Below are 230686 nucleotides of genomic sequence, written 5' to 3'. Positions count from 1 at the left end.
ATCGTGGCGTGCCCGTGGGCCGGGTGGGTGATCTGTCGCTGACGCCGACAGGCCTGCAGGTGCAGTTGCTGCTCGACACCGGCGGCCCGAAGATCCCCGCGTCCTCACGGGCGGTGGTGGCGGATCGCTCGGCGATCGGTGAGCAGTTCGTGGATCTGCAGCCGAGCACCGACAAGGGCCCGTATCTGACCGACGGGTCGGTGATCGCGCAGAACAAGACCTCGACGCCGGTGCCGGTGCAGGACCTGTTCGCGAATGTGACCGCGCTGGTCAAGTCGGTGCCGGTCGATTCGTTGCACACGGCGTTCACGGAGTTGGGCAAGGCGTTCAACGGGCAGGGACAGAACCTGCAGTCGCTGGTGGATTCGGTGGACAACCTGAGCCAGGCCGGGTTCGACAACCTGCCGCAGACCTCGGCGTTGATCGCAGACAGCAATCCGGTGCTGCAGACCCAGTCGGACCAGTCGTCGGCGATCGAGCAGTTCAGCCACGATCTGAAGGACATCACCGCGCAGCTCAAGTCGTCGGATCCGGACATCCGCCGGTTGATCGACAACGGCAAGCCGGCGAGTGATCAGGTCGGAGACCTGGTCAACACCAGCGGCCGGGACGTGACGACGCTGCTGCGCAACACCGCGCCGATCGCGGATGTCTTCAACCGGACCAGCATCGGCCTGCGGGTGCTGCTCGCCGCCCTGCCTGCACTCGGTGCGGCCGCGCCCGCGATCGCACCGGGTGACGGCACGATCCACATGGGTCTGGTCCTCGAGACGAACAATCCGGTGGCCTGCACCCGCGGCTATGAAGGCTCGCAGAAGATCCTGGCGGAGATGAAGGCGAAGAACCCGAACTTCGACCCGAACCGCGACGAGTTCCCGGTGAACCTGGACGCGCACTGCGCGGTGCCGGAGGGCAACCCGACCGCCGTCCGCGGCTCGCAGAACGCCGTACTGGTCGACCCGGACACCCCGCAGCCGTGGGACAACAAGCCCAAGGTGGACCCGGAAAAGCTGAACCTGACGCCGATCGCGACCCAACTCGCCACGCTGATGGGCATCACCACCCGCTAGCCTGACGACGGCGCCACAGACCGATCGGTCTGTTACCGACAAGTAGGATGATTTCGTGACCCAGCAGACACCCGACGGGACCGATGACGCCGGTAAGGCTGGCGTGAACGCCGATCCGGGGAGTGCCGACCCGGCAGTGACCCCGGATCCCGCAGCAGCCGAGACGCCGGGTGTCGAGACGCCGGTCGCGGCAGACGTGGCCGCCGGCCGGTCGCGGCTGCTCAAGCCGGCGATCGTGGCGTCCGCGGTGCTGGCGCTGGCGGCAGTGGTCGCCGCGGCGGTGTACGGCGGGATCTGGATCTACAACGCGTCCGCGGTGAAGTCGAAGGCCGACGATCGTGACCAGGCGCTGATCGATGCCCGCCAGGCGGCGATCAACCTCAACACCGTGGACTCGGCGCACATGGACAAGACCATCGCCGACATCCTGTCCTCGTCCACCGGCGCGCTCGAGGACAACTTCAAGCAGAGCAAGGATCAGCTGGAGAAGGTGACCGAGGCCCGTGGCGTATCGACCAGCGCCAAGGTCAGCGATGCGGTGATCACGTCCTTCGACCACGACGCGGGCACCGCCGAGGCGATGGCGTTCGTCGTGCAGACCCAGACCTCGAAGGACCAGCAGCCGAAGATCGTCAGGATCGGCATGCACCTGACCATGAAGAAGGTCGGCGACACCTGGAAGGCCTCCGACGCCAAGCTGCTGTTCCAGGGCGTCGACGGCGGATCGCCCACGGCGCCCGCACCGCAGCCCGCTCCGGCGCCGGCCGACGGCAACTAGCCGCACGGAATCCCCGCCGCCCACGCCCGAGGCCGAGAAGTAAGGACCGTCATGCCCCCGATTCGTCGTAAGCCGCCCACTGCGGCCCGGCCCGCCGCCCGCCGCCCCAAGATCGCCGGCGCAGCCCAGGTGAATCGGGCCGCCGACGCGACCCCGGAGCACGCCGAGGCGACCACGCCCGAGCCGCAGGCTCCTGAGTCAGCCGCACCCGAGGCCGCGGCGGCCGAGCAACGCGATACCGAACAGACTGCCGGTGAAAGACCCACGGTGTCCTTCGCCAAGGAGGTGCCGGGGGCGTCCACATCCGAAGCCGCGGCACCTGAGGCCCCCGCGCCGGCGGTCTCGGCACCTGAGGCTGCGGTGCCCGAGACCCCCGCGTCCGAGACCCCGGCCCTTGAGGCCGCAGTGCCCGAGGCCGCGCAGGCCGTGCCGGAGGAGTCGGCTGAGGAAGTCGTCCCGGCCCGTCGTCGCCGCCGCGTCCCCCGTCCGCGGGCCGGGTGGCCGCTGGTGGCCGCGCTGCTGGCGATCGCCGTGGTGTTCGGCGCGTTCGCGGGTGTGGTCGCGTGGAAGCAGCCGGCCAAGGTGGACAACGTCGCCTACATCGACGACGCGACCACCACCCAGGTCACCGCGTCGGCGAAGACGATCGTGCAGAAGATCTTCTCTTACGACTACAAGACCATCGACCAGCACGCCGGCGAGATCAAGGGCGACATCACTCCGGCGATGATGGACCAGTACAACAAGTTCTTCGCGCCGAGCAGCGATGCCATCAAGCAGGACAAGTCCCATGTCGACGCCACGGTCGATCAGGGCAACATCGGCGTCAAGATGCTCGAGGGCGACCTGGCCCAGGTGGAGATGATCCTGAACGTGACCTCGTCGAACGACGGCGTGACGGGGCAGGGGGCGCAGGTGCCGCTGCTGGTCAACCTGCAGCGCTCGGCCGACAAGTGGACCGTCACCGGCCTGCAACAACTCTGATCGGCGAGGCCGGGAGCGGTCCGATCTGGCCTGTTCGCCCGTGATCTCTTGGGTGAATCGACCCGAATCGGCCCGGACCGGCGGGATTCCCGGATCTCGCGTGCCGCCCATCGGCGCGCGGTCTTGACGTTCGCCGCTTCACAGGTCACTCTTGTGCCTGGACATGCGAGCCCTGCTCATATTGCGGAGTCAGGCTTGAGGCGTTGTTGAGAAACAGGCGCCGCCCCTCGAAGGGCGTCGGCGCGGTTTTCTTTCGGCCCGCTCGGGTGCAGTTTGCCGTGCAGACTCGACACCAGCGGATATTTCCTCTATCGTTGGACGTTGCGCTGGCTGCCTCCTGTCCACCCTGTGTCGTCTGGCCCGAAGACTTCGTCGTCTGTTGGGTCTGTGCCGAGGACTCGTTCGGGTTGCTACCAGCGGACTCCGCATAGAACACCAAGCAGATACAGCGGCGGTCGGCTTCTTCGGAACAGCTGGGGGAGCGGGCCCGCGTGAGGTGCTGGAAGGACGCATCTTGGCAGTCTCCCGCCAGACCAAGTCAGTAGCCAACGCCGAAGGGGTTGACATCCCGGGCGCACCAAAGAGGGTTTCGTTCGCGAAGATCCGCGAGCCGCTTCCGGTGCCGGGGCTGCTCGATCTCCAGACTGACTCCTTCGAGTGGCTGGTCGGTTCCCAGCGCTGGCGCGAGCGAGTCGCAGCGCGCGGCGACAATGCCGCCACCGGCGGACTCGAGGAGATCCTTACCGAGCTCTCCCCGATCGAGGACTTCTCCGGATCGATGTCGCTGTCCTTCTCCGACCCGCGCTTCGACGAGGTCAAGGCCTCCGTCGAGGAGTGCAAGGACAAGGACATGACCTACGCGGCGCCGTTGTTCGTCACCGCGGAGTTCATCAACAACAACACCGGTGAGATCAAGTCGCAGACGGTCTTCATGGGTGACTTCCCGATGATGACCGACAAGGGCACGTTCATCATCAACGGCACCGAGCGTGTCGTCGTGTCCCAGCTGGTCCGTTCGCCGGGCGTCTACTTCGACGACACCATCGACAAGACCACCGAGAAGACGCTGCACAGCGTCAAGGTGATCCCGGGCCGTGGCGCCTGGCTCGAGTTCGACGTCGACAAGCGCGACACCGTCGGTGTGCGCATCGACCGTAAGCGCCGCCAGCCGGTCACCGTGCTGCTCAAGGCGCTCGGGTGGACCAAGGAGCAGATCACCGAGCGCTTCGGCTTCTCGGAGATCATGATGTCGACCCTCGAGAAGGACAGCGCCGCCGGCCCCGACGAGGCGCTGCTCGACATCTACCGCAAGTTGCGCCCGGGCGAGCCGCCGACCAAGGAGAGCGCGCAGACCCTGCTGGAGAACCTGTTCTTCAAGGAGAAGCGCTACGACCTCGCCCGCGTGGGTCGTTACAAGATCAACAAGAAGCTCGGACTGAACGCCGGTCAGCCGATCGAGGCCTCGGTGCTCACCGAGGAAGACATCGTCGCGACCATCGAGTACCTGGTCCGCCTGCACGCCGGCGACACCACGATGACGGCCCCCGGCGGCGTCGAGGTCCCCGTCGAGGTCGACGACATCGACCACTTCGGCAACCGTCGTCTGCGCACGGTCGGCGAGCTGATCCAGAACCAGATCCGTGTGGGCCTGTCCCGCATGGAGCGCGTGGTCCGCGAGCGGATGACGACCCAGGACGTCGAGGCGATCACGCCGCAGACCCTGATCAACATCCGCCCCGTCGTGGCCGCGATCAAGGAGTTCTTCGGAACCTCTCAGCTCTCGCAGTTCATGGACCAGAACAACCCGCTCTCGGGCCTGACCCACAAGCGCCGCCTGTCGGCGCTGGGCCCCGGTGGTCTGTCCCGTGAGCGCGCCGGCCTCGAGGTCCGCGACGTCCACCCGTCGCACTACGGCCGCATGTGCCCGATCGAGACGCCGGAAGGCCCGAACATCGGCCTGATCGGCTCGCTGTCGGTGTACGCGCGGGTCAACCCGTTCGGCTTCATCGAGACCCCGTACCGCAAGGTCGTCGACGGCCAGGTCACCGAGCAGATCGACTACCTGACCGCCGACGAGGAGGACCGTCACGTCGTCGCGCAGGCGAACTCGCCGACCGACGCCGAGGGCAACTTCCTCGAGGACCGGGTGCTCGTCCGCAAGAAGGGCGGCGAGGTCGAGTACGTCTCCTCGTCCGAGGTCGACTACATGGACGTCTCGCCGCGGCAGATGGTCTCCGTCGCGACCGCGATGATTCCGTTCCTCGAGCACGACGACGCGAACCGCGCGCTGATGGGCGCGAACATGCAGCGTCAGGCGGTGCCGCTGGTGCGCAGCGAGTCGCCGCTGGTCGGCACCGGCATGGAGCTGCGTGCCGCCGTCGACGCCGGTGATGTCGTGGTCACCGAGAAGCCCGGTGTCATCGAGGAGGTCTCGGCCGACTACGTCACCGTCATGGCGGACGACGGCAGCCGCAAGACCTACCAGATGCGCAAGTTCGCGCGCTCGAACCAGGGCACCTGCGCCAACCAGCGTCCGATCGTGGACGAGGGCCAGCGGGTCGAAGCCGGCCAGGTCCTGGCCGACGGCCCCTGCACCGAGAACGGTGAGATGGCGCTCGGCAAGAACCTGCTCGTGGCGATCATGCCGTGGGAGGGCCACAACTACGAGGACGCGATCATCCTGTCGCAGCGCCTCGTGGAGGAGGACGTGCTCACCTCGATCCACATCGAGGAGCACGAGATCGACGCCCGCGACACCAAGCTCGGTGCCGAGGAGATCACCCGGGACATCCCGAACGTCTCCGACGAGGTCCTCGCCGACCTCGACGAGCGCGGCATCGTGCGCATCGGTGCCGAGGTCCGTGACGGCGACGTGCTGGTCGGCAAGGTCACCCCGAAGGGCGAGACCGAGCTGACCCCGGAGGAGCGGCTGCTGCGCGCGATCTTCGGTGAGAAGGCGCGCGAGGTCCGCGACACCTCGCTGAAGGTGCCGCACGGTGAGTCCGGCAAGGTCATCGGCATCCGGGTCTTCTCCCGCGATGACGACGACGACCTGCCCCCGGGCGTCAACGAGCTGGTCCGTGTCTACGTGGCGCAGAAGCGCAAGATCCAGGACGGCGACAAGCTCGCCGGCCGCCACGGCAACAAGGGCGTCATCGGCAAGATCCTCCCGCAGGAGGACATGCCGTTCCTGCCCGACGGCACCCCGATCGACATCATCCTCAACACCCACGGCGTGCCCCGTCGTATGAACATCGGCCAGGTTCTCGAGACCCACCTCGGGTGGATCGCGAAATCCGGCTGGAAGATCGAGGGCAATCCGGAATGGGCCCAGGGCCTGTCCGAGGAGATGTACGACGTCGAGGCCGACACCAACACCGCGACCCCGGTGTTCGACGGCGCGAAGGAAGAGGAGCTCACCGGGCTGCTCTCTTCGACGCTGCCGAACCGTGACGGCGAGCGGATGGTCGACGGCAACGGCAAGGCGACCCTGTTCGACGGCCGCTCCGGCGAGCCGTTCCCGTACCCGGTCGCGGTCGGCTACATGTACATCATCAAGCTGCACCACCTCGTCGACGACAAGATCCACGCGCGTTCGACCGGTCCGTACTCGATGATCACCCAGCAGCCGCTCGGCGGTAAGGCCCAGTTCGGTGGCCAGCGCTTCGGTGAGATGGAGTGCTGGGCCATGCAGGCCTACGGCGCCGCCTACACCCTGCAGGAACTGCTCACCATCAAGTCGGACGACGTGGTCGGCCGCGTGAAGGTGTACGAGGCGATCGTCAAGGGCGAGAACATCCCCGAGCCGGGGATCCCGGAGTCGTTCAAGGTGCTCTTGAAGGAGCTCCAGTCGCTCTGCCTGAACGTCGAGGTGCTCTCCAGCGACGGTGCCGCCATAGCGATGGCGGACAGCGACGACGAGGACCTCGAACGGGCCGCGGCGAACCTGGGCATCAACCTTTCCCGGAACGAGGCGGCCACGGTCGACGACCTGGCGAACTAGTTTTCGGTCCCCGGGCCGGGCACACGGTGCGCGGCCCGGGGGCGCTAGAGCACATTTGAATTTGGCAGTCAGGACAAGCGGCAACCACGCCCGCTGATCCGCAATCCCTCTGGGGAAAGGAAGTTACGTGCTCGACGTCAACTTCTTCGATGAACTCCGCATCGGTCTGGCGACCGCGGAGGACATCCGCAACTGGTCCTACGGCGAGGTAAAGAAGCCGGAGACCATCAACTACCGCACGCTCAAGCCCGAGAAGGACGGCCTGTTCTGCGAGAAGATCTTCGGTCCCACCCGGGACTGGGAGTGCTACTGCGGCAAGTACAAGCGTGTGCGCTTCAAGGGCATCATCTGCGAGCGCTGCGGCGTCGAGGTGACCCGTGCCAAGGTCCGTCGTGAGCGGATGGGGCACATCGAGTTGGCCGCCCCGGTCACCCACATCTGGTACTTCAAGGGCGTGCCGAGCCGGCTCGGCTACCTGCTGGACCTGGCGCCGAAGGATCTCGAGAAGATCATCTACTTCGCCGCCTACGTCATCGTGGGTGTCGACGACGAGTTGCGCCACAACGAGCTGTCCACGCTCGAGGCCGAGATGAACGTCGAGAAGAAGACGGTCGCCGACCAGCGCGACGCCGATCTCGAGGCCCGCGCGCAGAAGCTCGAGGCCGACCTGGCCGAGCTCGAGGCCGAGGGCGCCAAGTCCGACGTGCGCCGCAAGGTCAAGGACGGCGGCGAGCGCGAGATGCGTCAGCTCCGTGACCGTGCCCAGCGCGAGCTGGACCGGCTCGAGGAGATCTGGAACACCTTCACCAAGCTGGCCCCCAAGCAGCTGATCGTCGACGAGCTCATCTACCGCGAGCTGATCGACCGCTACGGCGAGTACTTCACCGGTGCGATGGGCGCGGAGTCCATCCAGAAGCTGATGGAGAACTTCGACATCGACGCCGAGGCCGAGAGCCTTCGCGAGACGATCCGCAGCGGCAAGGGCCAGAAGAAGCTGCGCGCGCTCAAGCGTCTGAAGGTCGTCGCGGCCTTCCAGCAGTCCGGCAACTCGCCGATGGGCATGGTCCTCAACGCGGTCCCGGTGATCCCGCCGGAGCTGCGCCCGATGGTCCAGCTCGACGGTGGCCGTTTCGCCACCTCCGACCTGAACGACCTCTACCGTCGTGTGATCAACCGCAACAACCGCCTCAAGCGACTGATCGACCTCGGCGCGCCCGAGATCATCGTCAACAACGAGAAGCGGATGCTGCAGGAGTCCGTCGACGCGCTGTTCGACAACGGCCGCCGCGGCCGCCCTGTCACCGGACCGGGCAACCGCCCGCTCAAGTCGCTGTCGGATCTTCTCAAGGGCAAGCAGGGTCGTTTCCGTCAGAACCTGCTCGGCAAGCGTGTCGACTACTCGGGCCGTTCGGTCATTGTTGTCGGCCCGCAGCTCAAGCTGCACCAGTGCGGTCTGCCGAAGCTGATGGCGCTCGAGCTGTTCAAGCCGTTCGTGATGAAGCGTCTGGTCGACCTGAACCACGCGCAGAACATCAAGTCCGCCAAGCGGATGGTCGAGCGTCAGCGCCCGCAGGTGTGGGACGTGCTCGAAGAGGTCATCAACGAGCACCCGGTGCTGCTCAACCGTGCGCCCACCCTGCACCGCCTGGGCATCCAGGCCTTCGAGCCGCAGCTCGTCGAGGGCAAGGCCATCCAGTTGCACCCGCTCGTGTGTGAGGCGTTCAACGCCGACTTCGACGGTGACCAGATGGCCGTGCACCTGCCGCTGTCCGCGGAGGCGCAGGCCGAGGCGCGCATCCTGATGCTGTCCTCGAACAACATCCTGTCGCCGGCGTCGGGCCGCCCGCTGGCCATGCCGCGTCTGGACATGGTCACGGGTCTGTTCCACCTGACCCGTGAGGTCGAGGGCGCGCTGGGCGAGGGCGGCGTCTACGCCAACCCCGCCGAGGCGATCATGGCCGTCGACCGCGGCGTGCTGTCGGTGCAGGCGACCGTCAAGATCCGGCTGTCGCAGCAGCGTCCGCCGGCCGACGTCGAGGCCGAGCTGTTCCCCGAGGGCTGGACCGCCGGCCAGGGCTGGCTGTGCGAGACCTCGCTGGGCCGCGTGATGTTCAACGAACTGCTTCCGCACGACTACCCGTTCATCAACGAGGTCATGCCGAAGAAGCGCCAGGCCGCGATCATCAACGATCTCGCCGAGCGCTACCCGATGATCGTCGTCGCGCAGACCGTCGACAAGCTCAAGGACGCCGGCTTCTACTGGGCCACCCGCTCCGGTGTGACCGTGTCGATGGCCGACGTGCTGGTGCCGCCGGAGAAGCCGCAGATCATGGAGCGGTTCGAGGCGCAGGCCGACCAGATCGAGAAGAAGTACCAGCGTGGCGCGCTCAACCACGCCGAGCGCAACAGCGCACTGGTGAAGATCTGGTCCGAGGCCACCGACGAGGTCGGCAAGGCCATGGAGGCCCACTTCCCCGACGACAACCCGATCCCGATGATCGTGAAGTCCGGCGCCGCCGGCAACATGACGCAGGTTCGGTCGCTGGCGGGCATGAAGGGTCTGGTCACCAACCCGAAGGGTGAGTTCATCCCGCGTCCGATCAAGTCCTCGTTCCGTGAGGGCCTGACCGTGCTGGAGTACTTCATCAACACCCACGGTGCCCGTAAGGGTCTGGCCGACACCGCGCTCCGTACCGCGGACTCGGGCTACCTGACCCGTCGTCTGGTGGACGTCTCGCAGGACGTGATCGTGCGCGAGCACGACTGCGGCACCGAGCGCGGCATCATCATGACGATCGCGGAGAAGCAGGCCGACGGCTCGCTGATCCGTGACGCGCACGTCGAGACCAGCACCTACGCACGCACGCTGTGCACGGATGCCCTCGACGAGAACGGCAACGTCGTGGTCGAGGCCGGATCCGACCTCGGCGACCCGGCGATCGAGAAGCTGCTCGCGGCCGGCGTCACCAAGGTCAAGGTCCGCTCGGTCCTGACCTGCAACACCGGCACCGGCGTCTGCGCGACCTGCTACGGCCGCTCGATGGCGACCGGCAAGCTGGTCGACATCGGCGAGGCCGTCGGCATCGTCGCGGCGCAGTCCATCGGTGAGCCCGGTACTCAGCTGACCATGCGTACCTTCCACCAGGGTGGTGCGGCCGGCGCGGCCGACATCACCGGTGGTCTGCCGCGTGTCCAGGAGCTGTTCGAGGCGCGCGTGCCCAAGGGCAAGGCGCCGATCGCCGAGGTCTCCGGCCGGGTGCGTCTCGAGGACGACGACCGCTTCTACAAGATCACCATCATCCCCGATGACGGTGGCGAGGAAGTCGTCTACGACAAGCTCTCGAAGCGTCAGCGTCTGCGCGTGTTCAAGCACACCGACGGCAGCGAGCGCCTGCTCACCGACGGTGACCACGTCGAGGTCGGTCAGCAGCTCATGGAAGGTGCTGCCGATCCGCACGAGGTGCTGCGCGTCATGGGTCCGCGTGAGGTCCAGATCCACCTGGTCAACGAGGTCCAGGAGGTCTACCGCAGCCAGGGTGTGTCGATCCACGACAAGCACATCGAGGTCATCGTGCGGCAGATGCTGCGCCGCGTGACGATCATCGACTCGGGCGCGACGGAGTTCCTGCCCGGGTCGGTGGCCGAGCGTGCGGAGTTCGAGGCGAGCAACCGCCGCGTCGTCGCCGAGGGCGGCGAGCCGGCGGCCGGTCGTCCGGTGCTCATGGGCATCACGAAGGCCTCGCTGGCGACCGACTCGTGGCTGTCGGCGGCGTCCTTCCAGGAGACCACTCGCGTGCTGACCGATGCGGCGATCAACTGCCGCTCGGACAAGCTGATCGGTCTCAAGGAGAACGTGATCATCGGCAAGCTGATCCCGGCCGGTACCGGCATCAACCGCTACCGGAACATCCAGGTCCAGCCGACCGAGGAGGCTCGCGCCGCCGCCTACGCGGTGCCCGCCTACGACGATCAGTACTACAGCCCGGACATGGGCTTCGGCACCACGACTGGTGCCGCGGTTCCGCTCGACGACTACGGGTTCAGCACCGACTACCGGTAGTCACGCTCCACTGACACGCCAGTGCCCCGGGAATGCATTGCATTCCCGGGGCACTGGCGTTTGTGCGTTCTGGCGTTTGTGCGTTTTCGCGGCTGGGCCACGCATCGACCGGACCTCCACTCCGTCGCCGACCGCCGTTGACACGATAACGTTATATGTCTAACGTTACGACATAACACAGGTAAATGTTTCTTGATGAGACGTGATCCAGTGATTCGTAGGCTTCCTGCACGAGAGAGAGGGGCGTGTCGTGGGCGCGCTGACATTCACCCGGCCCGACGGCGAGGTGGCGCTGTGGCGGGACCGCAAGCGGTACCTCTGGCTGTTCGGACTGGTGCCGCCGAGCGCGGTGTTCCTGGCGGTGCTGCTGGTGTGGGCGCTGAACCTCACGCCGGCCGCGCCGATCAGCCCGGTCGTGTGGTGGATCGGGCCGATCCTGGTCTACTTACTGATCCCGGCCATCGACCTGATCTCGGGCGTCGACGGGCAGAATCCGCCCGACGAGGTGATGGAGTACCTCGAGCGTGACCGGTACTACCGCTGGATCACCTACCTGTACTTCCCGTTCCAGATCGCGTCGCTGGTCATGTGCTGCTACCTGTGGACCGCGACCGACCTGAGCTGGCTGGGCATCGACGGCGGGCTCGGCCTGGTCTCGAAGATCGGGCTGGCGATCAGCATCGGCTGCGTCGCCGGCATCGGCATCAACACCGCCCACGAACTCGGCCACAAGAAGGAGGAGAACGAGCGCTGGATCTCGAAGATCACGCTGGCGCAGTCGTTCTACGGCCACTTCTACATCGAGCACAACCGCGGCCACCACGTGCGGGTGTCGACTCCCGAGGACCCGGCCAGCTCGCGCTTCGGTGAGACGTTCTGGGAGTTCTTCCCGCGCAGCGTCTGGGGGAGTCTGAAGTCCGCATGGCATCTCGAGAAGGCTCGGTTCGAGCGGCTCGGCAAGAGCCACTGGAGCATCAAGAACGACGTGCTCAATGCCTGGCTGATGTCGGCGGTGCTGTTCGCTGTCCTGATCGCGGTGTTCGGCCCGGAGGTGATCCCGTTCCTGATCGTGCAGGCGGTGTTCGGCTTCGCACTGCTCGAGGCCGTGAACTACCTCGAGCACTACGGGCTGCTGCGGCAGAAGACCGCGAGCGGCCGGTACGAGCGGTGCACCCCGGCGCACAGCTGGAACTCGGACCGGGTCGCGACCAACGTCTTCCTCTACCACCTGCAGCGGCACAGCGATCACCACGCCAACCCGACCCGGCGCTACCAGACCCTGCGCAGCATGGACGTCGCGCCGGAACTGCCGGCCGGCTACGCGACCATGATCGCGTTGGCGTACTTCCCGCCGCTGTGGCGCAAGGTCATGGACCGCCGGGTGCTCGCGCACTACGGCGGCGACATCACCAAGGTCAACATCGCGCCCCGCAAACGCGCGAAGATCCTGGCGCGCTACGGCGTCACGGACGAAACCGACGCCACGCGCGCTGCCGGAACCACGGGGGCCGGAACCACGGGGGCACGAGCATGAGCGCCTACGTCTGCCCGGTCTGCGACTACGTCTACGACGAGGCCCAGGGCGCGCCGCGCGAGGGATTCCCCGCGGGCACCGTGTGGGTCGACGTGCCCGACGACTGGTGCTGCCCCGACTGCGGTGTGCGGGAGAAGGTCGACTTCACCCCGGCACCCGCACCGTGCCCCCCCCGGCCGCGACCGCCGATTACCCCGACCACCGATCGACCGAGGAGACGCCATGAGTGAGTCGACAACCGCCTACAAGCTGTTTCGCTGCCTGCAGTGCGGATTCGAATACGACGAGGCCGAGGGCTGGCCGGAGGACGACATCGCGCCCGGCACCCGCTGGGACGAGATCCCCGACGACTGGTCGTGTCCTGATTGCGGCGCCGCGAAGGCCGACTTCGAGATGGTCGAGGTCGCCCGGTCATGACCGCGCTCGACCGAGCAGGCCGGGTGGTGATCGTCGGCACCGGAGTGGCCGGCGCGACCGCGGCGCAGGGACTGCGCGGCGGCGGGTTCACCGGCACGATCACGCTGGTCGGTGACGAGGCCGAGGCGCCGTACCGACGGCCGGTGCTGTCGAAGGACCTGCTGGCCGGAAAGACCGACATCGTCCGCGCCGGGCTCAAGCCTGTTGCCTACTGGGCCGAGCAGCACATCGACCTGCGGGTGGGGGAGACGGTCATCGACATCGACCCGTCCGCGCGCACGGTCGCGCTCGGCGACGGGGGCGTCCTCGGCTACGACGCGCTGGTGCTCGCCACCGGCGGTCGGCCCCGGATGTTGCCAGGCGTGTCCTCCCCGCGCGTGCACCATCTGCGCCGGCACGCCGATGTGCCGGCGCTGCGCGGTCGCCTGCGGGAGGGGTCGTCGCTGCTGGTGATCGGCGGCGGGCTGATCGGCTCCGAGGTCGCGTCGACGGCCCGCGAGCTCGGCTGCGCGGTCACCGTGCTCGAGGCGGCGGATCGGCCGCTGGCCAGGCTGGTCCCGGCGCCGGTGGGTGCGGCGCTGGCCGGGCTGCACCGGGAAGCCGGCGTCGACCTGCACACCGGGGTGGCGTTGGCCGGGGTCGAGGCCGGCCCGGACACTGTCACGGCCATCGCCGTCGACGGGAGGCGGTGGCGGGCCGACGCGGCGGTCGTCGCGATCGGCACCGTGCCCAACACCGAACTCGGCGCGCGGGCGGGTGCGGCGATCGACAACGGGATCGTCGTCGACGAACTGCTGCGGACCACCGTGGACGGGGTGTTCGCGATCGGTGACGTCGCCAGCGTGCCCAATACGGTGCTCGGGGGGCGCTACCGCGGCGAGCACTGGAACACCGCGCAGGATCACGGCACCGCGGTCGCACGCTCGCTGCTCGGCGCCGGATCGCCGTTCGACGTGGTGCCCTGGGCGTGGTCGAACCAGTTCGGCCGGGGCATCCAGGTCGCCGGCTGGCCGGAGGCGGACGACGAGTTGCTGGTGCGCGGCAGCATCGACGAGCGCGACTTCACCGCACTGTGCCGGCGCGACGGTCGCATCGTCGGCGCGATCACGATGGGCCGACCCAAGGACACCCGGACCGTCCGGATGCTCATCGGCCGCGGTGGTGTCGTCGCGGCCGAGGCGCTGCTCGACCCGCACACCGACCTGGCGGCGTTGGCGAGTTGACCGTGCCGAGCCGGTCTGTCCGCGGGTGAGCAGCTAGCGCGGCACGTGGAACGTGCGTAGCGCGGCACCGGTGTCGGCGATGTCGCCCCAGTCGCCGGGCACGTCAAGCACCGCGAGCGCCGAGGTGGGGAACTTGGTGCGGATCCGGTCGGACAGTGCGGTGTTGCCGCCGCCGTCGAGAGTCAAGGCCGCCTCGGGAACTCCGGGGAAGTGCCCGACGACCAGCAGGGTCCGCACCTCGGCGTCGGTGTAGCCGACCTCGGCGATGACCTCGCCGGCGTCGGCGTCATACAGGTTGGTGCAGAACTGGACGGGCACCTCGATGCCGGTGGTGTCGAGAGTTTCGCGGGTCCGCAGCGCGGTCGAGCACAGCACCGCGTCTATCGGCGGTTGTTCCGTGCGCAGCCAGTCCCCGGCCAATGCGGCTTCCCGCCTGCCGCGCGGCGCGAGTGGGCGGTCGTGGTCGGAGACGCCCAGCGGGTAGTCGGACTTGCCGTGCCGCATCAAGATCAGGGTCCGCGTCATGAACCGAGTCTGCCTCAGCGCGTCGTCACCTGCCCGGGTCCGCACCGGAAATTCGCTTGCTCGGGACCCGCAGCCGTGGTGTCGTGGTAGACGCGGTGCACGTGGGCAGCGTCACAATTGCTCGCGTTGTCGCGATAGTTGCATGGCCGTTAGTATTTGTGAAATGTCGCCACAGATCTCGCAGGGACTGTTCTCCTCGCTCGAGGAGTTCCTCAGGCGGCTGTTCTTCGCAGCCGAGGGCGAGGCGCTCGCGGCGATGGCCGATCTCGATCTCTCGTTCTCACAGGTGCGCGTGCTCTTCGCGCTCGCCGAGTGCCGCGAGGCGGTGCCGATCAACGAGGTCGCCGGTCGGCTGAATCTGTCGGTGGCGACCGCCGGCCGGGCAGTCGACCAGTTGGTCAGCGACGGACTGGTCGACCGGCGCGGGGACAGCAAGGACCGCCGCATCAAGCGGATCTCGCTGTCCGACGAAGGCAAGTCGCTGGCCGGCCGGCACATCGAGATGCAACGCGACGTGCTGCGCGAATTCGCCGAGGGGCTGCCGGTAACGGACGCCGAACGGCTGCTCAACGCTCTCAACCCGATTCTCGAAGGAACCAGCCTCAGGGCGCACAGGGAGGAAACCCCCGCATGAGTAACCCATCCACGACGAGTCCGCCGGGCGCGGACTCCGACAAGCTCGACAGCGCAGTCCTGAAGGTTGCCGGCGTGGTGGTGCTCGGTGCCATCATGTCGATCCTCGACGTGACCGTCGTCAGCGTCGCGCTGCCGACGTTCATGAAGGAATTCGACACCACCTACGCGAACGTCGCGTGGACGATGACCGCGTACACGCTCGCGCTCGCGACCGTGATCCCGGTGACCGGCTGGGCGGCGGACCGCTTCGGCACCAAACGGCTGTACATGAGTGCGCTCGTGCTGTTCGTGGCCGGATCGGTGCTGTGCAGCACGGCCTGGAACATCGAGTCGCTCATCTCCTTCCGTGTCCTCCAGGGTCTCGGTGGCGGCATGCTGATGCCGCTGGGCATGACGATCATGACCCGTGCCGCCGGCCCCGAGCGGGTCGGTCGCGTCATGGCCGTGCTGGGCATCCCGATGCTGCTCGGCCCGATCGCCGGCCCGATCCTCGGCGGCTGGCTGATCGAGAGCGCCAGCTGGCACTGGATCTTCCTGATCAACCTGCCGATCGGCATCGTCGCGCTGGCGGCGGCGATCAAGCTGCTGCCCAAGGACAACCCCGAGCCGTCCGAGTCGTTCGACTTCCTCGGCATGCTGCTGCTCTCGCCCGGCCTGGCGCTGTTCCTGTTCGGCGTCTCGTCCATCCCGGAGGAGCACACCGTCGCGGCGACCCGGGTGCTGGTGCCCGCGATCATCGGCCTGGTGTTGATCGTCGCGTTCGTGTTCCACGCGCTGCGGGTCAAGCACCCGCTGATCGATCTGCACCTGTTCAAGAACCGTCAGCTGACCTTCGCGGTACTGACCATGGTTTTCTTCGTGATCGCCTTCATGGGTGCCGGGCTGCTGTTCCCGAGCTACTTCCTGCAGGTGCGCGGCGAGACCACGCTCAGTGCCGGCATCCTGCTGGCGCCGCAGGGTCTGGGCGCCATGATCACCATGCCGATCGCGGGCAAGCTGGTCGACAAGATCGGTCCCGGCAAGATCGTGCTCACCGGCATCGTGGTGATGGTCATCGGCATGGCGGGCTTCACGCAGCTGACCGCGGATACGCCGTACTGGCTGCTGCTGGGCGCGCTGTTCGTGATGGGTCTCGGCATGGGCTGCACGATGATGCCGAACATGACCGCCGCGCTGGCGACGCTGAAGGACCACGCCATCGCCAAGGGTTCGACGCTGATGAACATCGTCAACCAGACGGCGGGATCGATCGGCACCGCGATCATGTCGGTCGTGCTGACCAACCAGATGCAGTCGCGGCCGCTGTCCGGTCCGGCGATCGCGGTCCAGCAGGATCCGTCCCTCGCCGACAAGCTGAAGCTGCCGGCAGGTGCGGTCGAGACGGGACTGAACCAGGCCGCCGAGGCGTTCTCGCACACGTTCACCGTCGCTGCGGTTGTGCTGGCGGTCACGCTGATCCCCGCGTTCTTCCTGCCGCGCAAGCGGATCGTGCCGACGGACGTGGACGAGCCCGCGCCCGCGCTGATGCACTGACCGGCGCTGCACCAGCAGTCCCGAGACCGGCCCCGCACGCGACGTGCGGGGCCGGTCTCGGCGTTTCAGGGTCCTTCGATCGGTGGCCGCAGGCGCTGTCGCGGCGGCCGGATAGTCTGCCTCGCATGCCCCGCTATGACTTCAAGTGCCGCGAGTGCGGCCACACGTTCGAGCTGAGCCGCCCGATGTCCGAGGCGAGCGCGGCGGCACCGTGCCCGCACGGGCACGCCGACACCGTGAAGCTGCTGTCCACCTTCGGCGTGACGCGCGGCGGCGGTGCACCGGCCGCCGCCGCGGCTCCTGCCCCGGCGTCGGGCGGCGGTTGCTGCGGGGGCGGGTGCTGCGGGTGACCGGCGGCGATCGCTCAGTGCGCCTCGACCCGCGCCTGGGCGCGTAGCTCGCCGTCCACCTCGAACCACAGGTCGACCGCCGCGTCGCCGTGCGCGACCCACAGCCGCAGCGAGTCGGTGCCCAGGACCGGGCTGAGGTATTCGATGGTCGCCCGGTGCGGTGCGGCCATCAGATCGGGCCGGTCGGACAGATGCTCCTCGACCGCGTGCCAGTACACGGCGTTGTTGACGTGACCGAGCAGGTCGACGTCGGTGAACCGCAACGGGAACGGCGTCACCTGCACTCCCGGCGCCTCGGCCTCCGGCTTGGCGGCGGTGAGCCGCCGATGCCACCGGAGCCGGTGTTCGGTGGTGTGCTCGAGCAGCGGCTCGATGAACTCGTCCGCCATCCGGGTGGGCATGCCGGTGTCGGGGCTGATGTTGATCCAGAACCCCTCGGTGCGGATGTCGGTGCCACCGTCGCTGTCGACGTCGACCCGCATGTGGCACCAGCGGTTCGACAGCTCCGAGCACCAGCGGTGCAGGCGCACGCGGTCCGGGAAGGTGCCCGGCACGAGGACGTCGATGACGGTGCGCCGCACGATCCACAGCGGATGGACCTCGCGTAGGCCGATGGCGTCCAGGTTGTCCCAGCCGATGTCCTGCAGATAGCGGGCCACCCCGTCGAGCCGCAGCCGACGGTCCGCGTCCACGTCGCCGGTCCGCACCGGTCGGGACGTCTCGAAAAGTGGTGCGCCGGCGGGCCACGGGGGCAGCGTGCGGGTCGTGTCCACGTCGGTGATTGTGACAGGTCCGGGCGCGTTTGCGTTGGTAGAGTGCCGATTCGTGGGGCGGTGGACAGGGGTGCGCACGGCGGCGTCGGCGCTGCTGGTCGTCGGCGCGCTGACCGCCTCCGCCTGCTCGGCCTCGTCGCCGCAGGGCGCCGGTACGCCGCACCCGCCGGAAGCGGCCGCAAAGCCCGGGCCGTTCCTGGGGCAGTGCGGGTCGGTCACGGACGCCGAGGCCGCACACATCGCCGACCTGCCGCAGGCCGTGGTGATCCTGCGCAACCCCGTCGGCTGCCAATGGATGGCGCCCGGGGAGACCGCCGACCTGAGCTTCTCCTGGTACCGCGGCAGCCCGATCGGCCGCGAGCGCGCGCTGGACTCGGCGACCGGCCGCGACATCCGGGACATCACCGTCGGCGGGCATCGGGGGTTCTCGTCTCGAGACCTGAACAACCTCTGCGAAGTCGGTGTCGGCCTCGGCGACGACTTCTTCCTGTGGTCGATCCGCTATCTCATCGCGCCGTCCGGGACCAACGTGTGCGACATCGCCACGAAGCTGGCCGGACTGACCGTGGAGCGCGCCTCGTGACCGCCCGGCCGATCCGGACAGCGCTCGGCGCGGCCGCGCTGGTGCTGCTCCTGGCCTGCGCCGGCTGCTCGCACACGGTGACCGGCAGCGCCCGACCGTCCGGCGCTGCAGGACCGGGCACAGGGGGGTCCGGCGCGGAGCCGGGCAACTTCCGGAACCTGCTGCAGGAGTGCAAGACCGTGCCCGACCAGACGATCACCCAGGTGGTCGGCGGCAGTTCGATCACCAACGAGTTCTTCGGCGCGATCTGCCGCTGGTCGATCGACAACGGCACCGCATGGGTGACCTTCCACTGGTTCGAGCGCGGCACACTGGCGACCGAACGCGCGACCACGCAGCGACTCGGCTATGCGGTCGCGGACAGCCGGGTGTCGGGCGTGCAGGCGATCACCGTCCGGCCGCACGACGACCCGAGTGCGTGCGGTGTCACCACCATGGCCACCGACGCCGGGGTGATCGGGTGGTGGGTGCAGTACCGCGCCGACGGCCGCGACCCGTGCGCCGCCGCGCAGCGGCTCGCCGAGCTGAGCTTGAACCGGAACCAGTGACCGTCGCGGTGAAAGCTGCCCGGTGACCGGACCCGGTGCGCCGCGGTGCACAGCGGCCGGGTAGATAGATTGCATGAGGCCCGACGTGCAGCCCCCCTCGGTCGACCGCGTGAACGACGCCATGGGTGTCACCTTGCAGGACCGCGGCGAGACCGGACTGACCTACGCCCAGGAGCTGGGCCCCCGTTTTCTCGACCATCGCGGTGTGATGCCGCTCGGTGCGGTCGGTGTGCTGCTCGAGACCGCGGTCGCCGGCGCGGTCCTGCACGCGCTGCCGCCGGGCGGCCACTCGGTGGCGTCCTCGCTGTCGGTCTCCGCGGCCAGCACGCTGCCGCTCGACGGCAAGGTGTCGGTCACCGGCCGGATGCTGAACTTCGACAGCGACGCCGGAGTCGGCCTGGGCTCGGGTGAGCTGCTCGATGCGGACGGCAACGTCTGCGCGACCGCGGTCGCGCGCGGCATCGTGGTGACCCGCCCTGTCGACTCGTCCGCCGTCGGTGAGGCGCTCACCCAGGTGCCGCCGTCGGGTGCTCGCCTCGAGCCGGAGCCGGACGGCCGCTACGGGCTGGACGTGGTCCGCGCGATCGCGTTCGGCGACGTCGCGCGGGGGCCGCTGGCCGATCTGCTGCAGGTGGAGCTGCGGGTGGTCGACACCGGCCTGGTGACCGGTGCGCTGGCCCCGCAGCTGTGGATGAGCAACGAGCTGGGTTCCGTGCAGGGTGGCGTGCTGTTCGCCGCCGCCGACCTGCTCAGCGGCCTGGCCGCGCAGACGGTGACCGAGCCGGGTCAGCGGTACCGGATGCTCGACCTGCGCACCGACTTCGTGCGGTCGCCGAGCCTGACCGGTCCCGAGATCCACATCGAGTCGGAGGTCGTGCGGGTGGGTCGCCGGATCGAGTTGGTGGAGACGCGGCTGACCGGGTCGAGCAACGGCAAGCTGATGGCGCGCTCGTTCGCGACCGTGCACCGCATGTAGCGGCCTCGTCCCGCACGCTTCCGGGCCGCGAGCCGGGGTGACAGTACAGCCTAACCTTGCTGCGGTTAGCATCGCCTAAGCGCGGATGTGGTGTGTCGGGTCACCACTCGGCCGCGACGACTGCAGCGAAAGGTAGCCATGAACAAGCACTGGAGGAAGGTCGCGGTCGGTGCACTCGCCGCGGTGACCGTGGTGGGGCTGGCCGCGTGCGGCAGCAACTCGGGCGGCGGCGACAACGAGATCACCGTCTACAACGCGCAGCACGAGTCGCTGACCAAGTCCTGGGTCGACGAGTTCACCAAGGAAACCGGCATCAAGGTCAACGTCCGCAACGGCGACGACAGCGAGATGGCGAACCAGATTGTTGCCGAGGGCGACAAGTCGCCGGCGGACGTGTTCCTCACCGAGAACTCCCCGTCGATGACGACCGTCGAGAACGCGGGACTGTTCGCCCCCGTCGACCAGGCCACCCTCGACCAGGTGCCTGCCCAGTTCCGTCCGTCGACCGGCCTGTGGACCGGCATCGCGGCCCGCTCGACCGTGTTCGTCTACAACAAGGACAAGCTGAAGACGGACCAGCTGCCCAAGTCACTGCTGGACCTGCAGAACCCCGAGTGGAAGGGCCGCTGGGGCGCCTCCCCGGCCGGCGCCGACTTCCAGGCCATCGTCAGCGCGCTGCTCGAACTGAAGGGCCCGGAGGTCACCAAGACCTGGCTCGACGGCATGAAGCAGAACGCCAAGGCCTACAAGGGCAACATGGCCGTGATGAAGGCCGTGAACGCCGGTGAGATCGACGGCGGCGTGATCTACCACTACTACTGGTTCGGCGACCAGGCCAAGGGCGGCGAGAACAGCAACAACACGCAGCTCGAGTACTTCAAGAACCAGGATCCGGGCGCGTTCGTGAGCATCTCCGGCGGCGGCGTGCTCAAGTCGAGCAAGCACCAGGAGCAGGCGCAGCGGTTCCTGAAATTCATCACCGGCAAGGCGGGCCAGCAGATCCTGCAGACCGGCACCTCGTTCGAGTACCCGGTGGCCAGCGGTGTGGCGGCGAACCCGAAGCTGGTGCCGCTCGACCAGTTGCAGTCCCCGGCGGTCGACCCGGCCAAGCTCAACGGCAAGGAGGTCACCACGCTGATGACCCAGGCCGGCCTGATCTGAGCTGTCCCGTCATGACCGCTCCACTGCATGACCGCTCCACTGCGACGACCCGTCCGCGATGACCGCGCTGTCGCAACGACTGCGCCCGGGAGGCGTGGGCACCCGCCCACGCCCCCCTGGCCTCGTCGTGCTCGCGGTGGCGCTGATGGTCGCCGCTGCGTTCGTGCCGCTGGGTTTCGTCGTGGTCGAGACCGCCGGCGCCGGCTGGGACACCATCCGTGAGCTGGTCTTCCGCGGCCGGGTCGGGGAGCTGCTGGTCAACACCGGGCTGCTGGTCGCGGTGACCGTGCCGCTGTGCGTGGTGCTCGGGGTGGGCGCCGCGTGGCTGGTCGAGCGGACCACCGTGTTCGGCTCGCGGCTGTGGGCGCCGGCGCTGGCCGCCCCGCTGGCGGTGCCCGCGTTCGTCAACAGCTACGCGTGGGTGACGGTGATCCCGTCGCTGCACGGGCTGTTCTCCGGCGTGCTGATCGCCACGCTGTCGTACTTCCCGCTGGTCTACCTGCCGGTGCTGGCGGCGCTGCGCCGGCTCGACGCCGAGGTGGAGGAGTCGGCGCGGGCGCTCGGCTGCGGGCCGTGGGCGGTGTTCTTCCGGGTGGTGCTGCCGCAGCTGCGGCTGGCGGTGCTCGGCGGCGCGCTGCTGGTCGCGCTGCACCTGCTCTCCGAGTACGGCGCGTTCGCGATGATCCGTTTCGACACCTTCACCACCGCGATCTTCGAGCAGTTCCAGTCCACCTTCGACGGCGCGGCCGGCACCATGCTCGCCGCCGTGCTTGTGCTGTGCTGCCTGCTGGTGCTGCTGCTCGAGGCGGTCTCGCGTGGGCGGGCGCGCTACGCCCGGGTCGGGTCGGGGACCGGGCGACGCGCGGGGCGCACCCGGCTCGGCTGGCGGCAACTGCCCGCGTTCGCGGCGCTGACCGCGCTGCTGGTGCTCGCACTCGGGGTGCCGCTGTGGGTGATCGGGCGGTGGCTGGTCCGCGGCGGCGCCGGGGTGTGGGACGGCGCCGAGATGCTGCCGGCGCTGGGGCAGACCCTGCAGTACGGGCTGATCGGCGGCGTCGTCACCGTGGTGCTGGCGTTCCCGACCGCGTGGCTGGCCGTGCGGTTCCCGGGGCGCTTCACGAAGATCGTCGAGGGCTGCAACTACATCACCAGTTCGCTGCCGGGCATCGTCGTCGCGCTGGCGCTGATCACCGTCACGATCAACTGGCTGCACCCGTGGTACCAGACCACGACGGTCGTGTTCGTCGCCTACGCGCTGATGTTCCTGCCGCGCGCGCTGGTCAACCTGCGCGCCGGGCTGGCGCAGGTGCCGGTCGAACTCGAGGAGGCGGCGCGGTCGCTCGGCAGGCCGCCGCTGGTCGCGTTCGCCCGGGTGACGTTGCGGCTCACGGCCCCGGCCGCGGCGTCCGGGATCGCGCTGGTGTTCCTGGCCATCGCCACCGAACTGACCGCGACCCTCATGCTCACGCCCACCGGCACCGAGACACTGGCCACCCGGTTCTGGGCGCTCACCGGCGAGCTCGACTATTCGGCCGCCGCGCCGTTCGCGCTGATCATGGTGGTCGTCTCGCTGCCGATCACGTATCTGCTGTTCCGACAATCCCAGAAGGTGGCCGGCGTATGAGCAGCCTCGTCGTGCGTTCCGTGACCAAGAGCTTCGGCGTCGTCGAGGTGCTCGGCGGCATCGACCTGACGGTCACGCAGGGCAGCACCACCGCGATCGTCGGCTCGTCGGGCTGCGGCAAGACCACGCTGCTGCGCATCGTCGCCGGCTTCGAGGTGCCCGACGCCGGCGTCGTCGAGCTCGGCGGGACCGAGATCGCCTCCGGTGCCGCGGTGGTCCCGGCGCACAAGCGCGGCATCGGCTACGTCGCCCAGGACGGGGCCCTGTTCCCGCACCTGACCGTGCGGCAGAACGTCATGTTCGGGCTGCCGCTGCGCGCCCGGCGGTCGACGAAGCGGGTCGGCGAGCTGCTCGAGATGGTCTCGCTGGACCCGGAGTTCGCGTCGCGGCGGCCCGACGAGCTGTCCGGCGGGCAGCAGCAGCGGGTGGCGCTGGCGCGGGCGCTGGCCCGCGAGCCGCGGCTGATGCTGCTCGACGAGCCGTTCACCGCGCTCGACGCGGGGCTGCGGGCGAGCATGCGCAAGTCGGTCGCCGCGACGCTGCGTGAGGCGGGGGTGACGACCGTGCTGGTCACGCACGACCAGGAGGAGGCGCTGTCGTTCGCCGACCAGGTCGCGGTGATGAAGTCCGGCAGACTGACCCAGGTGGGACCGCCGCAGGAGCTCTACGCCCGGCCGACCGACCTGTTCACCGCCACGTTCCTCGGCGATGTGGTGATGTTGCCGGCGCGGGTGAGCACGGCGGGGACGGCGGATTGCCCGCTCGGGCCGGTGCCGGTGCCGGCGGACACCCCGCTGGGCGACACCCGGATCATGCTGCGGCCGGAACAGATCGTGGCGACGCCCACGAGCACAGCGCACGGGTCAGGGACCCCGGGCTCGGACGCGACGAACGCCGTGGTGCTCGAACGCGAATTCCTCGGCCACGACTCGCTGCTGCAGATCCGGTTGACCCCGAGCGACGAGGTGCGGGCCCGCTACCGCTCGGAGCGGACCGACGGCGTGCTGTCGGTGCGGACGGTCAGCGTCGTCGCCCCCGAGGTCGGCGCCGACGTCAGCCTGCACGTGCTCGGCGAGGCGGTCCGGGTCGGATAGGGCGGACCTGCCGAAACCCGCTGCCCCGCGATCGCGGACGCCGGATACTCAACGGTGACCCCACCCGACGATCCGGAGGATCCCATGGGCGCCACGTTGAACCCGTACCTGAGCTTCCGCGACACCGCCCTGCGCGCGATGGAGTTCTATCAGTCGGTCTTCGGCGGAGACCTGATCATGACGACGTTCGGCCAGTTCCAGATGGGTGACGAGTCCGAGAAGGACAAGGTCATGCATTCGATGCTGACCACCCCGGGCGGCATGGTGCTGATGGCCTCGGACACCCCGGCCGGCATGGACTACACGCCCGGGACCAACTATTCGGTGTCGCTCAGCGGCGAGGACGAGGCCGAGCTGCGCCGCTACTGGGACAAGCTCTCCGACGGTGGGACCGTCGCGATGCCGCTGAACAAGGCGCCGTGGGGCGACACCTTCGGCATGTGCGTGGACCGGTTCGGCGTGAGCTGGCTGGTGAACATCGCGGGCGAGCCCGAATCGTGATCGGCGCCGGCCTGATCGACCTGAGCTGACGGCCGGATCCGCGCCGAGACCTGTGTCGGCGCCTTCGTCTGGCGTCACCCCGGACCGGAGTGTGACCCTTGACACCCTCTCGGAATGAACTTACATTCATGACCAGTGAATGAGCATTCATTTCTGCGGGCGGCGGGCCCGCGATCCACCATCCGAGGACGGCAGTCATGGATTTCACCGGTTACAAGCAGTTGACCTTCGAGCGGCGCGACAACGGGGTCCTGCTGATCACGCTGGACCGGCCGGAGAAGTACAACGCGGCCGACGAGCAGATGCACGGGGAGCTCGCCCGCGTGTGGGCGGATGTGTCGGCGGACCCGGACACCCGCGTCGCAGTCGTCACCGGGGCGGGCAAGGCCTTCTCGGCGGGCGGGGACCTCGGCATGGTCGAGCGGATGGCCGGCGACCACGAGCGGGTGGCGCACATGCTCGAAGAGATGAGCCGGCTCGTCTACAACCTGATCGATTGCACCAAGCCGGTGATCGCGGCGATCAACGGGGTGGCGGTCGGCGCCGGCACCGTGGTGGCGCTGCTCTCGGACATCTCCATCTGCGCGGAGGACGCCAAGCTCGGCGATGGGCACGTCAAGCTCGGGGTGGCCGCCGGCGACCACGCCGCGATCCTGTGGCCGCTGCTGGCAGGGATGGCGAAGGCCAAGTACTACCTGCTCACCGGGGAGATGATCGGCGGCATCGAGGCCGAACGCATCGGGCTGGTCAGCAAGGCGGTCCCGCGCGAGCAGGTGCTCTCCGATGCGCTGGCGGTCGCCGACAGGCTGGCCACCGGCTCGCAGCCGTCGATCCGCCTGACCAAGAAGGCGCTCAACAACTGGTTGCGCATGGCCGGACCGATCTTCGACCAGTCGGCGGCCTACGAAATGCTCTGCTTCATGGGCACGGACGTCGTTGAGGGTGCCGCCGCGCTACGCGAGAAGCGCGCACCGAACTTCCCGTCGGCCCCCGCAGACCCGGCCTGACCAGTTTCGACAGGAGTGAAAGCTGATGTCTGACAACACCATTGCTGTGGTCACCGGAGCCGGCTCGGGAATCGGCAAGGCGATCGCGCTGGGCCTGGCCGACCGCGGCGACACCGTCGTCGCCGCGGACCTGGACCTGGATGGGGCCAAGCGCACCGCCGAGACCCGGCCCGGCCGGATCCATGCCATGCGGGTCGACGTCGCGGACCGGGCGCAGGTCGAGTCCCTGCGCGACGAGGTCCAGGCGACCGTCGGCACGCCGTCGATCCTGGTCAATGCCGCCGGATGGGACCGTACGGATCAATTCCTCAATGCGACAGCCGAGTTCGCCGAGAAGGTGGTGGCGATCAACTACCTGGGTCCGGTGCACATGTGCAGCGTCTTCCTTCCGGGCATGGTCGGATCGGGAACCGGTGGGCGGCTGGTCAACCTGGCCAGCGACGCCGGACGGGTCGGCAGCGCGGGGGAGACGATCTACGCCGGCGCCAAGGGCGGAGTGATCGCGCTGACCAAGTCGCTGGCCCGCGAGATGGCGAGGTACGCCATCACGGCCAACTGTGTCTGTCCGGGACCGACCGACACCCCGCTGTTCCAGGCGCAGCCGGACAAGCTCAAGGAGGCGCTGACCCGTGCCATCCCGTTCCGCCGGCTCGCCCGGCCCGAGGAGGTCGCGGCCCCGGTGCTGTTCTTCGCCTCGGACGCCGCGTCGTTCATCACCGGGCAGGTGCTCAGTGTCAGCGGCGGCCTGACGATGGCCGGCTGAGCACCCCGGCACCCGAGGAGACGCCATGACCTACACCCACTGACAGGAGTCTTCCGCCATGACCGCCCTCACCCACGAGCTCGAGCACCGCCAGTTCCGCGACGTCGTCCGCGCCTTCGTGTGCGACGAGATCCTCCCACACCACGAGGACTGGGAACACGAAAGCCGGTTGCCCGCTGCGCTGTTCGCCGCGGCCGGCAAGCAGGGTCTGCTCGGCTTCTCGGTTCCGGAACGTTGCGGCGGCCCCGGGGTGCGCGACTTCCGCTACAACGCGATCGTCGTCGACGAGGTCAACCGCGCGGGCGCGGCCGCCGCGGGTATCGCGTTCGCGCTGCAGAACGACGTCGTGCTGCCGTACCTGACCGACCTGGCCGACGCGGACCAGCAGCAGCGTTGGCTGCCGGGCGTCGTCACCGGCGAGACGATCCTCGGCATCGCGATGACCGAACCCGGCACCGGCAGTGACCTGTCGGGCATCCGCACCAGCGCCGTGCGCGACGGCGACCACTACGTCGTCAACGGGTCCAAGACCTTCATCTCCAACGGCCAGAACGGCACGTTGTTCGTCGTCGCCGTGCGCACCTCGCCGGACCGGCACAAGGGGCTGTCGCTGCTGGTGGTCGACGTCGGCACCCCGGGATTCGTCCGGGGCCGCAACCTCGAGAAGATCGGCCTGCACGCCCAGGACACCAGCGAACTGACCTTCACCGACATGCGGGTGCCGGTGGCGAACCTTCTCGGCGAGGAGGGGCAGGGCTTCTACCAACTGGTGCACAACCTGCCGCAGGAACGGCTGTCGCTGTCGGTGGGTGCGGTGGCCGCCGCCGAGGGGGTGTTCGCCCGCACCCTGGACTACGTGCGCGGGCGCAGCGCCTTCGGCAGACCGATCGCCGGCTTCCAGAACACGCAGTTCGTGCTGGCCGAGCTGGCCACCGAACTGGATCTGGCCCGCACCTATCTCGACGACTGCCTGGCCCAGCACCTCGCCGGGGAGCTGACCGCGGCGCGGGCGGCCCGGCTCAAGTGGTGGACCACCGAGCTGCAGGTGCGGATGGCGGACCGGTGCCTGCAGCTGCACGGCGGCTACGGCTACATGCGCGAATACCCCGTGGCGCGGGCGTTCGTCGACGCCAGGATCCAGACCATCTACGGCGGCACCACGGAGATCATGAAGACCATCGTCGCCAAGGACCTCGGCGTCTGATCGCGCTTCGCGAACCACTACCGTGGTGCATCACCGCCCACCCGTCGAAGGAGCCGTCCGGCCATGGCAAAGCACCCGTCCGCCGTCGACCTGGACGAGGCCGTGCGCGCGGTCCGCGTCAACTCGCGGCGCCGCCAGGTGCTCGACGCCGCGGTGAAAGTGATGCAGCACACCGGTTTCCACCAGATGTCCATGCAGGCCCTCGCCGACGAGGCGAAGGTCAGCGTCGGACTGATCTACAAGTACTTCGGCGGCAAGGAAGACATCCTGCTCGCCACCATCACCGACATCCTCGATGCGTTCCGGGACCAGCTCGAGCCGGCCATGGACGAGGCCGGAACCGATCCGGTGGAGCGGTTCGCCGCCGGGTTCCGCCGCTACGCCGAGGTGGTCGACGAGAACATCGACGCCGTCGTGCTCACCTACCGGGAGAGCCGCACGCTCGACCCCGAGGGACGCGAACGCATCAAGGAACTCGAGGTCTCGACCGCCGCGCCGCTGCGGGCCGCGCTCGAGGACGGCATCGTCGACGGGGTGATGCAGCCGGTCGACGTCGACCTGATGGTCTTCGACGTGATGATGCTGGCCCACGGCTGGGCGCTCAAGCAGTGGTACGTCGGGCACCGCTACTCCCTCGACGCCTACATCAAGGCGCAGCTGGGCTTCGTGCTGCGCACCCTCGTCGCCCCCGAACTGCAGGACGAATACGCGCATCTGAGCGTCTGACGGCGTCTTCCGGCCCGCGCCGCCGGTAACGTTCGGGACCGGACGGAAGGAGCCTCGGGTGGAACTCGATTGGGACGGCGCGCAGGGACGGTTCTGGGTCGACCAGCAGGAGCATCAGGACGCGGTGCTGGCGGGGTTCGTCCCGCTGCTGCTCGAGGCCGGCGGCGTCGGCGAGGGCGATGCGGTGCTCGACGTCGGTTGCGGCTGCGGGGCGACGAGCCGGGCCGCGGCGCACGCGGTCGGCGACGGGCACGTGCTGGGGGTCGACATCTCCGGGCCGATGCTCACGCACGCCCGTTCGCTGGCCGCCGCGGAGGGCCTGCGCAACATCGAGTTCGTCGACGCCGACGCGCAGACGCACGCATTCGCGCCGGGATCCTTCGACGTGGCGATCAGCCGGTTCGGGGTGATGTTCTTCGCGGACCCGCCCGCGGCGTTCGCGAACATCGCGGCCGCGCTGCGCCCGGGCGGCCGGCTGGCCTTCCTGTGCTGGCAGCCGGCCAAGCTCAACCCGCACATCTCGCTGCCCATGCGCGCGGTCGTGACCGCATTCCCCGACGCGATGCCGAAGGGTGCGCCGCAGCCGCCGTTCAGCATGGCCGACCCCGACGAGGTGACCGCGCTGCTGACCGGCGCCGGGTTCGGCGACATCAAGCGCACACCGGTCGAGGGCCTGCTTCGGGTGGGCGCCGATGCCGACGAGGTGCTCGCGCACTTCCTGACCCAGCCCATGGCGAAGGCACTGCTGTCGCACCGGGACCCGGCGCAGGTCGACGCGGTGGTCGAGGAGATCCGCGCGCAACTGAACCGGCACCAGCGCGGCGACGGGATCCACCTGGGTTCGGCGGCGTGGTCGGTGACCGCGCGCAGATGATCGGTTCAGCTTCTCCGCAGCGCGTCGACGACCAGCCTCGGAGCCGGATTGACGTGCGCCACACCGTCGATGACGACGGTCGGCACGGTCTCGTTGCCGTCGGCGACCGACCGGACGAACGCGGCGGCCTCCTGGTCCTGCCAGATGTTGCGCATCGCGGGCCTGAGCCCGTGCAGGCGCAGGGTCGCGCGCAGCCGCATGCAATACATGCAGCCCGGACGCCAGTAGACGGTCACCTCGGCGGTCTCGCTCATGTTCCGAGTGTGACACCGCCGGGGATGCGATGACGAGCACGCGTGCGCTGTGGTGCTGGCCGCCGATCGGCGTGCTGGCCATGCTGTTGCTGGGCTGGGCGGTCGGGCGGCATTCGACCGGATTCGACGCCGACGCGGCGCGGCAGATCCACACGGTCTTCGGTGTGCAGCCGCGGTGGCTGCTGGTGTTCACCGACTGGTTGCTGCTCGGGCCGATCTGGCTGATCTGCCTGGGGTTCGCGCTGTGGCGGCGACGATGGCGGCTCGGTGCGGTGGTCGCGGTGGCGCCGTGGGTGATCATCGAGATCAACGAGGGTTTCAAGCGGATGTTCGACAGGCGTAACGGTCCGTACCTGGAGTATCCGAGCGGTCACACCACGATGGTGGTCGCGATCATGGGGATGCTGTTGCTGGTCGTCGGCCTGCGCTGGTGGGCGGTGACGGTCGCGGTGGCGGTCAGCGTGCTGGGGATGCTCGGGCTGGTCGCGTGCGGGTACCACTTCCTGACCGACACCATCGGCGCGGCGCTGTTCACGACCGCCATGGTCTGCGTCGCCGCCCTGGCCGCCGGTCTTCCCGCCACCGCCGGACCACCTCGTCCGCGTCCACCGGAGACACCGGGACCGGCGGACCCGACGGCGTCCGGATCCAGTCCACGATCCGCGAGTTGAGCTCGTGCACCGTCTCGCGCACCGCCTTTTCGGTGGTCAGGTCGGCGACGGTGTCGGGTAGCCGCTCGATCTCCTTGCGCAGCTGCAGGGGAGTGGGCAGCAGCGCCTCGCCGGACAGTCCCTCGCGTTCGATGAGGTTCTTGATCCACCACATCTCGTCGTAGGGACCGCTGAGCCCGGGCAGCGGCTTGCCGGCGCCCGGCAGGTCGTCGAACTCGCCGCGCTCCTGCGCCAGGCGGATCTGCTTGTCCACCCACGTCTCGAAGGTCTGCTCCGGCGGCTTGCGCTCGGCCATGGGTCGATTGTCCGCCGGATCACCAGCGCATGTGTACCTGCTCGGCCCAGCCGAGCAGCCTGTCGACCGCCACGCTCGCACCGTCGTCGGTGCGGATGCGACCGGTGTAGCGGCCGAAGCACTGGTGGGTGTCGGTGAGCAGTAGTCGCAGATCGGTGTGGTCCACGCGGTCGTGGAACGGGGTGAAGGTCAGCTCCACCCGATCCGACCCCGGGGTGCGGATCGTCCAGGGCTCGGTGAACTCGCCGTACTCCCAGGACAACTCCTCGCCGATCTTGCTCAGCCGCCCGTCCACGCACAGTGCGTTCTCGGTCATGCCGGTGCCGACCGTCCACTTGCCGCCGAGCTGCAGTCCGACCACGCGGCCGTCGGTGTGCCCGGAGGCCGCACCCCAGTTCCAGGTGATGTCGTGCGGCCAGCGCCCGCGGCCGTGGTCGAGCACGCCCCAGCCGTTGGCGAAGTCGTAGACGGTCTCGCCGAGCCGCACGGTGCCCGACGCAGGCCGAGCGGTGTGCTTGGCGGTGTACTGGAACCGCCGCTCGCTCCACGGCACGACCACGCCGAGCGTCTCGTGCCCGTCGGGCAGCGCCACGAACAGGTCGCCGGTCAGCGGGCCGTCGTCGGTCGAGCACGAGAACCGGATGCGCGAGCCGCCGGGCTCCTCGGTCAGGTCGATGCTGACCGCGCCGCGCGCGGTGGCCGGACCGTCACCGAGGCTCTGCGGCAGCTCGACCCCGCGCGCGAGCGGACGCAGTTCGGTGCGGGTGACCTCGCGGCCGCCGTACTCGAGTAGGTAAACGGTGTTCACAGCCAGATAGTCGAGGCTCGACACGGTGACCGCAACCAGGTGCGTCGGCGTCGTCAGGCACCAGTACTCCCACCGCTTGGTGCGACCCCAGCCGCGCACGTTGCAGCGGTGCAAGGGGGTTCGGGTCCAGCCGACTGCGTCCGGATTCAGCCGCCCGTCGGGCAGGCACAGGTCGACGGGCGCGGTGATCTCCCGCTCGTGGGTGGTCATGGCGTCGATTGTCCCCTGGAGCCGAACGGTTCGGGTCTGTAGTGTCTGCCGCGACGTTCGAGCGACAGAAATGGCGGGGCATGGACAGGCTGGCCGAGCGGTGCACGACGATGGCGGCCCTGGTGGCCTTGATGTTCGGTGGTTTCGCGGTGGCCGCGACACCTGCCGACGCGGACGACGACCCGGGCGACGGTCCGCGCTACGCGCCGACGATGCTCATCCTCGACGCGTCCGGTTCGATGCAGCGTCCGGACCCGGCGGGCACCATGATGACGGCGGCCAAGAACGCGGTGCGATCGTTCGTCGCGTCCGCGCCTGCCGAGGCACGAGTCGGGTTGAGCGCCTACGGGACCGGCACCGGTAACGCCGATGCCGAGAAGTCCGCCGGCTGTCGCGACACCAAGGTGCTGCACCCTCCGACGACGCTGGACCGTGCGGCGCTGACCCGGTCGGTCGAGGGGATCGAGGCCCGCGGATGGACGCCGATGGGTGCGGCGCTGCGACAGGCCGCCGAGGCTCTGCCGGGGTCGGGGCCGCGGTCCATCGTGCTGGTCTCGGACGGTGAGGACACCTGCGCGCCGCCCGAACCCTGCGAAGTGGCACGGGAACTCAAGCAGCAGGGCGTCGACCTGGTGCTGCACACGATCGGGTTCGCGGTGGACGCGGCGGCCCGAACCCAGTTGTCCTGCATGGCGCAGGCCACCGGCGGCACCTACACCGACGCGGCGGACGGGCGCGCGCTGGCCCGCACCCTGCCGCGGGTCAGTGCCGCGGCCCTGCGCAACTACACCGCGACCGGCCGGCCGGTCGCGGGCACGCCGACGCATCGCGGGGCGCCGGTGATCGGCACCGGTCAGTACCTGGACACCATCGGACCCAAGGAGACGCGCTACTACGCGGTGACGGTGCCCGCCGGCGCGACCGCGTACTTCTCCGGGACGGTGTCGTTCCCGCGGGTGCGCAACGTCGCCTCGACCCGTGACCTGAACGTGCTCGAAACGCGGGTCTACGGCGCGGACGGGAAGGACTGCAACGGCTTCGAGTTCGAGCAGGGCACCAAGGCGAGCGACGGGGCGGCGCTGACCGTCGCGCAGAAGTGGGACGGTGCGACGAAGAAGCACCCGATCGGCCTCGCCGCCGACACCTGCAGCGGCGGCGGCACCTACAAATTCGCGGTGACGTGGAGCCGCGTGTCCGACGGTGTGCCGGAACGGTTGCCGATCGAACTGCTCGTGGGCATCGAGCCCGGCGTGACCGACCCGGGGCCCGAGGCGGCGACGTCGAGAACCGCGTTCACCGCGTCGACCGGGCCGGAGACCGCGATCGCGGGCGGCGGATCGTTCAACGTGGCGGCCGCGCTGCCCGGCAGCGGCAACTACGTCGACACCCTCGCGCCCGGCGAGTTCGTGTTCTACCGCGTGAAGCTGGACTGGGGGCAGGGCCTTGCCTATCGGGTGATCCTGGGCGGGAACGGCACCCACGGTGTGGAGAACGTGTCGAACGTGCGCACCACGGTGTACTCGCCGTTGCGCGAGACGATCGGCTCGGACTTCTCGTCCTACACGGGCACGACGACGGAACTGTCGGACGGCGGGAAGCTCGGCACCCCGGCGGTGCGGTACCGCAACCGCACGGTGCCGGCCGAGGTCGGACGCTCGTCGCTGCCCGGCTGGTATTACATCGCGGTCAAGGTCGGCTCCACCTCCGAGGGCGGCACAAGCGCGCCGGTGCCGGTGCGGTTGAGCGTGTCCGTCGCCGGGGATCACGAACCCGGCCCCACCTACGGGACCCCGCTGACGTCGGGGATCTTCGAGGCCTCGGCGGATACCCCCGCAGCTGGGGCGCGGTCGGGCCCGGCACCGAGCCGCCCGTCCGCGGTCATGAGTGCTGGGCCACAACAGGATTCAGGGTCGGACGGCGTCCTGATCGGTGTCGCCGTGGCGGCGGGTGTCGCGGTGTGCGCGGCAGTGGTCGGTGGCGTGCTCTGGCGCCGACGTCGCCGCTCATAGGCTGCGAGGCTGACCGCGCGGGCCACCGCTGCGGCTAGGGTCGGCGCATGGGTGCGGTGGTGGCGCTGGTGGTGATCGTCGTGGGGCTGCTGCTCGCGGCGGCGGTGGTGCTGCTCGTGCGGCGGCGCACCGACCTCGGCTCGTCCGCGGACCAGGTCACGTTCGAGACGCTGCACACCGTGTCGCTGGCGGCGCCCGGGCTGCGCGAGGGGCTCACCGAGTCCGGGGCGCGCGGCGCGGTCCGGCACCTGCGGGCGCTGCTCGGCGCCAGCGCGGTCGCGCTGACCGACGGCACCCGCACACTGGCCTTCGACGCGGTCGGGCACCATCACGCCGACCGTGCCGCCGAGCACGCGGCGCGGGTCCACGAGACCGGCGAGACCGCGGTGCTCGGCCCCGACGAGGTGTCCTGCGCCGACGCCGACTGCCCGGTGCGCGCAGCGGTCGTCGCGCCGCTGATCGAGGGCGACACGGTCGTCGGCGCGCTGGTCGCCTACCGGCCCGGCCGGTCGGCGATGCTGGTGCGCGCGGTGGAGGAGGTCGCCGAGTGGGTGGGCGGCCAGCTGGAACTTGCCGCGGCGGACCGGCAGCGGACCCGCCTGATCGAGGCGGAGCTGCGGGCGCTGCGCGCGCAGATCAGCCCGCACTTCATCTACAACTCGCTGACCGCGATCGCCTCGTTCACCCGCACCGACCCGGACCGTGCGCGCGAATTGCTCCTCGAGTTCGCGGACTTCACCCGGTACGCGCTGCGCCGCGGCGGCGAGTTCACCACGCTGGCCGAGGAACTGCGCAACGTCGAACGGTACCTCGAACTCGAGCAGGCGAGATTCGGCGCCCGGCTGTCGATCTCGCTGCGGGTCGCGCCGGAGGTGCTGCCGGTGTCGGTACCGTTCCTGGTGGTGCAGCCGCTGGTGGAGAACGCGGTTCGGCACGGGCTCGAGGGCGACGCCGCGGTGGTGACGGTGTCGATCAGCGCGGTCGACGAGGGCGCCGAGGCGGCGATCGCCGTCGAGGACGACGGGGCCGGGGCGGACCCCGAGGCCATCCGCGCCGCGCTGATCCGCGCCGGCCGCGCCGAGGAGGTGGCCGGACGGCGGGGCGGGTCGGTCGGGCTCGGCAACGTCGACGCGCGGCTGCGCCAGGTCTACGGCGACCGGTACGGGCTGGTGGTCGAGACCGCGCCCGGCGCCGGCACCCGTGTGGCGTTCCGGGTGCCGAAGTTCGCGCCGGGAATCCATCCGGACACGTAGCGGTGCCGGGAGTACCTTCACACCATGTCCGAACGCCTCGACCCGTCCGCGCTGCGGGTGCTGGTCGTCGACGACGAGGAACCGGCCCGCGCCGAACTGGCCTACCTGCTGGGGCAGGACCCCCGCGTCGCGACGGTGCACTGCGCGGCGAGCGGGCCGCAGGCGCTGGACCTGCTGGCGACCGAGCGGGTCGACGTCGTGTTCTCCGACATCAAGATGCCGGGCCTCGACGGGCTGGCGCTGGCCCGGGTGCTCTCGCGGTTCGCCGAGCCGCCGCGGGTGGTGTTCGTGACCGCCTACGACGTGCACGCGGTCGACGCGTTCGAACTGCAGGCCACCGACTACCTGATGAAGCCGGTGCGGGCCGCGCGGCTCGCCGAGGCGATCCGGCGGGTGGTCGCGGCGGCCGGCGCCGAGCCCGAGGTCGACGAGGACGAGACGATCGCGGTCGTGCTCGGCGGCGTCACCCGGTATGTCCAACGGTCGGCGGTCCGCTACGTGGAGGCGCAGGGCGACTATGTGCGCCTGCACGTGTCCGACGGCAGTCACCTGCTGCGGGTTCCACTCGCGACCCTCGAAGAACGTTGGGCATCAGCGGGATTCGTACGGATTCACCGCAGCACGCTGATCTCGCTGGCGCACGTGCAGGAGATCAGGACCGTCGACGGCCGGTGCAGCGTGCGGGTCGGCGGCGAGGAACTGCCGGTCAGCCGCCGCCATGCCCGGGACCTGCGAGACCGGCTCACCCGTCGGGGCTCGGCCTAGATGGCCGAACGCGTCCGCGTCACCCACCCTCGCACCGCCGCCGCCCGCCGGGCGGCCGGGCGCACCCCGACCCGCGAGATCGCCGAGCAGACCGACGTCGGCGAGTTGTACATGGGTTCGCTGATCCGCAGCCAGCGCCGGGTGGCGCTGACCGTCTGCGGGGTGCTGTTTGCGGGGATCGTCGCGACCGCGCTGGCGCCGGTGGTTTTCGACTCGTGGGGGCGGATACGGGTGGCCGGGCTGCCACTGACCTGGCTGGTGCTCGGCGTCGGGGTGTATCCGGCGCTGATCGGACTGGCGGTGGTCACGGCGCGCTGGGCCGAGCGCAACGAGCGTGCTTTCGCGCGGTTGCTGCGCCGGCCCGGCAGTGGTGCGGGTACGGACGGCGACGGGCAGGCCGATGGGTGAGCACCTGCTCGGCTCGCTCGCGGTGCTGCTGGTCGCCGGCGGCACGCTGATCGCGGCGGCGCTGGGGCTGCGCCGGGCCCGCACGACCGGCGACTTCTACGTCGCCTCGCGACTGGTCTCGCCGCGGTGGAATGCCGCGGCGATCAGCGGCGAATACCTCTCGGCCGCCTCGTATCTGGGCATCGCCGGGCTGATCCTCGCGTTCGGCGCCGACATGCTGTGGTATCCGGTCGGGTACACGGCAGGCTACCTGATCCTGCTGGCGGTGGTCTCCGCACCGCTGCGCCGCTCCGGTGCCTACACGCTGCCGGACTTCGCCGAGATCCGGTTGGGCCGCGGGCCGATCCGGATCGTGTCGAGCGTGCTGGTCGTCGTGATCGGCGTGCTCTACCTGGTGCCGCAGCTGCAGGGGGCGGGGCTGACGCTGGCCACCCAGACCGGGGCGCCGCGCTGGCTCGGCGGACTGGTCGTGTGCGCGGTGGTGCTGGTGGTCGCCGCGATCGGCGGGATGCGGTCGATCACGTTCGCGCAGGGCGTGCAGTTCTGGCTCAAGTTCCTCGCGTTGCTGCTGCCGGCGCTGGTGCTGCTGGGGGTCTGGCACCGGCACGACGACCACCTGGCCCCTGGGCATCCGCGCGCCGTCGCGGCCGCCACCGTCACGCTCGACCGCGACACCACCGTCGAGGTGCCGGCCGCGCAGACGCTGCGGATCGACGGCACGGTCGACGGGCGGGCGGTGCACGGCCCGGTGCCGCTGGCCGCGGGGTCGCACCGGATCGGGGAGGGCAGCGCGGTCACGCTCGAACCCGGCGACGTGGTGCCGGTCGCCGCGCCGCTGCCGAGCCAGAGCAACGAGAACTGGCTGCGGCCGCTCGGCTCCGGGCAGCCGCATCCGCTGTACGCGTCGCTGTCGCTGATCCTCGCGATCTGCCTGGGCACCATGGGACTTCCGCATGTGCTGGTGCGCTTCTACACCAATCCCGACGGCCGCGACGCCCGCCGCACCACGGTCGTGGTGATCGCGATGCTCTCCGCGTTCTACCTGCTGCCCACGGTGTTCGCGGTGTTCGGCCGGCGCTTCCTGCCGGAGTTGCTGCTCGGCGGCGACACCGACGCGACCGTGCTGCGGTTGCCCGAGCGGATGCTGCCGGGGCTGCCCGGGCAACTGCTCGGTGCGCTCGTCACCGCCGGCGCGTTCGCGGCGTTCCTGTCCACCGCCTCCGGGCTGACGGTGTCGGTGGCCGGGGTGCTCTCGCAAGACGTGCTCGGGCGGATCAGGCCCGGCCGGCGCGGCTCGCGGGTGCGCAGATCGGGACGGATCCGCGCGTTCCGGCTCGCGGTCGCGGTGGCGATCGTGGTGCCGTACCTGCTCAGCCTCGCCGGTCAGCGGCTCGGGCTGGCCGCGGTGGTCGCGCTGGCCTTCGCGGTCGCCGCGGCGACGTTCTGCCCGCTGCTGGTGCTGGGCGTGTGGTGGCGGGGGCTGACCGCGCCGGGCGCGTTGGCAGGCCTGGCGGTCGGCGGCAGCACCGCGACCGCCGCGGTCGTCGCGACGTTGGCCGGCGCCGACCCCGGCGGGTGGGCGGGCGCGCTGCTGGCCCAACCCGCGGCGTGGGCGGTGCCGCTCGCGACCGCGGTGATGGTTGCGGTGTCGCTGTCCACCTGCGGTGCCGTGCCGCGCGACATCGGCCGGATCATGATCCGCCTGCACGCGCCCGAATCGCTGCGCTCGGAGCTCGCCGACCTCGACCGTTCGTCGCGCTGAACCGACCGTTCGTCGCACCGTCGCCGCCACCGGCCGAACGAATGGCCGGTTCCGGCGAGCGGGCACCCGATCCCCTCGAATGTGAGCGTCGTCACTGCCAAGGTTGCCTGCAATGCACCCGACCGGGCCGACGTGCCCGCAGGAGAGGAGCCCTGACATGGCGACCAGAACCATCCCGACCGTGCGAGAGGACGCGGGCCCCGCCCCGGCGAGCCGTGCCGCCGGTTTCGCCGATCCCGGGCCGCTCGGCCTGGCCGCGTTCGCGATGACCACGTTCTTCCTGTCCGCGGTCAACTCGCACCTGGTGCCGGCCACCGTCGAGGTCGGGGTGCTCGGGCTGGCGCTGTTCTACGGCGGCATCGTGCAGATCCTCGCCGGCATGTGGGAGTTCGCCAAGGGCAACACCTTCGGCGCGGTCGCCTTCGCGTCCTACGGCGCGTTCTGGCTCTCGTTCTGGTACCTGATCGCGCACGGCGGCGCCGACGCGATGGGGGTGGACAAGGGCAAGGGCGTCGGGCTGTTCCTGCTGGCGTGGACGATCTTCACCGTCTACATGCTGATCTGCTCGACGCGCACCTCCGGCGTGCTGGTCGCGGTGTTCGCGGCGCTGGCGTTGACGTTCCTGTTCCTGACCATCGGCTCGTTCGGCGGCTCGACCGCGATGACGCAGATCGGCGGCTGGCTCGGGCTGGTCACCGCGCTGCTCGCCTGGTACGGCTCACTGGCCGGGGTCATGAACGCCACCGCCGGCCGCGTCGTGCTGCCGACCTTCCCCGCCCGGACCCGATGATGAGCGAGCCGGTGATGACCGAAACCACAAGCACCCCAGCCCTGTCCAACCTGCTGCACGAGGACCGCGCGTTCGCCCCGCCCGCTGGGTTCACCGCCGACGCGAACGTCGGCGCCGCCGCGTACGGCGATGCCGCGCTGGACCGGCTGGACTTCTGGGCCCGCCAAGCTCAGCGGCTGAGCTGGTCGACGCCGTTCACCGAGGTGCTCGACTGGTCCGGCGCGCCGTTCGCGAAGTGGTTCGTCGGCGGCAGGCTCAACGTCGCCTACAACTGCGTGGACCGGCACGTCGAGGCCGGTCACGGCGACCAGGTCGCGTACCACTTCGTCGGCGAGCCCGGCGACACCCGAGACATCACCTACGCGGAGTTGCAGCGCGAGGTGTGCCGTGCGGCGAACGCGTTGCAGGAGTTGGGCGTCGGCGCCGGCGACCGGGTCGCGATCTACATGCCGATGATTCCCGAGACCGTCGTGGCGATGCTCGCCTGCGCCCGGATCGGCGCCCCGCACACGGTGGTGTTCGGCGGCTTCTCGGCGAGCGCGCTGGCCGACCGGATCACCGATTGCGATGCGAGAGTGGTGATCACGGCCGACGGCGGCTACCGGCGCGGTGCCGCGTCCGCGCTCAAACCGGCGGTCGACGAGGCAGTGGCCTCGTGCCCGCAGGTGCGCAGCGTGCTGGTGGTCCGCCGCACCGGTCAGCAGGTGGATTGGTCCGAGGGCCGCGACCTGTGGTGGCACGAGGTGCTCGGGCGCCAGTCCGACGAGCATGCCTGGGAGACGTTCGACGCCGAGCACCCGCTGTACGTCATGTACACCTCGGGCACCACCGGCAAGCCGAAGGGCATCCTGCACACCAGCGGCGGCTATCTGACGCAGGTCGCCTACACCCACCACGCGGTCTTCGACCTCAAGCCGGACACCGACGTCTACTGGTGTGCGGCCGACATCGGCTGGGTCACCGGGCACAGCTACATCGTGTACGGCCCGCTGGCGAACAGGACCACCTCGATGCTCTACGAGGGCACGCCGACCACCCCGCATCCGGGCCGGTGGTGGGAGCTGATTGAGCAGTACAAGGTCAGCATCCTCTACACCGCACCGACCACCATCCGGATGTTCATGAAGCTCGGCGAGCAGGTACCGGCCGGCTACGACCTGACGTCGCTGCGGCTACTCGGCTCGGTCGGCGAGCCGATCAATCCGGAGGCGTGGATGTGGTACCGCCGGGTGATCGGCGGCGACCGTTGCCCGGTCGTCGACACCTGGTGGCAGACCGAGACCGGCGCCATCATGGTCAGCCCCCTGCCCGGTGTCACCGCGACCAAACCCGGCTCGGCGATGCGCGCGCTGCCGGGGATCGGGGCCGAGGTCGTCGACGACGACGGCGTCCCGGTGCCCGACGGCAGCGGCGGCCTGCTGGTGCTGACCGAGCCGTGGCCGTCGATGCTGCGCGGCATCTGGGGCGACGACGACCGGTTCCGCGAGGCGTACTGGTCCCGGTTCTCCGACCAGGGCTACTACTTCGCCGGGGACGGGGCGAAGAAGGACGAGGACGGCGACGTGTGGGTGCTCGGCCGCGTCGACGACGTGATGAACGTATCCGGACACCGTCTGTCCACCACCGAGATCGAGTCGGCGCTGGTCGCGCACCCGGCGGTCGCCGAGGCCGCGGTCGCCGGTGCGTCCGACCCGACCACCGGACAGGCGATCGTCGCGTTCGTGATCCTGCGCGACGGTGTCACGGTGGCGGGGGAGGAACTGGTCGCCGAGTTGCGCGGGCACGTGTCGGACACCATCGGTCCGATCGCCAAGCCGCGCCAGGTGATGATCGTGCCGGAGCTGCCGAAAACCCGCAGCGGCAAGATCATGCGGCGGTTGTTGCGCGACATCGCCGAGCATCGTGAGCTCGGCGATGTGACGACGCTGACCGATTCGTCGGTGATGGAGCTGATCAGCGCGAAGATGCCGGTCACGGCCACGGACTGACCCCGGCTGCGGACCGACCCCGGACCGGCCCCGCTGGGGGTCGACGGCGAGCCCACCACCGTTCCCGACAGGCGGTGGTGGGCTCGCTGTGTTCGCCGAGTGAGCGCGCGTCGTGTTTGCGCTCGGCCCGGCGCGGGATCAGAGTTGAAGGTAGAGATCATCGGAGGTGAGCGATGGGCTATTTCGTCTACAAGCTGATCCCGCCGAGGCCGACCTTCGTCGACGACCAGAGCCGCGAGGAGTCGGCGGTGATGCGCCGGCACGCCGGCTACTGGTCGACGCTGACCGCACAGGGTGTGGCGGTGCTGTTCGGCCCGGTCGCGGACCCGCACGGGGTGTGGGGGCTGGCGATCGTCGAGGCCGGCACCGCGCACGACGTGCACGAGCTGGCCGACGAGGATCCGGCCGTCAGCTCGGGAGTGTGCAGCTACGCGGTGTTCCCGATGCTGTCGGCGACGCTGCGCCCTGATGCGGCGCTGAGCTGCGGAGACCGTGAGACGTTGCGACCTGAGAGGTGAGCCCGATGGCGGCCAAGCACAAGCTGTTCGTGGTGCCCGGTACGTGGGAGGCGGTCGCCGCGGCGAACGGCAACCCTAACGGGATCACCCCCGGCGCCGAGATCGGCATGCTGCGCGGGGTGACGGACTTCCTGGACCGCAGCGTGTTCGACGTCGTCTACGTCAACTACCCGGCGAGCTTCGGACCTGTCCCCGGCGGCGGGGAGGCGTTGCTTGCGGCGCTCGGCGATCCGTCGTACCTGAAGTCGCGGGACATGGGCATCGCCGAGGTGGTCCGGCTGATCGGCGAGTACGACGGCACCTTCGGACTTCTCGGATACAGCCAGGGCGGCGCGGTCGTGTCGCTGGTCGGCAGGGAGCTGGTCTCCGGCGCGTTGCGCGACCGGGAGTCCGACTGCCTGTGGCTGCACGCGGTCGCGTCCCCGCACCGCGGGCTCGGGCGCACCTTCTATCTGGGCAATCAGCTTGCCGGGCAGGGGATCTCCGGCGACAACATCACGTTCACCGGGACCATCGACTGGTTCGACTACTGCCTTCCCGGCGACATCTACGGCGACGCCGACCTGGCGCACACCTACCTGCAGCTCGCATACCAGATGGCGACGCCGCTGAGCCTGTCCGACCCGGTGACGATGGTCGAGCAGATGGCCGACAGTCTGCTCTATGGGCAACTGCGCCAGGCGATCCTGGACCTGCACGAGGACCCAGCGCTCGCGGCCACCAAGATCGCGGTCACCGCCGCGTCGATCGCGGTGTTCCTGCAGACCGATCCGCACGTCAAGTACGGCACCCAGGACATCATCCCTGGCCAGACGGCGCTGCAGAACTCCGCCGCCTACCTCAACTACTGGGGTCCTCGCCGCTGACGGCGCCCTCGCGCGCCGGGCGCCCTCGCGCGCCGGGCGCCCTCGCGCACGCGACCTCGCGCACGCGCGGCGCCCTCGCCCGCGCGGCACCCTCGCCCGCGCGGCACCCTCGCGCGCGCGGCACCCTCGCGCGCCCGACCTCGCATAGCCGGCGCGCACTTCGCACCGGTCCGGGCTTGTGTGAGGTGCCCCGGCGATGTGTGAGGTCGCGAGGGGCAGTGCGCGACTGACGCCCACCCGCGCCCTCGGCTGCCCGGTTCCGACCTCGCATAGCCGGCGCGCACTTCGCACCGGTCCGGGCTTGTGTGAGGTGCGCAGGCGATGTGTGAGGTCGAGGGAAGCGGCAGAGTGTGGCAGGACAGCGGCGCGCACGCGACACAGCTCGGCGTACACAAACCACACCTGACCTGCACCGACACAGAACAATCATTCATGCTTGATTTTTTACGGCGTGGGTGTGATGCTGGCCGCATGGCAAACCTGGACATGGTCCTGGGCGATCTCGCGGCCGAGGGCGAGGACCTCGACGGCCTGGTCTCCTCGCTCTCCGCCGACGGCTGGACCATCCCGACGCCGGCGCAGGGCTGGGACATCGCGCATCAGATCGCGCACCTGGCCTGGACCGACCACGTCGCGCTCCTCTCGGCTACCGACCCCGACGCGTTCGCCGCGCAGGTGACCCTGGCCTGGCAGAACCCGACCGGATTCGTCGACGAGGCCGCCGCGACCGGCGCGACCGCACCGCCGGACCGACTGCTCGACGGCTGGCGCACCGGCCGCAAGGCGCTGCTCGAGGCGCTGCGCGCGTACCCCGCGGGCGAGAAACTGCAGTGGTTCGGCCCGCCGATGAGCGTCGCCTCGATGGCGACCGGTCGGATCATGGAGACCTGGGCGCACGGGCAGGACGTGGCCGACGCCCTCGGCGTCACCCGCCTGCCGACCGCACGGCTGAAACATGTGGCGCACATCGGGATCCGCGCACGCGACTTCTCCTACGCAGTGCACGAACAGACCCCGCCGGACCAGCAGTTTCGCGTCGAGCTGACCGCACCCGACGGCACCGTCTGGACCTGGGGTCCGGACGACGCGCGGCAGTCGGTCACCGGCCCCGCGCTCGACTTCTGCCTGCTGGTCACCCAGCGCCGCCACCGCGACGACCTCGCGCTCACGGCGACCGGCCCCGACGCGACCCACTGGCTGACCCTCGCGCAGGCGTTCGCCGGCGGCGCCGGCACCGGACGTGAGAAGGGACAATTCGCATGAGCGCGCTCGCAGCAGACCCCGACCTCATCCGCATCGGCAACTGCTCGGGCTTCTACGGCGACCGTCTCAGTGCGGTCCGCGAGATGCTCGAAGGCGGCCGGCTCGACGTGCTCACCGGCGACTATCTGGCCGAGCTGACCATGCTGATCCTCGGCCGCGACCGGATGAAGGACCCCACCCTCGGCTACGCGAAAACCTTTCTGCGCCAGATGGAGGACTGCCTCGGGCTCGCGCTCGACCAGGGCGTGCAGATCGTCGTCAACGCCGGCGGGCTCAATCCGGCCGGACTGGCCGGCAAGCTGCGCGAGCTGGCCGACCGGCTCGGTCTGACCGCAGCCATCGCCCATGTCGAGGGCGACGACCTGGTCGCCCGGACCGGCGAACTCGGCCTCGGCCAACCCCTCACGGCCAACGCCTACCTCGGCGCCTGGGGCATCGTCGAATGCCTTAACGCCGGCGCCGACGTCGTGGTCACCGGCCGGGTCACCGACGCCTCGGTCATCGTCGCGCCGGCGGCGGCTCACTTCGGCTGGGGCCGCACCGATTACGACGCACTCGCAGGCGCGGTCGCAGCCGGTCACGTGATCGAGTGCGGCACGCAGGCCACCGGCGGAAACTACTCGTTCTTCACCGAGATCGCCGACCTGACCCGCCCCGGCTTCCCGATAGCCGAGATCCGCCGCGACGGTTCCTCGGTGATCACCAAGCATCCGGGCACCGGCGGCGCGGTCACCGTCGACACCGTCCAGGCACAGTTGATGTACGAGATCCAGGACGCCCGCTACGCCGGGCCGGACGTGACCACCCGGCTCGACAGCATCGAGCTCACCCAACTCGGCCCGGACCGGGTCCAGATCGCCGCGGTGACGGGCGAGGCGCCGCCGCCGCAGCTGAAGGTCTCGCTGAACACGCTCGGCGGATTCCGCAACGAGATGGACTTCATCCTCACCGGGCTGGACATCGAGGCGAAAGCCGAACTGGCGCAGAAGCAACTCGAATCCTGGCTGCCGGTTCGGCCGGCGGAGCTGACCTGGACACTCGCGCGCCTCGACCGGCCCGACGCCGAGACCGAGGAGCAGGCCAGCGCGATCCTGCGCTGCGTGGTCCGCGACACCGACCCGAACAAGGTCGGCCGGGCCTTCTCCAACGTCGCGGTCGAACTGGCGCTTGCCAGCTACCCGGGTGCCAGCTTCACCGCGCTGCCCGGCAACGGCTCGCCGTACGGCATCTACACGCCCGGCTACGTCGACGCCGCGGAGGTGCCGCACGTCGCGGTGCTGCCCGACGGCACCCGCGTCGACGTCGCGCAGGCGACCGACACCCGCGAACTCGCCATGGTCGCGGAACCGGATCTGCCGCAGCCGCTTCCGGTCATGACGACCAGCGGGGTCCCGCTCGGTCGGATCGCCGCCGCGCGCAGCGGTGACAAGGGCGGTAACGCCAACATCGGCGTCTGGGTGCGCACCGACGATCAGTGGCGTTGGCTCGCCCACACGCTTACGGTCGACGCACTCAAGCGGCTGCTGCCCGAGACCGCCGACCTCACCGTCACCCGCACCGTGCTGCCCAAGCTGCGGGCGCTGAACTTCGTCATCGAGGGGATCCTCGGGCAGGGCGTGGCGTATCAGGCACGGTTCGACCCGCAGGCCAAGGGGCTCGGCGAATGGCTGCGGTCCCGCCACCTGGCCGTGCCGGAGGCAATCATCGATTCAAGCCCGGAGGAGCTGCTGTGAACGCATGGGAATCCCCTGAGCGACAAGCCCTGCGCGCCACGGTGCGCCGCTTCGTCGAGACCGACATCTTGCCGTACCAGGATGAGTGGGAGCGCGCCGGCGAACTGCCGCGCACGCTGCACAAGCGGGCCGGCGACCTGGGCCTGCTCGGCGCGGCCTTCCCCGAGTCGGCGGGCGGGGGCGGCGGCGACCTGGTCGACGCGACGATCATCGCCGAGGAGCTGCACTACGCCGGCGCCTCCGGCGGCACCTCGGCGTCGCTGTTCACCTGCGGGATCGCGGTGCCGCACATCATCTGGGCCGGAGACCGCGACCAGATCGACCGCTGGGTCCGGCCCACGCTCGCGGGCGAGAAGATCGGCTCGCTGGCGATCACCGAACCCGGCGGCGGCTCCGACGTCGGGCACCTGACCACCCGCGCCGAGCTCTGTACTTCAACCACGCACGGCGACCACTACGTCGTCAACGGTGCCAAGACCTTCATCACCTCCGGCTGCCGGGCCGACTTCGTCACCACCGCTGTGCGCACCGGCGGTGCAGGTGCGGGGGGCGTGTCCCTGCTGGTGATCGAGAAGGACACGCCGGGCTTCACCGTCGCCCGCAAGCTTGAGAAGATGGGCTGGCTTGCCTCGGACACCGCCGAGTTGTCGTTCGTCGACTGCCGGGTGCCGGCGGCGAACCTGGTCGGGCCGGAGAACTCCGGCTTCGCGCAGATCGCGCTGGCGTTCCTGTCCGAGCGGCTCTCGCTGGCGGTGCAGGCCTATGCGAGCGCGCAGCGCTGTCTGGAGCTGACCGAGCAGTGGTGCCGCGACCGGGAGACGTTCGGCCGACCGCTGATCAGCCGGCAGTCCGTGCAGAACACGCTCACCGAGATGGCCCGGCGCATCGACGTCGCGCGCGTCTACACCCGCCGGCTCGCCGAGCGGTCCGTCGCCGGTGAGACCGACCTGATCGTGGAGACCTGCTTCGCGAAGAACACCGCCGTCGAGACCGGCGAATGGGTGGTCGACCAGGCCGTCCAGCTGTTCGGCGGGCTCGGCTACATGCGCGAGTGCGAGATCGAACGCCAGTACCGCGACATGCGGATCATCGGCATCGGCGGCGGCACCACCGAGATCATGACCGGACTTGCGGCAAACCGATTGGGGTACAGGGCATGACGACACTGCGCACCACCCTCGATGCCGGATCCGCGGACTACGCGGCCGCCGCCGAGGCGATGACCACCAAGCTGACCGAGGTCGAGGCCGAATACGCCAAGGCCATCGCCGGCGGCGGGCCCGAGAAGCTCGAACGGCACCGGGGGCGCGGCAAGCTCACCGCCCGCGAACGCATCGAACTGCTCGTCGACGAGGACTCGCCGTTCCTGGAGCTGTGCCCGCTCGCCGCGTGGGGCAGCGACTTCCAGGTCGGCGCTTCGCTGGTCACCGGCATCGGCGTCGTCGAGGGCGTCGAATGCATGATCGTCGCCAACGATCCCACCGTCCGCGGCGGAACCTCCAACCCGTGGACGCTGCGGAAGTCGTTCCGCGCCAACGAGATCATCGAACAGAACCGGCTCCCGGTGATCTCGCTGGTCGAGTCCGGCGGTGCCGACCTCCCGACGCAGAAGGAGGTGTTCATCCCCGGCGGGCGGATGTTCCGCGACCTCACCCGCGCGTCGGCGGCCGGCATCCCCACCATCTCGCTGGTGTTCGGAAACTCCACCGCGGGCGGCGCCTACATCCCCGGCATGTCCGACCACGTGGTGATGATCAAGGACCGCTCCAAGGTGTTCCTCGGCGGGCCACCGCTGGTGAAGATGGCCACCGGCGAGGAGTCCGACGACGAGTCGCTCGGCGGCGCCGAGATGCACGCGCGCACCTCCGGACTGGCCGACTACTTCGCGGCCGACGAGCAGGACGCCATCCGCATCGGCCGGCAGATCGTCAAGCGGCTCAACTGGAACAAGCAGGGACCGGCCCCGCGCGCCGAGGTCATCGACCCGCTCTACGACCCCGAGGAACTTCTCGGCATCGTCCCGACCGACCTGAAGATCCCGTTCGACCCGCGCGAGGTGATCGCCCGCGTCGTCGACGGCTCCGACTTCGACGAGTTCAAGCCGCTGTACGGGTCTTCCCTGGTCACCGGCTGGGCCGAGCTGCACGGCTATCCGATCGGCATCCTGGCGAACGCCCGCGGTGTGCTGTTCTCCGAGGAGGCGCAGAAGGCCACCCAGTTCATCCAGTTGGCCAACCGCTCCAACACTCCACTGCTGTTTCTCCACAACACCACCGGCTACATGGTCGGCAAGGAGTACGAGCAGGGCGGCATCATCAAACACGGCGCGATGATGATCAACGCGGTGTCCAACTCGACGGTGCCGCACATCTCGCTGCTCATCGGCGCCTCGTACGGGGCCGGGCACTACGGCATGTGCGGGCGCGCCTACGATCCGCGGTTCCTGTTCGCCTGGCCCAGCGCGAAGTCCGCGGTGATGGGGCCGGCGCAGTTGGCGGGCGTCATCTCGATCGTGGGCCGCGCCGCAGCCGAGGCGCGAGGCCGCGCGTTCGACGAGGATGCGGACGCCGCCATGCGCGCGATGGTCGAGGCGCAGATCGAGGCCGAGTCCCTGCCGATGTTCCTGTCCGGCAGGCTCTTCGACGACGGCGTCATCGACCCCCGCGACACCCGCACGGTGCTGGGGATGTGCCTGTCGGCCATCCACAACTCCCCGATCAAGGGCGCCGAATCCTTCGGCGTCTTCCGGATGTGAGGCGAGCCATGTCTGATTCTCCTGCGACCGACACCCCGCAGATCACCAACGTCCTGGTCGCCAACCGCGGCGAGATCGCGCGACGCGTGTTCGCGACGGCCCGCCGCATGGGTGTGGCCACCACCGCGGTGTTCTCCGATCCCGACACGCACGCACCGCACGTCGCCGAGGCCGACGGCGCGGTCCGGCTGCCCGGCCGGGCCCCGGCCGAGACGTACCTGCGCAGCGACCTGCTGGTCGCGGCGGCCCACGCGGCCGGCGCCGATGCGGTGCACCCCGGTTACGGCTTCCTCTCCGAGAACGCCGAATTCGCGCAGGCTGTGCTCGACGCCGGGCTCACCTGGATCGGTCCGCCGGTCAAGGCGATCGAGCTGATGGGATCGAAGGTCGAGTCGAAGAAGCTGATGGCCGACGCCGGGGTCCCGGTGCTCGACCAGCTGGATCCGGCGGCGATCACCGATGCCGAACTGCCGGTGCTGATCAAGGCATCGGCCGGCGGTGGCGGCCGCGGCATGCGCGTGGTGCGCGACCTCGCGGAGCTGCCCGGACAGCTCGAGGCGGCCCGCCGGGAGGCGCAGTCGGCGTTCGGTGACCCGACGGTGTTCTGCGAGCGCTACATCGAGACCGGCCGGCACATCGAGGTGCAGATCATGGCCGACCGGCACGGCACTGTGTGGGCGGTCGGGGAGCGCGAGTGCTCCATCCAGCGTCGGCACCAGAAGGTCGTCGAGGAGGCGCCGTCACCGCTGGTCGAGAGGATCGAGGCGGCCGGCGGGTTCATGCGCGAGCGGCTGTTCGCGGCAGCGAAGGTCGCGGCGGAGGCCATCGGCTACGAGGGCGCCGGGACCGTCGAGTTCCTCGCGAACGAGCAGGGTGAGTTCTTCTTCCTGGAGATGAACACCCGGCTGCAGGTCGAGCACCCGGTCACCGAGAACACCACCGGGCTGGACCTGGTTCGGATGCAGCTGCAGGTCGCGGGCGGGCACCCGCTGCCCGAGCACCAGCCGCCGCTGCGTGGTCACTCGATCGAGGTCCGCCTGTACGCGGAGGATCCCGCACACGACTGGCGGCCGCAGTCGGGCCGACTCGATCGGATCGACTTCCCCGGCGCCGCTATCGATTTCGGTGTACTGGATGCGCCGGGCGTGCGACTGGACTCGGGCGTCGACGACGGCGCCGAGGTGAGCATCTTCTACGACCCGATGCTCGCGAAGGTGATCTCGTACGCGCCGAACCGGACCGAGGCGGCGCACCTGCTGGCGAACGCGCTGGCGCGGGCCGAACTGCACGGGTTGGTCACCAATCGCGACCTGCTGGTGCACGTACTGAGGCACCCCTCGTTCCTCGCCGGCGACACCGACACCGCCTTCTTCGACCGGCACGGTCTGGACACGCTGGCCGCCCCGCTGGCCTCGGAGCGGGCGACCGATCTGTCGGCGTTGGCCGCGGCACTCGCGGCCGCCGACGTCAACCGGCGCGGCGCGCACGTGAACCGCGGACTGCCCGGCGGCTGGCGCAACCTACCCGCGCAGTCGCAGTCGAAGACCTACCGCACCCGCGACGAGCGCGACATCGAGGTGCGCTACCGCACCACCCGCACGGGCATCGCGGTCGATGACTTCGGCGACGTCGCCGTGGTGTCGGTGAGCCCGGATGCCGTCGTGCTCGACATCGGTGGCGACCGGGGGGTGGTGCGCCGCCGCTTCGAGGTCGCCGTCTACGGCGGGCTCGTGTGCGTGGACTCGCCGCTGGGCCCGGTGTCGCTGGTCCGGCAGCCGCGGTTCGTCGACCCAGCCGGTCAGATCGCGGAGGGTTCGCTGCTCGCGCCGATGCCCGGCAGCGTGATCCGGCTCGGCGCCGCGGCGGGCGACCGGGTGCAGGCCGGTCAGCCGATCCTGTGGCTCGAGGCGATGAAGATGGAGCACACCATCGCGGCGCCCGCAGCGGGTGTGCTCACCGAACTGAATGTGATTGTCGGACAGCAGGTCGAGGTCGGCGCGGTACTCGCGCTGGTGGAAGGTGAGGGGCAGCAATGAGTTTCATCGAGACCGACACCCAGCAGGAATTGCGCGCGGCGGTCGCCTCGTTGGGGGATCGTTACAACTACCGCGACTACGTGCTGCCCAAGGCGCGTGCGGGCGAGCCGCTGACCGAATTGTGGAGCGAGGCCGGCAAGCTCGGCTTCCTGGGCGTCAACCTGCCCGAGGAGTACGGCGGCGGCGGGGCCGGCATCTACGAGCTGGCGCTGGTGCAGGAGGAGCTCGCCGCGAAGGGGGCCGGGCTGCTGCTGGTCGTCGTCTCCCCGGCGATCTGCGGCACGATCATCGCCAAGTACGGCACCGACGCGCAGAAGGACGCCTGGCTGCCGGGGCTGGCCGACGGCTCGAAGATCATGGCGTTCGGCATCACCGAGCCCGATGCCGGCTCGAACTCGCACCAGATCACCACCACCGCCCGGCGCGACGGCGCAGACTGGATCCTGCACGGTCAGAAGGTCTTCATCTCCGGCGTCGACCAGGCCGACGCGGTGCTGATCGTCGCGCGCACCGAGGACCACAAGACCGGCAAGCTCAAGCCGGCGTTGTTCATCGTCCCCACCGACACGCCGAACTTCGTTCAGCAGCAGATGGACATGGACATCGTCGAGCCGGACCACCAGTTCACGCTGTTTCTCGACGACGTGCGGTTGCCCGCCGACGCGCTGGTCGGCCGCGAGGACGCGGCGCTGATGCAGTTGTTCGCAGGGCTGAACCCCGAGCGGATTCTCGGCTCGGCGATGGCCGTCGGCATGGGCCGCTACGCGCTCGACCGCGCGGTCGAGTACGCCCGCGAGCGGCAGGTGTGGAAGACGCCGATCGGCGCGCACCAGGGCATCGCGCATCCGTTGGCGCAGATCAAGATCGAGCTCGAGCTGGCCAAGGTGATGATGCAGAAGGCCGCCACGCTCTACGACAGCGGCGACGACATGGGCGCGGCCGAGGCGGCGAACATGGCCAAGTATGCCGCCGCCGAGGCCAGCATCGCTGCGCTGGACCGGGCGGTGCAGACCCACGGCGGGTCGGGGTTGATGGCCGAGACCGGGCTGGCGGCGATGCTCGGCGCGGCCCGCATCGCCCGGATCGCCCCGGTCAGCCGCGAGATGATCCTCAACTTCGTCGCGCAGCACAGTCTCGGGCTGCCGCGGTCGTATTGATCACCCACCCCATGCGCTTTCTCCGACACAAGTCGCGCTGAAACCGCGGTTTATGCGGAGTCGACTCGATTTGTGTGCGGAAAGGCGCAGCTACTTCGGCACCGGGAGGCGCCCATGACCACACCGGCAGGACCCTACGTCCGCTACGCCGTCGACGGCGGCGTCGCGACGCTCACGCTCGACTCCCCGCACAACCGCAACGCGATCTCCACCCGGCTGGTTGCCGAGTTCAGCCAGGGCCTGACCGAGGCGGCCGTCGACCCGGCGGTGCGCGCGGTCGTGCTCACCCACACCGGCGGAACATTCTGCGCCGGTGCAGATCTGGCGGAGGCGGCTGCGGGCGCAGGCGCTGCCGATCCGGCGCAGCTGGCGGCCGAGCGGACCCAGGCGATGACGACCCTGCTGCGCTCGATCGTCGAACTGCCCAAGCCGGTGGTCGGGCGCATCGACGGGCACGTGCGCGCCGGTGGGATGGGGCTGGTCGGGGCGTGCGACATCGTCGTCGCGGGCCCGAAGTGCACGTTCGCGCTGACCGAGGCGCGGCTGGGGCTGGCGGCGTCGATCATCTCGCTGACCGTGCTGCCGCGGCTGACCTCGCGGGCGGCGAGCCGCTATTTCCTGACCGGCGAGAAGTTCGGTCCGGCCGAGGCCGAGCGGCTGGGGCTGGTCACTGTGGCCGCCGACGATGCCGTCGAGGTGACCGCCGGGATCGTGGAGCAGCTGCGGCTGGGCTCGCCGCAGGGCCTGGCCGAGTCGAAGGCGCTGACCACCGCGGCGACGCTGGCGGCGTTCGACGAGCGGGCGGAGGGGCTGGCCGCGCAGTCGGCGAGGCTGTTCGGAACGCCCGAGGCCATGGAAGGGATGATGGCCTTTCTGCAGAAGCGCCGGCCCAGCTGGGCCCAGTGAGGCTTGGCCCGGTGAGGTCGGGCCCTATGAGGTCGGGCGCTGTGAGGTAACGGAGGAACAGGTCGATGACGTCGCGCGAGCCGAAACAGGACCGCAGCCGGGCCACCCGGCAGCGTCTGCTCGAGGCGACCATCGACTGTCTGGCCGAGCGCGGCTGGACCGCGACGACGGTGGCCGTGGTCGCGGAGCGGGCGGGGGTGTCGCGCGGCGCGGCGCAGCACCACTTCCCGACCCGCGAGGACCTGATCACCGCCGCGCTGGACTACATGTTCGACCATCGGATGGCGCTGGCCATGGATGAGGCGACGGCGCTGCCGGAGGGCGAGGGGCGCACCGAGGCGGTCGTCGACCGCCTGCTCGACTATTTCACCGGCACGCTGTTCAAGGCCGCGCTGCAGGTGTGGACGGCGGCGGCCGCGGACCCGGCGCTGCGCGAGCGGGTGGTGCCGTTGGAGGCGAAGTTCGGCCGGGTCGCGCACCGCACCGCGATCGAACTGCTCGGCGTCGACGACGCGGATCCGGTGGTGCACCGGCTGGTGCAGGCCACGCTGGACATGGGGCGCGGGCTGGGCCTGGCGGACGTGCTCACCGACGACTCGGCCCGCCGCAAACAGATCGTGCGGCAGTGGGCAGCGACGCTCGACGGCGCGCTGGGCGAGCGGGTGCGGTGACGGACGGCGTGCTCGCGGGACGGTCCTCGACAGGGGCGCCGACCAGGCGACCTGATACTTTCGCGCGGTGAGTGTGCCTACATTGTCGGTCGTTGTTCCGGCGCACAACGAGGCCAAGGTCATCGCCGAGACGCTGGAGTGCCTGTTCGATCAGATCGACCGCATCGACGAGATCATCGTGGTCGACAACAACTCGACGGACGACACCGCGGAGATCGTCACCTCGATGCTGGCGCGGTCGCCGAAGCTGAAGCTGATCAAGGAGCGGACGCAGGGACTGATCGCGGCACGGAACGCCGGCGTGGACGCGGCCACGTCGGAGATCATCGGCCGGATAGATGCGGACACGATGGTGCACGAGGGTTGGGCCGCGTCGATCACGGACTATTTCGCGGAGGCGCCCGAGGACGTCGGCGCGGTCACCGGCCCGCTGGTCCCGTACGACACCCCGCCGAGTTTCCGGGACAACTTCGTGAGCGCGCAGGATGCGGCGATCGAGCGGATCCTGGCCGAAACCGGGGATGAGCACGCAATCTATGGGATCGAGGCCGTGCGCGGGCCGAACATGGCCTTCCGCAAGTCGGTGTGGCAGCAGATCTGCGGCGACCTGACCACGGAGCCGTATGTCTACGAAGACCTCGACTTCGCGCTGTGCGTCCAGAAGGCCGGCTACCGGCTCGCAGGGGTCGTGGACATGCGCGCCGACGTGTCCGGCCGCCGGTTCCTGACAAGCCGCAAGTCCTACTGGGAGTACACCGCGCAACTGCCGCGGACCTGGAAGGCGCACGGCAGCAAGAAGCGTGCCCGGGCCAGTCGCCGCGAGATGTGGACGAACCGGACCATGTACCTGTTCTATTGGCTGCCGAACCGGGCCTATGACGCGGAGGCCGGCAAGTTCTCGCTGGGGAACGTCTTCGCGAGCCGCGAAGATCTGGTGATCCCCACGTCGGGTGGCGGCGCAGATCCGACGGCATCGGAGGACTGAGCGTCACACCTGCACCATCGTTGTGATCTGCCACAACTCTGCGTGCAGGGTCCGTGCACGCGCAGGCACCATGGCTTAGCGTGCGCCGTGCGAGGCGCTGTATCAGCACTGTCGGGCTGCTGAGAGGAAAGCCGTCGGGATGGCCACACAACTGCGTGCGGCGGATGCCGTACACATCTATGCCGAAGAACTCGGCGCGCAAAGCAAGATCATCGATGTCTACGTGTTCGACACCTCGGGCGCGCGGCTGACGCACGCCGCAGTGCTCGAATGGCTGTCGGCACGGATCGCGATCGTACCGATCTTCCGGCAGCGCCTGCGCCGCGTTCCCGGCGACTTGGACTATCCGTACTGGGATTTCGATCCGTCTTTCGACCTCGAGGCCCACGTCTCGCTGTCGCGGTTCACCGGCGTCGGCTGGGACATGCTGAGTGAGTTGCTGGGCGAGATCGTCGACGGTCCCGTGTCGTTGAACCGCCCACCCTGGGAACTGCACGTGATCACCGGCGTGGCCGGGGTCGACGGCATCCCGGACGGGGCCGCCGTCGCCGTGTTGAAGTTCCACCATTGCGTCGGCGACGCGACGGCCACGGTGGGGCTTGCCCGTGCCTTGTTCGCGGGGGAGTCCGTAGATGACGAGGGGGCTGCAGATGCGACGGCCGTGGCCTCGCGCACCCGAATGCTCGGCAGCGCGGTGCGGCGCTCGCCGGCGAACGCTGTCCGACTTGCCTCCGGACTGACGCAACTGCGCAAGGACACCCGGACCATTGCCGAGGCTGCAGACCGAGGCGAGGTCGTGCCGCCGCAGCGAAGCTGGCCCGTCACTCGATTCAATCGGATGCTGACGTCCGGCACCGCGATCGAGCGGGTGCGGTTCGACATCGCGGCGGTCGACTCGATCCGGGCAGCGGTACCGGGTGCGACGGTGAACGACGTGGTGCTCTCGGTGATCGGCGGCGCGCTGCGCGCGTACCTGAGCGAGACGGGCGAACTTCCTGACGTGTCGCTCGGCGCACGGGTACCGCGCTCGGTCCGGTCGCTGCAGTCGTCCGATGCTGGCAACCAATTCGTGGTGCTGTCGGTGAACCTGCACACGGATGTTGCGGACCCGCTGCAGCGGCTGCACGAGGTGTACTTGTCCACCCGAGCCGAGAAGCGCCGATTGGAGCATCCGGCGGTGTTGCGGACGGAATCCGTGTTGGGTGAAGTGCCGGCGCCGTACCTTAAGGCGGCCATGAAGGCCGACGCCCGTGACGTTGCGGCCCGCGCCGCAGTGGAGATCGCGGGGGGAAACACGCTGGTCTCGAATGTGGCTCGCGGCGACGGCGACGACCTGTACTTCTGTGGTGCGACGGCGCTCGATGCCTTTGGGGTACTGCCCGTCGCCGATCGCGCTGCCTTGAGCCACTTCATCGCGTCCATGGCGCATCAGTTGACGGTAGCTGTCACGGTCGATCGTGACGCGATGCCGGAGTTGGACGAGTACATGCGACTACTGCGCCATTCGTTCGCGCAACTGGCGCGCGGCAGTGGTGTCGTTCGCGGAGTAGGCGGCGTGCCTGCCTGAACCGAGCGTTCAGTCGGTGATGACGTGCCTCACATCACCAGGATGACATTGCTATGAACTGGACTCACGTTTCGGCAAGTTGTCCTGTCGAGTCCCTGGTGGAGTCGGTTTGTGGAGCAGCCTCGACGGACGCTGTGATCAGAAGTAGCGCCATTGGTGGACTGATAGTCGGATTAATTCCGACAATATTGATTATTCGACCGGTGGCTGCGCTGTGACCGTAATGTTAAGTTGCGTCGGTGAACGATCAGCTTCTCTCTGTCGTCATCCCCGTCTACAACGAGCAAGATGTAATCACGGATTGCCTTGAGCGACTGATTGCCCAGATCGACGATATCGGTGAGATCGTCGTCGTCGACAACAATTCGACCGACGGCACCGCGCAGATCGTGCGGAAGATGCAGTCCGAGTGCTCCAGAATTCAAATAGTCGAAGAGTTGTCGCCGGGACTGATCCCGGCGCGCAATACAGGCATCGATGCCGCGAAGTACGACGTCATCGCCAGGATTGATGCGGACACACTGGTCGAGCCGGGGTGGGCGGCCGCCGTCACCCAGTACTTCCGGAATGCTCCTTCGGAGGTCGCCGCGGGAACCGGTCCGGTGACCCCGTTCGACTCGACTCCGCTCTATCGACGATTGTTCGAGCGCGCCCAAACCCGCGAGGTCGCGCAGCGGATGGCCGTGTCCGATGACCCGCGCGGGGCCGTCGGGGTGGCCAGCGTGCGCGGTCCGAACATGGCTCTGCGCCGCGAAGCCTGGGCTGCGGTGCGGAGTTCGCTGAGCACCCGACCCGACATCTACGAAGACCTCGACCTCTCGCTGTGCATCCGGGATGCAGGTCTCAAGATGGCCTGCATCATCGGGATGTCGGCGAAGGTCTCGGGCCGGCGCTTCGTTACCGGTCCGCTGTCCTTCTGGCGATATACAGGGCACCTGCGGACCACCTACCTGGTCCACGGCGACCGCAAGTCCGCGCGGGTGAGTCGGATAGCGATTTGGACGAACCGGCTGATGTATCTGGCATTTCTGATTCCGAATCGTGCGTACGACCACGAGACGAAACGGTCTTCGCTGAAGAATATCTTCGCTAAACGCAAAGATCTTCCTGTCCCGACTGCAGCGGAGCGGTAGCCGCTGTGAAACCGCTTACCGTCTCGGTGGTCATCCCTGCGTACAACGAGCAAGAGCGTATCGGGCGCACCCTTGAATGCTTGCTGGCGCAGATCGGCGAGATCGATGAGATCGTCGTGGTCGACAACAACTCCACGGATGCCACCGCCGAGGTGGTTCGGGAGATTCAGACGCGAGAACCGAAGATCAGGATCATCGCCGAGAATCGACCTGGAGTGTTTTACGCGCGCAGAGCAGGCTTCGACGCTGCGAGGTCGACAGTCATCGCGCGCCTGGACGCCGACACGTTCGCGAGACCGGGTTGGGCGCGCGCATTGCGGGACTTCTTCGCATCTGCACCGGTCCAGGTCGGCGCGGTCACCGGCCCGCTCATTCCCTACGACTCGCCGTATCGCGAGAAGTTCGAGAAGGGCAAGCTCAAAGAACTCGAGGCCGGCCTGGCGAAGCGGAACCCCGGCGGTAGGGCCGTTTACGACGTGCAGATGGCCCCGGGTGGGAACATGGCCATCACCAGGGATGGCTGGCAGGCGGTGAGGGGCCTGGTCTCCGAGAGGACCGACATCTATGACGACCTCGATCTGTCGATCTGCGTGCGCAAGGCAGGTTTCACCATCGGAGTCTCGGCCGACATGTGGGCGGAGACGTCTGCTCGGCGCTTCCGCACGAACCCGTTCTCGTACGGGGCATACATGGCGCAGTTGCCGCGCACGTATCGCGCACACGGTGACCTGAAGCAGGCGCGAGCCAGTTACGGGGTGGTCTGGTCCAACCGCCTGGTCCACCTGTGGACATGGTTGCCCACCCGGGCGTTCGACGTGGAAACGGGGCGCAAGTCCTTCAAACAACTCTTCCGCAGTGAAGAAGACCGCATCATCGGGCGGGCTTGATACCTCCCATTAGTCCAACACGGCCAGGCGGGTGAATTCGGCCGTTGGTTTGTAGTCGAACACAGATGGGGGCGTTCATGGCAGACCGGGCAGATACCGAAGCGGGTGGATGCTATTCGCTCTCGGCGTTGGATACGGCGTTCGTCTACCACGAGACCGACCAGGCGACGCAGGCGACGGTGAACGTCTACTTTCTTGATACTGCGCGATTGGGCGATGATCAGATGAGTCGACCTGAGCTCTGCCGTTGGATCGGCGATCGGCTGGCGCAGGCGCCGATTCTCACGCATCGGCTGCGAAGGTGGCCGTTCGAGATCGACAGTCCCGCTTGGGTTCTCGCCACTGATTTCGACCTTGGCGAACATGTCTTCGTGTCCGAGGTCAAGGGAAATGGCTGGGAGCCGTTGCGAGGGCGTCTGGCCGGGATCGCGGCAAGGCGACTCGACCTGGGCAAAGCCCCGTGGGAGGTGCACCTACTCCATGGGATCCGCGGTGTCGACGGCCTTCCGGACGGTGCGAGCGCACTCGCGGTGAAGATCCATCACAGTGCGTGCGACGGGATCGGTGGCGCCGACGTTGCCCGGGTGCTCCTGGATTCGCGGGTTGAGGGCGATCCTCTCGGGATGCCGGGGGTGGGGACAGCGAGGCGGTCCCTGCGGAACGCTCTTACGAGCGTTCCGCATCAGTGGCGGGACTACACCGAGGCGAAGAAGCGGCTCGCCAAGTTGCGAGTCGACGCCCAGGCCGCCGTCGAGGCCGGCGAAGTGGTTGCGCCACAGCCGACAAGGCCCCGGACACGGTTCAACGGAAAGCTGTCCTCGGGTCGCGGAATCGCCGTGGTCACCTTCGACATGGCCGAGGTGCGTGACGTGCGGACCGCTGTCGGTGATGTGACGGTGAACGATGTGATGCTTGCGGTGGTTGCTGGTGCCCTCCGTGAGTACCTCATCAAGGAGCGTGAGCTTCCGGAGGATTCCCTGGCCGCCATGGTTCCGAAATCGATGCGCGGTCTGCGCTCATCCGGCTCGGCGAACAACTTCACGCCGATGATCGTCGACCTTCATACCGACGTCGAGGATCCAGTCCTGCGGCTCAAAGCGATCAATGATTCTGTCCGATCGGAGAAGGCACGCAAGGAATTGTCGCCGTTCGTCGAGTCGATGGATTGTGCCGCGGCGACGCCGGCATGGGTCGCGCGAAGCGCGGCTTGGCTGGAGCGTCGAAGCCGTCCCGCCGCGACGACGGTGCAGTTGTCCAACACCACGGTGTCGAACTATATGCGGGAAGCGCCTGGCTTGGCGCTGGGCGATGCCACGGTCGTCGCGATCAGTTGTCTTCCGCTGCTCGACCGGGGGATGGCACTGAGCCACATGATCGCCTCGATTGGTGAGTCACTCACCCTGACGGTGTCGGCCGATCTGGCCGCCATGCCGGACGTGGATCGGTATGCCGGCTTGCTTGCGGACGCGTTTGCGCAGTTCGGCGGGTCTGCTGAGGTGTTGAAATAGCGTGGTATGGACGGCTTGTCCGGGCGCGGTGCTGGGCCGACGGTAGGCAAGTCCGGTTACGGGGTGTGCCGAATCACTGTGGCGGGCCACCGCATGTGATGACTTCTATTGAGAACAGTTTGCGGATTCGCGCTTAAATTATGACCTCATGCCCAGTGCTGTGATGGCATGCCAATTTCAGTGGATGAGTCGCAAATCGTCTCTGAACTATCGGTCCGTTCCATGGGTTTGAATTGGACTTAAGTCCGGTTGGGATTAGAGTTTCACTCGTTTACTATCGAATGAATGAATTCACTGTCGACGCTACCGTGTGATTTTGCTCGGATTTGCTCGGGTGTGGCCATTACTGATCTACGGGAATTCTGCTGATGCATATGCTGCAATCTATCGGCAAGATTGACCGGCTTCAGATGACGGACGCCGCACATGTATATGCGGAAAACCTCGTGAACATACCGAATGTCGTCGATGTTTGGCTATTTGACGCAACGGTCGAAGATGGAGAGTCGGTTGATGTGCAGATGGTCACCGACTGGCTGTCCAGTCGGATCGGCTGCGATCCGATCTTTCGGCGAAAATTGATGCGGCTTCCCCTTGATCTGGATTTTCCGGTGTGGGTGGACGACCGTGACTTCCGGGTATCCGATCACATCACGGTCGACGTCGCCGGCGAGTCCGGTTGGCGCCCTGTCGAGGGGGCCGTTGCCGCAGCGTTGGAAATGCCAATTGATCTCGGGCGGCCGCCGTGGCGAATGCAGATCGTCACTGGGATTCACGGAGTTGCGGGCATGCCCGCGAGTATGACGGCCGCAGTCCTCACGTTCCATCATTCGGCAGGTGACGGCGTTCGGACAGTTGATCTGGGCAAGGGCCTGTTTGCTGACGAGTGCCCATCGTCCGCGCTCTCCGATCAAGCCTCGAGGACTGCCGGGTGGCGACTCCTGTCGGCTGCCGCGCTGAAACTGCCGTGGGCGCTCCTGCGGTTTATGACCGGCATGGCGAAGGGCGTTGTCGCGTCTCGCGGCGTAGCCGATGCCGGCAGGCGGGGCGAACTGCAGGCCCCGACCCAGAATTGGCCGGCTACACGGTTCAATGGAGCATATTCCGGCAAAGCGACGGTAGGGGTTGTCGCCACCGATCTGAATACAGTGCGCGCGATCGGATCCGCAGTTGACGACGCCACGGTGAACGACGCCGCCATGGCTGCGATCTCGCTCGCGCTGGGCTCCTACCTGGAGGAGATCGGGGAGCGACCCGACGATACTCTCGGCGCGACGGTCCCGATGTCGTGGCGAAATTCCGATCGCAACCTTGACGCCGCAAACCAGTTTTCGCTGATGTCGGTGGACCTGCATACGGACATTTCCGATCCCCGCGAACGGCTCCGTCGAATCCATGCGTCCGCGCAATCGGAGAAGCGTCGCCAAAGGCACGAAAAGGTCGTACGTCTCGGGCAGATCGCCGACTCGGTGCCGGCGTTCATGGTCCGCCTTGCAGGCAAGGCCGCGGCGAGGCGGCAGCCAGGGAAGACCGTCGCACTCGGCAACACGATGATCTCCAACGTCCCGCGCGGCAACCCGGACCTGCAGTTCTGTGGTGCCCCGCTCGTCGACGCGTTCGGAGTGCTCGCCATCGGCGACATGGAGATGCTGAACCATTTCGTTTCGTCTGTCGACGACCGGCTCACGGTCGCGTTCTCCGTCGACCGTGAGGTCATGCCGGATACGCGGCGGTATGCCGAACTGCTCAGCCAGGCGTTCGACGACCTCGCCGAGGCTGTCGGAGCCACTATCTGACGGCCGCCCGGGCTATCCTCGGGGCATCTGATGCAGACGAGACGCCTACCCGGGTGAGCGATGACCGATTCGGATCCGTCGGCGGGGGAGCGTGATCGCAGCACGTCGATCACGCGGGAACTCGCTGCGCTCGGCTATGCCGACATCACAGAGATCGGCCGCGGTGGATTCGGCGTTGTCTACCGGGCCCGCCAGCCCTCGCTCGACCGCACGGTCGCGATCAAGGTCCTCACGACGGAACTCGACGAGGAGAACCTCGAGCGGTTCGTCCGCGAGGAACACGCGATGGGCCGGCTGTCCGGGCACCCCAACATCGTCAACGTGTACCAGGCGGGCGTCACCGACTCCGGGCGGCCGTTCATCGTCATGCAGTACCACTCCCGCGGCTCGCTCGAGGAGAAGATCCGGACGAAGGGGCCGCTCACGGCGGGCGCGGCCCTGTCGGTCGGGGTGAAGATCGCGGGCGCCCTGGAGACCGCGCACCGGCTGGGCATGCTGCACCGCGACGTCAAGCCCGCGAACATCTTGGTCACCGACTACGGCGAGCCGCAGCTGACCGATTTCGGCATCGCCCGCGTCGCCGGCGGCTTCGAGACCACCTCCGGCATGATCAGCGGCTCGCCGGCCTTCACCGCCCCGGAGGTGCTGCAGGGGCAGCAGTCCACGGCGGCCGCCGACGTCTACAGCCTGGGTGCCACACTGTTCGCGGCGGTCACCGGGCATGCCGCCTATGAGCGGCACAGCGGCGAGCAGGTCGTCGCCCAGTTCCTGCGCATCACCCGCGACCCGCTGCCCGACCTGCGCGGGGACGGGTTGCCCGACGCGCTGTCTGTCGCGATCGAGGCCGCCATGGCGCGGGACCCGGAGAGCCGGCCACCGTCCGCGGCCGCCTTCGGCGAGCTGCTGCGGCAGGCGCAGCGGGAGCTGGACCTGCCCGTCGACGAGCTTCCGGTCCCGGAGTCGGTCGCGCCGCCGGAGACGTCGGCGCCCGATACCGGCGGAGCGTGCCAGCCCACGATGGCCGTGCCGGCCCGCCCGACTGCGGGTGCTCACCCGCCCGCGCACCGGACCGGGCGGACCAGCCGCCGCATCGCCGCCATGCACACGCCGGCCGCCCCCGCCACACGGTTCCGGCCACCGGCGCCGACCCGCCGGCTGGTGCCTCGCGACCGCCTGATCGAGGACCTCGCCGAGGGGGGCGGCCGCCGGCTGGCGTTGATCCACGGGCCGACCGGCTTCGGCAAGACCACGCTTGCTGCGCAGTGGAGCGACGCGCTCGCCGGCGACGGTGTCGGCGTCGCCTGGCTGACCGCCGACCGCGACGACAACAACGTCACCTGGTTCCTGGTCCACCTGATCGAGGCCATCCGCGCGGTCCGGCCGCAGCTGGCCGGCGAGCTGGAAGCGGTCCTCGAGCAGCACGGCGACGACGCGGTCCGTGAGGTGATCTCGGCGCTCATCGACGAGGTCGAGGAGACCGGCGAGCGGCTGACGGTGGTGATCGACGACTGGCAGCTCGTCGACTCCGACGCCACCGCCGCCGCGCTGGAGTTCCTGCTCGACAACAGCCACGACCGGCTGCGGCTCGTGGTGGTCGGACGGTCGCGCTCACGGCTGCCGCTCGGACGGATGCGGGTGCGCGACGACCTGGTCGAGATCGACGCGCAGGAACTGCGTTTCGACGACGCCGAGGCGCGGGAGTTCCTCGCCGGCGTGCCGGGGCTGTCGCTCACCACGGAGGAGGCCGACGCGGTCGTCACGGTCACCGACGGCTGGGTCGCGGCGATGCAGCTGACGGCGCTGTCGCTGCGCGGCCAGTCCAACGCGGCCGAGCTGCTCGGGCACCTGACCGGCGGGCACTTCGCGATCGGCGAGTACCTCACCGAGAACGTGCTGGACTCGCTGGAGCCGAGCCTGCTGGAGTTCCTGCTGGACACCGCGGTCACCGACCGCATCTGCGGCGACCTCGCCTCGGCGCTGTCCGGCGCGTCCGACGGGCAGGCGCTGCTCGACGAGGTCGAGGCCCGGGACCTGTTCCTGCGTCCCGTCGACGCCGACCGCAGCTGGTTCCGCTACCACCACCTGTTCGCCCAGTTCCTGCGCCGCCGGCTCGAGCGCGAGGACCCGGAGCGGTTGCGGCGACTGCACCGGACGGCCGCCGACTGGTTCGCGGCGAACGGCCACCTCAGCGAGGCCGTCGACCATGCGCTGGCCGCCGGCGACGAGGACCTGGCCGCGGAACTGGTCGCGGCCGGCAAGGGTGAGCTGATCGAGCAATCGCAGGTCTCGACCCTGCTGGGGATCGTCGGCAAGCTGCCCGCCCAGGTCGTCGGCTCGCGGCCGGAACTGCAGACGGCGGTCGGCTGGGCCAACGACGTGCTCGACCGCGCCGGGCCGGCCAAGTCCGCGTTGCAGAAGGCCGAGCAGATGCGCCGTCAGTTCACCCACCGCTGGCGGGCGCGGTGACGGGCCGGGTACTGGTCGTCGGCTCCCTCAACGCCGACCTGGTGGTCCGCACCGCGCGACTGCCCGCCGCGGGCGAGACCGTCACCGGCACGGACCTGGTGACCGAGGCCGGCGGCAAGAGCTCCAACCAGGCCGCGGCGGCCGCGTTGCTCGGCGCGTCGGTCGTGCTGGTCGGCGCGGTCGGCTCCGATGCGCACGGCCGCTTCCTGCTCGAACGGACCCGTCGGGCCGGCGTCGCGACCGCGGTCGAATCGCTCGACGGCGTCGCCACCGGGGTCGCCGTGATCACCGTGGACCGGGCCGGCGAGAACACCATCGTGCTCTCACCCGGGGCGAACGCGCAGCTCACGCCCGCGCATCTGCCCGCGGCGGTGTTCGAGGGCGCGGCGGTGCTGTGCCTGGCCTTGGAGGTGCCGATGGAGACCGTGCTGGCCGCGGCGCGCCGCGGCCACGAGTCCGGCGCGGCGGTGGTCCTGAACCTGTCGCCGTATGCGGCGGTACCGGACGAGTTGCTTCGGCTGACCGACGTGCTGCTGGTCAACGAACACGAGGCCGCACGGTTTCTCGGCTGGGGCCGGGTCGACGGCGACTGGGAAGCCGTGCGCCGCAGCCTGTCCGGACGCGGCATCGACCGCGCGGTCGTGACGCTCGGCGGCGACGGCGCTGTGGTGCTCGACGCCGGGGCGGTCACCACGGTCCCGGCGGTGCCGGTCGAGGTGGTCGACACCACGGGTTGCGGCGACGCCTTCACCGGGGCGCTTGCCCACCGCCTCGCGGCAGGGGACCGGTTGGTCGACGCGGCCCGGTTCGCGGCGCTGGTCGGCGCGATCGCCGCCACCCGTGTGGGCGCGCAGGCGTCCTATCCGACGGCGAGTCAGGTTGTGATGGTGGCATTGGGGTATGACTCAAAGTAGCCTAATTGGTATGAAAGTCAGTGTGAGTCTGCCGGACGATGATGTGGCGTTGATCGACGACCGCGTGCGCCGGGGCCTCTACAAGTCTCGGTCTGCGGCGATTCACGCTGCAATTCGCGGGCTTCGCCAGGCGGGGCTGGAGCAGGACTATGCGGATGCTTGGGCCGAATGGGAGTCCGCCGGCGACGGCGACGTCTGGGATGCGGTCAGCGGCGACGGGCTCGAGTAGTGCGCCGCGGAGAGATCTGCGCCGTCGACTTCGACCCGGTGCGTGGGAGTGAGGCGAATAAGCGTCGCCCAGCGGTGATCGTCAGCAATGAACGGGCCAACACGGCCGCCGAGCGGTTGGGCAGAGGTGTCGTGACCGTGGTGCCGATCACCAGCAACATCGACCGCGTCTACCCCTTCCAAGTGCTGCTACCCGCAGATGAAGTCGGGTTGCGGGTCGATTCGAAAGCCCAGGCAGAACAGGTTCGAGCGGTGTCGCTGGGTCGAGTCGGCCCTGTCTTGGGGCATGTGCCGGCATCGCTGATGGACGCCCTGGATGACGCGATGCGCATTCACCTCGACCTGTGATCCGTACTGCGTTGCGAGCTGGTTCAGAACACCGCGTGTGAATCCGGCGCGATCCGGAACCCGTGCTCGGACACGTCGTCGCGGCAGTACGTCGATCCGGCATGCGCCACGCAGGTGAACCCCAGTGCGTGGATCACGCTGTCCGCCACGATCGGCGCGCTCTCGGCCGGCGGCAGCGTGCCGCACAGGTAGCCGACCCTGCCGCTGTCGTCGACCTGCATCCCGTCGCCCCACGGCTGCGCGACGGCGCAGGTGGCCGGGCGCGGCGGGATCGGGGCCGTGGTGCCCTGGCAGGTCGCGCCTCCGGCGTGCGCCCCGGAGGCGCTGACGATCGCGCAGCGGAATGCGCCGTCGGGGGAGGTGAACGAGTAGCGGCCGGCGACGACCGCGGCGTTCACGTCCTGCGACGGCCCGGCGAACGGGTCGGGCGGAGGCGGTACGGGCGTCGTGACGATCGGCGCCGAGGCATGAGCGGCCGTTGCGTTCGCGGTGGACGGCGCAGCGCTCGAGGTGGCACTCGCGGCGGTCGAGCCGCCGTCGGACGCGCACCCGGCGACCAGGCTCAGCCCGGCCAGCCCCGCCACCGCCGCGTATCGCCACCGCATACCGCTCGACCCTAGGCGTCCCCGCGCAGTGCGGCGACGATCTCCGCGGACTCGGCGTGTGGCACGCCCAGCGTCCGCAACTCGGCCAACCGCTCCGCTGTCGCGCCCGAGATCGCATCCGCGGCGACCAGCGTCCGGAAGTCGTGGTTGCTCGCGCCGTAGATGCTCGCCCGCGGACAGTTCGGGAAGTTGCAGCCGGCGATCACCACGGTGCTGACCCCGGCGGACCGCAGGAACCCGTCGAGGTGAGTGCGGGTGAACGCGTCCCAGCGGGGCTTGAACATCGCGAACTCGCCGTCGCCCAGCGGCTGCAGGTGACCGCTGCGCAGCAGGTCCGTGTCCAGATCCGGCGACCCGGCCGGCAGCAGCTCGGTCGCGATCTGCGAGCCCGCGCTGCCCGGCCGCACGATCGGCGCGCCCGCCGCGATGGTCGCCCGCCGGGGCAGGTCCGGCAGCAGCGCGACGTCGTCCCCGTCGTACAGGCGCACGACGTGCACGATCGGGTGCCCGGCCGCGCGGAACGCCTCGACCAGCATCCGCATCTGGGGCAGTCGCTCGCTGGTGCCGGCGACCGGCAGCGCACCGCCGTCGAGGAAATCGCGTTGCACATCGATCAACACGAGCGCGGAGTGGTCGAACTGTGGCACCGTGTAGGAGTCGGTGACATCGGTCCAGCTGAACATGGCGAACCCCCTGCTGATGACAGTCCCAGTGTGCGCGCACATAGCACCTGCGGCCCGCTTTGACCGCGGGGCACGCCGACCGGTATCGTAGACGGTCGTGCCCGACTCGATCGGGACGATTTGTGTGCCTGTGCGGCGTCGAACCGTGCGTGCTCCGCTTCTCCGGATGCGCATCTGGCTCCCAACGCTGGGGTATGCGACACACCCGACCTCGGGGTAGGCGCGGGTGCGGGGCGGCAGCTTCCTCGCCCCAACTGCTTGATCCTCAACTACACAACAGCCAGGTTTGCCCAGAGCAAGCTGAACAGAGAAAGCCGGTACATGCCAACCATCAACCAGCTGGTCCGCAAGGGCCGCCGCGACAAGCCCGCGAAGCAGAAGACTGCAGCGCTCAAGGGCAGCCCGCAGCGGCGCGGCGTCTGCACCCGCGTCTACACCACGACCCCGAAGAAGCCGAACTCGGCGCTCCGTAAGGTCGCGCGTGTGAAGCTCACGAGCTCGGTCGAGGTCACCGCCTACATCCCCGGTGAGGGTCACAACCTGCAGGAGCACTCGATGGTGCTCGTGCGCGGCGGTCGTGTGAAGGACCTCCCGGGTGTGCGCTACAAGATCATCCGCGGCTCGCTCGACACCCAGGGTGTCAAGAACCGCAAGCAGGCCCGCAGCCGCTACGGCGCCAAGAAGGAGAAGAGCTAATGCCACGTAAGGGCCCCGCTCCCAAGCGCCCCCTCGTCGCCGACCCGGTCTACGGTTCGCCGCTGGTGACGCAGCTGGTCAACAAGATCCTCCTGGACGGCAAGAAGTCCACCGCCGAGCGCATCGTCTACGGCGCCCTCGAGCAGGCTCGCGAGAAGACCGGCACCGATCCGGTCGTCACCCTCAAGCGTGCGCTGGACAACGTCAAGCCGGCCCTCGAGGTGCGCAGCCGCCGTGTCGGTGGCGCCACCTACCAGGTGCCGGTCGAGGTCCGTCCGGGCCGCTCCACCACGCTGGCCCTGCGCTGGCTGGTGACCTTCTCGCGCGCCCGTCGTGAGAAGACGATGGTCGAGCGTCTCGCCAACGAGCTCCTCGACGCCAGCAACGGCCTCGGCGCTTCGGTGAAGCGTCGCGAGGACACGCACAAGATGGCAGAGGCCAACAAGGCCTTCGCGCACTACCGCTGGTGAGTTGACGTCAGGCCGAGTGCGGGCACCTTCCGCCTCGGCCTGACGTTCTCACTGCGTCGGGGGCCTCCGGATTCTCGGAGTGTCGGCGGCGCAACTGCAACCATCGGCCCGAAGCGGCCACCAACCTCACAAGCGACGAGCGAGGACGAGACCTGTGGCACAGGAAGTGCTGACCGACCTGAACAAGGTCCGCAACATCGGCATCATGGCGCACATCGATGCCGGCAAGACCACCACCACCGAGCGCATCCTGTTCTACACCGGTGTCAACTACAAGATCGGTGAGACGCACGACGGCGCGTCGACGACGGACTGGATGGAGCAGGAGAAGGAGCGTGGTATCACCATCACCTCCGCCGCGGTGACCTGCTTCTGGAACAAGAACCAGATCAACATCATCGACACCCCCGGCCACGTCGACTTCACCGTCGAGGTCGAGCGCTCGCTCCGCGTGCTGGACGGTGCCGTCGCCGTGTTCGACGGCAAGGAAGGCGTCGAGCCCCAGTCCGAGCAGGTCTGGCGCCAGGCCGCCAAGTACGACGTTCCGCGCATCTGCTTCGTCAACAAGATGGACAAGATGGGCGCGGACTTCTACTTCACCGTGCAGACCATCATCGATCGCCTCGGCGCGAAGCCGCTCGTCCTGCAGCTGCCGATCGGCGCCGAGGACGACTTCGACGGCGTCGTCGACCTCGTCGAGATGAAGGCCATCACCTGGCGCGGCGTCGTCGAGATCGGCGCCGAGCCGACCATCGAGGAAATCCCCGCCGACCTCGCCGACAAGGCCGCCGAGTACCGCGAGAAGCTGCTCGAGACCGTCGCCGAGTCCGACGAGGCGCTGATGGAGAAGTACTTCGGCGGCGAGGAGCTCACCGTCGAGGAGATCAAGGGCGCCATCCGCAAGATGACGGTCGCCTCCGAGCTGTACCCGGTGCTGTGCGGCTCCGCGTTCAAGAACAAGGGCGTGCAGCCCATGCTCGACGCGGTCATCGACTACCTGCCGAACCCGCTGGACATCGGCGAGGTCGAGGGCCACGTCCTGAACAACGAAGAAGAGACGATCACCCGCAAGCCGAGCAAGGAAGAGCCGTTCTCGGCCCTGGCCTTCAAGATTGCGGCGCACCCCTTCTTCGGCAAGCTGACCTTCGTGCGTGTCTACTCGGGCCAGGTCGCGCCGGGTGCCCAGGTGCTCAACGCCACCAAGGGCAAGAAGGAGCGCGTCGGCAAGCTGTTCCAGATGCACGCCAACAAGGAGAACCCGGTCGACGAGGCCGTGGCAGGCCACATCTACGCGTTCATCGGTCTGAAGGACACCACGACCGGTGACACCCTGTGCGCGCAGGACGCCCCGATCGTGCTCGAGTCCATGACCTTCCCGGACCCGGTCATCCAGGTCTCCATCGAGCCGAAGACCAAGTCGGACCAGGAGAAGCTGGGCGTCGCGATCCAGAAGCTGGCCGAAGAGGACCCGACCTTCTCCGTCGAGCTCGACGAGGAGACCGGCCAGACCGTCATCGGCGGCATGGGCGAGCTCCACCTCGACATCCTCGTGGACCGCATGAAGCGCGAGTTCAAGGTCGAGGCGAACGTCGGCAAGCCGCAGGTGGCCTACCGCGAGACGATCACCAAGACCGTCGAGAAGCTCGAGTTCACCCACAAGAAGCAGACCGGTGGATCGGGCCAGTTCGCGAAGGTCATCATCGCCCTCGCGCCCTTCCAGGGCGAGGACGGCGCGACCTACGAGTTCGAGAACAAGGTCACCGGTGGCCGCGTCCCGCGCGAGTACATCCCGTCGGTCGACGCCGGCGCCCAGGACGCCATGCAGTACGGCGTGCTCGCCGGCTACCCGCTGGTGAACCTGAAGGTGACGCTGCTCGACGGCGCCTACCACGACGTCGACTCGTCGGAAATGGCCTTCAAGATCGCCGGTTCGCAGGCGCTGAAGGAGGCCGCGCGCAAGGCCGGTCCGGTGATCCTCGAGCCGCTGATGGCCGTCGAGGTCACCACGCCCGAGGACTACATGGGTGAAGTGATCGGCGACCTGAACTCCCGCCGTGGTCAGATCCAGGCCATGGAGGAACGCAGTGGTGCCCGTGTCGTGAAGGCGCTGGTTCCGCTCTCGGAGATGTTCGGCTACATCGGTGACCTGCGGTCGAAGACCCAGGGCCGGGCGAACTTCTCCATGGTGTTCGATTCCTACGCAGAGGTTCCGTCGAACGTCTCGAAGGAAATCATCGCGAAGGCGACCGGGGAGTGATCTCCGGGCGTCCGAGCGGACGCCTGGGTCAGCGGACCGACATCCGCCGGCCTGCACGATACGAAGTACCAACCAACCGCACTGCTGCACACAGCAAGCACAACTAGTCCAGGAGGACATCCAGTGGCGAAGGCGAAGTTCGAGCGGACGAAGCCGCACGTCAACATCGGGACCATCGGTCACGTTGACCACGGCAAGACCACGCTGACCGCGGCCATCACCAAGGTTCTGGCCGACAAGTACCCGGATCTCAACGAGAGCTTTGCGTTCGATCAGATCGACAAGGCGCCCGAAGAGAAGCAGCGCGGCATCACGATCAACATCTCCCACGTGGAGTACCAGACCGACAAGCGCCACTACGCGCACGTCGACGCCCCGGGTCACGCCGACTACATCAAGAACATGATCACCGGCGCGGCGCAGATGGACGGCGCGATCCTGGTCGTGGCGGCCACCGACGGCCCGATGCCGCAGACCCGCGAGCACGTGCTGCTCGCCCGTCAGGTCGGCGTGCCCTACATCCTGGTCGCGCTGAACAAGTCGGACATGGTCGACGACGAGGAGATCCTCGAGCTCGTCGAGATGGAGGTCCGCGAGCTGCTGGCCGCGCAGGAATTCGACGAGGAAGCCCCCGTCGTCAAGGTCTCGGCGCTCAAGGCGCTCGAGGGCGACGAGAAGTGGGTCAACTCCATCGTCGAGCTCATGCAGGCCGTCGACGACTCGATCCCGGACCCGGTCCGCGAGACCGAGAAGCCCTTCCTCATGCCGATCGAGGACGTGTTCACCATCACCGGTCGTGGCACCGTCGTCACCGGTCGTATCGAGCGCGGCATCGTCAACGTGAACGAGGAAGTCGAGATCGTCGGCATCCGCCCGACGACCACCAAGACCACGGTCACCGGCATCGAGATGTTCCGCAAGCTGCTCGACCAGGGACAGGCCGGCGACAACGTCGGTCTGCTGGTCCGTGGCATCAAGCGCGAGGACGTCGAGCGCGGCCAGGTCGTCGTCAAGCCCGGCACCACCACCCCGCACACGGAGTTCGAGGGCCAGGCGTACATCCTGTCGAAGGACGAGGGCGGCCGCCACACCCCGTTCTTCAACAACTACCGCCCGCAGTTCTACTTCCGTACCACGGACGTGACGGGCGTCGTGACCCTGCCCGAGGGCACCGAGATGGTCATGCCCGGTGACAACACCGAGATGTCCGTCGTGCTGATCCAGCCGGTCGCCATGGACGAGGGCCTGCGGTTCGCCATCCGTGAGGGTGGCCGCACCGTCGGCGCCGGTCGCGTGACGAAGATCATCAAGTAAGACCCAGCAGTACCCGAGGCGGCGTCGGCCCTGGTCTCCAGGGGCGGCGCCGCTTCGTCGTGCAGCGGCTAGACTTTCCGGGTCAGCCGCCGGCTACTCAGCTGTAACTTGAAGTCGCGGCGGGTCGATAGAAATATTGTCCGTCGGTCACCAGTTTGTGTAACGAAGCAACACACATTGAGAGGGGCGCGCCAAGTTCCATCGGGTTCGTGTCTGAGCCGCCGCGTAGTGTCGGCCCGAACGACGATCTGCACAGTCGTCGGGGGTAGGCAGTGACGGCTCATTTGTTTGTGTTTTGCGTTTGAGCTGTGGCGCGGTCTGCAGTCGGGGAGATGTGAGGGCCTTCGGGCCCGAGAACGGAGTTGTGAGTGGACGAGTTCCGAGCGGCCGGCGCTGGTGATGGTCAGGGCCCTCGCGTGGATGTTCCGCCCAACGCGTTCCCGCTGTCGCCGGCCCAGTTCGGGATGTGGCTCTCGCAGCAACTCGCGCCCGACGTCCCGGTCAACATGGCCCAGTACGTCGAGTTGCACGGCGAGCTCGACCTGGACCTGCTCGAGCAGGTCAGTATCGATGTCGGCAAGGAACTCGGCACCGGCTACCTGCGTCTGCTCGACATCGACGGCCGGCCCTACCAGATGGTCGACCGCGGCATCGACCAGTCGCTGGTGCGCATCGACTTCTCCGGCGAGGACGACCCGGCCGCGGCCGCAGCGGCGTGGATGCAGGCCGAGTACTCGCGCCCGATCGACCTGCTCACCGACCGGCTGATCATCTGCGCCGTCCTCACCCTCGGCGAGAACCACTACTACTGGTACGCCCGCATCCACCACGTCGCCCTCGACGGCTACGGCGCGATGACGCTGATGATGCGCACGGCCGAGCGCTACTCCGCTGCGCTGCAGGGCCGCGAGGTCGCCGCCGCGAAGGTCGACGGCCTGCTCGACATCTACGAATCCGAGATGGCGTACCGGCAGTCGCCCCGCTTCGAGCGCGACAAGCAGTACTGGACCGAGCTGGCCAAGGGCCTGCCGGAGCCGACCAGCCTGGCCGCCCGCCAGGCGCCGCCGCAGGCCATCAGCCGCGTCGCCAGTTCGCCGCTGTCCGAGGAGACGGTCCGGCTGATCTCCTCGTCCGGTGTCGGCGTCGGCCCGTCCTTCGCGCCGGTGACCATCGCGGCCTTCGCGACCTACCTGGCGCGGGTGACCGGCGGCGAGGACATCTCGCTGACGCTGCCCGTCTCGGCCCGCACCACCGCGGCCATGCGCCGCTCCGGCGGCATGGTCTCGAACGTGGTGCCGCTGCGCATCAAGGTCTCACCCGAGGCCACCGTCACCGAACTCGTCGAGAGCGTGCAGGTCCAGCTGGTCGGTGCGCTGCGCCATCAGCGGTACCGCTCCGAGGACCTCAACCGCGACCTGGGGCTGACCGGCGGCGACCGGGCGTTCTTCGGCCCGGTCATCAACATCATGATGGGCCTCGGCGAGCTGCGGCTCGGCGAGCTGTCCGGCCACCTGCACGTGCTGTCCTCCGGTCCCGTCGAGGACCTGATGCTCAACCTGTACGAGACGGGTTCGGGCGACGGCACCCACATCGACTTCATCGGCAACCCGTCGCGGTACACGACCGAGGAACTCGACCGTCACCACAACCGGTTCTTCGACTTCCTCGCCGAGTTCGTCTCCGCCGACCAGAACTCCAAGGTCGCCGAGCTGTCTCACCTGAGCGCGGCCGAGCGTGGCTGGCTGGTCAGCAGGCGGGGCGCCGAGCAGACGGCCCCGCGCACCCTCGACGAGATCCTCACCGCCACCGCCGCGCAGTACCCCGACCACACCGCGGTCGTGTTCGACGGCACCGAGCTGACCTATCGCGAGCTCGACGAGCGGTCCAACCGCCTGGCGCGGGTCCTGATCGACGCCGGCGTCGGCCCCGAGACCTTCGTGGCGCTCGCGCTGACCCGCTCGATCGAATCCGTGCTGGCGGTCTGGGCCATCGCGAAGGCCGGTGGCGCCTACCTGCCGATCGACCCGAAGTACCCCGCCGACCGCATCGGGTACATGGTCGACGACTCGCGCGTGCGGCATGGCATCACGGTCGCCGCGCACGCCGGCGATCTGCCCGACGCCGTCGACTGGCTGGTCCTCGACGACGCCGCGGTCGCCGAGCGGTGCGCGCAGGCCTCGCCCGCGCCCGTCGGCGCCCGCGAGCGGAGCGCCCCGGTGCACGCCGACACGCCGGCGTACATGATCTACACGTCCGGTTCGACGGGACGCCCCAAGGGCGTCGTCGTCCCGCACCGCGGTCTCGCCAGCCTGGCGCAGGACCTGCGTGAGACCTACTCGGTCGGCCCGCAGGCACGGGTGCTGCACTTTGCCTCGCCCAGCTTCGACGCGGCCTTCGGTGAGATGCTCTCCGCGTTCGCGCACGGCGCCGCACTGGTCGTCAGCCCGGCCGGGATCTACGGCGGCGACGAGCTGTCCGCGCTGCTGACCGAGCAGCAGGTCACCACCATCGTGTCCACGCCCGCGGCGGTCCAGACGCTCAGCCCGGCCGGCCTCGACACCGTGGCTCGGGTGGTCACCGGTGGTGAGGTCTGCCCTCCGGAACTCGCCGAGCGCTGGAACGGCCGGCTGCGCAATGCCTACGGTCCCACCGAGACCACCGTCATCGTCACCATCACCGAGCCGCTGACGCCGGACATGCCGGTGACCATCGGTGCGCCGATGCGCGGCGTGCACGCCCTGGTCCTCGGCTCCGACCTGCAGCCGGTCCCGATCGGCGCCGCCGGCGAACTGTACATCGCCAACGCGGGCCTCGCGCGGGCCTACCACCGCCGTCCCGGTCTGACCGCCGAGCGTTTCGTCGCGAACCCCTTCGGGTCGCCGGGCGACCGCATGTACCGCACCGGCGACGTCGTGCGCTGGTCCGGTGCCGGCGAACTCGAGTACGTGGGCCGCTCCGACGACCAGGTGAAGGTCCGCGGCTTCCGCATCGAGCTAGGCGAGATCGATGCCGTGCTGGTCGCCGACCCGACGGTCGAGTTCTCCACCACGATCGTCCGCGCCGCCGCCTCGGGACAGAACCAGCTCGTGTCCTACGTGCTGGCCGCCGAAGGTCAGCACGTCGACGTGGATGCGCTCCTCGCCACGCTCACCCGTGAGCTGCCGAACTACATGGTGCCCAGCACCGTCATGGTGCTCGACGAGATCCCGCTGACCGTCAACGGCAAGCTGGATCGCAAGGCGCTGCCCGCACCCGACTACACCGCGGTGGTGCGCGAGCACCGCGACCCGAGCACCCCGATGGAACGCCGGATCGCCACGGTCTTCGCCGAGGTGCTCGGCCTCGAGACGGTCAGCGCCGACGCCAGCTTCTTCGAACTCGGCGGCGACAGCATCATCTCGATGCAGCTGGTGTCGCGGGCTAAGGCCGCCGGCGTGGCGTTCACCGCCCGAGACGTGTTCGAGCGCAAGTCCGTCGCCGGCCTGGCCGAGGTCGCGGTCGAGGCCGACGGCAGCGAGCAGCCCGTCGTGCGGCTCGAGGAACTGCCCGGCGGCGGGGTCGGCGAGATCCCGCTGACGCCGATCGTGCGGTCCATGATCGAGACCGGCGGCAACTTCTCGAGCTTCGCGCAGGCGCTGCTGCTGACGATCCCGGCCGGCGCCGGGCGCGCCCAGGTCGCCGCGACGCTGCAGGCCGTCGTCGACCGGCACGACCTGCTGCGCTCGCGCCTGACCGGGTCCGGCGACGAGTGGCTGTTCGAGTCCCTCGCGGTCGGTTCGGTCGCGGCCGACGCACTGCTGGCCGAGGTCGACGCGGACCCGTCCGGCGCCGACTTCACCGCCCGCGTCGAGGAGGCCTCCCGCGCTGCCGCCGACCGGCTCGATCCGGCCGCCGGCGTGATGGCGCAGTTCGTCTGGTTCCGGCGCGGCGACGCGACCACCGACGGCCGCATGCTGGTCGTCATCCATCACCTCGCCGTCGACGGCGTGTCGTGGCGTGTGCTGGTGCCCGACTTCGCGATGGCGTGGGCGCAGGTCTCGGCGGGGTCCGAGCCGGTGCTCGCCGAGCCGGGGACGTCGCTGCGCCGCTGGGCGCACGGACTGGTCGACGCGGCGGCCGAGCCCGCGCGTGTGGCCGAGCTGGACCGCTGGCGCGGTGTCGTCGACGGTGCCGAGGCGCCGCTCGGCGGCGCGCAACTGGATCCGGCGGTCGACGTCGCCGCCACCGAGCGTCAGGTCCGCCTGTCGCTGTCCGGCGAGACGACGACGGCGCTGCTCACGGAACTCCCCGCCCTGTACCGGTGCGGCGTCAACGACACGTTGCTGGCGGGCCTGGCGCTCGCGGTGGCCCGCTGGCGCAGCGACCGGGGGCTGGCGCCCGCGGCGACACTGCTGGGTCTCGAGGGACACGGCCGCGAGGAGTCCGTCGTCGCCGGTGCCGACCTGTCCCGGACGGTCGGCTGGTTCACCAGCGTCTACCCGGTGCGGATGGACCTCGGCGGCATCGACGCGGCCGCGGCCGCGCAGGGCGCCCCCGCCGCCGGCGCGGCGCTCAAACGGGTCAAGGACCAGTTCGCGGCGGTGCCCGACCACGGCATCGGCTATGGGCTGCTGCGCTACCTCAACGCCGAGACCGCCGCGCAGATGCGCGGCTGGGCGGCACCGCAGATCGCGTTCAACTACCTGGGCCGGCTGTCCGCGTCGGACGTGCCGGACGAGCTGCGTGGGCTCGGCTGGATGCCGGACGAGAGCGCGCTGGCCACCGGCGCGCAGCGTAACCCGGACATGCCGCTGTCGGCGGCGCTGACCATCGACGCGCTCGCCACCGAGGTGGACGGCGTCACCCGGCTCGACGCGACGTTCGCGTACGCCTCGCGGCTGTTGTCCGACGACGACGTGCGCGACCTCGCCGCACTGTGGGAGCAGGCCCTGGAGGGGCTGGCCGCGCATGCGCGCACCCCGGAGGCCGGCGGGCTGACCCCGTCCGACCTGCCGCTGGTGCAGGTCAGTCAGCAGCAGATCGAGAGCTGGGAGACGCGGTACCCGGCGCTGGGTGACGTGTGGTCGCTCTCGCCGCTGCAGGCCGGCCTGATGTTCCACGCCACGCTGACCGACCAGAGCGTGGACGTCTACACCGCGCAGGTCGTGCTGGAGCTCGGCGGCGTGGTCGACGCCGACCGGATGCGCCGCGCCGGACAGGCGCTGGTCGACCAGCACGCGAACCTGCGCACGGCGTTCGTCTACGACGAGGCGGGTGAGCCCGCGCAGATCGTGCTCGACGCGGCCGAGGTGCCGTTCGTGACGGTCGACCTGACCGACACGCACCTGTCCGTCGCCGACGTGGACGCCGAGTGCGCGCGGCTGGTCGAGGCCGACCGGGTCGCTCGGTTCGACATGACCGCGCCGCCGCTGGTCCGTTTCCTACTGGTGCGGACCTCGCCGGACAGTTACCGCCTCGCGATCACCAACCACCACATCCTGATCGACGGCTGGTCGCTGCCGCTCGTCCTCAAGGACCTGATCCTGCTGTACGCCGCCGACGGCGACCGGTCGGTGCTGCCGCGCACCCGGCCGTACCGGGCGTTCCTGGAGTGGCTGGACGCGCAGGATCCCGAACATTCCCTCCAGGTGTGGACCCAGGCCCTGTCGGGCTTGGAGGAGCCGACCCTGCTGGTCGCCGACCGCGCCACCGCGGAACTGCCGGTGCCGGAGGAGATCGAGCTGGCGCTGCCCGATTCGGTCGAGGCGGGCCTGGTCCGCTTCGCGCGGGCGCAGGGCGTCACCGTCAACACGCTCGTGCAGGCCGCGTGGGGCCTGCTGCTGGCCCGCCTTACCAACCGTGCCGACGTCGTCTTCGGCGCCACCGTGTCCGGTCGCCCGCCGCAGCTGGCCGGAATCGAGTCGATGATCGGCCTGTTCATCAACACCCTGCCGGTGCGGGTGCGGATCGACGAGGACGAGACGCTGGCCGCGCTGGTGCAGCGGGTGCAGGGCGAGCAGGCCGATCTGCTCGACCACCACTACATCGGGCTGACCCAGATCCAGCAGGCGGCCGGGCTCGGCGGCCTGTTCGACACGCTGACGGTGTTCGAGTCGTATCCGATCGACCGGGCCGGGCTGACCGCCGACACCGACATCGCCGGGATGTTCCTGCGCGACGTCGGCGTCCACGACGCCACCCACTACCCGCTGACGCTGGTCGCGCTGCAGGACCCGACGCTGCGGTTCAAGACCAAATTCCTGCCGTCCGTGTTCGGCCGCGACGAGGTCGAGCGGCTGATGGACCGTCTGGTGCGGATCCTGTCCACCCTCGTCGCCGCGCCGGACACCGTCGTCGGCGCCGTGAGCATCCTCGACGACGCCGAGATCGCCGCGCTGGCCCCCGTGCGCGGCCCGGCCGGCCGGTCGACCCGCACGCTGCCGGAACTGCTCGAGGCCGCCGTCGCGACCAACCCCGAGGGGACAGCTGTCACCTTCGCCGGCTCCGCGCTGACCTACCGGGAACTGGACCAGTGGTCCAACCGGCTCGCGCGCGTGCTGCTCGACCACGGCGTCGGCCCCGAGGTCTTCGTCGCACTCGGCATGACCCGCTCGATCTACTCGATCGTGGCGCTGTGGTCGATCGCGAAGTCCGGCGCCGCGTTCGTCCCGATCGATCCGAACTACCCGGCCGAGCGCATCGAGCACATGCTCGCCGACTCAGGCGCCGTGATCGGCCTCACCAACGCGGCCGAGCGGAACCTGCTGCCCGACACCGGGACCTCATGGCTGGTCCTCGACGATCCGGAGTTCGCGGCCTCCGCCGCCCGGTATCCGCTGGTGGCGGTGACCGACGCCGACCGCCGCGCGCCCGTGCGGATGGACGGCGCCGCGTACGTCATCTACACCTCCGGCTCCACCGGCAAGCCCAAGGGCGTCGTCGTCACCCACACCGGCGTCGACAACTTCGCGACCGAACAGCGTGAGCGTTACTCGGTCACCCCGGGTTCGCGGGTGCTGCACGTGGCCTCGCCGAGCTTCGACGCGTCGGTGCTCGAGTACACGATGGCGTTCGGCGGCGCGGCCACGCTGGTGGTCAGCCCGTCGACGGTGTTCGGCGGCGCCGAACTGCGCGAGCTGATCGCCCGTGAGGGCGTCACGCACGCCTTCGTCACCCCGTCCGCGCTGGCGTCGATCGACCCGACCGGGCTCGACCGGCTCACCCACCTGGTCGCCGGCGGCGAGGCCGTGCCGGCCGAGGTCATCGGCCGATGGGCGCCCGGGCGCCGGTTCCACAATGCGTACGGCCCGACCGAGGCGACCGTCGCCGCCACGATCAGCGGTCCGCTGGTCCCCGGCGAACCGGTCACCATCGGCGGCCCGATCCGCGCGGTGACCGCCGTCGTGCTCGACGAGCGGCTGCGGGTGGTGCCGGTCGGCGCCGCCGGTGAGCTGTACGTCGCCGGCGTCGGCCTGGCCCGCGGCTACCACGACCGCGCGGCGCTCAACGCCGAGCGCTTCGTCGCCAACCCCTACGGCGAGCCCGGCGAGCGGATGTACCGCACCGGCGACGTGGTGCGCTGGACCGAGAACCACGAACTCGAATATGTCGGCCGCGCCGACTTCCAGGTCAAGGTGCGCGGCTTCCGCATCGAGCTCGGCGAGATCGACGCCGCGCTGACCGCCCACCCGACGGTGGACTTCGCGGCCACCATCGGCCACGAGAACAGCAACGGCCAGACCCAGCTGGTCGCCTACGTGCGGGCGGCCGAGGGCCAGACCGTCGACACCGCCGCGCTGGCCGCGTTCGTCGGCGAGTCGCTCGCCGCGTACATGGTGCCCGCCGCGATCGTCGTGCTCGACGAGATCCCGATGACGACGGCCGGCAAGCTCGACCGCCGTGCGCTGCCCGCGCCCGAGTTCGGTTCGACCGCAGGCGAATACGTCGCACCCGGTACGCCCGTCGAGGAGATCGTCGCGGGGGTGTTCGCCGAGGTCCTCGGACTGGAGCGGGTGGGCGTCACAGACAGCTTCTTCGACCTGGGCGGCAACTCGCTGGTCGCTACGAAGGTCACCGCGCGGGTCAACGCGTCGTTGGGCGTGCAGATCGGCGTGCGCGACCTGTTCGAGTCGCCGACCGTCGGCGAGCTGGCGCTGCGGGTCGAGCAGGCCGAGTCCGGAGTCGCCGGGCGTCCCGCGCTCACGGCGACCACCCGGCCGCAGCAGGTTCCGCTGTCGCTGGCGCAGCAGCGGATGTGGTTCCTCAACCGGATGGACCCGCAGGCGGGCACCTACAACGTGCCGCTCGCGGTGCGCCTGTCCGGTGATCTGGACGTGCCGGCGCTGACCGCGGCGCTCGGCGACGTGCTCGAGCGGCACGAGTCGCTGCGCACCGTGTTCCCGGACTCCGAGACCGGCCCGCACCAGCTGGTGCGGGCGATCGGCGACGTCGCGCTCGAGCTGCCCGTCGTCGCGGTGACCGAGGCCGAGCTGCAGGCGCGGGCGCTCGAGCTGGGTTCGGCCGGCTTCGACGTGACCACGCAGATCCCGGTGCGCGCGTTCCTGTTCGAGACGGCGCCGACCGAGCACGTGCTGGTACTGGTCATCCACCACATCGCCACCGACGGCTGGTCGCTGGCGCCGTTGGCCCGCGACGTGATGATGGCGTACACCGCGCGGGCCGAGGGCGTGGTCCCCGGCTGGGCGCCGCTGGCCGTGCAGTACGCAGACTTCGCGATCTGGCAGCGCGAGCTGCTCGGCTCCGAGGACGATGCCGAGTCGTTGGCGGCCAAGCAGATCGGCTTCTGGACCGAGGCGCTGACCGGACTTCCCGACCTGCTGAACCTGCCCACCGACCGTCCGCGTCCCGCGACACAGTCGGGCGCCGGCGGTCGCGTGGAGTTCACCGTCGGCGCGGAGCTGCAGCGTGCAGTGGAAAGCGCTGCGCGTGAGCACAACTCGACGCCGTTCATGGTCCTGCATGCGGCGCTCGCGGTGCTGCTCGCCCGGCTCGGCGGCGAGTCCGACATCGCCGTCGGCACGCCGATCGCCGGACGTGGCGAGCAGGCACTCGACGACCTCGTCGGCATGTTCGTCAACTCGCTGGTGCTGCGTACGCAGGTGGACGGCGCACTGACCTTCCGTGAGCTGTTGGCCCAGGTGCGCGACGGCGACCTGGCCGCCTTCGGACACACCGACGTGCCGTTCGAGCGGCTCGTCGAGGTGCTCAACCCGGCGCGCTCGACCGCGCACTCGCCGCTGTACCAGGTGCAGCTGGCGCTGGAGAACTTCGCCGAGCCGCGGCTGGAGCTACCCGGACTCACGGTCAGCGCGGAGGGCGTCAAGACCCCGGTCGCGAAGTTCGACCTGGAGCTCACGCTCACCGAGCGTCGCGACGATGCCGGCGAACCGGCCGGATACTCGGTCGCGCTGCTCTACGCCGCGGACCTGTTCGAGGCCACGACCGTACGCAACATCGGCGACCGCTTCGTGCGGGTGCTCAAGGGCGCGTTGGCGGATCCGGCGCGCGCCGTCGGCGACCTCGCGCTGATGGAGGCCGACGAACTCGAGGGGCTGCGGCAGTGGTCGCAGGGTGCGGTCGCGCCGGCACCGCAGTCGTCGATCGTGGCCCGGGTGACCGAGCAGGTCCGGTTGCACCCGGATGCGGTTGCGGTGGTGGACGGCGAACGCTCGCTGACGTACGCGGAGCTGGACCGGGCCGCTTCCGCGCTCGCGGGTCGGCTGGTCCGGGCCGGTGCCGGCGCGGACGACGTGGTCGCGCTGGCGCTGGCGCGGTCGGTGGACTGGGTGGTCGGCATGCTGGCGGTGTGGAAGGCCGGTGCGGCGTACGCCCCGGTCGATCCCGCCTACCCGGTCGAGCGGATAGGCGCGTTGCTGGAGGACACCGGCGCCCGGTGTGTGGTCGCGGTGTCGGAGTGGTCTGCGGCGCAGCAGCTTCCGGTGCCGGTCGTCGCGGTGGATGCCGTCGGCGATGAGCCGGGTTTGGTGTCGGTGGACCGCTGGTCGGAGGCCGGTGCGGGTCGCCGGCTCGGGTATGTGATCACGACGTCGGGTTCGACGGGACGACCGAAGCCGACGCTGGTGCCGATGGCGGGTATCGCGAACACCGTCGAGTGGTATCGGCGTGAGGTCGCGTTGGCCCCGGGCGAGGGCGTGCTGATCGCGTCGGCGCCGAGCTTCGACCTGACGCAGAAGAACGTGTGGGTGGCGCTGGCCTCCGGCGCGACGATCCACCTGGCCGGACTGACCTTCGACCCGTTGGAGATCGTGCGGATCGTCGAATCGGGCGCGGTGCGGCTGGCGAACATGTCGCCGAGCGCGTTCGAGGCCGTGGTCGCGAGCGATTCGGCGGGGGCACTGTCGGCGTTGTCGGCGGTGTTCCTCGGCGGCGAGGCGCTGCGTCCGTCGCCGCTGCGGCACCTGATCGATGCCGGTGTGCGGGTGTTCAACAGCTACGGACCCACCGAGGCGTCGGACGTGGTGTCCGCGCACCGGGCGTCCGCGGCCGAGACGGCCGTGGTGCCGATCGGGCGTCCGATCCCGAACGTCGCGCTGCACGTGCTGGATTCGCGGCTGCGGGTGGTGCCGTCCGGTGTGGTCGGCGAGTTGTACGTCGGCGGTGTCGCGGTGGGTCGTGGCTACGGCGCGATGGCAGGGCTGACGGCGGAGCGGTTCGTGGCGGACCCGTACGGCGCGCCGGGGACGCGGCTGTACCGCACCGGCGACCTGGTGCGCTGGACCGCGCAGGGCGAGCTGGAGTTCATCGGCCGCAGCGACTTCCAGGTGAAGGTGCGTGGCCAGCGGATCGAGCTGGGCGAGATCGAGGCGGCGCTGCTGACGGACGTGTCGGTGGCGAAGACCGTGGTGGTCGCGCACACCGACCCGCACACCGGCGACCAGCTGGTGGCGTACGTGGTCGGGTCGGGGGCGGAGGAGTCGCTCGACGCGGGCCTGCTGCGCGAGCACCTGATCGGGCTGCTGCCGCGGTACATGGTCCCGGCGGCGTTCGTGGTGCTCGGCGAGATGCCGCTGAACGCGTCCGGGAAGGTCGACCGGCGTGCGTTGCCGGCGCCGGTGTTCGAGGCGCTCACGGGCGAGTATGTGGCGCCGCGCAATCCGATCGAGGAGATCGTGGCCGCGGTGTTCGCCGAGGTTCTCGGCGTGGAGCGGGTCGGTGTCACCGACGGCTTCTTCGACCTGGGCGGCAACTCGCTGGTCGCGACGCGGGTGATCGCGCGGATCAACGCGGCCACGGGTGCGGCGGTGGGCGTGCGCGAGATCTTCGACGCGCCGACGGTCGCCGAGTTGGCGTTGCGGGTCGAGCAGTCCGACCCGGGTACCGCGCGTCCCGCGCTGGTGGCGCAGGAGCGTCCCGAGCGGATCCCGCTGTCGCTGGCGCAGCAGCGGATGTGGTTCCTCAACCGGTTCGACCCCGCGTCGGCCGCCTACAACCAGCCGTTTGCGATCCGGCTGACCGGCACGCTCGACGTCGCGGCGCTGCGCGCGGCGATGATCGACGTCGTCGAGCGGCACGAGTCGCTGCGCACCGTCTACCCGGATTCGGCGCAGGGGCCGTTCCAGCAGGTCCTGTCGGTGGCCGAGGTCGTCGCTGCCGCGGATCTCACGCCGGAACCGGTCGACGCATCCGGTCTGCAGGCACGCGTGGTCGAGCTGGCCTCGGCCGGATTCGACGTCACCGCGGCGGTTCCGCTGCGGGTGGACCTGCTCCGCCTCGCGGACGACGACCACGTGCTGATGTTCGTGCTGCACCACATCGCGTTCGACGGATGGTCCACCGCGCCGCTCGCGCGCGACCTGATGATCGCGTATGTCGCCGAGGGCGCCGGCGAGCCGCCGAACTGGCAGCCGCTGCCCGTGCAGTACGGCGATTTCGCGATCTGGCAGCGGGAGTTGCTGGGCTCCGAGTCCGACCCGGAGTCGCTGTTCAGTCGTCAGCTGGCTTTCTGGAAGCGTGAGCTCTCCGACCTGCCAGGCCTGCTGGAACTGCCCACCGACAGGCCGCGTCCGGCGCAGCAGTCGTTCCGCGGCGCCGACGTGAAGTTCGAGCTGCCGGCCGAGCTGCACGCGCAGCTGCTTTCGGTTGCGCGACAGCACAATGCGACGCTGTTCATGGTCGTGCACGCAGCGCTGGCGGTGCTGCTCGCACGGCTGAGTCGCAGTGAGGACATCGCGATCGGCACCCCGATCGCGGGCCGCGGCGAGGCCGCGCTCGACGACGTCGTCGGCATGTTCGTCGGCACGCTGGTCCTGCGCAGTCAGGTCGAGCAGGGCCGGTCCTTCGCCGAGCTGCTCGCACAGGTGCGCGAGTCGGACTTGGCGGCGTTCGGCAACACCGACATGCCGTTCGAGTCGCTGGTCGAGGAGCTCAACCCGACCCGCTCGGCCGCGTACCACCCGCTTTTCCAGGTCTCGCTGTGGTTCCAGAACATCGAGCGGGCAGCACTGGAGCTGCCCGGGCTGACCGTGGGCCCGCAGGAGTTCGAGACCGGCCTGTCCCGGTTCGACCTGCAGCTGACCGTCACCGATCACGTCGACGCGCAGGGCCGTCCGGCCGACATCGCCGTCGAGCTGAACTACGCCACCGACCTGTTCGACCGGTCGACCGCCGAGGCGATGACCCGTCGACTCACCGCGATCCTGCAGGCCGTCGCGGTCGATCCGTCCCGCGCCGTGGGCGACATCGACCTCGTCGACCCCGCCGAGCGCCGGCTGACGCTGCAGCAGTGGAACGACACCACGCACACGGTGCCCGAGGTGGCCGCCGGTGCGGACACGCTGGCCGCGCTGTTCGACGCGCAGGTGGCCCGCACCCCCGATGCGGTCGCGCTGGTCTTCGAGCGCGAGGAGCTGACCTACGCGCAGTTCGACGCTCTCGCGAACCGGTTGGCGCGCAAGCTGATCGAGTCCGGCGTGGGCCCGGAGTCCGTGGTGGGCCTGTCGATCCGGCGCTCGTTCGAGCTGCTGATCGGCATGTACGCGATCCTCAAGGCCGGTGGCGCGTACGTGCCGCTGGACCCGGATCACCCGGCCGAGCGCAACGGGTACGTGCTGGATTCGGCCACCCCGGTGTGCGTGCTGACCACCGCGCGCGACCAGGTGAGCCTGCCCGGCGGTGTGCCGGTGATCGAGGTGGACACCGTCGACCTGGCCGGCTACGCCGACACCACGGTGACCGACGCTGACCGGATCGCGCCGCTGCGTCCGGCCAACCCGGCCAACATGATCTACACCTCCGGCTCCACCGGGCGCCCCAAGGGCATCGCGGTCCCGCACGCCGGACTGGTCAACCAGCTGCGCTGGATGCAGGACAAGTACGAGCTGACCACCGACGACGCGGTCATGCAGAAGACCCCCATGACGTTCGACGTGTCGGTGTGGGAGTTCTTCTGGACGCTGCAGACCGGTGCACGCCTGGTCATCGCGCGCCCGGACGGGCACCGCGACCCCGACTACCTGTCCCGGCTGATGGTCGAGCAGCGGGTCACCGTCGTGCAGTTCGTGCCGTCGATGCTCGCGATGTTCGTGTCGAATTCGTCGGCCCGCATCCCGGACACCGTCCGCGCGGTCATCGCCATCGGCGAGGCGCTGCCCGTCGACACCGCCGAGCGTTTCGGCGAGCTGGCGGTCGTGCCGCTGGACAACCAGTACGGCCCGGCCGAGGCCTCGCTGGCCGTCACCATCTGGCGCTACCGCCACGACGAGCGCGCGCAGCTCGCGGGCCGCGGCACCGTGCCCATCGGCACGCCCATGTGGAACACCCGCCTCTACGTGCTCGACGACCGGCTGCACTCGGTCCCGGTCGGCGTCGCAGGTGAGCTGTATCTGTCGGGCGTCCAGCTGGCGCGCGGCTACCACGGCCGCCGCGACCTGACCGCCGACCGGTTCGTCGCCGACCCGTTCGGCGCGCCCGGCGAGCGCATGTACCGCACCGGCGACCTGGTCCGCTGGGCCGGGACCGGGGAGCTTGAATATCTCGGCCGCACCGACTTCCAGGTGAAGGTGCGCGGTCAGCGCATCGAGCTCGGCGAGATCGAGACCGCGCTGCTGACCGCGCCCGGCGTGAGCCAGTCGGTCGTCGTGGTCCGCAACGACCCGCACACCGGCGATCAGCTGGTCGGCTACGTGGTGCCGATCGGCGGCTCCGCCGCGCAGGTCACGGCTGCCTCGGTCACCGAACACGCCGCGCAGGCGCTGCCGAGCTACATGGTGCCCGCCGCGGTCGTCGTGCTCGACGAGTTCCCGCTCAACGGCAGCGGCAAACTCGACCGAAAGGCGCTGCCGGAGCCCGTCTTCGACCTCAGTGCCACGGAGTTCGTGGCGCCGCGCAACCCGGTCGAGGAGATCATCGCCGGCATCTTCGCCGACGTGCTCGGCGTGGAGCAGATCGGCGTCGACGAGTCCTTCTTCGACGCCGGCGGCAACTCGCTGATCGCCACCCGCGTCACCTCGCAGGTGAACGCGTCCTTCGACGTGCAGCTCGGCGTGCGTGAGCTGTTCGAGGCGCCCACGGTCGCCGACCTGGCCCAGCGGGTCGAGCAGTCCGAGTCGCGCGGCGGGGCGCGTCCCGCACTGGTGGCCGGTCCGCGTCCCGAGCAGATCCCGCTCTCGCTCGCGCAGCAGCGGATGTGGTTCCTCAACCAGTTCGACATCACCTCGCCGGCATACAACCTGCCGCTGCCGGTGCGGTTGACCGGTCGCCTGGACGTCGACTCGCTGAGCGCCGCGGTCGGCGACGTGATCGAGCGGCACGAGTCGCTGCGCACCGTCTTCCCCGACGGCGACACCGGTCCGCGCCAGGTGATCCTGCCTGCCGCGCAGGTGATCCCGGACCTGACGCCGATCACGGTGTCGGCCGAGGAACTCACCGCGCGGGTGACCGAGGTGGTCACCGGCGGTTTCGACGTGACCGCCGAGGTGCCGCTGCGGGCCCGGCTGTTCCGCGTCGACACCGCCGACGACGCGCAGCCCGAGCACGTCCTGGTGATCGTGCTGCACCACATCTCCGGCGACGCTGCCTCGATGGGACCGCTCGCCCGCGACGTCATGGTCGCGTACGGCGCCCGGCTCGAGGGTGAGGTGCCGACCTGGGCGCCGCTCGCCGTGCAGTACGCCGACTACAGCCTGTGGCAGCACCAGTTGCTCGGCTCCGAGGACGACCCGGAGTCGGTGGCGTCCAAGCAGATCGGCTACTGGTCCGAGACGCTCGCCGAGCTGCCCGACAAGCTGGACCTGCCCACCGACCGTCCGCGCCCCGCGGAGCAGTCGATGCGCGGCACCGACTTCGCATTCACCATCGACGCCGCCACCCATCGCGGCGCGGTCGCGTTCGCCCGCGAGCACGGCGCCACGCCGTTCATGGTGTTCCACGCGGCCTACGCCGCACTGCTGGCACGGCTGTCCGGCGCCGACGACATCGCCGTCGGCACCCCGGTGGCCGGCCGCGGCGAGCGTGCGCTCGACGACCTGGTCGGCATGTTCGTCAACACGTTGGTGCTGCGCACGCGGATCGACCGCTCGCAGGGCTTCACCGACCTGGTGCGCCAGGCGCGCGAGGTCGACCTGGCGGCATTCGAGCACACCGACGTGCCGTTCGAGCGGCTCGTGGACGTGCTGCAGCCGCCGCGGTCGACGGCGTACTCGCCGCTGTTCCAGGTGGCGCTGTCGTTCCAGAACCACGGCATCACCCGCCTGGAACTGCCCGGCCTCGAGGTGTCCGCGGGAGACGTGTCTCTCGAGACCACCAAGTACGACCTGACGCTGACGCTGTCCGAGCAGGCCGACGGCACCATGACCGGTGTGTGGTCCTACGCCACCGACCTGTTCGACGAATCGACCATCGCCTCGCTGGCGCAGCGGCTGGTCCGGTTGCTGCAGGCCGGCATCGCGGACCCGACCGCTCCGGTCGGCGAGCTGGAGGTGCTCGACGACGCCGAGCGGCGCTGGCTGGTCGACCGCCGCGGCGCCCAGGCCTCCGCCCCGGTCACGCTGGCCGCGATCTTCGACGAGGCGGCACGGCTGCACGCCGACCGCGTTGCGATCGCCGGCGCGGAAGGCGAGCTGACCTACCGCGAACTCGACGAGCGTTCGAACCGTCTGGCCCGCGAGCTCATCGCCGCCGGTGCCGGTCCGGAAACCGTGGTCGCACTGGCGATTCCGCGGTCGGTCGAGGCGATGGTCGCGATCTGGGCGGTCGCGCGCTCGGGCGCGGCGTACCTGCCGATCGACCCGAAGCTGCCGGACGACCGCAAGCGGCACATGGTCACCGACTCTGCGGCCGTGGTCGGCCTGACCACCGCCGGGCATCGGGATGCGCTGCCGGAGACGGGCCTGTCGTGGCTGGTGCTCGACGACGCGGAACTGGTGCAGCGCATCGGCTCCCGCCCGTCGACGGCCATCGCCGCAGGCGAGCTCGCCGCCGCGCCGTCGGTCGACAACCCGGCCTACCTGATCTACACCTCGGGCACCACCGGTCTGCCCAAGGGCGTGGCGGTCACCCACCGCGGCCTGCGGACCCTCACCGACGGTGTCGTCGAGCACTACGCCACCCGCGCGAGCTCGCGGGTGCTGCAGTTCGCGGCGATCAGCTTCGACGCGGCGGTCGGCGAGATGCTCTCGACGTTCGGCGCGGGCGCGACCATGGTCATCGCCCCGGCCGAGCTGTACGGCGGCGACGAGCTGACCGCGTTCATCCGCGATCAGCGGATCACGCTGTTCATGGGCGCCCCGAACGCGGTGGCGACCGTCGCCGCAGAGGGGCTCGACACGGTCGAGCGGGTGATCGTCGGCGGCGACGTGTGCCCGCCCGAGCTCGCCGCCCGCTGGGACGGCCGGCTGGTCAACGCCTATGGCCCGACCGAGACCACCGTCATCGTCACGATCTCCGAGCCGCTGCGCAAGGGTGAGCCGATCACCATCGGTGCGCCGATGGCCGGCCTGCACGCACTGGTCCTCGACCAGCGGTTGCAGCCCGTCCCGGTGGGTGTGCCGGGTGAGCTCTATCTCGCGAACGCCGGCGTGGCGCGTGGCTACCACGACCGTGCCGGTCTGACCGCGGATCGATTCGTGGCCAACCCGTTCGGCGCGCCGGGGGAGCGGATGTACCGCACCGGCGACGTGGTGCGCTGGGACCCGCGCGGCCGCCTCGAGTATGTCGGCCGGTCCGACTTCCAGGTCCAGGTGCGCGGCTTCCGCATCGAGCTCGGCGAGATCGACGCCGCCCTGGCGGCGCACCCGTCGGTCGGCTTCGCGGCCACCCTCGGGCGCACCGGCCCGGCCGGTGACACCGCACTGGTCGCCTACGTGCGGCCCGTCGACGGCGCGAGCATCGACACCGCGGAACTGCTGGCCTTCGCCGGCCGCACCCTGCCCGGCTACATGCTGCCCGCGGCGATCGTCGAACTCGACGAGGTGCCGCTGACCGCGCTGGGCAAGCTGGACCGCCAGGCGCTGCCCGAGCCGACGTTCCTGGGCGAGGCCGCGTTCGTGGCCCCGCGCACACCCGTCGAGCAGATCATCGCCGGCGTCTTCGCCGAGGTGCTCGGTGCGCAGCGGATCGGCGTGCACGACAGCTTCTTCGACCTGGGCGGCAACTCGCTGGTCGCCACCCGGGTGGTCTCCCGCATCAACGCCGCGGTCGGCGCGGGTGTCGGTGTGCGGGACCTGTTCTCGTCGCCGACGGTTGCGGCGCTCGCCGAGCTGGTGACGCGCGGCGGTACCGGCCACGCGCGTCCCGCGCTGGTCGCGCAGCCGCGCCCGGAGCGGATCCCGCTCTCGCTGGCACAGCAGCGGATGTGGTTCCTCAACCAGTACGACCCGCAGTCCCCGGCGTACAACCAGCCGCTCGCGGTGCGCATGTCCGGCGACCTCGACACCGCGGCACTGACCGCTGCGATCACGGACGTGCTCGAGCGGCACGAGTCGCTGCGCACCGTCTTCCCGGATTCGCCGAACGGACCGCACCAGGTCATCCGGGCCGCCGCGGATCTGGTCGACGGCGGGCGCGGCCTCGACGTGGTCGACGTGGATCCGGCGGACCTGCTCGCGACGGTGACCGACCTGGCCTCGGCCGGCTTCGATGTGACCCGCGAAGTGCCGGTGCGGGCGGCGCTGCTGCGCATCGCACCCACCGAACACGTGCTGGTCATGGTCATGCACCACATCTCCGCCGACGGCGTCTCGCTGACCCCGCTCGCGCGGGACGTCATGCTCGCCTACGCGGCCCGCGTCGACGGGCAGGCGCCCGCCTGGGCGCCGCTGCCCGTGCAGTACGCCGATTTCGCGATCTGGCAGCGGGAGCTGCTCGGCGACGAGTCGGACTCGGACAGTGTGGCCGCGCGCCAGCTGGCCTACTGGACCCAGGCGCTGGCCGGCCTGCCCGACCAGCTGGACCTGCCCACCGACCGGCCGCGGCCGGCGCAGGCGAGCTTCGCCGGCGCCACCGTCGAGTTCACCATCGAGGCCGAGGTGCACCAGGCGGTCGCCGAGATCGCCCGCGCCCAGGGCGCGAGCGTGTTCATGGTCATGCACGCCGCGCTCGCGGTGCTGCTGGCCCGGCTCTCGGGCACAGACGACATCGCCATCGGCACCGCCATCGCGGGCCGGGGCGAGGCCGAACTCGACGAGCTGGTCGGCATGTTCGTCAACACCCTGGTGCTGCGCACCCGGGTGGAGTCCGAGCTGGACTTCTCCGGACTGCTCGACCAGGTCCGCGAGGTCGACCTGGCCGCGTTCACGCACACCGAGGTGCCGTTCGAGCGGCTCGTCGACGTGCTCAACCCGACGCGGTCGGCGGCGCACCACCCGCTGTTCCAGGTGGGCCTGTCCTTCCAGAACGCCGACCAGACCCGGCTGGAGCTGCCGGGCCTGACGGTCACCCCGGAGAACATCGACGCGGCCGTCGCCAAGTTCGACCTGCAGCTGACGCTGACCGAGACGGCGGACGCCGCCGGCACCCCGGCCGGCATGGCGGCCGGCTTCGAGTACGCGACCGACCTATTCGACGAGGCGACCGTGCGCGCGTTCGGCGAACGACTCGTGCGGATCCTGTCGACGGTGGTCATCGAGCCGTCCGTGGCCGTCGGCGACGTGCCGATCCTCTCGACCACCGAACAGCAGGCCCTCGCCCCGGTGCGCGGACTCGAGACCGTCGGCGGGGCCACCCTGCCGCAGATCCTGGCCGGCTCGGTTGCCGCGGATCCGGAGCGGGTCGCGGTCACGTTCGGTGACGCCGAGCTGACCTACGCCGAGCTCGACGACCGCTCGAACCGGCTGGCGCGCGTGCTCATCGGCCGCGGGGTCGGGCCGGAAGACTTTGTCGCACTGGCGATGCCGCGCTCGATCGACACGATCGTCGCGGTGTGGGCGATCACCAAGACCGGTGCCGCGTTCCTGCCGGTCGACCCGAACTACCCGGCCGAGCGGATCGAGCACATGCTCACCGACTCGGGTGCCCGTGTGGGTCTGACCTCCAGCTCGCACCGGTCGGCACTGCCCGGCGAGGTCGACTGGCTGCTGGTCGACGAGTCCGCGCTCACCGCGCGCCTGGCCGTCGAGAGCGGCGACGCGCTGACCGACCGTGCGCGGGTGCGCCCGCTGCGGATCGACGACGCCGCGTACGTCATCTACACCTCCGGGTCTACCGGCAAGCCCAAGGGTGTGGTGGTCACCCACCGCGGCCTGGCGAACCTGTCAGCGGAGCAGCGCGACCACATGAGCATCGAACCCGGCTCGCGCACACTGCAGTTCGCGTCGCCGAGCTTCGACGCCTCGGTGTTCGAGATGATGATGGCGTTCGGCACCGCGTCGACGCTGGTCATCGCACCGGTCACCGTCTACGGCGGCGACGAGCTCGCGCAGTTCATCCGCGACCAACGGGTGACCCATGCCTGCATCACGCCGGCCGCGATGGCCTCCGTCAACCCCGAGGGGCTCGACGAGTTCCGGGTGCTCGCGGTCGCCGGCGACGCGTGCCCGCCTGAGCTGGTGGCCCGGTGGGCCCCCGGCCGCATCATGCTCAACCTGTACGGCCCGACCGAGACCACCATCTGGTCCACGGTCAGCGCGCCCCTGCAGGCGGGCGCGCCGATCACCATCGGTTCGCCGACCCGTGGCTTCCGCGCGGTCGTGCTCGACTCGCGCCTGCACCCGGCCCCGGCCGGTGTCGCAGGCGAGCTGTATCTGTCGGGCCCCGCGCTGGCGCGCGGCTACCACGACCGCGCCGGGCTGAGCGCGGAACGCTTCGTGGCCAACCCGTTCGGCGCTCCGGGGGAGCGGATGTACCGCACCGGCGACGTCGTGCGCTGGGACGCCCACGGCCGCCTCGAATATGTGGGCCGGTCCGACTTCCAGGTCAAGGTGCGCGGCTTCCGCATCGAGCTCGGCGAGATCAGCGGCGCGATCAGCGGACACCACGCGGTCGACTTCGTCACCACCGAGGGCGTCACGTCGCCGGCCGGGGACACCATCCTGGTCTCGTACGTGCTGCCCGCGCCGGGCCAGAGCATCGACACCGCGGAGCTGACCGAGTTCGCGGCGCAGTTCCTGCCCGCCTACATGGTCCCGTCGGCGATCGTCGTGCTCGACAAGATCCCGCTGACCCCGGCCGGCAAGCTCGACCGCCGCGCACTCCCGGCGCCGGACCTGCTGACCTCCACCGAGGAGTACCTCGCCCCACGCTCGCTCACCGAGGAGCTGGTCGCCGCGATCTTCGCCGAGGTGCTCGGCGCGGACCGGGTCGGCGTCAACGACGGCTTCTTCGACATCGGCGGCAACTCGCTCTCGGCCGCCAAGGTCACCGCGCGGGTGGGTGCCGCGCTCGGTGTGCGCATCGGCGTGCGCGAGCTGTTCGAGGCGCCGACGGTGGCCGAACTGGCCGCCCGCGTCGAGAACGCGAGCTCGGTCGACACCCTGCCGCTGACGGCGATGGACCGCCCCGAGCAGATCCCGCTGTCGCTGGCGCAGCGGCGCATGTGGTTCCTCAACCAGTTCGACACCACGTCGGCCGCGTACAACATCCCGATGGCCGTGCGCCTGTCCGGCGCGCTCGACGTCACCGCGCTGCGGTCGGCGGTGACGGATGTCGTTGCGCGGCACGAGATTCTGCGCACCGTGTACCCGTCCGGCGAGGCAGGGCCGTACCAGCGCATCCTCCCGGTGTCGGCACTCGATCTGGATGTCGCGCCCGAGTCGGTGACCGAGGACGGGGTCGTCGACCGCGTGGTCGCGCTGGCCGCCGAGGGCTTCGACGTCACCATGGCGCCGCCGGTGCGCGCCGCGGTGCTGGAGATCTCCGCGACCGAGCACGTGCTGGTGATGGTGATCCACCACATCTCCTCCGACGGTGCGTCGGTGGCGCCGCTGGCCCGCGACATCATGGTCGCCTACGGCGCGCGTGCCAACGGCGTTGCGCCGCAGTGGGAGTCGCTGCAGGTGCAGTACGCGGACTTTGCCATCTGGCAGCGCGAGGTGCTCGGGTCGGTCGACGATCCGGAGAGCATCGCGGCCCGCCAGGTGGAGTTCTGGAAGCGTTCGCTCGCCGGGCTGCCCGAGGTCCTCGACCTGCCGATGGACCGGCCGCGTCCCGCGGTGCAGTCCACCGACGGCGCGAACGTCGAGTTCCTGATCGACGCGCAGCTGCACGGCAAGCTGCTCGAGGTCGCGCGCGGCCAGGGTGCGAGCCTGTTCATGGTGCTGCACTCGGCGCTTGCGGTGCTGTTGTCGCGCTTGGGCAACGAGACCGACATCGCGATCGGCACCCCGATCGCCGGCCGCGGCCAGCAGTCCCTGGACGAGCTGGTCGGCATGTTCGTCAACACGCTGGTGCTGCGCACCGACGCGCGACCGGAGCTGTCGTTCCGCGAGCTGCTCGGTGCCGCGCGCGAGGCGGACCTGTCGGCGTTCACGCACGCAGACGTGCCGTTCGAGCAGCTCGTCGAGGCGCTCGACCCGGTCCGCTCGACCTCGTTCACACCGCTGTTCCAGGTGATGTTCACCATGCAGAACAACACCGCGGCGCGGTTCGAACTGCCGGACCTCACGGTCAGCGAGCTCACCTCCGACTACGACGTCGCCAAGTTCGACCTGCAACTGACGGTCAGCGACGCGCAGACCGCGGACGGATCGCCGGCGGACCTCGCGGCGTCGTTCACTTACGCGACCGCGCTGTTCGACGAGTCGACGATCGACGGCTTCGGGGCCAGGTTCGTGCGGGTGCTCGAGGCGATCGTGGCGGATCCTGAGCGCGCGGTCGGAGACATCGAACTGCTCGACGCGGCCGAGCGTGCCGTGGTCGTCTCGGAGTGGAACGAGACCGAGCATCGGGTTGCCGACGGGACGTTGGTGGATCTGTTTGCGGCGCAGGTGTTGCGGACGCCGGATGCGGTGGCGTTGGTGTTCGAGGGTGAGGAACTCACCTACCGTGAGTTCGATGCGCGGGCGAACCGGTTGGCGCGCAAGCTGATCGCCGACGGTGTCGGACCGGAGTCGATGGTCGCGCTGGCCATGCGCCGCTCGACCGAACTGCTGGTCGGCATGTATGCGGTGGTCAAGGCCGGCGGCGCCTATGTGCCGGTCGATCCGGATCACCCGGCGGAGCGCACGCAGTACGTGTTGGAGTCGGCGTCGCCGGTGTGCGTGCTGACGACCGGCCGTGACGCGGTGGATTTGCCGGGTTCGGTCGCGGTGGTGGAGATCGACACGCTGGAGGTGTCCGGTTTCGATCCGTCGCCGGTGACCGACGCGGATCGGATTGCGCCGCTGCGTGCGTCGAACACGGCGTATGTGATCTACACGTCCGGCTCGACGGGTCGGCCGAAGGGTGTGGCGGTACCGCATGCGGGCATCGTGAACCGCCTGCTGTGGATGCAGGACGCCTACCGGCTCGCCGAGGCCGACACGGTGGTGCAGAAGACCCCGGCCACCTTCGACGTTTCGGTGTGGGAGTTCTTCTGGCCGTTGCAGGTCGGTGCCCGCCTGGTCGTCGCGAAGCCGGATGGTCACCGGGACCCGATGTACCTGGCCGCGCTCATCGCCGAGCACGGTGTGACGACGGCCCACTTCGTGCCGTCGATGTTGTCGGCGTTCACGGCGGTGGCGCCGCCGGCGCAGTGTGTGTCGCTGCGTCGGGTGTTCTGCAGTGGTGAGGCGTTGTCGGCGCAGGCCGCCGCCGCGTTCCGGGAACTGTGTGGCGCGGCGTTGCACAACCTGTATGGACCGACCGAGGCGTCGGTGGACGTGACGTTCCACGAGGCGACGGCCGCCGATGTGGTCGCGGTGCCGATCGGCGCTCCGGTGTGGAACACGCAGGTGTTCGTTCTGGATGCGCGGTTGCGCCCGGTGCCGGTCGGCGTACCGGGTGAGCTGTATCTGGCGGGCGCCCAGTTGGCGCGTGCGTACGTGGGTCGTCCTGATCTGACCGCGGACCGGTTCGTGGCGAACACGCTGGGCGAGAACGGGTCTCGGATGTACCGGACCGGCGACCTGGTCCGCTGGAACCGGGTCGGCGAGCTGGAGTACATCGGCCGTACCGACTTCCAGGTGAAGCTGCGTGGTCTGCGAATCGAGCTCGGCGAGATCGAGTCGGTGCTGTTGGACCAGTCGGAGATCGCGCAGGCCGCGGTGTTGGTGCGTGAGGACGTTCCGGGGCAGCAGTTGCTGGTCGGTTATGTGACGGCCGCGGCGGACGCGGTGGTCGACGAGGCCGCGCTGGTGTCGGCGTTGGGTGGCCGGTTGCCGGAGTACATGGTGCCGGCGGTGTGGGTGGTGCTCGACGAGTTCCCGCTCAACGCGTCCGGCAAGCTCGACCGCAAGGCCCTGCCCGCACCGACACTCACGGACCGGTCGGCTCCCTTCCGCGCCGCGCAGACCGAGGTCGAGGCGAAGCTGGTCGCGCTGTTCGCCGAGTTGCTGGGTGTCGACACGGTCAGTGCCGACGACTCGTTCTTCGCGCTCGGCGGCGACAGCATCCTGTCGATCCAGCTGGTGGCCCGGGCGAAGGCGGCGGGCATCGTGCTGACGCCGCGCGCGGTGTTCGAGCACCGCACCCCCGCGGCGCTCGCGCTCGTGGCCGGCACGGCCGAAGACGTTGCGGTGCTGGAGGAACTGCCCGGCGGCGGTGTCGGCGACGTGCCGCTTCCGCCGATCGGTCACTGGATGATCGAGCACGGCCGCAGCTACCGCCGTTTCTCGCAGGCGGTCATGCTCACCCTGCCGTCGGACATCGCCGCCGCCGACCTGGACGCCGCTGTCCAGGCGGTGCTCGACCACCACGACGTGTTCCGCGCGCGACTGGTGCACGACGGTTCGACCCGACTCGAGATCGCCGCCCCCGGTGCGGTTCTCGCGGCGGACGTCCTCACCCGGGTGCCTTTCACCCACGCCCACGGATCCGACGAGTTCGCACAGTTGGCGCAGACGCAGATGCGGGCCGCCGCCGACCGGCTCGACCCGGACTCCGGCTCGATGATCCAGCTGGTCTGGTTCGCGCCCGACGCCGCAGACGGCCGGACCGGACGGCTGCTGGTGGTGGCGCACCACCTGGCGGTCGACGGCGTCTCCTGGCGCACGATCGTGCCGGACCTCGCGCTGGCGTGGTTGCACGCGACCGGCGTCGACGACGCACCCGGGTTGTCCGTCGTCGGCACCAGCTACCGACGCTGGATGCACGCACTCGTCGACGCCGCCGCGGACGAGACCCACGTCCGAGAGGTGGAGTTCTGGCAGAGCGTCGTCTCCGCCGACGACCCCGCACTCGGAGCGCGCCGCCTCGACCCCGCCGTCGACACCGTGTCGACGATCGACGAGTTCCGTGTCGAGGTGTCCGAGGACGTCGCGACGGACGTGCTGGGCACGCTCCCCGCAGCGATCAACGGCGGCGCGAACGACGGACTGCTGACCGCGCTCGCTCTGGCGGTCGCCCGGTGGCGCAAGGACCACGGCGTCGATTCGCGCACTGCGCTGTTGACCCTGGAGGGTCACGGACGGGAGGAGCCCCTCGCCCCCGGTGCGGACCTTTCCCAGACGGTGGGCTGGTTCACCAGCCAGTTCCCGGTACGGCTGGACCTGACCGGCATCGACCTGGACGAGGCGTTCGACGGCGGTCCCGCCGCGGGCGCCGCGGTGAAGGCCGTCAAGGAGCAGTTACTCGCCATCCCCGATCACGGTCTGGGCTACGGGCTGCTGCGCTACCTGAACGCGGAGACCGAGGCGCTGCTCGCGTCGGGCCAGACGCCGCAGATCGGCTTCAACTACCTGGGCCGGACCGGGTCGGTCGCCGACGGAGAGTCCGGCGCCGAGGCCGGTTGGACGCTGGACGCCGGCTCGGGAGATCTCGGCGGTGTCCGCGACGACGACATGGCCGCGCCGGCACTGCTCGACATCAACTCATCCGCGTATGACACCGCGGACGGGACCCGGCTGGGGGCGACCTGGTCGTACGCCACCGGTGTGCTGTCCGAGGCGGACGCCCGCGAGCTCGCCGACCTGTGGGTCCGCGCACTGACCGGACTGGCGCGCTACGCACGCCGCTCCGATGCCGGTGGACTGACGCCGTCCGATCTGCCGCTGGTGCGGATGGATCAGCCGGCGATCGAGTTGCTCGAGGCTGCGCACCCAGGGCTCACCGACGTGTGGTCGCTCTCGCCGCTGCAGGAGGGCCTGCTCTTCCACGCGCAGTTGGCAGGCGAGAGCCTCGACGCGTACATGGTGCAGACCGTGCTCGAACTCGACGGTGCCGTCGACGCGGAGCGACTGCGCGCCGCCGGTCAGGCGCTGCTCGACCGGCACGCCAATCTTCGGGTTGCGTTCGATTCGCGCACCGGTGAGCCCGTGCAGATCGTCGCGGGTGCGGCCGAACTGCCGTGGCGCACCGCCGATCTCACTGGCCGGCCCGAATCGGCGTTCGACGAGCTGTTGCGTGCCGATCGTGCGCGCGGCTTCGACATGACGACGGCTCCGTTGATCCGGTTCCAGCTGGTCGACCTGGGCGGCGGACATCACCGCCTGGTGTCGACGAACCACCACGTCCTGCTGGACGGCTGGTCCATGCCGCTGCTGCTGCAGGACCTGCTGTACCTGTATGCGGCGCGCGGCGACGCCAGTGCGCTGCCGCGGGTGCGCGAGTACCGCGACTTCCTGATCTGGCTGGCCGACCGCGATCACGCGCGGTCGATCGCGGCGTGGCGTACCTCGCTCGCCGGGGTCGATGAGCCCACGGTGCTCGCCCCGTCCCCAGCGGATGCGCCGGAAGCCGGGTCGACCGACCGCAGCCGGGCCGCCGACGTGGAACTGACCGCCCGGCTGACCGAGCTGAGCCGCGGGCACGGCGTCACGCTCAACACGTTGGTACAGGCCGCCTGGGGCGTCGTCCTGTCGACACTGACCGGCCGCGACGATGTCGTGTTCGGTGCCACGGTGTCGGGTCGTCCCGCGGACCTGCCGGGCGTCGAGTCGATGATCGGTCTGTTCATCAACACCCTGCCCGTCCGGGTCTCGCTCGAACCGGGCGCCGGTGTGGTCCAGCTGATCGAGCGCCTCCAGCAGGAGCAGGCGGCGCTGCTCGATCACCACTACCTCGGTCTCGCCGAAATCCAGGCGCAGGTGGGCCCCGCCGCGGGCTTCGACACGCTCACGGTGTTCGAGTCCTACCCGGTCGACGAGGAAGCGCTGGCGAAGGCCGCGGACATCGACGGCATGCAGGTGGTCGGTGTGCGTGGTCTCGACTCCACGCACTACCCGCTGACCCTGGTGGCCAGCGTCAGCGACCGGCTGCACCTGCAGATGAAGTACCTGACCGTGCTCTTCACCGAGTCGCAGGTCGACGCTCTGCTCGACCGGGTACTGCGCGTGCTCACCGCGTTCGTCGACACCCCCGAGCTGCCGCTCGCGCGGCTGGACGTTCTCGATCCGGCCGAGCGTGCCGAGTTGGTCGCGGGCTGGTCCGAACAGGGTGTGCCGGTGTCGGATTCGACGCTGGCGGAGGTGTTCGCCGGCCAGGCGGCGCGGCGCGGCGACGCGACCGCGGTGGTCGCCGAGGGCGTGCACCTGTCGTACGCGGAGCTGGACGTGCGGTCGAACCGCCTGGCGCGGTTGCTGATCGCCGAGGGTGTGGGCCCGGAATCGATGGTCGCGGTCGCGATGCCGCGCACCGTCGAGCTGGTGGTCGCCTTGATGGCAGTCGTCAAGGCCGGCGGCGCGTATGTGCCGGTCGACGTGACCTACCCGCAGGACCGGCTGGCGTACATGCTGGCGGACTCGGAGCCGGTGTGCGTGATCTCGACGATCGCGGACGTGGAGTCGTTGCCGGCCAACGAGGTTCGCCCCGTGCTGGTCGACGATGCCGAGGTCGTCGACCGGCTGGCGTCGGTCTCGGACGCGCCGGTCACCGACGCGGACCGGGCCGAGCCGCTGCGTGGGCAGCACCCGGCGTACGTGATCTACACGTCCGGTTCGACCGGTCGCCCCAAGGGCGTCGTGGTGCCGCACCGCAACGTGCTCGCGCTGATGGCGAACACCGAGGGCAAGTTCGGTTTCGACGAGTCCGATGTGTGGACGATGTTCCACTCCTACGCGTTCGACTTCTCGGTGTGGGAGCTGTGGGGCCCGCTGCTGTACGGCGGCACGCTCGTGGTCGTCGACTACCTGACCTCGCGTTCGCCTGAGCAGTTCCACGAATTGCTGGTGCGCGAGAAGGTCACCGTGCTCAACCAGACGCCGTCCGCGTTCTACCAGTTCGCAGAGGCCGACCGGATCGTCGGGGAGCGGGCAGGGGAGACGTCTGCCTCCACTGCAGGGGACGGGTCTGTCTCCGATACGGGCCTGTCACTGCGGTACGTGATCTTCGGTGGTGAGGCGCTGGATCTGGCGCAGCTGGACCGCTGGTACGCCCGCCATGACGAGAACCATCCGGTCCTCGTCAACATGTACGGCATCACCGAGACCACGGTGCACGTGAGCTTCCTCGCCCTCGACCGCGCGTTCGCGGCGTCGGCGAAGGCCAGCGTGATCGGTGGGGCGATCCCGGGCCTCGGTGTGTATGTGCTGGATTCGCGGCTGCAGCCGGCTCCGGTCGGTGTGGTGGGCGAGATGTATGTCCACGGCGATCAGTTGGCGCGCGGGTACCTGGGCCGCCCGGATCTGTCGGCGGACCGGTTCGTGGCCGACCCGTTCGCGGGCGACGGCTCGCGGATGTACCGCTCGGGCGACCTCGCCCGCTGGAACACCGCGGGTCAGCTGGAATACCTGGGCCGCTCGGACTTCCAGGTGCAGCTGCGTGGTTTCCGCATCGAACTCGGCGAGATCGAGTCGGCGTTGCTGCGCTACCCGGGTGTGGCGGCGTCGGCGGTGCTGGTGCACTCGGACGAGCACACCGGCGACCGGCTGGTCGGATACGTGGTGCCCGAGGCCGGTGTCGAGGTGGACACCGAGTCTGTGCTGGCGTTCGTCGGGGAGTTCCTGGCGTCGTACATGGTGCCGTCGACGTTGATGGTGCTGGGCGAGTTCCCGTTGACGGCGAACGGAAAGCTGGACCGCAAGGCCCTGCCCGCGCCCGACTTCGCCGCGGCCGCAGCCGAATACGTCGCCCCGCGCAACCCGATCGAGGAGTCGGTCGCGGAGGTCTTCGCCGAGGTCCTCGGCGTGCCGCGGGTCGGCGTGCATGACAGCTTCTTCGAGTTGGGCGGCAACTCGCTGGTCGCCACCCGGGTCATCGCGCGGATCAACGCCGCGCTCGACGTGCACGTGGGTGTGCGCGAACTGTTCGAGGCGCCGACCGTCGCCGACCTGGCGCTGCGGATCGAGCGTGCCGACGTGCAGGGCGCCGACCGTCCCGCACTGGTCGCGGGCGAACGCCCCGCGCACGTCCCGCTGTCGCTGGCGCAGCAGCGGATGTGGTTCCTGTCCCGCTTCGACCCCGAGTCGTCGGCCTACAACATCCCGATGGCGGTGCGGCTGTCCGGCACCCTCGACGTGCCCGCGCTGCAGGCGGCGGTCCGTGACGTGCTGGCCCGCCACGAGTCGCTGCGCACGGTGTTCCCGGACTCCGAGGCCGGCCCGCACCAGGTGGTGCTGCCGGCCGATCAGGTTGCGCTGGAACTCGATCCGGTCCGCATCGCCGAGCCGGAACTGCTCACTGCGCTGGCGCAGTATCTCGGCACCGGCTTCGACGTGACCGTCGCCCCGCCGGTGCGGGCGCGGCTGGTCGAGGTCGTCTCCGAGCAGGCGGCCGCGGGTTCGGAGCACGTGCTGCTGATGGTCGTGCACCACATCAGCGCCGACGGCATGTCCATGGCCCCGCTGGCCCGCGACGTGATGGTCGCGTACACGGCGCGGACCGTCGGCGAGGCGCCGCAGTGGGCCCCGCTCGCGGTGCAGTACGCGGACTTCTCGATCTGGCAGCGTGCGCTGCTCGGCGACGACACCGATCCGGAGTCGCTGGCGGCCGAGCAGGTCGGGTACTGGAAGCAGACGCTCGCCGGGTTGCCCGACGCGCTGGACCTGCCCACCGACCGTCCCCGCCCCGTCGACCAGTCGATGCAGGGAGCCCGATACGACTTCACCGTCGACGCGCGCATCCAGCGTGCCGTCCGCGACCTCGCGACCGCGCACGGCGCCACGCCGTTCATGGTGTTCCACGCAGCGCTCGCGGTGCTGCTCTCGCGGCTGGCCCGCGAGACCGACATCGCGATCGGCACGCCGATCGGCGGCCGCGGTGAGGCGGCGCTCGACGACCTCGTCGGCATGTTCGTCAACACCCTGGTGCTGCGCACCCAGGTCGACGGCGACGACACCTTCACCGACTTGCTCGCACGGGTCCGCCAGGCCGACCTCGGCGCGTTCGGGCACACCGACATCCCGTTCGAACGGCTCGTCGACGTGCTCAACCCGGTCCGCTCGACCGCCCGGCACCCGCTGTTCCAGGTGTCGCTGTCGTTGCAGAACCAGCAGCGCGCCGAGCTGGAACTGCCCGGCCTGACCATCAGCGCGCTCGACCCCGGCGCCGAGGTCACCCAGTTCGACCTGGACCTGACCCTCGCGGAGATGCAGGACGAGCAGGGCGTCGACACCGGCGTGTTCGCGTACTTCAGCTACGCGACCGACCTGTTCGACGAGTCGACGATCGCCGGTTTCGCAGTGCGCCTGGTGCGCATCCTGGACGCGGCCGTCACCGATCCGCAGTCCCGGGTCGGCGACATCGACCTGCTCGCGGCCGACGAGCGCGACGCCGCGCTGACGACGTGGAACGGCACCGCGACCGAGTTGGCCCCGGCGACGCTGGTGGACCTGTTCGACGCGCAGGCCGCCCGCACCCCGGACGCGCTCGCGCTGGTCTTCGAGGGCGAGCAGCTGACCTACCGCGAGTTCGACGAGCGCGCGAACCGGTTGGCGCGCAAACTGATCGCCGACGGTGTCGGACCCGAGACGCTCGTCGGCCTGGCCATGCGCCGGTCGACCGAGCTGATGGTCGGCATGTACGCGATCGTCAAGGCCGGCGGCGCCTACGTGCCGATCGACCCCGATCACCCGGCCGAGCGCACCGAGTACGTGCTGGAGTCGGCGGCACCGGTGTGTGTGCTGACCAGCGTCGCCGACGCGGTCGACCTGCCCGCGCAGGTGGCGACGGTCGCGATCGACCAGCTCGAGCTGGACTGCTACGCGGCGACGCCGATCGCCGACGAGGAGCGGCGCAGCCCGCTGCGTCCGCAGAACACTGCGTACGTGATCTACACGTCCGGTTCGACCGGCCGCCCCAAGGGCGTCGCGGTGTCGCACGAGGCGATCACCAACCAGACCCGCTGGATGCACGAGTACTTCGCGATGGGCGCGGGCGACCGGGCCATGCAGAAGGCGCCGATCACGTTCGACGTGTCGGTGTGGGAGTGCTTCGCGGTCAACCAGATCGGCGGCGCGCTGGTCGTGCTGCGGCCGGACGGTCACCGCGACCCGGCATACATGGCCGAGGTCATGCGCGAGCACGGCATCACGATCGCCGAGTTCGTGCCGTCGCTGCTGGAGATGTTCCTGGCCGACCCCGACCTTCAGATGGCTGCGTCGATGCGCCAGATCCTCGGCGGCGGCGAGGCGCTGACCCCGCAGACCGCGCGTCGGGTCGCCGCGCTCGGGGTCAAGGTGGAGAACACCTACGGCCCCACAGAGGCCGCGATCACCACGACGTACTTCGACTGCACCGACATCGACGAGACCGCGTCGGTCGTGCCGATCGGCCGCGCCGTGTGGAACACCACCTCCTACGTGCTCGACGACCGGCTCAACCCGGTGCCCGTCGGCGTCGCCGGCGAGCTGTACCACGGCGGCGTCCAGCTGGCCCGCGGCTACGTGGGCCGCGCGGACCTGACGGCGGACCGGTTCGTGGCGAACCCGTTCGGCGCGGAGGGCGAGCGGATGTACCGCACCGGGGACCTGGTGCGCTGGAACGCCGACGGCCAGCTCGAATTCTTGGGCCGCACGGACTTCCAGGTGAAGCTGCGCGGTCTGCGCATCGAGCTCGGTGAGATCGAGTCGGCGCTGCTGGCGCACGCGTCGGTGGGCCAGACCGTGGTCGTGCTGCACTCCGACCCGCACACCGGCGATCAGCTGGTGGCCTACGTGGTCGGCGTGCAGAGCGACGAGTCCGAGGTCGACCCGGCCGTGCTCAAGGAGCACGTGGCGGGGCTGCTGCCGAGCTACATGGTCCCGGCGGCGTTCGTGGTGCTGGGTGAGATGCCGCTGAACGCCTCGGGCAAGCTGGACCGGCGTGCGCTGCCCGCGCCGCACATCGAGGTCGACGTGACCGAGTATGTGGCGCCGCGCAACCCGGTCGAGGAGATCCTCGCCACGGTGTTCGCCGAGGTGCTCGGCCTGGACCGCGTCGGCGTCCGGGAGAGCTTCTTCGAGCTGGGCGGCAACTCGCTGGTCGCGACGCGGGTGATCGCCCGGGCCAACGCGGCCACGGGTGCCGCGCTCGGTGTGCGCGAGCTGTTCGAGGCGCCGTCGGTGGCGGAACTCGCCGTGCGGGTCGAGCAGTCCGGTTCCGACGCGGCGCGTCCGGCGCTGGTGCCGCAGCAGCGCCCGGAGCGGACCCCGCTCTCGCTTGCGCAGCAGCGGATGTGGTTCCTCAACCGCTTCGACCCCGACTCGCCCGCCTACAACATCCCGCTCGCCGTGCGGCTCACCGGTGAGCTCGACGTCGACGCGATGTCGGCGGCGGTGCGCGACGTGGTCGAGCGGCACGAGTCGATCCGCACGCTGTTCCCAGATTCGGACACCGGCCCGCACCAGGTGATCGTGCCGACCGACCGGGTCGTGTCGAAGCTGACGCCGATCGAGATCGGCGAGGACGAGATCGTCTCGGCGGTGCGCGAATTCGCGCTCACCCCGTTCGACGTGACCGAGGACGTCCCGGTCCGGGTGAAGCTGTACCGCCTCGCCGCGGACGAGCACGTGCTCGCGTTCGTCGTCCACCACATCTCGGGCGACGGATCGTCGACGGCGCCGCTGGCCCGCGACGTGATGGTCGCCTACCTGGCCCGCGCCGCGGGTGAGGCGCCGGGCTGGGCGCCGCTGGAGGTCCAGTACGCGGACTTCGCGATCTGGCAGCGCGAGCTGCTCGGCGAGGAGGCCGATCCGGAGTCGTTGGCCGCCAAGCAGATCGCCTACTGGCGCAAGACGCTCGCGGGCGTGCCCGAGGTGCTCGAGCTGCCCACCGACCGGCCCCGTCCGGCCGAGCGCACCCAGCAGGGCGCGACCGTGTCGGTCGAGCTGGGTGCCGACACGCACGAGCGGCTGCGCGCGCTGGCCAAGGAGCGCGGCGCGACCGTGTTCATGACCATGCACGCTGCGCTGGCGGTGCTGCTGGCCCGCATCAGCGGGACCGGCGACATCGCGATCGGCACCCCGATCGCGGGCCGCGGCGAGGCCGCGCTCGACGACCTCGTCGGCATGTTCGTCGGCACGCTGGTGCTGCGCACCGAGGTCGACCCGGCCTCCGGCTTCGGCGCGCTGCTCGACCAGGCGCGCGAGGTGGACCTGGGTGCCTTCGCGAACGCCGACCTGCCGTTCGAGCGGCTCGTCGACGTCCTCGACGTCGTGCGCGACACCTCGCACAACCCGCTGTTCCAGGTGGCGCTGTCCACCGACGACCTCGGCGAGGAGCGTTTCGAGCTGCCGGGGCTGACCGTCAGCGGCGTCGACTTCGACGCGCACGTCGAGAAGTTCGACCTGGCCGTGTCCTACACGGAGAAGATCGCCGACGACGGCAACGCCGACGGCCTGGTGCTGACCTTCGGGTACGCGACCGACATCTTCGACGCGGACACCGTGCGGTCGCTGATGGAGCGGTTCGGCCGCATCCTCGACGCGGTCGCCGCGGATTCCGCTGCGGTCGTGGGGGATCTGGAGGTCACCTCCGGCGCGGAGCGCGAATGGCTGCTCGGCCGCACCGGTGCCGTCGCCGGAGAGGCGGAGACGCTGGCGCAGATCTTCACGGATTCGGCTCGCCTGCACGCCGACCGCGTCGCCATCGACTGCGACGGCGCCGAGGTCACCTACCGGGAGCTCGACGAGCGCTCCAACGCGCTGGCGCGGGTGCTCATCGATCACGGCGTCGGCCCGGAGACCTTCATCGCCGTCGGCCTGACGCGGTCGATCGAGTCGGTCCTCGCCATCTGGGCGATCACCAAGGCCGGTGCCGCCTACCTGCCGGTCGACCCGGGTTACCCGGCCGACCGCATCGCGCACGTGCTCGGCGACTCGGGCACGCCCATGGGCATCACGGTGTCCGCGCACGCCGAGGTCTTCGGCACGAGCATCCCGTGGATTCAGCTGGACGACGAGGCGTTCGGCGCCGAGTTGGCCCAGTATCCGACCACCGAGGTGACCGACGCCGACCGGGTGCGCCCGCTGCGTGCCGGCAACCCCGCGTACCTGATCTACACGTCCGGCACCACCGGTCTGCCCAAGGGCGTCGCGGTGCCGCACGCCGGCCTGCGTCCGCTGGCCGACGACATGATCGCGCTCTACGGCATGCGCCCCGGTTCGCGGATGCTGCAGTTCGCGGCGATCAGCTTCGATGCCGCGGTCGGCGAGTACCTGTCCGCCTTCGCGTCCGGTGCGACGATGGTCATCGCGCCGACCAGCCTCTACGGCGGCCAGGAGCTCGAGGCGTTCATCGCGCAGAAGCGGGTGACGGTGTTCGTCGGCACCCCGACCGCGGTGCAGACCATCGACGCCGCCGGGCTGGACCTGGTCGAGCAGGTGGCCGTCGGCGGCGACGTGTGCCCGCCGGAACTGGTGGCGCGCTGGGACGGCCGGTTGCGCAACGCCTACGGCCCGACCGAGACCACCGTCATCGTCACGATCACCGACAACCTGTCGGTCGGCGACCCGATCACCATCGGTGCGCCGATGACCGGCGTGCACGCACTCGTCCTCGACGAGCGCATGCACCCGGTGCCGGTGGGCGTGCCGGGCGAGCTGTACATCACCAACGCGGGCCTGGCCCGCGGCTACGTGGACCGGGCCGGGCTGACCTCGGCGCGGTTCGTGGCCAACCCGTTCGGCGAGCCGGGCGAGCGCATGTACCGCACCGGCGATGTGGTGCGCTGGACGACCGGGGCGAGCGCAGCGACGGGTGATGTTGGAGTCGGCAACCTGACCTACGTCGGCCGGTCCGACTTCCAGGTGAAGGTGCGCGGCTTCCGCATCGAGCTCGGCGAGATCGACGCGGCGCTGTCCGCGCACGACGCCGTGGCGTTCGCGACCACCCAGGGACGCACCGGCCCGGCCGGCGACACCGTGCTGGTCTCCCATGTGCTGCCGGTCGACGGGGCACAGGTCGACACCGCGGAACTGCTCGCCTTCGTGGGCCGGTCGCTGCCGGCGTACATGGTGCCCGCGGCCGTCGTCGTCCTCGACGAGGTGCCGATGACGCCGCAGGGCAAGCTGGACCGGCGCGCGCTGCCCGAGCCGCAGATCGCGGTGGTCTCGGCGATGTACGTCGCGCCGCGCACGCCGACCGAGGAGATGGTGGCCGCGGTGTTCGCCGAGGTACTCGGCGTGGCCCGGGTCGGCGCGAACGACAGCTTCTTCGACCTCGGCGGCAACTCGCTCAGCGCCACCCGCGTGACCGCGCGGGTCGGTGCGGTGCTGGGCGCCACCCTGGCCGTGCGCGAGGTGTTCGAGGCACCGACGGTCGCCGGGCTGGCGGCCGCGGTGGACGCGGAGCGGACGCACGGCCCGGCCCGCCTGCCGCTGACGGCGATGGAGCGTCCGGAGCGGATCCCGCTGTCGCTGGCGCAGCGGCGGATGTGGTTCCTCAACCAGTTCGACACCGACTCCGCGGCGTACAACATCCCGCTGGCGGTGCGGTTGACCGGCGCGCTGGACATCAAGGCACTGGGCTCTGCCATCACCGATGTGATCGAGCGGCACGAGTCGCTACGCACCGTCTACCCGGAGTTCGAGGGCGAGCCCTACCAGGCGGTCCTGCCCGCGGTCGAGGTGCTGCCCGACCTGACCCCGCGTCCGGTCACCGAGGCGACGCTGCTCGCCGAGGTGTCCGAGTTCGGCCTGGCCGGCTTCGACGTCACCGCGGCGGCGCCGGTGCGGATCGGGCTGTTCGAGCTCGGCGAGGACGACCGCGTGCTGGTCGTCGTCGTGCACCACATCGCCGGTGACGGTTCGTCGATGGCGCCGCTGGCCCGCGACGTGATGGTCGCCTACGCCTCGCGCGCCGAAGGCCTCGTGCCCCAGTGGCAGCCGCTGCCGGTGCAGTACGCCGACTACGCGATCTGGCAGCGCCAGGTGCTCGGCGACGAGTCCGATCCGGAATCGATTGCCGCACAGCAGGTCGCGTACTGGCGCGATCAGCTGGCGAACCTGCCGACGCTGCTCGAACTGCCCACCGACCGGCCCCGCCCGGCGGTGCAGTCGCTGCGCGGCGACACGGTCGAGTTCGCGATCGAACCGGAACTGCACCAGCGCCTGGTGCAGCTGGCCCGCAACCGCGGCGCCAGCGTGTTCATGGTCGCGCACGCGGCGCTGTCGGTGCTGTTGGCCAAGCTGTCCGGCACCTCCGACATCGCGATCGGCACGCCGTCCGCCGGCCGTGGCGACGCGGCGCTCGACGACCTCGTCGGCATGTTCGTCGGCACCCTGGTGCTGCGCGCGCAGGTCGAGCGGGACGCGAGCTTCGCGGGCCTGGTCGACGCCGTGCGGGCGAGCGACCTGGAGGCGTTCGGCCACACCGACATCCCGTTCGAGCGGCTCGTCGAGGTCCTCGACCCGCCGCGCTCGACCGCGCACAGCCCGCTGTTCCAGGTGATGCTCACCTTCCAGAACCTCGAGCGCGCGTCGTTCGAGCTGCCGGGCCTGACCGTCAGCGCGGTCGACCCCGGACCGGAGGCCGCGAAGTTCGACCTGACGCTGGCCCTCGAGGAGCAGTACGCCGAGGACGGCTCGCCGGCGCGGATCGCGGGCACGTTCAGCTACGCGACCGACCTGTTCGACGCGTCGACCGTGCGCGGGTTCGCCGCGCGCTTCCTGCGGGTGCTCGAATCGGTGGCGGCGGATCCGTCGGCGCCGGTGCGTTCGATCGACCTGCTCGGCGCGTCCGAGCGGGCACGGGTGCTCGAGTGGTCGCGCGGCAGCGCGGTCCCGCAGCGTTCGCTGGTCGGCCTGTTCGCCGGCGTCGCAGCACGGATGCCGCAGGCCGCCGCGGTGGTCGGCGCCGACGTGTCGGGCGCGGCGCTGTCGCTGACCTATGCGGAGCTCGACGACCGGTCGAATGCGCTTGCCGCGGAACTGCTCTCGCACGCCGTGGGCGCCGACGACGTGGTGGCGCTGGCGCTGCCGCGGTCGGTCGACTGGATCGTCGGCATGCTCGCTGCGTGGAAGGTCGGCGCGGCCTACGCGCCCGTCGACCCGACGCACCCGGTCGAGCGCATCACCGCGCTGTTGACCGACACCGGCGCCCGCGCGCTGGTCGCGTCGGCGCAGTGGCTGGGCCGCTCCGAGGTCGCCGAGGCGCAGTGGCCGGCGAGCCTGGTCACCGTCGACGCCGAGCGTGAGCCGGCGAACGCGCCGGTGGACCGCTGGGCCGAGCCCGGCGCCGGGTTGCGGCTGGGCTACGTCATCTCGACGTCCGGGTCGACCGGCCGGCCGAAGCCGACGCTGGTGCCGATGGCCGGCATCGCGAACACCGTGGACTGGTACCGGCGCGAGCTGCGCCTGCCGTCCGGTGCGGGTGTGCTGGTGGCATCGTCGCCGAGCTTCGACCTGACCCAGAAGAACGTGTGGGCGGCACTGTGCTCGGGCGGATCCGTGCACCTGGCCGGCGACGGGTTCGACCCGGCCGAGATCCGGTCGATGGTCGCCGAACGCGAGGTCGCGGTGGCGAACATGTCGCCGTCGGCGTTCGAGGCCGTTCTCGACGGCGACAGCACCGGGGCCCTGTCGCAGCTGCGGATGCTGTTCCTCGGCGGCGAGGCGGTGCGTCTGGATCCGTTGCGCGCGTTGATCGACGGCGGTCTTCGAGTGTTCAACAGCTATGGCCCGACCGAGGCCTCGGACGTGGTCTCGTTCCACGAGGTCACCCCCGACGAGGTCGCGTCCGGCGCGAGCACTTCCGTGCCGATCGGCGTGCCGGTCCCGGGTGTGGACCTGTTCGTCCTCGACGACCGGCTCGCGCTGGCGGCGCCGGGTGTCGCCGGCGAGCTGTACGTCGGCGGTGTCGGGGTCGGCCGCGGCTACGGCGGGATGTTCGCGCAGACCGCGGAGCGGTTCGTGGCCAACCCGTTCGGCGTGCCCGGCGAGCGGCTCTACCGCACCGGCGACCTGGTGCGCTGGACCGCCGCCGGCGAGCTGGACTACCTGGGCCGGGCGGACTTCCAGGTGAAGCTGCGCGGTCTGCGCATCGAGCTCGGCGAGATCGAGTCGGTGCTGCGCGAGCAGGACGGTGTCGCCCACGCGGCGGTGCTGGTGCGCCAGGACGCGCCGGGTCAGCAGTTGCTGGTCGGCTATGTGACAGCCACGGCCACCGCGGGGTCGACGCTCGACGAGACGGCGCTGCGTGCGGCCCTCGGCCTGCGGCTGCCGGAGTACATGGTGCCCGCGGTGCTGATGGTGCTCGACGAGTTCCCGCTCAATCGCAGCGGCAAGCTCGACCGCAATGCGCTGCCCGCGCCGGACTTCGCGGCACGGGTGTCGACGTCGCGTCCGCCGGCCACCGAGACCGAGAAGGTGTTGTGCGGCTTGTTCGCCCAGCTGCTCGGGCTCGAGTCCGTCGGTGTCGACGACTCGTTCTTCGCGCTCGGCGGCGACTCGATCCTGTCGATTCAGCTGGTGTCGCGGGCCAAGGCCGCGGGCATCGTGTTCAGCCCGCGGGAGGTCTTCGAGCGCAAGACCGTCGCGGCGCTGGCCGCGGTCGCCACCACCGGCGCGGACCGCGTGGTCCTCGAGGAACTGCCCGGCGGCGGTGTCGGCGAGATGCCGCTGTCGCCGATCGGGCACTGGATGATCGAGCACGCCCGCAGCTACCAGCGCTTCTCGCAGGCCGAGGTGCTCACGCTGCCCGCCGACCTCGACGTCGATCACCTGACCGGCGCGCTCGGTGCGTTGCTCGACCACCACGACATGCTGCGGGCGCAGCTGACCGTCGCGGACGGCATCGGCACGCTCGCGGCGCTGGAGCCGGGCTCCGTGGACGCCACCGGCCTGATCAAGACCGTGCGGGTCGACGGCGACTTCCTGACCGTCGCCGAGGCCGAACTGGCCGAGGCCGCCGACCGCCTGGACCCGGCCACCGGCACCATGGTGCAGCTGGTCTGGTTCGTCCCGGCCGAGGCCGGCGCGGATGCCGATGACGCTGCCGTCCCGACCCAGGGGCAGCTGCTGATGGTCGTGCACCACCTCGTGGTGGACGGCGTCTCCTGGCCGATCCTGATCCAGGACCTGGTCACCGCGTGGGGCCAGATCGCGCACGGCCAGCAGGTCGAGCTGGCACCGGTGGGCACGTCGGTGCGCCGCTGGTCGCACGGGCTGGCGGAGGCTGCGCAGGCGCCCGAGCGGGTCGCCGAGCTGGACCTGTGGCGCTCGATGCTCTCCGGCCCGGACCCGGATCTGGGTTCGCGTCCGGTCGACCCGGCCCGCGACCTCGCCGACACCGTGACGGACCTGCAGATCACCGTTCCGGCGGAGGTCACCGAGACCGTGCTGAACACGCTGCCGGAGAAGTTCCACGGCAGCATCAACGACGGACTGCTGACCGCGCTGGCGCTGGCGCTGGCCGTGTGGCGGCGGGGACGCGGCGTCGACGAGGACACCGCGCTGATCAACCTCGAGGGCCACGGCCGCGAGGAGCAGGTGCTGCCGGGTGCGGACCTGTCCCGCACGGTCGGCTGGTTCACCACGCAGATCCCGGTCCGGCTGGACCTCGCGGGCATCGACCTCGACGAGGCGCTGGCCGCGGGCCCGGCGCTGGGCCGGGCCGTCAAGGCGGTCAAGGAACAGCTGCTGGCCATCCCGGACCACGGCATCGGCTACGGCCTGCTGCGGCGGCTCAACCCCGAGACCGCGGCCGAGCTGGCGCAGTACGCGGCCCCGCAGATCGGGTTCAACTACCTCGGCCGCCGCGGTTCGGCGACCGACGAGCCGCAGGCGATCGCCGACGGCCCGCAGGTGAACCTGGCCGGAACCCGCAACGGCGACATGGTGATTCCGGCTGTGGTCGACATCAACGCGGTCGCGGTCACCTCGACCGCGGGGACCACGCTGACGGCGACGTGGTCGTACGCGACCGGGCTGCTCGAGCAGGCCGAGGTCGAGGAGTTCGCCGGCCTGTGGGTGCGTGCGCTGACCGCACTCGCCACCCACGCGGCGGCGCCGGAGGCCGGCGGCCACACCCCGTCGGATCTGGACCTGCTCACCGTCGACCAGCGTCAGATCGACAAGTGGGAGGCCCGCTACCCGAACCTGGCCGACGTGTGGTCGCTCTCGCCGCTGCAGGAGGGCCTGCTCTTCCACGCGCTGCTCGGCGAGGAGGGCGGCGACTCGTACGCTGTGCAGGTCGCCGTCCAGCTCGACGGCCGGGTGGAGGCCGAGCGCATGCGCACCGCCGGCCAGGCGCTGCTCGACCGGCACGAGAACTTGCGGGTCGCGTTCACCTACGACGCGGGCGTCGCGGCGCAGATCGTCAGCGACCGGGTCACGTTGCCGTGGTTCGAGTTCGACCTGACCGGAATGGGTGAGGCGGCGGCCGAGGTCGAGTTCGAGGCGATCCTCGAGCGCGACCGGGCCCGTGGCTTCGACGTGGAGACCGCGCCGCTGATCCGCTTCACGCTGGTCAAGCTCGCCGAGGACCGCTACAAGCTGGTCATCATCAACCACCACGTGCTGCTCGACGGCTGGTCGACGCCGCTGCTGTTCCGCGACCTGGTCGCGCTCTACGCGACCCGCGGCGACGACACGATCCTGCCGAAGGTCACCGGGTACCGCGAGTTCCTGGTGTGGCTGTCCGAGCGGGACCGCGAGGCCTCGCTGCAGGCGTGGGCGCAGGCCTTCGCCGGCGCGGAGGAGCCGACCCTGCTCACCGGTGCGGACCTCGATTCGCTCGAGGGCACGGTCTCGCACGAGCTGACGCTGCCGATGGACGAGGCCGTCACCGAGCGGCTGGCCCAGCTCAGCCGCGACCACGGCTTCACCATGAACACCGTGGTGCAGACGGCGTGGGCGCTGGTGGTCGGCACGCTGACCGGCCGCGGCGACGTCGTGTTCGGCGCCACCGTGTCCGGCCGTCCGCCGGAGCTCGAGGGCGTCGAGTCGATGATCGGCCTGTTCATCAACACCCTCCCGGTGCGGGTGCGGACCGATCCGGCCGAGTCGCTCACCGAGTTGCTGGTGCGGGTGCAGAACGAGCAGGCAGACCTGCTCGACCACCACTACATCGGCATGCCCGACATCCAGGCGGTCGCCGGGCCGGCGACCGGATTCGACACGCTGGCCGTGTTCGAGTCGTACCCGACCGACGCGGCATCGGTGGCCGAGGCCGCCGACATCGACGGCATGCGGATCACCGGCATGTCGGTCAACGACTCGACGCACTACCCGCTGACGCTGATCGCCGAATACCAGGCGCACCTGGCGTTGCGGCTCAAGTACCTCGAGGGCCTTTTCGACGCCGGGTACATCGACCGCCTGGTGGCGCTGCTCGAGCGCGTGCTGCACGCCATCGCCGACGCGCCGGAGACGACGCTCGCCGCGCTGGACCTGCTCGACGCGCAGGAAAAGGCCGCGCTGGTGCCGGCCATCGGCGCGCCGGATGCCGGCCGCACGACGCTGCCGGAGATCCTCGCGGCCGCGGCGGCCCGCGACGGCAGTGCGCCCGCGCTGCGGTCGGGTGACGCGGAGTTCAGCTACCGCGATCTCGACGAGACGTCGAACCGCTTGGCGCGCAAGCTCACCGAGCTCGGTGCCGGGCCGGAGACGGTGGTGGCGATCGCGTTGACCCGCTCGATCGGGTCGATCACCGCGATCTGGGCGGTCGCGAAGACCGGTGCGGCATTCGTGCCGGTCGACCCCAACTACCCGCTGGACCGCATCGAGCACATGGTGCACGACTCCGGCGCGGTGCTGGGCGTCACGTTGGGCCGGCACCTGGACGCGCTGCCCGGCGACGGGCACTGGCTGGTGCTCGACGACGAGTCCATCGAGGGCGAGCTGTCGGCGGCCTCTGCGGCGGCGATCACCGACGCGGACCGGTTGCGGCCGATCCACGTCGACAACCCGGCGTACATGATCTACACGTCGGGCTCGACCGGAAAGCCCAAGGGCGTCATGGTCACTCATCGTGGCCTGGCGAACTTCGACACGGAGGCGCGTGAGCGTTTCGGGATCACGCCGGCGGCGCGGGTGCTGCACGTCATCTCGCCGAGCTTCGACGCGTCGGTGCTCGAGTACCTGATGGCGTTCGGCAACGGGGCCATGCTGGTGCTCGCCCCGCCGACGGTGTTCGGCGGCGCCGAGCTGGCCGAGCTGATCCGCGAGCAGGGCGTGACGCACTCGTTCGTCACGCCGGGCGCGCTGGCGTCGGTGGATCCGGCCGGACTCGACAGCCTGCAGGCGCTGGCCGTCGGCGGCGAGGCGGTCCCGCCGGAGCTGGTCACGAAGTGGGCGCCGGGGCGCAGAATGTACAACGCGTACGGCCCGACCGAGACGACCGTGTGGGCGACCAGCACCGGGCCGATGGTCCCGGGAGAGCGGCTGACCATCGGCGAGCCCGTCCACGGCATGCGCACGGTCGTACTGGACCGGGCCCTGCGCCCGGTGCCGGCCGGCGTCGAGGGCGAGCTGTACCTGTTCGGTCCGGCACTGGCCCGCGGCTACCACGGCCGACCGGCGCTGACCGCCGACCGGTTCGTCGCGTGCCCGTTCGGCGAGCCCGGACAGGTCATGTACCGCACCGGTGACGTGGCCCGCTGGGTCACCGATGCGGACGGCAAGTGGGTCATCGAGTACCTGGGCCGCACCGACTTCCAGGTCAAGGTCCGTGGTTTCCGCATCGAGCTCGGCGAGATCGACGCCGCGCTGGCCGCGCACCCGGACGTCGAGTTCGCGTACACGATCGGGGCCGAGGGGCCGGGCGGCAACACCGCACTGGTGTCCTACCTGCTCCCGGTCGCCGGCCGCGCGCTCGACACCGCGCAGATCGCCGCGTTCGTCGGCGAAACACTGCCGTCGTACATGGTCCCGGCGGTGCTCATGGTGCTCGACGAGCTGCCGCTGACGCCGATCGGCAAGGTGGACCGCGCCGCGCTGCCCAAGCCCGAGTTCACCACCCGGGCGCCTTACGAGGCCCCGGCCACGGACACCGAGCGGACCGTCGTCGAGACGTTCGAGCGCGTGCTGGGCGTGGAGCAGGTCGGCGTGCACGACAGCTTCTTCGACCTCGGCGGCCACTCGCTGGTCGCGGCCCGGCTCACCGGTCTGCTCGCCGAGGCGCACGGCGTCGAGGTGCCGGTGCAGTGGATGTTCACCGACCCGACGCCGCGCAGCATCGCCGGCCGCATCGACGCGGTCCGGTCCGGTGCGGCCGGCACGGACGACGACCCGTCGCTGGCGGTGATGCTGCCGCTGCGCGGCGCCGGCGACGAGGCCCCGCTGTTCTGCATCCACCCGTTCATCGGCCTGTCCTGGTCGTACGGCGGACTGACCGGCTACCTCGACCGGCAGCGCCCGCTGTACGGCGTGCAGTCGCCGGTGCTCTCCGGCGGGGAACTGCCGGGCACCATCGACGCGATCGCCGAGCGGTACGTCGACGAGATCCGGCAGATCCAGCCGGAGGGGCCGTACCACCTGCTGGGCTGGTCGCTCGGCGGTGTCATCGCGCACGCGATGGCGGTGCGGCTGCAGGAGAGCGGCGAGCAGGTGGCCACGTTGACCATGCTCGACAGCTACCTGGAGCTGCAGGAGGCGGATCAGTCGGCCGTGGGCGGCAACGTCCAGGACGTGCTCGGCGGCATCGGCCTCGAGCTGGATCTGGGTGCGGACATGGACGGGATGTCGATCGAGCAGCTGTTCGACAAGCTGCAGGATCTGCCGATGATGCCGCAGGCCCTGACCTCCGAGCGGCTCGAGAAGGCGGTGCGCAGCGCCGCCGGCGCGGCCGAGCTGGTCGAGGGCTACCGTCCGGAGCGGTTCGACGGCGACGTCGTGTACTTCGCGGCCCGGCGGGACCCGGCGGACCGGATGCTCGGGATCTCCGACTGGGCACCGTATGTCGGCGAGATCCGCACGCACTACGTGGACGCCGAGCACAACTACATGACGACCCCACAGGCGTGGGCGCAGATCGGTCCCGTGCTGGCGAAGGTGTTGCTCACCGGATCCGAGTCGGATCGGGAGGGGTGACCGGAAGGGCACGACCTCGCACAAAAGCTGGGGTGACCATGGTTAAGATGACCGATGAATGGGCTGGGTGTGACCACTCGGCCGGGGTCCGAAACGGCCCACGAATGAGAGGACTCAAGTGAGCAACCCATTTGACGACGCCGACGCCAAGTTCCGTGTCCTGGTCAACGACGAGGGCCAGCACTCGCTGTGGCCGGTCTTCGCGGACGTCCCGGCCGGTTGGAAGGTCGTGTTCGGTGAGGACAGCCGCCAGGCTTGCGTCGACTACATCGAGGCGAACTGGACGGACATGCGCCCGAACAGCCTGATCGCCGCGATGGAAGAGGATGCCAAGAAGCGCGCGGAGCAGGCCGACAAGAGCTAGCCCGCACCTCGAACACCGCCGCGGCCGGACATCCCAGAGGTGTCCGGCCGCTGGCGTCTGTGACCGGGTCGGCTGCGTGGTGGCGCGGTGCTATCCGCAGGGCGCCGGATGCGTGCGGCCGTAGGCCGGGTCGAGCGCGCTCTGCACCAGGTACAGCGACCGCGCGTCGGTGGTCAGCTGGCCGTGGTCGGCGGTGTCGCCGGGGCAGCCGTCCTGCACCCACACGTTGTGCACCGTCGCGCCCGGCCCGGCAGCCAGGAACGTGCGCTCCGGCGGCGTCGAGATCTTGTCGTCCCGGGTCGCGATGACGGTGTAGTCGACGCCGCGCTCGGTGTCGCCGCCGGCGTTGAGCGCGGCCAGGAACGGCGACCCCACCAACTGCTCGATGTACGCCGGCCCGGCCGCGGCGCTGACCGCACCCGACAGCGGCAGCCCCACCTTGTGCGCCACGTCGTTGAGCAGGGAGAACAGCCCGAACGTCGACCCGTGGTTGGTCGCGCCCAACGTGACCAGCGTGTGGACCCGGTTGCGGCGCGGGTCGAAGTGGTCCGTGCCGCCGTTGAACCGGAGGTACTGGCGCGCCACGACCCCGCCCTGTGAATGCCCGACCAGATCGACCTGCTTCGCGCCCGTGCTGCGCAGGACCCGGTTCACGAAGTCCGCCAGCTGCCGGGCGGACGAGGCGATGTCGGCGCCGCCGGCGAGGTCGAGCAGGTTGCCGTTCAGCACCCCGTCGAACGTGCCGTAGTTCAGCGCGAACACGCAGTAACCTCGCTCCGCGAGCTGCGGGGACAGCGTGCTCCACGTGGTCGTCATGTCGGCCCAGGTGCCGTGCACGAGCACCACCGGTCGTGGATGCGCGGCGGTCGGCTTGCAAGACCAGTCGTTGGCTCCGGCCAGTGCCGTGGTCTGGTCTGCGGCGGGCGGGTTCGTGGCGGGTGCGGCCGTGGCGGGCGTGCAGACCCCGAGCACGGTGGCCGTCGCGACGACGCCGGCGCACAGTGCGCCGAACGCCTTGCGACGCCGCGGCTTCGGTGATCGGGTCTGCTGTGCACTCACCCGGTCCACGGTACCGGTCGCCCGTCCACGCCCGGCGTCGTCGTCCCGGCGGCGGGCGTGGACGTGGCCGGGCCTGCGCCGGGACGGGGTACGGGCGCGCGGCTCAGTCGAGCTTCACGTGCATCAGGTAGACGTTGTACTCGTTCCACTGCGAGATGGTGAAGTACAGGTCCTTGCCGGTCGACCACGGGTGCAGGAACCCGCCGTACAGGCTCGGGTACTGGTTGCCGGAGACCAATGTGGCCGGGCCCGACCATGCGCCCTGCGGGCTCTTCGCCTCCCGCAGCACGATGCTGTTGGTGGCGACGTCGAGGTAGCCGGCCTGCCACGTCTTGCTGTCGGCGTCGTAGCGCATGGACAGTTCGCCGACCGGTCCGGAGAACAGCGGCGTGCCGTCGAAGCCGTTGGTCACCGGGGTCCAGGTGCCGGACTTCCAGTACTGGTAGGCGGTCTTGTTGAGCAGCTGGTCCTGCGGGACGCGGGCGAGGGCGACCGTGCCCAGGCGCCCGTTCGGCGTGCCGAACATGTAGACGTAGCCGCCCTCGGGGACCATCGCCGACACCTGGAACTGGGACATACCGAAGATGTTGTCCCACTTGGCCCACGGATCCTTCGTCCAGACGGACCCGCCGTCGTCGGAGTAGGCGATGCCTCCGTAGTTGGTCGTCCAGGTGCCCGGTACGCCCCAGCTCTTGACCGACATGTAGCTCATGTACTGCCGATTGCCCAGCGCGAAACCGGACGTCGGGATGGTGGTGATCTCGTAGTTGTCGACGTGCCGGCTGGCGAGGACCTGCGCGGCGTGGCAGCGCTTGTCCTGCACCATCGAGTCGATGGCCATGCCCTTGGACAGGTCCTTCGCCGGCGTCGAGCTGAAGCCGAGCGTGTTCGAGCGCCAGTCGGTGCCGTTGGCGCCCTCGGGGTGCCAGCCCTTGCCGAAGGTGTCGCCGAACACGACGGCGACCTTGCCCGGCGCGGCCTGCCACATGATGCCGAGGTCGGTGGCGTTGACCTGGAACCGCTTGTCGGTCCGGCTGATCGAGCCCGGACCGGTCACCTTCGACACCTCCGACAGGTCGGAGACGTGCGGCACGGCCGGGGCGGGGACCGGAGCGTCGGCCTGCACGGGCGGGTGGGCCTGCGGCGGGCGCGGGGTGGTGGGGAAGTTGTCGCCGCCGGGAACCGGCACCGGGATGGTGATCGGCGACGTGCGGAGGGTCAGCTTCGGGAACGGCAGTGCCGACGAGGCCGACCCGGTGCTCGAGGCGGAACCCGAGTCGGAGAACGACGAGCCGGCCGAGCCGGTGCCGGTCGAGCCCAGCGACCCGAGCGGGCCGCTGCCGCCGGCCGGCGGTGCGGGGTTCGTCAGGTCCGGGCAGGGGTCCTCGCACGGGTTGACCGGCGGGGGAGGCGAGGGGAAGCGGGTGTTGTCCGGCTTCGGGCCCGGCTCGGGGACCGGGACGATCTTCGGGTACGGCACCTTGATGTCGATGTCCGGCAGGTGCGGCATCCCGGGCGGGCCGACGTGCGGGGCGCCCGGACCGGAATCGGGGACCACCCGCAGCGGTTCGCCGCACTCGTTGGTACGCGGCGCCTGCACCGGGTCTGCGGTCGCGGTCGGGACGAACACGGCACCGCCGGCGGCGATCGTGAGGGCGGCGAGCGGGACGGCGAGGTGCCTGCGCACGGAAGGATCCCCTGTCGTGTGGGCTGGGTCACGGAAAGAATGTGAAACGCAACGAGATCACGCGAAGAATACCAAGACGATGTTGAAAATCGGATATCCGCCGTTCGACCGACTGCCGGTGTGCGGCCGCGTGTGATGGGATCGGCGAGGCCGCATCTGGAAGGGATGATTCGTGCGATTTCTTCGCGGTAGGTGCTCGAGATTCGCCGTCCTCTGCCTGGGCGTGATCGCCGGGATCCTGTCGGCGGCACCCGCCGTCGCGGCGCCCGCGCTCGGCCCATCGTCCGGCCTGTACCCGGCGGCCGACCCGGACCCGTTCTACGCGCCGCCCGTGGACCTGGCGTCGAAGAAGCCCGGCGAGGTGGTCCGGACGCGTCCGATGCCGCCGCTGTTGACCTTCCCCGGCGTCGACATCTGGATGGCAGCGTTCCGGTCGACGAACTCCGAGGGCAAGCCGATCCTCGCGACCACCACGGTCATGTTGCCGCCGAACCGCAGCTCGAACGGTCCGCTGCTGTCGTACCAGCACATCATCAACGGTCTGGGCACCGAGTGCGCCGTCTCGCGTGAGCTGTACACCTCGGATCCGAACCTGATCATCCGCGAGGCCCCCGCGCTCAACGTGGTGCTGCAGCGGGGCTGGAAGGTCGCGCTGCCGGACCACCTCGGCCCGACCAGCGCCTACGGCGCCGCCAAGCTCGGCGGTCAGATCACGCTCGACGGGATCCGCGCGGTCCAGCACGTCGCCCGGTTCGGCCTGGCCGAGAGCCCGGTCGCGTTGGCCGGGTACTCCGGCGGCGGCATGGCCACCGCCTGGGCGGCCGCGCTCGCCCCGGCCTACGCGCCGGAACTGAACATCGTCGGGGCCGCCGAGGGCGGGGTGCCGACGAACCTGCTGAAGATGGGTGATGCGCTGGGCCTGCACCCGCACCCGGCGTTCGGGCTGGCGGCGGCCGCGGCGATCGGCCTGGGTCGCGAATACCCCGACCGCCTGCCGATCCTGTCGCTGTTGAACGACCGCGGACTGGCCATGGCCAGGCAGATGTCCAACGGCTGCACCAACGACATCCTCGCGGCCGGCGCCGGGCACAGCGTCGCCGAGGTGACCAAGTCGACCAGCTTCATGTCGGATCCCGGCTATCGGCGGGTGGCATCGGAGAACAGCCTCGAGGACTACCCGGGTGTGCCGAAGACGCCGATCTTCGAGTGGCACAGCCCCACCGACGTGCTGATCCCCGTTGATTCCATCAACACGACGATGCGCCGCTACTGCGCTGCGGGGGTGAAGGTGCAGGCGGAGCTGGTCCCCAGCCCGGATCACCTGACCACCGCGGTCCTGGGCGTCCCGTCCGCGCTGAACTACCTCGACGCCCGTTTCCGCGGAGTCCCGGCGCCGAGCAACTGCTGACGCCTTCGGCCCGTGGGTGAGGTGTGGGTCCGGACCCCGCAACTCGCGCACAGGGCGGCGTGACAGGGCCGTCGGTGATCTGTCACAGAACGCGGCGGCAGACGCCCGGACCGGGTGCACGATTGGCCCGCGATGATTACCCAGAAACACCTCGACCTGCACGGGGACCAGCTCGCCTACCGCATCGGGGGCGACGGCGAGCCGCTGCTGTTCATCCACGGCATGGTCGGCAGCTCCCGCGCCTGGCGCTACGTGATGCCGCGCCTGGCCGACCGCCACCTGGTCCTGGCCCCGGACCTGCCCGGGCACGGGTCGTCGGGCAAGCCTCGCGGCGACTACTCGCTGGGGGCGTTCGCCGCGGCACTGCGCGACATGCTCGACCGGCTCGGGATCGAGCGCGTCACCGTGGTCGGGCACTCGCTCGGCGGCGGGGTCGCGATGCAGCTGGCGTATCAGCACCCCGAGCTGTGCGAGCGGCTGGTGCTGATCTCGTCGGGCGGACTGGGGCGTGAGGTGAACTGGCTGCTGCGGTTGATGGCGGTCCCGGGCTCCGAGGCGGCCCTGGCCGCGATGACCTCGCCGGCGGTGCGGCTGTGCGGCGGTGCGGTCCGGGACTGGCTGGGTTCGCGCGGCGTGCGGGCCGAGCGGGCCGACGAATCCTGGCGCGCGCTGATGTCACTGTCGGGCACCGAATCCCGGCGCGCGTTCCTGCGGACCCTGCGGTCGGTGGTGGACCCGGGTGGCCAGGCCGTCAGCGCGCTGGACCGGCTGTATCTGACCGCCGGACTGCCGGTCCAGGTGATCTGGGGCGCAGGCGATCCGATCATCCCGGTGGACCACGCCTTCGCAGCTCGGGACCAGTTGGCTGGGAGTAAGCTGTCAGTGCTCGACGGTGTCGGGCACTTCCCGCACGTGGAGGCTCCGGACACCGTCGCAGGACTCATCGACCGGTTCGTTTCGGCCACCCCGGCCGGTGGGCAGGCGTCCGTCCGACACGCCCGGGGACAGCTCCGCACGGTCGTGGGCGAGGCAGCGCTGACGGCGAGTTGACCTGCGAGTTCTCTGCCCGGCTCGGGCTGCAGAACAGGGCATCGGGCCGTAATCTTTGTGGCGATTCACTGTCCGGTGGGGGCGGCGTCGTGGACTGGGGCAACGGCGACGGTTTGGGCACGGTCGAGCACCCCCGGCGGCCTTAATCTGCATACGCAATGTCGGGAATCGAAGGGTCGAGGTAGTGGGATCGGAAGACATCTCTGCGGGCGCGACGATCGCGGAGTGCGATCAGCAGGTGCCGCGCCCGGACGTCTTTCCGCTGTCGGCGGCCCAGCGGGGCATCTGGTTCGCGCAGCACCTGCTCGAGGTCCCGATCACCATCGCGAACTACGTCGAGATCCACGGTGACCTCGACGTCGACATCCTCGCGGACGAGTGCGCCCGCGCGGCCCGCGAACTCGGCACCGGCATGCTGCGGATCGTCGAGATCGACTCGGAGCCGTTCCAGACCATCGACGACACCCTCGACGATCGGATGACCCACCTGGACTTCGGCGGGGAAGCGGACCCGGTCGCGGCCGCCCAGGCGTGGATGCGGCGCGAATACAGCACCCCGATCGACCTGCTCGAGGACCGTCTGATCGAGTCGGCGACGCTGCGTCTGGCCGACGGCCGCTACTACTGGTACTCACGCATCCACCACATCGCGCTGGACGGCTTCGGCGCGATGAGCTTCATGTCCCGGGTCGCGGAGCGCTACACCGCGGCCGTCGAGGGCCGGGAACCGGAGCAACTGAAGATCAGCGCGCTGCGCGAGATCAGCGAGGACGAGGCGGCCTACCGCACCTCCACCCGCTTCCTGACCGACCGGGCGCACTGGGCGGAGCGGACCGTCGCGCTGCCGCATCCGATCAGCCTGGCCGGGCGCAGCGCCGCCGTCGGCGCCCATTCGCTGGTGGTCGGCGAGCACCTGCCGCAGCGGCTCGACGAGGCGATCGCGCGGTTGCTCGAGCGTCGCCCCGGACTGTCGTTCGCCACCGTCGCGGTGGCGGCCGCCGGGGCCTTCCTGGCACGGATGGCCGGCGGGGAGGACGTGGTGCTGAGCCTGCCGGTGTCGGCGCGCACCACCGCGAAGTTGCGCCGGTCCGGCGGCATGGTCTCGAACGTGGTCCCGATCCGGCTCGCGATCGGCGACGAGACGACCGTCGCCGGGCTCGTCGACCGGGTGCAGGTGGAACTCACCGGGGCGCTGCGGCATCAGCGCTACCGGCACGAGGACATGCGGCGCGACGCCGGCGCCGGCGGTGACCGCCGCGGCTTCTTCGGCCCCGCCGTGAACATCATGATGTTCTTCGGCGAGCTCCGGCTCGGTTCGATCGTCAGCAACGTCAACGTGCTCAGCACCGGCCCCGTCGAGGACCTGTCGGTCAACATCTATCCGGCCGTCGGCGAGACCAAGGCGCACGTCGACTTCGAGGCCAACCCGAACCTGTATCCCGAGCCGGTGCTGCGCGCCCATCACGCCCGTTTCCTCGAGTTCTTCGCCGATTTCGCCGCGGCCGCCGACGAGGCGCTCGTCGAGGACGTCGACGTGCTGCACGTCGGGGAGCGTGCCGCGCTGGTGCCGTACTCGTGCGGTCCGGCCCGTGCCGAGCGGCTGCTGCCCGACCTGCTGGCCGACGGGGTCGCGGCGAATCCGGGCGGGACGGCGATCAGCGCCGACTCCGGAGCGGTTACCTATCGTGCGCTCGACGAACGGTCGAACCGGCTGGCGCGCAAGCTGATCGAATCGGGCGCCGGGCCGGAGACGATGGTGGCGCTGAGCATGCCGCGGTCGCCGGAGGCGCTGGTCGCGATGTGGGCGGTGGCCCGCTCGGGTGCCGCGTTCGTGCCGATCGACCCCACCCTGCCCGCCGACCGCATCGCGCACATGCTCTCCGACTCCGGTGCTGCCGTGGGCATCACGCTGGCGGCGCAACGCCCGCTGTTGCCGGGGGACGCCGAATGGATCGTGCTCGACGACGCGGAGGTGCTCGCCGATCTCGAATCACGTTCCGCGGCAGAGGTCCTGGACCAGGATCGTCGGCGGTCACTCGCGCCGACACACCCCGCGTACATGATCTACACCTCGGGGTCGACGGGACTGCCCAAGGGCGTGCTGGTCACCCACGCCGCACTGGCGAACTTCCACGCCCAGGCCCGGCCCGAACTGGGTGTCGACGCGGACTCGCGGGTGCTGCGTTTCTCGTCGGCGAGCTTCGACGCGTCGATGTTCGAGATGCTGCAGGCTTTCACGGCCGGGGCGACGATGGTCGTCGCGCCGCCGAGCGTCTACGGCGGCGACGAACTCGTCGAACTACTGCGCCGCGAACGGGTCACCCACATCATCTCGGCGCCGACGCTGATGAACACCGTCGACCCGGGGACGTTGACCGAGCTGCGCGCGGTCGTCGTCGGTGGCGACGTCTGCACACCCGACCTGGTCGACCGGTTCGGACCGGTGTGCCGGTTCACCAACAGTTACGGACCGACCGAGACCACCATCGTCATCACCGCGGGCGATCCGCTGGCCCCCGGTGACCCGATCACCATCGGCCGGCCGATCGCCGGGGCCCGTGCGGTCGTGCTGGACCGCAAGCTGCGGCCGGTCCCGGTCGGCGCCGTCGGCGAGTTGTACCTGGCCGGGCCGGGATTGGCGCGCGGATACCACCTGCGCCCGGGGCTGACCGCCGAACGGTTCGTCGCCGACCCTTACGGCAAGCCGGGCGAGCGGATGTACCGCACCGGCGACGAGGTGCGCTGGACCGGCGGACCCGACCATCAACTGGAGTTTGTCGGGCGCTCGGATTTCCAGGTCAAGATCCGCGGCTTCCGCGTCGAACTCGGCGAGATCGACACCGTGCTTGCCGCGCAGCCGGAGGTCGACTTCGCCGCGACCGTCGCGCACACCACCGACGCCGGTGCGACCGTGCTGGTGTCGTACGTGCGCCCGCGCACCGGGGCGCAGTTCGACCAGGACGGGCTGATCGGCGCGCTCGCCGCGGCGCTGCCGGGCCACATGGTCCCCGCCGCGATCATGCGGCTCGATCACGTTCCGCTCACGCCGCTGGGCAAGCTCGACCGGCGGGCGCTGCCCGCGCCGGTCTTCGGCGCCGGGCACCGCGACTACCGTGCCCCGTCCACCCCCGCCGAGCGGGTCATCGCCGAGGTGGTCGCGGCGATGCTCGGACTCGAACGGGTCGGTGTCGACGACTCGCTGTTCGCGCTCGGCGCCGACAGCATCCTGGCCATGCAGATCGCGGCCCGGGCCAAGGCACTCGGTGTCGCCTTCACCGCACGAGAGGTGTTCGAGCACAAGACGATCGCGGGAATCGCGGCGGTTGCAACCGAGTCCGACCTGGCGGGCACCGCCCCGGTCGTCGAGGAACTCGACGGCGGCGGGGTCGGGGAGATCGCACCTACCCCGATCGTGCACGCGATGCTCGACCGCGCGGGCGACGGCGGCGGGGACGACGGCGACGCGGGAACCGCCGCAGAATCGATCGCCGACTTCTACCAGGCCGTGGTGGTGACCGCGCCGCGCCGGCCGACGGCGGAGAGTCTGCGCCGCACCGTCGCCGCGGTCGTCGACCGGCACGACGTGCTGCGGTCGACCTTCACCCGCGACGGGCAGGGCGCGTGGTCCTGGCGCGCCGGCCCGACCGGCTCGGTCGACGTCGACCGGATCATCGAGCGGGTGCCCGCCGCCTGCGCCCCCGGCAGCCGCGCCTTCGACGAACTGCTGGCGGACGAGTGTGCCCGCGCGGCAGGACAACTCGACCCTGCGTCCGGCGTCATGCTGCGCCTCGTCTGGCTGGACCTGGCCGGCGCGGGCGGCGACGGGACCACCGGCGACCGCCCGGTCGGGCGGCTGCTGATCGTCGCGCACCACCTGGTCGTCGACGGGGTGTCGTGGCGGATCCTGCTGCCCGACCTCGCCGTCGCATGGACCCAGGTCGAGGCCGGCGCGGCGCCCGAGCTGCCCGAGGTCGGGACCTCGCTGCGGCGCTGGGCGCACGGCGTGCAGGATGCCGCCGCGACCGGCGCGCACGCCGCGGAACTGGACCATTGGGAGCGGGTGCCGGCCGCGCCGGACCCGGTGCTGGGCGCGCGGCGGCTCGAACCGGGCGACCGCGTCGACGGGGTGCGCCGCGTCCAGATCGAGCTGAGCCCGGCGGTCACCGACACGGTGCTCGGAGCGCTGCCCGAGCTGTTCGGCTCCGGGGTGCACGACGGACTGCTGGCGGCGCTCGCGCTGACCCTGGTGCACTGGCGCCACGAGCGTGGCGCCGTCGGCCGCTCTGTGCTGCTCACGCTCGAGGGGCACGGTCGCGAGGAAGAGGCGGTGCCCGGCGCCGACGTGAACCGCACCGTCGGCTGGTTCACCAGTGCCTTCCCGGTGCGGCTGGAGGTGCCCGAGGTCGACCTCGGCGAGGCCTTCGAGGGCGGACCGGCGGCCGGCGCGGTCGTCAAGGCGGTCAAGGAGCAACTGCTCACGGTCCCCGGGAAGGGCGTCGGCTACGGCGTGCTGCGCTACCTCGACGAGCGCACCCGCGAGCGGCTCGCGGGACTGCCGGTTCCGCAGGTCAGCTTCAACTACCTCGGCCGGCTCGGGGTGGCGCACCTGTCCGAGCAGCTGCGCGAGATCGGCTGGGCGCCGGACCACTCGGCGCCGGAGCTGAACGCGCACAGCGGTTCCCGGTTGCGTGCCGCGTCGTGCCTGGACATCAACGCGGCGGTCGCGGACGGGCCCGACGGTCCACGCCTGGTCGCGGGATTCGCCTACCCCGAGGGTGTGTTCACCGCCGCCGAGGTGGCCGAGCTGGCCGACCTGTGGCGGCGGGCGCTCGAGGGGCTGGCCGCGCACGCGAAGCTGCCCGGAGCCGGCGGGCTGACCCCGTCGGACCTGCCGCTGGTCGCGGTGACGCAGCCGCAGATCGAACGGTGGGAGCGCGAGCACCCCGGTCTGCGCGACGTGTGGAACCTCTCGCCGCTGCAGTCGGGGCTGCTCTTCCACGCGAGCATGGTCGCCGAGGCGGTCGACGTCTACACCGCGCAGCTGCGGCTGCAGTTGTCCGGCACGGTCGACCCGGCGCGCCTGCGGGCGGCGGCCACCGGACTGGTCGCGCGGCACCCGCAGCTGCGCACCGCGTTCGTCTACGACGAGTCCGGGGTGCCCGCGCAGCTGGTGCTCGACCACGTGGAGCTGCCCTGGCGTGAGGTCGACCTGACCGCGCTGCCCGCCGACGCACGGGCCGCCGAGCTCGCCGCCCTGCTCGACGCGGACCGGGTGGCGCGTTTCGCGCTCGACAGCCCGCCGCTGCTGCGGCTCACGCTGATCCGCACCGCGCCGGCGGAATTCGTGCTGGCGGTCACCAACCACCACATCATCCTCGACGGCTGGTCGACGCCACTGCTGGTGCGTGAGCTGCTGGTCCGCTACGCGGGCGGCGGCGACCAGCTGCCCACCCCGCGGCCCTACCGCGACTACCTGGCCTGGTTGGCCCAGTCGGACGAGGCCGCGTCGATGCAGCCCTGGGCGCGGGCGCTCGAGGGACTGGGCGAGGCGACACTGCTCGCAGCCGGTGAGGCCGTGGGTGCGGGCGAGTCGGTGCCCGATGAGGTGCCGGTCCCGGCCCCGGCGGAACTGATCGCCGCGTTGACGGCGGTCGGCCGCCGCTACGGGACCACGCTGAACACCGCGATCCAGGCGGCGTGGGGAATCGTGCTCTCGCGCCTGCTCTCCCGCGACGACGTGGTCTTCGGCGCGACGGTGTCCGGCCGTCCGCCGCAGCTCCCCGGCGTCGAGGAGATCCTCGGACTGTTCATCAACACGCTGCCGGTGCGGCTGCGGGTGCATCCGCGCGCCACCCTGAGCGAGCTGATGTCCGGACTGCAGAGCGCGCAGTCCGAACTGATCGACCACCACCACGTCGGCCTGGCCGACATCCAGGCACGCACCGGGCTGGGCACACTGTTCGACACTCTCACCGTGTTCGAGTCGTATCCGGTGGACCGCAACGGTTTCGACGAGCACACCGATATCGCCGGCATGCGGGTGCGGTCGATCGAGGGCCTCGACGCCACGCACTACCCGGTCACGCTGATGTCGGTGCTCGAGCCGGAACTGCGGATGACGCTGCGCTATCAGCCGGGCCTGTTCAACCGGGCCGAGATCACGGTGCTGGCCGGACGGGTCACCCGGGTCCTCGAGACGATCGCCGCCGATCCCGAGCTGACGGTCGGCGCGGTCGACGTCCTCGCGCCCGCGGAACGCGCCCAGATCCTGCGCACCTGGAACGCCACCGAGCACGCGCTCCCGTCGACCACGCTGATCGAGCTGTTCGAGGCTCAGGTGGCGCGCACTCCGCACGCCCGGGCGGTGGTGTTCGGCGACACCGCCTGGAGCTACCGGGAATTCGACGCGCGGGTGAACCGTCTCGCCGCGTATCTGGCCGGGACGGGTGTCGGGCCGGAGTCGCTGGTGGGCATCGCGCTGCGCCGCAGCCTCGACATGTTGGTGTCGATCTATGCGGTCCTCAAGGTCGGCGGCGCCTACGTGCCGATCGACCCGGACCTGCCGGCCGAGCGGATCGGCTATGTGGTGTTCCAGGCGGAGCCTGCGGTAGTGCTGACCACGGCCGCCGACGTCGCGGCGCTGCCGGACGGGGCGCGGGTCGTCGCCGTCGACACGCTCGATCTGCCGGAGCCTTCTTCCGACGGTATGGTCCGGCCGCGCCCGGTGGTCCACCCTGCGTCGGCCGCCTACGTGCTGTTCACCTCCGGCTCGACCGGCCGGCCCAAGGGTGTGGCGGTGCCGCACGCGGGCATCGTCAACCGGCTGCTGTGGATGCAGGACCGCTATCCGCTCACCGGCGCCGACGTGGTGCTGCAGAAGACCCCGATCTCGTTCGACGTGTCGGTGTGGGAGTTGTTCTGGCCGTTGCAGGTCGGCGCGACGATGGTCATCGCCGAGCCGGACGGTCACCGCGACCCGGCGTACCTGGAGCGGGTCGTGCACGACCGCGCGGTCACCACGGTGCACTTCGTGCCGTCGATGCTCGACGTGTTCCTCGCCGGGGCCGACCTGGGCCGGTGCCGGTCGCTGCGCCGGGTGTTCACCAGCGGCGAGGCGCTGGCCCCGACCACCGCCGGGGCACTGCACGACGCCGCGAACGTCGAACTGCACAACCTGTACGGACCCACCGAGGCGTCGGTGGATGTCACCTATCACCGCACCGTGCCCGGTGAGGCCGTGGTGCCGATCGGCGCGCCCGTGTGGAACACCCAGGTGTACGTGCTCGACCCGTCGCTGCGCCCGGTCCCGGTCGGCGCCGCGGGTGAGCTCTATCTGGCGGGCGTCCAGCTGGCCCGCGGCTATGTCGGCCGGCCCGACCTGAGCGCCGACCGTTTCGTCGCGAACCCGTTCGGTGCGCCGGGCGAGCGGATGTACCGGACCGGCGACCTCGTGCGGTGGACTCCAACAGGCGAGCTGGAGTACCTGGGACGCACCGACTTCCAGGTGAAGCTGCGCGGACAGCGGATCGAGCTCGGCGAGATCGAGGCCGCGCTGGCCGCACAGGAGTCGGTCGCACAGTCGGTGGTCGTGCTGCGCAGCGACGACGCGACCGGCGACCACCTGGCCGGCTATGTGGTCGCGGAACCCGGTGCGGCACTGGACGAGCGGACGCTGCTCGACGGGGCGGCGACGCTCCTGCCGCGCTACATGGTGCCGTCGACCGTGACAGTTCTCGACGCGTTCCCGCTCAGCCCGAACGGCAAGCTCGACCGCAAGGCGCTGCCCGCGCCGGAGTTCGCGGGCGCGGGGGAGTTCGTGCCGCCGAGCACACCCACCGAACACACGCTCGCGACGATCTTCGCGGAGGTGCTCGGCACCGGCGACACCCCGATCGGCGTGGCCGACGGCTTCTTCGACCTGGGTGGCAACTCGCTGGTGGCGACCCGCCTGGTGGCCCGCATCAATGCCGACCTCGGTTGTGCGGTCGGGGTGCGCGCGGTGTTCGAGGCGCCGACGGTCGCCGGGCTCGCCGCGGTGGTCGAGGGCTCGCGTGCCGGTGGCGCGGTCGTACCCGCGCTGACCGGCCGGACCCGTCCGGCGCGGATCCCGTTGTCTCCGGCCCAGTCCCGCATGTGGTTCCTCAACCGATTCGACCCCGGCTCCGGGGCCTACAACGTCGTCGTGGCGCTGCGCCTGACCGGCAGCCTCGACGTCGACGCGCTGCGCGAGGCGATCCGCGACATCGTCGAGCGGCACGAGACGCTGCGCACCGTCTACCCGGATTCGGCCGACGGCCCGTACCAGCGGATCCTGTCGGTCGACGAGGCGCTCGACGAGTTGGCGCTCGACGAGTTGGCGCTCGACGAGTTGGCGCTCGACGTACCCGGTGAGCAGGACCCGGCGGCACCGGACGAGGTCGCCGCGCGGGTGCGGGCGGCCGTCGCGTCGGGCTTCGACGTCACCGCCGAGATCCCCATCGAACTGACGCTGCTGCCCGTCACGCCGGACGAGCACGTGCTGGTGCTGGTCGTGCATCACATCAGCATCGACGGATGGTCGATCCAGGCGCTGGCCGCCGACCTGGTGCACGCCTATTCGCTGCGCGCCGCGGACGAGGCGCCCAAATGGGCGCCGTTGCCCGTGCAGTACGCGGACTATGCGCTGTGGAAGCACGAGGTGCTCGGCGCCGACGACGACGCGGAGTCGGTCGCCGGACGCCAGATCGCCTACTGGTCGGCCGAACTCGCCGGAGCCCCGGAGGCGCTGGCGCTGCCCACCGACCACACCCGGCCCGCGATCCCGAGCTACCGCGGCGGCGCGGTCGAATTCCCCATCGACGCCGCCACCTACCGGGCGGTCGCCGCACTGGCCCGCCGCGCGGGCGCCACCCCGTTCATGGTGCTGCACGCCGCGCTGGCGGTGCTGCTGGCCCGGCTGGCCGACACCGACGACGTGCTCATCGGCACGCCGGTCGCGGGTCGCGGCGAGCAGGCCCTCGACGACGTGGTCGGCATGTTCGTGAACACGCTCGTGCTGCGCACCGGGGTCGACCCCTCGCTGCCGTTCGCCGAACTGCTCGCGCGCGTGCGCGACACCGACCTGGCCGCCTACGCGCACGCGGACATCCCGTTCGAGCGCCTCGTCGAGGTGCTGCAGCCGGCGCGCTCGACCGCGCACCACCCGCTTTTCCAGGTGGTGCTGACGCTGGAGGAGGCGCGTCACGACCGCATCCAGCTGCCCGGCCTGCAGATCGTCTCGGAGCCCGTCGATTTCGGTGTCGCCAAGTTCGACCTGCAGTTGGTCGTCGCCGAACAGCACGGCGACGACGGTGCGGTCGGCACGCTGACCTATGCGCGCGACCTGTTCGACCACGACTCCGCGGCCCGGATCGGCGAGCGGTTCCTGCGGATCCTGCGGGCCGCCGTGACCGATGCGAGCGGGCCGATCGGCGACATCGCCTGGCTGTCCGGCGACGAGCGCGCCGATTTGCTGGCGCAGCCGGGCCGGACCGCGGTGCCGGTGCGCACCCTGCCGGAGCTGCTGGCGGCCGCGGCCGTCGACCGGGATGCTGCCGCGCTGTCGATCGGCGAGGCTGCCGTCACCTACGGCGAACTCGACGAGCGGTCGAATCAGCTTGCCCGCCTGCTGATCTCTCGCGGTGTCGGACCCGAGTCGTTCGTCGCGATCGCGGTGCCACGGTCGGTCGAGTCGGTGTTCGCGGTGTGGGCGGTCGCCAAGACCGGTGCCGCGTTCCTGCCGGTGGACCCGACCTATCCGGCCGAGCGGATCGCGCACATGCTTGCCGATTCCGGCGCATCACTGGGGGTGACGCTCGCGGCGCACGCGGCATCGCTGCCCGGTGCGCAGACGGGGACGGGACCGCAGTGGCTGACCCTCGACGACGACGAGACCGTGCACGCGCTGGTGGGCCGGAGCGCCGCCCCGGTCACCGACGCCGACCGCGCGGCGACGCTGCTGCCCGAGCACCCGGCATACATGATCTACACGTCGGGCTCGACCGGTACCCCGAAGGGTGTGGTCGTGCCGCACGTGGGCCTGGCCGCGTTCGTCGCCGAGCAGCAGGCGCGCTACGGGGTGCACGGCACCTCGCGCACACTGCATTTCGCATCGCCGAGCTTCGACGCGTCGATCCTGGAACTGTTGATGGCCTTCGGCGGCGGCGCCGAACTGGTGATCGTGCCGACCGGCGTCTACGGCGGCACCGAGCTCGCCGCGATCCTCGTCGGTCGCGAGGTCACGCACGCGTTCGTCACCCCGGGTGCACTGGCAACCATGGACCCGGCGGGGCTCGAGCGGCTGGGCGTCGTCGTGGTCGGCGGCGAGGCGTGCGAACCGGCGCTGGTGCGCCGCTGGGCGCCGGGCCGGGCCATGTTCAACGCCTACGGTCCGACCGAATCGACCATCATGGCCACGCATTTCGGGCCGATGCACCCGGACGAGCCGGTGCTGATCGGGTCGGCGGTGTACGGCACCGACGTCTATGTGCTCGACGCGCGGCTGCGCCCGGTACCCGCCGGCGTCGCCGGTGAGCTGTACATCTCCGGGCAGGGCCTCGCCCGCGGCTACCACCGCCGCAGCGCGTTGACCGGCGCCCGCTTCGTCGCGAACCCGTTCGGGGCGCCGGGCACGCGGCTGTACCGCACCGGCGACCTGGTGCGCTGGACCGCCGGGCCGATTCGCGCGCTGGAATACTTGGGGCGCACCGACTTCCAGGTGAAGGTGCGTGGTCACCGCATCGAGCTCGGCGAGATCGACGCCGTGCTGTCGGCGCACCCGGGCGTGGAACTGGCGGTCACCGTGGGGCACCGCACCGCCTCGGGCGTCGCCACCGTGGTGTCGTACGTGCTGCCGGTGCCCGGACACGCCGTCGACGTGAAGCAACTGACCGCGCAGGCGGCGGCGCGGCTGCCGGAGTACATGGTTCCGGCCGCGATCACCGTGCTCGACCAGCTGCCGCTGACCGGCTCGGGCAAGGTCGACACCAAGGCACTGCCCGAACCGGTGTTCTCGGCACGCGAGTACGTCGCGCCACGCAGCCAGACCGAATCGCTGATCGCCGCGGTGTTCGCGGACGTGCTCGGCGTCGTCGGCACGGGACCGGTCGGAGTGGGCGCCGAGGACGACTTCTTCGCGCTCGGTGGCACCTCGCTCAGCGCCACCCGCGTGGTCGCGCGGATCGGGGAGGTCTTCGGTTGCAGTCTGGGCGTGCGCGAGATCTTCGAGGCCCCGACGGTCGCCGCGCTCGCGCGCCGGGTCGACCAGGCCGCGCACGACACGCAGCGGCCCGAGCTGGTCGCCGGACCGCGCCCCGACCTGATCCCGCTCTCTCCGGCGCAGCAGCGGATGTGGTTCCTCAACCGCTTCGAACCCGCCTCGCCGGTCTACAACATCCAGATCGTCGTGCGGCTGTCCGGCGCGCTGGACGTGACCGCGCTGCGCCGCGCCGTCGCCGACGTGATCGACCGGCACGAGTCGCTGCGCACCGCGTACCCGGCCGTCGACGGTGACCCGTATCAGCGGATCCTTCCCGCCGACGAGGTGCCGCTCGACCTCACACCGCGACCGGTGGACGAGTCCGAGGTGACCGCGGCCGTGCTGAGCGTGCTCGCCGACGGCTTCGACGTGACCGCGGGCGCGCCGGTGCGCGGCGCGCTGCTGCAGGCCGCGGACGACGAGTTCGTGCTCGCGCTGGTCGTGCACCACATCGGCGCCGACGGCTTCTCGACGCTGCCGCTCGCGCGGGACGTGCTGGTCGCCTACGCGGCGCGGTTGCAGGGCCGGGCCCCCGAATGGTCGCCGTTGACGGTGCAGTACGCCGACTACGCGCTGTGGCAGCGCCGCGTGCTCGGCGACGAGCTCGACCCGCGCTCTGTCGCCGCGCTGCAGCTGGGGTACTGGCGTGAGCGGCTCGCCGAGACGCCGGTCCTGGAGCTCCCGTCCGACCGTCCCCGCCCGCCGGCCGCGAGTTTCACCGGTGCCCGTGCCGATTTCGTGGTCGACGCCGAGACGACGGCCCGGCTGCGCGAGATTGCGCGGGAGCGCGACGCGACGCTGTTCATGGTGTTGCACGCCGGTCTGGCGGTGCTGCTGTCGCGGCTGTCGGGCAGCACGGACGTGACGGTCGGGTCGCCGATCGCCGGTCGCGGCGAACGGGCACTCGACGACCTGGTCGGCATGTTCGTCAACACGCTGGTCCTGCGGACCGAGGTCGGCCCGCAGCTGAGCTTCGGTGAGCTCGTCGAGCTGGCCAAGGAGACGGACCTGGCCGCGTTCGCGCACGCCGACGTGCCGTTCGAGCGGGTCGTCGAGGCGGTGGATCCGCCGCGCTCGCAGGCACACTCGCCGCTGTTCCAGGTGGCACTGTCGTTGCAGAACGAGGGCATCGGCGAACTGGAGCTTCCGGACCTGCAGGTTGCACCGTTCGATCCCGGTGTCGCCGTGGCGAAGTTCGACCTGGAGTGGACGCTGCGTGAGCGCGGTGACCGGCTCGAGGGGTCGGTCACCTACGCGACCGACCTGTTCGACGCCGCGACCGCGCACGGGTTCACCGAGCGGCTGCGTCGCCTGCTGGCGGCCCTGGTCGACGACACGGACAGCCCAGTCGGCGACCTGTCGATCCTCACCCCGGCCGAACGGTCGCAGGTGCTGGCGCCGGCGTCCCTGCCGCCTGCGATCCGCACGCTGTCGCAGATCCTCGATGCCGCGCCGGACCGCGCCGCGGTGGCGTTGGTCGCTGGCGCCGACGAGCTGACCTACGCGGACGTGGATGCACGGGCCAACCGGCTGGCGCGGCTGCTGATCGACCGGGGGGTCGGACCGGAAAGCTTTGTCGCGCTGTCATTCCCGCGGACCATCGACTCGATCGTCGCGATGTGGGCGGTCGCGCGCACGGGTGCGGCGTTCGTGCCGGTCGACCCGAAGCTGCCGGCGGAGCGGGTCGAGTACATGCTCGCCGATTCCGGTTGCACCGTGGGCCTTCGGCCCGCGGGCGACTTGCGGGGTCCGGACCCGGCAACTCACGCGCAGGTGCAGTGGGTGGAGGTCGGCGGCGATGTCGCGGACGGGTACTCCGACGCGCCGTTGACCGACGCGGAGCGCCGCGGGCCGATCGATCCTGCGCACGCCGCGTATGTGATCTATACGTCCGGCTCGACGGGTGTGCCGAAGGGCGTGGTGGTCACCCACACCGGTTTGTCGTCGTTCACCGCGCGGTCGCGGGCGGAGCTGGGTCTGGACGAGGGGTCGCGGGTGTTGCGGCTGTCGTCGGCGAGTTTCGATGCGTCGATGTTCGAGATGATCGCGGCCTTCTCGGCCGGCGCCGCGATGGTGATCGCCCCGCCGGAGGTGTTCGGCGGGACCGAGTTGACGACGTTGTTGCGGGAGCAGCGGGTCACGCATGTGCTGACGGCGCCGGCGGCGTTGAGCACGGTCGACGCGGCGGCGTTGCCGGATCTGCGCACGGTGGTCGTCGGCGGCGACGTGTGCCCGCCCGAGTTGGTGGAGCGCTTCGCGCCTGGACGTGCCTTCTTCAATTCGTATGGTCCGACGGAGACGACGATCGTCATCACCGCGACCGGGCCGCTGACGGCGGGGGACCGGATCACCGTCGGCGCGCCGATCGACGGTGCGCGCGCGCTGGTGCTCGACGCGCGGCTGAGCCCGGTGCCGCCGGGTGTCGTGGGCGAGCTGTACCTGTCGGGCCCGGGCCTGGCGCGCGGCTATCACGCGCGGAGTGGTCTGACGGCGGAACGGTTCGTCGCGAATCCCTTTGGCGCGCCGGGTGAGCGAATCTACCGGACCGGCGACCTGGTTCGGTGGACCGGGGCGGGTGAAGCGACGGGGAATGTCACCGCCGGCGAGCTGGACTTCGTCGGCCGCGCCGACGCGCAGGTACAGCTGCGCGGTCTGCGGATCGAGCTCGGCGAGGTCGAGACGGCACTGACCGGCTGCGCGGGGGTTTCCCAGTCGGTGGTGGTCGTGCACAACGACCGGCACGCCGGTGACCAGTTGGTCGGCTACGTCGTCTCCGAGACCGGTGTCGCGCTCGACGCACGCAGGGTCCGGGACGCGGTCGCCGAAAGGTTGCCAGCGTATATGGTGCCGGCGCTGGTGATGGTTCTCGACTCGATGCCGGTCACCACGCACGGCAAGCTGGACCGACGGGCACTGCCGACACCGCAGTTCGCCTCGGAACGCGAGTTCACCGCGGCGACCACGCCGTACGAGGAAATCGTGGCCGGCGCGATGGCCGAGGTGCTCGGCCGGGACGTCGATGCCCGGATCGGCATTCACGACAGCTTCTTCGACCTCGGCGGGAACTCGTTGTCCGCCACCAAGGTCGCCGCGCGGGTCGGTGCCGCTGTCGGCGTCGACCTGAGCGTGCGTGAGGTGTTCGAGGCGCCGACCGCTCAGGCGTTGGCGCTGCGTGCCGAGGCCCTGCGCGCCGGCGGTGGCGCCCGCGAGCCACTGGTCCCGATGGTCCGGCCGGAGCGGATCCCGCTGTCGCCGGCGCAGTCCCGGATGTGGTTCCTCAACCGCTTCGACCCGCGGTCGGCCGCATACAACATTCCGCTGGCGGTCCGGTTGAGCGGCGACGTGGACGTGGAGGCGCTGCGCGCCGCCCTCGGGGACGTGCTCGAGCGGCACGAGTCGCTGCGCACCGTCTACCCGGAGGTGGACGGTGACCCGCACCAGGTGGTGCTCCCGATCGGTGAGGCGCTGCCGGAGTACCGGGTGCATTCGGTGCCGCCCAGGGACCTGACCGACGCACTGATGGCGTTCGCGACAACAGGATTCGACGTGACCGCCGCGCCGCCGCTGCGGATCGCGCTGTTCGAGGTGGACGATCCGGAACTTTCCAGGCCGGAGTCGGTGCTGATGGTCGTCGTCCACCACATCGCGGCGGACGGTGCCTCGACGGCGCCGCTTGCCCGCGACGTCATGACGGCGTACGTGTCGCGGACGCAGGACCAACCGCCGCAGTGGTCGCCGCTGCCGGTGCAGTACGCCGACTTCAGCATCTGGCAGCGCCGGGTGCTCGGCGACGAGAACGATGCGGCGTCGGTCGCGGCGCGTCAGATCGACTACTGGCGCGACCGGTTGACCGACCTCCCCACTGTGCTGGAACTGCCCACCGACCGCCCCCGACCGGTGACCCGTTCGATGGCGGGTGCGACCGTCGACTTCTCTGTCGACGCGCCGACCCACCGCCGGCTGGCGGAGTTCGCGAAGGACCGTGGCGCGAGCCTGTTCATGGTCGCGCACGCGGCGCTGTCGGCGCTGCTGGCGAAGCTGTCCGGCACATCCGACATCGCGATCGGCACCCCGACGGCGGGTCGCGGCGACGCGGCGCTCGACGACCTGGTCGGCATGTTCGTCGGCACCCTGGTCCTGCGCGCCCAGGTGGACCCGGACGCGGGCTTCGCGAGCCTGGTCGACGCGGTGCGATCGGGCGATCTGGAAGCGTTCTCGCGCAATGATGTCCCGTTCGAGCGCCTGGTCGAGGTGCTCGATCCACCGCGATCGACGGCACACAGCCCGCTGTTCCAGGTCATGCTCACCTTCCAGAACACCGAGACCGCCGAGTTCGAGTTGCCCGGTGTGACGGTCGGTCTCGTCGATCTCGGGGTCGAACCGGCGAAGTTCGACCTGACGCTGACGCTGGTGCCCCGCCACGACGAGGAGGGTGCCCCGGCGGGAATCGCGGCGTCGTTCGGCTATGCGACCGACATCTTCGACGAGTCAACGGTGCGCGCGGTGGCCGACCGGTTCCTGCGCCTGCTGGACAAGGTGACCGAGGATCCGTCGACGCCGGTCGGTGACATCGATCTGCTCGCCGCACACGAACGCGCGCAACTGCTGGAGCTTTCCCGCGGGCCGATGGCCGACGCCGGGATCGGATCGCCTGTCGAGCTGTTCGCGGAGGTGGTCGCACAGTCGCCGGAGGCGACGGCAGTCGTGGACGAGGACCGGACCCTGACCTTCCGTGGCCTCGACGACCGTGCCAACCTGCTTGCCGCGAAGCTCATCTCGGTTGGTGTGGGGATCGATGATGTCGTTGCGCTGGTGCTGCCCCGGTCCGCGGACTGGGTGGTGGCGATGGTCGCCGCGTGGAAGGCCGGCGCCGCGTACGCGCCGATCGACCCCGCAACGCCGCTCGCCCGCATCGACACGCTGTTGGTGGACACGGGAGCACGGTGCCTGGTGGCGCCGCGGGCCTGGCTCGATGCTGCCGGTCCGGGCCTGGCGGAGTTGATGACTGTCGTGTCTGTCGAATCGTCTGATTCGGACGGTACGGCGTCGTCGGCGGTTCCGGTGCCGGCCGACCGCTGGGCCGAGTCGGGTGCCGGGCTGCGGTTGGGCTACGTCATCTCGACATCCGGTTCGACCGGACGGCCCAAGCCCACGCTCGTCGCGATGGCGGGAATCGCCAACACGCTCGACTGGTATCGGCGTGAGCTCGCGCTGAACCCCGAAGCGGGCGTTCTGGTGGCGTCCTCACCGAGCTTCGATCTCACGCAGAAGAACGTGTGGGCCGCGCTGCTCTCGGGGGCCACCGTGCGTCTGGCCGGTGAGGAGTTCGATCCCGAGCAGATCGTGCGGACAGTTCAGTCCGGTGGCGTGCAGGTGCTGAACATGTCGCCGTCGGCCTTCGAGGCGGTCCTGGATGCAGATGCCGACGGGGCCGCCCTGGCACGGTTGCGAATGGTCTTCCTCGGCGGCGAGGCGGTGCGGCTCGCGCCGTTGCGAACGCTGATCGACGCCGGGGTCCGGGTGTTCAACAGCTACGGTCCGACGGAGGCGTCGGACGTCGTGGCGGCCCATGAGATCCGAGGCGACGAGACGGATTCCGTGCCGATCGGATCGTCGATCCCAGGGGTGGACCTGTACGTGCTCGACGGTCGTCTCATGCCGTCACCGATCGGGGTGCCGGGCGAGCTGTACATCGGCGGCCCGGCGGTCGGCCGCGGGTACGGCGGGATGTTCGCGCAGACAGCCGAACGCTTCGTGGCCAATCCGTTCGGGACTGCCGGTGAACGGCTCTACCGGACCGGTGACCTGGTTCGGTGGATGAGCGACAGTGCCTCGGCGCCGGTCGAGTTGCATTACCTGGGCCGTACCGACTTCCAGGTGAAGCTGCGTGGTTTGCGGATAGAACTCGGTGAGATCGAGGCGGCGTTGCGGGATCAGGCCGGTGTCGCGCAAGCCGCAGTGCTGGTCCGTGAAGATGTGCCGGGTGCCCAGCGATTGGTCGGCTACGTCACCGGTACCGCAATCGACGACGACGCGGTGTTGAGGGCGGTCCGGAAGCGGCTGCCCGAGTACATGGTTCCCGCCGTTCTCGTGGTCATGGACGAGTTCCCGCTCAACCGCAGCGGGAAGCTCGACCGCAAGGCGCTGCCCGCACCGGAGATCGGTTCGGGTCGACCGTTCCGCGCGCCCACGACCGACGCGGAACGGGCCATTGCCGCGGTGTTCGCCGAACTGCTGGGTCTCGACCGGGTGTCGGTGGACGAGAGCTTCTTCGAACTCGGCGGCAACTCGCTCTCGGCGACCCGGGTCGTGTCGCGGGTCAATGCCGCGCTCGCTGCGGCGCTGACCCTGCGCGAGCTGTTCGACCATCCGACTGCCGCGGAACTGGCCGCACGTTCGCTGTCGCTGCTCCCGCGACAGGACGGTCCAGCGCTCGCGGCCATGGAACGCCCGGAGTCGGTGCCGCTCTCGCCTGCGCAGCAACGGATGTGGTTCCTCAACCGCTTCGACTCCGACTCTCCGGTCTACAACATCCCGTTCGCCGTGCAGCTGAGCGGCACCGTCGATCTCGACGCGGTACGCGCCGCCGTCCGCGACGTCGTCGAACGACACGAGTCGCTGCGCACGGTCTACCCGGAGTCGGCTTCCGGTGCGCACCAGCGGGTGCTGACGGTCGACGAGGCGGCCGTCGAGGTCGAGCTCGTGGCGGTTGCCGACGACGCGGCGTTGCGGTCCGGTGCGTTGGCGCTGGTGTCGCGTGGGTTCGACGTGACCGTGCAGGTCCCGTTGCGGGCCACGCTGTTCCGTTTGTCGCCGACGGAGTCGGTGCTGGTGCTGGTCGTGCACCACATCAGCGCGGACGGCTTCTCGACGGGTCCGCTGGCGCGCGACGTCATGCTCGCCTACGCGGCACGCACCGGTGGTCAGGCGCCGGGGTGGGAGCCGTTGCCGGTGCAGTACGCCGACTACGCGCTGTGGCAACGGGCGGTGCTGGGCGCACTCGACGACCCGGAATCGGAGCTGGCCCGGCAGGTGGCCTACTGGCGCGGGCAGCTGGCCGGACAGCCCGCCCTGCTCGAGCTGCCGACCGACAGCCCGCGTCCCGCGGTGGCGAGTTTCGCCGGTGCGCGCGTCGATTTCACCGTCGACGCCGTGACGACGGCGGGGCTGCACGCGGTGGCGCGGGCACACGGCGCCACGCTGTTCATGGCATTGCACGCGGGTCTGGCGGTGCTGCTGTCGCGGTTGTCGGGCAGCACCGATGTGTCGGTGGGCTCGCCGATCGCCGGCCGCGGCGACCGCGCACTCGACGACCTGATCGGGATGTTCGTCAACACGCTGGTGCTGCGCACCGAGGTCGACCCCGCGGCGGGCTTCGGTGAGCTGGTCGCGGCGGTCAAGGCGATCGACCTGGCGGCGTTCACCCACGCCGATGTGCCGTTCGAGACCGTCGTCGAGGCGGTCGATCCGCCGCGGTCGCAGGCGCATTCGCCGCTGTTCCAGGTCGCCCTGTCACTGCAGAACCAGGACGATGTCGCGCTGGAACTGCCCGACCTTCGGGTCGCCGCCTACGACGCGGACGTCGTCGTCGCGAAGTTCGACCTGGAACTGACCGTGCGCGAGGTCGGCGACGAACTGTCCGCCACGCTCGTCTACGCGAGCGACCTGTTCGACCGGTCCACGGCCGCGTCGTTCGCCGGGCGCCTGCTGCGACTGCTGGGCCAGGCTGTCGCCGACCCGGCGCGGCCGATCGGCGGCCTCGAACTGCTCGACGAGTCGGAACGGCGGACGGTGTTGTCCGGTTCGGTCGCGCCGCCACCCCTGGTGCGGACGCTGCCGGAGATTCTCGACGGTTCCGGTGTGGACGAGGACATCGCGCTGGTGTCCGGCGACGTGCGGTTGACCTACCGGCAACTGCGGTCGCGGGCCAACCGCCTGGCGCGGCTGCTGATCGGCCGCGGGATCGGACCGGAATCAACAGTAGCGCTGGCGTTTCCGCGCTCGATCGAATCGATCGTCGCGATGTGGGCGGTCGTGCAGTCGGGTGCGGCGTTCGTGCCGATCGACCCGAAGCTGCCGGTCGAGCGGATCGAGTACATGCTCGCGGACTCCGGATGCACCGTGGGCCTGCGGCCCGTGCGCGAGTTGCACGGGCCGGACCGTGCAAGTCACGCACAGGTGGAGTGGGTGGAGGTCGGCGACGAGGTTGCCGCCGAGTACTCCGATGCCCCGCTGACCGACGCCGACCGGGTGTCGCCGATTCGGCCGGAGTCCGCCGCGTACGTCATCTATACCTCGGGGTCGACCGGCCTGCCGAAGGGCGTCGTGGTCACTCACGCCGGACTGTCGTCGTTCACCGCGCAGTCACGGACCGAGCTGGGCCTGGACGTGGCGTCGCGGGTGCTTCGGCTGTCGTCGGCGAGTTTCGATGCGTCGATGTTCGAGATGATCGCTGCGTTCAGTGCCGGCGCGTCGATGGTGATCGCCCCGCCGGAGGTCATCGGCGGAGCCGAACTGACCGCGTTGCTGCGCGAACAGCGGGTCAGCCACGTGCTCACCGCGCCGGCGGCGCTCGGCACGGTCGACGCGACCGATCTGCCGGATCTGCGGACGGTGGTCGTCGGTGGTGACGTCTGTCCGCCGGAGATGGTGGAGCGCTTCGCCCCCGGACGCGTCTTTGTCAACTCGTATGGTCCGACGGAGACGACGATCGTCGTCACCGCGACCGGGCCACTGGTTGCGGGGGAGCGGATCACCATCGGTGCACCGCTGGCCGGCGCCCGCGCACTGGTGCTCGACGCATGGCTGCGGCCGGTCCCGGTCGGCGTGGTGGGCGAGCTCTATCTGTCGGGTCCCGGGCTGGCACGGGGGTATCTGGACCGGCCGGGGCTGACCGCGTCACGGTTCGTCGCCGACCCGTACGGCGAGGGCCGGATGTACCGGACCGGAGACCTGGTGCGCTGGGTCGGCGCGCCGGAGGCTGGGACGGCTCGACAACTCGACTTTGTGGGCCGCGGCGACTCGCAGGTGCAGTTGCACGGCCTGCGGATCGAGTTGGGCGAGGTCGAGGCGGCGCTGACCGGGTCCGCCGGGGTGGCGCAGTCGGTGGCGGTCGTGCACCGGGACCGGCACGTCGGGGATCAGCTCGTCGCGTACGTGGTCGCCGAGGCCGGCGTCGAACTCGACGGCCGCCGGGTGCGCGACCGGTTGGCGGAAAGCCTGCCGACATACATGGTGCCCGCGCTGGTGATGGTGATCGACGCCGTCCCGGTGACGGTGCACGGCAAAGTCGACCGGCGGGCGCTGCCGCAGCCGCAGTTCACGACGGACCGCGAGTTCCGGGCGCCGACCACACCCGTGGAAGAGGCCATCGCGGCGGCCTTCGCCGAGCTGCTGGGGCTCGACCGCGTGTCCGTCGACGACAGCTTCTTCGAACTCGGCGGCAACTCGCTGCTGGCCACCCGGATCGTGGCGCGCATCAACGCGGATCTCGATGTGGCACTTGTCGTCCGGGACGTGTTCGACGCACCGACCGTTGCGGACCTGTCGGTCCGCGCAGAATCCGCGGTGATCGTTGCGGCGACGCCGAACCTGGTGCCGATGACACGGCCCGCGCAGATTCCGCTGTCGCCGGCGCAGCAGCGCATGTGGCTGCTCAACCGGTTCGACACCGGTTCCGCGGTCTACAACATCCCGTTCGCGGTGCGGCTGACCGGCCGGATCGACACCGCCGCACTGCAGTCCGCGGTGCTCGACGTGCTCGAGCGACACGAGTCGCTGCGCACGTACTACCCGCAGGTCGGGGACGGTCCGTGCCAGCGCATCGTGCCAGCCGACGAGGTTCGGCTGGGCCTGGTCCCAGAGACGGTGTCCGAGGACGAGCTGGTTGCGCGGGTGGCGGACGTCGTCGCCGGCGGATTCGACGTGACCGCAGCGGTGCCGTTGCGCGGCAAGATGTTCCGCGTCGCCGACGACGAGCACGTGCTGGTGCTGGTCGTGCACCACATCAGCGCCGACGGGTTCTCCACGGTGCCGCTGTCCCGGGACATCGTGACCGCCTACGTGACCCGATCGCAGGGACAGGCGCCGCAATGGGCTCCGCTGCCGGTCCAGTACGCGGATTACGCGCTGTGGCAGCGGTCGGCACTCGGCGCCGTCGACGACCCGGAATCGGTCGCCGCCGAACAGCTGTCCTACTGGCGTGATCGCCTGGCGGATGCCCCGGCACTGCTCGAACTCCCCACCGACCGTCCGCGTCCGGCGGTGGTCACGGGAGCCGGCGGCCGCGCCGACTTCACGCTCGACGCCGAGCTGACGGCGCAGCTCTCCGCGGTGGCGCGCACCTCGGGTGCGACGCCGTTCATGGCGCTGCACGCCGCGCTGGCGGTACTGCTGTCGAGGCTGGCGAACACCGATGACGTGTCGATCGGCAGCCCGATCGCCGGGCGGGGACGACGCGAACTCGACGACCTGGTCGGCATGTTCGTCAACACACTGGTGCTGCGCACTCGGGTCGACCCGGCGATGAGCTTCGCCGAGCTGATCGTGCAGGTGCGCGACGGGGATCTGGCCGCGTTCGCACACGCCGACGTGCCGTTCGAGTCGGTGGTGGAGGCGGTCGACCCGGTGCGCTCGCAGGCGCATTCGCCGCTGTTTCAGGTGGCGCTGTCGCTGCAGAACCAGGGCGCGGCCGAACTCGAACTGCCGGGCCTGCGGATCACGCCGCTCGACTCGGATGCGGCGGTCGCGAAGTTCGATCTCGAGGTGGTGCTGCGCGAGCAGGACGGCGCGATGGCCGGCTCGATCGTCTATGCGACCGACCTGTTCGACCACGCGACCGTGGTCTCGCATGCGGAACGTCTGGTGCGGGTGCTGCGCGCCGGCGTCGACGAGCCCGGCCGTGCGGTCGGCGACCTGGGCTGGCTCGGTGCGGACGAGCGTGCGTCGCTGCTCCCGCCGGCCGGAGCCTCGGCGGTCCCGGTGCGGCTGCTGGCGCAGATCCTGGTGGATGCGGCGGCGGCGCCGGAGCGCACCGCGTTGCTCGCCGGGGCTGAGTCGGTCACCTACGGTGAGCTCGATGCGCGTTCGAACCGGATTGCACGCCTGTTGCTCTCACGTGGAGTGAGTCCGGAGTCGTTCGTCGCGGTCGCGGTGGAACGGTCGGTGGCGTCGGTGACCGCCGTGTGGGCGGTCGCGAAGTCGGGCGGAGCCTTCGTGCCGGTCGATCCGACGTATCCGCCGGACCGGATCGCGCACATGCTCACCGATTCCGGGGCCCGGGTGGGGGTCACGCTGACGGCTCACCGCGACGGCCTGCCCGACGACGTGGACTGGATCGTGCTGGACGATCCGGCGGTCGACGTGCGGGTGCACTCGCTCCCGGACGCGCCCGTGACGGTGCCCGATCGCGCGGCGCCGCTGCGTCCGGAGCACCCGGCGTACATGATCTACACCTCGGGGTCGACCGGCGTACCGAAGGGCGTGGTGGTGACCCACGTCGGTCTGGCCGCGTTCGTCGCCGAGCAGCAGGCCCGCTACGGCGTGGATTCCTCCTCTCGGACGGTGCATTTCGCGTCGCCGAGCTTCGATGCGTCGATCCTCGAACTGCTGATGGCCTTCGGCGGTGGCGCGCAGATGGTGATCGTGCCGACCGACGTCTACGGCGGCGACGAACTGGCGACGCTGCTGCGCGAGGGCGTCACCCACGCCTTCGTCACGCCGGGCGCGTTGGCGACGGTGGACCCGGACGGTCTCGACGCGCTGGGCGTGGTCGTCGTCGGTGGCGAGGCGGTCGACGCCGCGGTGGTCCGCCGCTGGGCTCCTGGCCGGAAGTTGTTCAACGCGTATGGGCCGACCGAGTCGACGATCATGGCGACCCACTCGGACCCGATGGTCGCCGGTGCGCCGGTGCCGATCGGCGATGCGGTCCGCGGAACCGAGGTGTACGTGCTGGACGCGCGACTGCATCCGGTGCCGCGCGGGGTGGCCGGCGAGCTGTACGTGGCGGGCCAGGGCCTGGCCCGCGGCTACCACGGTCTGGCCGGACTGACCGCGCAGCGGTTCGTCCCGAACCCGTTCGGGGCACCGGGGTCGCGGCTGTACCGCACCGGCGACCTGGTCCGGCGCACCGAGGACGGTCTCGAGTACCTGGGGCGCACCGATTTCCAGGTGAAGGTGCGTGGGCACCGGATCGAGCTCGGCGAGATCGACGGGGCGCTGTCGACGCACGATGCGGTGGAACTGGCGGTCACCCTGGGCCGCGAGGTCGCCGGTGTGACGCACCTGGTGTCGTACGTTTTGGCGGCGCCGGGGACGGTGGTCGAGTCGCCGGAACTCATCGCGCACGTGGCGCGCCTGCTGCCGGAGTACATGGTGCCGGCGGCGGTGACCGTGCTCGACGAGATGCCGTTGACCGGCTCCGGCAAGATCGACACCCGCGCGCTGCCGGAACCAGTGCTGGCGAGCCGCGCCTACGTCGCCCCGCGCACGCCGGCGCAGGAGCGGATCGCCGAGATCTTCGCGGAGATCCTCGGGACGGAACGGGTCGGCGTCGACGACGACTTCTTCGCACTCGGCGGCAACTCGCTGATCGCGACGCGCGTGATCGCCCGCGTCAACGAGACCTTCTCGGTCGCGCTGGGTGTGCGGGAGATCTTTGATGCGCCGACGGTGGCGGCACTGGCCCTGCGGGCGAGCGACGCCGACCGTCTTACGGCGCGTGCACCGCTTGCGCCGCAGCAGCGACCGGCGTCGATCCCGCTGTCGTTGGCGCAGCAACGAATGTGGTTCCTCAGCCGCTTCGATCCCGCCTCGGGTGTGAACAACATCCCGCTGCCCGTGCGGCTCACCGGGGAACTGGACGTCGACGCGCTGCGGGCGGCGATCGGCGACCTCGTGCAGCGGCACGAGACGCTACGGACCGTCTACCCCGACGCCGCGGACGGACCGCACCAGGTGATCCTGCCCGCGTCGGAGGCGGTCCCCGAGTTGGCGGTGACCGACATCCGCGAGGAGGACCTGCTCGCGGAGCTGATCGCCTTGGCCTCGGCGGGATTCGACGTGACCACGCAGGTGCCGGTGCGGGTGGGGCTGCTGCGGCTGAGCGAGACCGACCACGTGCTGACACTGGTGGTGCACCACATCGCCGCGGACGGTTCGTCGATGGGACCGCTCGCCCGCGACGTGATGGCCGCCTACCTCGCGCGTCGAGCGGGCACGGCCCCGATGTGGGAGCCGCTGCCGGTCCAGTACGCGGACTACAGCCTCTGGCAGCGGGACGTCCTCGGCGCCGAGAACGACCCGGAGTCGGTGTCGGCCGAGCAGATCGGATACTGGTCGCGCACGCTCGCCGACCTTCCCGACCAGCTGGACCTGCCGTTCGACCGGACCCGTCCGGCCGAGCAATCGTACCGCGGCGAGAGCCACGTGTTCGGTCTGGATGCGGATCTGCACCGCGCGCTGCTCGACGTCGCCCGTGAGCACGGCGTCACGCTGTTCATGGTCACGCACGCGGCGTTCGCGACCCTGTTGAGCCGCCTGTCCGGCACCGGCGACATCGCGATCGGCGCGCCGATCGCGGGCCGCGGTGAGGCCGCACTGGAGCAGCTCGTCGGCATGTTCGTCAACACGCTGGTGTTGCGCACACAGCTGTCGCCGGCCGACTCGTTCGCCGACGTGCTGGCCCGGGTGCGCGACGAGAACCTGGCCGCATTCGCCCACGCCGACATTCCGTTCGAGCGGCTGGTCGAGGTGCTCAACCCGGTGCGCTCGACTGCGCGTCACCCGCTCTTCCAGGTCGCGTTGTCGTTCCAGAACCTCGCGCCGACCGAATTCGCGCTTCCCGGAATCGAAGTCGGCGTCGTCGATCCCGGATTCGAGCCGGCCAAGTTCGACCTGCACCTGACGCTCGTGGACCACCACGACGCCGACGGTGGCCCGGCGGAGATCGGTGCCTCGCTGACCTACGCGGCGGACCTGTTCGACCGGTCGACGGTGGCTTCCTTCGCCGCCCGGTTCGAGCAGGTGCTGCGCGCGGTGGCAGCCGATGCCTCACGCGTCATCGGTGACATCCGTCTGCTCGACGACACCGAGCGCGGCGCACTCGTGCACGACGTGAACGCGACCACGCATCCGGTCCCGGCGACCACGTTCGCCGAGATGTTCGCGCAGCAGGCCGCCCGCACCCCCAACGCGGTCGCCGTCGTGGCCGAGGACCACGAGCTGACCTACGCCGAGTTCTCCACGCGCGTGAATCGTCTTGCGCGGGAACTGATCATGCGGGGTGTTCGACCCGAGTCGCGGGTGGTGCTGGCGCTGCGCCGGTCGGTGGAGTTGCTGGTCGCCATGTACGCGGTGTCCGCCGCCGGCGGCGCGTACGTGCCGGTCGACCCGGACCATCCCGCCGACCGTACCGCGCACGTGCTGGACTCGGCCGAGCCGGTCGCGGTGTTGACCCGCAGCGACGAGCCGATCGCACTGCCCGCCGGCCTCGCCCGGATAGACCTCGACGTCGTCGACCTACGTGGCCACGCCGACGGCCCGATCGCCGACGCGGATCGGATCGCCCCACTGCGACCGGAGCACACCGCGTACGTCATCTACACCTCGGGATCGACCGGCAAGCCGAAGGGCGTCGCGGTCGAGCACCGGGCGATCACCAACCAGTTGCTGTGGAAGCAGGACCGGTACCGCCTCGACGGTTCGGATGCGGTGGTGCTCAAGACCGCCGCGACCTTCGACCTGTCGGTGTGGGAGTTCTGGTGGGCGCTCACCTCCGGTGCGCGGCTGGTGCTGGCCAAGGTCGGGGGACAGCAGGACCCCGCCTACCTGGCCCGCCTTATGCGCGAGCACGCGGTCACCACCGCGCACTTCGTGCCGTCGCTGCTGACCGCGTTCCTCACAGTCGCCGGCGACCCGATCCCGTCACTGCGACAGGTGATCTGCATCGGCGAGGCGCTGCCGCCAAAGACCGTGCGCGGCTTCGTCGAGTTCAGCGACGCGGCGATCCACAACCTCTACGGGCCGACCGAGGCGGCCGTCAGCATCACCCACCACACCTGCACCGGTGACGATCAAGCATCGGTGCCGATCGGTGTGCCCGAGTGGAACAGCCAGGTGTACGTGCTCGACGAGCGGCTGCACCCGGTTCCGGTCGGGGTGCCCGGTGAGCTGTACCTGGCCGGTGCACAGCTCGCCCGCGGCTACGTCGGCCGCGTCGACCTGACCGCGGACCGGTTCGTGGCCAACCCGTTCGGTGATTCCGGGTCGCGCATGTACCGCACGGGTGACATGGTGCGCTGGAATACCACCCGCGAACTGGATTACTTGGGCCGCAGCGACTTCCAGGTCAAGCTGCGCGGGTTCCGCATCGAACTCGGCGAGATCGAGGCCGCGCTGCTCGCGCACCCGGATGTCGCTCAGGCCGCGGTCGTCGTCTACGAGGAGACGCACCTGATCGCCTATCTCGCGGGTCGGCGCGGCGCACTCGACTCAGCGGAACTCGAGCGCTTCGTGCGTGACCGCGTGCCGAGTTACATGGTGCCCACGCAGCTGATCGTCCTGGACGAGCTGCCGCTGAACACCAACGGCAAACTCGACCGCAGGGCGTTGCCGAAGCCGGAGTTCCTCAGCTTGCGGACCTTCCGCGCCCCGGAAACCCCGACGCAGGAGACCATCGCCGAGATCGTCTCGGAACTGCTGCGCGTCGACCGGATCGGCATCGACGACGACTTCTTCTCGCTCGGCGGAAACTCACTGCTGGCCACCCGGGTGGTCGCGCGGATCGGCGAGGCGTTCGGCGTCGCGGTCGCGGTCCGCGACCTGTTCGACGACCCGACGGTCGCCGGGCTGGCGCGAGTGGTGGAGCGCGGTGACAGGGCGGTGGACCGCCCCGCACTGGTGGCTGCAGAGCGTCCGGAGACGGTCCCGCTCTCGCTCGCCCAGCAGCGGATGTGGTTCCTCAACCGGTTCGACCCGTCGTCGCCGGCCTACAACATCCCGGTGGTTGCGCGGCTGACCGGCGATCTGGACGTCGTGGCACTGCGGGAAGCTGTCGCGGACGTGGTCGGACGGCACGAGTCGCTGCGCACCGTGTTCCCCGACTCAGCTTCGGGGCCACGGCAGGTGGTACTTCCGGCAGACGCACTGAGCCTGGACCTCGACCCCGTGACGGTGGGTGACGAGGTGGTGCTGCGGTCGGCACTGCTGGGCCTGTGTTCCGAGGGATTCGACGTCACACTCTCCCCACCGCTTCGCGGTGCGCTGTTCCAGGTGTCCGAGCGCGAGTTCGTGCTGGCTCTGGTGGTGCACCACATCAGCGCCGACGGGTTCTCGGCGGTTCCGCTCGCGCGGGATGTCGCCGTCGCCTACGTGGCGCGGTCGCACGGTCAGGTGCCGGGCTGGGAGCCGCTGCCGGTTCAGTACGCGGACTACGCGTTGTGGCAGCGCGCGGTGCTCGGCGACGGCTCCGATCCGGAGTCCCCGGCCTCCCGGCAACTGTCGTACTGGCGTGAGCAGCTCGCGGATGCGCCGGCTCTGCTGGAGCTGCCGACCGATCGGCCGCGGCCAGCGGTGGCGAGTTTCGCCGGTGCGCGAGTCGATTTCGCGGTCGACGCGGAGACGACGGTCCGGCTGCGGGAACTGGCGCAGGCACGTGGGGCGACGCTGTTCATGGTGCTGCACGCCGGATTGGCGGTCCTGTTGTCGCAGTTGTCGGGCGCTGCGGACGTGTCGGTGGGCTCGCCGATCGCCGGTCGCGGCGAGCGGGCGCTGGACGATCTGGTGGGCATGTTCGTCAACACGCTGGTTCTGCGGACCGACGTCGATCCGGAGCTGAGCTTCGGTGAGCTGGTCGAGCTGGCCAAGGCGACCGACCTGGCGGCGTTCGCGCATGCGGACGTGCCGTTCGAGTCGGTGGTCGAGGCGGTGGATCCGCCGCGGTCGCAGGCACATTCGCCGTTGTTCCAGGTGGCGCTGTCGCTGCAGAACCATGCCGACGGCGAGGTGGAACTGCCGGGGCTGCAGATCTCGACATTCGACACCGGCATCGCGGTCGCCCGGTTCGACCTGGAATGGACGCTGCGTGAGGCCGACGGCGGACTGATCGCCACCCTCACCTACGCCACCGGACTGTTCGACGAGACGACTGCGCGCGGATTCACCGCGCGGTTCGTCCGACTGCTCGACCAGGTCGGCGCACACCCGGCGCGGCCCGTCGGCGAGGTCGAGTTGCTCGGCGAGGCCGAGCGCACGCGGGTGCTGCAGGTACCGTCGGCGGCGCCAGCCGTGCGGGTGCTGCCCGAGATCCTGACCTCCGGGGCGGCGAGCAACCCCACCGCGGTAGCGCTGGTCGCGGCGGATGGGACGATGACCTACGCCGAACTCGACGAGCGGTCGAACCGGTTGGCGCGACTGTTGATCGGACGCGGTATTGGTCCGGAATCGTTGGTGGCGTTGGCCTTCCCGCGATCGGCCTCGTCGGTCTTGGCGATGTGGGCGGTCGCGAAGTCGGGGGCCGCTTTCGTGCCGCTCGACCCGGCGTTGCCCGATGAGCGGATCGAGTACATGCTGACGGATTCGGGCTGCACCGTGGGCCTGCGGCCGGTGGGTGAGTTGCGGGGTCCGGGCCACGCAAGTCACGCACAGGTCGAGTGGGTGGCGTTCGACGACCCGGAGGTGGTGCGGGAGTGCACCGGCCTGTCGGGCGCTCCGGTGACCGATGGCGAACGGCGCGGTGCGATCGATCCGGCGAACGCGGCCTACGTGATCTACACGTCGGGTTCGACGGGGTTGCCGAAGGGCGTGGTGGTCACACACACCGGGTTGTCGTCGTTCACGGTGCAGTCGCGGACGGAGTTGGGGCTGTCGGCGGATTCGCGGGTGCTGAGGTTGTCGTCGGCGAGTTTCGACGCGTCGATGTTCGAGATGATCGCGGCGTTCTCGGCGGGCGCGGGGATGGTGGTCGTACCGTCGGAGATCATCGGTGGCGGCGAGCTCACCGAACTCATGCGGACGCAACGGGTCTCGCATGTGATCACCGCCCCGGCGGCGATGGGCACCGTCGACGCAGCGACACTGCCAGACCTGGCGTGTGTCGTCGTCGGCGGCGACGTGTGCCCGCCGGAACTCGTCGAGCGGTTCGCGATCGGGTCAGAAGTGCAGGGCCGCACCTTCATCAACTCGTACGGCCCGACCGAGACCACGATCGTCATCACTGCGACTGCACCGTTGTCGGCGGGGGAGCGGATCACGATCGGCGCGCCGCTGGCCGGCGCCCAGGCGCTGGTGCTGGACGCCCGAATGCGTCCGACGCCGGTCGGGGTGGTCGGTGAGCTGTATCTGTCGGGTCCGGGGCTGGCCCGCGGCTATCACGCGCGAGCAGGGCTGACGGCGGAGCGGTTCGTCGCGAATCCGTATGGCGCCGTGGGGGAGCGCATGTACCGCACCGGTGACCTGGTGCGCTGGACCGCCTCCGGGGCGAGCGAAGCGACGGGGAATGACACTGCCCGTGAACTGGACTTCGTCGGACGTGCGGATTCTCAGGTGCAGCTGCGAGGGCTGCGCATCGAGCTCGGCGAGGTCGAGGCCGCGCTGACCGGCTGCGACGCCGTCGCGCGGTGCGCCGCGGTGATTCACCACGACCATCGCGTCGGTGATCAGCTCGTCGGCTATGTCGTGGCCGAGCCCGGCGCGACGCCGGATCCGGACAAGACGCGGGCGCAGTTGACCGAGCACCTGCCCGCTTACATGGTCCCCGCGCGTGTGATCGTCCTCGACGAACTGCCGATGACCGTGCACGGCAAGCTCGACCGCAAGGCGCTGCCGAAGCCCGAGTTCGCGAGCACCAAGGAGTACCGTGCGCCGGAGACAGCCACCGAGCAGGCGGTGGCGGCGATCTTCGGCGAGCTGCTCGGCGTGGGGCGCGTCGGACTCGACGACACGTTCTTCGAGCTCGGCGGCAACTCACTGCTGGTCACCCGGGCGGTCGCCGAGATCAACGAGGCGTTCGGCACCGGCGTCACGGTGCGGGAGTTCTTCGACGCGGCGACGCTGGCGGACCTCGCGGGACTGGTGGACCGGGCCGTCGGCGACGGCAGGCCGCGGCTCGCCCCGCGACCGCGGCCCGAACATCTGCCGCTGGCGCCGGCCCAGGAGCGGATCTGGCACGCCAACCACCGAACTCGCAACGGCGACTGGAACGTTCCGATGGCGCTGCGCCTGCAGGGCCCGATCGACGCCGACGTGCTGCGGGCCGCAGCCGCAGACGTGGTCGAACGGCACGAGGCGCTGCGCACCGTGTACCCGCTGCACGACGGCGTGCCGGTCCAGGTGCTGGTCGCGGCCGAGGACACGGTGCCGGAGCTGGACCGCGTCGAGGTCGACGAGACGGACCTCGACGCGCAGTTGCAGCGGTACCTGTGGGCGGACTTCGACGTCACCGTGGACCTGCCGCTACGGATGCGGCTGTTCGCGCTCGGCGAGCAGGACCACGTACTGGCGATCGTGGTGCACCACATTGCGGCCGACGGCGCCAGCATGGGCCCGTTGACCCGCGACGTGCTGATGGCCTACCTTGCCCGAGCCGCCGGGCAGGCTCCGCAGTGGCCGCCGCTGCCGGTGCAGTACGGCGACTACACGCAGTGGAAGCGCGAACTGCTCGGCGAACCGGACGATCCGGCATCCGAGTCGCATCGTCAGCTCGCCTACTGGGTCGAGGCGTTGCAAGGTCGTCCCGACCGGCTCGAGTTCCCCGCGCGGCCGGATGCTCCCGCGGTGCGCACCAGTGCCGGGGCGACGCTGCCGGTCACCGTCGACGCGGATCTGCATGCGGCGCTGACGGATCTGGCGCAGCAGTCGGGTGCGAGCCTGTTCATGGTGATGCAGGCCGCGTTCGCGCGCTTTGTCGGCGAACTCGCCGCCGCCGCCGACATCACGCTCGCCACCGCGATCGCCGGTCGCGACGATCCGGCACTGGCCGATGTCGTCGGCAACTTCGCCGACGACGTGCTGATGCGCGTCCGAGTGGACCAGGCCGAGCCTTTCGACGAGTTGCTCACCCGCGTGCGCACGGCCACACTCGGCGCGTTCGCGCACCCGGACGTGTCGAATGTCGCGCTGCAGCAGGCGCTGGACACAGACGAGCGGCTCTTCCAGGTGCAGCTGATCCTGCAGCCGGGCGGAGGGTCGACGACGGGAACCGAACTCGATGCAGACCTGGGTGGCATCCGGATCCGGCGTCAGCCCTTCGTCACCGAGATCGCCAAGCACGACATCGAGTTCGGCCTGGCCGACCACCACGACGCCGAGGGTCGCCCCGCCGGTATCAGCGGTGGTCTGGTGTACTCGACGGACCTGTTCGACGAGGAAGCAGCCCGCAGGATCGTCGAGGGGTACCTAGGGGTGCTTCGGTTCGTCGCGGCACGCTCGCCCGAGTCGGCTTCGCAGATGAGCGAGGAGAAGGAATGAAGACCGCGCAGGTCCCAGTGTCGGAGGTCGACGAGAACTTCGGTCGGCCCGAATCCATCTCGGTGGTGATCGCGGCGTACCGCGCACTCCCCGACATCGACACCCAGCTCTCCGCGCTCGCCGCGCAGGATTTCGACGGTGATTTCGAGGTGATCGTCAGCGACAATCTCGGCGACGATGAGTTGCGCGCACACCTCGACGATCACCCGCTGCGGGAGCGGCTACAACTGCGCTGGGTCGACTCGGCAGACGTCGCCGGGACCTCCCACGCCCGCAACGTCGGAACCCGTGCGGCCCGGTCTGCGTTCATCGCGTACTGCGATCAGGACGACGCGGTCTATCCCGGCTGGCTCAGTGCGGTGGCCGACACGGCTGCCGGGCACGGCATGGTCGGCGGCTTGCTGGAGCGAGAGACGCTGAACGACCCCGTCGTCGCACAGTGGCGCGCGATTCCGCCGGCAGACGAGTTGCCGGTGCTCGCGCACTTTCTGCCGATCACCTTCGGCGCCAACATGGGCATCTGGCGGAGTGCGTTCGACGAGATCGGTGGTTGGGACGACAGCTATCCGACCGCCGGCAGTGACGTCGAGATCTGCTGGCGCGCACAACTGCACGGCTATTCGCTGGGATACAATCCGGAGGCGCTCGTCGCCTACCGCTACCGCACCACGGCGCGCGACATGTTCGGCCAGGCTTCCGAATACAGTGTGGCCGAGGCGCGTTTGGCGAAGCAGTACGCGGCGCAGGGTGCACGGGGCAACCACCCCGTGGCGGTTGTCGTGTATGCCGCCTGGTTGTTGTTCCGGCTCCCGATACTTCCCTGGAACTGGCCGAAAGCACGTCGAGGGCAGTGGTATTGGATGGCCGGTGCGATTGCCGGACGGCTCAAGGGCAGCTGGGTCCACCGGCACCTCTACGTGTGACGGAGTGGCGATGAGTGAGCAGGCACCGAGCCCGCACCGGCGTGTCCCGGGGGGGGTCACGGTGGTGATCGCGGCCTACGACCCACTTCCCGAGCTCGACGAGCAGCTGTCGGCGCTGACGGATCAGACCTATCGGGGCCCGATCGAGGTGATCGTCAGCGACAACGGCGGCAGTGCGGCGTTGCGTGACCATCTCGCCGGCAACTGGGCCACGGATCGACTCACCGTGAGATGGGTCGATTCGTCGCAGCGGCGTGGCACGGCCTATGCCCGGACCGTGGGCGCACGGGCCGGCACCCACGAGTTCATCGCCTACACCGACCAAGACGATCGAGTCCATCCCGGCTGGCTCGCGGCGATGACGGAAACCGCCGCGCAGTACGACCTGGTCGGGGGCAAGCTGGACCAGCAGACGCTCAACGCTCCCGATGTCGCGCGCTGGCGCGATGTGTCGAGCGTCGATGCCCTTCCGGTCTGTGCGCGGTTCCTACCGTTCGCCTCCGGCTGCAACTTCGGGATCTGGCGCGAGGTGTTCGAGGACATCGACGGGTGGGATGCGGACTTCGTTCCGGGCGAGGACATCGACATCTGCTGGCGAGCTCAGCTGCGAGGACACACGCTCGGGTACAACCCGGATGCCGTTGTCGCGTACAGGTTCCGCTCGACGATCGCGGACACCTACCGGCAAGCGGTGTTCTATCAGGACGGTGAGGCGAGGCTGGCGCAGCACTACCGCGCGCAGGGCGCCCGCCGCCGGCCCCTGCTGCACGCCGCCGTCCATGTGATCTGGCTGCTGCTGCGCTGTCCGCTGTTCCCCGGCAACTGGTCGCGAGCGCATCGCGGGAAATGGGCGTTCCACGCGGGCATGCTGGTCGGTCGGGTGCGCGGCAGCCTGAAGTACCGGGTGTTCTACCTGTGAGCGTTCACGCGTAGAACACGCGGTACTCGAGGCAACCGCGGATGCGACCGACAAAGATGTTGAAGTACCAGAGCCATTGCCCGCGAGGCAGTCTCGTGAGGATTGTCGGCAGCAGCGGATTCCTGACGATCAGCAGTGTGAGCATGAGCGGTAGCGCGATGATCGGCCGTCGTTCGACGCACCGGCCTCGGTAGTCGCGGTACAGCTGGACCTCGCCGCGGCCGTAGTTGAGCGATTGCCGCGTGAGTGAACGTATGTCGTCACGCAGGCGATAGTGGATGATTGCGTCCGGGCGCCAGCCCAGGGTGTGGCCGGCGAGTTGGAGCCGCCAGCTGTACTCGATGTCCTCGAGTGCCGTCAGGTAGGTCTCGTCCCACCCTCCGACCGCGTCGAAGACGGTGCGCCAGATCCCCATGTTGCCGCCGCCTACCCACGGCAGCGAGGAATTGGACGCAGACGGTTGCTTGTCGATGTCGGCCATCGGACGCCAGGAGACCGCGCGCGGGCTGCTCAACGCGGCAGCGTCCAATCCGCCACCGACGGCATCGAAGTCCGGTGCAGCCGCGGCCAGCAATCGCAGCCAACTCGGATGCGCCTGGTCATCGGCGTCGCAGAAGGCGATGAAATCCCCCCGCGACTCGGCCACACCGCGGTTTCGGGCGTGGCTGACACCGCGGGCTCCCGATGCGTCAACCCATCGCAGACTCAGCCGCTCCCGGTGCGGATGTGCCTCGAGATGCTGACGCAGCCCGTCGGACGATCCGTTGTCGGCGACGACGACCTCGACCGCGCCCTCGTAGTCCTGTTCGGCGAGCGCGTTGAGTTGCACGTCGATGACGTCGCGCACATCGAGGGCGGCGATGACCACCGAGACCAGTTCGGGTGCGTTCCTCACCGGGCACCGTCGCAGCCGGTCCGGACGGCAGGCAGATGCCGCTCGATGAAGGCGGTGGGATCCTGCGCGGCGAGCAACTCGACATTGGCGGCGATCTTCTCGGCGGACCATTCCCACCAGCGGATCTGCAGGAGCTTGTCGACGATGTCGGCGTCGAAGCGGGATCGGATCACCTTGGCGGGATTTCCGCCGACGATGGCGTACGGCGGAACATCCTTGGTGACGACACTGCCGGCGCCGATGATCGCACCGTCGCCGATCGTTGTCCCGCTGACGATCGTGACGCGGGCGCCGATCCACACGTCACTGCCGATCACGATGTCTCCCTTGGGAAGGGGGTGACGGTCCTGGCCGGCTCCGGGCAACTCGAGCATGATCCGCAGAGGGTACGTCGTGACTTCGTCGGTCGGATGCTGTCCGCCCAGCACGATCAGGGTGTGGTCCGCGATCGAGCAGTACGAACCGATGGTCAACCGGGTCGGGTCGTGGGCGAAGGTGAGAATCTTCGGGCTGCCGTAGGTGCCGACGCCCACCGTCGCGAGGCCGAGTCGCTGAACTCGATCGATGTCCCGCTCCGGTTGCAGCTTGTCGGCCAGCCTCTGCAACCGAGTCTTGCGTGCCATGGTGTCTCACTTCCGGATTCGATGTTCAGGTGCTCAGATGTAGATCGTGCGGTGCCGGATGCTTCCCCGGATGCGGCCCGCCAGGGTTCCCGCGTGGAAGAACCATCGTCCGCGCGGGCAGTGGGTGAACGACTCGGGTAGTAGTGGACTCAACAGCAATACGGCGAGTACCAGTGACAGCGACGACAGCGCGGAGGGGCGCGGGTTGCCCTGCGAGCGGTACCGCGCGAAGAGTGTTACATGCGCGTCGGCGTGCCCGCGGGACTGTCGGAAGATCTCGCGATCGGTGTGCCGGAGTCGGTAGGCGATCAGCGCATCCCGGCTGTGTCCGAGCGTCATCCCGGCGAGCTGGATCCGCCAGGAGAAGTCGGCGTCCTCACCTCCGGTGGTGTACGTGGTGTCGAATCCATCAATCCTGTCGAAGGTGTTGCGCCAGAACGCCATCGAGCACGTTGGCGTGAACGCGAGGAATCCGGCTGGCCCGCCGAGGCCCTCGCGGTCGGGTTCGGGGTACCAGCGCAGAATCTCCGGCGGATTCAGAGTGGTGATCTCCAGGGTTCCGCCCACTGCGTCGTACTCGGCTGCGGCGGAGACCAGTGCGCGGAGCCACCCGGGGTGCACCAGGTCGTCACCGTCGCACATCGCGATGAGGTCGCCTTTCGCGGCCTCGACACCGTTGTTCCGGGCGAAGGAGACTCCGGCGCATGCCGAGCTGTCCACCCAGCGCAGTTCGAACGGGTCGGTCGGGCGGTCGGCCAGATGCTGTCGCAGCCCGTCGGTGGAGCCGTTGTCGCTGATCACGACCTCAAACTGTGCGCCGTAGTCCTGGACCGCCAGCGCGTCGAGTTGAGCGTCGATGGTCGATCGCACATTGAGCGCGGCGATGACGACGGACACGAACTCAGGGATACGCGGCATCCGATCGGTGTCACGGTCAGGCATGCCACGTCCGATAGGTGATTGCGCCCCGGATCCGCCCGGTGAGCATCGCGGCGTTGAGGATCCATTCGCCGCGGGGCAGCTGTGTCAGGCGACGAGGGAGCAGCGGGTTTCGCAGAGCAAGCAAGACGATGAGGATGGGTGCGTGGAGCACGAGCGGCAGCGGATACGGCTTCGTGAGTCCGTAGGGCCGGTACTCATCGGTCAAACGGACCTGCGATACGGAGTACGCGACGGTCTGTCGCCACACCGCCCGGTAGCTGTCACGCAGTCGGTAGGCGAGCATCGCCTCAGGGCTGTGCCCGATCGTGTACCCGGCGAGTTGCAGCCGCCACGCCAGATCGAGTTCCTCGGAGCCGTTGGTGTACGACTCGTCGTAGCCGCCGACCCGCTCCCATGCGTGCCGACGGATTCCGCAGTTGCCGGCGAGGAAGAACGGCAGGAAACCCGGGAACTCGTACGGCTCGTCAGGCGGGCGCACCGGACGTGATTCGGCGATCCGAGGCGCGTTGAGCGAGGTCGTCTCGACAGGACCGCTGACGGCATCGGTGAGTGCCCCGATCTCCGAAAGTCCCCGTAGCCAGCTGCTGTGAACGCGGTCGTCGGCATCGCAGAAGGCAAGAAAGTCGCCCTCCGCGGCGGCGGCTCCGACGTTGCGGGCGTGGGACGCGCCGCGGACGCGCGCCGCATCGACGCAGCGTAGTTTCAGTGCTGTACGAAGTGGATGTCCTGCGAGGTGCTCACGCAGGCCGTCGGTCGATCCGTTGTCGCTGACGATCACTTCGAAGTCGCCGCCGTAGTCCTGTTCGGCGAGCGCGCCGAGTTGTTCGTCGATCACGTCGCGGACGTTGTAGGCCGGGATGACGACCGAAACGAGATGAGGCGTCTCGGACAAGCTTTCCCCCTGGTGAACGGCATAAGCGGACAATGGAACTCGAGTGATGCGGAGCGCACTCACACGAAGTATGTGCGATGCCGGATGCTCCCTCGCACACGGCCGATCATGAAGGCGGTCTGCGTGACCCAGAACCCTCGCGGGACCGGGGTGAGTCGACGTGGAACGAGCGGGTTGGACAGCACGATCGCGACGAACAGCAGCAATGCTGCCCTCGGGTCGGCGCCCGGCATGCCGTGATCGCGGAAGGCCAGGTGCAGTCGGACTGAGGACGCGCCGTATGCCATCATCTGCCGCCACGTTCCGCGGAACGTGGGCCGCAGCCTGTACGCGATCATCGCATCGGGGGTGTGGCCCAAGGTGTGGCCGGCGAGTTGAAGCGCCCATGACAGCGCGACGTCTTCGCCGCCGCGGTCGAAGCTCTCGTCGAAGCCGCCGACCTTGTCGAAGGTGGTGCGCCAGACCGCAAAGTTGGAGCTGAGTGCGTACGGGAGGAATGCTGCATCGGCGAAGCGCTCACCTGGCTCGGGGAAACTCCGCCACGACGCGACGCGCGCGGTGTTCAGTGTGGTCACCTCTACCGGGCCCCCGACGGCGTCGAACTCCGAAGCGGCACTGGTAAGTCCGGTGAGCCAGCCCGGATACACCCGGTCGTCGGCGTCGCAGAAGGCCAGCAGGTCGCCGTCGCATCGGGCCGCGCCGACATTGCGCGCATGGGCGGCACCCGGAACAGCCGGCGAGGCCACATACTTCAAGCTCAGCTGCGGTGTCAGCGGATGTCCGGCGAGGTGCTCACGCAGGCCGTCGGTCGATCCGTTGTCGCTGACGATCACTTCGAATGCGCCCTGGTAGTCCTGCGCTGCGAGCGCAGCGAGTTGCTCGTCGATCATGCCTCGCGCGTTGTGGGCGGGAATGATCACGGAGACCAGGTCGGGCAGCACTGGTGGAGTCTATGTGAGCTCTGTGTGAGCAGCAGGCGAGCATCGCCGGGGTCACAACGATCACTGTGGGTGTTCACGGGCGCCGAAGGCGAAGTCCAAGCGCGATTGTGACAACCACAGCGTCTTGGCGAGCATCGGCGATCACTCGTTTCTGCTGCTACCGTTCGACTGCGGTATGGCCTGGACCAGGCCACAGCTTCTGGCTTCGAGACGGGAGCTTCTGGTTTCGAGACGGGAATCGGTCTGATGAGTCGACGATCGCTGGTGGGCCGCAGGGTCGTGTCGTGCCGAGCCGCAGGGGTGATTGCCGCCGCGCTGCTCGCGGGCGCGCTCGCGACCGCACCGCCGGCACTGGCCGCACCCGCAGGCAACGCTGCCGCGAACACCACCGCCCCGACGCACGCGACCGCCTACGTCGACCACATCGTCAAGCACAACGACCGGCAGTGGGACATGTACGTCTACTCGCCGTCGATGGACCGCGTCATCAAGCTGCAGATCATCCGCCCGGCGGACACCAGTTCACCGCGGCCGACGCTGTACATGCTCAACGGCGCCGGCGGCGGCGAGGACGGCGCCAACTGGGAGAACCAGACCGACATCGTCAAGTTCTTCGGCGACAAGGACGTCAACATCGTCATCCCCGCGGAGGGGATCTACAGCTACTACACCGACTGGATCCGCAAGGACCCGCACCTTCCCAAGGAGATGTGGCAGACGTTCCTGACCAAGGAACTGCCCCCGGTCATCGACTCCGCACTCGGCACCGACGGCGTCAACTCGATCGCCGGACTGTCGATGTCGGCGGTGTCGGTGCTCGACCTCGCCATCCACGCGCCGGGCCTCTACAAGGGCGTCGCCTCCTACAGCGGCTGCGCGCAGACCGCCAGCCCGCTGGGGGAGGCCTCGGTGCGTGCGGTGGTCGAGGCCGCCGGCCACGCCGATGCGCAGAACATGTGGGGACCCTACGGCGGACCGGGCTGGATCGAGCACGACCCGACCATCAACGCCGCGAAGCTGCGCGGCCTCAAGTTGTACATCGCCGCAGGCAACGGACTGCCCGGCAAGTACGAGAACCCGGCCACCCAGCACATCACCGACGAGACCCCGCCGCTCGACCAGCAGATCGTCATCGGCGGCGCGCTCGAGGCCGGCGCCAACGTGTGCACCCAGGTCCTCGCCGACCGCCTGCGTCAGCTGAACATCCCCGCCACGATCAACCTGGGCGGCGACGGCACCCACTCGTGGGGCTACTGGCAGGACGACATGCGCAAGTCCTGGCCGCTGATGGCGGCCTCGCTGGGCCTCAAGCCGTAGCGGAAGGCCCCCGGCCGAACGAACCGACCAGCGAGCGAAGCCCGCCCCCGGACATGGGGACGGGCTTCGTTTCAGCGTGTGGAGGTCAGCGCTTCTGCGCCGCCCGGCGGTAGCCGATCAGCGCGGGCACCGCGAAGACGACCAGCATGCCCACCGACCACGCGACGGACTTCATCAGAGGTTCGGCCACCGGCCCGCCGAACGTCAGCCCGCGCATCGCCTCGACCGCGCAGGTGACCGGCTGGTTCGCCACGATCGGCTGCAGCCACTGCGGGTAGGCCATCAGCGGCACGAAGCCGCTGTTGAAGAAGAACATCAGCGACACCAGCAGCGACAGGAACTCGACCATGGTGCCCTTCTCCGAATAGACGGAGATGGCGGTGACCATCGTCGAGTAGCCGATGCCGAACAGCAGCGGGATGCAGAAGAACGCGACCCCCGCTGGGAAGCCCTGGGTGAAACGGAAGCCGAGCGCGACGCCGACCAGGATCATCAGCACGGAGGTGATGATCACGCGGCCCACCTCGGCCAGCAGCTGGCCGAAGAACATCGCCGCCCGGTGGATCGGCAGCGCCCAGAACCGGCTGAGCAGCCCGTTCTTGCGTTCGCGCATCAGCGTGACGCCGCTGACCACCGAGCCGGACATCGCGCCGACCAACGCCATCATCGGCACCGAACCGGCCAGGCTGGACTGCCCGGTCACGCTGCTGATCGACTTGCCCAGCACGATCCAGATCATGATCAGCGTCAGCGCCGGGTAGAGCAGGGCCTGGATGGTGACCAGCGGGCTGCCGATCCAGCCCTTGGTCAGCCGCCACGCCTGGATCCAGCTCTGCGTGCCGAGCGCGGCCAGCGAACCCTCGGCGTGACGCCGGGTCGGCTCGGGGAACGTGGTGATGCGGTCGACCGGCGCGGCCGCGGCCTCGGGAGGCATCGTCATCGAAGCGGTGTCGGTGTTCATTTTCTCCTCAGACTGGCCCAGATGGAGAGCGGCACGAACACCACGGTCAGGCCGATGATCCAGTAGAGCGCGGGCGCGAGCACCGGCCACGTGATGCCGGTGGAGGTCATGTCCCGCATGGCGGTGGCGAACAACGAGATCGGCTGGTTGCGCACGAACGGCTGGATCCACTCGGGAAAGCCCGTGATCGGCACGAAGCCGCTCGAGAGCATGCCCAGGATCAGCTGCGGGAGCATCAGCGCCTGGCTGGTCATCTCCGGGCTCTCCGAGATGGTGCCGATCGCGTCGGCGCCGAGCGAGAGGGTCATGCCGATGGCCACCGAGAATACGCAGAACAGCCACGACTGCGCCGCACCGAGTTCGAAGCGGAAGCCGATCGCATAGCCGCACGCGAGGGCCGCGCCGAGCGAGATCAGCAGCCGCAGGCAGGTGGCGGTGGTCCGTGCCGCGAGCGGTATCCCCGCGACGATCGGCATCGTGTTGAAGCGTCTGGTGATGCCGGCGACCCCGTCACGCGCCGCCCGGAACGACGCCGAGATCGCGGTGAACGCCATCGACTGCAGCACGATGATCGGCATCAGGAACTGGCCGTAGTCGATGCCCTGGATCGACATCACGTACTTCAGCGGCAGGTAGAACCCGATGGTGAAGATCACCGGTGACAGCACCGCCATGAACCACTCGGTGCCGGTCATCATCGGGACGATGATGCGGGCCGAGAGGACCCACCACTGCTGCCAACCGGACGGTCGAGGTTGCTCGTGAACTCCGGACTTCGCCGGCTGCGCGGTGACGGTCATGACTCGAGGGCCTCGAGGTCCTTGTCGACGACCTCGGTCGTGCTGCCGGTCAGCGCGAAGAACACGTCGTCGAGCGACGGACGGCGCAGTGCGATGTCGGCGAGCGGGATCTGCGCGTGGTCGAGCCGGCGCAGCACCTCGGTGAGCGTGGCGGCACCGTCGGGCGCGGGCACGGACACCCGGTCGGCGCCGCGCTCGACGTCCACGGCGGACCCGGCGTTCATCAGGCCGGCCAGCGCCTCGGCGACCCGCACGACGTCGCCGGGCTCGACCGGGACGATCTCGCAGTAGCTGTTGCCGGTGCGCGCCTTCAACTGGTCCGCGGTGCCCTCGGCGATCACGGTGCCCTTGTCGATGACGATGATGTTGTCGCTGAGGACGTCGGCCTCTTCGAGGTACTGCGTGGTCAGCAGTGTCGTGATGCCCTGGTCCTTGAGCCGCGTCACCAGATCCCACACACCCTGGCGGCTGCGCGGGTCCAGGCCGGTGGTCGGCTCGTCGAGGAAGACCACCTCGGGCCGGACCACCAGACCGCAGGCGATGTCGATGCGCCGGCGCATACCGCCGGAGTAGCCGATGACCTTGCGGTCGGCGGCCTTGACCAGGTCGAACTCCTCGAGGAGCTCGTCGGCCCGCGACTTCGCGGTCTTCTTGCTCAGGCCCATGAGGCGGCCGAACAGCAGCAGGTTGTCGCGACCCGAGAGGGTGTCGTCGAGCGCGGCGTGCTGGCCGGTGAGCATGATCGAACGGCGCACGCCCGGGGCGTCGGTGAGCACGTCGTGACCGGCGACGACGGCGCGGCCCTTGTCGGGACGCACCAGCGTGGAGAGCACGTTCACCGTGGTGGTCTTGCCGGCGCCGTTCGGGCCAAGAACGCCGAGAACCTGGCCCTTCTTGGCCTCGAAACTGACGCCGCGCAGGGCCCGTACATCACCGAAGGACTTCTCGATTCCTTCGACGAGGACGGCGGATTCGTGTTCGGGCATCGACTCTCCACTGTGCGATAGGTCCGGTCCAAGCGAGTATGGCACGACGTCCCGTACCGACGAGTAGGCCGATGAACGGCCGTGAGCACGCTGGTCCGGGGCGGTTCCGTGGCTTTTCCGCACCTCAGGTCGCGTGTCAGCAGGTGGAACTGGCAACTCGCTGGACAGCATAGGCGGGATTGCGGGTACCGGGCACCCGAAGCGCGTTGGGGGTGATTACAGGATCTTCGGGGATCTGTAACAAGTTCTGGTTTTCCTCAGATGTGTTCAGAGAGGGCGACGACCCGACTGGTCGCCGCCCTTGCCGTCTACCCGTCGGGCGCCCACAAGGCCGCCCACCGGTCGGCGGCCGGACGTCTGGCGGCGCACTCTCAGCAAAGCGTGTGCCCATCGACAGCCCACTTACAGGCCGGGCTCATACGTTGGGGAGATGGGTTAGTCACTGCGGTGGATCGCGACGAGATCGGTGGGTGCAGGCGGGTGGAGGTTGCTGCGGTGGCGACGGTCGAAGCCGGGGGGCACCCCTCGGAACCCGCCGGATCGTTCCCTCTGTCGTCCGCCCAGGTGGGCATGTGGTTCGCGCAGCGCGTCCGCGACGACGTGCCGATCACCATCTCCCAGTACGTGGAGATCCGCGGGGCGTTCGACTTCGAGTTGCTGACCCGGGTCGGTCGCGTGGCCGCACTGGAGTTCGGTTCGGCAGTGCTGCGGATCGTCGAGATCGACGGCATGCCGCGCCAGTTCGTCGATCCGGATCTGCTCGACGACTCGGTGGTGCACGACCTGGGCGACGAACCCGATCCGGAGCGCGCCGCCCGCGAGTGGATGCGCCGCGAATCCGCCCGGCCGCTGGATCTGCTGACCGACCGTCTCGTCTACACGGCGATGCTGCGGCTGGCGGACGATCACCACTACTGGTACGCGCGCATCCACCACATCGCGCTCGATGGCCTCGGCGCGATGAACTTCATGAGCCGCACCGCCGAGCTGTACACGGCGGCGTGGCGCGGCGTCGAGCCGGAACCGTGCCGGGCGCTGTCGCCGGCCGAGATCGCCGCCACCGAATCCACCTACCGTTCGTCGACGCGGCTGCAGCGCGACCGCGCCTACTGGGCCGAGCAGGTCGACGGCCTGCCGCCGGCGATCAGCCTGGCCCGCCGCGCCCCGGCCCCGATCGCGGCGCGCCCGCTGGTCTGCAGCGCGGAACTGCCCGCCGGGGCGGCCGCGCACTTCGACAGCGCGGTCGAGCGGGTCGGCTCCAGTGCGGCACCGCTGATGGTCGCGGGCTTCGCCGCGTACCTGGCCCGGATGACCGGCTCCGAGGACGTGGTGGTCTCGCTGCCGGTGACCGCGCGCACCACGGTCGCGCTGCGCCACTCGGGCGGCATGGTCTCCAATGTGGTCCCGCTGCGGCTGCGGGTCGCGCCGGACGCGACCGTCGGCTCGCTGATCAAGCAGGCTCAGATCGCGCTCGTCGGCGCGCTGCGTCACCAGCGGTACCGGCACGAGGACATCCGGCGGGACATGTCCGCCGACTCCGGCCGGCTCGGCTTCTTCGGGCCGGCGGTGAACATCATGATGTTCAACAACCAGATCCGGCTCGGCGAGCTGGACTGCCGCTTCCACGTGCTCTCCACCGGGCCGATCGAAGACCTCGCCGTCAACCTCTATCCGGCGGTCAGCGGCACCCGCACGCACATCGACTTCGAGGCGAACCCGAACCGTTACGACAAAGCGGAACTGCGCGAACATCACACGCGTTTCCTGCGGCTGTTCGAACAGTTCCTCGCAGCCGGCGAGCAGGACCTCGTCGGCGAGCTCGACATGCTCACCGCCGACGAGCGTGCCGCGCTGATCCCCGCCCGCGGGCCGGCCGGCGGCTCCACCCGGACGCTGCCGCAGCTGCTGGCCGACGCGGCCGCCGAGCACGGCGCGGCCGTCGCGGTGCGCGGCGCCGCGGGGGAGCTGACCTATCGGGAACTCGACGAACGGTCGAACCGGCTGGCCCGGGTGCTGATCGCTCAGGGAGCGGGCCCCGAGACGGTCGTCGCGGTGGCGATGTCGCGCTCGCTCGCCTCGCTCACCGCGATCTGGGCGGTCGCCAAGACCGGAGCGGCCTTCGTGCCGGTCGACCCCGACTATCCGACCGCGCGGGTCGAGCACATGCTCGCCGACTCCGGCGCGCTGTGCGGGCTGACCGTCGAGTCGACGCGACCGGCGCTCCCCGGCGACGTGCAGTGGCTGGCCGTCGACTCCGGCGAGGTCGCCGCGCAGGTGCATGCGCAGCGTCCCGATCCGGTGACAGACGTCGAGCGCCGCCGTCGCATCCGGCTCGACCACCCCGCCTACCTCATCTACACCTCCGGCTCGACCGGCCGGCCCAAGGGCGTCACGGTGACGCACCGCGGGCTGGAGAACTTCGCGGTCGAGCAGCGTGAGCGGTACCGGGTCGACGGGCAGGCGCGGGTGCTGCACGTCGCATCGCCGAGCTTCGACGCCTCGGTGCTCGAGTATCTGCTGGCCTTCGCGAACGGCGCGACTCTCGTGGTCGCACCGCCCGGGGTGTACGGCGGCGACGGGCTGCACCGGCTGATCGCCGACGAGCGGATCACGCACGCGTTCGTCACCCCGTCGGTGCTGGCCTCGGTGAACCCGGACGGGCTCGGCTCGCTGACCCATCTGGTCGCCGGCGGCGAGGCGGTCCCCGCCGAACTGGTCGAGCGGTGGGCGCCCGGGCGCAGCCTGTTCAACGGCTACGGCCCGACCGAGACGACGATCATGACCACGATCAGTGCGCCGCTGACCGACCCCGCGGAGCTGACCATCGGCGCCCCGATCCGCGGCAGCTCCGCGGTGGTGCTCGACGCCCGACTGCGCCCGGTCCCCGTCGGTGCGCCCGGTGAGCTCTACGTGTCCGGGCTCGGGTTGGCCCGCGGCTACCTCGCGCGGCCGGGGCTGACCGCGGAGCGGTTCGTCGCCGACCCGTGGGGGAGCGCCGGCGCGCGGATGTACCGGACCGGCGATGTCGTGCGGTGGACCCGGCAGCCGGGCACCGGACCCGACGGACTCGGCGGGATCGAATACTCACTCGATTATCTGGGCCGATCGGACCACCAGGTCAAGCTGCGCGGGCTGCGGATCGAACTCGGCGAGATCGACGCGACGCTCACCGCGCACCCGGCGGTCGACTTCGCGGCCACCGTGGTGCACGTTCCCGAGGCGGACGCGACAGACCGGACTCCGGGCGCCCCGAACCCCGATACGGCGGTGCTCGTCTCCTATCTCCTGCCGGTCCCGGGGAGGGTGCTGGATCATGCCGAACTGCGCATCCACCTGTCCGCGGAACTGCCGCCGCACATGGTCCCGGTGCACCTGGTCGAGCTGGATGCGATCCCGCTGACCCCGGTCGGCAAGCTGGACCGCGCCGCGCTGCCCGCGCCGGAGCCGGCCGTCGTGGCCGAGTCGGTCGCCCCGCGCACCGAGGGCGAGCAGTTGCTGGCCGGGATCGTCGGCTCGATCGTCGGCGCGCCCGCGGTCGGCGTGCACGACAGTTTCTTCGCGCTCGGTGGCAACTCGCTCAGCGCCACCCAGTTGGCCTCGCGCGCCTCGTCCGCGTTCGGCGCCGACCTGACCGTGCGGGACGTCTTCGACCACCCGACGGTCGCCGGGCTGCTGACCCGCGCCGAGGAACTGCAGGCGAGCGGCCAGGCGCGCCGGCCCCGGCTGACCGACGGGCCCCGGCCGCCGCACGTGCCGCTCTCGCCCGCGCAGCAGCGACTGTGGTTCCTGAGCCGGTTCGATCCCGAGTCGGCCGTCAACAACATCCCGTTCGCGCTGCGGCTGAGCGGCCCCGTCGACGTCGATGCCCTCGAGGAGGCGCTCGGCGACGTCATCGAGCGGCACGAGGCGCTGCGCACCGTCTACCCGGACTCCGAGCTGGGACCGCATCAGGTGGTCGTCGACGTCGACCGCGAGTCGGTGGACCTGTCGCCGAACCCGGCGACCGCCCGCGAACTGCCGGAGCTGCTCGGCGCCTTCGCCGCGGACGGATTCGACCTGACCGAACAGGTGCCGGTGCGCGCCAGGCTGTTCCGGCTCGATCGGCACGAATGGGTGCTGGCGATCATCGTGCACCACGTCTCCGCCGACGGATGGTCGATGGCGCCGCTGGCCCGCGACCTGATGCTCGCCTACACCTCCCGCACCGAGGGACGCGAACCCGAATTCGCACCGCTGCCGGTGCAATACGCGGACTACGCACTGTGGCAGCGCGAACTGCTCGGCGCGGAGGACGACCCCGACTCGACCGCCGCGCGGCAGCTGGCGCACTGGACCCGCACCCTGACCGGGCTGCCCGACCAGCTCGAACTGCCCACGGACCGGCCACGGCCGAAGCAGGCGAGCTTCGCGGGCCGCCGCGTCGTCACCGAGATCGGCGTCGCCACCCACCGCCGCGTCGAACAGGTTGCGCGCGAGCACGATGCCACGCCGTTCATGCTCGTGCATGCGGCATTCGCGATCCTGCTCAGCCGACTCGGCGCCGGCGACGACATCGCCCTCGGCACCCCGGTCGCCGGCCGCGGCGAACGCGAACTCGACGACCTGGTCGGCATGTTCGTCAACACGCTGGTGCTGCGCACCGCGGTCCCCGCGGCGGACACCGTCGCCGACATGATCGCGCGCTGCCGCAACGTTGACCTCGACGCGTTCGCCAACGCCGACGTGCCGTTCGAGCGGCTGGTCGAGGTGCTCAACCCGGCGCGCTCGGCCACCCGGCACCCGCTGTTCCAGGTGATGCTGGCGTACCAGAACCTGCGCGGCGCCACCGTGGAACTGCCCGGACTGACCGTGCAGGCCGCCGAGATCGACGTCGCGTTGGCCAAGTTCGACCTGCAGCTGACCGTCCTCGAGCGCCGTGGCGACGACGGCGAGCCCGCCGGCCTGCAGGCTGAGTTCACCTATGCCGCAGATCTTTTCGAAGATGACACCGTCCGTGCGATGGTGCGACGGTTCGAGCTGCTGCTCGAGGCCGTGCTGGACGCGCCGCAGACGGCGGTCGGCGACCTGCCGGTCCTCACCGTGGCCGAGCGCACCCGCATCCTGACCGACTGGAACGCGACCGACGTGGCGGTGCCCGCGGAACTGGTGCTCGACCGGTTCGACCGGCACGCGCGCAGCATGCCCGACGCGGTCGCGCTGGTCGGAGTCGGTGCGGGCGCCGACGACGTGACGATGACCTACGGACAGTTCGACGCCGCGGTCAGCCGGCTGGCGCGCCGGCTGATCGCCGAGGGGGTCGGACCGGAGGTCCGGGTGGCGCTGCTGATGCGCCGCTCGGTCGAGCTGATGGTCGCGATGTACGCGGTGGTCCGCGCCGGCGGTGCCTACGTGCCGATCGACCCGGACAACCCGGTCGAGCGCACCGGCTACGTCGTCGAATCCGCGCATCTGCTGTGCGCGTTGGTGGTCGGGCGCGACGGCGCGGATCTGACCGGGCTGGGGCAGGTGCCGGTGCTGGACCTGGACCGGCTCGACCTGTCCGGGTATCCGGCGACGCCGGTCACCGACGACGAGCGGCGCGCGCCGCTGCGGCCCGACCACAGTGCCTACGTCATCTACACGTCCGGATCCACCGGCCGGCCCAAGGGCGTCGAGGTCACCCACGCGGCCGCGGTGAACCTGCTGCGCTGGATGCAACTGGACCTGCCGATCACCGCCGACGACCGGGTGGTCTTCAAGGCCCCGGCGACGTTCGACGTGTCGGTGTGGGAATGCTTCGCGGTGCTCGGCGTCGGCGGGCGGCTGATCGTGCTCGACCACGAGGGCCACCGCGACCCGCAGCGGCTGCAGCAGGTCGTCACCGAGCAGCAGGCCACCATCTGCGAGTTCGTGCCGTCGATGCTCGACCTGTTCCTGTCCGCTCCCGGGCTGGGCCTGCCGGACTGCCTGCACATGGTCTACGTCGGCGGCGAGGCGATCTCGGCGGCGACCGCCGAGCGGGTCACCGCGCTGGGACTGCGGCTGGGCAACTTCTACGGGCCCACCGAGGCCGCCGTCACCACCACCTATCACGAGATCGGGCCGGGGCCGGTGCCACCGGTGGTGCCGATCGGGCGGCCGGTGTGGAACACCCGCGCCTATGTGCTCGACGAGCGGCTGCACCCGGTGCCGGTCGGGGTGCCCGGCGAGCTGTACCTGGCGGGCGTCCAGTTGGCTCGCGGCTATGTCGGTCGCGCTGACCTGACCGCGGATCGCTTTGTCGCCGACGCCTTCTCGGGGGACGGCGAGCGGATGTACCGCACCGGCGACCTGGTGCGCTGGAACGACGCCGGGCAGATCGAATATCTCGACCGCACCGACTTCCAGGTCAAGCTGCGCGGGCTGCGCATCGAACTCGGCGAGATCGAGGCAGTGCTGCACGACCACCCGGCGGTCGACCAGGCTGTGGTGCTGGTGCGCGAGGACCAGCCGGGCCAGGCGCGCCTGGTCGCCTACCTGACCCCGGCCGAGCCCGGCGCCGAGCTGGACCCCGCCGTGATCCGCGCCGATCTGACCGGGCAGCTGCCCGGCTACATGGTGCCGACGGTGTTCGTGCCGCTGACCGCGCTGCCGGTGACGCCCACCGGCAAGCTGGACCGCCGGGCGCTGCCGGTGCCCGACGCCGCGCCCGTGGCGTACCGCGCCCCGCACACCCCCTCCGAGCGGGTGGTCGCCGCGGTGCTCGAGGACGTGCTCGGTGCCGGGCGGATCGGACTCGACGACGACTTCTTCGCGCTCGGCGGCAACTCGCTGATCGCCACCCGCGTGGTCGCCCGGGTCGGCGCCGAACTCGGCGTGAGCGTGCCGGTCCGGCTGCTGTTCGAGGCGCCGGACGTGGTCGGCTTCGCCGCGCTTGTCGACCAGGCCGACCCGAGCGAGGTCCGGCCGCCGCTGCACCCGCGGCAGCGACCGGAGCGGGTGCCGCTCTCGGCCGCGCAGCATCGCATCTGGTTCCTCAACCGCTTCGACCCGGCCTCGCCCGCCTACAACCTGCCGGTCGCGGTCCGCTTCCACGGCGACCTCGACGCGGCGGCGCTGCGCGCGGCCCTGGCCGATGTGCTGCAGCGGCACGAAGCGCTGCGCACCGTGTACCCGGAGGGACCGGAGGGCCCGCACCAACTGGTGCTCGACACCGCGGCGGTGATCGACGGGGTCGCGCTCGAACCGACACCCGTACCGGCCGCGGAGCTGACCGCGGCGGCGCTGCAGCTGGCAGGGCAGGGCTTCGACGTGACCGTCGACCCGCCGGTGCGGGCGCGGCTGTTCCGGATCTCGCGGCGCGAGCACGTACTCGCTATCGTGTTGCACCACATCGCCGGCGACGGCTGGTCGATGGGCCCGCTGGCCGCGGACGTGATGCGCGCCTACACCGCCCGCCGCGACGGACGCGATCCCGGCTTCGCGCCGCTGCCCGTGCAGTACGCCGATTACGCGCTGTGGCAACGGGAACTGCTCGGCGACGAGCAGGATCCGGCCTCGGCCGGCGCCCGGCAGCTGCGGCACTGGACCCACACGCTCGCGGGCCTGCCCGACGAGATCGGGCTGCCCACCGACCGGCCCCGGCCCGCCCAGCCCAGCTATCGCGGTGCGCACGTGGACTTCCCGGTTCCGGCCGACCTGCACAACGGGATGCGTGTGTTCGGCACCGACCGGCAGGCCAGTGTGTTCATGGTCGCGCACGCCGCGCTGGCGGTGCTGCTGCGCCGGCACGTCCAGGGCGACGACATCGCCGTCGGCACCGCGGTGTCCGGCCGTGGGGAGGCGGCGCTCGACGAACTGATCGGCATGTTCGTCGGAACCCTGGTGCTGCGCAACCACATCGACCTCGGTGACGGTTTCGACGCGGTGCTCGCGCAGGTGCGTGCCGGCGACCTCGCCGCGTTCGCCCACGCGGACCTACCGTTCGAGCGCATCGTCGAGGTGCTCGACCCGCCGCGCCGCGACGGCCGGCACCCGCTGTTCCAGGTGGCGCTGTCGTTCGACGATGCGGTCGCGACCGAGTTCGAACTGCCCGGCGTGCGCACCGTCGTCGAGCCGCTCGACCCTCAGGTCGCGAAGTTCGATCTGCAGCTGACGCTGATGCCCGCTGCCGACGGCGGCCTGACCGGACGATTCGACTACGCCGTCGACCTGTTCGACGAGTCGACGGTTGCCGCGCTGGCCGACCGTTTCGTGCGGCTGCTCACGGCCGCTCTCGGCGAGCCGGGCCGCCCGGTGGGGGAGCTGCCGCTGCTGAGCCCGGCCGAACTGGCCGCGCTGACCCCGAAGCCGGCCGCGCAGCCGCAGCGCACGCTCGCGGAACTGCTCGGCGAGGCTGCCGCGCGGCACCCGCAGCGCCCCGCGGTGATCGCGCAGCGGACGCTCACCTACCGTGAACTCGACGAGCGTTCGAACCGGCTGGCGCGCGAACTGATCGCCAAGGGCCTGGGCCCGGGCAGCCGGGTGGCGTTGGCGCTGCCGCGGTCGACGGCGTACCTGATCGCGCTGTGGGCGGTCGCCAAGTCCGGTGCCGCGTACGTACCCGTCGATCCGGGTCTGCCCGCCGACCGCATCACCCACATGGTCACCGACAGTGGTGCCGGGCTCGGGCTCGCGCACGGCGCGCTGCACGACCGGCTGCCGGCCTGCCTGGACTGGATCGACCCGGACGACGCGGAGGCGAACGCCGCGAGCCAGGACGCCACGCCGATCACCGACGCCGACCGGGTCGCGGCGCTGCGCATGGACGACTACGCCTACCTGATCTACACCTCCGGTTCGACCGGGGTGCCCAAGGGCGTCGCGCTCACCCACGCCGGGCTGGCCGCGCTTATGGCCGAACAACGCGCCTGGTTCGGCGCCGACGGCGACTCGCGGGTGCTGCTGGGGGTGTCGCCGAGCTTCGACGCCTCGCTGTTCGAGGTGCTGGTCGCGGTCGGCTCCGGTGCGGCACTGGTGGTCTCGCCCGCCGGTGTGGTCGGCGGCGACGAGCTGGCGGCGGTGGTGTCGGAGGGCCGGGTGACCCACGCGGTGATCACACCCGCGGTGCTCGCCACGCTCGTCCCGTCCGACCACGAACTGCTGCGCACGATCGTGGTGATCGGCGAGAAGTGCCCGCCCGAGGTGGTCGACCGGTGGGCGCCGGGCCGCCGCCTGCTCAACGGCTACGGCCCGACCGAGACCACGATCTGGGCGACCTGCAGCGAACCGATGGCGGCCGGCGAGCCGGTGACCATCGGTCGCCCGATCGCCGGGATCGGCGCCGCCGTGCTGGACCGGCGGCTGCGGCCGGTGCCCGCCGGGGTGGCCGGTGAGCTGTACCTGACCGGTGACGCGCTCGCCGCCGGCTACCTGCGCCGTCCCGCGCTGACCGCCGAGCGGTTCGTGGCCGGGCCCGACGGGGCACGCATGTACCGGTCCGGTGACCTCGCCCGCTGGGTGCGCAGTGACGAGCACGGCTATCGCCTGGAATATCTGGGCCGCACCGACTTCCAGGTCAAGGTGCGCGGGCTGCGCATCGAACTCGGGGAGATCGACGCCGCGCTCGGCGCGCACCCCGGCATCGCCTACGCCGCCACCATCGGCCACGACGACGAGACCGGCCAGACCCGGCTGGTCGCCTACGTCACCGCCGTCGAGGACGCGCGGCTCGACGGCGACGAACTGCGCGGGTTCCTCGCTCGCACCCTGCCCGGCTACATGGTCCCGTCGCTGATCGTGCCGCTCGAGCGGATGCCGCTCAGCCCGGCCGGCAAGATCGACCGCAAGGCGCTGCCCCGTCCGGTGTTCGGGTCGGTCCGGCCCGAGTACCGGCCGCCGCAGACCCCCGCCGAGGCGGTCGTCGCGCGGGTGTTCGCCGAGGTGTCCGGCACCGAGCGGGTCGGCCTGGCGGACAACTTCTTCGACCTCGGCGGCAACTCGCTCACCGCCACCGGGGTGGTCTCGCGGGTCGGTGCCGAGCTGTCGCGGCGGATCCCCGTGCGGCTGCTGTTCGACCACCCCGTCGTCGCCGACTTCGCCGCCGCCGCGGCGGACGCCGAGCCCGCCGACCGGCCCGCCCTGATCGCCCGGCCGCGACCGCAGCGGCTGCCGCTCTCGCCCGCGCAGCAGCGCATGTGGCTGCTCAGCCGGCTCGAACCCGCCGTCTACAACATCCCGCTGGTGGTCCGGCTGACCGGTGAACTGGATGTCGCCGCACTGGCCGCCGCGCTGACCGATCTGGTGGACCGGCACGAGTCACTGCGCACCGTGTTCCCGGCCGACGAGCAGGGGCCGCACCAGGTGGTGCTGCCCGCGGCCGACCACGGGGTCGCGCTCGCGTCGGTGACCGACGGCGATCTGGCCGCGGTGCCGGCCGAACTGGTGGCCGCCGAGTTCGATCTGACCGCGGCGCCGCCGCTGCGGGCGCACCTGTTGCGCAGCACGACCGAACCGGACGAGTACCTGCTGGTGCTGGTGCTGCACCACATCGCCGGAGACGCGCTCTCGCTGGCGCCGCTGAGCAGGGACCTGATGGCCGCCTACACCGCCCGGACCCGGTGGCAGGCGCCGCAGTGGTCGCCGCTGCCGATCCAGTACGCCGATTACGCACTGTGGCAACGGGATCTGCTGGGCGACGACACCGACCCGCAGTCGCTCGCCGGTGCGCAGACCCGGTACTGGCAGGCGGCGCTGGCGGGCCTGCCCGCGTGCCTGGACCTGCCGACCGACCGTCCGCGCCTGCCGGTGGCGAGCCTACGCGGCGCCGGCCTTCACTTCGAACTCGACGCCGCCGTGCACCAGGGCATGGAACGGCTGGCCCGCGAGCACGGGGCCACCGTGTTCATGGTCGCGCACGCGGTGCTCGGTGTGCTGCTGCAGCGGCTGACCGGGTCGCCGGACGTCGTGGTCGGTACGCCGGTCGCCGGTCGCGGCGAACCCGGACTCGAGCACCTGGTCGGCATGTTCGTCGGCACCGTGGTGCTGCGCGCACAGGTCGACCCGTCCGCCACGTTCGCCGAGGTGCTGGGTGAGGTCCGCCGGGCGGACCTGGACGCCTTCGCGCACGCCGACGTGCCGTTCGAGCGTCTGGTCGAGGTGCTCGCGCCGGTGCGCACCACCGCACACCACCCGCTGTTCCAGGTGATGCTCAGCTTCCAGAACCTGAACGCCGGCGAGCTGGAACTTCCGGACCTGCGCGTGCGCATGGTGGACGCGCCGCTGCCGGTGGCCAAGTTCGACCTGCAACTCGGACTCGCCGAACGCCGCGGCGCGGACGGTGCGGCCGCCGGTATCGGGGCCGAGTTCAGCTACGCCACCGACCTGTTCGACGCCGTCACGGTGCAGGGCTTCGCCGACGAGTACCGGCGCATCCTCACCGAGGTGCTCGCCGCGACCGACACCCCCGTCGGCGACCTGGCCGGCATCTCCGCGACCGAGCTGGGCCGGGTCCTCGACGCGGGCACCGGACCGGACCGCCCGGTCGGCGGCGACACGCTGGCAGACCTGTTCGCCGCGCAGGCGGCCCGCACCCCCGACGCACCCGCGGTGACGTTCGAAGGCGCCGCGCTGACCTACCGCGAACTCGACGAGCGTTCGAACCTGCTGGCGCGCAAGCTGATCGTCGAGGGCGTCGGACCGGAGTCGACCGTCGCGGTGGCGTTGCGGCGCTCGCCCGAACTGGTGGTGGCGATCTACGCCGTCGTCAAGGCCGGCGGCGCCTACCTGCCGATCGACCCGGACCATCCGGCCGACCGCACCCGGTACGTGATCGACACCGCCGCGCCGCGCTGCGTGATCGGTGCGAGCGGCGTTCCGCTGCCGGAGATGCCGGTGCCGGTGCTGTTCGTGGACGGACAGGGGAGCGGCGACCCTGCCGATGCCGCGCCGATCACGGACCGGGACCGGCGCGCGCCGCTGCGCCCCGCCCACCCGGCCTACCTGTTGTTCACCTCCGGCTCGACGGGCCGGCCCAAGGGTGTGGCCGTCTCGCACGCCGCGATCGTCAACCGGCTGCGCTGGATGCAGTCGGAGTACCCACTGGGCGCCGACGACACGGTGCTGCACAAGACGCCGGTCACCTTCGACGTGTCGGTGTGGGAGCTGTTCTGGCCGTTGCAGGTCGGCGCCCGGATGGTGCTCGCCCGCCCGGCCGGCCACGGCGACCCGCGGTACCTGGCCGAGCTGATCGAGCGCGAGTCGGTCACCACGGCGCATTTCGTGCCGTCGATGCTCGCGGTGTTCGTAGCGGAGCTCGGTTCGGCCGGTGCGCGGTGCGCGTCGCTGCGGCAGGTGTTCGCCTCCGGCGAGTCGCTGCCCGCGCAGACGGCGGCGCGGCTGCGCGAGGTGGCGCCGGCGACCGCGCTGCACAACCTGTACGGGCCCACCGAGGCCGCGGTCGACGTGACCTTCCACGAGGTCACCGAGGCCGACGCGGTGGCGGTCCCGATCGGTGTGCCGGTGTTGAACACGCAGGTGCTTGTGCTCGACACCCGGCTGCACCCGGCGCCGGTCGGCGGGCGCGGCGAGCTGTATCTGGCCGGTGAGCAGCTGGCCCGCGGGTACGTCGGCCGGCCGGAGTTGACCGCGGACCGGTTCGTCGCCCACCCGTACGCGGTGGGCGGGCGGATGTACCGCACCGGCGACCTGGTGCGGTGGGTCGACAACGAGGGCTCGCTGGAGCTGGAGTATCTGGGCCGCACCGACTTCCAGGTGAAGCTGCGCGGCCAGCGCATCGAACTGGGCGAGATCGAGGCGGCGCTGCTGCGTCGGCCGGAGATCGAGCAGGCGGTGGCGCTGGTGCGCGGCGACCGGTTGGCCGCCTACGTGGTGGCGGCGCAGGATGATGTCGAGGACGAAGGCGCCGCAGCCGGCCTCGACACCGCGGGGCTGGGCCGTGCGCTGGGCGACGAACTGCCCGCGTACATGGTGCCGAGCGTGATCGCCGTGCTGCCGGCGCTGCCGGTCGGCGTCAACGGGAAGCTCGACCGCGCCGCACTGCCGGCAGTCGATTCGGCGCCGCGGGTCCACCGGGCGCCGCGCACCGACACCGAGACGACGGTCGCGGCGGTGTTCGCCGATCTCACCGGCTCCGAACGCGTCGGCGCCGACGACGACTTCTTCGCGCTCGGTGGCAACTCGTTGTCGGCCACCCAGGCGGTCGCCCGGCTCGGCGAGGCACTGGATGCGACGGTGCCGCTGCGACTGGTGTTCGAGGCGCCGACGGTGGCCGCACTGGCCGCGAAGCTGGCCGAACTGGCCGGGTCGGGTCGACGCGCCCCGCTGGTCGCCGGACCGCGGCCGCAGCATCTTCCGCTGTCGCCGGCCCAGCAGCGGCTGTGGTTCCTCAACCGCTTCGACCCGCAGTCCGCCGCGTACAACCTGCCGTTCGCGGTCCGGCTGACGGGCGACCTCGACGTCGACGCGCTGGCCGCCGCGGTGACCGATGTGCTGGCGCGGCACGAGTCGCTGCGCACCAGCTACCCGGACGACGGCGCCGGACCGCGTCAGCTCGTGCACGCGGCCGAGCCCGTCGACCTCACGCCCGTGCCCACCACCGAAGAGGCGCTGATCGGCGAGATCGGCGCACTGGTGCTGGCCGGCTTCGATCTGACCGCGCAGATTCCGTTGCGCGCCCGGCTGTTCGCACTCGGTGCGGACACGTATGTGCTCGCCATCGCGGTGCACCACATCGCCGCCGACGGCTTCTCCGCGCGCCCCCTGGCACGCGACCTCGCGGTCGCATACGCCGCGCGGGTGGGCGGCGCCGCGCCGCAGTGGTCGCCGCTGCCGGTGCAATACGCCGACTACGCGCTGTGGTGCCGCGAGGCGCTGGGCGATCCGTCGGACCCGGACAGTGTTGCGGCAGGCCAGCTCCGGCACTGGACCGGGCAGCTGTCCGGGCTGGCGGACGAGCTGCAGCTTCCGGCCGACCGCCGCCGTCCCGCCTCGCCCAGCTACGGCGGTGCGACCGTCCACTTCCGCATCGGCGCCGCCCTGCACGACCGCATGCGCGCCGTCGCGCGGGAGCACGGCGTGAGCCTGTTCATGGTCGCGCACGCGGCGCTGGCCGCGCTGCTGCACCGGATGGCGTCGGTGGACGACGTGGTCGTGGGCACCGCGATCGCCGGCCGCGGTGAGCAGGTGCTCGACGAGCTGATCGGCATGTTCGTCAACACCCTGGTGCTGCGCAGCCGCATCCGTCCGGGCATGAGCTTCACCGACCTGCTCGACCATGTCCGCGGGGTCGACCTCGATGCGTTCGCGCACGCCGACGTGCCGTTCGAGCAGGTCGTCGACGCCATGCGGCCGGCGCGGATGCCCGGCCGGCACCCGCTGTTCCAGGTGGCGCTGGCCGTCGAGCAGGCGGCGGCAGGCGGGATGGCCGTCGAACTGCCGGGGGTGCGGGTCGCCGCCGAACAGATCGACGCGCCGGTCGCCAAGTTCGACCTGCAGTTCACACTGGTCGAGAAGCCGGGGAACCCTGAGAACCCTGAGAACCCTGAGAACACGGCCGGTATCGACGCGAGCATCGGCTATGCCACCGACCTGTTCGACGAGTCCACCGTGACCGCGCTGGCCGAGCGGTTTGTCCGGCTGCTGTCCGGCGCGTTGACGGAGCCCGACATTCCGGTCGGCGACCTCGAGATCCGCGACGAACGCGAACGGGCCGAGCTGACCGCGCTGTCCGGGCCCGAGGCGCCGCCCGTCGTCACGCTGCCGCAGATCCTGGCCCGGGCTGCAGCCAGCCCGGACGCGATCGCGCTGAGCGGGCCTGGGTTCGAGATGAGCTACGGCGAGCTCGACCGGGCATCGACCCGGCTGGCCCGCGAATTGATCGCCCGCGGCGCCGGACCGGAGACGGTCGTCGCGCTGGCGACCGCACGGTCGGCCGAATCGGTGCTCGCGGTGTGGGCGGTCGCCAAGACCGGCGCCCCGTTCGTCCCGGTCGATCCGCGCCACCCCGCCGACCGTATCGCCTACCTGCTCGGCGACTCGGCGGTCCGGCTGGGCGTGACCACCGCCGCGGTGCGCGCCGACCTGTCCGACGCGACGGTGGACAGTCCGGTCGACTGGCTGGTGCTCGACGACGATACGGTCGCCGCATCCGTCGCCGGCCGCGACGACGCGCCGATCACCGATGCGGACCGGACCGCGCCGGTGCACGCCGACCACCCGGCCTACCTGATCTACACCTCCGGGTCGACCGGAAAGCCCAAGGGCGTCGCCGTGACCCACCGCGGCCTCGCCTCGCTGGTGTGCGAACAGCGTGAGCGGCTGCGGACCGACGCTGCGGCTCGCGTGCTGCACGCGGCGTCGCCGAGCTTCGACGCGTCGGTGTTCGAACTGCTGCTCGCGTTCGGGTCCGGCGCCACGGTGGTGCCGAGCCCCGCCGACATGATCGGCGGACCGGAACTGACCGAGCTGCTGCGCACCCAACGCGTCACCCACGCCGTGCTGACCCCGTCGGTGCTGGGGTCGCTGGACGAGTCCGGGCTGGGCGAGTTGCGCGTGGTGATGGTCGCCGGTGAGGCCTGCCCGCCGGAGCTGGTGTCGCGCTGGGCCACCGGCCGCACGGTGGTCAACGGCTACGGCCCGACCGAGGCGACCGTGTGGGCGACCGGGACCGAGCTGCACCCGGGGGAGCCGGTGCGCATCGGCCGGCCGGTGCGCGGGCTCCGCGTGGCCGTGCTCGACTCCCGGCTGCGCCCGGTGCCGGCCGGCGTGGTCGGTGAACTGTACCTGTCCGGCGTGGCGCTGGCCCGCGGCTATCACGGCCGCCCGGCGCTGACCGCGGACCGGTTCGTCGCCGATCCGCGGGGCGCGGGGGCGCGGATGTACCGCACCGGCGACCTGGTCCGTTGGGTCGAGATGCCCGACGGTCACACGTTGGACTATGTGGGCCGCAACGACTTCCAGGTCAAGATCCGTGGTCTGCGGATCGAGATCGGCGAGATCGACGCGGCGCTGACGGCGCACCCGTCGGTGCAGCTGGCGCTCACGCTGGGTCTGCCCGCGCCCAACGGCGACACCGTGCTGGTGTCGTACCTGCACGGCGACGGCGAGATCGACGCGGACGCGGTCGCGGCGTTCGCGGCCGGCCGGCTGCCCGCGTACATGCGTCCGGCGCACCTGATCGTGCTCGACGAGGTGCCGCTCACGCCGGTCGGCAAGCTGGACCGGAACGCCTTGCCGCGCCCCGACTTCGGTGGCGCGCGCGAGTACCGCGAGCCGGTCGCCGCCGAGGAGATCGCGGTGGCCGCGGCGTTCGCGGAGATCAGCGGCGCCGCGCGGGTGGGGCTCGACGACGGGTTCTTCGAGCTCGGCGGCAACTCGCTCACCGCGACCCAGGCGGTCGCGCGGATCGCCGAGCGCACCGGCCGTGCGATCGCCGTGCGGGACCTGTTCGACGCCCCGACGGTCGCCGCGCTCGCCGCGGTGGTGGCGCGGGCCGCCGCGCTCGCGGACCGGCCGCCGCTGGTGCCGCAGCCGCGTCCCGATGCCATTCCGCTGTCGTATGCGCAGCAACGGATGTGGCTGATCAACCGCATCGACCCGTCGTCGGCGATGTACAACCTTCCGATGGTGCTGCGGCTGACCGGTGACCTCGACGTCGCCGCGCTCGGCGCGGCACTGGCCGACCTGCTCGGTCGGCACGAAGCGCTGCGCACCGTGTACCCGGAGGGCTCCGAGGGCGCGCACCAGGTGATCGTGCCGGTGCCGCAAGGACAGTCGGTGCTTGCGGCAATCCCGGTAGACCCCGCAGCACTCGAACGGGAACTGCTCGCTTTCGCCGGCGCCGGATTCGACCTGACCTCGGATCTGCCGGTGCGGCTGCGGTTGTTCGCGCGCGGACCGGACGAGTACGTGCTGGCGCTGGTGACCCACCACATCGCGGCCGACGGCTGGTCGCTGGCTCCGCTGGCGCGCGACCTGATGACCGCCTACCTGGCGCGCCGCGCCGGGCTGGCCCCGGTGTGGCCGGCGCTGCCGGTGCAGTACGCGGACTTCGCGCTGTGGCAGCGGCAGTTGCTCGGCGGCGAGGACGATCCCGAGTCACTGCTCGCGCGTCAGATCGGATACTGGAAGCGGACGTTGGCCGGCGCCCCGGAGGCCTTGGCGCTGCCCTCGACCCGGCCGCGGCCCGCCCAGCGCACCGGGCGCGGCGGCCGCATCGCGTTCGAGATCCCCGCATCGGTGCACGCGGGCGCGGCGCGGCTGGCAGGTGAGGCCGGCGCCAGCGTGTTCATGGTCGTGCACGCGGCGCTGTCGGCGTTGCTGAACAGGCTGTCGGGAACGTCGGACATCGTCGTCGGCACCCCGGTCGCGGGCCGCGGCGACCGCGCGCTCGACGACCTGGTCGGCATGCTGGTCGGCACTGTCGTACTGCGTACCGCGGTCGAGTCGGGGCAGAGCTTCGCGGACCTGCTCGGCGCGGTGCGACGGACCGACCTGGACGCCTTCTCCCACGCGGATGTGCCGTTCGAGAAGCTCGTCGAGGTGCTGGCACCGCCGCGCTCGACCGCACACCACCCGCTGTTCCAGGTGATGCTCGGCTTCCAGAACCTGGACACCCCGGAACTCGAACTGCCCGGCCTGGCCGTCGCAGGCGTCGAACTGGACACGCCGCTGGCGCGGTTCGACCTGGACATGGCGCTCTCCGAACGCCGTGCCGCGTCCGGTGCCCCGGACGGCATCGACGGACGGCTGACCTACGCGGCGGACCTGTTCGACGAGTCGGAGGCCCGTGCGCTCGTCGACCGGTATCTACGGCTGCTCGCCGCGGTCGTCGCCGAGGGCGGCGCGGACCGGGCGGTCGGCGACGTCGACCTGCTCGGCAGCGGGGAGGGGTCGGTGTTGGACGTTGCCGGCGCCGGCGAGGTGGTCGCGCTGTCGGGCGCGCCCTCAACGCTGGTCGACGTGTTCGAGGCTCAGGTCGCGCGCACCCCGCAGGCGCCCGCGGTGTGGTCCGAAGCCGGCGAGCTGACCTACGCCGATCTGGACGCACGCTCGAACTCCTTGGCGTGCAGACTCATCGATGCCGGGGTGGGGCCGGAGGACGTGGTGGCGCTGGCGCTGCCGCGGTCGCTCGAGTTGGTCGTCGCGGCCTATGCGGTGCTCAAGGCCGGCGCCGCGTACCTGCCGCTGGACCCCGAGCACCCGGCCGAGCGGACCGCGCAGGTGCTCGCGAGCGCGTCGCCGCGTGTGGTGATCGGCGATTGCACCGCCGCTGCAGCGGTGGGCATCGTCGTGCTCGACCCGGCCGGGGACCGGTCTGCGACCGACCCTGCCACGGACACCGAGCGGCTGCGGCGGCCGCTGCGCCCGCAGCACCCGGCGTACGTGATCTACACGTCCGGCTCGACGGGCGTCCCCAAGGGCGTCACGGTCACGCACGAGGCGATCGTCAACCGGCTCGCCTGGATGCAGGCGCAGTTCCCGCTGTCCGCGGCGGACTCGGTGGTGCAGAAGACGCCGGCGACCTTCGACGTGTCGGTGTGGGAACTGTTCTGGCCGTTGCAGGTCGGTGCGCGACTGGTGCTGGCCCGGCCGGACGGCCACCGTGACCCCGCCTACCTGGCGCGGCTGTTCGCACAGCAGCGGGTGAGCGTGGCGCACTTCGTGCCGTCGATGCTCGCGGTGTTCCTCGCGGACCGCCACGCCGCCGACGCCGGTGAGCGACTGCGGTTCCTGTTCGCCTCCGGCGAGGCGCTGCCCGCGCCGGTCGCCGAACGCGCGCGAACGGTGCTGCCGCACACCGTGCTGCACAACCTGTACGGGCCGACCGAGGCCGCCGTGGACGTGACCCACCACGCGGTCACGGCGGCGGATGCGACGTCGGTGCCGATCGGCCGGCCGGTGTGGAACACCGGGGTCGCGGTACTCGACGCGCGGCTGCGCCCGGTGCCGGTGGGCGTACCCGGCGAGCTGTACCTGTCGGGTGTGCAGTTGGCCCGCGGATACCTGGGTCGGCCCGCGCTGACCGCGGACCGGTTCGTCGCCGATCCGTCGGGCGGGCCGGGGGAGCGGATGTACCGCACCGGCGACCTGGTGCGGTGGGTCGGCGACGGATCGGGCGTGCCGGAACTGGAGTATCTGGGCCGCACCGACTTCCAGGTGAAGCTGCGCGGTCAGCGGCTCGAACTCGGCGAGGTGGAGGCGGCGCTGAGCGCGGTCGACGGGGTCGAGCAGGCGGTCGCGCTGGTGCGGGACGACGGGCCGGGCCCGGAGCTGGTCGGCTACGTGGTCGGCAAGGCGGTCGTCGCGGCCGCGGCCGGCGCGATTGCGCCCGAGTCGGTCATCGCGCGGGTGCGCCATGCGTTGCCCGGCTACATGGTCCCGAGTGCGGTGGTGGTGCTGGGCGCACTGCCGACGACCGCGAACGGCAAGCTCGACCGTGCGGCGCTGCCGGCGCCGCCGCGCGCCGAACGTGAATACGTGCCGCCGCGAACCGAACTCGAGCGCGGGCTGGCAGGCGCTTTCGCCGAGGTGCTCGGCGTCGAGCGGGTGGGCCGCGACGACAACTTCTTCGACCTGGGCGGCAACTCGCTGCTGGCGACCACACTGGTTGCTGCGGCACGCGAGGCGCTCGGCGTCGAGCTGCCGCTGCAGTGGTTGTTCCTCGACCCGACGCCCGCGTCGATCGCCACCCGCCTCGGGTACGGAGCGTCGGGCGTTGCGGGCGGAGGCGACGCGCTGGCGGTGCTGCTGCGGATCCGTGGCGGTAGCGGGGCGCCGGTGTTCTGTGTGCATCCGATCACCGGATTGGCCTGGTGCTACGGCGGACTCGCGCAGTACGTGGGTGGCGACCGGCCGATCTACGGGCTGCAGTCGCCGGCGCTCACCGAGCCGGACGGCGCGCAACTGTCGCTGTCCGATCTGGCCGACCGGTACGTCCGCGAGATCAGGTCGGTGCAGCCACACGGGCCGTACGACCTTCTCGGATGGTCGCTCGGCGGGGTGATCGCTCACGGGGTCGCGACCCGGTTGCAGGCGGCCGGTGAGTCGGTCGGCTCGCTCGTGTTGCTGGACAGCGGCTTCGGCGACCTGACGGCCCACGCGGGGACGGCCCCGTCCACCGATGATCTGCTCGGCGGCCTGGGGCTCGACATCCCGGACGGCGGAGTCGGCTCCGCGGCAACCGGATCGGACCTCCCGACGCCCGCCGACCTCGATCCGGAGCAGGTCGCGGCCCTGCTCGCCGGCATGCCGGAGCCACTCGGTTCGCTGTCCGCCGACGCGGTGCTGCGCATGCTTGCCGCCGCGGACGCCTCGGCCACGCAACTGGCCGTGCACCGTCCCGCGCGGTTCGACGGCGACCTGCTGTTCTTCAGCGCTGCCGAGGGCGGTCCTGCCGGTGATGCGCTGGTGGACCTGTGGCGACCGTTCGTCAGTGGGACGATCACCGACCACCGGGTACCGTCCACCCACTGGCGGATGACGTCGGCGCGGTCGCTGGAGACGATCGGCCCGCTGCTCGGGAACATGCTCGATTCGACGACGAAGGGTGCGAAGTGATGAGGGTGAGCCACAGCCGAGCGATTGCCGCGGGCGCGTTGGCGGTGGCGACCGCCCTCGGGACCGCGACGTCGGCGGGCGCGTCGCCGGCGCCCGCACCGGTGCCCACCGCCGCTCCCGCCCCCGGCACGGCGCCCGCGGCGCCGCCCGCACCCACCGCGTCGACCCGGGCGATGATGGCCGCGGCCAAGCCGGCGCCCGACGGGTCGCGCCTCGACCACGTGGTGCAGATCAACGCGAACCAGTTCAACGCCTACGTGTACTCGGCGGCGATGGGCAAGCTGATCCAGCTCGAACTCATCCGCCCCACCCACGCCACCGGGCCGAACCCGACGCTGTACCTGCTCAACGGCGCCGACGGCGGCGAGAGCGGCACCACCGACTGGGAACACCGAACCGACGTGGTGAGCTTCTTCGCCGGCAAGCAGGTCAATGTCGTCATCCCGATCGGCGGCGCCAGCAGCTACTACACCGACTGGCTGCGCCCCGACCCGGTGCTCGGCAAGAACGAGTGGAAGACCTTCCTCACCAAGGAACTGCCGCCGGTGATCGACTCGGCGCTGGGCACCACCGGCAAGAACTCGATCGCCGGACTGTCGATGTCCGGGACCTCGGTGCTGAGCCTGGCCGAGTCGGATCCCGGGCTGTACAAAGGCGTGGGGGCCTTCAGCGGCTGCGCGAGCACCGGCGGACCGGTCGGCCAGCAGTACGTCAAACTCGTCGTCGACGCCCGCGGTGGCGGGAACACCATGAACATGTGGGGCCCGGTCGACGGCCCGGACTGGCGTGCCAACGACCCGCTGCTGAACGCGGAGAAACTACGCGGGACCACGCTGTACATCTCGTCCGGCAACGGCCTGCCCGGGCCTCACGAGAACCTGAGCGCGCCGGACGTGCAGGGCGACCCGGGCAAGCTGGTCCAGCAGGTGACGGTCGGCGGCGTCATCGAGGCGGCCACCAGCCAGTGCACCCAGCAGTTGCGCACCCGGCTGAACCAGCTGGGCATCCCCGCCACCTACGACCTGCGCAACGACGGCACCCACTCGTGGGGCTACTGGCAGGACGATCTGCATGCGGCGTGGCCGGTCCTCGACAAGGCCATGCGCAAGTAGCGACGGCTCACCGCCGGGTGCCGACGCGCGTCAGGCCTCGATCTGCCCGGCGATGCGATGTTCGAGCTGCGCCCGGGCGGAGGACGGCAGCACGATCAGCCCGTCGAGTTCCTTGCGGGCCTTCAGATACGCGCTCTGCCGCTCCTGCGCGGTGGCGGCGTCGTCGAGCGCGAGCCGCAGCAGCCGCTGTGCACGCACCAGCCGGTCCTGCTCGGCGGGGGCGAAGTTGCCGCGCCGTCGTCGCTTCGCCTCCGCCTCGGCGACGTCGAACGCGATCGCGTAGGCGTGCACGGCTTCGCGGTATTCGGCCAGTGCGGGCTGGTCGCCCACCATCGACTCCGGATCCGTGGGCCGCAGCAGGTCCGCGCGGCGACGGGCCTTGTGGAACTCGACCGTCAGCGGCTCGCGCATGTCGGTCATCATCGGAAAGTCGAGCAGCGTGACCAGATCCATCTCGTAGGCGAACCAGCGCGCATCGGTCTGGTCGTGCTCGTCGACGGCCTTGGCGATCTCACGGCGTTGCGTCTGCGTGTCGATGTGCGTCTGCGCCTTGGCTTGTGCCACCGCGATTTTCGTCTGCTGCTTGAGCCGGTAGCGCTCCTCGCGGCGGTCGATGCGCCGCTGATTGGCCGCCAGCGCGCCCTTCCATGCACCACCGATGGTGCCGCCGAAGACAAAGATCAGCCACCAGTACTGTCCGACCGCCTCCAGCACGTGATTCACACTGCCATGATGCACCCCGGGTCGGCGGCGCGGTAACCGCACGGGGCGCGTTCGCGGCGCGCCCCGTGCGGACCCGGCGGGGTCAGTCCGCCAGATAGTCGACGAGCAACTTGTTGACCGCCTCCGGGCGCTCCAGGTAGCCGTAGTGCCCGCAGTCCGGGATCTCCTCGTAACGCGCGCCGGGGATCGCCTCGGCGACCTCGCGGCCCAGGTAGGTCGGCGTCATCCGGTCGTCGCCGAACCCGACGACCAGGCACGGCACCGAGATCTGCCGGTAGGCCTGGATCCGGTCGATGCCGCGGTCGACGTTCATCTGCGCGCGCAGGCCCGGCGTCTGCGCGGATCCGGAGAACTCGAAGATGTCCAGCCAGTCGCGGATCGACGCCGGGTCCTCGAGGGTGGCGGGGGACAGGTTCAGGATCGCGGTGACCGCGGCCCGGTACTTGGCCGGCAGTTCCACCGCCTCGTCGATCAGTGCCTTCTCGCCCTCGCCGAGCCGCTCCTGGAACACGCTCTGACGCCCGTAGGTCGCCAGCATGACCGCCTTCGACACCAGGTCGGGGCGTGCCAGCGCGAGTTCCTGGGTGATCCGCGAGCCCATCGAGGTGCCGACCACGCGGGCCGGGCCGCCGAGGTGCTCGATCAACGCGGCGACGTCGCGGACCATGTCGTCGATGGTGAAGCCGCCCGCGCACTCGTCGGTGGGGGCGATGCCCCGGTTGTCGACGGTGACGACCTGATAGCCGGCCGCGACCAGCGCGGGGACCTGGTGCACGCTCCACACCCGGCCCGGGCTCCCGGTGCCCATGACCATGACGACGAGGGGGCCGGTCCCGTGGACCTGGTAGCTCAGTCGGATTCCGTTGAGTTCGGTGATCGGCATGTGCCTGATTCTGTCATCCGGCCCGGCGCCGGGGCACGCGGGCGGGAACTGCCCGCCGCCCGGCCGGGGGCGAGGTCACCGGACCCGTTCGGGCCGCTCGTACTGCACGAAATACCGGGTCGCCAGCGGGACCGGGCCGATCGACTCGTCGAGGTGCCGGGTGGTCCGCTCGGCCAGTGCGGTCAGGTCGTGGATGTCGGTGCCCGGTTCGGCGATCAGCGTGATCGAGATGGTCGGTGTGCCGCGCTGATTGCGGGCGCCGGCCTTCGCCTCGCGGACCCCCGGCGCGGCCGAGAGGGTGGCGGCGAGCACGCATGCCAGGGCGGACGGCTCGAACGTCAATGTGCCGAGGGTGTTGTCGTCGAGCACGGCCTCGTCGGTGCGGCGACGGGACAGGTTCGTCGCCAGCAGTGCGACGCCCGCGAACGCCGTGAGCACAGCCGCGATGCCCAGCGCGTACGGCCACCAGTTCTGGTCCGGCGCGGTGTAGTACCAGAGCCGGTTCATGTGCCGCATCCAGTCGTGCGTGAACGGGACGCCGAAGCGGTAGGCCAGCGCGAACGCGCCGCCGAGTACCAAGGCCAGACCGGCCAGCACCACCAGCAGGCGGTCGACGCCGGCGAGGATCCGGTTCACGACGCCTCCTGCTCCGTGATGGCGATGCGCAGTTCGGGCGTGTGGACCAGCGCGGTGAGGCCGGCGGAGACCGCCGCGCGGACCTGATCCTCGAGATCTGGCGCTGCGGGAGCGCCGACGGTCACCGAGACGACGGCCCGCTTGCGGCTGACGGCGGTGGTGGCGCTGAGCACGCCGGCCACGGTGCGGGCGCGGCCACTGCACAGGCGGGCCAGGTCGGTCGGACGGAGCCACACCCCGGCGGGGGAGGTCAGCGACAGGTGAGTGTGCGGGCGGGGCTTGACGGCGGCGAACAGCAACGCGAGCCCGACGAGCACCGCGACGATCGCCGCCGGCAGCATCCAGTCGTGCCACCGCAGCCGGGCCACCCAGCGGAACGCCGTCGCCAGCCAGCCGCTGCCGCCGATTGCGCCGGTGGCGATGAGCAGGTCCCGCACGCAGATCGCGGCGAGTACCAGCAGACCGAGTCCGAACAGGATCGCCACCGGGGCGGCGGCCGGGTTGCCGGTCGGCGCCGGTGCGCCGGGGCGTGGTGAGCTCATGCCGGTGCTCCTTCCGCGGTGTCGGTCGGGCGCGGCGGTTCGGTTCGGTCGGATGCGGTGGGATCGGGTGTACCGAGGTCGGGCTCGGCAGGGTCGGGCTCGGTGGGACCGGGCTGGGTCGGTCCGGCGTCGGTCGGGGCCGGCAGGTCCGGCAGGTCCGGCTGCTCCGGCGGCACCATCGCCACGATCGACACGTCGACCCGGGACACCGGAAGTCCCGCGAAGGTCCGCAACTGGTCGGTCACCGCACGCTGGACGCTATCCGCAACCTGGGCCAGTGAGCACTGCCAGGCGACCGCGATGTGGACGCCCACCGCCACCGCGCCGCCGGTGACCACCGACAGTGTGCGCGGCAGTTCGCGCCCGGTGAGCCGGGACAGACCGCTGCCCTGCCGGACCACCCCGGGTACCGACAGTGCGGCGCGGACGGCGATCTTGTCGACGACCCGTTCCTTGACGGTCAGGCCCCCGCGCTCGCCCGGATCGGGTTCCGGGGCGTCCGCGGCGGAGGACTCAGCCACGACCGCGGCTGCGCAGCAGCGAGCCCAGGTCGATGATGCCGTCCCGGTGGGCACCGAGCAGTGCCCCCACGATGCCGAGTCCCAGGGCCAGGAGGAAGCCGCCGAAGCCGCCGAACACCGCGGCGAGGGCGAGCAGCAGACCGGTGAACAGTCCGATGGTGGTGTTGTTCATGAGGTTTCCTCCGCGGTGGGGCGGTCTGTGATGTCGATGAAGCGGATGCTGCCGGGGCATCCGCGGGGCAGTGCGGTGCGCAGGTCGCGCACCACGGCCCGCAGGCGGACGGTCACCGGCCGGCCCGTGCGGTGGCCGGGCCGCCGCACGAGGCCGGCGCGTGACGAGTGGGTCCGGCGCCACGGTTGATCCCGGCCCGGTTGTTGTTCTCCGCGCAACTGTCGGTCTCGGACTGCCGGTTGTTGTCGGCTTGCCGCGTGTTCCCGGTTCGCCTGGTGCTCTCGGCTCGTCCCTGGAGCGGTTCGGTCGTCGAACTCGGCCAGAGCCGCGATCAACCGGTCCGGGTCACCACCGCGGTCGGGGTGGGTGGCCTTGATCGCCGCCCGGCGTTGTGCCCGCAGCTGCTCGTCCGACCGATGATCCATCAGCGCTCCCGTACCGACTCAGTCGTCACCCGGATGAATGACATCCTCGACGGTCACCACCGCTTTGAGGCCGGTGGCGGCCTCGACGTCGCGCCGCACGGCGGCGGCGACCTCGCGGACGTCCTGGTCCGAGTAGACGGTGATGTGCACGCGCGCACCGGCGTCGCCGACGGTGACCCCCACGACGCGTTCACCGGGCAGGTAGGTGGCGATCTCGCCGAACGCCCCGCCGTGCAACTCCGCCACGCCGGGGACGGCCAGGGCGGCAGCCGCGATCTGCGCGGCGGCCGACGGCGTCGCCTCGGGGGCGCTCACTGGACGCGCGGCTTCGCGTCGGCGTGGTCTCCCGCATCGTCCTCGTCGAGGAAGATGTCGTAGACGGTGACGTTGACCTCGGTGACCTCGAGCCCGGTCATCCGTTCGACGGCGGCGATGACGTTGCGTCGGATCGCCGCAGCGAGTTCGTTGATCGCCACGCCGTAGTCGGCGACGATGCCGATGTCGATGGCGGCCTGTCGCTCGCCGACCTCGACGTCGACGCCCTGACCGTGGTTGACCCGTGCGCCCGGGATGCGCTCACGCAGCGCACCGACGACGCGGGAGGTGCCGCCGCCGAGTCCGTGGACGCCGTCGATCTCCCGCGTGGCCACACCGGCGATCTTCGACACCACGGTGTCGGCGATGATCGTGCGTCCCTGACTGGTGACGAGCTCGGTCGATCCGGTGCCCGCTACCTGCGCCCGGCGGACCGGTGCGGAGCCTTCTGAAGCGGTGGACATCTGCGATGCGCTCCTTCGTGTTCGGTTCCGGTCGTCGCGGTGGTTACCCGTAACTCTAGTTATCTCGGCATGTTTCGCCCGATTTCCGGGTGTGCCGGTGCGCCGGGTGCGCCTGCGCAGGGTCCGATTGTGGCACCGTGTCGGGAGAACCATTCAGAAGGGACGACGCAGGTGGATGCGGACGTTGAAGACCAATCCGAGCGGATCGGCGCCGCCACTGCGCGTCCGCCGAGAGTGGCGCGGTCACACGGTGTGGCACAGGTGGTGCGGACCGACGACGACGGAATCGTCCTGACCGATCGAGCGCTTGCCGGGATGCTCGCCCCGGAGATCGGGGCGCTCGGCCCTGGTGTGCGGTCGGTGCGGGTGGGGGTGGACGACGGGACGGTCACCGGGGTCGACGTCGACCTCGCCGGGCGGTACGGCGACCGGTTGCTCGAGGTGTCCGACGAGATCCGCGACGTGGTGCGCACGGTGGTCGTCCGGTTGCTCGGCGACGATGTCGTTCCCGAGGGCATGTCGATCGATGTGTCCTGGGTGGACGTCACGGCGGACCTGTCCGGGTTACGGTGAGCGCAATAAGGTTGCGGCTGCGAAGGAGTGCCCATGTCACCGACCGATGAGGTGCTCTCCGAGCGCCGGGATCGTGTCCTGGTCGTCACGATCAACCGCCCGGAGGCGCGCAATGCGGTGAACAGCGCGGTCGCCCAGGGCATTGCCGCAGCACTCGACGAGTTGGACGCGTCGCCGGAACTGTCGGTCGCGGTGTTGACGGGCGCGGGCGGAAACTTTTGTGCCGGAATGGACTTGAAGGCCTTCGTGCGCGGCGATGCGCCGATCGTGCCGGGCCGAGGCTTCGCCGGGATCGTCGAGGGGCCGCCGCGCAAGCCGATCATCGCGGCGGTCGAGGGATACGCACTCGCCGGTGGGACCGAGCTGGTGCTGGCGTGCGATCTGACCGTGGCGTCCTCGACGGCGAAGTTCGGGATCCCGGAGGTCAAGCGGGGCCTGGTCGCGGTGGGCGGGGGGCTGCTGCGTCTGCCCAAGCGGATCCCGTACCAGATCGCGATGGAGCTGGCGCTGACCGGCGACAACCTGTCGGCGGAGGATGCGCACCGCTTCGGGCTGGTCAACCGGCTCGTCGAGCCCGGCGGGGCGCTACAGGCGGCGTTCGAATTGGCCGAGCGGATCACCGCGAACGGTCCGCTCGCCGTGGCAACCACCAAACAGGTGATCGCCGCCGCGGCCGGGTGGTCGCCGGACGAGGCGTTCGCGAAGCAGGCCGAGATGACCGCACCGGTGTTCGGTTCGGCCGATGCGATCGAGGGCGCGACCGCGTTCGCGGAGAAGCGTCCGCCGGTCTGGCAGGGGAAGTAGTGGCCGAGGCGGTGGCGGGCGCGGATGGGGTGCTCGCGGTTGCGGCTGCGGCGTCCGGCGCGGTGCCGGGGCGAGGACCGGGTGGTGTGCCGGCAACCGGACCCGGTGGCGGGGCGCGATGGCACTGCCTTGGGCCGGCCGAGAGCTTTCGGGACGGCAACGCGCACGGCGTGCGAGCCTTCGGCACTGACCTCGTGGCGTTCGCCGGCCGCGCCGGGGCCGTCCGGATTCTCGATGCGCGCTGTCCGCACATGGGCGGCGATCTGCGTGGCGGCAGGGTGGTCGGGGACGCGATCGACTGCCCGGTCCACCAGTGGCGCTGGGATGGCAGCGGTCGATGCATCGGTGGTTCCCCCAAACTCCTCCCGGTGCGTGCGTGGGTGACCGGCGAGCGGGACGGCCTGCTGTACGTGCGCGCGGCTGAGGGCGCCGCATCCTGAGGACTGCGCGGAGCATGCGCCACACTGTCGCCGGTGTGTCGACGCGGTGAGATGCGCGCGGTCGACTACCGGCCTTTGACGATCGCGGCGAGATGGGCGAGCGAGTTGTCCAGGTGGTCGGGCGCGAACGGCGGGAACGGGATGTGCTCGCGCACCGGCGGCGGTACCGCAGACCAGTCGTAAGTGAGCGTGACCGTCGTTTCCGACGGGGTGATCTGGTCGAGGTCGTAGCGCCAGATCCATTCTCCGAATTGCAGGGTCCCGTCGCCCGCGGTGTCTCGGCCGGGCTTCCAGGAGATGGCGTGGGGTGGGTCGAAGACCTGAACCTGATTGGCCATCTCGTAGTTGCCGTCGGGGAAGTTCGGGTTGTTGCGGTACATCGCCATGCGGAAGACCTGGCCGGGTGTGGTCAGGAGCGCGCCGTCGAGCGACTCGCGCACCCACCCGGTGCCGTCTATGGCGACGTGATTCGCCGGATCGGCAAGCACTGCGAAAACAGCTTGTGCGGGCGCAGGGATGGTGATGCTGGCGGTCAGGGTGTCGATGGTCATCGGACTCTCCTTTGCTGCTCGTTCAATTGGACCCGTTCTCTGCCTGAAACTCATCGGCGCGGTCGCTGCCCCGGTGCCGACTTCGACGTCACTCCGATTGAGATACGTTCAAACATCCATGGGCACAGGGAGATTATCTGTGCGCACCGACAACATGGCGGTTTCGAACAGGCTCTCGGGATTCCCCTTGACTAGAACGTCAGTTCGATTATTCTGTGATCATGGTGGGGACCAGGGGAGAGCTCGACACACTGCTCGGCAGTGAGTTGTGGCGGTTGAGTGATGCTCAGTTGATCGCTGGTGTCCCCGCGGTGACCGCTCAGATCCATCGGTTGCAGGCGTTGCGGGTGGGCTTGGTCGGGGAGATGACGGACCGCGGTGTGGTGCCTGATCGGGTGCATCCGTCGCTGAAGAATTGGCTGGCCGCGCATCCGGTCGGGTTGTTGTCCGAGGGTGAGGCGGCCCGGATCGTGGACCTCGCGAGGGTGTTGCGCGCGCAGCCGGAGGTGGCCGCCGCCTATGAGTCCGGGGCGTTGCGCGGCGAGTTGGCGTTGGCGATCGCAGTGTTCTGCGAAGACCCGCCGCCGCGCATGCCGCAAGAGCGTGTGCCGGAGTATCGGAAGGTGTTGATCGAGCACGCCTCTCATGGTGGTCTGGGGATCCAGGGTCTGCGGCGGGCGTTGACGAAGTTGCGTGATGACTATGGGCAGATTCCGCCGGCGGAGGACACCGACCGTAACGAGTTCTATGCCTCGCAAACCCTCAACGGCCGGGTTGTCATCAGGGGTGATGTGGATTCGGAGACCGGGGAGATGCTGCTGACCGCCCTGTCGAAACTGTCCGCACCCGCGCCGGGTCCGGGTGGGGAACCCGATCCGCGGCCGGCGCCGCTGCGGCGGGCGGACGCGTTCACCGAGATGCTGCGTCGCTTCCAGGACTGCGGTGCCGGTCCGGTCGAGGGCGGCGAGAAGCCGCACCTGACGGTGTTGGTGAACATCAAAGACCTGCACCACTGCGAAAGTGACGGGGAGGGTGGCTGCGAGTGTGGTTGTGGCGGCGGCGAAGCCGGGCGAGTGGGCAGCGAAAGCGCTGGAGCAGCCTCCGGACGTGGTGGCCCACGCTCCGCCGGCGGCCTCGGTCCGCAGATGATGTGGACCGGCCCGCTCTCCCGAGCGTCGACGCGCCGGTTGGCGTGTGACTGCATCATCACCCCGATCATCATCAACGATGACGGCGTCCCGCTGAAACTCGGCCGCAAAGACCGACTCGTGCCCGCCTCGCTACGCCGCGCCTTGATCGTCCGTGACCGGTGTTGCGCGTTCCCCGGCTGCGGTAGGCCCGCCGCCTGGACAGACGCCCACCACATCATCCACTGGGCCGACGGGGGTGAGACCGACCTGTCGAACACGGTGCTGCTCTGCCGCTACCACCACCGGCTGATCCACCACAGCGAGTGGGAAGTGTTCATCGGACCCGACCTTTGCCCGTGGTTCCGGCCGCCACGCTCCCGCGACCCCGACCGAAAACCCCGCCCACGGCCGCACCGCCGCCTGAAACACGGCGCGGCCCACGCGGGACCCCAAGCACCACAACCGAACACGCCGACCCCACATTGCAAGCAGCGATGCGGGGCTGACGTGTCTGGGCCCGCTCAGACCCAGAGGCTGTCGATGTCGACACCTTCCTGAGCCGGAGCGGTCGGCACGCCCGCCGCGGTGCGAGAGAACCGCGGAGCCGGCAGCGGCTGGGTGACACCATCGATCTCGGTGAGGATCCCGCGTGCGGCGATGTGCGGATCGGAGGAGGCCTCGGCGAACGTCAGCACCGGCGTGGCGCACGCGTCCGTGCCGTCGAACACCGCGGTCCACTCGTCACGGGTGCGCGAGGCGAACGCCTCGGCGAGCGTCTTGCGCAGCTGAGGCCAGCTCGAGCGGTCCTGCTGACCGGGCAGCTTCTCCGGGTCCAGGCCCAGACCGGTCAGCAACTCCGCGTAGAACTGCGGCTCGATGGCGCCCACCGCGAAGTACTTGCCGTCGGCGCACTCGTAGGTGTCGTAGTAGGGTGCGCCGCCGTCGAGCATGTTGGCCCCGCGCTCGTCCGACCACATGTTCATGCCGCGGAACGACCACATCATCTGCCCCAGCACGGAGGCGCCGTCGACCATGGCCGCGTCGATCACCTGGCCGCGGCCGGAGTTCTTGCTCTCCAGCAGTGCCGCCAGCACTCCCATGACCAGGAACATCGATCCGCCGCCGAAGTCGCCGAACAGGTTCAGCGGCGGCACCGGGCGCTCCCCGTTGCGGCCGACCGCGTTGAGCAGCCCGGTCAGGCTGATGTAGTTGATGTCATGGCCGGCAAGCTGGGCGCGCGGGCCGTCCTGCCCCCAGCCGGTCATGCGCCCGTAGACGAGTCGCGGATTGCGGGCGAGGCAGTCCTCCGGTCCGAGTCCCATGCGCTCGGTCACCCCGGGGCGGAAGCCCTCGAGCAGCACGTCGGCGCGGCCGATCAACTCGAGGACCTTGGCCAGATCGGCAGGGTCCTTCAGGTCGGCCTCGACGACCCGCCGGCCGCGCTGCATCTGGTCTCGCCGGCCGGGTTTGCCCGGCAACGCCCCGCGCCGCTGCACGCGCACCACGTCGGCACCGAGGTCGGCCAGCAGCATGGCCGCGTGCGGCCCGGGGCCGATCCCGGCCAGTTCGACCACGCGGACGCCGACCAGGGGACCGTTCGCCCCGCTTCGATCCGATGCTGTTGCTGCAGTGCTCACTGTGGACTCTCCCGTTGTCACGTGCTGAGCGTCACCCGCGGCCTCCTGAGTGCCACAGGTAACTGTTTTCGCGGGAGCGTACCAAGCATCTGCTTGCCGGCCGGACGGTGCGGATCCGCCGGAGCACGCCGATCGGCGGCGCGATTTCCAGGAACGTGTTCCGTCGTTTGCCGGATCGCTGCGCGACGGTCGGCTCTCGTTTACGATCCGACCATGGCTGCGACTGCTGTGGCTTGGCTCATGCCGTGCCGATTCGGGGATCCCCCGATCGCGGCGTTGTCGAACCCGGCCAGGCCGGAGGGCCGGCAGTGGTGACGACACCCCGGTTGCCGGACGGCTTCGCCGTCCAACTGGACCCGAGAGTGCACGTCGACCCGCAGCGCCGGGTGTTGGTGGGCGACGCCGCGCCCGGCGTCCTCGCTCGTGTCAATCCGGCCGTGAGTCTGCTCACGCGGGGCCGCCTGGTCGTCTGCGACGAGCGTTCAGCGGCGTTGGCGCGGAGCCTGCTCGAAGCCGGCGTCGCCCACCCCCGGCCCACCTCGTTGCCCTCGCACGAGGACGTCACTGTCGTGATCGGCGTGCGGCGGGACTCGGCCGACCTGGACCGACTACTCCGCAGGCTCGCCGGTCTGCGGGTGATCGTCGTCGACGACGCGTCCGCGCATCCGGTGCGCCGCGCCGGCGTCACCGTGATCCGGCACGACCGGCCCCGCGGCTATTCCGCCGCGCGGAACACTGGACTGGAAGCTGCCGCAACAGATTTCGTCGCCTTCTTCGCCTCCGACGCGGTTCCCGAGCGTGGCTGGCTTGAACTGATGCTGGGGCATTTCACCGATCCCGCGGTGGCGCTGGTGGTGCCGCGCGTGCTGACGGACACCAGATCGGGTGGCCGGTTGGCCGGCTACGAGCGCGACTGTTCATTCGTCGATCGGGGCACGCACGAGACCACCCTGCGCGACAACGCGACGGTGCCCTACGTGTCGGGGGTCGCCATGCTGGTACGCCGGTCGGCGGTGCGGGGGTTCGACGAGTCGTTGCGCTCCGCTCAGGGCACCGAGTTGTGCCGGCGCCTCGAACGGGAGGGCTGGCACCTGCGCTACGAGCCGATCGCCCGCGTCACTGTCGCGGGATCGGCCGGATACGGGCATTGGCTGCGCCGGAACTACTCCTACGGCAACGGTGTCGGGGTGGTGTCTGCGCGCCATCCCCGGCATGCCGCGCCGTTGACCGCGCAGCCGTGGGCGATCGGAGTCTGCCTGCTCGCCGCGCTGGGTGGACGCCGTGGGCTACAGTGCGCCGCACTGGTGGCGACCGTCGAGACGGCCCGAGCGGTAGCAGTCGACGAAGACCGTCAACGGGATACCTTGGCGCGCAACCTTTCCCATCAGGTGTCGGTCGCCGCGACGCAGACCGTGTCCGCCGCGCTACGGCACTATTGGCCCGCGGCGGTCCTGGTGTCCGTCGTATCGCGCCGGGCCCGCCGGGCGCTGCTGGTCGCGATGGTCGCGGACGGCCTGCTGGACTGGTCGCACCGTCGATCCGCCGAGCCGGACCATCCGGGGCCGATCGGTCACGTCGTGCTCAAGCGGGCCGAGGACGTGGCCTTCGGTACCGGCCTGTGGGCGGCGCTGGTGCGGACGCGATCGCTGGGAGCGCTCAACCCGCTGCGCTGAGAACTTCCCGACCGACCCGCTGGCCGGTTGCCTCTGTGTTCGGCGACCCGTATCCGCGAGCGGATGTGACGGGCGAGACCGCATCTGGACGATTCGGACAAAAACACACCGCCGGATCGCGGCGTTGCCGCGCGGCACCCGGTGGGTTGTGGGATAACAGAGGGGCGCGGCGACCGACAAGATCGGTTCACTCCGGTCTCGCCGACCACGCGGCAATGGTGAGGTGTCCGAACCAACCGTGGAAATGCGGTGAACACAGTGGCAATGGCGGAAGACCGACGGCCCAGTGCGGAAGACCGACGGCCGATCACCGGGGACCAAAGTCCCGGGACCCCAGGCAAGACCACGACGGCGCAGGGTTCCGTACCGTCCGCGCAGCCCGGCGCCACCGGCGGCAGGCTCGGCCCGGCCGGTAACCTCGCGCTGATGACCGTGGCCTCGCTGGTCTGTTTCTGGGCTTGGAACAGCATCGGCCCGTTGTCGGCGACCTACTCGCACGCAATGGATCTCAGCAGCAGCGCCAGCGCGATCCTCGTCGCGATGCCGGTGCTGGTCGGATCGCTCGGGCGGATCCCGGTCGGCGCACTCACCGATCGGTACGGCGGCCGGAAGATGATGGCAGTGGTCTGCTTCGCATCGATCATCCCGGTACTGCTCGTAGGCATCTTCGCCGACCTGAACCAGTATGTACTGCTGCTGATCTCGGCCTTCCTGCTGGGCGTCGCGGGCACCTGTTTCGCCGTCGGTATCCCGTTCGTCAACGCCTGGTACCCGCCGGCCCGGCGCGGCTTCGCCGCCGGCGTGTTCGGCATGGGCATGGTGGGCACCGCGGTCGCGGCCTTCTTCACCCCGCGGTTCGTCAACTGGTTCGGCGGGGTGAGCACCCATGTGATCCTCGCCGTCGCGCTCGCGATCGCCGGCGTGGTGGTGCTGATGTTCTCGCACGACTCGCCGGCCTGGCAGCCGCAACGAGTGCCGTTCGTCCCCAAACTACTCGCGGCCGCCAAACTGCCGGTCACGTGGAACATGTGCGTGCTGTACGGGATCGTGTTCGGCGGGTTCGTCGCCTTCAGCAGCTACCTGCCGACCTACCTCAAGACGATCCACGTCTACAACTTCACGCCGGTCGAGGCGGGTTCGCGTGTCGCCGTGTTCGCGCTCGCCGCGGTCATCGCACGACCGATCGGCGGTGCGATCGCGGACCGCATCGCGCCGAAGATCGTCGTCCTCGTCTCGCTCGCCGGCACCCTGGTGATGGCGGCGCTGGTGAACATCCAGCCGCGCCCGGAACTCTCGGCCGGCCTGATCTTCTGTGCGCTCGCGTTCTTCCTCGGCATCGGCACCGGCGGCGTGTTCGCGTGGCTGACCAAGCTGGCCCCGCCTGAGCGGGTGGGCACTGTCACCGGACTGGTCAGTGCGGCCGGTGGACTCGGCGGCTACTTCCCGCCGCTGGTCATGGGCGCGACGTACGACGCGGCCGGCAACGATTACCACATCGGGCTGATACTGCTGTGCATCGTTTGCGCGATCGCGCTCGTCTACACCACCTTCCTGGTCCCCGCTGACGACCCGACGCGGCGAGTGACCCGTCGGGACAAGGAAACCGGGCAACCCGCCCGACCCTAGTGTCCCCATCGCCTGAGTACTACAGTTCGTAGTAGTGATGCGCCCGCATCGTGAGGAGAGTGTCGTGACGGACAAGCCCGGTACAGACGGCCCGCTCGCCGATCTGCTGGTCGACAGTGGCAGGTTCTTCCGCAGATCCACTGTGTCCAAGGACAATCGGACGATCACCAAGGTCGGCGGACGGGAAGGCGACATCTTCTACCGCGACCGCTGGAGTCACGACAAGGTGGTCCGGTCGACCCACGGCGTCAACTGCACCGGCTCATGCTCGTGGAAGATCTACGTCAAGGACGGGATCATCACCTGGGAGACGCAGGAGACCGACTATCCGTCGGTGGGTCCGGACCGTCCCGAGTACGAGCCCCGCGGGTGCCCGCGCGGCGCGTCGTTCTCCTGGTACACCTACTCGCCGACCCGGGTGCGCTATCCGTACGCGCGCGGCCTGCTGGTGGAGATGTACCGAGAGGCCAAGTCCCGCCTGAAGGATCCGGTGCTGGCCTGGGCCGACATCCAGGCCGACCCGGTGCGCCGTCGCAAGTACCAGCAGGCCCGCGGCAAGGGCGGCCTGGTCCGGATCACCTGGGACGAGGCCGTCGAGATGGTCGCGGCCGCGCACGTGCACACGATCAAGGAGTACGGCCCCGACCGGGTCGCGGGATTCTCGCCGATCCCCGCGATGTCGATGATCTCCTTCGCCGCCGGATCGCGGTTCATCGAACTCATCGGCGGCGTGATGAACTCCTTCTACGACTGGTACGCGGACCTGCCCGTCGCCTCGCCGCAGGTGTTCGGCGACCAGACCGACGTGCCGGAGTCCGGCGACTGGTGGAACTCCGCCTACCTGCTGATGTGGGGTTCGAACGTCCCGGTCACCCGCACCCCGGACGCGCACTGGATGGCCGAGGTCCGCTACCGCGGCACCAAGGTCGTCACGGTGAGCCCGGACTACGCGGACAACACCAAGTTCGCCGACGAGTGGATGCCGTGCACCGCGGGCACCGACGCCGCGCTGGCGATGGCGATGGGCCACGTCGTGCTCAAGGAGTACTTCGTCGACAAGCGCGAGCCGTTCTTCATCGACTACGTGCAGAAGTACACGGACCTGCCGTTCCTGATCAAGCTCGAGGAACGCGACGGCGCGTACGTCACCGGCAAGCGGCTGATGGCCTCCGACCTCGGCGACGCCTCCGAGGGGGCCGAGCTCAAGCCCGTGCTGATCGACGGCCGCACCGGCGAGACCGCGGTCCCCAACGGCTCGTTGGGATTCCGCTACACCGAGTCCGGCAAGGGCAAGTGGAACCTGGACCTCGAGGGCATCGTCCCGCAGCTGTCCGTCGCGGAGGGCGACAATCGAGCATCCGTCGCGGAGGGCCAGGACGCGGGCGCCGCCGTCGAGGTGCTGCTCACCCGGTTCGACACCCCCGGCGGCGACGCCGAGGTCATGCACCGCGGCGTGCCGGTGCGGCGGATCGCCGGCCACCTGGTGTGCACGGCCGGCGACCTCATGCTGGCCCAGTACGGCGTGGTCCGGCCGGGACTGCCCGGCGTGTGGCCCACTGGGTACGACGACGCGGCCGAGCCGTACACCCCGGCGTGGCAGGCCGGCATCACCGGCGTCAGCGCCGAGCAGGCCACCCGGATTGCCCGCGAATTCGCCGACAGCGCAGTCGATTCCGGTGGTCGGTCGATGATCATCATGGGCGGCGGCATCTGTCAGTGGTTCCACGCCGACGCGACCTACCGGGCGGTGCTCTCCCTGCTGATCCTCACCGGCTCGATGGGCCGCAACGGCGGCGGCTGGGCGCACTACGTCGGGCAGGAGAAGCTGCGTCCGGTGCAGGGCTGGACCCAGCTGGCGATGGGCCTGGACTGGGCGCGCCCCCCACGCCAACAGGCCGGCTCGTCGTACTGGTACGCGCACACCGACCAGTACCGCTACGACTGGTACCGCGCCGACGCGCTGTCCACCCCGCTCGGGCGCGGCCGGTTCAAGGGCAAGCACACGATGGACGTGCTGGCCTCCGCGGCCGCGATGGGGTGGTCGCCGTTCTACCCGCAGTTCGACCGGTCCAGCCTCGACCTGGCCGGCGAGGCCGCCGAGGCGGGCGTGGCGGTGCCGCAGTACGTCGCGCAGCAACTGCACTGCGGGGACCTCAAGCTCGCGGTCACCGACCCGGACGATCCGCGTAACTGGCCGCGGGTGCTCAGCATCTGGCGCTCGAACCTGCTCGGTTCGTCGAGCAAGGGCAACGAGTACTTCCTGCGGCACCTGCTCGGGACGGACTCGAACCTGCTCGCCGAGGAGACCCCCGAACATCTGCGGCCGGTTGACGTCGTCTGGCAGCCGGACGCCCCGCAGGGCAAGCTCGACATGGTCATGTCGATCGACTTCCGGATGACGTCGACGACGCTGTTCTCCGACGTGGTCCTGCCCGCCGCGACCTGGTACGAGAAGGCGGACCTGTCGAGCACCGACATGCACCCGTTCGTGCACGCGTTCTCGCCGGCGATCGACCCGCCGTGGGAGACCCGCTCCGACTTCGACGCCTTCCAGGCGATCGCGACGAGCTTCTCGCTGATGGCGGAGCAGCACCTGGGCGTACGCAAGGACGTCGTGATGGGCGTGATGCAGCACGACACCCCCGGCGAGACCGCCTGTCCCGGCGGCGTCCCGCGGGATTGGCGCGAGACCGGCGAGGTACCGGTCCCGGGCAGGACGATGGGGCCGATCGCGGTGGTGGAGCGCGACTATCCGGCGATCGCCCAGCAGTGGGCCTCGCTCGGTCCGCTGACGGCGAAGGCGGGGATCAGCTGGAAGGGCTACACCGTCGACGTGGGCGAGCAGGTCGAGGCGCTCAAGGCCAAGAACGGGGTGATGGACCGCGGCGCCGGCGCGGGCCAACCGGCCCTCGACACGCCGATCAAGTGGGCCGACGCGCTGCTCACGCTGGCCGGGGTTAGCAACGGCAAGGTCGCGGTCAAGGCGTTCAAGGCCCTCGAGGAACGGGTCGGCAAGCCGTTTGTGCACCTGGCCGAGGGCGCCGAGGAGAAGGTGATCACCTACGAGGACACGCAGGCGCGACCGGTGCCGGTGATCACCAGCCCGGAGTGGTCGGGCAGCGAGACCGGCGGGCGACGGTATGCGCCGTTCACCCAGAACATCGAGGAGCTGCGACCGTTCCACACCACCACCGGGCGGATGCACTTCTTCATCGACCACGACTGGCTCGAGGAGATCGGCGAGCAGATGCCGACCTACCGCCCGCCGCTGGACCTGCACCGGCTGTTCGGCGAGCCGCAAGTCGGCGATCCCGGCAAGGACGGTGTCGGGCTGACGCTGCGGTACCTGACCCCGCACTCGAAATGGTCGATCCACTCCGAGTACCAGGACAACCTGCTGATGCTCTCGCTCTCGCGCGGCGGCCCGACGATGTGGATCTCGACGGTCGATGCGGCCAAGCTCGGCGTCAAGGACAACGACTGGCTCGAGGCGGTCAACCGCAACGGCGTGTTCGTCTGTCGCGCAATCGTTTCGCACCGCATGCCCGAGGGTGTGGTGTACGTGTACCACGTGCAGGAGCGCACCATCGACGTGCCGCTGACCGAGACGACCGGCAAGCGCGGGGGCATCCACAACTCGCTCACCCGGATCCTGATCAAGCCGTCACACCTGGCGGGCGGATACGGCCAGAACAGCTGGGCCTTCAACTATCTCGGGCCCACCGGCAATCAACGCGACGAGGTCACGATCGTGCGTCGCCGCTCGCAGGAGGTGACCTACTGATGCGCGTCATGGCCCAGTTGGCGATGGTGATGAACCTGGACAAGTGCATCGGGTGCCACACCTGTTCGGTCACGTGCAAGCAGGCCTGGACGAACCGGGCCGGCGTCGAGTACGTGTGGTTCAACAACGTCGAGACCCGTCCCGGTCAGGGTTATCCGAGAACGTATGAGGACCAGGACAAGTGGGAGGGCGGCTGGATCCGCGACAGCAAGGGCCGGCTGCGGTTGCGGGCCGGCGGCCGGTTCAAGAAGCTCGCGACGATCTTCTCGAACCCGAAACTGCCGTCGATCCAGGACTATTACGAGCCCTGGACCTACGACTACGAGAACCTCACCAGCGCCCCGCTCGGCGAGCACGTCCCGGTGGCCAGGCCGCACAGCGTGATCACCGGCAAGCCGATGAAGGTGGAGTGGTCGGCGAACTGGGACGACGATCTCGGCGGCAGCCCGGAGATCGTGCCGGGCGATCCGATCCTCAAGCAGGTCAGCGAGAAGATCAAGTACGAGCTCGAGCAGACCTTCATGTTCTACCTGCCGCGGATCTGCGAGCACTGCCTGAACCCGTCGTGTGTGTCGTCGTGCCCGTCCGGTGCGATGTACAAGCGCGCCGAGGACGGCATCGTGCTCGTCGACCAGGACAAGTGCCGCGGCTGGCGGATGTGCGTGTCGGGCTGCCCGTACAAGAAGGTGTACTTCAACCACAAGACCGGCAAGGCCGAGAAGTGCACGTTCTGCTATCCGCGGGTCGAGGTCGGGCTGCCGACCGTCTGCTCGGAGACGTGCGTGGGCCGGTTGCGCTACATCGGACTACTGCTCTACGACGCCGACCGGGTCACCGAGGCCGCGTCGGTCGAGGACGAGCAGGACCTGTATCCGGCGCACCTGGACGTGCTGCTCGACCCGACCGATCCGGCGGTCATCGCCGGGGCGCGTGAGTCCGGCATCTCCGACGAGTGGATCGACGCGGCGGCGAAGTCGCCGACCTACGCGCTGATCAAGAAGTACAAGGTCGCGCTGCCGCTGCATCCGGAATACCGCACCATGCCGATGGTCTGGTACGTGCCGCCGCTCTCGCCGGTGGTCGACGCGATCGCCCGCGACGGTCACGACGCGGAGGACGTCGGAAACCTGTTCGGCGCCATCGACTCGCTGCGCATCCCGAAGGAGTACCTCGCGGGGTTGTTCACCGCCGGCGACGTCGGCGAGGTCGACCGGGTGCTGCACACGCTCGCGGCGATGCGCTCGTACATGCGCGACATCAACCTCGGCCGCGAACCGCAGGCGCACATCCCGGAGGCCGTCGGCATGGACGAGGCCACCATGTACGAGATGTACCGTCTGCTGGCGCTGGCCAAGTACGAGGCGCGGTACGTGATCCCCACCGCCTACGCGAACGAGGGCCACCGGCTCGAGGAGTCGGTCACCGAGTGTGCGCTCGACTACGACGGCGGCCCCGGCATGTACATGACCGGCTCGGGACCGTTCGGCGAGGTCAGCGGCGCCCCGGTGCCGGTCGCGGTGGAGACCTTCCACGCGCTCAAGGACCGGCAGACCTCGGAGACCAGTCAGGGGGAGGGACGCCGGGTGAACCTGCTCAACTGGGACGGGAACGGCGTGCCCGACGGGCTGTTCCCCACCACCAAGCCGGGCGAGCGGGGCTGAGCGAGATGCAGTGGTGGGAAACGCCCCAACCGGGCGACGAACGGTACCGGTGCACGGTGTGGCAGGCGGCGTCGCTGCTGTTGGCCTACCCGGATGCCGGGCACCGGGCGCGGCTCGATCTGGTGGAGCGTGCCGTCATGGAACTACCTGCGCGACTGCGTGATCCGTTGACCGAGGCGACCGCAGCGTTGGGTCGTCTCGACGACCTCGCCGTGCAGACGAACTACGTCGACACGTTCGATCTCAAGCGCAAACGCTCGCTGTTCCTGACCTATTGGACCGACGGCGACACCCGCGGCCGCGGCAACGCGCTGCTCGGGTTCCTGCACGCCTACCGCGATGCGGGCGTGACCGCGCCGCAGGACGAGTTGCCCGATCACCTGGCGGTCGTGCTGGAGTTCGCCGCGACCGTCGACGCGAAGGTCGGCGCCCTGCTGCTGGGCACCAACCAGCCCGCACTGCTCCTGCTGCACGACGCGCTCGCCGAGATCGGCTCGCCCTACGCCGCGGTGGTCGAGGCGGTGCTGCGCACGGTTCCCGACCTGCCCGAGGCCCGGGCCGAGGCCGCGCGGATCGCCGCGCAGGGTCCGCCGGCGGAGGCCGTCGGGCTGACGCCGTATCAGGTGACGGTCCCGCTCGAGTCGCTGACCGCATCCCTGCGCAGCACCGGGTCGCTACACCCCACTGGAGGATCCCGATGAAAACCTCTGCAGCCGCGATCTATTGGGACGTGATCCCGTACGTCGCCCTGGCGGTCCTGATCGTGGGGTTGTGGTGGCGCTACCGCTACGACAAGTTCGGGTGGACCACCCGCTCGTCCGAGCTGTACGAGAAGCGGCTGCTGCGGATCGGCAGCCCGCTGTTCCACTACGGAATCCTGGTGGTCATCGTCGGTCACGTGATCGGCCTGGTCATCCCGCAGTCGTGGACCGACGCGGTCGGCATCAGCGAGAACCTCTACCACTTCGGTTCGGGTTTCTTCGGCCTGATCGCCGCCGCCGCGACCATTGTCGGACTTGGCATCTTGATCTTCCGACGGCGCACCCAGGCCTCGGTGTTCACCGCGACCACGAAGAACGACAAGACCATGTACGTCTTCCTGGCCGGCGCGATCGTCACCGGCACTGCGGTGACGATCATCGGCCAGATCGACCGGGCGAACGAGGCGATGAACTACCGCGAGACCGTCTCGCCGTGGTTCCGCTCGATCTGGTATCTGCACCCGGAGGGTGCGCTGATGGCCGAGGCGCCGTTGGGATTCCACATCCACGTGACGATCGCGCTGATCCTGTTCGCGATCTGGCCGTTCACCCGGCTGGTGCACGTGTTCAGCGCGCCGGTCCAGTACCTGTTCCGCCCGTATGTCGTCTACCGCACTCGTGGCAAGGCGCCCAAGGATGAGCTGCTCGGCTCGGCTCCGCGCCGCCGCGGCTGGTAGCGGATCACCGGATCAGATGAGGTGGCGGCCGCCGCGCAGGCGACGACGCATGTCCCACAGGTAGTAGCTCGACGGGAGCCAGCGCACCCGGCGCGGGACCAGCCGGTAGGCCTTCGGCAGCGTGGTCATCAAACGGTCGAAGCGGCGTTGGTCGCGCGGTCCCCACGGCAGTTCCAGCTCGTCGCGGACCCGTTGGGGGAGCAGGCCGGTGGTGACGAACCGGTTCAGCGGCAGCCCGAGCCGCACGATCCAGGGTGAGTCGCCGCCGTGCAGCAGCGCGTGCACGTACCGGCGCACCTTGTCGTCGACCTCGAGCGTGTCGAGCGTGTGTTGCCAGTAGGCCTCGAACTCCTCGCGGGTGGCCGGCCACTGGTCGGGCTTGACCTGCAACGCGGTGCCGTACACCGCGGACTGCTGGTACAGGCGTTCAGCGGAGGCGTCGTCGAGCGGGCCGAAGAAACGCTCATAGAGGGTGGCCCCGTTCTTGTACAGCGTCGCGGCCACCCACAGCTGCAATTGCGGATCGAACGCGTTGTAGGGCACGGTCGTGCCGGACCCGTCGGGCTCGGAGTGCACCGGCACGTGCGCCTTGTTGACCATCCGCACGATCGCGCGCCGCTCGTCGGGCGTGCCGAGGGTGACCGCGTAGACGTAGGTCATCGTCGTGCGCAGCCGGTCCATCGGGCGGTGCAGCGTCGAACTGTGGTCCGCCACGCCGTGACCCACACCGGGGAAGGCCAGCTGGAGCAGCACGGTCGAGCCTGCGCCGAGGAACAGGAACGACTCGCCGATGAAGTCGCCGATGTCCACCGAGCCGATGTCCACCGAGCCGATGTCCACCGAGCCGAGGTCCACTGTGCCGGGGGCGGCCGAGCAGAGGTCGGCCGCCGCGGACGGGAGCTTCTCGTGGCGTCCGTGGCCGGATTTCTCGGTGCTCGCCCCGATCGCCGGAAGATTGATCGCCACGGTCGACTCCCCTCGGTAGCTGTGCAACGTATCAACGTAGAACGTTGCACGGTTGCGACGCATTGGCAAGGGCCCGGCGGGTAATTTGGACTGCGATGACGACCAATCCGCTGCTCGCGCTGCTCGGCGCCGACGAGTCCGGCGAGGACACCCGCATCATCGAGGCCGCGCTCGAGCAGTTCGCGCTGACCGGGGTCCGGCGCACCAGCACCGATGACATCGCCCGCCGCGCCGGGGTCAACCGGGCCACGCTGTACCGGCGTCTGGGGCCGAAGGGCGACATCGTCGGCGCGGCCTTCCTCTACGAGGCGGGTCGGGTGCTCGGCGAGATCGAGTCCGGGCTCGGCGACGTCGAGACCGACGACCTCGGCGAGTACGTCGTGCGCTTCTTCACGATCACGCTCACCGCGCTGCGCGAGAACCGTCTGCTGCACCAGTTGCTCGAGGTCGACCGCGACGAGACCTTGCGCTCGCTCACGCTCGGCGCCGGCGGCGTGCTGCAGCTGGCGAGTGCGTTCGTGGCCGAGCGGATCGAGCGCATCCGGGAACGGTCGGGCGGATCGACCGATCCGGCCGAGATCGAGGCGCTGTCGGGCGTGCTGGCGCGGCTGACGCAGTCGCTGCTGCTCACGCCCGACGGCCCGCCCGTCGTGCAGACGTCGGCTCAGATGCGCGTGTTCGCCGAGGCTGTGCTGGTGCCGATGATCACGGGAGTGCGGTAGGTCGGGCGTTCTCGGCACCGGCGCCGGTGCCGGCACCTTCGCACTCCGTGCGCCCTGCGCCTGACAGCGCGCCTATCCCCACAGAAATCCCGCGCGATCCGTGGTTTCCACGTTTTCGGGTCGGTTTGTGTGTGGATAGGCGCAGCGGCGGCGTGGTGATGCGACGACGTCTGGGTGTCAGGAGAGCAGCTTGGCCTTCAGTGCGGCGATGTCGGCGGCGGTCAGGCCGAGCCCCTGCGAGACGTAGTTGTCGAAGCTGCCGTACTCGGCGGTGGCGGCGCCGAAGGCGTCGTCGAGCCAGGCCTGTTGCACGGTGTTCTGCAGCGCGCCGAGCGAGCCGGTGTTGCCCAGCGATCCGGCGCTGCCCGACCCGCCGCCCCCGGCCAGGTACTGGTTGCTGAGCATGTAGTCGGCGTTCACGGTGTCGCGCGGGACGCCGAGGATCGTCAGCAGGACGGCGGTCATCCAGCCGGTGCGGTCCTTGCCGGAGGTGCAGTGGTACAGCGAGGCGCCGGGGGAGTCGATGATCTGGGTGAACGCGCTGTGAAAGGCCTTCTCTGCACCGGGGTCGGTGGCCATGAGCTTGTAGAACGAGGGCATGTCGAGCATGGTCAGGTAGTTCGCCGGGTTGCCGCTGCCGCCGACGACGTCGTCCCAGTACCCGCTCGCCCCAGCGGGCAGCTTGTCGGGCGCCAGCGCCCGCTCGAAGACCGTCCGGAAGTCGATGACCGTGCGCACGTTCAGGTCCTGCAGCTTGGTCAGGTCGGCGGCCGTCAGCTTGTCGAGCGCGTTGCTGCGGAACACCACACCCGTCTTGACGGTGTGCCCGTCGGTGGTCTCGTAGCCGCCGATGTCGCGGGCGTTCGAGGCGCCCGCCAGGTGCAACGACCGGTCGAATGTGGTCTGCGCGGCGGTGAGCACGGGGGCGGGGGATGCCAGCGCCAGTGCGGGCACGGGCGCGGCGACCAGCGCAGCGGCGATCGCGAGGGTGGCGGCGGTGCGGGTCGGTCGAGTGGTCACAGGTTCTCCGTTCGTCGTGCGAGAGGGTGCGCGATGACTGTTGTGCTCACCCCGCGGTGTCGCCGTAGCCGGTGAAGCCGTAGCTCTCGCAGGGGCCGATCACCGCGACCTCGAAAAGTCCGGTGCCGGAGTACTTCTGACCTTCCTCGGTGAGGGTGAAGCGGGACAGGTTGTCGACTGGACACATCAACTTCATCCAGTCCTCGATCTCCGGCACCTTGTGCCGCAGCCCCTGCACGATCAGCTCGCCCTGCCACATGCCGTGCCGCCAGTCCTGCTCGAGTCCGTAGCCGGTGCCGACCCCGAGGTAGTGCGGGACGACCGGCTCGCACTCGACCGTGAGCGCCTCGCGGCCGGGCCGGTGGAAGGTGAGCCGGGCGGCCGTTACCTCGCGGGTGCCGGGCCGGAAGGTCAGCTCGTGTTCGGGACGGCCGAGCCACTCGGGCTCGCGGTTGCGGTCCGCCCACACCCGGGTCGCGTCCTCGACGATCCGTCGGCCGTGGGCGTCCTCTTGAACGATCACGATCACCGAGAACCCGCCGAATTGCATGATCGAGTAGATCCAGAAGAAGTTCTGCTGGGCCGTGACCGCCGCGTCCGCGCGGCGACCGGGCGGTTCGGCCTCGCCGACCGGGCGCACACCCCAGGATCGGTCGCGGTTGCCGTGCCACACGCCCGGCGTGACCGCGATCGCTTCATCGTCGACGACCAGTTCGCCGCGCCAGTGTCCGGTCTGAACGAACCGCTGGGTGTCGAAGGTGACCCGCTCGAGCTGACGGTGGAAGTGCCTCGCCTCCAACGACGCCGGCACATCCGCGGTGAAGGTCAGGTCGAACGACAGGCCCGGCTGCTCCGGGTTCGGCTCCAGCACCACGCGTAACCGGTGCAGGCCCTCGAGGACCTCGATCCGCAGCGGCCCGGCCGACACGTCCATCCGGTCGTCGCCGAGCGCCTTCGATGCGCGGAAGACGATGTGGTCCTCGCCGCGGCGCAGCACCGCGAACCCGTCTACGACGCCGAGGTTCGGGTACTGGCCGAGGCCGACGATGAGGAACGGGGAATCCGCTGTCGCCTCCGCACCGGGGTGCGCGTTGAAGTAGTAGCGGTCGTAGAAGTTGCGGTCCGAGGTACCGACATGGCGGATCACCTCGGCGATCTGATGGACCGGGTAGTCGTCCATCGGTGAGAGCGTCACTGCGGGCCCGCCGATGCGATTCCGGCCCAGTAGGTTCCGTCGATCATGGCCTCGAGTGCCTTGCGGTGCATGATCATGTCGTCCGGATCGGTGGGGGCCTCGGCCTGGCCGAACGCCGCCGCCCGCGACTGGATTCGGAACATGATGATCGCGTGCCGCAGCGCGGCGTAGAGGGTGTAGAAGTCGAGGTCGCGAGGTTCGTATCCGGTCAGCTCGCGGTAGCGGGCGCACACGTCGTCGCGGCGCAGGAAGCCGGGCAGGCCGGGCAGCCCGGCGAGCGTGGCGATGTCCTCGAAGAACCTGTGCAGGAAGATCATCCACGACAGGTCCAGCTCGCGCGGTCCCAGCGAGGCCATCTCCCAGTCCAGCACGGCGACGGGGGTGAAGTCGCGGTACATGATGTTGCCGATGCGCGCGTCGCCCCAGCACAGCACCGTCGGGCCCTCGTCGGTCGGCCAGTGCTGCTCCAGCCAGTCGAAACCGGCCTCGATCAGCGGCGAGCGGGGACCGTCGGCGCTGGCCCATTCGTAGTAGCGGCGTTGCTCGTCGACGTGGTGCCGCAGCGGTGAGATCCCCTCGGGTGGAGCCAGATACGGGAACTTGTCCGCGGGTTCGGTGATCGAGTGCAACTCGGCGAGCACGCCGACGGAGGCCTCCTGCAGCCGGGCGCGCTGGTCGTCCGAGGCCTCGGTCAGCCAGGACCCGAAGTTGTACGGCATCACGTCCGGCGGCACCTCGCCGTCGACCCGGGCCATGACGAAGAACTCGCCGCCGAGCGATTCACGGGAGGGTTCCGACCAGTACACCTGCGGCACCGGGGCCGTGCAGTGCTCGGCGACGGTGCGCATCACCTGGAACTGGCGGTCGAGGTCGTAGGTGGGGAAGACCGGGACGGCGGAGGCGGCGGGGGCGACCCGGGCGACCAGCGGGTGATGGGTGAGCGTGCCGTTCTCGCTCCATTGGCCGTCGAAGAGCACGGTCTCGTTGGACATGCCGTTGGCCTCGGGCACCTGGACGTCGGTGACGGCCGGCGACGCCTCGGCCGGCAACTGCCCGGCCAGCCATTGCTGCAGACGGGTCCCGGTGAGCTCGGGATCGTTGCGGGAGTCGTGGGGGCGGGCGAGTTCGGCGAAGTCGCCGTCTTCGCGTTCGTATGCGGAAGTCATGGCATGTCCTTGGGCTGCACAGTTGTCGATACAATCCGTAACGACTGAAGTGATGTCACAATGTAACGGCCGTCACAGGCGAATGCAAGGGCAGGGAGATGACCAGATGCTGTCGATGATCGGGCGGGGCGCATGACGGGTGCGGGTGGGCAGCACCGGCTCGGGCCGCAGCGCAACGCCGCCATCGACACGGCGGTGCTCGACGCCACCCGGGAGCTGCTGATCGAGCGCGGGTACTCCGGGACCTCGATCGATGCGATCGCCCGGCGTGCGGGGGTCGGCCGTCCGGCCATCTACCGGCGGTGGCCGTCGAAGGCGCACATCGTCCACGATGCGATCTACCCGCGGCTCACCCGACCCGAGGGCAGCGGTGGGGACGTCGAGGAGGACATCGCGCTGCTGGCCGCCGGCGCGGTCGAGCTCTTCGGCAGTCCCGCGACCCGCGCGGCGGTGCCCGGGTTGATGAGCGAGACCCGCGGCGACCCCGAGCTGCACGACCTGCTCGTGGACCAGCCGCTGGCGGGAGTCCGCGACGAGCTGAGGCGACGCCTCGACGAGGCGATCGCCGACGGGAGGGTGCGGTCGGGGATCGACTCCGACACCCTGCTCGACGTCATCGCGGGCACCGCCATCTTCGCGCTGTCGGTGCGCGACGTCGACGATCAGCACCGGCTCGCGGAGTCGCTGGCGGACCTGCTGCTGCACGGCGTGCTGGCCGACTAGTTCACCGGTGCGCGGTGTCGGCCACCATGATCGTCGGTGTCTTCGCGACGATCGCCGGCGATCGCGTGGTGGGACCGGTCGCCGGCGTGCGGCCGTCCACCCGGGCGACGATCCAGGGCAGCGCGTCGGCGAGCGCGCTGTGCCACAGCGTGAAGGTGTGTTCGGCACCGGGCACGACCGTCAGGCGGGTGGTGATCCCGGCCCGAGCGGACAGCGCGGCCAGCAACCGCGCGGCGTCGACGGCCGGACCGTCCTGTCCACCGGCCTCGAACCAGCCCGCAACGGCGGGGTACCGGTCGTGGGTGAGCAGCCAGGCCGGCTCGTGCGCATCGAACTGCGGCTGCGAGCCGTGGAACAGGGCGGACACGGTGCCGCCGACCGCGTTGGTCAACCCGGTGCGGGGACCGGCCAGACCGCTGAGGTCGACGAACGTCGACGCCAACTGGGGGTGCCTCAGCGTGAGCATCGCGGCGCACATGCCGCCCTCGGACAGCCCGCCGATGGCCCAGGCGCGCCCGGGCGGCGCGACCCCGAACTTGTGCTCGACGTAGTCCGGCACGTCGGAGGTCAGGTAGGTCTCGGCGTTGCCGGGCGGCCCGTCCACGCACTCGGTGTCGGCGGTGAACCCGCCGTTGACGTCGGGCATCACCACCACCGGGGTGACGCCGTGGTGTGCCGCCGCCCAGCGGTCGAGCGTGCCGGTCGCCTCGGCGCCGTCCACCCAGTCCGACGGCGCACCGGGTGTTCCGTGCAGCAGCATCAGCACCGGCAGGTGCGGCTGGTTGTGGGCGAACCAGGCGGGCGGCAGGTAGACCAGTGCCGGCCGGGTCCGGAAGTGCGAGCGCGTTCCCGGGATGTCGACGGACAGCACCTCGCCGTGCGTCGGCAACGTGCGCGCGGTCGGGCTCATGGCGTCGATCGCGGCGAGGGTGGTGGCGTCGTCGCCCGCCGACCCGCTCAGCTCGCCGACCGTGCGGAAGTAACCGAAATACGCGTTGACGCCGGTCAGGACGTTCAGTGGCAGCAGCAGCACGAGCAGGGCGGTCAGCCCGGCCCGCGACCACCAGCGCCGGCCCCGCCACACCAGCAGCACGACGACGGCGATCGCCGCGACGAGCAGCGGTGCCCGCAGGGGCCACCAACTCGTCAGCGCCAGGGTGTCCACATGCGCCGACCCTAGTCGCCGCCGGGCGACTGGGCCGCCACGGGTCCCTCGGCCGCCTCGTCCCAGATGCCGGCCTGTTCCAGGTGCGCGAGCAGGCGCTGGGCGCCGTCGGTGAACTGGATCCGGGTGTGCTCGGCGACCTGGTCGAGGTCGCCTCCGCGCAGTGCCTCGAGCAGTCGCTCGTGGCTGTCGACCGCCAGGGCACCCCACTCCGCGTCGGCCGCGTAGAGCCGGTGTGGGGTGTAGCGGATCGCGTTGTGCAGGAACCAGGCCAGCTTGTGGGCCCCGGCGGTCAGGTTCAGCAACCGGTGGAACTCGAACTCGAGGTCGGCGACCGCGTCGGTCTCGCCCGCCGCGACCGCACGACGCAGCGCGTCGTTGACGTGCTCGAGTTCGTCCACGACCTCCGGGCGGATCTTGCGCGCCGCCCGCTGAGCCAGCTCGACCGCGAGCCGGCCCTGCAGCCAGAAGATGTCGGTGACGTCCTCCCGGCTCAGCGGCGAGACCACGTAACCGCGGTGCGGGACCAACTCGACGAGACCCTCTCCACGCAGGGTGAGCAGCGCCTCCCGGACGGGGGTGACGCTCACGCCCAGCTCGGCCGCGGTCTCGTCGAGCCGGATGAACTCCCCGGGCCGGACCTGTCCGGACATGATCCACGCCCGGACGTGTCCGGCCACCTGGTCGGAGAGTTGCGGGCGCCGCCGCAATGCCGCACCACTGCGTGCAGGTGCCGCCATTGCTTCCTCCTTCGCCGGGTCGCCTCCGTGGCGCTACAGTCCGAACGTCTTACCGATGATGTCGCGCTGGATCTCGTTGGTGCCACCGTAGATCGACGAGACCAGGGTCTTGCGGACGTGGCCCTCCATGTCGAACTCGGTCGCGTAACCGTATCCGCCCATCATCTGCATGCCGTCCAGGGCGACCTTCTTGGCGGTCTCGGTGAGCTTGAGCTTGGCCATCGAGGCCTCGCGCGGGAACATTTTCGCCGGGTTCTCGTCGACCATCCGAGCGACGTGGTAGACGAGCAGCTTGCCGCATTCGATCTCGGTGGCCAGGTCCGCCATGCGGTGGCGCAGCGCCTGGAAGGTGCCGACCGGGCGGCCGAACTGCTTGCGCGTGGTGATGAAGGTGAGTGTGTCGTCGAAGGCACGCTCGGCGACGCCGAGCATCATGGCCGCGAGGATCAGCCGTTCGATGTTCAGTCCGGTCATCAGCTGCCGCCAGCCGGCGCCGACCTCGCCGACCACCGCGTCCGCGGGCAGCTCGCAGTCGGTGAAGTACAGGTCGTTGACCTCCTTGCCGCCCATGGTGTCGATCCCGCTGATCTTGAGGCCCACGGTGTCGGCCGGGACATGGAACATGGTCAGGCCCTCGTGCTTGTTCTCGCCGCGCGACGTGCGGGCCACCAGCAGGATGTTCTCGGCGAAGTGGGCGTTGGAGCACCATGTCTTCTGTCCGTTGACCAGCCAGCCCGCGGACGTCTTCTCGGCCTTGCAGCTGAGGTTGCCGACATCGGACCCGGCCTCCGGCTCGGACATCGAGATGGACTGCGACGCGCCCCGGACGATGCCGCCGAGCACGGTCTGCTTCTGCTGCTCGGTGCCGAACTTCTGGTAGGCCGCGCCGGTGATCAGCGTCGGGCCGAGCCCGCCGATCGGGGCCATGCCGCGGGCGGCCTCCTCGAGCAGGATGCACATGTCGACGGTGCTGCCCGCGGCCCCGCCGTACTCCTCCGGGATGCTCAGCCCGAGCCAGCCGAGGGCGGCCATCTTCTCGTAGAGGCCCTGGTTGTGGTTGTGCGTGCCGCGGTCGGTGAGGGCGTCGCGCTGCTCGCGGGTGCCGCACTCGCGCCGGCACAGGTCGCCGACCGCGCGGGCGAAGGCGAACTGCTCGTCGGTGAAGTCGGGTGCGGTGAAATCGGTCGTCATCGTCTGGCTCCTGTGCACTGTGTTCTGAGAGGGGACGGTCTGAGCGATGTGGCTTTCGGAGTGATGCGGCGGGCGATTGCCGGGTCCGGCGAGTCGGGGTTGAGGACCGGGCGGTATCCACCTAATGTGATCCGGACAACAGTAAATCACATCAAATATATGTGATGTGATCACCGAACTCGTGATGTCGAACCTGTGATGTCGAACCGAAGGGATGCCGACCGATGACCGAGCAAGTCGCTGACGCCCGAATCCCCACCCCGAGGGGCGGTCAGGGGGAGCCGACGCTGGCGAGCCTGGATCCCCGCGACGACACGGTGCTCGCCGAGTACCCGGTCGCCGGCAAGGGTGAGGTCGCCGCCGCGGTCGACCGGGCACGCGCGGCCGCGCACTGGTGGGACGTCCAAGGGTTCCGTGGGCGCCGCCAATGGCTGCTGGAGTTCAAGTCGGTGATCGCGAGCCGGGCCGGTGAGCTGGCGGCGGTGGTGTCGGCGGAGACCGGGAAACCCGCGGACGACGCGTTGCTCGAGGTCATGCTCGCGGTCGAGCACCTCGACTGGGCCGCCAAGCACGCGCAGAAGGTGCTGCGCCGGCGGACCGTCCCGTCCGGGCTGGTCAGCGCCAACCAGGCGTCGTCGGTGGGCTATCGGCCGTTGGGTGTGGTCGGGGTGATCGGGCCGTGGAACTATCCGGTCTACACGCCGATGGGGTCGATCGCGTACGCGCTGGCGGCGGGCAACGCGGTGGTGTTCAAGCCGAGCGAGCTCACCCCGGGCGTGGGGGTGTGGCTGGCCGACGCGTGGCAGGCGATGGCGCCGATGCAACCGGTGCTGCAGACGGTCGTCGGCCGGGGCGAGACCGGCACCGCGCTGTGCCGGGCGGGCGTCGACAAGATCGCGTTCACTGGGTCGACGGCCACCGCCAAGAAGGTCATGGCGGTGTGCGCCGAGACGCTGACCCCGATGGTCGCCGAGTGCGGCGGCAAGGACGCGATGCTCGTCGACGCGGACGCCGACATCGACGCGGCCGCGGACTTCGCCGCGTTCGGGGGGCTGGGCAACGGCGGGCAGACCTGCGCGGGTGTCGAGCGCGTGTACGTCGCGGAACCGGTCTACCAGCGGTTCCTCGACGCGGTCGCCGAGCGCGCGGCGGCGCTGCGCCCGGGCGGCGGACCGACCGCCTCGTACGGGCCGATGACGATGGGCCGGCAGGTGCAGATCGTGCGTGACCACGTCCGGGACGCGCTCGCCGGCGGGGCGCGTGCCGTGGTCGGCGGACTCGACTCGGTCCACGAGCGGTATGTCGATCCGGTGGTGCTGGCCGAGGTCCCCGAGGACTCCACGGCGATGACCGAGGAGACGTTCGGGCCGACCCTCGCGGTGAACAAGGTCGTCGACCTCGACGAGGGCGTGCGCCGGGCCAACGCGTCCCGCTACGGCCTGGGCGCCTCGGTGTTCACCGCCGACAAGGACCGGGGCCGGGCGGTGGCCGAACGGCTGCACGCCGGCGCGGTCACGATCAACTCGGTGCTCGGCTTCGCCGGGGTCCCGGCACTGCCGTTCGGCGGGGTCGGGGACTCGGGCTTCGGTCGGATCCACGGTGCGGACGGGCTGCGCGAGTTCAGCACCGTCAAGTCGGTGACCGTGCAGCGTTTCCCGGCGCCGCTGAACCTGCTCACGATGACCCGCAAGCCACGCGACATGAAGGTCTCCGCGTGGATGCTCAAGACCCGGCACGGCAGGCGGTGATCCCATGCCCGGACCCTTCCTGCAGGTGGTCTCCGAAGCCCCCGAGTCCGCCGGGCCCGCCGCGCCGCGCGGCAGGCACGGCTGGGTGCGGCTGATCGAGACGCTCGACCCGGCCGCCGACGCGCAGACCATCCACCGGATCACGGTCGGCTACGAGTTCCCGTGGGACTACGAGCGCGCGCTGGAGATCTCGCTGATGCGGACCTACTGCGTGCCGAGCATCTCGGCGGTACTGCGACGGTCCGGTGAATTCGAGCACCGGCCGCAGAAGCGGTACGACGACACCGCGCTGCTGATGGCGGAGCTGCTCGAACACGGCTACGACTCGGCGCGCGGCCACGAGGCGCTGCGGGCCATCAACCGCATGCACAGCCGGTACACGATCTCCAACGACGACATGCTGTACGTGCTGTCGACGTTCATCTACGACCCGCTCGACTGGATCGACCGGTTCGGCTGGCGCCGGCTGCATCCGAAGGAGCGGCTGGCCGCGTTCCACTACTACCGCGGGGTCGGATCGCGGATGGGCATCCGGGACATCCCCGAATCCTTCCAGGAACTGCAGCGGTTCAAGTCCGAGTACGAGCAGCGGCACTTCCGCTACTCGGACGACAACAACCGGATCGGCACCTATACCCGTGAGCTGTTCTGTTCGTGGTTCCCCACGGCGCTGCGGCCGCTGGCCGCCCGCGGGGTCTACGCGATGCTCGACGAGGAGATGTCCGAGGCGTTCGGGTTCCCCACCGGCTCGGCGACGCTGCGCGCTGCGGCGGAGATGGCGCTGCGTACACGGGGCCGGGTGGAACGGTGGTGGCCGGTTCGCCGGTCGTCGCGACTGACGCACGATCCGCACAACCACACCTACCCCGGATACCCCGACGGCTACCGTCCCGGCGACCTCGGGAGCTGTCCACGGCACCTGCACCGGGCCGGCGCGTAGCCTTCACGACGTGAACGCTGCGATGGATGACGGACGCCCCGACCTGACGGCGCTCGGCGAGCTGGCGCCGTTCGCCGGCCGCTGGGTGGGCGGCGGCGAGGGCCACTACCCGACGATCGACGACTTCACCTACGAGGAGGAGATCGGCTTCACCGCCCCGCCGGGGAAGCCGTTCCTGACCTATCTGTCGCGCACCTGGAAGCCTGGGCGCACGCAGCCCATGCACACCGAGAACGGGTACCTGCGGCCGTCCGGGGACGGCGTGGTCGAACTGCTGGTGAGTCAGCCGACCGGCTTCGTCGAGATCCAGCGCGGGCCGCTTGTCGACGGCGCACTCGAACTGGTCATGCACACCCTTGCGGCCGCGCCGACCGCCAAGCCGGTCACGGACATCCGCCGCCGGCTGGTCGTCGACGGCGACCGGCTGTCCTATGACCTGTGGATGGCGCACGGACCCACGCCGATGACCCACCACCTGCACGCGGAGCTGCGGCGGGCCGGCTAGGTCCGGTCAGGACTGGGCGGGCGTCCCGGCGCGGGTGAACTCGCGTGCGACGATCGCCGCCTGCAGCTGGCGCAGACCGGACGGACGGGTGGGGTCGAGCCCGGTCAACTGGGCGATCCGCTTCATCCGGTAGTCCACGGTGTTGGTGTGAAGGTGCAGCATCGACGCGGTCCTCTGCCGGTTCAGGTCGTTGCGGATGTGGATGGTCAGCGTCTGCAACAGCTCGGGCGAGCTCTCCAGCGGGTCGAGCAGTCGGACGAGGTCGGCGCGGGCCGGGCCCGGGCGGGTCAGCTGGTACTCCACGGCGAGGTCGCCGAGGCCGTACAGTCCCGGCGCGCGACCGAGGCGGCGGGCCAGCCGGAGCAGTTCGTCGACCCGCTCGGTCGTCGCGGGGATGTCCTGCCGACGGGAGTTCTCGGCGGCGGCGGTGATCTCCACTCCTGCCGCCTCACCGACCGCGCGGAGCATGTCGGCGACCCAGTCCCAGGCCGGCGTCCCCGGGAGCAGGATGGCGCCGCCGCGGTGGGTCAGGCTGGACAGGAACGGCGATCCGCAGCGGTCGACGAACGCGGTCCGCAGCAGGTCGAGCTTGCGGCGGACCTCCAGCGCCGACAGCTTCCCCGACCCCGGCCCGCCCGGTTGCAGGTTCAGCGCGACCCGCAGCACCAGATACTCGGGTGCCAGTTCGACGCCCAGTTGCTGGGCGACCAGGTCGGGGTTGTTACCGGTGAGCAGCGTGTGCACCAGCGAATGGGTGGCCGCGCCGTCCGCACCGGCGGTGCCGGGACGCAATGCCTCGGCGTAGCTGGTCGAGATCGCGGTGTGCAGCATCTGCGCCATCGCGAAGAACCGGCGGGCACCCTCCTGGACGTCCGCGAAGTCGTCGGTGTCGGCGTCGGCGACGATCAGATCCTGCACCATCGTCAACGCCTCGTTGGCCACCGACAACACGGCGTCGAGCGGGGTGCCCTCCTTCGCCTCGCCGGCGGCCAGAGCGCGGATGCCCTGCAGATCCTCCTCGGTCGGCGGCAACCCGGCGTCGAGCAGCTTGATGCTCATCTCCAGCCCGCGCATCGTCGCCGCGCGCAGCAACCCCTGGATGCGCGTCATCTGATAGTCCGAGTAGGCGGGCAGCACCGACGCATAGTGGGCGACGAGCTGGTCGGAGAGCATGTCGACGTCGTGCAACGGCGCCGACATCGGCCTGCCGCGCAGGGTGAGGGCCTTCGAGTTCTCTGGTGCTGTGAGGGTCAACGCGCGTACCTCTTCGATCGGGTCGAACATCAGGTGGTGTGACGACGCGCGGCGGCGTCTCACACATGACCGACGGCGGTCCCTCGCGACCCGCCCTCCACGGACGTGCACGAGGGCGGATCCACACGGTGGTGGGAACCGCCAGGACTCCTCACCCCGCTGGTGGCGGGGATCGAGCCCGGTGACATCGCGTGCCGGTGCGCTGTCACCCTGCGACCTGGGCCGAATACGGGGCCGGGTTTCGAACATCGAATGTACCGACTGTCCAGGTCGGCGTTCAACGTCCCGTCGAAGGCTGCGAACATCCTGTGACCGCGGTCACGCGCCGACCAGGTGATCGGGGTGACGAACTGCCCGGTCAGACGTCGAAGATGTTGGGCAGTCCCGCGGCGTGCCGGGCTGCATCCCGACGTTTGAGTCCGTCCAACTCGGCGGGCACGTAGTAGTCGTAACGGAGCACCGGTTCGGCGGCCGAGCCGGCCGCGTCGAGCACAGCCTGGGCGGCGATGCGGCCGCCCTGGTTCGCGCCCTCCATGCTGACCACGTTGGCGTTGGTCTGGATCCAGTCGCCGGCGACGAACAGGTTCGGGATCGCGGTCGGTCCCTTCGGGCGCTTCGCCCAGGTCCCGACGGTCTGCACGGTCAGCGGCTCGTCGTTGTGGACCCGGCCCGAACGGTCCCAGCTGATCGCCGGGTCGAGGAACCACGAGTGCACGTTGTCGTCGGCGAAGGCGCGGTCGAAGGGGCCGAAACGCGACCGGAGCGTGTCCCACACCTCGGTGTAGATCTCCTGGGCGGTGCAGTGCCGGGCGGACTTGTGCACGGTGGTCGTGCCGATGCCGTCCCAGTTGGAGATGTCGATCGAGACGATCTCGCCGACCGTCCCGTCGCCGAAACGCGGGGCGATCGGCCGGGACCAGGTCTGCGACTGGGCGATCGCGCTGAGCGTCCACGGGTGGTCGACCACCCCGATCAGTCCGCGCGCGACCTCGAGCGGCCGGCGCAGGTAGATCATCAGGCCGTTCATCCAGTCGGTGTGCAGGCCGGCGATGCCGTCCAGGCTCGGGTCCAGCCGCAACAGTTCGGGGGTGCGCAGGATCCGGACCGCACGATCGACGGGGACGGCGCTGACGTAGTGATCGGCCTCCACCTGCCGCACCGACCCCGCCGCGTCGGCGACCCGCGCACCGCTGATGCGGCCGCCGGCGGTGTCGAACGCCTGCAGCGACGCGCCGGTGTGGAAGCGCACGCCGAGACGTTCGAGTTCACGCACCCACGGGGTCACCCAGACGTCCGAGGTGGGCCCGTTCAGGAACCGCGCGATCCACGCGTCGTCGGGCCCGGGCAGCGGCAGCAGCAGGTTCCACAGGAACGCCTCGATGATGTTGCCGGCGGAGCTGACACTGCACACCTCCGGCTTGACCGCGACCAGACCCATCGTGGTCATCTTCGCGACGGCGTCCTGGAAGAACGTGCTCTTGTGTGCGGCGTCGAGGAAGTCCCACCAGCTCAGCCGGTCCCAGTCGGTCTTGCGCCGGGCCTCGCAGCTGGTGACATACGCGGTCACGCAGCGCCCGAAGTCGGCCATCTCCAGCGGGAACCTGTTCGGGATCGACGCGAGCAGGGTCGAGCCCTCGCGGACGACCTCGGACAGATAGGCCGGGTCGGTCAGCCGGCCCGGATCGACGGGACGCATTGCCTTGCGGTCCAGCGGCAGGAAACCGGCCAGCGACCGGCCGGGCCCCAGGCTGGCGGCGCCACCGAAGCCGTCGCCGTCGAGCAGACTCGCGATGTCACGCATGTTGCCGAGGACACCGTCGGGGTTGCCGGGGAAGGGGATGCGGCGCATCGAGTCGGGCACGTTGCGGTAGAAGCCGGGGAAGAAGCGGAACCCGTGTTCGGCGGGCAGCTCGCCGCGACCGGCCGTCGCGGTCCCGGGGACCCCGAAGCTGCGGGCCTTGCCGCCCATCACCGGCCGCGACTCGAAGACGTCGACCTCGAAGCCACGCTCGACCAGTTCCTGTGCGGTGACCAGCCCGGACATGCCGCCGCCGAAGACGGCCACGCGGCGGCCGCGCGGGCCGGGGGTCGACGCCCGGGCGCGCGGTGCAGTGGTCGTCGTGGCCGCCACGGCACCCAGGCCGACGGCGCCCAGCGTCGCGGCGCCCCCGAGGAACGAGCGGCGCGACACCCGCGCCGGAGCGGTGTCGGTCATCGGATGGGCGCGGTGTCGGGCCGGGTGTCGTTCGCGCGTGCCGCGTCCGCGATTCGGGCGACCAGCGTGCGGACGTGCTCGAACATGCCGACCGACCCGGGCACCGTCGTGTACGGCGCCTCCGCGCTGGCCGCGACCAACCCGCCGTCGGCGACCACCGGCTCGGTCAGGTGGAAGGTCTTGCTGAAGTGGTAGGGCTCGTGCGGCCCGCAGGTGGCGGTGATGGTGCCGGGCAGTGCGTAGGTGGCCCCGCTGAGCAGGGTGTTCCCGTGCTGCCAGTCGGACATCGTCAGCGTCGAGCTGGTGCAGATGCGGGTGCCCGTGGGCCGCACGTCGACCACCGATCCGGTCCACTGACCGTCGCGGCGCACGACACCGCCGATCAGCGACGCACCGCCGTCGGGCTCGTGCGACACGCCCCACTCCCAGCCGTCGGCCGCCTGATCGGCCATCGTGAAGTCGCCCCAGTTGTGGTCGTGGTAGCCGCGCCACCCGTCGAGGTCGATGCGCGGACCGCCGGGCATCCGCGCCCAGCCGGTGGCCTCGCTGGTGGCCACCGGGTTGGTCCAGCCCATCCACTGGCCGCGGTTGCGCAGGTCGATCACCCCGGTGGCGCCGGGCAGCTGATTGCGGTCGAGCCAGGCATCGACCTGGAACGTCGAGTCGATCCGCACGTGATAGGCGCGGCGCATCGGGTCGTAACTGATCTCGCCCTGGTCGGTGCGGACCCCGGGCAGCCCGTCCGCGACCGGGCGGGCGTGGGTGGCGATCGCGATCGGCAGCGGGACGTCGTGACCGCTGGACACCGGGTCCTTGCCGTTGCCGTACATCATCACCGCACCGAGGATCGGCACCGGCGCGGCGAAGATCGCCACCACCAGTTGCCGCTGCGAGTGCGGATCCATGAAGCTCGCATACCACCACTCGGTGGTCACCCCGGGATGGGCGACGTCGTCCTGCGGGGTCGCGACCTTGCCCGTGGGATTGGGTGTCAGATCGTTGGTCAGCGCCGGGGTCGCCACCGGCGTCACCAGTGGTGCGGACTGCGCCACGGCGGGCGCCGCGGCGAGCGCGAGGGCGGCCGGCAACGCGACCAACAGCTGCTTCGATCGACACCACATCGGGCGGATACCTCACTGGGTCGAGTCCCGTTTGGGGGAGATCACAAATTTCAGCGAGACAGGCTAGCCCAATGTCGGTGGCGGCTCACAGGCAGGCCCGCATCACTCGCGTCCGAGGCCGAAGTAGAAGTGCTCGCCGCCCGAGAGCGTGCCCTTGCCGTTCATGATGCCCATGACCGTGCCGGCGTCGACCCGTTTGAAGTGGTCGAACACCGGCAGTCCGTCGTACACCATGGTCGCGGTCGACTCGCCCCGGAACTGCACCATCCACAGGCTCGCCGCGCCCCGGCCTGTCTCGAGGTCGCTGAAGACCTCGCCCTGTTCGTCACGGCGCAGCAGCGGCTGGGCGTCGGTGGGGGAGGTGAAATCCTTACCGTACCAGCGTGATCCGACGAGCCTGCCGTACATCGGGTGCCCGGTGTCGAAACCGAACCCGCGCCACCGCCCGCCGGCCAATTCGTCGACGGTGACCGGTGCCAGCCGGCCCCAGAGCGCGTCGAGCTCGCGGGGGTCGACGCGGTCGGTGCGGGCACGCAACTCGCGGAAGTCGTCGGCCACGGTCATGTGAAGGTCCCTCCTGTGTGGGGTCAGGTCCATGTGGTCGGGTGCGCGGTCAACTGCCGAGCAGCGTCGCCATCATCAACTGCTGCACGCGCCGCCGGGTCGGGGCGCTCGCGTCGAAGCGGACCAACCGGCCGATGTCGAGGACGAGCGCGAACGCGGCGTGGACGAGGTACCGCGACTCGGCCGCCGGCGTCTCGGGGCGCAACTGGGTCAGCAAGTGCACCCATTCCTCGATGTTGAGCCGCTGCATCTTGTGCAGTTCCCGGCGCTGGTCCGGCGGCAGGTTCCCGATCTCCGCGAAGTAAACCGACAGCAACTCGCGTTGGGCGAAGGACAGTCGCACATAGATCTCGACGAGGGCGGGCAGCGCCTGTTCGGGGGTCTGCGACTCGGCCAGCGCCGAGCCGACCGCGACGGTGAGACGATCCGATGCACGGTGGAAAGCCGCCGCGAGCAGATCCGACTTGCCCGCGAAGTGACGGTAGACGCCGGAGGCGTTCATCCCCGCCGCGGCGGCGATCTCCTCGATGCTGACCTCGTGATAGCCGCGGCGGTCGAACAGCGTCATCGCCTCGTGCAGCAGCGCCTCCCGCTTCGATGCCATCGCGAGCCCGGCCTGCGGCGGCGGTGCGTCCTGCGGCGGACAGGCCGCGGCGGGCGGCAGCTCGCAGCGCAGCACCGACCAGGCCGCGCCGCGCAGCACATCCTCGATCCGCTTGGCGGGCAACGGTGCCCGGTGCGCGGTGATGGAACCGATGACGCTGAGGGTGGCGGCGCTGAGCATGATGACGTCGCGATCGGCCAGTTCGGGCCGCAGCGCGGACAGTTCGCTCCCGATCCGGCGGTTGACGATCTCGAGCTGGGACCGGATGGTCGCGCGGTCCTCGGCCGCGAGATACCTGCCCTCCCAACGGTAGAGCCCCCCTGTCGTCCGGTTGGTCAGGGTCGTGGAGATGATCGCGGTCAGTAGTTCGTCAAGACGTCCGGTGGCGGAATCGGCTGTGCGGGTGGAATCGTCGGTGGCGGACACCAGCGCGTCGACCAGACTGCGCGCGGCATGCTGGAAGAGCGCGTACTTGTTCGGGAAGTGGCGGTAGAGCGCGGGGCCGGAGATCCCCACGGCCGCCGCGATGTCGTCGACGCCGACCGCGTGGTATCCGCGCTCGCTGAACGCCGCGGCTGCCACGGCGGCGATCTGGGCTCTGCGGTTCTTCGGGCGCTTGCGCGGACTCACCTGTACCGACTCGGGCACCGAACCTCCTGACGACGGGCCGGCGGTCTCCTCGACGGGATCGGGAGCCGGCGTGGTGATCGAGAATTTGCACTGACGGCTGCGCCGGCAGGGAGGTCCATCCTCGCACGAAGTCCAGGAGAAGTGGGCCTTGACAGCGCGGTGGCCTGACAGGAAAGTTAACCGAAATTCTTCACGTGGTGGTGCAAATGCGCGTTCGCGAGGAGGTTCGATGAACACGGTTTCCGTCGGGACCGCGGCGGTGCGGTCATGACCGCCGCAGCGGCAAGCGGCCTGCGGGTCGAGCGCGACGGCCCGGTGCTGCGCGTGGTGATCGACCGGCCGCGCCGGATGAACGCCTTCGATCTGGCGCACATGCGGGCCCTGCTCGAGGTGCTCATCGCGGTACCGGGTGACGACTCCGTGCGGGTGGTGGTCATCGCGGGGGCCGGCGCGGCGTTCAGCACCGGGGCGGACCTCGCCGCGATGGCCGAGGGGGAGCGGGACGGCAGCGGGCCGGTCTCGCCCGAAGTGGTGATGGACGCCGCGAACTCGGTGATCCGGGCGATCGTCGACCTGCCGGTGCCGGTGATCGCGGAGGTGCCCGGTGCCGCCGCCGGGGTGGGGGCGTCGATCGCGGTGGCCGCGGACCTCGCCTATGCGGCGGAGAGTGCCTATCTTCTCTTGGCTTTCGTCAACGTCGGACTGATGCCGGACGGCGGCTCGACCGCGTTGATCTCGGCCTCGGTCGGACGCGCGCGCGCGGCAAGGATGGCGCTGCTCGGCGAGAGACTGCCGGCCGACGAGGCGCTGCGGGCGGGACTGATCGCGGGTGTGCTGCCCGAGGCGGAGCTGTCCGGACATGTCGCGGCGGTCGCGCACCGGCTGGCATCGGGTCCGCGGCGCGCGATCGAGCTCACCAAGCGTGCGCTCACCGCGGTCACCCTGGACCGCCTCGACGCGGCGATGGCGGCCGAGACGCGTGGACAGTGCGAGTTGTTGGTCGGACCGGAATTCGCCGAGGGTGCGACGGCCATGCTGCAGCATCGGCCGCCCTCCTTTCCGTGAACCGTCGTGGCGAGACTCGCAGCTAGCTTCGAGGGGGCTTCGGTGCTGTTGCCGCGGCGCTGTCGATGTCGGTGATTACCCAGTAAGCATTCAGGTTTCAGTGTCGATACAGGTCGGCGTCCGGGGTCGCGAGGTGTCGGAGTTGATGAGAATTCTGGTTAACAAAAATGCTTCCCCGGACGCGATGTCTCTGTAATACTCGTCACAACATTCGTCAGGCCCCGCCGCGTCACCGCGGCGAAGGAAGGGACCGTCGCCATGTCTGCCGTGAACACCTTGACCGCTCAGCCGCTGCTCTCGCGGCGGAATCACTGGATCAACTGGGTCGCAACGCATGCCGAGATGAAGCCGGACCAGGCCGCATTCCGGTTCCGGGGTGAGGTGACCACCTGGCGGCAGCTGCGCGACCGCTCGGCAGCGATGGCCGGTGCCCTGGCCCGGAGAGGGGTGGGCCAGGGCGACCGGGTGCTGCTGCTGACGCTCAACCGGACCGAATTCTTCGAGGCGGTGCTGGCGATCAATGCCGTGGGGGCGCTTGCGGTTCCGGTGAATTTCCGGCTGACCCCGCCGGAGGTCGCGTACATCGCCCGCGACTGCGGCGCGCGTGCGGTGTTCACCGAGCCGGCACTGCTGCCGCTGGTGCAGGCGGTGCGCGGCGAGGAGTCCGAGCTCGAACTCGTGGTGAACATGGGCGCCGACACCGCCGGCGATGCGCTCGGCTACGAGGAACTGGTCGCGGAGTCGCAGCCGTTCACGCCGATCGATCTGCCCGAAGACCTGCCCGCCCTGATCCTCTACACCTCCGGGACCACCGGGCGGCCGAAGGGTGCCGTGCTCTCCCACGGCAACATGTCCGCGCAGGCGCTCACCTGCATCCGCGCCATGCACTACAACGGCGACGACGTCGGCTTTCTCGCCTCGCCGGTGTTCCACGTCGCCGCGCTCGGTTCGGTGGCGCCGATGCTCATGCTCGGCGCGACCACGGTGATCCATCCGCTCAAGGCATTCGACCCGTCCGAGATGCTCGACGCATGGGAGGGTGAACATGTCACCACGGTGTTCCTGGTCCCGGTGCAGTGGCAGGCGATCTGTGCGGATCCGACTGTGCAGCAGCGTGATCTGGCGTTGCGGGTGATCAGCTGGGGTGCGGCGCCGGCTTCGGACACGCTGCTGCGCGCGATGGCCGAGACGTTCCCCGACGCGAAGAACGTGGCCGTCTTCGGCCAGACCGAGATGTCGCCGATCACGTGTGTGCTCGACGGGGACGACGCGATCCGCAAGCTCGGATCGGTCGGCAAGCCGATCCCCACGATCCAGACCCGGGTCGTCGACGACGACATGAATGACGTGGCCCCCGGGCAGGTCGGCGAGATCGTGTACCGCGGACCGACGATGATGGCCGAGTACTGGCGTAACCCGCAGGCGACCGCGGATGCGTTCTACGGCGGCTGGTTCCACTCGGGCGATCTGGTCCGGGTCGACGACGAGGGATTCGTCTACGTCGTCGATCGCAAGAAAGACATGATCATCTCCGGCGGCGAGAACATCTACTGCGCGGAGATCGAGAACGTGCTGTTCGCGCACCCGCGCATCCGTGAGGCGGCGGTGATCGGCCGACCCGACCCGAAGTGGACCGAGGTACCGGTCGCGGTGGTGGCGCTCGAGGCCGGGCAGGACCTCACCCTGGCCGAACTCGTCGACTGGCTCGGCGACCGGCTCGCCCGCTACAAGCACCCGAAGGACCTGGTGGTCGTCGAGGCGTTGCCGCGCAACGCGAGCGGCAAGGTCGTCAAGGGCGAACTGCGGGAATCGGCACCGGCCTCGGCGCGCGCGGCCGGTTGAATCCGGGCGGGCAGGCCCGCATCCGAGGCACGAATCCGCAGCACGAGCCCGCGGTCGCGACATCATCAAGGGGGGTGGGGAGTGACGTTCGAGCTACCGGTGGCGAAGAACCCGGCGCACGACCTGGCCAACCAGGTCGGCGCGCTCATCGGGTTCTCGCTCAGCACACTCGCCACCGCGGTGCGGGCGGTCCTGCGGGGGAGGGTGTCGATCGCCGAGACGCTCACCCAGTCGCTGTTCCTGGCGAGGGTGTGCACGGTGCCGGCGCTGCTGCTGATGCTGCCGATCGGCGTGCTGATCGCGGTCTCGGTGGGGTCCCTCGCGGGACGGCTCGGGGCGGGCGGCTACTCCGGCGCCGTGGTCGCGTTCGTGGTGGTCGGCCAGGCCGCGGCACTGGTGTGCGCGCTCATGCTCGCCGGCGTCGGTGGCTCGGCCATCTGCGCGGACCTGGGATCACGCACCATCCGTGAGGAGATCCAGGCGCTGGAGGTGATGAGCCTCAACGTGATCGAGCGTCTGGTGGTGCCGCGACTGATCGCCGCGATGATCGTCTCGCTGGTGATGTGCGCGATGGTCACGGCGGTCGGTGTCAGCGCGTGCTTCTTCTACCAGATCTATGTCAGCCACCAATCGTCCGGCGCGTTCCTCGCCACGTTCAGCGAGTACGGGCGGGTGTCGGACTTCACGATGGCCATGGTGAAGTCGGTGTGCTTCGCGGTCACCTCGGCCCTGATCGCCTCGTTCAAGGGCCTGCACACCAAGGGCGGGCCGAGCGGGGTCGCGGATTCGGTCAACGAGGCGGTCGTGCTCGCGTTCGTGATGGTCTTCGTCGTCAACACCGTGCTGTCCCAGCTCTACACGGTGATGATCCCCGCGGTCGGGACGTACTGATGGTCGGACTGTCCGCGGTACACCGTCTGCGCCCGCTGACCCGTCCGGTCCGTACCGGCACCGGCACCGGCGCGCTGGCGCGGCTCGGCGAACACGTCACCTTCGCGGTGCTCACCGTGGCGGGAATCCCGTTCGCGCTCAAGCGGTACTGGAAGCACGTGCTGCGCCAGATCGGCGAGGTGAGCTTCGGCTATGCCTCGCTGCTCGCGGGCGGCGGCACCATCGGCATCGTGTTCGCGATGTCCGCGGTGGCCGCGATGATGGTCGGGGTCGAGACCTACCGCGGCCTCGACCTGATCGGCATGACGTCGCTGTCGGGCATGCTCTCGGCGATCGCGAACACCCGGGAGCTCGCACCGGTGGTCGCCAGCATCGCGCTGGCCGCGAAGGTCGGCACCGGCTTCACCGCGCAACTCGGCGCGATGCGGATCTCCGACGAGATCGACGCGCTGGACGCGATGGCGGTGCGGTCCATCCCGTTCCTGGCCAGCACCCGGTTGATCGCCGCCGTCATCTGCATCGTGCCGATCTACATGGTCGGGCTGATCGCCGGATTCCTGGCGACTCGGCTGGTGATCGTGCAGTTCAACGGCGCCTCCGCCGGCACCTACGACTACTACTTCCATCTCACGCTCACCGCGAACGACCTGTGGTACTCGCTCACCAAAGCCGTGGTCTTCGCGATCATCATCGCGCTGGTGCACTGCTCCTACGGGTTCCACGCCTCCGGCGGGCCCGAAGGCGTCGGTCGGGCGGCCGGGCGGGCGCTGCGTACCTCGATCCTCGCGATCGGGGTCACCGACGTCGTCCTCACCTTCGCGTTGTGGGGCATCGTGCCATCGGTCCCCGGGCTGGGCGTGTCATGAGGGCGGCGGGTGGCGAGAGGCGGGGCCGCCGCGGCAGGGGACCCCGACGGCTGGCCCCGTCCCGGGCGGCGCTGGTGCTGCGCGGGGCCCTGGCCGCGGTCGCCCTGATCGGGGTCTCGGCCGCGCTGATCGCCTACGGCGGCGGCTCGTTCGACGGCGACCCGGAGGTCACCGCGCAGATCCCGGCCGCGGCCGGCGATGTGGGCGGCGGTGCCGCCGTGCAATATCAGGGCGTCGCGATCGGCACCGTGGTCGGCATCGACGCGGGAACCACGCAGTCGAAGGTGGTGCTGCGCATCGACCGCGCGCAACTCGACCGCGTCCCCGCGGCGGTGGTCGTGCGGATCGTGCCGCGCACGCTGTTCGGCGACGTCTATCTGCGGCTGATCCCGCGGTACGCGGATCCCTCGATCGGACCGCGCCTGTCCGCCGGCGACGAACTGGCCGCGGACACCTCCGCCGACGCCGTGCAGTTGTACCAGCTGTACCGGCAGGCCTCCGACCTGCTCGAGCGGATGCAGCCGGCGAAGCTGCAGGTCGCGCTCACCGCGATCAGCCAGGCCCTGCGCGGGCAGGGCGGGGTGCTGGGCGACACGATCGATCGCATGAGCGCCGTGACCGGCGAGCTGGAGCCGAAACTCGATGCGGTGCTGGCGAGTTCGCCGCAGTTGCGGCATGTGTCCGATGCGCTGCGCGCCGCGAGCGGCGACCTGATCGGCACCCTGCGCTCCGCCACCGCGCTGTCACAGCTCGCGCTCGATCACCAAGGTCAGATCGACGGCCTGCTCACCGCTGGTGTGACGCTGGCGAATTCGGTCGGCGAGGTGGCCTCGGCGCAGCAGCAGCGGATCATCACCGTGGTGCGCGTGGGCGCGCCGGTGCTCGGCACGCTGGCGTCGAACCGCGCCGGGCTGGCCGACACACTCGACCAATTGGGCCCGTTCGGCGAGAAGGGCGCACTGGTGTTCGCGACCGGACGGTTCAACATCACCGCGGTCCCGGACTTCTCCGATCCGCTGCCGTACACGGCCGCAGACTGTCCCCGCTATCCCGGCGCGGCCGGCGCCAACTGCGGGGCTGCGCCCGCGCGGGTCGGGGGCGTCTCGGACGTCGTCGACGCCCGAGGGGAGCGACCGGCGCTCGCCGAACTGCAGGGGGTCGCGACGTCGCGACCGTCCGCGGACCCGAACGTCGCGACGTCGTTGATGCTCGGCCCCCTGGTGCGCGGCACACAGGTGCGGGTGCGGTGAGACTGCCCGCCATCCGAGGCGCCCGGGCAGGCGGCGCGAAGACGGTCCGCTCCGCACTGGCGCTGGTCGCCTACCTGGCCGCCGGTGTGCTCGCGGCGATCCTGGTCGCCAACACGCTCAGTGTGCCGGTGCCGGGGGCGACGACCCGGTACTCGGCGGTGTTCTCCGACGTGGACGGGCTGGTCCCGGGCAGCGACGTGACGCTCACCGGTGTGCGCGTCGGCCGGGTCGACTCGGTCTCCTTCGTCGCCGGGCCGGACGGCGGCAGTCAGGCACTGGTGGACTTCGAAGTTCAGTCGAAGCATGCTCTGTCCGAACAGGTTTCGGCGGCAATCCGGTACGGTGACATGCTCGGCGTGCGCTACCTGGCCCTGGTGGATCCCGTCACCTCATCCGGCACCAGCGGCACGACCCTCACGGCCGCCGCGTCCCTGCCCGCCGGTGCGCAGATCCCGCTCTCGCGCACCACCGGACCGGTGGACCTGACCGCGCTCGTCAACGGGTTCAAGCCGCTGTTCGACGCGATCGACCCGGCGCAGGTCAACGGGCTGGCGCGGTCGGTGGTCGACGCGTTCCAGGGCGAATCCGGGACCATCTCCACGCTGCTGGTGCGGATCGCCTCGGTCAGCGAGAACCTCGCGGACCACGAGCAGGTGTTCGGCCGGTTGGTCGCCAATCTGAACACGCTGCTCGGTGCGGTGAACACGCGCGGCAGCGAGGTCCGCGAGCTCATCACCGGGCTCTCGCAGCTGAGTACCTCACTGGCCGAGCACAACACGCAACTGATCACGCTGCTCGATCAGGGCAGCTCCACCGTCGCGGGCGCGGTCGAGCTGTTCACCCAGTCCATCGCACCGCTGGGGCAGACGGTGACCGACCTGAAGAACATGACGGGCGCGTGGGTCCCGAACACAGACCGGTTTGACGAGACGATGCGGCTGCTGCCGGCCTTCGCCGACAGCCTCAACCACATCGCCGACTACGGCAGTTTTCTGAGCCTGTACATGTGCAACTTCACACTCAAAGCCGATGCGGCAGAGGTCAATCTGCTCGGGACCACCCACTCGGCGGTGTGCCGATGATCCGCCGAGCACCAGGCCGCACCCGCGCACTGGCCGCCGCGCTGTTCGCCGACCCGCGCGGGCGCCACGGGTTCAGCCCGCTGGTGCTGGGCACCGCCGGGATCGTGGTGGTCGCGCTGGGCCTGCTCGCGGCGGTCGCGCTGCCACGTGGCTGGTACCTGGCGCGCACCGACGCGTACACCGCACAGTTCGCGAACGCCGCCGGCCTCACGACCGCCGATCCGGTCTACCTGTCCGGGGTGCCGGCCGGACGGGTGGAGAGCGTCGAGCTCGCCGGGGATCACGTCGACGTGCACTTCCGGCTGGACCGCCGCCAGCGCCTCGGCGACCGCACCACCGCGGCGGTGAAGCTGCAGACGATCCTCGGCAAGCGGTATCTCGCGGTCGACCCCGCCGGTTCCGGGGGCGTCGGACCCGGCGACACGATCCCGTTGGCGCGCACCAGCGTGCCGTTCACCCTCGACGACATCGCCGCCGGCGCGCAGCACGACGCGCAGCAGGTCGACACCAAGACACTCTCCGAGATGGTCCGGACGCTGTCGCAGACGCTGCCGACGGACTCCGGACAGGTCGGCCAGGCGCTGACCGGGGTGAGTGCGGCGGCGTCGGCGCTGACCCGTAACAGCGATCAGATCACCACGCTGCTGCAGACCTCGAAGTCGCTCAGCGGGTTGGTCGCGGGACAGGCCACCGAACTGCAGGCGCTGCTGCAGAACTCGCGCACGGTACTCGACGCGCTGACCACCCGACGTCAGGAGCTGACCCAGCTCGTGCGCGACCTGACCACGCTGACCGAGCAGGCGTCGACCTTCTTCGGCGACAAGGCGGGCGACTTCGACCAACTATTGGTCAACCTGCGGTCGGTGACACAGACGCTTACCGGCAACGCGGCGAACATCGACACGTTGTTGACCAAGCTGCCGCCGGCACTGCGGGCCGCGACCGATGCCTCGGGCAACGGCAATTGGGTCGACGTCTCCGCACCCAGCGCGATGATCCCCGACGACCTGCTGTGTCAGCTCCAGGTGATGAAGGGATGCAAGTGATGTCCGCGCCCGGGCACGACCACCGCCCCGACCTCTCCGACGCGCCGGACCGCACCGGCCGGCGCCGGACCGCGGTGCGCTGGGCGGCGGCGGGAGCCGTGGCGGTGCTGCTGGCGGTCGCCTCGTGGTTCGTGTTCGACCACACCGACGATCGCCGGGAGGTGGTCGCGGAGTTCGCCTATGTCAACGGGATCTACCGCGGCAGCAAGGTCACCGTGCTGGGCGTGCCGGTGGGTACCGTCGAATCGGTGCAGCCGCACGGCACCACCGTGCGGGTGACACTCGGGGTGCCGAAGTCGGTCACGCTGCCGGCGGACGTGCAGGCGTTCGTGATGAACCCGTCGGTGATCAGCGACCGCTATGTCGAGCTGAGCCCGCCCTACCGTGGGGGGACGCGGTTGGCCGGCGGCGCCTCGATCCCGGTGTCTCGCACACATTCCCCGATCAACTGGGATCAACTGCTCAGCAGTGTCAACACCCTCGCGACCGCGCTCGGGCCGAAGGACGGCGATCTCGGCGGGGCCCTCGACAGCGCGGCCGCGGCGACGAAGGGACTGGGGCCGCAGATCAACTCGGCCATCCGCGACCTCAGCGCGGCCACGTCGGTCGTCGGCGCGCGCAGCGACGACATCGGCACATTGATCGACAATGTGAACACGCTGGTCACGGCGGTCTCCGCGCAGCAGGGCACGCTCTCGCAGGTGACCGACGACCTGGCGCAGCTCGGCGAGCAGATCCAACGCGACCACCTCGACGTCGCGGGCCCGATCGCCACCCTCCCCGGACTGTTCGACCAGCTCGACAAGCTGCTCACCGACCGCGGTTCCGACGCGGCCGCCGTGCTCGCCGACGCGAAGACCCTCACCGACCGGTTCGCCGCGCACCAGGGCGGTTTCGCCGAGTTCGTGGACCTGGTCCCGCTGCTCATGCAGAACATCTCCCGCACCATCGGGCCGGACCAGCGCGCGCGGATCCGGCTCGACGTCTCGACGCAGCTGACCCAGTTCGCGGTCGCCGCGCCGCTGTGCGAGAAGTACGCGCTGCCGCTGTGCACCGGCGCGGGATTCACCAACCCGATCTCGTTCCCGATCAGCGCATCGGACCCGCTGGGCATCGTGTCCGCACTGTCCGGTCGCACCCCGCCGCAGGCCGGGGGGAGATGATGGCGCGCAAGGGGTTCCGCGGCCGCATCCCGGCCCTGTCGGCGCTGTGCC

The 230686-nt window shown here is 70.2% G+C and carries 127 protein-coding genes and 2 pseudogenes (2 of these 129 cut by a window edge); 90 read left to right on the top strand and 39 right to left on the bottom strand.

What is annotated here, in order from left to right; translation table 11 throughout:
- From G4X40_RS03280 to G4X40_RS03240, 9 genes and pseudogenes are all read left to right on the top strand, one after another.
- Positions 1 to 1070, top strand: the 3' portion of a protein-coding gene (locus G4X40_RS03280; protein ID WP_277830129.1) for an MCE family protein. Its footprint begins 178 nt before the window's first position; 1070 of the gene's 1248 nt are visible here — the last part of the coding sequence; its start codon lies off the left edge, out of view; it ends in the stop codon at positions 1068 to 1070.
- A 55-nt stretch (positions 1071 to 1125) separates the two neighbouring features.
- Positions 1126 to 1848 carry a hypothetical protein gene (locus G4X40_RS03275; RefSeq protein WP_277830128.1) on the top strand — a complete coding sequence of 241 codons (723 nt, stop codon included), beginning with the start codon at positions 1126 to 1128 and terminating at the stop codon, positions 1846 to 1848.
- Positions 1849 to 1899: 51 nt separating this feature from the next.
- Positions 1900 to 2832 carry a hypothetical protein gene (locus G4X40_RS03270; RefSeq protein ID WP_277830126.1) on the top strand — a complete coding sequence of 311 codons (933 nt, stop codon included), beginning with the start codon at positions 1900 to 1902 and terminating at the stop codon, positions 2830 to 2832.
- Between the two features lie 496 nt (positions 2833 to 3328).
- Positions 3329 to 6835, top strand: a complete 3507-nt coding sequence (rpoB, locus tag G4X40_RS03265; RefSeq protein WP_277830124.1) for a DNA-directed RNA polymerase subunit beta — start codon at positions 3329 to 3331, stop codon at positions 6833 to 6835.
- A 127-nt stretch (positions 6836 to 6962) separates the two neighbouring features.
- On the top strand, positions 6963 to 10895 hold the full coding sequence (locus tag G4X40_RS03260) for a DNA-directed RNA polymerase subunit beta' (protein ID WP_277830122.1): 3933 nt from the start codon (positions 6963 to 6965) through the stop codon (positions 10893 to 10895).
- A 250-nt stretch (positions 10896 to 11145) separates the two neighbouring features.
- On the top strand, positions 11146 to 12429 hold the full coding sequence (locus G4X40_RS03255; protein ID WP_277830121.1) for an alkane 1-monooxygenase: 1284 nt from the start codon (positions 11146 to 11148) through the stop codon (positions 12427 to 12429).
- Positions 12426 to 12590: pseudogene (locus G4X40_RS03250) on the top strand (rubredoxin); the annotation flags it as partial. The gene G4X40_RS03255 and the pseudogene G4X40_RS03250, both read left to right, overlap by 4 nt.
- A gap of 61 nt (positions 12591 to 12651) precedes the next feature.
- Entirely contained in the window at positions 12652 to 12846 is a 195-nt protein-coding gene (locus G4X40_RS03245; protein ID WP_277830119.1) for a rubredoxin, read from the top strand.
- Positions 12843 to 14069: an NAD(P)/FAD-dependent oxidoreductase gene (locus G4X40_RS03240; protein WP_277830117.1), complete on the top strand. Its 1227-nt coding sequence runs from the start codon at positions 12843 to 12845 to the stop codon at positions 14067 to 14069. Before G4X40_RS03245 ends, G4X40_RS03240 begins: the two co-directional genes overlap by 4 nt.
- Before the next feature lie 33 nt (positions 14070 to 14102).
- On the opposite strand, the gene G4X40_RS03235 is transcribed toward G4X40_RS03240, so the two are convergent.
- Positions 14103 to 14594 (bottom strand): SixA phosphatase family protein, encoded by a 492-nt coding sequence (locus G4X40_RS03235; protein ID WP_277830115.1) that lies wholly within the window; start codon positions 14592 to 14594, stop codon positions 14103 to 14105.
- Positions 14595 to 14757: 163 nt separating this feature from the next.
- Here G4X40_RS03235 and G4X40_RS03230 point away from each other — a divergent pair, with 163 nt between their 5' ends.
- The 3 genes from G4X40_RS03230 (at position 14758) to G4X40_RS03220 (ending at position 17113) form a co-directional block, all read left to right on the top strand.
- Positions 14758 to 15228 carry a MarR family winged helix-turn-helix transcriptional regulator gene (locus G4X40_RS03230; RefSeq protein ID WP_277830114.1) on the top strand — a complete coding sequence of 157 codons (471 nt, stop codon included), beginning with the start codon at positions 14758 to 14760 and terminating at the stop codon, positions 15226 to 15228.
- Complete coding sequence (locus tag G4X40_RS03225) at positions 15225 to 16763, top strand: DHA2 family efflux MFS transporter permease subunit (protein WP_277830113.1); 1539 nt, start codon at positions 15225 to 15227, stop codon at positions 16761 to 16763. Before G4X40_RS03230 ends, G4X40_RS03225 begins: the two co-directional genes overlap by 4 nt.
- Before the next feature lie 125 nt (positions 16764 to 16888).
- Positions 16889 to 17113, top strand: a complete 225-nt coding sequence (locus G4X40_RS03220; RefSeq protein ID WP_277830112.1) for an FmdB family zinc ribbon protein — start codon at positions 16889 to 16891, stop codon at positions 17111 to 17113.
- Between the two features lie 14 nt (positions 17114 to 17127).
- Here the strand turns inward: G4X40_RS03220 and G4X40_RS03215 are convergent, their stop codons facing one another.
- Positions 17128 to 17886: an acyl-[acyl-carrier-protein] thioesterase gene (locus tag G4X40_RS03215; RefSeq protein WP_277830111.1), complete on the bottom strand. Its 759-nt coding sequence runs from the start codon at positions 17884 to 17886 to the stop codon at positions 17128 to 17130.
- Between the two features lie 52 nt (positions 17887 to 17938).
- On the opposite strand from G4X40_RS03215, the gene G4X40_RS03210 reads away from it, so the two are divergent.
- From G4X40_RS03210 to G4X40_RS03155, 12 genes are all read left to right on the top strand, one after another.
- Complete coding sequence (locus G4X40_RS03210) at positions 17939 to 18469, top strand: DUF3558 domain-containing protein (protein WP_277830109.1); 531 nt, start codon at positions 17939 to 17941, stop codon at positions 18467 to 18469.
- Complete coding sequence (locus tag G4X40_RS03205) at positions 18466 to 19017, top strand: DUF3558 domain-containing protein (RefSeq protein ID WP_277830108.1); 552 nt, start codon at positions 18466 to 18468, stop codon at positions 19015 to 19017. Before G4X40_RS03210 ends, G4X40_RS03205 begins: the two co-directional genes overlap by 4 nt.
- A gap of 85 nt (positions 19018 to 19102) precedes the next feature.
- Complete coding sequence (locus tag G4X40_RS03200; protein ID WP_277830107.1) at positions 19103 to 19993, top strand: PaaI family thioesterase; 891 nt, start codon at positions 19103 to 19105, stop codon at positions 19991 to 19993.
- A 138-nt stretch (positions 19994 to 20131) separates the two neighbouring features.
- Positions 20132 to 21154 carry an iron ABC transporter substrate-binding protein gene (locus G4X40_RS03195; protein ID WP_277830106.1) on the top strand — a complete coding sequence of 341 codons (1023 nt, stop codon included), beginning with the start codon at positions 20132 to 20134 and terminating at the stop codon, positions 21152 to 21154.
- Positions 21155 to 21212: 58 nt separating this feature from the next.
- A complete protein-coding gene (locus G4X40_RS03190; RefSeq protein ID WP_408642102.1) occupies positions 21213 to 22778 on the top strand; it encodes an ABC transporter permease in 1566 nt (521 codons plus the stop codon).
- Positions 22775 to 23872, top strand: a complete 1098-nt coding sequence (locus G4X40_RS03185; RefSeq protein WP_277830105.1) for an ABC transporter ATP-binding protein — start codon at positions 22775 to 22777, stop codon at positions 23870 to 23872. The genes G4X40_RS03190 and G4X40_RS03185 overlap by 4 nt, the downstream gene beginning before the upstream one ends.
- A gap of 84 nt (positions 23873 to 23956) precedes the next feature.
- Positions 23957 to 24373, top strand: coding sequence for a VOC family protein (locus tag G4X40_RS03180; RefSeq protein WP_277830104.1), 417 nt, complete (start codon positions 23957 to 23959; stop codon positions 24371 to 24373).
- 197 nt (positions 24374 to 24570) lie between these two features.
- Positions 24571 to 25380, top strand: coding sequence for an enoyl-CoA hydratase/isomerase family protein (locus G4X40_RS03175; RefSeq protein ID WP_277830103.1), 810 nt, complete (start codon positions 24571 to 24573; stop codon positions 25378 to 25380).
- A gap of 25 nt (positions 25381 to 25405) precedes the next feature.
- A complete protein-coding gene (locus G4X40_RS03170) occupies positions 25406 to 26143 on the top strand; it encodes an SDR family NAD(P)-dependent oxidoreductase (protein ID WP_277830102.1) in 738 nt (245 codons plus the stop codon).
- Between the two features lie 58 nt (positions 26144 to 26201).
- Entirely contained in the window at positions 26202 to 27347 is a 1146-nt protein-coding gene (locus tag G4X40_RS03165; RefSeq protein WP_277830101.1) for an acyl-CoA dehydrogenase family protein, read from the top strand.
- 63 nt (positions 27348 to 27410) lie between these two features.
- Entirely contained in the window at positions 27411 to 28073 is a 663-nt protein-coding gene (locus G4X40_RS03160) for a TetR/AcrR family transcriptional regulator (RefSeq protein ID WP_277830100.1), read from the top strand.
- Between the two features lie 58 nt (positions 28074 to 28131).
- Complete coding sequence (locus G4X40_RS03155; protein WP_277830099.1) at positions 28132 to 28947, top strand: class I SAM-dependent methyltransferase; 816 nt, start codon at positions 28132 to 28134, stop codon at positions 28945 to 28947.
- Between the two features lie 5 nt (positions 28948 to 28952).
- On the opposite strand, the gene G4X40_RS03150 is transcribed toward G4X40_RS03155, so the two are convergent.
- On the bottom strand, positions 28953 to 29201 hold the full coding sequence (locus G4X40_RS03150) for a glutaredoxin domain-containing protein (RefSeq protein ID WP_277830098.1): 249 nt from the start codon (positions 29199 to 29201) through the stop codon (positions 28953 to 28955).
- Positions 29202 to 29230: 29 nt separating this feature from the next.
- On the opposite strand from G4X40_RS03150, the pseudogene G4X40_RS22880 reads away from it, so the two are divergent.
- Positions 29231 to 29701, top strand: a pseudogene (locus G4X40_RS22880) (phosphatase PAP2 family protein); the annotation flags it as partial.
- A gap of 31 nt (positions 29702 to 29732) precedes the next feature.
- Here the strand turns inward: G4X40_RS22880 and G4X40_RS03140 are convergent.
- On the bottom strand, positions 29733 to 30167 hold the full coding sequence (locus G4X40_RS03140; RefSeq protein ID WP_277830097.1) for a DnaJ family domain-containing protein: 435 nt from the start codon (positions 30165 to 30167) through the stop codon (positions 29733 to 29735).
- A 19-nt stretch (positions 30168 to 30186) separates the two neighbouring features.
- Positions 30187 to 31185 (bottom strand): DUF2804 domain-containing protein, encoded by a 999-nt coding sequence (locus G4X40_RS03135; protein WP_277830096.1) that lies wholly within the window; start codon positions 31183 to 31185, stop codon positions 30187 to 30189.
- A gap of 80 nt (positions 31186 to 31265) precedes the next feature.
- Between G4X40_RS03135 and G4X40_RS03130 the strand changes: the two genes are divergently transcribed.
- From G4X40_RS03130 to G4X40_RS03000, 27 genes are all read left to right on the top strand, one after another.
- Positions 31266 to 33194, top strand: a complete 1929-nt coding sequence (locus tag G4X40_RS03130; protein ID WP_277830095.1) for a vWA domain-containing protein — start codon at positions 31266 to 31268, stop codon at positions 33192 to 33194.
- 47 nt (positions 33195 to 33241) lie between these two features.
- Positions 33242 to 34447 (top strand): histidine kinase, encoded by a 1206-nt coding sequence (locus G4X40_RS03125; RefSeq protein WP_277830094.1) that lies wholly within the window; start codon positions 33242 to 33244, stop codon positions 34445 to 34447.
- Positions 34448 to 34471: 24 nt separating this feature from the next.
- Positions 34472 to 35212, top strand: a complete 741-nt coding sequence (locus G4X40_RS03120; RefSeq protein WP_277830093.1) for a LytR/AlgR family response regulator transcription factor — start codon at positions 34472 to 34474, stop codon at positions 35210 to 35212.
- Positions 35213 to 35620: a hypothetical protein gene (locus G4X40_RS03115; protein ID WP_277830092.1), complete on the top strand. Its 408-nt coding sequence runs from the start codon at positions 35213 to 35215 to the stop codon at positions 35618 to 35620. It begins immediately after the preceding gene.
- Complete coding sequence (locus G4X40_RS03110) at positions 35613 to 37382, top strand: sodium/solute symporter (RefSeq protein WP_277830091.1); 1770 nt, start codon at positions 35613 to 35615, stop codon at positions 37380 to 37382. The genes G4X40_RS03115 and G4X40_RS03110 overlap by 8 nt, the downstream gene beginning before the upstream one ends.
- A 157-nt stretch (positions 37383 to 37539) precedes the next feature.
- Positions 37540 to 38172 carry an acetate uptake transporter gene (locus tag G4X40_RS03105; RefSeq protein ID WP_277830090.1) on the top strand — a complete coding sequence of 211 codons (633 nt, stop codon included), beginning with the start codon at positions 37540 to 37542 and terminating at the stop codon, positions 38170 to 38172.
- A gap of 14 nt (positions 38173 to 38186) precedes the next feature.
- A complete protein-coding gene (gene acs / locus G4X40_RS03100) occupies positions 38187 to 40160 on the top strand; it encodes an acetate--CoA ligase (RefSeq protein WP_277830089.1) in 1974 nt (657 codons plus the stop codon).
- A 173-nt stretch (positions 40161 to 40333) separates the two neighbouring features.
- Positions 40334 to 40678, top strand: coding sequence for a YciI family protein (locus G4X40_RS03095; RefSeq protein WP_277830088.1), 345 nt, complete (start codon positions 40334 to 40336; stop codon positions 40676 to 40678).
- Between the two features lie 5 nt (positions 40679 to 40683).
- Entirely contained in the window at positions 40684 to 41544 is an 861-nt protein-coding gene (locus G4X40_RS03090; protein ID WP_277830087.1) for an alpha/beta hydrolase family protein, read from the top strand.
- A 471-nt stretch (positions 41545 to 42015) separates the two neighbouring features.
- Positions 42016 to 42807, top strand: coding sequence for a TIGR03084 family metal-binding protein (locus G4X40_RS03085; RefSeq protein WP_277830086.1), 792 nt, complete (start codon positions 42016 to 42018; stop codon positions 42805 to 42807).
- Positions 42804 to 44540, top strand: a complete 1737-nt coding sequence (locus G4X40_RS03080) for an acyclic terpene utilization AtuA family protein (RefSeq protein ID WP_277830085.1) — start codon at positions 42804 to 42806, stop codon at positions 44538 to 44540. The genes G4X40_RS03085 and G4X40_RS03080 overlap by 4 nt, the downstream gene beginning before the upstream one ends.
- Positions 44537 to 45700, top strand: a complete 1164-nt coding sequence (locus G4X40_RS03075) for an acyl-CoA dehydrogenase family protein (protein WP_277830084.1) — start codon at positions 44537 to 44539, stop codon at positions 45698 to 45700. The genes G4X40_RS03080 and G4X40_RS03075 overlap by 4 nt, the downstream gene beginning before the upstream one ends.
- Entirely contained in the window at positions 45697 to 47295 is a 1599-nt protein-coding gene (locus G4X40_RS03070; RefSeq protein ID WP_277830083.1) for an acyl-CoA carboxylase subunit beta, read from the top strand. The genes G4X40_RS03075 and G4X40_RS03070 overlap by 4 nt, the downstream gene beginning before the upstream one ends.
- 8 nt (positions 47296 to 47303) lie before the next feature.
- Entirely contained in the window at positions 47304 to 49331 is a 2028-nt protein-coding gene (locus G4X40_RS03065) for an acetyl/propionyl/methylcrotonyl-CoA carboxylase subunit alpha (protein WP_277830082.1), read from the top strand.
- Positions 49328 to 50488, top strand: a complete 1161-nt coding sequence (locus G4X40_RS03060; RefSeq protein ID WP_277830081.1) for an acyl-CoA dehydrogenase family protein — start codon at positions 49328 to 49330, stop codon at positions 50486 to 50488. Before G4X40_RS03065 ends, G4X40_RS03060 begins: the two co-directional genes overlap by 4 nt.
- 114 nt (positions 50489 to 50602) lie before the next feature.
- Positions 50603 to 51394, top strand: coding sequence for an enoyl-CoA hydratase family protein (locus G4X40_RS03055; protein ID WP_277830080.1), 792 nt, complete (start codon positions 50603 to 50605; stop codon positions 51392 to 51394).
- A 65-nt stretch (positions 51395 to 51459) separates the two neighbouring features.
- Positions 51460 to 52065 carry a TetR/AcrR family transcriptional regulator gene (locus G4X40_RS03050; protein ID WP_277830079.1) on the top strand — a complete coding sequence of 202 codons (606 nt, stop codon included), beginning with the start codon at positions 51460 to 51462 and terminating at the stop codon, positions 52063 to 52065.
- A 67-nt stretch (positions 52066 to 52132) separates the two neighbouring features.
- Positions 52133 to 53050 (top strand): glycosyltransferase, encoded by a 918-nt coding sequence (locus G4X40_RS03045; protein ID WP_277830078.1) that lies wholly within the window; start codon positions 52133 to 52135, stop codon positions 53048 to 53050.
- A gap of 139 nt (positions 53051 to 53189) precedes the next feature.
- Complete coding sequence (locus G4X40_RS03040; RefSeq protein WP_277830077.1) at positions 53190 to 54617, top strand: wax ester/triacylglycerol synthase domain-containing protein; 1428 nt, start codon at positions 53190 to 53192, stop codon at positions 54615 to 54617.
- Positions 54618 to 54856: 239 nt separating this feature from the next.
- Positions 54857 to 55750 carry a glycosyltransferase family 2 protein gene (locus tag G4X40_RS03035; RefSeq protein WP_277830076.1) on the top strand — a complete coding sequence of 298 codons (894 nt, stop codon included), beginning with the start codon at positions 54857 to 54859 and terminating at the stop codon, positions 55748 to 55750.
- Positions 55751 to 55755: 5 nt separating this feature from the next.
- Complete coding sequence (locus tag G4X40_RS03030; RefSeq protein ID WP_277830075.1) at positions 55756 to 56637, top strand: glycosyltransferase family 2 protein; 882 nt, start codon at positions 55756 to 55758, stop codon at positions 56635 to 56637.
- Between the two features lie 77 nt (positions 56638 to 56714).
- Positions 56715 to 58145, top strand: a complete 1431-nt coding sequence (locus tag G4X40_RS03025) for a wax ester/triacylglycerol synthase domain-containing protein (protein ID WP_277830074.1) — start codon at positions 56715 to 56717, stop codon at positions 58143 to 58145.
- A 374-nt stretch (positions 58146 to 58519) separates the two neighbouring features.
- Complete coding sequence (locus G4X40_RS03020; protein ID WP_277830073.1) at positions 58520 to 59941, top strand: wax ester/triacylglycerol synthase domain-containing protein; 1422 nt, start codon at positions 58520 to 58522, stop codon at positions 59939 to 59941.
- Positions 59942 to 60001: 60 nt separating this feature from the next.
- Positions 60002 to 62407: a serine/threonine-protein kinase gene (locus tag G4X40_RS03015; RefSeq protein WP_277830072.1), complete on the top strand. Its 2406-nt coding sequence runs from the start codon at positions 60002 to 60004 to the stop codon at positions 62405 to 62407.
- Positions 62404 to 63321: a ribokinase gene (locus G4X40_RS03010; protein ID WP_277830071.1), complete on the top strand. Its 918-nt coding sequence runs from the start codon at positions 62404 to 62406 to the stop codon at positions 63319 to 63321. Before G4X40_RS03015 ends, G4X40_RS03010 begins: the two co-directional genes overlap by 4 nt.
- Positions 63322 to 63331: 10 nt before the next feature.
- The gene (locus G4X40_RS03005; protein WP_277830070.1) at positions 63332 to 63550 is read left to right on the top strand and encodes a ribbon-helix-helix domain-containing protein; all 219 of its coding nucleotides are present in this window, start codon (positions 63332 to 63334) and stop codon (positions 63548 to 63550) included.
- Positions 63490 to 63897: a type II toxin-antitoxin system PemK/MazF family toxin gene (locus G4X40_RS03000; protein ID WP_277830069.1), complete on the top strand. Its 408-nt coding sequence runs from the start codon at positions 63490 to 63492 to the stop codon at positions 63895 to 63897. Before G4X40_RS03005 ends, G4X40_RS03000 begins: the two co-directional genes overlap by 61 nt.
- A gap of 23 nt (positions 63898 to 63920) precedes the next feature.
- Here G4X40_RS03000 and G4X40_RS02995 read toward each other — a convergent pair whose 3' ends face one another.
- Together G4X40_RS02995 and G4X40_RS02990 are read right to left on the bottom strand one after the other, a co-directional pair.
- Positions 63921 to 64502, bottom strand: coding sequence for a hypothetical protein (locus G4X40_RS02995; protein WP_277830068.1), 582 nt, complete (start codon positions 64500 to 64502; stop codon positions 63921 to 63923).
- Positions 64503 to 64513: 11 nt separating this feature from the next.
- Entirely contained in the window at positions 64514 to 65185 is a 672-nt protein-coding gene (locus G4X40_RS02990) for a cysteine hydrolase family protein (RefSeq protein WP_277830067.1), read from the bottom strand.
- A 321-nt stretch (positions 65186 to 65506) separates the two neighbouring features.
- Between G4X40_RS02990 and rpsL the strand changes: the two genes are divergently transcribed.
- The 6 genes from rpsL (at position 65507) to G4X40_RS02960 (ending at position 114196) form a co-directional block, all read left to right on the top strand.
- Positions 65507 to 65881 carry a 30S ribosomal protein S12 gene (gene rpsL, locus G4X40_RS02985; RefSeq protein ID WP_277830066.1) on the top strand — a complete coding sequence of 125 codons (375 nt, stop codon included), beginning with the start codon at positions 65507 to 65509 and terminating at the stop codon, positions 65879 to 65881.
- Positions 65881 to 66351: a 30S ribosomal protein S7 gene (gene rpsG, locus G4X40_RS02980; RefSeq protein WP_005518273.1), complete on the top strand. Its 471-nt coding sequence runs from the start codon at positions 65881 to 65883 to the stop codon at positions 66349 to 66351. Before rpsL ends, rpsG begins: the two co-directional genes overlap by 1 nt.
- A gap of 154 nt (positions 66352 to 66505) precedes the next feature.
- A complete protein-coding gene (gene fusA, locus G4X40_RS02975) occupies positions 66506 to 68608 on the top strand; it encodes an elongation factor G (protein ID WP_277830065.1) in 2103 nt (700 codons plus the stop codon).
- A gap of 123 nt (positions 68609 to 68731) precedes the next feature.
- Complete coding sequence (gene tuf, locus G4X40_RS02970) at positions 68732 to 69922, top strand: elongation factor Tu (protein WP_277830063.1); 1191 nt, start codon at positions 68732 to 68734, stop codon at positions 69920 to 69922.
- 416 nt (positions 69923 to 70338) lie between these two features.
- On the top strand, positions 70339 to 113832 hold the full coding sequence (locus G4X40_RS02965; protein WP_277830062.1) for a non-ribosomal peptide synthase/polyketide synthase: 43494 nt from the start codon (positions 70339 to 70341) through the stop codon (positions 113830 to 113832).
- 118 nt (positions 113833 to 113950) lie between these two features.
- Complete coding sequence (locus G4X40_RS02960; RefSeq protein WP_277830061.1) at positions 113951 to 114196, top strand: MbtH family protein; 246 nt, start codon at positions 113951 to 113953, stop codon at positions 114194 to 114196.
- Between the two features lie 90 nt (positions 114197 to 114286).
- On the opposite strand, the gene G4X40_RS02955 is transcribed toward G4X40_RS02960, so the two are convergent.
- The gene (locus G4X40_RS02955; RefSeq protein WP_408642130.1) at positions 114287 to 115198 is read right to left on the bottom strand and encodes an esterase/lipase family protein; all 912 of its coding nucleotides are present in this window, start codon (positions 115196 to 115198) and stop codon (positions 114287 to 114289) included.
- A gap of 160 nt (positions 115199 to 115358) precedes the next feature.
- A complete protein-coding gene (locus G4X40_RS02950) occupies positions 115359 to 116942 on the bottom strand; it encodes a DUF4185 domain-containing protein (protein WP_277830057.1) in 1584 nt (527 codons plus the stop codon).
- 172 nt (positions 116943 to 117114) lie between these two features.
- Between G4X40_RS02950 and G4X40_RS02945 the strand changes: the two genes are divergently transcribed.
- The 5 genes from G4X40_RS02945 (at position 117115) to G4X40_RS02925 (ending at position 152980) form a co-directional block, all read left to right on the top strand.
- Positions 117115 to 118350: a lipase family protein gene (locus G4X40_RS02945; RefSeq protein WP_408642101.1), complete on the top strand. Its 1236-nt coding sequence runs from the start codon at positions 117115 to 117117 to the stop codon at positions 118348 to 118350.
- A gap of 132 nt (positions 118351 to 118482) precedes the next feature.
- Positions 118483 to 119400 carry an alpha/beta fold hydrolase gene (locus G4X40_RS02940; RefSeq protein ID WP_277830055.1) on the top strand — a complete coding sequence of 306 codons (918 nt, stop codon included), beginning with the start codon at positions 118483 to 118485 and terminating at the stop codon, positions 119398 to 119400.
- A gap of 184 nt (positions 119401 to 119584) precedes the next feature.
- On the top strand, positions 119585 to 151138 hold the full coding sequence (locus G4X40_RS02935) for a non-ribosomal peptide synthase/polyketide synthase (protein ID WP_277830054.1): 31554 nt from the start codon (positions 119585 to 119587) through the stop codon (positions 151136 to 151138).
- Positions 151139 to 151200: 62 nt separating this feature from the next.
- On the top strand, positions 151201 to 152061 hold the full coding sequence (locus tag G4X40_RS02930) for a glycosyltransferase family 2 protein (protein WP_408642100.1): 861 nt from the start codon (positions 151201 to 151203) through the stop codon (positions 152059 to 152061).
- Positions 152062 to 152071: 10 nt separating this feature from the next.
- Complete coding sequence (locus G4X40_RS02925; protein WP_277830052.1) at positions 152072 to 152980, top strand: glycosyltransferase; 909 nt, start codon at positions 152072 to 152074, stop codon at positions 152978 to 152980.
- A gap of 4 nt (positions 152981 to 152984) precedes the next feature.
- On the opposite strand, the gene G4X40_RS02920 is transcribed toward G4X40_RS02925, so the two are convergent.
- From G4X40_RS02920 to G4X40_RS02900, 5 genes are read right to left on the bottom strand one after another with little or no spacing between them, the layout of a single operon-like run.
- Entirely contained in the window at positions 152985 to 153875 is an 891-nt protein-coding gene (locus G4X40_RS02920; RefSeq protein ID WP_277830051.1) for a glycosyltransferase, read from the bottom strand.
- On the bottom strand, positions 153872 to 154498 hold the full coding sequence (locus tag G4X40_RS02915; RefSeq protein WP_277830050.1) for a CatB-related O-acetyltransferase: 627 nt from the start codon (positions 154496 to 154498) through the stop codon (positions 153872 to 153874). The genes G4X40_RS02920 and G4X40_RS02915 overlap by 4 nt, the downstream gene beginning before the upstream one ends.
- A gap of 33 nt (positions 154499 to 154531) precedes the next feature.
- Entirely contained in the window at positions 154532 to 155440 is a 909-nt protein-coding gene (locus G4X40_RS02910; RefSeq protein ID WP_277830049.1) for a glycosyltransferase, read from the bottom strand.
- Positions 155433 to 156332, bottom strand: coding sequence for a glycosyltransferase (locus tag G4X40_RS02905; protein ID WP_277830048.1), 900 nt, complete (start codon positions 156330 to 156332; stop codon positions 155433 to 155435). The genes G4X40_RS02910 and G4X40_RS02905 overlap by 8 nt, the downstream gene beginning before the upstream one ends.
- 59 nt (positions 156333 to 156391) lie before the next feature.
- Complete coding sequence (locus tag G4X40_RS02900) at positions 156392 to 157273, bottom strand: glycosyltransferase (protein ID WP_277830047.1); 882 nt, start codon at positions 157271 to 157273, stop codon at positions 156392 to 156394.
- Between the two features lie 246 nt (positions 157274 to 157519).
- Here G4X40_RS02900 and G4X40_RS02895 point away from each other — a divergent pair, with 246 nt between their 5' ends.
- Entirely contained in the window at positions 157520 to 158590 is a 1071-nt protein-coding gene (locus G4X40_RS02895; protein WP_277830046.1) for an alpha/beta hydrolase, read from the top strand.
- Between the two features lie 85 nt (positions 158591 to 158675).
- Here G4X40_RS02895 and G4X40_RS02890 read toward each other — a convergent pair whose 3' ends face one another.
- The 3 genes from G4X40_RS02890 to G4X40_RS02880 are packed head-to-tail and all read right to left on the bottom strand — an operon-like array spanning position 158676 to position 161337.
- Positions 158676 to 159530: an ABC transporter permease gene (locus G4X40_RS02890; protein WP_408642129.1), complete on the bottom strand. Its 855-nt coding sequence runs from the start codon at positions 159528 to 159530 to the stop codon at positions 158676 to 158678.
- 17 nt (positions 159531 to 159547) lie between these two features.
- Positions 159548 to 160351, bottom strand: coding sequence for an ABC transporter permease (locus G4X40_RS02885; RefSeq protein WP_277830044.1), 804 nt, complete (start codon positions 160349 to 160351; stop codon positions 159548 to 159550).
- Positions 160348 to 161337, bottom strand: a complete 990-nt coding sequence (locus G4X40_RS02880; RefSeq protein WP_277830042.1) for an ATP-binding cassette domain-containing protein — start codon at positions 161335 to 161337, stop codon at positions 160348 to 160350. Before G4X40_RS02880 ends, G4X40_RS02885 begins: the two co-directional genes overlap by 4 nt.
- Positions 161338 to 161832: 495 nt before the next feature.
- Between G4X40_RS02880 and G4X40_RS02875 the strand changes: the two genes are divergently transcribed.
- Positions 161833 to 181851 carry a non-ribosomal peptide synthase/polyketide synthase gene (locus G4X40_RS02875; protein WP_277830041.1) on the top strand — a complete coding sequence of 6673 codons (20019 nt, stop codon included), beginning with the start codon at positions 161833 to 161835 and terminating at the stop codon, positions 181849 to 181851.
- Positions 181848 to 182963, top strand: a complete 1116-nt coding sequence (locus G4X40_RS02870) for an alpha/beta hydrolase (protein WP_408642099.1) — start codon at positions 181848 to 181850, stop codon at positions 182961 to 182963. The genes G4X40_RS02875 and G4X40_RS02870 overlap by 4 nt, the downstream gene beginning before the upstream one ends.
- Before the next feature lie 30 nt (positions 182964 to 182993).
- Here G4X40_RS02870 and G4X40_RS02865 read toward each other — a convergent pair whose 3' ends face one another.
- The 8 genes from G4X40_RS02865 to G4X40_RS02830 all read right to left on the bottom strand — a co-directional run bounded on the left by G4X40_RS02865 (position 182994) and on the right by G4X40_RS02830 (position 187644).
- Complete coding sequence (locus G4X40_RS02865; protein WP_277830039.1) at positions 182994 to 183686, bottom strand: hypothetical protein; 693 nt, start codon at positions 183684 to 183686, stop codon at positions 182994 to 182996.
- A gap of 82 nt (positions 183687 to 183768) precedes the next feature.
- Complete coding sequence (locus G4X40_RS02860; RefSeq protein ID WP_277830038.1) at positions 183769 to 184569, bottom strand: alpha/beta fold hydrolase; 801 nt, start codon at positions 184567 to 184569, stop codon at positions 183769 to 183771.
- A gap of 75 nt (positions 184570 to 184644) precedes the next feature.
- Positions 184645 to 185205, bottom strand: coding sequence for an Asp23/Gls24 family envelope stress response protein (locus tag G4X40_RS02855; RefSeq protein WP_277830036.1), 561 nt, complete (start codon positions 185203 to 185205; stop codon positions 184645 to 184647).
- Positions 185202 to 185747 (bottom strand): DUF6286 domain-containing protein, encoded by a 546-nt coding sequence (locus G4X40_RS02850; protein WP_277830035.1) that lies wholly within the window; start codon positions 185745 to 185747, stop codon positions 185202 to 185204. Before G4X40_RS02850 ends, G4X40_RS02855 begins: the two co-directional genes overlap by 4 nt.
- Positions 185744 to 186268: an Asp23/Gls24 family envelope stress response protein gene (locus G4X40_RS02845; protein ID WP_277830034.1), complete on the bottom strand. Its 525-nt coding sequence runs from the start codon at positions 186266 to 186268 to the stop codon at positions 185744 to 185746. Before G4X40_RS02845 ends, G4X40_RS02850 begins: the two co-directional genes overlap by 4 nt.
- Positions 186261 to 186440: a DUF2273 domain-containing protein gene (locus G4X40_RS02840; RefSeq protein WP_277830033.1), complete on the bottom strand. Its 180-nt coding sequence runs from the start codon at positions 186438 to 186440 to the stop codon at positions 186261 to 186263. The genes G4X40_RS02845 and G4X40_RS02840 overlap by 8 nt, the downstream gene beginning before the upstream one ends.
- A gap of 443 nt (positions 186441 to 186883) precedes the next feature.
- On the bottom strand, positions 186884 to 187180 hold the full coding sequence (locus G4X40_RS02835; protein WP_277830032.1) for an Asp23/Gls24 family envelope stress response protein: 297 nt from the start codon (positions 187178 to 187180) through the stop codon (positions 186884 to 186886).
- The gene (locus tag G4X40_RS02830; RefSeq protein ID WP_277830031.1) at positions 187177 to 187644 is read right to left on the bottom strand and encodes an Asp23/Gls24 family envelope stress response protein; all 468 of its coding nucleotides are present in this window, start codon (positions 187642 to 187644) and stop codon (positions 187177 to 187179) included. Before G4X40_RS02830 ends, G4X40_RS02835 begins: the two co-directional genes overlap by 4 nt.
- A 261-nt stretch (positions 187645 to 187905) precedes the next feature.
- Here G4X40_RS02830 and G4X40_RS02825 point away from each other — a divergent pair, with 261 nt between their 5' ends.
- From G4X40_RS02825 to G4X40_RS02815, 3 genes are read left to right on the top strand one after another with little or no spacing between them, the layout of a single operon-like run.
- Positions 187906 to 188217: a hypothetical protein gene (locus G4X40_RS02825; RefSeq protein ID WP_277830030.1), complete on the top strand. Its 312-nt coding sequence runs from the start codon at positions 187906 to 187908 to the stop codon at positions 188215 to 188217.
- A gap of 33 nt (positions 188218 to 188250) precedes the next feature.
- Positions 188251 to 189021 (top strand): crotonase/enoyl-CoA hydratase family protein, encoded by a 771-nt coding sequence (locus G4X40_RS02820; protein WP_277830029.1) that lies wholly within the window; start codon positions 188251 to 188253, stop codon positions 189019 to 189021.
- The gene (locus G4X40_RS02815) at positions 189021 to 189461 is read left to right on the top strand and encodes a Rieske 2Fe-2S domain-containing protein (RefSeq protein WP_277830028.1); all 441 of its coding nucleotides are present in this window, start codon (positions 189021 to 189023) and stop codon (positions 189459 to 189461) included. The genes G4X40_RS02820 and G4X40_RS02815 overlap by 1 nt, the downstream gene beginning before the upstream one ends.
- A gap of 65 nt (positions 189462 to 189526) precedes the next feature.
- Here G4X40_RS02815 and G4X40_RS02810 read toward each other — a convergent pair whose 3' ends face one another.
- Positions 189527 to 190012, bottom strand: a complete 486-nt coding sequence (locus G4X40_RS02810; RefSeq protein ID WP_277830027.1) for an SRPBCC family protein — start codon at positions 190010 to 190012, stop codon at positions 189527 to 189529.
- Between the two features lie 221 nt (positions 190013 to 190233).
- On the opposite strand from G4X40_RS02810, the gene G4X40_RS02805 reads away from it, so the two are divergent.
- The gene (locus tag G4X40_RS02805) at positions 190234 to 191700 is read left to right on the top strand and encodes an HNH endonuclease signature motif containing protein (RefSeq protein ID WP_277830026.1); all 1467 of its coding nucleotides are present in this window, start codon (positions 190234 to 190236) and stop codon (positions 191698 to 191700) included.
- Here the strand turns inward: G4X40_RS02805 and G4X40_RS02800 are convergent.
- Positions 191664 to 192779, bottom strand: a complete 1116-nt coding sequence (locus G4X40_RS02800) for a CaiB/BaiF CoA transferase family protein (RefSeq protein ID WP_277830025.1) — start codon at positions 192777 to 192779, stop codon at positions 191664 to 191666. The two genes, G4X40_RS02805 and G4X40_RS02800, sit on opposite strands and share 37 nt — an antisense overlap.
- Positions 192780 to 193087: 308 nt before the next feature.
- Between G4X40_RS02800 and mftF the strand changes: the two genes are divergently transcribed.
- The 6 genes from mftF to narI all read left to right on the top strand — a co-directional run bounded on the left by mftF (position 193088) and on the right by narI (position 202961).
- Entirely contained in the window at positions 193088 to 194452 is a 1365-nt protein-coding gene (mftF, locus tag G4X40_RS02795) for a mycofactocin biosynthesis glycosyltransferase MftF (RefSeq protein ID WP_277830023.1), read from the top strand.
- A gap of 426 nt (positions 194453 to 194878) precedes the next feature.
- Positions 194879 to 196078, top strand: coding sequence for a nitrate/nitrite transporter (locus G4X40_RS02790; RefSeq protein ID WP_277830022.1), 1200 nt, complete (start codon positions 194879 to 194881; stop codon positions 196076 to 196078).
- Positions 196079 to 196142: 64 nt separating this feature from the next.
- Positions 196143 to 199862, top strand: coding sequence for a nitrate reductase subunit alpha (locus tag G4X40_RS02785; RefSeq protein ID WP_408642098.1), 3720 nt, complete (start codon positions 196143 to 196145; stop codon positions 199860 to 199862).
- Positions 199862 to 201523 carry a nitrate reductase subunit beta gene (gene narH, locus G4X40_RS02780; protein WP_277830021.1) on the top strand — a complete coding sequence of 554 codons (1662 nt, stop codon included), beginning with the start codon at positions 199862 to 199864 and terminating at the stop codon, positions 201521 to 201523. Before G4X40_RS02785 ends, narH begins: the two co-directional genes overlap by 1 nt.
- A gap of 5 nt (positions 201524 to 201528) precedes the next feature.
- A complete protein-coding gene (narJ, locus tag G4X40_RS02775) occupies positions 201529 to 202224 on the top strand; it encodes a nitrate reductase molybdenum cofactor assembly chaperone (RefSeq protein WP_277830019.1) in 696 nt (231 codons plus the stop codon).
- Entirely contained in the window at positions 202221 to 202961 is a 741-nt protein-coding gene (gene narI / locus G4X40_RS02770; protein WP_277830017.1) for a respiratory nitrate reductase subunit gamma, read from the top strand. The genes narJ and narI overlap by 4 nt, the downstream gene beginning before the upstream one ends.
- Positions 202962 to 202973: 12 nt before the next feature.
- Here the strand turns inward: narI and G4X40_RS02765 are convergent, their stop codons facing one another.
- The gene (locus G4X40_RS02765; RefSeq protein ID WP_277830016.1) at positions 202974 to 203927 is read right to left on the bottom strand and encodes an oxygenase MpaB family protein; all 954 of its coding nucleotides are present in this window, start codon (positions 203925 to 203927) and stop codon (positions 202974 to 202976) included.
- A 95-nt stretch (positions 203928 to 204022) separates the two neighbouring features.
- Between G4X40_RS02765 and G4X40_RS02760 the strand changes: the two genes are divergently transcribed.
- On the top strand, positions 204023 to 204649 hold the full coding sequence (locus G4X40_RS02760) for a TetR/AcrR family transcriptional regulator (protein WP_277830015.1): 627 nt from the start codon (positions 204023 to 204025) through the stop codon (positions 204647 to 204649).
- 177 nt (positions 204650 to 204826) lie between these two features.
- On the opposite strand, the gene G4X40_RS02755 is transcribed toward G4X40_RS02760, so the two are convergent.
- The 3 genes from G4X40_RS02755 to G4X40_RS02745 are packed head-to-tail and all read right to left on the bottom strand — an operon-like array spanning position 204827 to position 208030.
- On the bottom strand, positions 204827 to 205669 hold the full coding sequence (locus G4X40_RS02755; RefSeq protein ID WP_277830014.1) for a tyrosine-protein phosphatase: 843 nt from the start codon (positions 205667 to 205669) through the stop codon (positions 204827 to 204829).
- Between the two features lie 46 nt (positions 205670 to 205715).
- Positions 205716 to 206849, bottom strand: a complete 1134-nt coding sequence (locus tag G4X40_RS02750; RefSeq protein WP_277830013.1) for a hypothetical protein — start codon at positions 206847 to 206849, stop codon at positions 205716 to 205718.
- Between the two features lie 11 nt (positions 206850 to 206860).
- Positions 206861 to 208030 carry a phosphotransferase family protein gene (locus G4X40_RS02745; protein ID WP_277830012.1) on the bottom strand — a complete coding sequence of 390 codons (1170 nt, stop codon included), beginning with the start codon at positions 208028 to 208030 and terminating at the stop codon, positions 206861 to 206863.
- Between the two features lie 132 nt (positions 208031 to 208162).
- Between G4X40_RS02745 and G4X40_RS02740 the strand changes: the two genes are divergently transcribed.
- Positions 208163 to 208753, top strand: a complete 591-nt coding sequence (locus tag G4X40_RS02740; RefSeq protein ID WP_277830010.1) for a TetR/AcrR family transcriptional regulator — start codon at positions 208163 to 208165, stop codon at positions 208751 to 208753.
- Between the two features lies 1 nt (position 208754).
- On the opposite strand, the gene G4X40_RS02735 is transcribed toward G4X40_RS02740, so the two are convergent.
- The 3 genes from G4X40_RS02735 to G4X40_RS02725 are packed head-to-tail and all read right to left on the bottom strand — an operon-like array spanning position 208755 to position 211849.
- Entirely contained in the window at positions 208755 to 209918 is a 1164-nt protein-coding gene (locus G4X40_RS02735; protein ID WP_277830008.1) for an alpha/beta hydrolase, read from the bottom strand.
- An 11-nt stretch (positions 209919 to 209929) separates the two neighbouring features.
- Positions 209930 to 210658 (bottom strand): GntR family transcriptional regulator, encoded by a 729-nt coding sequence (locus G4X40_RS02730; protein WP_277830007.1) that lies wholly within the window; start codon positions 210656 to 210658, stop codon positions 209930 to 209932.
- A gap of 33 nt (positions 210659 to 210691) precedes the next feature.
- Positions 210692 to 211849 carry an acyl-CoA dehydrogenase family protein gene (locus G4X40_RS02725; protein ID WP_277830006.1) on the bottom strand — a complete coding sequence of 386 codons (1158 nt, stop codon included), beginning with the start codon at positions 211847 to 211849 and terminating at the stop codon, positions 210692 to 210694.
- A 224-nt stretch (positions 211850 to 212073) separates the two neighbouring features.
- Here G4X40_RS02725 and G4X40_RS02720 point away from each other — a divergent pair, with 224 nt between their 5' ends.
- From G4X40_RS02720 to G4X40_RS02710, 3 genes are read left to right on the top strand one after another with little or no spacing between them, the layout of a single operon-like run.
- Positions 212074 to 213597, top strand: coding sequence for an aldehyde dehydrogenase family protein (locus G4X40_RS02720; protein WP_277830005.1), 1524 nt, complete (start codon positions 212074 to 212076; stop codon positions 213595 to 213597).
- 4 nt (positions 213598 to 213601) lie between these two features.
- On the top strand, positions 213602 to 214537 hold the full coding sequence (locus G4X40_RS02715) for an oxygenase MpaB family protein (RefSeq protein WP_277830004.1): 936 nt from the start codon (positions 213602 to 213604) through the stop codon (positions 214535 to 214537).
- A gap of 22 nt (positions 214538 to 214559) precedes the next feature.
- On the top strand, positions 214560 to 215042 hold the full coding sequence (locus tag G4X40_RS02710) for an FABP family protein (protein WP_277831231.1): 483 nt from the start codon (positions 214560 to 214562) through the stop codon (positions 215040 to 215042).
- Positions 215043 to 215048: 6 nt separating this feature from the next.
- On the opposite strand, the gene G4X40_RS02705 is transcribed toward G4X40_RS02710, so the two are convergent.
- From G4X40_RS02705 to G4X40_RS02685, 5 genes are all read right to left on the bottom strand, one after another.
- Complete coding sequence (locus tag G4X40_RS02705; RefSeq protein WP_277830003.1) at positions 215049 to 216296, bottom strand: PucR family transcriptional regulator; 1248 nt, start codon at positions 216294 to 216296, stop codon at positions 215049 to 215051.
- Between the two features lie 358 nt (positions 216297 to 216654).
- The gene (locus G4X40_RS02700) at positions 216655 to 218511 is read right to left on the bottom strand and encodes a hydroxysqualene dehydroxylase (RefSeq protein ID WP_277830001.1); all 1857 of its coding nucleotides are present in this window, start codon (positions 218509 to 218511) and stop codon (positions 216655 to 216657) included.
- Positions 218508 to 219632 (bottom strand): hypothetical protein, encoded by a 1125-nt coding sequence (locus G4X40_RS02695; protein WP_277829999.1) that lies wholly within the window; start codon positions 219630 to 219632, stop codon positions 218508 to 218510. Before G4X40_RS02695 ends, G4X40_RS02700 begins: the two co-directional genes overlap by 4 nt.
- Before the next feature lie 102 nt (positions 219633 to 219734).
- Positions 219735 to 220196 carry a DUF4334 domain-containing protein gene (locus G4X40_RS02690; RefSeq protein ID WP_277829998.1) on the bottom strand — a complete coding sequence of 154 codons (462 nt, stop codon included), beginning with the start codon at positions 220194 to 220196 and terminating at the stop codon, positions 219735 to 219737.
- 49 nt (positions 220197 to 220245) lie between these two features.
- Entirely contained in the window at positions 220246 to 221448 is a 1203-nt protein-coding gene (locus G4X40_RS02685) for a TetR/AcrR family transcriptional regulator (RefSeq protein WP_277829997.1), read from the bottom strand.
- A gap of 249 nt (positions 221449 to 221697) precedes the next feature.
- Here G4X40_RS02685 and G4X40_RS02680 point away from each other — a divergent pair, with 249 nt between their 5' ends.
- From G4X40_RS02680 to G4X40_RS02640, 9 genes are all read left to right on the top strand, one after another.
- A complete protein-coding gene (locus G4X40_RS02680; protein ID WP_277829995.1) occupies positions 221698 to 222495 on the top strand; it encodes an enoyl-CoA hydratase-related protein in 798 nt (265 codons plus the stop codon).
- A gap of 258 nt (positions 222496 to 222753) precedes the next feature.
- Positions 222754 to 224337 (top strand): fatty-acid--CoA ligase FadD5, encoded by a 1584-nt coding sequence (gene fadD5, locus G4X40_RS02675; RefSeq protein WP_277829994.1) that lies wholly within the window; start codon positions 222754 to 222756, stop codon positions 224335 to 224337.
- 81 nt (positions 224338 to 224418) lie between these two features.
- On the top strand, positions 224419 to 225228 hold the full coding sequence (locus G4X40_RS02670) for an MlaE family ABC transporter permease (RefSeq protein WP_277829993.1): 810 nt from the start codon (positions 224419 to 224421) through the stop codon (positions 225226 to 225228).
- On the top strand, positions 225228 to 226094 hold the full coding sequence (locus G4X40_RS02665) for an MlaE family ABC transporter permease (RefSeq protein ID WP_277829992.1): 867 nt from the start codon (positions 225228 to 225230) through the stop codon (positions 226092 to 226094). The genes G4X40_RS02670 and G4X40_RS02665 overlap by 1 nt, the downstream gene beginning before the upstream one ends.
- Entirely contained in the window at positions 226091 to 227344 is a 1254-nt protein-coding gene (locus G4X40_RS02660; RefSeq protein WP_277829991.1) for an MCE family protein, read from the top strand. The genes G4X40_RS02665 and G4X40_RS02660 overlap by 4 nt, the downstream gene beginning before the upstream one ends.
- The gene (locus tag G4X40_RS02655) at positions 227341 to 228426 is read left to right on the top strand and encodes an MCE family protein (protein ID WP_277829990.1); all 1086 of its coding nucleotides are present in this window, start codon (positions 227341 to 227343) and stop codon (positions 228424 to 228426) included. Before G4X40_RS02660 ends, G4X40_RS02655 begins: the two co-directional genes overlap by 4 nt.
- Positions 228423 to 229472, top strand: coding sequence for an MCE family protein (locus tag G4X40_RS02650; RefSeq protein WP_277829988.1), 1050 nt, complete (start codon positions 228423 to 228425; stop codon positions 229470 to 229472). Before G4X40_RS02655 ends, G4X40_RS02650 begins: the two co-directional genes overlap by 4 nt.
- On the top strand, positions 229463 to 230635 hold the full coding sequence (locus tag G4X40_RS02645; protein WP_277829987.1) for an MCE family protein: 1173 nt from the start codon (positions 229463 to 229465) through the stop codon (positions 230633 to 230635). Before G4X40_RS02650 ends, G4X40_RS02645 begins: the two co-directional genes overlap by 10 nt.
- Positions 230632 to 230686, top strand: the 5' portion of a protein-coding gene (locus tag G4X40_RS02640; RefSeq protein WP_277829986.1) for an MCE family protein. The gene runs 1007 nt beyond the window's last position; 55 of the gene's 1062 nt are visible here — the first part of the coding sequence; its start codon is at positions 230632 to 230634; its stop codon lies beyond the right edge, outside the window. Before G4X40_RS02645 ends, G4X40_RS02640 begins: the two co-directional genes overlap by 4 nt.

The sequence above is a fragment of the Speluncibacter jeojiensis genome, from assembly GCF_029589495.1.
Lineage (GTDB): Bacteria > Actinomycetota > Actinomycetes > Mycobacteriales > Mycobacteriaceae > Speluncibacter > Speluncibacter jeojiensis.
The sequence above is the reverse complement of the archived record's forward strand: the minus strand, read 5'-3'. Positions and strand labels throughout refer to the sequence as shown.

Excerpts from the sequence above, each read along its gene's own strand:
- G4X40_RS03170 (WP_277830102.1), top strand. The coding sequence starts at position 25,406 with ATGTCTGACAACACCATTGCTGTGGTCACCGGAGCCGGCTCGGGAATC.
- G4X40_RS03025 (WP_277830074.1), top strand. The coding sequence starts at position 56,715 with ATGGCAGACCGGGCAGATACCGAAGCGGGTGGATGCTATTCGCTCTCG.
- G4X40_RS02710 (WP_277831231.1), top strand. The coding sequence starts at position 214,560 with ATGGATGACGGACGCCCCGACCTGACGGCGCTCGGCGAGCTGGCGCCG.
- G4X40_RS03095 (WP_277830088.1), top strand. The coding sequence starts at position 40,334 with ATGGGCTATTTCGTCTACAAGCTGATCCCGCCGAGGCCGACCTTCGTC.
- narH (WP_277830021.1), top strand. The coding sequence starts at position 199,862 with ATGCGCGTCATGGCCCAGTTGGCGATGGTGATGAACCTGGACAAGTGC.
- G4X40_RS03185 (WP_277830105.1), top strand. The coding sequence starts at position 22,775 with ATGAGCAGCCTCGTCGTGCGTTCCGTGACCAAGAGCTTCGGCGTCGTC.
- G4X40_RS03115 (WP_277830092.1), top strand. The coding sequence starts at position 35,213 with ATGGCCGAACGCGTCCGCGTCACCCACCCTCGCACCGCCGCCGCCCGC.
- G4X40_RS03140 (WP_277830097.1), bottom strand. The coding sequence starts at position 30,167 with ATGGCCGAGCGCAAGCCGCCGGAGCAGACCTTCGAGACGTGGGTGGAC.
- G4X40_RS03130 (WP_277830095.1), top strand. The coding sequence starts at position 31,266 with ATGGACAGGCTGGCCGAGCGGTGCACGACGATGGCGGCCCTGGTGGCC.
- G4X40_RS03070 (WP_277830083.1), top strand. The coding sequence starts at position 45,697 with ATGACGACACTGCGCACCACCCTCGATGCCGGATCCGCGGACTACGCG.
- G4X40_RS03080 (WP_277830085.1), top strand. The coding sequence starts at position 42,804 with ATGAGCGCGCTCGCAGCAGACCCCGACCTCATCCGCATCGGCAACTGC.
- G4X40_RS02665 (WP_277829992.1), top strand. The coding sequence starts at position 225,228 with ATGGTCGGACTGTCCGCGGTACACCGTCTGCGCCCGCTGACCCGTCCG.
- G4X40_RS03195 (WP_277830106.1), top strand. The coding sequence starts at position 20,132 with ATGAACAAGCACTGGAGGAAGGTCGCGGTCGGTGCACTCGCCGCGGTG.
- G4X40_RS02645 (WP_277829987.1), top strand. The coding sequence starts at position 229,463 with ATGCAAGTGATGTCCGCGCCCGGGCACGACCACCGCCCCGACCTCTCC.
- G4X40_RS02730 (WP_277830007.1), bottom strand. The coding sequence starts at position 210,658 with ATGGCGGCACCTGCACGCAGTGGTGCGGCATTGCGGCGGCGCCCGCAA.
- G4X40_RS03225 (WP_277830113.1), top strand. The coding sequence starts at position 15,225 with ATGAGTAACCCATCCACGACGAGTCCGCCGGGCGCGGACTCCGACAAG.
- G4X40_RS02760 (WP_277830015.1), top strand. The coding sequence starts at position 204,023 with ATGACGACCAATCCGCTGCTCGCGCTGCTCGGCGCCGACGAGTCCGGC.
- G4X40_RS02820 (WP_277830029.1), top strand. The coding sequence starts at position 188,251 with ATGTCACCGACCGATGAGGTGCTCTCCGAGCGCCGGGATCGTGTCCTG.
- G4X40_RS03000 (WP_277830069.1), top strand. The coding sequence starts at position 63,490 with ATGGGAGTCCGCCGGCGACGGCGACGTCTGGGATGCGGTCAGCGGCGA.
- G4X40_RS02790 (WP_277830022.1), top strand. The coding sequence starts at position 194,879 with ATGACCGTGGCCTCGCTGGTCTGTTTCTGGGCTTGGAACAGCATCGGC.
- G4X40_RS02690 (WP_277829998.1), bottom strand. The coding sequence starts at position 220,196 with ATGACCGTGGCCGACGACTTCCGCGAGTTGCGTGCCCGCACCGACCGC.
- G4X40_RS03050 (WP_277830079.1), top strand. The coding sequence starts at position 51,460 with ATGACGTCGCGCGAGCCGAAACAGGACCGCAGCCGGGCCACCCGGCAG.
- G4X40_RS02745 (WP_277830012.1), bottom strand. The coding sequence starts at position 208,030 with ATGACTTCCGCATACGAACGCGAAGACGGCGACTTCGCCGAACTCGCC.
- G4X40_RS02895 (WP_277830046.1), top strand. The coding sequence starts at position 157,520 with ATGAGTCGACGATCGCTGGTGGGCCGCAGGGTCGTGTCGTGCCGAGCC.
- G4X40_RS03220 (WP_277830112.1), top strand. The coding sequence starts at position 16,889 with ATGCCCCGCTATGACTTCAAGTGCCGCGAGTGCGGCCACACGTTCGAG.
- G4X40_RS02850 (WP_277830035.1), bottom strand. The coding sequence starts at position 185,747 with ATGAGCTCACCACGCCCCGGCGCACCGGCGCCGACCGGCAACCCGGCC.
- G4X40_RS02720 (WP_277830005.1), top strand. The coding sequence starts at position 212,074 with ATGACCGAGCAAGTCGCTGACGCCCGAATCCCCACCCCGAGGGGCGGT.
- G4X40_RS03160 (WP_277830100.1), top strand. The coding sequence starts at position 27,411 with ATGGCAAAGCACCCGTCCGCCGTCGACCTGGACGAGGCCGTGCGCGCG.
- G4X40_RS02700 (WP_277830001.1), bottom strand. The coding sequence starts at position 218,511 with ATGACCGACACCGCTCCGGCGCGGGTGTCGCGCCGCTCGTTCCTCGGG.
- G4X40_RS02680 (WP_277829995.1), top strand. The coding sequence starts at position 221,698 with ATGACCGCCGCAGCGGCAAGCGGCCTGCGGGTCGAGCGCGACGGCCCG.
- G4X40_RS03175 (WP_277830103.1), top strand. The coding sequence starts at position 24,571 with ATGGATTTCACCGGTTACAAGCAGTTGACCTTCGAGCGGCGCGACAAC.
- G4X40_RS03135 (WP_277830096.1), bottom strand. The coding sequence starts at position 31,185 with ATGACCACCCACGAGCGGGAGATCACCGCGCCCGTCGACCTGTGCCTG.
- G4X40_RS03055 (WP_277830080.1), top strand. The coding sequence starts at position 50,603 with ATGACCACACCGGCAGGACCCTACGTCCGCTACGCCGTCGACGGCGGC.
- G4X40_RS02995 (WP_277830068.1), bottom strand. The coding sequence starts at position 64,502 with ATGCGGTGGCGATACGCGGCGGTGGCGGGGCTGGCCGGGCTGAGCCTG.
- narJ (WP_277830019.1), top strand. The coding sequence starts at position 201,529 with ATGCAGTGGTGGGAAACGCCCCAACCGGGCGACGAACGGTACCGGTGC.
- G4X40_RS03245 (WP_277830119.1), top strand. The coding sequence starts at position 12,652 with ATGAGTGAGTCGACAACCGCCTACAAGCTGTTTCGCTGCCTGCAGTGC.
- G4X40_RS02725 (WP_277830006.1), bottom strand. The coding sequence starts at position 211,849 with ATGACGACCGATTTCACCGCACCCGACTTCACCGACGAGCAGTTCGCC.
- G4X40_RS03150 (WP_277830098.1), bottom strand. The coding sequence starts at position 29,201 with ATGAGCGAGACCGCCGAGGTGACCGTCTACTGGCGTCCGGGCTGCATG.
- G4X40_RS02830 (WP_277830031.1), bottom strand. The coding sequence starts at position 187,644 with ATGTCCACCGCTTCAGAAGGCTCCGCACCGGTCCGCCGGGCGCAGGTA.
- G4X40_RS03040 (WP_277830077.1), top strand. The coding sequence starts at position 53,190 with ATGGCCACACAACTGCGTGCGGCGGATGCCGTACACATCTATGCCGAA.
- G4X40_RS02885 (WP_277830044.1), bottom strand. The coding sequence starts at position 160,351 with ATGACCGTCACCGCGCAGCCGGCGAAGTCCGGAGTTCACGAGCAACCT.
- rpsL (WP_277830066.1), top strand. The coding sequence starts at position 65,507 with ATGCCAACCATCAACCAGCTGGTCCGCAAGGGCCGCCGCGACAAGCCC.
- G4X40_RS03085 (WP_277830086.1), top strand. The coding sequence starts at position 42,016 with ATGGCAAACCTGGACATGGTCCTGGGCGATCTCGCGGCCGAGGGCGAG.
- G4X40_RS03065 (WP_277830082.1), top strand. The coding sequence starts at position 47,304 with ATGTCTGATTCTCCTGCGACCGACACCCCGCAGATCACCAACGTCCTG.
- G4X40_RS02715 (WP_277830004.1), top strand. The coding sequence starts at position 213,602 with ATGCCCGGACCCTTCCTGCAGGTGGTCTCCGAAGCCCCCGAGTCCGCC.
- G4X40_RS02915 (WP_277830050.1), bottom strand. The coding sequence starts at position 154,498 with ATGGCACGCAAGACTCGGTTGCAGAGGCTGGCCGACAAGCTGCAACCG.
- G4X40_RS03270 (WP_277830126.1), top strand. The coding sequence starts at position 1,900 with ATGCCCCCGATTCGTCGTAAGCCGCCCACTGCGGCCCGGCCCGCCGCC.
- G4X40_RS03090 (WP_277830087.1), top strand. The coding sequence starts at position 40,684 with ATGGCGGCCAAGCACAAGCTGTTCGTGGTGCCCGGTACGTGGGAGGCG.
- G4X40_RS03120 (WP_277830093.1), top strand. The coding sequence starts at position 34,472 with ATGTCCGAACGCCTCGACCCGTCCGCGCTGCGGGTGCTGGTCGTCGAC.
- G4X40_RS02660 (WP_277829991.1), top strand. The coding sequence starts at position 226,091 with ATGAGGGCGGCGGGTGGCGAGAGGCGGGGCCGCCGCGGCAGGGGACCC.
- G4X40_RS02890 (WP_408642129.1), bottom strand. The coding sequence starts at position 159,530 with ATGACGATGCCTCCCGAGGCCGCGGCCGCGCCGGTCGACCGCATCACC.
- G4X40_RS03240 (WP_277830117.1), top strand. The coding sequence starts at position 12,843 with ATGACCGCGCTCGACCGAGCAGGCCGGGTGGTGATCGTCGGCACCGGA.
- G4X40_RS02990 (WP_277830067.1), bottom strand. The coding sequence starts at position 65,185 with ATGTTCAGCTGGACCGATGTCACCGACTCCTACACGGTGCCACAGTTC.
- acs (WP_277830089.1), top strand. The coding sequence starts at position 38,187 with ATGACCGAAACCACAAGCACCCCAGCCCTGTCCAACCTGCTGCACGAG.
- G4X40_RS02805 (WP_277830026.1), top strand. The coding sequence starts at position 190,234 with ATGGTGGGGACCAGGGGAGAGCTCGACACACTGCTCGGCAGTGAGTTG.
- G4X40_RS02860 (WP_277830038.1), bottom strand. The coding sequence starts at position 184,569 with ATGCCGATCACCGAACTCAACGGAATCCGACTGAGCTACCAGGTCCAC.
- narI (WP_277830017.1), top strand. The coding sequence starts at position 202,221 with ATGAAAACCTCTGCAGCCGCGATCTATTGGGACGTGATCCCGTACGTC.
- G4X40_RS02910 (WP_277830049.1), bottom strand. The coding sequence starts at position 155,440 with ATGCCTGACCGTGACACCGATCGGATGCCGCGTATCCCTGAGTTCGTG.
- G4X40_RS02925 (WP_277830052.1), top strand. The coding sequence starts at position 152,072 with ATGAGTGAGCAGGCACCGAGCCCGCACCGGCGTGTCCCGGGGGGGGTC.
- fadD5 (WP_277829994.1), top strand. The coding sequence starts at position 222,754 with ATGTCTGCCGTGAACACCTTGACCGCTCAGCCGCTGCTCTCGCGGCGG.
- G4X40_RS03235 (WP_277830115.1), bottom strand. The coding sequence starts at position 14,594 with ATGACGCGGACCCTGATCTTGATGCGGCACGGCAAGTCCGACTACCCG.
- G4X40_RS03105 (WP_277830090.1), top strand. The coding sequence starts at position 37,540 with ATGGCGACCAGAACCATCCCGACCGTGCGAGAGGACGCGGGCCCCGCC.
- G4X40_RS03165 (WP_277830101.1), top strand. The coding sequence starts at position 26,202 with ATGACCGCCCTCACCCACGAGCTCGAGCACCGCCAGTTCCGCGACGTC.
- G4X40_RS02750 (WP_277830013.1), bottom strand. The coding sequence starts at position 206,849 with ATGGACGACTACCCGGTCCATCAGATCGCCGAGGTGATCCGCCATGTC.
- G4X40_RS02940 (WP_277830055.1), top strand. The coding sequence starts at position 118,483 with ATGATTACCCAGAAACACCTCGACCTGCACGGGGACCAGCTCGCCTAC.
- rpsG (WP_005518273.1), top strand. The coding sequence starts at position 65,881 with ATGCCACGTAAGGGCCCCGCTCCCAAGCGCCCCCTCGTCGCCGACCCG.
- G4X40_RS02810 (WP_277830027.1), bottom strand. The coding sequence starts at position 190,012 with ATGACCATCGACACCCTGACCGCCAGCATCACCATCCCTGCGCCCGCA.
- G4X40_RS02695 (WP_277829999.1), bottom strand. The coding sequence starts at position 219,632 with ATGTGGTGTCGATCGAAGCAGCTGTTGGTCGCGTTGCCGGCCGCCCTC.
- G4X40_RS02740 (WP_277830010.1), top strand. The coding sequence starts at position 208,163 with ATGACGGGTGCGGGTGGGCAGCACCGGCTCGGGCCGCAGCGCAACGCC.
- G4X40_RS02650 (WP_277829988.1), top strand. The coding sequence starts at position 228,423 with ATGATCCGCCGAGCACCAGGCCGCACCCGCGCACTGGCCGCCGCGCTG.
- G4X40_RS02840 (WP_277830033.1), bottom strand. The coding sequence starts at position 186,440 with ATGAACAACACCACCATCGGACTGTTCACCGGTCTGCTGCTCGCCCTC.
- G4X40_RS03110 (WP_277830091.1), top strand. The coding sequence starts at position 35,613 with ATGGGTGAGCACCTGCTCGGCTCGCTCGCGGTGCTGCTGGTCGCCGGC.
- G4X40_RS02880 (WP_277830042.1), bottom strand. The coding sequence starts at position 161,337 with ATGCCCGAACACGAATCCGCCGTCCTCGTCGAAGGAATCGAGAAGTCC.
- G4X40_RS03190 (WP_408642102.1), top strand. The coding sequence starts at position 21,213 with ATGACCGCGCTGTCGCAACGACTGCGCCCGGGAGGCGTGGGCACCCGC.
- G4X40_RS03230 (WP_277830114.1), top strand. The coding sequence starts at position 14,758 with ATGTCGCCACAGATCTCGCAGGGACTGTTCTCCTCGCTCGAGGAGTTC.
- G4X40_RS03020 (WP_277830073.1), top strand. The coding sequence starts at position 58,520 with ATGCTGCAATCTATCGGCAAGATTGACCGGCTTCAGATGACGGACGCC.
- G4X40_RS03005 (WP_277830070.1), top strand. The coding sequence starts at position 63,332 with ATGAAAGTCAGTGTGAGTCTGCCGGACGATGATGTGGCGTTGATCGAC.
- G4X40_RS03015 (WP_277830072.1), top strand. The coding sequence starts at position 60,002 with ATGACCGATTCGGATCCGTCGGCGGGGGAGCGTGATCGCAGCACGTCG.
- G4X40_RS03180 (WP_277830104.1), top strand. The coding sequence starts at position 23,957 with ATGGGCGCCACGTTGAACCCGTACCTGAGCTTCCGCGACACCGCCCTG.
- G4X40_RS03060 (WP_277830081.1), top strand. The coding sequence starts at position 49,328 with ATGAGTTTCATCGAGACCGACACCCAGCAGGAATTGCGCGCGGCGGTC.
- G4X40_RS03125 (WP_277830094.1), top strand. The coding sequence starts at position 33,242 with ATGGGTGCGGTGGTGGCGCTGGTGGTGATCGTCGTGGGGCTGCTGCTC.